We start from the raw sequence: 230,686 nt of genomic DNA on the forward strand, positions 1-230,686 counted from the left end.
CGATTCGTTCCCGATGAACATCGGTTTTACCGGCAAGGGCAACGCCAGCCTGCCCGAGCCGCTGATCGAGCAGGTCAAGGCCGGCGCCATCGGTTTGAAGCTGCACGAAGACTGGGGCACCACCCCAGCGAGCATCGACAACTGCCTGAGCGTGGCCGACGAATACGACGTGCAGGTGGCGATCCACAGCGACACCCTCAACGAGTCCGGCTTTGTCGAGACCACCCTGGCCGCCCTCAAGGGCCGCACCATCCACACCTATCACACCGAAGGCGCAGGCGGCGGTCACGCGCCAGACATCATCAAGGCCTGCGGCTTCGCCAACGTGCTGCCGAGTTCGACCAACCCGACGCGCCCCTTCACCCGTAACACCATCGACGAACACCTCGACATGCTGATGGTCTGCCATCACCTGGACCCGAGCATTGCCGAAGACGTGGCCTTCGCCGAAAGCCGCATCCGTCGCGAGACCATTGCCGCCGAAGACATCCTGCACGACCTCGGCGCGTTCTCGATGATCAGCTCCGACAGCCAGGCCATGGGCCGCGTCGGCGAGGTCATCACACGCACCTGGCAGACCGCCGACAAGATGAAAAAACAGCGCGGCCCACTGCCCGGTGACGGCCCCGGTAATGACAATTTCCGCGCCAAACGCTACATCGCCAAGTACACCATCAACCCGGCAATCACCCACGGCGTCAGCCACATCGTCGGTTCCATCGAAGTGGGCAAATGGGCCGACCTGGTGCTGTGGCGCCCGGCGTTCTTCGGCATCAAGCCGACCCTGATCCTCAAGGGCGGCGCGATTGCCTCAAGCCTCATGGGCGACGCCAACGCCTCGATCCCTACGCCGCAACCGGTGCATTACCGCCCGATGTTCGCCAGCTTCGGCGCCTCGCTGCACGCCACCAGCCTGACCTTTATCAGCCAGGCCGCCCAGGACGCCGGGTTGCCCGAAGCCCTGGGGTTGAAGAAGCAGATCGCGGTGGTCAAGGGCTGCCGCAACGTGCAGAAAACCGACCTGATCCACAACGATTACTTGCCGGACATCGACGTGGACCCGCAGACCTACCAGGTCAAGGCCGACGGAGTTTTACTGTGGTGTGAACCGGCCGAGGTGTTGCCGATGGCCCAGCGCTATTTTTTGTTCTGAACCCGCGTGCCGGTGCTCACGATCGGTCCTTGGAGCCGATCTGTGGGCTGCGGCCCAGGATCTGGTCGGTCAGACGAAGCAGCACGTTTTTACGCTCTTCGCCCAACTGTGCGCTTTGCGTACTGAACTCGTCTTCGGTCATCACATCTCCTGCGACCATTTGAGCGGCAGCCTTGCCCAATGTCAGCTCCAAATCGCTGATGGTTGCCAGTAGGTCAGTCTTTTGCTGCGCCGACAGCGCCCCGTTATTGGCTAATTGTCGCTGCGTAGCCTGAAGGTCGATCAGTGCATCGCTCTTGGCGTCAAAGCTCTCGAACGCTTCAGCGAATGCCCCTTGCAGGTAACTTTCCCAAAAGGGTTGCTCGACCATGGCATTCCTCATTGCATCCCCCTGATCCAGGGCCTTGATGCGCTGATAGGCCGCCTCGACCATGCTCGGTGTCACATCGGGTTCTTCAAACATCATGCTTTTGGACTGCCAGGGCAGTTCGAGCCGAGCCGCCAACTGCGTGGCATACGCAAGATGGATTTCCACTTCATCAATACTGCGCAGGGCGTTGCCTTGGGCATCCCGCCGGGTAATCAGCAGCCCACGCTCATCGTATTCAGGGAACATCCGCCCTTGTTCGAGCAACTGGCTGACCGTTTCATTGGCAATACGCCCCAGCTCATCGAGTCGCACCTTGCTCTTGGTGAGTTCCAGCAGTTCAAGCCTCAACAAGGCCGGATCGGACAGGGACTGGGCCTCATATAGCAAGACCTCAAAGCCCATGGTGTTGAACAACTGCGCAATCGCATCCACGCAGGTAGCCGGCGCTATAGCCATCTCGAACAAGTGCTCGCTCAGCGCTGCGTCCTCAGCCATCGCTTCGAGCATGCGCCAGACCTTGGCGGTGAGATCCGCTCGGTAAGCCGGACTTTTCGCATCCGAAGAGTCGCTCAAGGCGCGCAGCTCATCGAAGAAAGGCTCACTGCCGGGCGCCTCCTCAAGGCTATTCCATACCGGCTGTAAATCCACCCATTGCAGCTGTGTCAGCCCCGCCATCCAATTCGCACTGTCCTGCGCGCCTCGGGGCGGCAGTCGACGATTCGGATCGAAACCCACGGATTCGAGATAGAGCTTGAGTTTCTCGAGCACCTGTGGCGCCAACCAGTCGCGGGTCACTGCCGTTCTGGCGAGAATCTTCGCGCGCTCCGAACCTGGTGCAACGTCGGGAATGGCGGTGAGGCGATTGCCGGTCAGCTCAAGCACGAACTCCCGTGGCCGGGGAGAGGCAAATATGCCCACGGGCCATTCCTGCAGCCCGCACCCCGATAAATACAGCCACCTGAGCCCAGGCATACGGCTGATATCCACCGGTTGGGACAGCGGGTTTCCCGAAAGTGCCATCCATTCCATAAAGCGCAGGCCGCGGATCTGTAAAGCGGTCTCTTGCGTCAATACAATTTGGTTGTCTGACAGCTCAAGGCCCTCCAGAAAAGGTAGGTCGGCAAGGGCTTCAGGCAGATAGGTCAGTTGATTGCCTTCGAGGTTGAGGATACGAAGCTTTCGAAAGGACGTCAGAAAACGGGTGCCCTGGTCGGTCAGGCCACAGTTGATAATGTGCACGCTGGTCACATGATCGAAGTTGCCAGGCAACGGTGGCAGCGTCTCGAGTTGCGCTCCGGTACCCGGTTTTTTCAGGACGATACGCTCGCCCCGATAACGGCTGTTCATATCCAGATCGCGGACGCCACACTTTTTCCAAGCGTACTTGAGGGTGTCACTGATGGCCCGCCGCGCACGCAACGCCTCCCTGTCACGAGGCCCCTCCACCAGCCAGCGGTTCAAGACATTGTCCAACTGTTTGAACTCAGCCTCCAGCGCCTTTAGCCACCTGTCATCTTCGATACTGCGGGAGCGCAGGAACTCGTCAATCTGCTCCGGGGACATGGTGTCATAGAGGTTCTTCACGCGCTCCTCAATGATTTGGCGCCAGGCGCTTTTCCCACCGCCGCTGAGCGGGTAACCCAAGCGACCACCCGAAAGACGATGCGGCCGCGTGAACCACGCCCGGCGTTCCGGCTGCATGCGCAGTAAACGACGCAGTGTTTCCCAGGGCAGCACGTTATCCAGCAGCCGCGCTCGCAGTTGATCGCCCTGCCCCACTGAGAACAGGCCGATCGCGTTGCGGTGGGCATCCGGCAGAGCATGCTGCAGCGACCCATACAGCCCATTGATACCATGCAGTTCCTGCCCCCTCGAATCAAAAGCCTGGTATTGCCCATCCGCTATTCGTACCAGTGTCTTTAAATCGCTCGCACTCACCTCCCCGAAGGCGGCACGCAGCTCGCCGGTCAACCCGCCTTCGCGCACCTCTAGGCGCAGGTTGTCGGTCCACCCAGGCAGGTTTTCCAGGCTGTTTAGAACGAGGGCTTCAGTGTCTTTGTTGACTATCGCTTCCAGATACAGCCCTGCATACGCCTGGCTCATCCGATAGCGCTGTTGAGAGCGACGCGCCAAGTGCCCCACTCGCAACGGAATTTTCCTATCTTCGTATAGCTGTCTGCGTTCGGCCTCGCTGATATCGGTGAGCAACTCCTGCACGATCAGGGTTGGGAGTTTTTCGAAGGCTCGCTGAATCCGGGCCACTGCCGCATCAGCGAGTGGTTGGCCAGATTCGTAGAGGCTGCGCATTATGCGTGACCGGCAGTACGCGGCACGTGCTTGCAGCATTTTTTGCACCGCTGCGATACGAGCTTGGGAGTGAGGAGGAGTTTGGCGCCCGATCAGCTGATCGATCTGGCCTTCATCCAGAAATTCGAGGATGCGCCGAGGCAATTGCCCAGTCATCAATTCGTTGCGACTGACCACCAAGACGCCGCGTCCCGTCGCTTCCACGTTACCGTACTTGACTGAGGCCCCGCTTAGGTCTTCTCCCGTGAACGCCTCGATTGCCAGTGCGCGGGGCCAGTTTGGCAGTTCGACTGCAAGTGACGCGGCATAGCCACACAAACTGTCCGAAAGTGCCCCCGCTCCGATGCCATGCGACACTTGGATGGCCTGGTCGTAGGCTCGAAACCGCTGAAACGTGTCGAGCAGGATGGCGGGTATCGGTTCGCCTTCCACGTGAATCCGGCGCAGCCAATCTTCCTCGATGCCACTGACGTGACGAATCTGCTCCAATTGCGCATCACTGAAACCCTCCGCCACGGGTCCAAGCCGGCGCATCAAGGTCAGCCCCTGCCAGGTCAACGGGCGTTCCAGTTCATGGTTCCAGGCGCCACTGCCGTTTTCCACCAACGACGGCCGGTAGGCGTCGGCGCGTGTCGGATGCTCGATGAAGTAACCCTCGGTCTGTGGGTCCTTGACTACGCCATAACGTCGCCCTTCCAGCATGAGGTAGCGGCGATCCCCGACCTGCTGCAACCCACGCTCGTCCACCGTCCGTGTACTCGACAGCGGTCCGTCGTACGCGTAGGCAGTCAGGTCAGGCTTCCACAAGCGGGTTTTGCCACTGGGCAGTTGCACCGCCTTGAGGCTTTCGATAAAGGGCGACACGGTGAAGTGAAATACAGCGGCTCCGGCCGCCAGTTGTGCCATGTTTTCCAGCACATCACCGATGTGTGCCCAGCCCGCTTCACGGTCTCCTTCGCTTAGCTCGACCACGCCGTCGAGCACCTCGTAAAGCATCTGCCCGACCATTACCACCGACATTATCGCGCCCAAGGGCGGCAGCGCGATCGCCAGCAGGTTGACCGCGAACAGGCCGATATTGAGGTAATGTTGCAGCCGCGCCCCACGCGCGGTCGCATCGGCATCTGCTGTGGGAATGGCCTGTGCACGGGCGTCCGCGAGCAAGCGCGCACGCCAACTTTCATAACGTTTTGACCACACGTCAATATCGGTCCACAGGCCATCAATGGCATCGGCGTTGATCGCGAAGTTCGGGTCGGTGACCGGAACGCGCACCTTGGGTTGAGGGTCACCCAGCAGCGAACTGACCGGTGACAAGCGTGGCGCGGCAACATCCACCACCAGCTTGCCCCACTCCGAGCGCAGCCATTGTGCGGCGAACGGTTGCGGCGGCGCATCCACGACCAGCTCGGTGAGCCGACGAAAATAGTACGGCCGGTCTTTGTAGGCAATGAAGCGACTGATAAAGCGCTGGTATTCATTCGCTGAGATACCGGCGGCACGGTCCTGGTCTATCGCTTGGGTCTTGAGTCGCCGGCTCAACGCATTCTGGAATTCGCTGAAGGTGGCGTAACGTTTAATCGGGTGTTCGGGATCATCCGGGATATAGGCAATAAACTCGTCGGAATAGCGGTTTTTGACGCAGGGCTCAATGAGCAGGCAGTCGTGAAGATGCAGGTTCATCAGGCAGGGGATTCTGTACCAAATCTGTTTGTCACCGAGCATGATCCTGCGTTCGCCGGCCGCCACTCTAAGCAACAGCGCATGATCGGTGGCGTCGATATCCGCCTTGAGCAAGGCCATATATGCCGCTGCCAGGAAGGCGTCTTTCTGGTAACGCAGATAGCGCTCGCGCCACACCCCCTCTGCAAGTGCCTGCGCCGGGTACAGCAAACCCTTAAGGTGGGCCTGGTATTGAGCCCCCAGGTCAAGTTCACGGCATAGTTTTACAAAGTCTTCAATCTTCAGGGCAGTGGTATGTCGTTCGAAATGCCCCCGCGCGTCAGGCTCGGTGATGAAACCCGACGCGGCGTTGAAAAACCCCACCGCAGTCTCACTCGCATCGAAGTTGTTCAGCCCCGCCTGCAACAGGGAGAACGTCTTGACCTTGAAGCCTGCGGTAGTGACGCGGAACCCATCCGCGACCGGACTGTACAGGCGCAGCCAAACGCGATTGACGTCCAGCGGGTAGCCGGCTTTTTTCAGTGCGGCCTCCAGCAACGGTTGGCAAAACTCCTGCACGGTCTGGAGCTTTCCCAGGGTCGTGTCCATGGCATTGAGGGATTCGCAGCGAGCGTCGAGCAGTACCTTGAGCTGTTTTTTCTGTGAATCGGTAGCGGCCGCGTACCACGGTGGCACCTGCGCAGGCGTACGTCTTAGCGCTAGACGGCGAGTTGACGCGGATTGCACCATGCAGGGAGCAATGGCTTGCTTGATCAACGCATAGTGACGTCCTTGCTCACCTGGCAAGGACGTTTGAAGTGTGGGGGTGGTCTGGGATTTGGGCACGGGATAACCAACTGTCGGGAAAGAAAGTCATCCTAAGCCCGCCCTTTTTACCGGCGGCGTTAACTATCTACGCGCCTGCAGCACGTCGTCGATGTGTTGCTGATAGCGTTTGCCCAGGTCGAGGGTGCGACACAGCTTGGCGAAGTCATGGGGGGCAATCGGCTGGGCATAGGCGTTGACAGTGGGGAAGTCGGCAATTATTTCGCCGTCATAACTGCCCCAACCGGTGATGATCTGGCAATCGTTGCAGCGTGCCGGCCGGGCCTCTTGCGGTTCGAAATTGGCCAGCGCGGCTTCCAGCAACGAGATGCCCCGGTACTCATGGTTGAGGGCCGAATCCTTCTGGTTGTCGAACACCAGAAACCCGAAAAATCGTCGCGGTCCTTGAAGGCGTATTTGCGCGCGAAATACATGTTGCGCACGTCCAGGTCGAGGTTGAATTGCGCCTTGATCGCGTCCTTCAGCGGCTGTTCGGCAAAATCAAATACATCGTTGAAGCTTGCCAACCGGGTTTCCAGTTGGTTCAAGGCTTCGCGATAGGTCTTATGGCGGCTCGCCAAAGCCGCCTGTTGTTCAGGCGTGGCACTGTGGTACCAGGATGGCAAGTGCAATTCGTAGTTGCTGAGTTCGGTTTGGCGCTGCGTACTGGCCAGGGTGAACCAAGCCGGTACGCGGTCCTTGAGAAGGTCTGCATTGACGGTGCCGCCTGTGGCGGGCGGGCTGAGCGTAGAGCCGGGCATGGCAAATCTTCCGTGATAAGGGTGAATGCCATAAGCCTACCCGCCGCGCAAACGCAAAAAGCCTGATTATGCACCCCGTGCCCCACCCGTCACGATGCGGCTCAATCAGGCTGGAACTCAGCCTTGATCATGGCCTCGGTGTACCCGTAGTCCAGACGCAACTCGGCCCCCGCCGGGATGTCCTCGGTGGCCCACACCGTATTCAGCAGAAAGTCCTTCTTGACGGTTTTCACCGCAGGCGCCACGCCCAGCAGCATGTCCGTCTCCACGTGAAACGGTATGGTCTCGACGTTGTAACCTTCAGCGGCCTGGCGCACTGGGTTGCCATTGGCGTCATAGTCAAAGCGTGTATTTATCCTGGAAAGAATATTGTCTCCCGAGAGACTGACCGGCTCTGTGACGTACCGCCCCGCTTCATATACCGCGCGGCTACCCACCGTCATGGTGAACGCGTTGCCACCCGAGCCATAAAGCCCGCGGGGAAGGACTGTACCGCCGTACACGCCGACGACCTCACCTTTGGCGATACGCCGGTTGGCAACCACCGTGAGTTGTCCCACCAGGGATTGTTCGCCCGCAATCTTCACATCCTCTGCGGTAAACGTGCGCACCTGGAGTTTTTCTTCATACAAGTACGCCACGTCTTCGTACCCGCCGAATTTGATGTACGGCTTGACCTGCAGTGAGGAGTATCTAACCCCGGACTCCACGACAACTGCCTCGCGCTCCAATTTTCTGATGCGAATCGGCCGGCCCTGATAATCGCGCAGCGGGTACTTGCCGTTGTTGGCGCGAATATACGAACCGATGACATTACGTCCGGTCGTGAAGTGGTCGTCCCGTCGCATTGCGCTCAGTTCCTGCGCGGTATAGGGCTTGATCGGAAGCGACTCGGACGCCAGTTCAAATTCATCGTCGGACTGGCCGGAAACCATTCCGCCGGGCCGGCCATCACGACGCCACACGCCTTCTAAATCCGCCCGGGCGATGATGCCGCTGCTGACCAGCGTTTGCGGGTCATTCGGCGCCGGCACCCATAGCAAGTAGTTATGCGCATCGCCGGCATCGGGCATGCTCGCCACGAAGTAGGTGCGGCCATCAAATTCAATAGCGGTCGCGCGCGCGCGCAGCAGCTCACGGCGGGCGCCAATGGCTCGTTCGTGCAGCACCTCAAGGTCAGGGCCACGAGCAGCCGGCGCAAAGGCGGCCTCTTCTTCTCGGGAGAATTGCAGCAGGCTCAGGTTGCGCTCGGTTGTCTGCTCAACCTTCAACGCGAGCATCGCTTGCGCATAGGCGGGGTCGGCAAGGTCGGTGTATGCACCTTCGACCTGCTCTCGTTGCGCCTCGCCGCGCTGCTTGAGTGCGGCAAAGGGCTGCGGGTATTTGTCTTGCAGGTAGCGCACCCAATACGGCCGACTGATCAGGTCGTCGTAGAACGTATCAGTTGTCTCAGCCTGCTCCACCTCACGCAGAACACTGTCGCGCAGGTCATCCTGGATCGGGCGGGCATAGCGCATGTATCTGGGCTGGCCAGGCAGTTGCAGGCCATCGCGCCAACCACTGGCGGTGCCGATGCGGTAGCTCAGGCGCACTTCGGCCTTGTCGTGTCCGCTCACCGTATCCAGGTCAGCCAGTTTCTCCACCTGGCCCAACCGAAACAACTTCCGGGACAGATTCATCAGCGCCCGTCCTCGCGGTTCCAGCCCCGCAGGAATATCCCGCAAGGCCTCATGCTCGAAGGCTTTGACCTCCAGGTCGCTGAACGCCAAGGTGCGGCCGTCCGCACAGGTGTTATGGGTTTTCGACATCTGGAACAGCACCTCGCGCAACTCAGTGTCACGCTCGGCCGACTCCAGCAGGCTCCAGACCCTGCGCGTCAAGTCTGCACGCACCTGCCTGAACTCTTCGGTGTCTTGCATGAGCAGCAGCAGGTGGAAAAACGCCTCGTGCTCCGGTTCGGCCGTCAACCGCTGCCAGAGGGCGCGATAGGCCGGGAGGTCGGCTTCGGGCAGAGGCTGCAGCCAGGGTTCGAGTTGGGCGGCCATTGCCTCGACAGACACCGGTGCAATGTCCTCATCGGACTCTGGCGGCTGTTCGTCGGCATCGGAACCGCCCGCGCCCGGTTCACTGTCGGACCTCAGCTCGTCGCGGCTCATGCCCAGTACCTGACGATCCATGGGTTGGCGATCGGCGTACTCTCGCACCTGCTGCCGACTGTGCGCAGAAAGCTGCAGGTTGTCACTTAGGTCGGTGCCCGCCAGCAGGGTTTCATGACTGCCATCAAACAGCCCAGCGGGGAGGTCGGTGATCTCGTTGCCGCTCAAGTTCAGGCGGCGCAACTGAGGCGCTTGCAGTGCGCCTTCCGGCCAGCGCCCCAGCAGGTTGTGGCTCAGGTCCAGTTGTTCCAGATGGCCAAGTTGATCGACGCTGAATGCATTCAGGTTGTTGTAACCCAAGTCCAGCGCGCGCAAGTTCCCCAATCGGCGCAACACCGGGTACAACGGCGCCACGTCCGTCAGGCCGATACTCGCCAGGTCAAGCCGCTCAAGCAACGCCATGTCGGCCAGGGCCTCAGGCAACGCGGAGAGCGCCTGGCCATTGAGCGTCAGCGTGCGCAGGTTGGGAAAGGCGCGCAGGAACCCGTTGGAACCTTGGGGGGTGATCCGCACGCCCGTAAGGTCCAGGCGCCCCACCTGGGTAAAGTCGCCCGCAAGGGCAGGCAGATCGCCGGTTTGCAGACCATTGAGGTCCAGGGTGTAAGGGGCCATCCCCGGCGCGTCGAGCACACCTTGTCGCCAGCAGTCGATGATCTGTGCGGCAGCTTGGCTACGGCTCTGCGCGTTGATCTTCCAGCCCCTACCGGATGATTGCCGAACGAACAGCCAGCCGTTGAGTTCTTGCGTCAGGGCATCTAAAACCAGGTTCGAATCGATCAACCGTGCGTCGATCTGCGCGTTGGACAAACCCTGCGCAGCCAGACCGCTGAGTTCGCGCTGTACCTGTTCGGCGGAAAGATCCGGGCGCAGGCGTTGCATGCATTGCGTGCGCCAGACCGGGCCCGATCCAGCTGGCAAGGGCGAAGTCCGTGGCAACAGGTTGGCCGCAATGGATGAGCCACTCTCCATGACCGGAAAACTACCGTCCCCCTCCTGGGCAATAAAACGCTTCAGGGTCTCATCGGGCAACCCCAAGGTGCGCTCAAGGCGTTTGACCTCCTGGGTCAAGGCTGCTTGTGAGGCGTCATCTAGACCGTCAACATCAAAACGACTGTTGAGTAACAAGTCATCGCTGCTCAGCATGCCTGCCGGCAGCGTCGTGAAGCCCGTACCGCGCACATCCAGCCACTTCAGTTGAGACAACTGCTTGATACCGATAGGCCATTGCGCCAGCGTGGCCCCCTTGAGATCCAGACGCTGGAGTTGACTGAAACCGCGCACATCGAGGGTATTGAGGGTGGCGCCCGCGCAATCCAGTATCTCCAGCTGCGGCACGTCATCGGCGCTGATTGGCAGGGTTTCCAAGGTACTGTGGCTCAAATCCAGTTTGCGCAATCCGCGAAACACAGAGATGAATTCATGCAGCCTCGGGATGGGCTTGTGGCCTCCCAGCAATCTTATTTCTTGCACGTTATCGAATCGGTTGGTGGGCAATATTGGAAGATCATCCAGCACACTTGCATCCAACGTCAGAACCGAGCGAGGCGTCAACTGCGTGTACTTTTGCATGAGCCCTTGGTACCAACAGACTTGGATATCCTCGGCCAACTCCACCCGTGCCGAGTGAATCTGCATTTTCTGTCGGGGATTGGCCAAGTTCATCAAGTCATCTGCAGTCACCTGTTGTTCGTCAGTCCAGCTGCGCAGGCTGGCAGTCAGTTCAGCGTGCTCAGTGCTCAGCGCCTCAATGGCGTCGAACCGCGCCTGCGCCCCCGACCATTTGCTGAGGAAACCCTCATTAATAAGGCCCGACCCACTCATCTCTAGCCGATGCCTGGATCGGTTGGCTTCGCTTTTGAATCGCTTCAACGCTCCCCGGCAGTACTCGCTGACCATTTCTTCGCGGTCCACCCAATGTTCACTCTGGCGACCGAGATAGTCATAGGCCGTCTTGAAGGACTGTCGATCAAGGCCTGACCAATCCAGCGAGAGGCCACGCCAGAGTTGCTCATGGCCAGGGGTATAAAGCTCGGCAGGTAAGCTGTGAATCGAGGCCCTCTTGAGATTCAGACGTTGCAAATGGGGCAATTCAAGCACTCCGGTCGGCCAGTTCCCGTTGAACAGGCCAGAGAGCGTCAAGCTACGCAAGTGCATCAGGCGAGAGGCATCAAACCCACGACCGACCTCCAGGACTCTGTCCAGATCGAGGCTCTGTAACTGCGTCATTCGCTCCAGTTTTTCGACCTCGGCACTCGCAAAGGCCTCACCGGGCATATCCACGGAGATAGCCAGCTCAGTCAGTTGACTCAGGTTTTGCAGCGCATCGGGTATTCGCGTCATGCGCGCGTTGGTAACCGAGATCTGCAGCCGCTCCACCTTGGGAAAAGTCGCCAACAGCGCTTCCACATTGTTGTCCGCCAGACCATGCCCCCCCACCCGCAATTGCCGGATGTGAGAGAAGTCCGCTTGCAGGGCCGGCAGTGGCTCACTGAAATACAGATCAAGCCGTGCAAACTGCGGCAAATCGGCCAGGGGCGCCATCTGCCAGCTGTTTTTGAGCGTGCTCACGATGCGCCGCCTGCCATATATTTCTTCGGCCATGCCTCTACGTGCTGGCGGTCCTTCGGCCACCCACTGATCCAGCGCGGCTTCGAGGGTTTGCCATTCACGCAGACGCGTATTAAGCAGATTGACGATGTCCCGTCCGGATTTGCCATCCACCCTTTGCCTGAAGATAAACCCGCTCACCTGATCTTCAGTCAGTTGCGTGTACACCGCCTTGACCCTTGCCTTCAGGTCGAGGCCTTCACCCGGCCCATAGCCGCTGGCGGGGTAGCCAATCAGAGTATCGCTGATGCGCTGCGGCGGCTTGAACCCACCGCGCACGCGACTGCGCTCGGCGATGACCTGCGCCGCCCGGTCGGGATGGGCGATGGTCTCGTCGATAATCAGCCGTTGCAACTGCGCGTGCTGGTTCACCTGAGGCACGCCGAGGGCGCGGCGGGTTTCGTCAGGCAGGGCCTGCATCAGCGCCGCGTAGAAATTCTTGCCGCCTGGCGTCACGCTGTGCAACGACTCGCCCTGTTCATCGAACGCCTGGTAGCCAGGCCCTTGCTTGACCAACACTTTGCGGCTCGCCGCCTCCTGTGGGCCGATGGCATCCAGTTGCGGTCCGCTGAACGTGCCTTCGCGCACCTCCAGGCGCAGCCCAGGCGTCCACCCCGGCAGCTCGGCCAAGCTAGACAGGGCCAGCCGCCGGCTGTCGGCCGAGACCATGTTTTCCAGGTGCAACCCGGCGTAGGCGTGGCCCAGGCTGCCTTCCTGCGCATACCAGCGCGCCTGCTCCAATAAGCGCAGGGGGACATTTCCGGTGTCTTGCATCCGGGCATGTTCTGCGCCGTCGGCATCGGCCAATACCGTTTGCGCGGCCGGCACGCTCAAGCCAGGGCACTCGCGCTGCAGCTTGGCCACCCAAGGGGATTGGCGCTCGGTGCCGGTGTACAGGCTGTCGAAAATCGCAGGTTGGCGCGTGCGGGCAAAGTGTGCGAGTTGCTTGGCAAACTCCTGGGGCCGCGTCGCGGACACACGTGCAGGCTCGCCCCCGAGCAAAGGGGTAATTTCAGCTTCGTCCAACTGCTCGATAATGCGCTGTGTCAGTTGGCCGCCCAATACATCGGCGCGGGTGATGCGCAGCGCCGCTTTGCGTTGGCCGGTGGCGATACGCAGCTCCGAGCCGTACTTGATCGAAGGCCCACTCAATTGGTCGCCTTCAAACACCTCCAACACACGGCCAACCGGCCAGCGCGGCATTTGCGTCACCAGGGGCAGGCCGTACAGATAACGGCCGTTGATCGGTCGCGCGCCTTCCAACTGCTCCAGCACCTGGTCAACGCCTTGGTCCGCGTCGAACAACCACATGGCATCGGTCAGTGCTGGGGGTGGCAAGGCGTTATCCACGTGCATCTTGCGCAGGGTGTTGTCGTCCACACCACTGACATCGGCGATGCGCAGCAATTGCTCATCAGTGAACGCCTGCGTAACCGGCCCCATGCGTCGCAGCAGTGTCAGGCGGTCCCAGCTCAATGGCCGCTCCAGCGTATGACGCCAGGCACCCGCCTGGTTATGGGTGAGCAAGGGCTGATAAGCGTCGGCGTCAGTGGGGTGGCGAATGCGCCAGCGCTTGAGGCTTGGGTCCCAGGTGGTTTCATACACCTTGCTGTTGAGACGGATAAAGGTCTTGCCGTTGAGTTCATATTGACCGAGCGGGTTGGCGCTGCCGGTTAGCGACACGCTGTGTTCGTAACCGCTCAAGTCGGCTTTCCACAGCCGGGTCTGGTCGTTGGGCAACGTCACCGCGTCAAGGTTTTCGATGACCGGTTCTGCCTTGACCCCCGCCAGTTTGGCAAAGGCCTTGCCGGCGCCGGCAGTGACCGCCAACAGCGCGAGGTTCTCGGCCACATCCAGCAGGTGCGCCTTGGCAGCGCGTCGGTCGCTTTCACTCCACTCAAGCGCGCCCTCGAACGTTTCGTACAGCAACTGTCCGGCCATGACCACCAGCATAAGCTCGCCCAATACCGGCACGAACATCGTCACGGCGGTGAACAGCAGCATGCCGATATTGAGCAACCGCGCGAATTTTTCCGAGCGGGCCTTGGCGTCGGCGTCCGCCGTGGGCACCGCGTGGGCGCGTGCATCGGCGATGACCTTGGCGCGGTACTGGTCGAACAGGTAGGTCCACAGGTCAACGTTTTCGGCCCACAGCCCATGGCCTTCGCGGGTCACTTCCCGAGGAGCCAGGTAAGGGTCCGGGTTGGCCTTGCGCGCCGCCTGGGGCAATGGCGGTAGGTTGCGGATCCCAGTGAAGACGGCAAACGGGTTGAAGCCCTTGGCCAGTTCATTAAACAGGGCCGTATAGGTTGCCACCTTGTGTTTGAAAGAGGGGTTCGGGGCATCTTCCGTCAGCTGGCTGAAGTAGTCCGGCAGGTCGGCATAGGCGACGAAACGGCTGAAAAACCGCTGGTACGGTGTGGGGCTGCCATCCTCCGCCGTCGTGGCGTCACGGCGAGTAAACCGCTGCTTGAACGCACTGGCCATGCTCGCGCCGGTGTAGCGCTTGAGCGGCGACTGCGGGTCATGGGGAATGTAAAGAATCCACTCATCGGTGTAGCGGTATTTTTCGCTGATCATGAAGAGCACGCAGCCGGTCATGCGGTGCTTCATCAGGCTCAAGTCGCGAAACCACACCGGTTTGCCACCCACCGTTGGGAACTGCTCGCCCGCGACCACCGACAGGATCATGTGGTAATCCTCAGGCTGGATATCCTTTTTCAGCAGTGCGATCTCGGCTGCCACCCGCAACGCGGTTTTCTGCGCAGTAATGAATTTTTCTCGCAGCCCATGCTCGGCAACGGCGTCCTGGGGCTGCAGGTAGTTTTTCAGGTACACCTGGTATTGCGTGCCGATGTCCAGGGTGCGACACAGCTGGGTGAATTGCGCAACGGTCAGCGAGGTGCTGACGGGGTTGAAGGCGTCGGTTGCAGGGTCTTGCTCGATGAACCCAGAAGACTCATGAAACGCCCCGTCCTTGCACTCCGAGGCTTCGAAGTTATGCAGCGCAGCTTGCAGCAGCGGCAGTTTCAACACGTCGTAGCTGGCGACATCGATGCCGAGAATGCCCACTTCGACAGGTTGCCTGAGCTGCAAGAGGGTCTTGTTGACGTCCAGGGTGACGTTGAATTGATCTTTCAACGCCTTGACCAATAGCGGCTCGGCGAAGTGATCGATGTCTTGCAGGGAAGCCATGGCCTTGTCCAGGCGAGTCTGGGCGGCGAAGCTGGCCACCGCCTGGGTGTGCAAGGCTTGGCGCTGGACGGTACTCGCTTGCCGATACCAGCTTGGCGACTGCAGCGTTCCAGCCCGGAACGCGTCACGGCGGGCTTGGGTCGCGTTGATCAGCCAGTCGGGAATCGCTTGTTCGATGAACTCGCCGTGCAAGCTGCGAGAAATCGGCGGACGGGGCTGCGCCTTGGCAGGCGTGACAGGGAAAATATCGGGCATGGCGTTGCTCCTTTGATTAGGAGCGTCAGCACACCATGCCCGACGACGCGACCCGCGCTAGATAGGTAGCGCGGGTGCTCGATGCCTCAGAAATGCTCCCGAGGATTGAACGCGGCCTTTTTCGCCAGTTCCTGCCACAGGGCGATGGTTTCGTCGTCGGCCTGCTTGGGCATCACAGCCTTGAGCTGGATATACAGAAAGCCGCGCTCCCCGGCCTTATTCAGCAAACCGTGGCCCTTGGCGCGCATGCGCTGGCCATTCTGGCTGCCGGCAGGCACCTTGAGGTTGATCTTGCCGGTCAGGGTCGGCACCGCCACTTCTGCGCCCAGCGCCAGCTCCCACGGTGCCAGCGGCAGGTTGATGATCAGGTTTTCGCCTTCCACTTCGAACTTCGAATGGGGCGCAAACTTGATGATCAGGTACAGGTCGCCATTGGCACCTCCACCAATACCCGGTGCGCCCTGCGCTTTGAGCCGGATACGCTCACCGTCGGCCACGCCGGCGGGGATCTTCACGTTCAGGCTCTTGGTGGTGTTGCTCACATGCCGGCCCGAGGCGTCGTATTGCGGCACCTGGAAGCTGATCTGCTTGGACTCGGTGGACAACGTGTCCTCAAGCGAGACCGTCAGTTGCATCTCCACGTCCTGGCCCTTGCGCCCGGCAGGGCGGCGTTGGCCGCCACCGAAGGCGTCTCCACGCGAGCCGAAGATCGAACTGAAGAAGTCCGAGAAATCCTCACCGCCGCCACCACCGCCAAAACCGCCACGGCTCTGCCAGCCCGGTGGCCCCTGGAACGGCTGGCCATGCTGGCCGTATTTGCGCAGCTCATCGTATTCGGCGCGCTTGTCGGCGCTTTTGAGCGCCTCGTAGGCTTCGGACGCGTCCTTGAACTTGGCTTCGGCGTCTTTTTCCTTGCTCACATCGGGGTGATATTTGCGTGCGAGCTTACGATAGGCCGCCTTGATTTCCTTGTCGTCGGCCGTCGGCTCTACGCCCAATATCTTGTAGTAGTCTTTGAAATCCATCGGCGGTTCACCATCCTTAATCGAGATCGCACAGCCCGGGGCACAACGTGCGCTGCATTGCACCTGTTGAGTGATGTGGCCTGGGGGTGCGTCAAAGTGTTATCGGCATTCGCCGTATGCAGAAGATGTGGGGGCGAATTCCCCACTTTCAAGGCGCATTTATAGATAGCCGGCCTACGCATCCGCCGTCGACTGGCATACACTGCGCGGCCGTTTTTCAACCGGAACCTGATTGTCATGGAAAACCCATCCCCAGCCCGTGCCTGCGGCATCGACTTTGGCACGTCCAACTCCACCGTCGGCTGGATCCGCCCCGGCGAGGAGACGCTTATTGCGCTGGAGGACGACAAGATCACGTTGCCGTCGGTGGTGTTCTTCAACTTCGAGGAACGCCGCCCGGTGTACGGTCGCCTGGCGCTGCACGAGTACCTGGAAAACTACGAAGGCCGGCTGATGCGCTCGCTCAAGAGCCTGCTGGGTTCCAAGCTGATCAAGCACGACACCAGCGTGCTCGGCACGGCGATGCCGTTCACCGACCTGCTGGCGCTGTTTATCGGCCAGCTCAAGAGCCGCGCCGAAGCCAACGCCGGCCGCGAGTTCGAAGAAGTGGTGCTGGGCCGCCCGGTGTTTTTCGTCGATGACGACCCGATGGCCGACCAGGAAGCCGAGAACACCCTGGTGGACGTGGCGCGCAAGATCGGCTTCAAGGATATTTCGTTCCAGTACGAGCCAATCGCGGCCGCGTTCGACTACGAGTCCACGATCCAGAAGGAAGAGCTGGTACTGATCGTCGATATCGGCGGTGGTACGTCCGACTTCTCCCTGGTGCGCCTGTCGCCGGACCGCCGCCACAACGACAACCGCCAGAGCGACATCCTCGCCACCGGCGGCGTGCACATCGGCGGTACCGACTTCGACAAACAGCTCTCGCTGAACGGCATGATGCCGCTGTTCGGCTACGGCAGCCGCATGAAAAGCGGCGCCTACATGCCCACCAGCCACCACATGAACCTGGCGACCTGGCACACCATCAACTCGGTGTACTCGCAAAAGTCCCAGTTGGCATTGGGCAGCATGCGCTACGACATCGAAGACACCGGCGGCATCGACCGCCTGTTCAAGTTGATCGAACAGCGTGCAGGGCACTGGCTGGCCATGGAAGTGGAAGAAACCAAGATCCAGCTGACCCACGAAGACAGCCGCCACGTGGCGCTGGACCGTATCGAAGCAGGCCTGAGCGTAGACCTGAGCCGCGCACTGTTCGAGTCGTCCATCGACGCCTTGCTGGAGCGCGTGCGCGGTAGCGTGACGCAGTTGCTCAACGACGCTTCGGTGAGCGTGGCGCAAGTGGACACGGTGTTCTTTACCGGCGGTTCCAGCGGCATTCCGGCACTGCGCCACAGCATCTCGGCGATGTTGCCGAATGCGCGGCATGTGGAAGGCAATATCTTTGGCAGTATCGGCAGTGGTCTGGCGATTGAGGCCAGCAAGCGGTACGGACACTGAGTTTCACCTGAAAGACCGTGGCGCCCCCTTCGCGAGCAAGCCCGCTCCCACATTTACTGTGTTTACACATTTCGACCTGTGAACACAGTCAGTGTGGGAGCGGGCTTGCTCGCGAAGAGGCCAGCCCAGGCAACACAAGCCTTAAACCATCCCCCCAAGCTTCAACTCACTCTTGAGATACGCATAATAAATCGGCCCCGCCACCACGCCCGGCAGCCCGAATGCCGCCTCAAACACCAGCATCGCCAGCAGCAACTCCCACGACTTGGCACTGATCTGCCCGCCAACGATCCGTGCATTGAGGAAGTACTCGATCTTGTGGATCACGATCAAGTAACCCAACGCCGCCACCGCCACCCAGATCGACAGCGACAGCGCGACGATGGTGATCAGGGTGTTGGACATCAGGTTGCCGATCACCGGCAGCAGGCCCAACAGGAAGGTCAGCACGATCAGGGTTTTGGTCAGCGGCAAGTGAATCCCGCACAACGGCAACACCACGGCGAGGAACACGGCGGTGAAGGCGGTGTTGAGCGCGGCGATCTTGATCTGCGCGAAGACAATGTTGCGAAAGGCCTGGACCAGCAGGTGCAGGCGGTCGAACAGGGCGGCGGCCAGGGGTTTGCGTTTGGTCAGGTCGGGCACGCGTTGCAGGGCGATGATTGCGCCGAGCACCATGCCGATCAGCAGGGTGACGAACATGTGGGCGGCGTCTTTGCCGACCAGTTGCAGTTCGCTCAAGTGCTTGCTCATCCAGTCGCCGATGGCCACGCGGAATTCGGCGGCGCTGGCGGGCAGGTAGGCGTCGATAAACGGCGGCAACTGGCCGCGTGCGCGGTCGACCACGCCCATGAATTTGTCGAGGGAAGCCCCGGGGTTTTCCGCTTCGTGGAGCAGGAAGCTGATGGCACCGGCAAAGATCAGGGTCAGCACGCTGACGATCAAGGTGCCGAGCAAGGCCACCGCCAGCCAGCGAGCGCGCCGGCCTTCGATCAGCCGTTGCAGTTGCGGGGTGAGCATGTTGACCAGTTCAAACACCAACAGGCCAGCCAGCAGGCTCGGCAGTAATTTGAGCGGCAGTACCAGCAGCAGTCCGCCGAAAATGATGATGTAGCTGGCCAGCAACAACACATGACGCTGAGAAAACGTTGGCATACAGCCTCAAAACAAACGGCGTTAAAGGATGGGCAGTCTGCCAGCCTTGAGGGAATCAAGCGAGAGCTCTGAAAATTGTGAACACCGTCAATGTGGGAGCGGGCTTGCTCGCGAATGCGGTGTATCAGTCGCCAAATTTGTTGACTGACCCACCGCATTCGCGAGCAAGCCCGCTCCCACAAGGGGTATGTGCGGTGTCAGCTGCCTTTGAGGCAAGTGCTCATAAAGGTCTTGCGCGCGTCGCCAGCCAGCGCCTTGGTCTTCGCCGACGCATTGCAGTCTTTCATCTTCTGCTGCTGCGGCGTCAGGGTCTTGGCGTCATTGGCCGCCGGGGCCGACAGGCAGGTTTTCATGAACGCCTTGCGGTCGTCGCCCTTGAGGGTCTTGGTGGTGGCTTCGGCGTTGCACGTGGTCATTTTGTTCTGCTGGGCGGTGGCGGCAAAGCCCTGGGAACACAGCAGCAGGCCCATCATCAACAACGGAATTCGCAGCATCTTCATGGAGTTTTCTCCCTGTTACTGTGCCGAGGGGCACAGCCTACCCAGCAGTGTAGTCAAAGCCTGTTACATCTTCACCGACTTCGGATATTCGTCCGCCGATACTGCTCCGGCGTGCAACCGGCATGACGCTGGAACATCGCGATAAAGGCCGAGGCGGTGCTGTAGCCAAGGTCGAACGCCACATGTTGCACGCTGTGCTCGCTATCGAGCGCTTCGATCGCCGCCAGGTAACGCAGGCGCTGGCGCCATTCACCAAAACTCATGCCCAGCTCGCGCACAAACTGGCGCGCCAGGGTGCGTTCGCTCACGTGCACCTGCGCCGCCCAATGGGCCAGCGGCCGGTTGTCGCCGGGATCGGCCTGCATGCCCTCCAGCACACCGAGCAGGCCGGGGTGGCGGGCGTAGGGCAGGAAGCACTCGTGGATCGGCGCCTGCTTGAGCTGGTCCACCAGCACCTGGGCCAGGCGGATGTCGGCTTCGCTTTCGGGGATATTCACGTCGCGTTGGGCGAAGTCACTGAGGATCGCCTTGAGGATTTCGCTGATCGCCAGGGTGCACGGCTGCTGCGGCAGTTGCGCGCACAGCTGCGGGGCCAGGCCCACCGAGTGGTAGACGATGGCCTCGGCGTTATAGGAGCTGTGCTCGGTGTGCGGCGGCACCCACACCGCGTACTGGGGCGGCGACATAAAGCGGTTGCCGGCCACTTCCATGCGCATCACGCCGCTGGCGGAGTAATCCAGCGAACCCCAGCCATGCTGATGCGGGGTGCACTCGGTGTCGGGGGCAAAATCGGAGTAGCGGAAGTAAACCGGGCTTGGCAGGCTGCCAAAGTCCGCGAGGCGTACGGTATGTCTGGCCATGTTGTCTGGATACAAAGGTCGTTTGTCTGGATCGCAGTATAGGCTTCGATCCAGACAAGGGATAATCCCGGCTCATCAACACACCTGGTTTCTTTCGATGCAATACGCGTATCCCCTGCTGGCCATTTTCATCTGGGCCGGCAACACCGTGGTCAACAAGCTGGCCGTCGGAACCATCTTCCCGGCGGAGATCGGCTTTTACCGCTGGCTGCTGGCGGCGCTGCTGTTTACGCCATTCATGCTCAAGCCGGTGCTCGCCAACTGGGCGCTGATCCGCCCGAACCTGGGCAAGATCGTCATCCTTGGCGTGCTGGGCATGGCGGTGTACCAAAGCCTGGCGTACTACGCCGCGTCGCTGACCACCGCGACCAACATGGGCATCATCCTGTCGCTGATGCCGTTGATGGCGCTGACGGCGGCAATCATCAGCCTCGGCCAGCGCCTGACCTACGGCGCCCTCACCGGTGCGGTGCTGTCGTTTGCTGGCGTGGTCGTGGTGGTGTCGTCCGGCAGCCTGGGCGCGTTGCTGCAACACGGGGTCAACCTGGGCGACGCGATGATGCTGGTGGCCACCCTGGCCTATGCGGTCTACAGCACCCTGCTGAAAAAATGGCAGCTGCGCCTGCCGCCGTTGGTGTTGCTGTATTTGCAGGTGCTGGTGGCGGTGGTGGTGTTGTTTCCGCTGTTTCTGTTCTCGCAGAAAGCCGGCCTGGGCTGGGCGAATATTCCGCTGGTGATGTATGCGTGCTTGCTGGCTTCGATGCTGGCGCCGTTGGCGTGGATGCATTCGGTGAAGACGTTGGGCCCGAGCCGGACCACGTTGTTTTTCAATTTGCTGCCGTTGATTACGGCGCTGATTGCGGCGGTGGTGTTGAAGGAAGAGTTGGCGTTGTATCACTTGGTAGGGGGGTTGCTGACGTTGGGCGGGGTGATCCTTTCGGAGCGTTGGACCACGCCGGTCAGAGCAGCCTAGACGCAGTTCAAAATGTGGGAGCGGGCTTGCTCGCGAAAGCGGTGTGTCAGTAACAGATGAGCTGGCTGACCCACCGCTTTCGCGAGCAAGCCCGCTCCCACAATTGGACCGAGTCGGCCGGCTACACCCCAGCGGCCTTCAGCCTTTGGGCATGCTCCACAAACAACCGAATCGGCTCCGCCCCCTTCCCGACCAGCCCCATGGACTGGTTGACGATATCAAAGTGATCCAGGGGAAAGTCATCACCAATCACCAACCCCAGGTGTGAGCTGTAACGCCCGACCATGCCATCACACTGGCCCTTCTCCCGCACAAAGCTGCGGGCGAACAGGCGACAGCTGCGGTTTGTGCCGTCGAACAGGTTGCGGCCACGGTCGGTGATGCCCGGCTGCAAGGTGCCGGACCACGAGTAATAACGCACGCCATTGACCTCTGCGGCCCCCTGCCCGCCCCAGGTCTCGGGCAGGCCTTGGGGATGCTGACGATTGAACAGCGCCACCCCGGCACTGGTCAGCGAATGGTGGGACGCCTGCAAGTCCGCCTTGAAACGCGGCCCGCGATAACCGGTTTCCAGCACACCCATCACCCACGCGACCAGATGGAACAGCGCACTCATGAGCCGCCCCTTCACGCCGTCGATGGGGTAATGGAGGTGGATATGGTCCGCCAGTTCCGAACCATGATTGGGCCCAGCCACCGACGTCACCGACGCCACCCACTCCGGGCGTTTGGCCGCCGCATAACGTGCGGTCAGCGAGCCTTGGCTGTGGCCGATCAGGTTGACCTTGTCGGCGCCGGTCTCCTCACGAATCTGCTCGATCTGCGCCAGTAACTGCTCGCCGCGCACCTCGCTGGCATCCAGCGGCGCCACCTGCACGGCAAACACCTGCGCCCCGCCCGCACGCAACGCCGGGACGATGCCGTACCAGTAGGGGAAAAACCCTAAACGCACAAAACCGAGCATGCCGGGGACCAGCACCAACGGGTAACGCGTGGCTAACGACTGCGGCATGGGGCGAACGTCCTCGAAACGGCTGACCTGAGCGCAAGCCTAGCCCAGCCTCAAGTCGGGCTGATGACGCCGTGGGTAAATCCGATAAAACTTTTTGCGCCGCCCGGGACTCACAACTTCGAGCGATCACGCCGCTAGAGCGTGGCGCAAAACCGGATTAGCCCCAGGAGATCGAGATGACTGAAGTTCAACTGACAGACGTTGCCACCCTGCGCAGCCGCGCCCGCAAGAACGTCGAAAACGGCGCGGTGACCGAAGGCTATGACGCCGACCGCAAAGAAATCATCCGCTTGCTCAACGAGTCGCTGGCCACTGAACTGGTCTGCGTGCTGCGCTACAAGCGTCACTACTTCATGGCCAGCGGGCTCAAGGCGTCCGTTGCGGCTGACGAGTTCCTGGAGCACGCCACGCAAGAAGCCGAGCACGCTGACAAACTCGCCGAGCGCATTGTGCAGTTAGGTGGCGAGCCGGAGTTCAACCCCGACCTGCTGTCGAAAAACTCCCACGCGCAGTACGTGGCAGGCAATAACTTGAAGGAAATGGTCTACGAAGACCTGGTGGCAGAACGGATCGCGGTGGACAGCTATCGCGAGATCATCCAGTACATTGGCGATAAAGACCCGACCACCCGCCGGATCTTCGAAGACATCCTGGCCCAGGAAGAAGAACACGCCGACGACATGGCCGACATTCTGCAGGGCCTCTAACCAACAACCTAACAACACATATCAATGTTTGATCGTTCCCACGCTCTGCGTGGGAATGCCGCCGGTGACGCTCTACGTCACGCCTTCAAGAGCGGACGCAGAGCGTCCAGGGATGTATTCCCACGCAGAGCGTGGGAACGATCATGTGGGAGCTGGCTTGCCAGCTCCCACACTTTTTGATCCCTGTTTGTTCAGTTAGCCCTTCACTGTTTTCGGGGCCTTGCCTTCCTTCATCTGCTGCAACAACGGCGCGCACTGGTTCGGCACGTCCCCACTCGGCGCGATCAACGCCAGCAAGCCCGCTGCCGGAGCGACGATCACACCCAGCGCCACCATGCCCGCGCCACGCAGCATCAGCGGTACCGCTTTCACGCCGGCGTTGGGCTTGATGAACGGCCCATTGACGTACAACGGTGAGCGCAGGGAGAACAGGCGAAAGCCTTTCGATTCCGGGGTGATGGTCAGGTCCAACTGCTCGGTGGCCATGTTCGCGGTGCCATCGATGTAGATGATGGCGTTCTCGGTATCGAACACAAACAAGCGTGTCGTGGCCAGGCCGGTCTTGATGCCGAAGTCAGCGGCCGCGCAGTTGATCTTCACTTCCTTGTCGCCAAACAGGCGGCCCACCACGTAGTTGCCGACGTTGAGCCCGGCGATTTCCATCAGGCCACGGCTGATGGCGCCGTCGTTGATCAACATCTTCAGGTCACCGTTGGAACTGCCCAGCAGCGCTGCCACGGAGTTGCCGCGCCCGGCGATATCGGCGTCGCCATTAAGCTCGCCAAAGCTGGTTTTCATCGGTTCGAAGGTGGGGAACAGCTGCTTGAGCTTGAAGTTGCGCGCGGTGAGTTTGGCGCGGCCTTCCATGGGCGTGATGCGGCCATTCAGGCGGATCTGCGCGTCGAGCTTGCCGCCAGCCACGCCGAAACGCAGGGGTTCGAGGCTGAGTTGGCCGTCGTTGAGCACCAGGTGGGTGTAGAGATCGGTGAACGGCAGTTCGGCACTGTGCACGATACGTTTGCCGGTGAATTCCACGTCGGCGTCCATGTCGCGCCAGCGTTCAGTGCGGAACTCTTCCACCGGCAGCACCTTGGTCGCCGGTTGTTTGCTTTCACCGCCACGGGCCTTTTGCTTGGCGTTGGAGTCGGCGCCGATCAAGGGCGCGAGGTCGGCCATCAGCAGTTGGTTGGACACCAACGCGCCGCTGAGCTTGGGCCGTGGCTGGCTGGCGACATAGGCGAGGTTGCCGTGGATGTCGCTGTTGCCGATCTTGCCGTTGAAGTTTTCATAGGTGAATGACGCGCCGCTGGCTTCGTGCAGCTTGGCGATCAGGTGGCCGTCGGTGGAATAGGCCGGCGAGTCCGGCAGGGTTACGCCGGTCAGCGGGTACAGGTTACCGAGGCTTGAGCCTGCGAGTTTCAGGCGCAGGTCGAGGGCGCCGAGGTTGAGCGGGTCGGTCAAGGTGCCGGCGAGGGCGATGCTGGTATCGCCGACCTTGACCTGGGCTTGCAGCGGGAACGGCTTGGCCGCGTCCTGCAAGGCAAGCAGGCCGCCGATCTTGCCGCTGCCGTCGAGTTTCTGCCCGTGGTACTGGCCTTTGACCTTGAGGGCGAATGCATAGTCTTGCGGCGCCGCGCCTTTTTCCAGGGCTTTCTTGGCATCCGCGTCGCCGACGATTTCGCCGAACGGGATCGGCTTGCCCAGGGGGTCGATGATCATATCGAGCTGGGTCTTGAGGGTTTGGTCGTCGAGGGTCACATGGCCTTTGTCGAAGCCGATGGCGCCGATGTCGACCACCCAGTTGGACGGTTCGGCATTCGGGTCCTTGGGGTCGAAATTGAAGGTCCAGTTGGCGCGACCGTCGGCGAGGCGTTGCAATTCGGCACTTGGCTCAGTCAAGTCGATACGCGGGATCACCACGCGCTGCACCAGCAAGGCCAAGGGCGAGATGCGCAACTCGACCTTCTTCAGGGTGACCATTTGCGGTTTTTTCGACCAGTCGGGGTTGCCCAGGGCCAGGTCCTCGGCGATCACATGGGGCCACGGCACCCAGGCGCGCCAGCCGCCTTCATCGGGCTCACGGGCCCACACCACGGCCAGATTGCCGTTGATGGCAAACGGGCGATGCAACTCTTCGGAGACCTTGGCATTGATCTGCGGCTTGATGCGGTTCCAGTCGAAGAACGCCAGCACCAATACCACCACGGCGATTAATAGAACGAAGCTGGCACAGCTCCAAGCGACGATTTTGCGCGTGCGCGTCATTGCACAGGACTCCTGAATACGACTACCGCTGAACTACAGCTCATAAGGGTACGACTGGCAAACCGCCCGGGGGTTTAACCCGACCACTGATTTAGTCGCAAAAAGCCATTTTCCTGATCAAGCAGACAGAATCAATCATCAACGGCGCACCATTGTTACCCACCTTCGTGTCGAAAATACCCACCCCGGTGCAAAACCGCGGGCTTGAGAGGTGCGAGTTAGAGCCTCCGCCGGGAACAATCAATTCTGTTGATTATTACCATTGTGTTTATGAACTTTTATATCGACTTATCGAGAGTAGCATTAGCCCTGTACCCACTTTATCGCCCTCCCAAGGAGCAACCCATCATGAAACGTCAAGTACTCGCTACCGTCCTGTTGTCCGTCCTGGCTTCCAGCGCTTTTGCCCTGCCAGCCGCCGAACAAGTGACCCCACAGAACAAAGCCCAAGCCGTGCAGTCCAGCCAAACCCTGGCACGCAGCGGTTCGCAAGAAGAAGAAAACCGTGACTACGCCAAAGGCGCTGTCGCTGAAAACGGCCGCAACCGCCTGGAAGAGAAAGGCCTGGTTGAGGGTGGCGCCGAGCAAGCCAACAAACGCGCCTACACCGAAGGTGTTGCTGAAGGTGGCCGTGATCGCCTGGAACAGAAAGGCCTGGTCGAAGGCGGCGCTGAACAAGCCAACAAACGCGCTTACACCGAAGGTGTTGCCGAAGGCGGCGCTGATCGCCTGAAAGAACTGCACGAAGCCCAGAGCTAAGCCTGTGGTGGCCCATAAAAAAGCCCGATCCGCCGATCGGGCTTTCGCTTTGCTGTAGACCGCGTCACGCATCACCCCGCGCAAGTTCGACGCCGATGAAGCTGTTTTGCTAGAGTGCGTCGCTGAACTTGCCGACAAAGCCCGCCCGCCATGCTGCCCCGCGCCGAACAGAAGCAACAGACCCGCCTCGCCCTGATGGACGCAGCCCGCCATCTGATGGAGTGTGGCCGTGGGTTTGGCAGCCTGAGCCTGCGCGAAGTGGCCAAGACGGCCGGCATTGTGCCCACCGGTTTCTATCGCCACTTTGCCGACATGGATCAACTTGGGCTCGTCCTGGTCAGCGAGGTCGGCCAGACCTTCCGCGCCACCATTCGCCTGGTGCGCCACAACGAATTCGTGATGGGCGGCATTATCGACGCGTCCGTGCGCATCTTTCTCGATGTGGTCTCGGCCAACCGTTCGCAATTCCTGTTCCTCGCCCGCGAGCAATACGGCGGCTGCCTGGCCGTGCGCCAAGCCATCGGCGCCTTGCGCGAAGACATCACCCGCGACCTCGCGGCCGACCTCACGCTGATGCCCAAGCTGCAACACCTGGACGGCGAAGGTTTGCATGTGATGGCCGACCTGATCGTCAAAAGTGTGTTCGCCACCCTGCCCGACATCATCGACCCGCCCGCCCAGGCCCTGCCAGCACACCTCACGCCTCAGGCGAAAATCACCCAGCAATTGCGCTTTATCTTTATCGGTTTGAAGCACTGGCAAGGCCTGGGCAGCACCGAGTAAAACGATCAACCCGCCGAGTGGAAACGCTTGGCCGTGGTGTAGTTTTTATTCCAATAGCTGTTGCTCAGCGAATCGATGCGGATGCTCTTGCCGGTGCGTGGCGAATGGATAAATTTGCCTTCGCCGATATAGAGCCCCACATGACTGACCTGGCCGCGCCCATTGCCTTTGAAAAACACCGCATCGCCGGGCTTCAGCGCGTTGCGCGCAACGGTGGCGGCCGTCGAGCGGTGCATCGCTGCCGTGGTGCGCGGGATCTGGATATTCGCTTCGGTCTTGAACAGATAGACCAGGAAACTGCTGCAATCGAACCCTTGCTGCACCGAGGTGCCGCCCCACTTGTAGGGCGTACCCAGCAGTTCATGGGCACGGTCAACCACGTTGTTGATGGTGACCGGGGCGAAGGTCGGGCGCGGTTGTAAATTGGCCGAAGCCGTTGAAATGACAAATGACAGACTGGCGATGACTAAGCAAAAAAATGACTTGAACATGATGAGCGTCGCAGTGAATTAAACACGGCGCGGATCCTAAACACTCAACAAGTAGCACCATGAACGGCGAATCCTCAGGGCGCGTAGGACAAATCCGAAAACGCTCAGGACAAGTGCACAAACACAAAATGAGCACCGTTTTGGCGCATCACTAAAATTTTCCTACGCCCTGTTTAGTGGCGCCACAGTGCCTACTTACAGGCGATTCCTACTCACCGCCGAGATTGGCAAGGCCCTTGCTCTAGCACTTGCATCGCTCATTGCTGGAAGCCTTCTGATGCTGGTGATCCACCGCCGAATCGCCCCCCAAGCCCTCTGGGCTGCCGAACTGCTGCTGAATTTCGAAGCCCGCAGCAAAAGCCGCCTGCGCTGTTTCAGTGCCGATGGTGAAGACGTCGGCCTGTTCTTGGAGCGTGGCCAGCCGCCGCTGCATGATGGCGAATTCCTACAGGCTGAAGACGGACGTGTCGTACGTGTCTGCGCACGCCCTGAACAGCTGCTGCACGTCACCTGCCCCAGCGCCTTTGAACTGACCCGTGCGGCCTATCACCTGGGCAATCGCCACGTAGCCCTGCAAGTCGGGGATGGTTGGCTACGCCTGCTGGATGACTACGTGCTCAAGGCCATGCTGGATCAACTGGGCGCCACCACCGAAACCCTCGAAGCGCCGTTCCAACCGGAACACGGCGCCTATGGCGGTGGCCATCACCATTCGCGCCATGGCGACGAAGATTTCAATTACCCGCCCAAGCTGCACCAGTTCGGCGTACGTCTATGAACCCAGCCTGGGCGCTGTTGCGTCTGGCCAGTCCGCAATTGCCGATTGGCGGCTACAGCTATTCCCAAGGCCTGGAAATGGCCGTGGAGAACGGCCGCGTCAGTGATGCGGCCAGCGCCCGCCGCTGGATCAGCGATCAATTGTTGCTCAACCTCGCGCGTTTTGAAGCACCGCTGCTGCTCGCCCATTGCCACGCCGCCGCGGAACAGGATTGGGCGCAGCTGGCACAGTTGTGCGAAGAACACCGCGCCAGCCGTGAGACCCGCGAGCTGTATCAGGAGAGCCGGCAGATGGGTTACTCGCTGCAACAACTGCTCAATGGTTTACCTGAGCTGGACGACGCCGCGCGCCACTTCCTTGAACAACGCGGCGAACCTCACCTCGCCCTGGGCTGGGCCCTGGCCGCCCGCGCCTGGACCATCAGCCCCGCCGACGCCCTCGCCGCCTGGCTGTGGAGCTGGCTGGAAAACCAACTGGCCGTGCTGATGAAAACCCTGCCCCTGGGCCAACAAGCCGCCCAGCGCCTGACCAGCGAGCTGCTGCCTCTGTTGCAACAAACCCAGCAGGACGCCGCGCGTATCGACCCCAACCATTTCGGCAGCGCCGCGTTCGGCCTGTCCCTGGCGTGCATGGCCCACGAGCGCCAATACAGCCGCCTGTTCCGTTCCTAGGAGAACCACCCCATGAATACACAACCTTTGCGCGTCGGCATCGGTGGCCCAGTGGGCTCCGGCAAGACCGCCCTGACCCTGGCCCTGTGCCTCGCCCTGCGCGACCGCTACAACCTGGCCGTGGTCACCAACGACATCTATACCCGCGAAGACGCCGACTTTCTGGTGCGCAACCAGGCCCTCGCGCCCGAGCGCATCATCGGCGTGGAAACCGGTGGTTGCCCGCACACGGCGATCCGCGAAGACGCGTCGATCAACCTTGAAGCGGTGGACCAGCTCAACCGCCGCTTCCCCGGCCTGGACCTGATCCTGGTGGAGTCCGGTGGCGACAACCTCTCGGCGACGTTCAGCCCGGAGCTGTCGGACCTGACCATCTATGTGATCGATGTGTCCGCCGGCGACAAGCTGCCGCGCAAGGGCGGACCAGGCATTTGCAAGTCCGACCTGCTGGTGATCAACAAGATCGACCTGGCGCCGCTGGTCGGTGCCTCGCTGGAATTGATGAACAGCGACACCACCCGTATGCGCAATGGCAAACCCTTTGTATTCAGCAACCAGAAAACCGGGGTTGGCCTGGAAGAAATCGTCGCCTTTATCGAACGCCAAGGCCTGCTGACCGCCGCCTGATCAACCCATAAGGAACCTGTCCATGAGCCTCAAGAAACTCTTCACCGCCGCCGCGTTGCTGCTGGCCCCGGCCCTCGCGTTCGCCCACCCGGGCCATGGCGATAACGGCTTGATCGCCGGGATCAGCCACCCGTTGGGCGGTATCGATCATTTGCTGGCGATGGTTGCGGTCGGCCTGTGGGCCGCACAACAGAAAGGCGCGGCCCGCTGGGCGCTGCCGTGTACGTTTGTCGGCACCATGTTGATCGGTGGCGTGCTGGGCTTTGAAGGGATGCAATTGCCGGCGATGGAAAGCGGGATAGCCGCGTCGGTGCTGGCCTTGGGCCTGGCGGTGGCGCTGGCGGTGCGGCCGCCGTTGTTTGTCGCGGTGGGTGCGACTGCGTTGTTCGCCTTGTTCCATGGCGTGGCCCATGGTTTGGAGCTGCCGGACATGTCCAGCCCGTGGGCGTATGCGGCCGGGTTTGTCGGGGCGACTGCGGTGTTGCACGCGGCCGGTTATGCGGTGGTGCGTTTCCTGCCGGCTGCAGCGGCGCCGTTGGTGCGGATTGCGGGGGCGGCGTCGGCGGCGACTGGGGTTTGGTTGCTCGCGGGCTGATTCGATCGTTCCCACGCTCCGCGTGGGAATGCCTCCCAGGGCGCTCCGCGCCCCAAAGCACGACGCAGAGCGTCATGAAATGCATTCCCACGCAGAGCGTGGGAACGATCAGCCTGCTACCATGCGCGCCTACACCCCTGCCGTGACGACGCCAGCCAATGCCCACCGCTCCAAGCTCTGCCCTGAATGCCGTGCTCACGCACTTCCACACCCTGATCGTGCCGCTCTGGCAGGGCCCAGGCTGGAATGCCGACCTCGCGCTCCCCTATGAAGCGCTGGACGCCAACCATCAGCCGCTGCCCCCGCAACGCTACCGCGCCATGGCCTGTGCCCGGCAGTTGTACCTGTTCGCCAGCCTGATCGGCGAACCCGGCGCGGCGTTTGCCGAAGAACGCGCGGCGGCGTTGTTCCGTTCCTTGCAACGGCACTTCCACGATGCCGAGCACGGCGGCTGGTTCTACAGCATCGACCCGGCCGGCCATCCGCTGGACAAGCGCAAAGACCTCTACACCCACGCCTTCATCATCTTCGCCTGCGCCCACTACTGGGCCAAGGTGCGCGAGCCGTTGGTGGAGTCGGTGCTCAACGCCGCCCTGGCAGTGGTCGCCGAGCGCTTTGCCACAGGCGACGGCCTGTACGAAGCCGTGCTGGAACGCAACTGGTCATCCCTCAAGTCCGGCCCGCTGCAAAACCCGCTGATGCACTTGGCCGAAGGCTTCCTGGCCACCCTCGCCGTGCGTGAAGACGCCGGTGTACAAGCGGCACTGCTGGGCCTGGCGACGGCCATGCAGCAGCGCTTCATCGACCGCCAGCATGGCGTGATGATGGAAAAACCGCTGGGCGCTGTGGATAACTGGTTTGAGCCGGGGCACCAGTTCGAATGGTTCTTTTTGCTGGAATCTTCCGACGTCCTACGCGGCACGCCGTTGCACGCCTCGCTGACGCGGGCCTTTGCCTACGCCGAGCAAAAGGGTGTGGATAAGTTGAGCGGTGCGGTCAGCGGCATGTTGGCGCTGGATGGCAGCGTGCGCGATGGCACCCAGCGCATCTGGGCCCAGGCGGAATACCTGCGGGCGCTGACCTTGCGGCGCGACAGCGATGCCGTGTTGCAGCGCCAGTTGCTGGCGCTGCAACAGCACTTTCTGCATGGCAAAGGCTGGAATGAATGCCTGGATGCCCAGGGGGTGGTGAGTCGGTGGGATATGCCGTCGACTACGCCTTATCACTTGGCGACTTGTTATCAGGGTCTGATCCAGCACTTGGGCTAATCTTCAGGGCCTCTTCGCGAGCAAGCCCGCTCCCACAGTTGACCGCGTCCTACCTTTGAAATGCGGTCGAATGTGGGAGCGGGCTTGCTCGCGAATGCCTCACCTCGGTCTACCTGACCTCACGCAATCCACTTGCGATCCCCCGTAAAACTGATGGTCAACCACCGCGCCGCATCCGCTTTGCCAAGCCCTGTGGATATCTCTTCGCGCAGCCCATCGAGGGTGGCGACGTTATCCACCGGGTAATCCGCCGGCAACACCACATGAATCTCGATAAACCGCGCCCGCCCGTGTTTTTGCACGTAGGACACGTAGTCGTCGAAACCGTGTTTGGCCTGGGCCGCGTCCATCACTTCACGCACCTTGTCGTCCAACTGGTCCGGGGCAATCCCCAGCACCTCGCGCAACGCCGGGCGCAGGATCTTGAACGCCGGCGCCAGCATGCTCAGGGCCAGCAGGATCAGGATCAATGGGTCGACGTACACCGCCCACTCGCCATAGCCCTGGGACTTGAGCAACAGCGCGGCGAGGAAGCTGATCAGCAAGCCGATCGATAGCATCGCGTCCACCAGCCAGCTGATGTTGTCGAACTGGATCAGCGAGGACTTGAGCGTGCGATTGCGATAACGCACGTAGAAGAAGTAGGCAAATTCGACGACGGTAAACACCGCCGCATAAATGATCACCAACCCCAACTCGATCTCGCGTCCGCCATTGATAATGCCGAACACCCCGTTGAGAAACGCATAGATGGCGATCAGCAGCAGGAAGCTGCCCTCGATCAACAGCACCATGGGCTCCAGGTGCCAGTAGCCGAACTGGAAGCGCTCGTTGCTTTTCTTGGCGATCAGCTTGGCCGTGATCAGCATCAGCACCTTGATGGCGGTGGCGATCAGCGAGAAAAAACCGTCGAACAGAATGGATTGGGCGCCGGATATCACACCCGTGACAATCCCGGCGATCGCGACGGCGAACATCAGGATGGTCGATTGTTTGAGCAGTGCCTGCTCACCTCGGTTACTCACATTTCCTCCTGTCAAAACCTTGAAACCGCTGGGTGCGGTGGGGTTTTCAGGAGGTGAGTGTACCTTATGGCCTGTTTTGACCGATTGTGGCGAGGGAGCTTGCTCCCGCTGGGCTGCGCAGCGGCCCCAAAATCTTAGGGCCGCTTCGCGCCCCAGCGGGAGCAAGCTCCCTCGCCACAGGAGCGATCGGTCTTAAGACTTGGCCCCACGCTCGATGGCAAACCCAGCCCAGGTCTGGCTCACCGGCATCAATTCCAGGCGGTTGATGTTCACATGCGCCGGCGTGTTCATGACCCAGAAGATCGTGTCGGCAATGTCCTGCGGCTGGATCGGCTCGGCGCCGGCATAGGTGGCGTCATAACGCGCCTGGTCACCGCCAAAGCGCACCAGCGAGAACTCGCTCTCACACAGGCCCGGCTCGATGTTGGTCACCCGTACGCCGGTGCCTTGCAGGTCGCAGCGCAGGTTCAGCGAGAACTGCTTAACGAACGCCTTGGAACCGCCATACACATGGCTGCCCGGGTACGGATAGTTGCCGGCGATGGAACCAAGGTTGATGATCCCGGCACCACGGCCGTGGGCAATCAGGCGCGGCAGCAGCAGGCTGGTGGTGGTCAGCAGGCCCTTGATGTTGGTATCGACCATGGTTTCCCAGTCGTCGAGGCTGCACTTGGGTGCTGGGTCGGTACCGACGGCCAGGCCCGCGTTGTTGATCAGCCCGCGCAGCTTCGCGAACGATGGCGGCAGGTTGGCGATTGCGTCTTCCATGCCCTTGCGGTCACGCACGTCCACCACCAGGCCGTGCACTTCAGTCTGCTTGGAAAGCTCTTCGACCAGCGCGTTCAAGCGCTCGGCACGACGACCGGTGAGTACCAGTTTCCAGCCGGCTTCGGCAAAACGACGGGCGCAGGCTTCGCCGAAACCTGAGGTTGCGCCAGTAATAAACAGCGTGTTGGACATGGTGTTCTCCTTGCGGGCATCGGGAAAAAATCAGCCAGCAGAATGCCCGTACGACGCGGTTGCGGCAACCGCTATGCACAGAACTTCATGTGCAGCTGATCACTTTTTAACCATATCTCGCAAAGCCTTACAGAACGTGGCTTGCAGCCATGTGCGCGCAGGTTATCCACAACTGCGCCCACAGTCTTTGGGGGCAAGTGCAAAACACCTCAGGCCGCTGTATGCGGGGCTTGCAGGCGATTTTAGAAAGTTTTTTGCTTGACCTTGGCGGGGCCGTATGTAGGCCCATCAACGGGGAGAAAATTCCAACGATGGCTCCAGGCCAGTCATTCCGGCCTCTGCGGAGGTCTTTCCAGAGTTTAGTCACAGACTTATCCACAGGCTTAGCGGACATAAATCGGTCATATACCTGTGTCTTTAAACAGGTTGACAAAGCCCTTGGCCGGTCGCGAAAAAGCCGCTGATCGAAAAACGATCACCTAGCTGAAAGCCCCGGTTTTAAAGGCTCTCAGCAGAGTACTACCACGTTACCCACAGCCGGTTCCACAGTGGATGGGGACAAGTCAAAACTGTGACAAAACAGGGATTTGCGGCGGCTATATGTCGCGCTTTGGAGGGTGGCTGGATTTGTTTTCCACAATTTGGCGAATGCGTTGTGGATGATCGTTCCCACGCTGTTCGTTCCCACGCTCCGCGTGGGAATGCATCCCAGGACGCTCCGCGTCCAAAGCGTGACGCGGAGCGTCACAAGAGGCGTTCCCACGCGGAGCGTGGGAACGATCAGATGATGGCGATCAGTGCCCGCCGAGGTAGGCGTTGCGCACTTCCTCGTTCACCAGCAGCTCTTTACCGGTGCCGGTGAGACGAATCTCACCGTTGACCATCACATACGCCCTGTCCGACAAGCGCAGCGCATGGTTGGCGTTCTGCTCCACCAGGAAGATGGTCATCCCGGTAGACGCCAGCTCCCGCAAGGTCGAGAAGATCTGCTTCACCACAATCGGCGCCAGCCCCAGGCTCGGCTCATCCAGCAGCAACAGCTTGGGCCGGCTCATCAATGCGCGGGCGATGGCGAGCATTTGCTGCTCACCACCGGACATGGTCATGGCCCGCTGGTTACGCCGTTCCTTGAGCCGTGGGAACAGCTCGAACATGCGCTGCATATCCTCGCTGGCGAATTTGTCGCCAATCGGGATGGTGCCCATCAGCAGGTTTTCCTCGACGGTCATGTCGGGGAACACCCGCCGCCCTTCCGGCGACTGCGCGATGCCGTTGGAGGCGATGTAGTGGGACGACTTGTGGGTAATGTCGACGCCGTTGTACAGAATCTGCCCCGACTCGGCCCGTGGCTGGCCGAAGATCGACATCAGCAGCGTGGATTTGCCCGCGCCGTTGGAGCCGATCAGGCTCACGGTTTCGCCTTCGTTGATGTGCAGCGAGACTTTTTTCAGGGCCTGGATCGGGCCGTAGAACACGTCCAGGTCCTTCATTTCGAGGATAGGTGCACTCATACCAGCTCCTCTTCGTCGGCGCCGAGGTAGGCGGCAATCACTTTCGGGTCGTTGCGGATCGCGTCCGGGCCGCCTTCGGCGATCACATTGCCGTGGTCGAGCACCACGATGTGGTCGGAAATACTCATCACCATGCCCATGTCGTGTTCAATCAGCACCACCGTCAGGTCGTGTTCGTCGCGCAACAGGCGAATCATCGCGCTGAGGGCTTCGGTTTCCTGGGGGTTGAGGCCCGCCGCCGGTTCGTCCAGGCAGATGATCTGCGGCCGCGTGCACATGGCCCGGGCGATTTCCAGGCGGCGCTGCTGGCCGTAGGAGAGTTCGCCAGCGAGGCGGTTGGCGCAGTCCACCAGGTCCACCACTTCCAGCCAGTAGAAGGCATGGTCGAGGGCGTCGCTTTCGGCCTTGCGGTAGCCCTTGGTGTTGAGGATGCCCGCCAGCATGTTGCGGTTGACCCACATGTGCTGGGCCACCAGCAGGTTCTCCACCACGGACATTTCCTTGAACAGGCGAATGTTCTGGAACGTACGGGCCAGGCCTGCACGGTTGACCAGGTGGGTACCGCCGAACATCTTGTAGTACACCCGGCTGAGGAAGCTTTTCGGCGAGACAAAGTCGGTGGGCTGGAAGCGCTCGCCGAGCAGTTGGATCACGTCGGTCTGCTTGCCGCGCACGTTGAGGTTGATCTTGCCGCCGCTGGCTTTGTAGAAGCCGGTGAGGCAGTTGAACACCGTGGTCTTGCCGGCGCCGTTGGGGCCGATCAGGGCGAAGATCGAGTTGCGTTCGACCTTGAGGCTCACATCGCTCAAGGCCTTGATGCCACCGAAGTGCATCATCAGGTGTTCCACGGAGAGGACGACTTCCTTGCTCATGGCGCTACCCCCTTGCGTGGTGTCACACCGGTACGGCTGATGCGGATCAAGCCGCGCGGTCGCCAGATCATCATCACCACCATCAGCACGCCAAACAGCAGCACGCGGTATTCGGAGAAGCTGCGCAGCAGTTCCGGCGCCACGGTCAACACGAACGCCGCGATCACCACGCCCACCGTCGAACCCATGCCGCCCAAGACCACGATGGCGAGGATCAGCGCCGACTCGAAGAAGGTGAACGACGACGGGTTGACGAAGCCCTGGTAGCTGGCAAAAAACACCCCGGCCAGGCCTGCGGTGGAGGCACCGATGGTGAACGCCGAGAGCTTGACCAGCACGTGGTTCAGGCCCATGGAACGGCAGGCGATCTCATCTTCGCGCAAGGCTTCCCAGGCGCGGCCGACGGGCATGCGGGTCAGGCGGTGCTTGATGTACAGCACGGCCAGCACCACCAGGAACAGCACGATGTAGATGAACATGAACTTGATATTGGGGTTGTAATCGATGCCGAAGAACTCGTGGAACGGAATCCCGCCCTCCTTCGCCTTGCGCCCGAATTCCAGGCCGAGGAAGGTGGGCGATGGCACCGGCATGCCGTTCGGCCCGCCGGTAAACGACAGCCAGTTGTTCAGCACCAGCCGGATGATTTCACCGAAGCCCAGGGTCACGATGGCCAGGTAGTCACCGTGCATTCGCAACACCGGGAAGCCGAGTATGCATCCCGCCAACGCCGCCGCGATGGCCGCCAAGGGCAGCACCGTCCAGAAGCCGAGGCCGAGGTATTGATAACCCAGGGCCAGGCCATAGGCGCCGATGGCATAAAACGCCACGTAGCCCAGGTCGAGCAGGCCGGCCAGGCCGACCACGATGTTCAGGCCCAGGCCCAGCAGCACATAGATCAACCCGAGGATGACCACGGTGAGCAGGTACTTGTTGGCGAAGATCGGGAACACGATGGCGATCACGATCAGCGCCGGGATGATCCAGCGCAGCCGCGACTTGTAGTCCGGCGCCAGCACATGCACACCGGAGCCGCTGCTTTCGAAGCCCTGCAGAATCTTCAGGCCCTTGGGGGTTTGCAGGAACAGGCTGAGGGCAAAGCGGCCGACCATCACGATGGCGACCAGTGTGGCCACCCGGGCCGGTTCCAGGTTGAAGCTGTAGCCATCGAGGACTACGCCGACGATCGGACCGAATACGACCAGGGAAATAAGCCCGGCGAGAATCGTATCGACCACACTTTTCTTGATATCGATGGGTTTGGCAGCAGACATGTTTACACCTTAGCCACGAGTGGGCGACCCAGCAGGCCCTGGGGACGGAAAATCAGAATCACCACCAGCAGGGAGAAACTGAACACGTCTTTGTAGTCAGAGTTGATCAACCCCGCGAACAGCGACTCGGAGATGCCGAGGATGATCCCGCCAAGCATCGCCCCAGGCAGGGAGCCAATGCCGCCGAGGACCGCAGCGGTAAACGCCTTGATGCCGATGATGAAGCCGGCATAGAAGTCGAAGGTGCCGTAGTTGAGGGTGATGAGCACACCGGCAAGGGCGGCCATGGCGGCACCGATGACAAACACGTAGGAGATCACGCGGTCGGTGTTGATGCCGAGGATGGAGGCCATCTTGCGGTCTTGCTGGGTGGCGCGGCACATGCGGCCGAGCTTGGTGTATTTGATCACGTAGGTCAGCAGGGCCATGCCCGCGAAGGCGGCGACCAGGATAAACACCTTGGTGTACGTCAGTTGCACGAAGCCGGTGCCGATATCGACACGCCAGGCCCCGGCCAGCAGGGTGGGAATGCCTTGTTGCTTGGCGCCCTGGGCGATCTGTGCGTAGTTTTGCAGGATCAGCGAGATGCCGATGGCGCTGATCAGCGGCGCGAGTCGGGTGGAATTGCGCAGGGGTTTGTAGGCGACACGCTCGATGACCCAACCGTACACGCCGGTGACGACCACGGTGAAGATCAAGGTGCCGAGAATGAGCAGCGGGAAGGATTCGATGCCGAAGTAGGCGAGCAGGGCCAGGGTGATCGCCGCGAGGTAAGCGGAAATCATATAAACCTCGCCGTGGGCGAAGTTGATCATGCCGATGATGCCGTAGACCATTGTGTAGCCGATGGCGATCAGGCCGTAGACCGACCCAAGGGTCAGGCCGTTGACCAGTTGCTGCAGGAAAATACCATCCATAACGCAATCTCACGCGGTGAGCACCTGCACACCTGTGGGTGTGCGGCGCTTCTGGAGGAAAAGACAGATTTCGATCACAACACAGTCCCCCTGTGGGAGCGGGCTTGCTCGCGAAGGCGGTGTGTCAGAAACACATTCAGAGACTGACACGCCGCATTCGCGAGCAAGCCCGCTCCCACATTGGGTCCGCGGTGTTTGTATTTATTTCTGTTTTTCCAGCTGATGGTATTTACCGTCTTTATCCCACTGGTAAACCACGTAGTCGGAGATTTTCAGGTCACCCTTGCCGTCCCATTCCTTCTTGCCCATCACGGTCTGCACAGGGTTGGCTTTCAACCACTTGGCCGCATCTTCGCCCTTGTTGGACTTGGCACCATTGAAGCCGGCAGCCAGGGCCTGGACCGACGCGTAGGCGTACAGGGTGTAGCCTTCCGGCTCGGTGCCGTTTTTGCGGAACTCTTCCACCACGGCCTTGCTGTCTGGCAGCAGGCGCGGGTCGGCGCCGAAGGTCATGTAGACGCCGTCGACGTATTGCGCGCCGCCAGCAGTGGCCACCAGTTCGTCGGTCACGACGCCATCGTCGGACATGAACTTGACGTCTTTCAAGCCGGCTTCACGGATCTGGCGAACCAGGGGACCGGCTTCCGGGTGCAGGCCGCCGAAGTACACGACGTCGGCGCCCAGGGAGCGGATTTTGGTGACGAGCGCACTGAAGTCTTTTTCACCGCGGGTCAGGCCTTCTTCCAGCACCGGCTTGACGCCGCGCTTGGTCAACTGGGCAGCGGTGGCGTCAGCCAGGCCTTTGCCGTAGGTGTCCTTGTCGTTGATGACCGCGACTTTCTTGCCCTTGAGCACATCGACGATGTAGTCGCCGGCCACGATGCCTTGCTGGTCATCACGCCCGCACATGCGGAACATGGCGCCCAGGCCGCGCTCGGTGACCTGTGGGTTGGTGGAGCCTGGGGTGATTGCGATGATGCCCGCTTCGTCATAGACCTCGGACGCCGGGATGGTGTTGGACGAGCAGAAGTGCCCGACGACGCCAATCACCTTGTCCTGGTCCGCCAAGCGGTTGGCCACGGCCACGGCCTGCTTGGGTTCGCAGGCATCGTCGCCGGCAACCAGCTTGATCTGCTCGCCGTTGATGCCGCCTTCCTTGTTGATTTTATCGGCTGCCGCTTGGGCACCCTTCATGTACTGCTCACCGAAAGCCGCGTTGGCACCCGTCATCGGGCCCGCCACGCCAATTTTCACATCAGCTTGAACAAACGTAGAAACACCCAGCGCCGCTGCAACGGCAAGGGCCAGGAAACCTTTCTTGTAAAACGTCTGGGACATGAGTGGTGCTCCGATATTTTTGATTTTTGGCACTACAACTTGCGTTCAAACTTTTCACTGAAAGCCCTGAGCAAAGCGCGTGCCAGTAGGTTTTTATTCTTCAAAAAGACACGGTGTCATTGTTATTACGGGTGTTTCGGCGCCGTTCGTCAGGACGTGCAACCCTCTAACCTCGATAGGTGCAACCTGCGCGCCGAAAAAGTACAACCCTGGCAGGTCACACCTGCAACCAAGCCTATAAACGACAGTTCCTACAGCTGTAACAAACGGCGTAACGGAACTGCACATTTACAGTGCGTGACTGCTACGACTTGCACCAATACAGATTAGTAGCCTGCTAAGAAAATGCCGGCTTCTGAGCGGTATTTCGCTGATCAGATCACGATCCGCAGACATTGCCCGGCGTGATACAGCGAGAATCCAGCCTCATACAGACAACTGCGCAGGCCCACCCCGGCCAACGGCTGCATCGGAGCGAACGGAATCGGCAAGGCCTGGGGATTCTGGTGACACAGATAGTCGGCAAACGCCTTGCCGACCACGCTGCCAGTGGTCACGCCGCGCCCGTTGTAGCCCGTCACGGCCACCAGGCCCGGCGCCGGTTCGAACAGGCGCATCAGGTGGTCGGGGGTGAAGGCAATGCAGCCGGTCCAGGTGAACTCCCACTGCACCGATTTGAGGTACGGGAAGTAGTGCTGCTGCACCCGATCGGCCCACGCCTTGAGGAACCACGCCGGTTTCTGGTTGCCATTGCCCAGGCTGCCGAGCAACAAGCGGCCATCGGCATCACGGCGGATGCTGCTCAAGACCTGGCGCGTGTCCCACGAACCCTGGCCACCGGGCAGGATTTGCTCGGCGGCGGCTTCCGTTAGCGGGGCTGACGCGACCTGATAGTAGTAGCCGGGGAAAAAGTTGCGGCGCAGTTCGGTCCATTCGCCTTCGGTGTAGGCGTTGGAGGCGATCACCACTTGGGCGGCCTGCACCGAACCTTGGGTCGTTTGCACCGACCACTGCGCGCCTTGGCGCTCCAACTGGGTGACCGGGGAATGGTCGAACAACTGCCCGCCGAGGCCAACGGCAGCATTCGCCAGGCCACTGGTGTAGGCCATCGGGTTCAAGGTGCCGGCGCGGCGATCAAGCAAGGCGGCGGCGATTTTCTTGGTTCCGGTCGCCTGCTCGCAAGCCTGGCCGGTGAGCAATTCCACCGGCGCGCCACGGCGCTTCCATTGTTCTTCACGGCTGCGCAGATCCGCCTCACCCCGGGCGTTGTGCGCCATGTGCAAGGTGCCTTCGCGACGCAATTGGCAATCGATGTTGTATTTGTCGATCAGGCTGAACACCAGGGACGGCGCCGCGCCCAGCATGCGATTGAGCTGGCTGCCGACCTCGGTGCCGAAACCGGCTTCGATGTCATCCGGCGGGATCCACAGGCCAGCGTTGACCAGCCCGACGTTGCGCCCCGAACCGCCGTGACCGGTGCGATGGGCCTCCAGCACGGCGACGCTTTTGCCTTGTTCCAGCAAGTGAATGGCCGCTGACAAACCGGTGATGCCGGCGCCGATCACGCACACATCCACCTTGACCTCACCCTTGAGCGCGGCACGATCCGGCCGGCTGGGGGTGAGGTGTTCCCATAAACATGTTTCGCGTAATGCCATTGCCAGACTCCGATGAGACCCAACAAACCACTTCCAATTTGTTAATGCGATCAAATGTGGGAGCGGGCTTGCTCGCGAATGCGGTGGATCAGTTGTAAATCTGTTGACTGACACACTGCATTCGCGAGCAAGCCCGCTCCCACATTTTTTAGTCGAAAGTGATGCCTTGGGCCAGTGGCAATTCCAGCGAATAGTTCACGGTATTGGTCTGGCGACGCATATACCCACGCCAGGCATCCGAACCCGACTCACGCCCGCCCCCCGTCTCTTTCTCACCGCCAAACGCGCCACCGATTTCCGCGCCGCTCGGGCCGATATTGACGTTGGCGATGCCACAGTCACTGCCCACCGCCGACATGAACTGCTCGGCCTCACGCACATCAGTAGTAAAAATGCACGACGACAAGCCTTGCGGCACGGCGTTGTTCAGGCGCAGGGCTTCAGCGAAGTCGGTGTAGCCGACCACGTAGAGGATCGGTGCGAAGGTCTCGGTGCAGACCACGTCGCTCTGTTCGGGCATTTCCACGATGGCCGGCGACACGTAATAGGCATTCGGGAACGTATCTTCCAGCTGGCGCTTGCCGCCGAACACCCGGCCGCCTTCGCTCAAGGCTTGCTCCAGGGCGTCCTGCATGTTGTCGAAGCCATGTTTGTCGATCAGCGGGCCGATCAGGTTGCCTTCCAGCGGATGGCCGATGCGCACCTTGGAATAAGCGGCCTTGAGGCGGGTGACGATTTCTTCCTTCACCGATTCGTGGGCGATCAGGCGGCGCAGGGTGGTGCAGCGCTGGCCGGCGGTGCCGACGGCGCTGAACAGGATAGCGCGCACGGCCATGTCCAGATCGGCGCTGGGGCCGAGGATCATCGCGTTGTTGCCGCCCAGTTCCAGGATGCTGCGGGCAAAGCGCGCGGCGACTTTCGGCGCCACTTCGCGGCCCATGCGCGTGCTGCCGGTGGCGCTGATCAGGGCGACACGCGGGTCATCCACCAGCGCAGCGCCGGCGTCGCGGCCACCGATGATCACTTGGCTCAAGTACGGCGGAGCATCGTTGAAGTTCTTCACCACGCGCTCGAACAGCGCCTGGCAGGCCAGGGCGGTGAGCGGGGTCTTTTCCGACGGTTTCCAGATCACCGCGTTGCCGCATACCAAGGCCAGGGCGGTGTTCCAGGCCCATACGGCCACCGGAAAGTTGAAGGCGCTGATCACGCCGACCACGCCCAGCGGGTGCCAGGTTTCACGCATATGGTGGCCGGGGCGCTCGGAGGCGATGGTCAAGCCGTAGAGCTGGCGGGACAGGCCGACAGCGAAGTCGCAGATGTCGATCATTTCCTGCACTTCGCCCAGGCCTTCCTGGGTGATCTTGCCGGCTTCCCACGACACCAACTCGCCGAGGTCGACCTTGTATTCGCGCAGCACATCGCCAAATTGGCGCACCAGTTCGCCACGACGCGGCGCTGGCACTTTGCGCCAGGCCTCGAACGCATGCTCGGCGCGACTGACCTGCTGCTCCACCTCGGCGGCACCTTCCCAGTGCACGCTGCCGATACGGCTGCCATCAATCGGCGAATGCACAGGCTGTTTACCCGACTGGTACAGCGCCGGGTTTACCCCGAGACGATCAAGCAATGCGGCAACCATGGGTCACTCCTTCAATCTGCAAACTTAAAAATTCGCGCCGCAGCCCGCACGGCGATCCAGAGCTTATTTGTAGCTGGCCCAAGACTTGCCAACAAACGACGATTAGGCGAGATATCATTCCGTTTATTCATGCAAAGCATAAAAAGAGGCACACCGTGCTGAACAAAAGACATTTGCCCTCGATCACCGCACTGCAATGTTTCGAAGCCGCTACCCGTCATCTGAGCTTCACCCGCGCCGCCGAGGAGCTTAACCTCACCCAGAGCGCGGTGAGCAAGCAAGTGGCGCAGCTGGAAGAATTGCTGCAACACCTGTTGTTTCGCCGTGTACGCCGGCGCTTGCAGATGACCCCGGCCGGGGATTTGTACCTGGTGGAAGTGAGAAAAATCCTCACACAGGTAGAGATGTCCACCCACTACTTGCGCTCCTACGGCGGCGAGACCGAAGTGCTGCGCGTCTCCACGCCCTACACCTTCGGCGCCCGCTGGCTGGTACCGCGCCTCAAGGGCTGGCGCTTGCGTCACCCACACATCCACCTGGACCTGTGCAACGAGCAGGAACCCGATGAATTGCTTCAAGGCAAGGCTGACATGGCCTTCTACTTCGGCCAAGGCGCACGGCCCGGCACCGAGAGCCTGAAGCTGTTCAGCGAAGAGCTTGTACCGGTGTGCGCACCGGAGAGCCTGCCCGCGCAGCCCTTCAATGACCCAAGGCAACTGAGCGAACTGGTGCTGCTGCAAAATGCCTCGCGCCCGCAAGGCTGGCATGACTGGTTCGCCAGCCAGGGTTTGCAGACCGAGCACAGCTACCACGGGCCGCGTTTCGACACCTTCTATATGTGCATCCGTGCGGCGCAAGTGGGCTGTGGTGTGGCGTTGTTGCCGAGGTTTCTGGTGGAAGAAGAATTGGCGGACGGCAAGCTGGTGATTCCTTGGCAGCATGCGATGCCGAGCCAGGATGCGTATTACCTGGCGTATCCCGAGCATTCGGCGGAGGTGCCGAAGGTGCGGGAGTTTGTGAAGTGGATGATGGAGCAAGTTATTTAGGGCCTGAAATTACGCCTTCGCGAGCAAGCCCGCTCCCACATTCAACCGCTTTCCAACATGAGAATGCGGTCAAATGTGGGAGCGGGCTTGCTCGCGAAGACGGCAGTGGCCACAACAACAATCCCAAAATAAAAAATCACTGGCAAAACCCCACAGGTCTATGCGCCACTAGCCCCCTTCCTTAATTGTGCGTAAAGGCCGGCGCCCATCGCCGACCCGTCTGGAGATTCCCGTTATGAGCGAGAGTGTGTTTGCCGATCGCATCGTGCAGAACCTGCTCGACACCGACTTCTACAAGCTGACCATGATGCAGGCGGTGCTGCACAACTACCCGAACGTGGAAGTTGAATGGGAGTTTCGTTGCCGTAACAGTGAAGACCTGCGCCCGTACCTGGCGGAAATCCGCTACCAGATCGAACGCCTCGCCGAGTTGAGCCTGAGCCCGGACCAATTGGGCTTCCTGGAACGCATCAGCTTTATGAAGCCGGATTTTTTGCGCTTCCTCGGGCTATTCCGCTTCAACCTGCGGTATGTGCAGACCGGTATCGAAAACGGCGAGCTGTTCATCCGCCTGCGCGGGCCGTGGCTGCATGTGATCCTGTTTGAAGTGCCGATGCTGGCCATCGTCAGCGAGGTTCGCAATCGCTACCGCTACCAGACCGTGATCCTCGAGCAGGCCCGTGAGCAGCTGTACCGCAAGTTCGATTGGCTGACGGCAAATGCCAGCAGTGAAGAACTGTCGGAGCTGCAAGTGGCCGACTTCGGTACACGCCGACGCTTCTCGTACCGCGTGCAGGAAGAAGTGGTCAGTGTGCTCAAGCACGACTTCCCCGGTCGCTTCGTCGGCACCAGCAACGTGCACCTGGCCCGCGAGCTGGACATGAAACCCCTGGGCACCATGGCCCACGAGTGGATCATGGCCCACCAGCAACTCGGTCCGCGCCTGATCGACAGCCAGATCGCCGCCCTTGATTGCTGGGTCCGCGAATACCGTGGCCTGCTGGGCATCGCCCTGACCGATTGCATCACCACCGACGCGTTCCTCGGCGATTTCGACCTGTACTTCGCCAAGCTGTTCGACGGCCTGCGCCACGACTCCGGCGACCCGGTGCAGTGGGCCGAAAAAGCCATCGCCCATTACCACAAGCTCGGCATCGAGCCGATGAGCAAGACCCTGGTGTTCTCCGACAGCCTGTCGCTGCCCAAGGCCCTGGAAATATTCCGTGCCCTGCGCGGGCGAATCAACGTGAGCTTTGGCATCGGCACCAACCTGACCTGCGATATTCCAGGTGTGGAACCGATGAGCATCGTGCTTAAAATGACCGCCTGCAATGGCCAGCCCGTGGCGAAGATCTCCGATGAAGCGGGCAAGACCCACTGCACCGATCCGAATTTCGTCGCCTATTTGCGTCATGTGTTCAAAGTACCTGCCATCTCTAGCAAGGAGTGAATCATGCAAGCCGTACAGCGTGAGATAGCTGAAAAGCTCAAGGTCCAAGCGCCGTTCAATGACCAGGCCGCCCTTGAGGCCGAAGTTGCCCGCCGCGTGACTTTTATCCAGGACTGCCTGCGCAATTCCGGGCTCAAGACGTTGGTGCTGGGCATCAGCGGCGGTGTCGACTCCCTGACCGCCGGCCTGTTGGCCCAGCGCGCGGTAAAAGAGCTGCGGGAAAACAGCGGTGATGAGGCCTACCGCTTTATCGCGGTGCGCCTGCCCTACGAAACCCAGTTCGACGAAATCGATGCCACGGCCTCGGTGGACTTTATCGAGCCCGACGAGCGCCACACCGTCAACATCGGCCCGGCAGTAAAAGCCCTGGCCCATGAAGTGGCGGCGTTTGAAGGCAAGGCCGCGGTGTCCCGTGATTTCGTGCTGGGCAACACTAAGGCGCGTATGCGCATGGTGGCGCAGTACACCATCGCCGGCGCGGCCGGTGGCTTGGTGATCGGTACGGACCATGCGGCGGAAGCGGTGATGGGCTTTTTCACCAAATTCGGCGATGGCGCGTGTGATTTGGCGCCCTTGAGCGGGCTGGTGAAAAACCAGGTGCGGGCGATTGCACGGCACTTCGGCGCGCCGGAATCGTTGGTGGAGAAAGTGCCGACGGCGGACCTGGAAGACTTGTCGCCGGGCAAGCCGGACGAAGCGTCACATGGCGTGACCTATGCCGAGATCGATGCGTTCCTGCACGGTGAAGCGGTGCGTGAGGAAGCGTTCCGGATTATCTGCGAGACGTATCGCAAGACCGAGCACAAGCGGGTCATGCCGTTTGCGCCGTGAGGTGAGCCTGGTAGTTTTGTGTTGATTGTTCGGCCGCCTTCGCGAGCAAGCCCGCTCCCACATTCGACCGCATTCCCAGGTTGGAACTCGGTCAAGTGTGGGAGCGGGCTTGCTCGCGATGAACGATAACGCGGTCTTACTTGACGACCACGGTGCCTTTCATCATCGACACATGGCCCGGGAACGAGCAGAAGAACATGTAGTCAGTGCCGGCAGCCAGTTTCGCCACATCAAAGGTCACCGAATCTTTCTCGCCAGCGCCGATGATCTTGGTGTGGGCGATGATGCGTGTGTCGCCTTCTTTCAGGTAGTTCTTGTCGATACCGGCAGCCATGCCGTCGGTGGCAACCGGCTGCATGTCAGCGGCGCTGGTCAGTACCCAGTTGTGGCCCATGACGTTTTTCGGCAGGTTGCCGGAGTGCGTCAGCTCGACGGTGAAGGTCTTGCAGCTCTTGTCGATTTCAATGGCTTTGGTGTTGAAGGACATTTGGTCGGTGGAGTCGACAGTGACCTTGCACTCTGCAGCAAGCAACTGGCCGCTAGCCAGAGTCAGCAGGGAAACAGCAACGAGTTTGGCGAACATGTGAATCTCCAAGGCAGGGTTTAGAAAACGCGGATTGCGGCAAGGGTGCCTCAAGCAGGCAAAAATTCTTATGATCTGAATCAACAGATTGTATACAACTTTAGGCTATCAGACTTATCAACACAATCTAACAGCCAAAGTCGTACGACCTTTCTATGATCGGCCCATCCCCCACCGGAGTCCGAGCCATGCACCTCAACCAACTGATCAACGGCCTGCTGGCCGCGTACGCCTGCGGTAAGTGAGGGCCAAGCGCGCTGCTAAGCTGCTACCATAGCCGCCCAAGGCAGCTGCGCGCCGCCCACCCTCACCTTCGACCCTAGAGGATCGCCCATGGCCAAACCTAATTACTCCTTCGCCAAACGTCAGAGAGACTTGGCCAAGGAGCAGAAGAAAGAGGAAAAACTGCAACGCAAGAAAGCCGCTGCGGATGAAGAAGCGGGTGCACTGAACCCGGAAGCAGAAGGCGACGTGGCAGCTGAAGAGACTGAAACACCGAAAGATCCGGCTGAATAATTGATCGTTCCCACGCCCGGCGTGGGAATGCAGCATCGGACGCTCCGTGTCCCGGCGCACCGCAAGGTGACGCAGAGCGTCACGGTAGGCGTTCCCACGCAGAGCGTGGGAACGATCCTTACTCCAGCGGCATCACAGTCACCCGCACTTCCGGGTCATGGCTCCCTCCCCCCAGAATCACCCCCCGCAACGGCGACACATCGGAGAAATCCCGGCCCCAGGCCAGGGTGATGTGCTCCAGCGCCGGCTGCACATTGTTGGTCGGATCAAAGTCCACCCAGCCCGACACCGGGCAATACACCGAGACCCACGCGTGAGACGCATCGGCGCCGATCAGCCGTGGCTGGCCGGGCGGTGGCTGGGTCAGCAGGTAGCCGCTGATATAACGCGCCGCCAGACCGCGCGAGCGCAGGCAGGCGAGCATCAGGTGGGCGAAGTCCTGGCACACGCCACGGCGGCGCTCCAGCACTTCCACCAGCGGCGTGGCGACCTGGGTGGCTTCGGCATCGAAGGTGAACTCGCTGAAAATCTTCTGCATCAGCGCCTGTACGCCGAGCAATAACGGACGCGCCGGCGGGAAGCAACTTTCGGAAAACTCGACGAAATTTTTCTTCAGGTGCACGTAGGGCGATTCGAAGCGATAACGGATCGCCTCGATCAGCTCCACGGACAGCGGCTGGCTGCTGTAGGTCAGGCTGTCACGGGTCTGGTCCCAGGCCGGCGACTGCTGAAAATCCAGCGTCGGCCGCGCCAGCACTTCCACAGTCAGCCCGGCGTTCACCAACAGCTCATCATGGGGTCGTTCAAACGCCAGCCGCGTGATTGGGTTGCCAAACACATCCAGCTCATCGCGCCGCGACGTCGGCTCGGGGCTGATATCCAACTGCTGCGCGCTGCAACGCTGCCAGGCGCACGGCCGTGGCCACAGGTGCGCCAACTGCTGGGCCAGGGACACCGGGCTGTCGTAGTGGTAATGGGTATCGTGGAAAATCTGGTAGCGCGCACTCATCACAACGACACCGTTTGCTGGCTGACATCATCGACATGGGCAAAATGGCGCAACGCGAGGCGATCCGACACTTGCCCGCTCTCATCGGCCACCGCTTGCAGCAGGTCGGCCAGGCCGTCCAAGGCGGCGCGCACACTGGATTCGCCAAACAACGGATTCTCCAGGCAGCCCAGGTCGAAGTGCGAGAGGCGCTCCACCAGCGGGCCGAGGCCGGTTTCCCGGGGCACGCCAAAATCATCATTCAAGCGGCGCAGGGTGCGGCTCACGAGTTTCAACTGGAACAGCACCGCGTGGGGGTTCTGTTCGTCCAGTAGCAGCAAATCGAGTACCGGGATCAACTGCGGCACCGCCAGGTAACGCGAGCGATAGGTGATGCTGCTGTTGCCCAGTTCGAGCAACCACTCCAGCCCGGCCTGATCGAACACCGCCACGCCGCGCAGGAAGGCGGCGAGGCTGCTGCTGAGAAATTGCAGTCGCTCGATGCGCCGGCCCATCATCAAAAAGCGCCAGCCTTCGTCGCGGGTCATGTCGTCCAGGGCAAACCCGGACAGCGCCGCGAGCGACATCACCAGGCGGTTGAGAAAATCCAGCAACTCGCCAAAGTCCGGTGTTTCGCTTTCCAGCTCCACGGCTTCGCGTTGCAACTCAACCAGCGCCTGCCAGTTCTCCCGGGACAACTTGCCACGCACCTGGGACGCCGCCCACTGCAAGCGTTGCAGGTTGGCGCGCAGGCTCGACGGCCAGTCGTCACCGAGCATGGCCCCCAGCAGGCGCTCGGGTAACTCGCCCTCCTCCGGCAGCAGGCGCAGGCTCTCGCCCAGTTCGACCGCCGCTTGCAAGGCCTGGGGATCGTCGCCGTCTACATAACGCGCCAGCACAATGCGCAGCCAGCGCGCGCTGTCATCACAGCGCTCGCAGTAGCGGCCAAACCAGAACAGGTTTTCCACCACGCGGGACGGCAGATACGGGTCGCGGCGCACCAGGTCATGGGCGCCGATAGTGCGTTGGGCGCGCCACTGTTCGCCGCCGGGCGCACGCTCGCCGAGCACCCAGGTGTCCTTGCTCGCGCCGCCGCGTTGCATCGACACCACTTCGGCATCGGCTTCGGCCGCCACACGGGTCAGACCGCCGGGCAGCACGCGGTAGCCGTCATCGCTGGCCACGGCGTACACGCGCATGCCGATGGCGCGGTGTTGCAGGTGATCATCCACGGTGTGCCACACCGGCGCCTGGGACAGCTGCGCCAGTTCCTGGGCGACATAGGCGTAGGGCCGCGCGCGCATGCGTTCGGCGAGGGCCTGGCGTTGTTTGTCATCCAGGTCACGACCGAACACCGGGGTGAAACTCTGCGACGGGAACGCTGGCTTGATCAGCAGCTCGGGCAATTTCTCCAGGGCTTCGGCGAGCACTGGCGCTTCACCGCACCACCAGGTGGCGATGGACGGCAGGATCAGTTCCTCGCCGAACAGGAACTCGTTGATCTTCGGCAAGAAGCCGAGCAGCCCCGGTGACTCCAGCACGCCGCTGCCCAAGGCATTGGCCACCAGCACGTTGCCTTGGCGCACGGCATCGAGCAGGCCGGGCACGCCGAGGGCCGAGTCGGTGCGCAGTTCCAGCGGGTCGCAGAAATCGTCGTCGAGGCGTCGCATGATCGCGTGCACCCGGCGCAGGCCGCTGAGGGTCTTGAGGAATAACGTGCTGTCGCGCACGGTGAGGTCGCCGCCTTCCACCAGCGGGTAGCCGAGCTGGCGTGCGAGGTAGAGGTGTTCGAAATAGCTTTCGTTGAAACGCCCCGGCGTGAGCAGCACGATCAGCGGCGGCTGGTCATCGCCCGGCGCCTGGCGCGCGAGGGTTTCCTGCAAGGTGCGGAAGAAGCCGGTGAGGTGCTGCACCTGCAAGTCGCGGTAAAGATCCGGGAAGGCGCGGGACACGATGGTGCGGTTTTCCAGCGCATAACCGGCGCCGGACGGTGCCTGGGTACGGTCAGCCGTGACCCACCAGCGACCGTCCGGCGTGCGCGCCAGGTCCACGGCGTACAGGTGCAAAAAAGCACCGTCCGGCGGCTGGATGCCTTGGCATGGCCACAGGAAGTTGTTGTGCCCAAACACCAGCTCGGCCGGCAGCAGACCTTCCTTGATCAAGCGTTGCGGGCCATACAGGTCGGCCAGCACCGCATTGAGCAGGCGGGCCCGCTGGGCGATTCCGGCCGACAGGTGCTGCCACTCTTCGGCGGCCAGCACGTGGGGCAGCAGGTCCAACTCCCACGGGCGATCGGCGCCCTTGGGGTCGGCGTAGACGTTGTAGGTCACGCCGTTTTCCTGGATCTGCCGGGTCAGCAACGCTTGGCGCTGGGCCAGTTGCGCCGGGGTGCTGCGTTGCAGGTGATCGAGCAGGCGCTGCCAATGGGCACGCACCGCGCCACTGTCGTCTAGCAGTTCGTGATAAGTGCCCGCAGTCAGCGGGTAGCGGTCGAGCAAGTTGGACATGGAACGCTCGGCAGAGGCAAGGGGGCGGTGTCAAAGTCACCACAGTCTAATGTGGGAGCTGGCTTGTGTGGGAGCGGGCTTGCTCGCGAAGGCGGCGGGTCAGTCAATACATGTATCGGCTGATACACCGCTTTCGCGAGCAAGCCCGCTCCCACATTTTTAACCGCATTCAGTCATTTTTATTGGGGAAACGTCGTAGATCCAGAGTCATTGGCAGTTCGTCGTTGATGACGACCGTTGGCACCGGAAGCTTTCCAGGGCTATGCCCCAACCGGAAAAACCGCGCCATCCGCCGGCTCTCCGCCTCATTGGCATTCACCGGCAAGCTGTCGTAATTGCGCCCGCCCGGATGCGCCACGTGGTACTGGCAACCGCCCAGCGAGCGCTGCATCCAGGTATCCAGCAAATCAAACACCAATGGCGCGTGCACCGGGATGGTCGGTTGCAGGCAGTTGGCCGGTTGCCAGGCGCGGTAACGCACACCGGCGACAAACTCGCCCACGCGGCCGGTGGCTTGCAGCGGCACCGGGATGCCGTTGCAGGTCAGCAGGTAGCGTTGCGGCGGCAGGCCGGTCAACTTGACTTGCAGGCGCTCCAGGGACGAATCCACGTAGCGCACCGTGCCACCCACCGCGCCTTCCTCGCCCAGCACGTGCCAGGGTTCGAGGGCCTGGCGCAGCTCCAGTTCGATGCCGCTGACGGCGTAGTCGCCGACCTTGGGAAAGCGAAACTCCAGGTGCGCGGCAAACCATTCGGCGCGCAGCGGGTAGCCGGCGGCGTTGAGTTCGACGATCACATCGGCAAAGTCCTGCTCGATAAAATGCGGCAACAGGAAACGGTCGTGCAGCTCGGTGCCCCAGCGCGCCAGCTTCGGCGGCGCATAGGGCTCGCGCCAGAACCGTGCGACCAGCGCACGCAGCAGCAGTTGTTGGGTCAGGCTCATGCGCGCATGGGGTGGCATTTCAAACGCGCGCAGTTCCAGCAGGCCCAGGCGACCAGTGGCGCCGTCCGGCGAGTAAAGCTTGTCGATGCAGAATTCGGCGCGGTGGGTGTTGCCAGTCACGTCGATCAACAGGTTGCGCAGCAGGCGGTCCACCAACCACGGTGGGCAGTCTTCGCCGGGTTCGGGCATTTGCGCGAAGGCGATTTCCAGCTCGTACAAGGCGTCGTTGCGCGCTTCATCCACGCGCGGGGCCTGGGACGTCGGGCCGATAAACAGCCCGGAAAACAGGTAGGACAAGGACGGATGGTTATGCCAATAGCTGATCAGGCTGCGCAGCAGATCAGGCCGGCGCAGGAACGGCGAGTCCTTGGGCGTCGCGCCGCCGAGTACAAAGTGGTTACCGCCGCCGGTGCCGGTGTGGCGCCCGTCGATCATGAATTTTTCCGTGGTCAGGCGGGTTTGCCGCGCCTCTTCGTAGAGGAATTCGGTGCGCTCCACCAGCTCGTCCCAACTGGCGGACGGCTGCACGTTGACCTCGATCACACCCGGGTCCGGTGTCACGCGGAAGTTGCTCAGGCGGGTATCGGCAGGCGGTTCGTAACCTTCCAGCAGTACCGGACAATGCAGCTCTTCGGCGGTGGCCTCGATGGCGGCGACCAACTCCAGGTAATCCTCGACGCGCTCCAGCGGCGGCATGAACAGGTAGAGGCGGCCCTCCCGTGCTTCGGCGCACAACGCGGTGCGGGTCAGCCAGTCGGCGGATTCGTCCACGCTGGGCGTACGCTCATCGCTCGGCGCAGGTTCGCCGTGGCTATTCAACTGAGCGGTGGTGGGCAGCGCCGGCTGATCCTGGTTAGGGTCCGTCGGATGCACAAACGGATACTCCGCCGCCGTCACCCAAGGCTGCGACGCCAATGGCAGGCGATAGCCCAACGGCGAATCCCCCGGCACCAGGCGACAGTGGTTATCGCGCAGGTACCAACGCCCGCTCTGCCAGCGGTCGTTGGCGGCCGTGCGTGCCAGCGGCAGTACTTGGCCGATGACTTTATCCAGCCCTTGGCTGAACACCTTGCGCAGGCGTTCACGCTCCAGGTCGTCACTCAGCCGCGGGTCCTGGGCCGTGACGTTTTGCGGCAGCGCACCTTCGCGCCACAGGTAGTAGAAGTTGTCTTCAAAGGCCGGGAATACAAAGCGTGCCGGCAGCTTCAGGCGTTCGGCGACGCTGGCAAGGAAACGCCCGGCCATGGCGCCGTCCGCGCCGTAGTCTTCTTGCTCATCGGCAATCAGCGCGCTGTTGTGCCAGATCGGCACGCCGTCGCGGCGCCAGTAGCAGTTGAGCGACCAACGCGGCAGTTGCTCGCCGGGGTACCACTTGCCCTGGCCAAAGTGCACCAGGCCCTTGGGCGCGTAGTGCTTGCGCATGCGCTGGAACAACTCGGCAGACAGGCGGCGCTTGTCCGGGCCCAGGGCGGCGGTGTTCCACTCGGCGCCGTCGGGGTCGTCGATGGAGACGAAGGTCGGCTCGCCGCCCATGGTCAGGCGTACGTCGTCCTTGAGCAGGTCGCCATCGATCTGCCGGCCCAGGGCCTGGATCGCCAGCCATTGCTCTTCGGTGTAGGGCTTGGTGACGCGCGGCGCTTCCCAAATCCGCTCAACGGACATTTCGTGGGTGAATTCGCACTCGCACGGTTCCACCAAGCCACTGATCGGCGCCGCAGACGATGGATCGGGACTACAGGCCAACGGGATATGGCCTTCACCAGCAAACAGGCCGGAGGTGGCATCCAGACCGATCCAGCCGGCGCCGGGCAAATACACTTCGCACCAGGCGTGCAGGTCGGTGAAGTCCACTTCGGTGCCGGACGGGCCGTCGAGGGCTTTGACGTCGGCGGTGAGCTGGATCAGATAGCCAGACACAAACCGCGCCGCCAACCCCAGGTTGCGTAGGATCTGCACCAGCAACCACGCCGAATCGCGGCACGAGCCGGAGGCGTTTTCCAGGGTGAACTCCGGGGTTTGCACGCCCGGCTCCATGCGGATCAGGTAGCCGATATCGGCGGCCAGGCGCTGGTTGAGGCCCACCAGGAAGTCCACGGCGGGCAATGGCGTGCGGTCGATACCAGCCAGGTAGGCGGCGAATTTCGGCGTCAGCGGCAAGGTTTCCAGGTACGGCGCCAGCTCGCGCTGCTCATCGGCGGCATAGCTGAAAGGGATTTTTTCGGCGTAGGGTTCGAGGAAAAAGTCGAACGGATTGAACACCGCCATCTCGGCGACCAGATCGACTTCGATACGCAGCTCGTCAGTCTTTTCCGGGAACACCAGGCGCGCCAGGTAATTGCCCTGGGGGTCTTGCTGCCAATTGATGAAATGCTGCTCGGGCAGCACTTTCAGCGCGTAGGACAAGATCCGCGTACGGCTATGGGCCGCCGGGCGCAAACGCACGATCTGCGGGCCGAGTTCGACAGCGCGGTCGTAGCGGTAATGCGTAACGTGGTGCAACGCGACATGAATCGACACGGCGGCCTCCTGCGAGCCAGGGCATGGGGTTGACGCGCGCAAGACTTATGCCAGCGCGGCAGTCATTGCGCTTTGTCATAGGACCCGGTGCAGTACAGCACCAAAACGGCGCCAACGTTGGTGCCTTGGTGCAACAGTTGCACATATTTGTGGCGGGCGTGGGGGATTACCTTGGTTTCTTTATTCTGATGATTGCGCGTTCGTGTTTGCGTCGTTTCTCGATGGCCACCCCGATCTGGCGGCGCATATGGCGAAGTTCTACGCACTTGGCACGCATTTCCTGGTGGCGTTTGCTACGTAGTAGTGCCAACCCGATCAGAGGCCACCCTACACTTTCTGCAGAAATAAAAGGGGGCGGTGAAAACCGTAAAGCTGGTAAAGCGAACAATAAGCAGGCGATGAAAAGACCATACATGCCCCAGACCCACTTCGGCCTCCCGTAGGCAATCATGACATTGCAGAGGGTAATAAAGAGAGCCAACATTACGCAGGCATCCTCAGCAGCAGATTCCGATAAAGCCCAGGGAGCTGCGCGCGGGTAGTAGTGCTCCAACAGTGCGACAACTGCCGTCCCCCCCAAAAGGCTCATAAAGATCGCCCCGATAAAGACTGGAAAGTAGCGTAAAAGAAAAGGTTTTCTCGGTATGAGATATCTGGTTCTGAGTAATCTCATTCTGAAATCTCCTCATACAACCCAATCGCTAGGATCCGTATATTCCCCGACCTTACACTGCCAGCAATACCCGATACGGCGCCAAGGGCATTGAGCATCTGCATCATGGTCCCATTCCTTACGTCGGCCGACGTGAAGCGTTTGGGTATCTCACCAGCCATCTGCTTGAGCTTAAGCATTCTTCGGGTCATGTCTGGATGGTTGATACTTAACATTTCCTTGGTGAGCCTGACCCGCTCTTGCCGATTCAAACCTTTGAGCACTTGGTGAGTATTTCTCCCTGTTACCTTTTTTAGTGTATTAACCATTCGAATCGTAGACATTGCCGTGTTACCGACACCCAACAATGACGCCGCGTCTAGCCCAAGCGTCATGGCTTGATACCACTCTTCGCGGTCCAGTTCGTCATTCAGTGCAGGGTCTATAGACTCATTTCGCGTCCGTCGAATGCCCATAGCGCACTGGAGCGTACTGGCCGTCGCCCCCACAACGCTAATCGCCGCCGCGACGCCTGTAGCCCCAAAAGTAAATGGGCTCAGCACGGAGCCACCTGCGATCAGTAACCAACTAATCAAAGCCGACGTACACGCAAACCCCGCATTCACCGCCTCAAACGTCACATCCGCCTCTCGCGGCTCATTCGCCAACCGCCGCGCAAACTCCACCCGCCCCACATAACTCGGCGCCTCCCGCAAAATCACCTTCTTCGGCGCGATGCTGCAAATCGGCTGAAACTCGCGCAACACAATCGCCCGCAACTGCCCATCGAGGTACACCACGCCCGCGCCGACAATCGCCGGATCAGCATCAATGGCCGCAAACAACTTACGCAGATCAATACTGCTTTCCACCCACTGCCGCGTCGTCAAATGCGCACTGGGGAACCCGTCTCTCAACACACTGGAAGTCATCCCTTTACTCCGGTTTTTCACAAGAGCGCAGAGGGTAAAGACTGGGCATCGCTTAAAAATGTCAGAAGCTTCGCTTTATCAGGACAGGCACTTCCTGATCACGGTGTAGCGCCTTGTAGGCCATGTCCCGAATAGGAAAAAGTACGCCCCGCGCCACTCCCGGCGGACACCAGTACAGGGAACGACAATGGCAACTGATATGTTTTTGAAGTTGGGCGACATCAAGGGCGAATCCAGGGATCAGGCCCATCGCGATGAAATCGAGATCAGCCGCTGGGGCTGGGGCATGTCGCAGACAGGCTCGATGCATAGCGGCAGCGGCGGTGGTGCGGGCAAGGTCAATATCGATAACCTTTCTATCTCAAAGGTAATGGATAAGTCCTCACCCAATCTGATGATGGCCTGCTCCACCGGCAAGCATTACCCGGAAGCGCGGCTGGTGGTGCGCAAGGCCGGGGGCAGCAGTGCCGTGGAATATCTGGTGATCACGCTGAAGGAGGTGATGGTGACGTCCTACCAATCCGACGTGGTGAAAAACAGCGATGAACTGACAGAGGTTATCGGCTTGAATTTCGCCAGCGTCGAAGTCAGCTACCAACCGCAGAAAGCAGACGGCGGCAAGGACGGCGGCGCCGTGAAATACGGCTGGAACATTCGTCAGAACGTGAAGATCTGACCACGCGAGCCAAGGCTACAACCCGGCCTTGGCCGCCTCTCGCAGTCGGCGCACGCCCACCAGTTTGCCCACCATCGCCCGATAGCCCTTGCTGTTGATCAGCAACAACCCCAGCAGCGGCCAGAACAGGCATTCGCTGTAGATAAACCAGTGCGGCTCGTACGCCAAAGTCGGCAGGGTCACCAACAGGCACACCACGAAAAACCCGACCATGCCCCACACCGCCCACGCATGCCCGCGTACCACCAGGAAGTTGCTGTTGGTCACGAACAGCGCGGCGAAGAGCACGACAAACCAGGACACGGTGGCATTGGTGGCGACGGGCACGTCGGCAAAATACGTACTGGCCGCCAGGGAAATCGCAGCGGAGCCGCCCAGGCAGCCGGCGAGGATCACGCCGATAAACGCAGGAAAATGCGCCAGCAAAAACGGTTTCAGGGACGGCACGCCACTCATTATTCGCCCTCCTCGTACAGGCCGATCGCAAAGGTCTTGGCCTGTTTGTAGTTGTCCGAGCGTTTCAGCCCCCAGACACTCAGGCCTGCGCCCATCGCATCGCCCAACTGCACGTAGGTGGCGTGTTTGAGTTGCGTCGGGGTGAAGCGCTTGGGCAACTCACCGCTCATTTGCAGCAGCTTGCGCATCTTGGTGGACATTTGCGGGTCGGCCACTTTGAGCAGCTCTTTGGTGAGTTTTTCACGCTCATGCCCGTTCAGGCCCTTGAGCACCTGGCGCAGGCTTTTGCCGGTGGCGGCGCGGGTGACATTGACCAGCTTGACGGTGGTCAGTGCCGAAGCGCCTACGCCCACCAGCGCGGCGCCATCAAGCACCTTGGTCGCGGTCTGGTACCACTCCTCGTTGTCCAGGTAGTCGTTCATCGCCGGGTTGCTGATTTCGTTGCGGGTGCGAAAGCCGCTCACCAGGCAGGACACGGTGCTGGCAGACGCCGCGGTATAGCCGATGGCCGTTACCACGGTGCTGGCGCCAGCGGTGAACGGGATGGCGATGGTGCCACTCAACACCACCAGCCAGCCGATCACCGCACCGGTGCAGGACAGGGTGGTGTTGAACGCCTCGCTCATCAGCCGCGATTCGCGCGGGTTGTTCAGCACCTGGTCGGCGAACTGGGCCGGGGCAATGTACTTCTGCGCCTCGCGGATAATGATGCGCTTGGGCAGGATGCTGCAGATGGGCTTGAATTCGCGCAGGGTCACGACGTTGAAGTCGGCATCGATGTAGACCACGCCGGCGCCGACGATGGCTGGGTCGGCGTCGATGGCGGCGAACAGGCGGGGGACGTTGATTTCGCTTTCGATGCGCTGGCGCGCCATGAACTGGGAGCGGTTGGAGTCCATGCCGATGTTGGCCAGGGGGTTGCCCATGGGGGTGTTCTTCCTTGAAAGGGGTGGTGACTGAGCTGCCGTCTTCGCGAGCAAGCCCGCTCCCACACTTGACCGAGTTCCAACATGAGAATGCGGTCGAATGTGGGAGCGGGCTTGCTCGCGAAGGCGGCTTAATGGCCGCCACCTTAACAAACAGGCGCGCCACCGAATAGAAAGCAAAACGCCAGCACGAGGCTGGCGTTTGGCATTTTCAGGCGTCGATCAACGCGGCACCACCGGCTTGCGCGCAGGCTTGCCGCCCTTGCCCTTGGCCGCATCGCTGCGTTCCTTGGCCGCCTGCTTGTTGCGCGCCTGGGCCGCGGCCTTGGCTTGCTCACGCTTGTCCCACGGGTTGCTGCCGTCGCTGCCTCGCGGTGGCAAACCGGTGTGCTGGGTGAGGATCTTGGTCGTGGTTTCCTTGGCGACCTTATGGCTGCCAGCCGGCGTCGAGTTCTTGCGACGGGCGCTCTGGTAGCTGTCGGTGGACGGCTGGTGCAGCGGGATCAGTTGGTCCTTGCCCGGCCCGATCAGGTCGGCGCGGCCCATGCGGGTCAGCGCTTCACGCAGGATCGGCCAGCCTTTCGGGTCGTGGTAGCGCAGGAACGCCTTGTGCAGACGGCGCTGGTCTTCGCTCTTGACGATGGTCACCGCGTCGCTCTTGTACGTGACCTTGCGCAGCGGGTTCTTGCCCGAGTGGTACATCGCGGTGGCGGTGGCCATCGGCGACGGGTAGAACGCCTGCACCTGGTCGGCGCGGAAGCCGTTGCCCTTGAGCCACAGGGCCAGGTTCATCATGTCTTCATCGGTGGTGCCCGGGTGGGCGGCGATGAAGTAAGGAATCAGGTACTGCTCCTTGCCCGCTTCCTTGGTGTACTTCTCGAACATGCGCTTGAACTTGTCATAGCTGCCAATGCCCGGCTTCATCATCTGGTTGAGCGGACCTTCCTCGGTGTGTTCCGGGGCGATCTTGAGGTAGCCACCGACGTGGTGGGTCACCAGCTCCTTGACGTATTCCGGCGACTCGACGGCGAGGTCGTAGCGCAGGCCGGACGCGATCAGGATCTTCTTCACCCCCGGCAACGCACGGGCGCTGCGGTACAGCTGGATCAACGATGAGTGGTCGGTGTTCAGGTTCGGGCAGATGCCCGGGAACACGCACGACGGCTTACGGCACGCGGATTCGATTTCCGGGCTCTTGCAGGCGATGCGGTACATGTTCGCGGTCGGGCCGCCGAGGTCGGAGATCACACCGGTAAAGCCCGGGACCTTGTCGCGGATCTCTTCGATCTCGCGAATGATCGACTCTTCGGAACGGTTCTGGATGATGCGGCCTTCGTGCTCAGTGATGGAGCAGAAGGTGCAGCCACCAAAGCAGCCACGCATGATGTTCACCGAGAAGCGGATCATGTCGTAGGCCGGGATCTTTTCCTTGCCGTACACCGGGTGCGGGATACGTGCGTAAGGCATGCCGAACACGTAGTCCATTTCTTCGGTGGTCATCGGGATCGGTGGCGGGTTGAACCATACGTCCACTTCACCGTGCTTCTGCACCAGGGCGCGGGCGTTGCCTGGGTTGGTTTCCAGGTGCAACACGCGGTTGGCGTGGGCATAGAGCACGGCGTCGCCACGGACTTTCTCCACCGACGGCAGGCGGATCACGGTCTTGTCGCGGGTCATGCGCGGGCTGGCCAGGATCTGTACGACCTTGGCTTCTTCCGGGTCGTCCACCGGCCCCTTTTCCTGCTCGATGGCGCAGGCTTGGGTATCCTGGGTATTCACGTACGGGTTGATGATCTTGTCGATCTTGCCCGGACGGTCGATACGCGTGGAGTCCACTTCGTACCAGCCCGCCGGCGTGTCACGGCGAATGAACGCGGTGCCGCGCACGTCGGTGATGTCTTCGATCTTGTGGCCCCACGACAGGCGCTGGGCAACCTCGACAATCGCACGCTCGGCGTTGCCGTACAGCAGGATATCGGCGGCGGCGTCGATCAGGATCGAGTTGCGCACGCGGTCCTGCCAGTAGTCGTAGTGGGCGATGCGGCGCAGGGAGGCTTCGATGCCGCCCAGTACGATCGGCACGTTCTTGTACGCTTCCTTGCAACGCTGGCTGTACACCAGGCTCGCGCGGTCCGGGCGTTTGCCGGCCATGCCGCCTGGGGTGTAGGCGTCGTCGGAACGGATTTTCTTGTCGGCGGTATAGCGGTTGATCATGGAGTCCATGTTGCCGGCCGCGACGCCGAAGAACAGGTTCGGCTCGCCGAGCTTCATGAAGTCGTCTTTGGACTGCCAGTTCGGCTGCGCAATGATCCCGACGCGGAAGCCCTGGGACTCCAGCAGCCGGCCGATAATTGCCATGCCGAACGACGGATGGTCAACGTAGGCATCACCGGTGACGATGATGATGTCGCAGGAATCCCAGCCAAGCTGATCCATCTCCTCCCTGCTCATTGGCAGGAATGGCGCAGGACCGAAACATTCGGCCCAGTACTTGGGATAGTCAAATAACGGCTTGGCTGTTTGCATGACGGTGACCGGTGTTGAGATGAAAAATCGCGGGCGCGGAATATAGCACAAATTTTGACCAATTCCGACTGGAATGGTCGGCTTTGCTCGACGCACCTCACTGCGGCGCCAGCTACCTGATTTTGCGGGGCGCGGGGCGCCATTCGGGTAGCCGCTGGCGGAAAAATCCATGGGTAGTCTGGCGCAAAACGACCTGACCTTTGGATACAGCGATGAACGGTAGCTCTGCTCCAGCCCTTTCAGTCCACGCGGACTTTATCAAATCCCAACTGCCGGCCTGGTTGACCAGCGCCCCCGAGGCGTCGCGTAAAGCCCTGCGCGAAAGCCTGCTCAAAAGTAACCAGTCCCGGCATGACCTCAAGGCGTTCCTGCAGCGACTCAAAGGCCCCGAAGCCTTCGCACGCCCATTGTTGCGCAAGCACTTGCGGCGCCGATTCCCGGTGCCACCCATCGATGAAACCGCCATCTTGTCGCGCGAATGGAAACATCATCACCTGCTGGGGCTGATCAAGACTCACGCCCAAACCACTGAACACTCCTTGCTGGAAGCCGCCCTGCAAAACTTCGAAGAAGAAGAGGCGGACGAGGATGGCATGGAGGAAGGCACCTGCATCTATACCCTCCACTCCAGCGGTCGCAGGCGCAGCATCGTCTCGCCCACCGAGTTTGCCGAACTCTGCCGTAGCCTGGACCTTGGCGAGCAGTATCAGGACCATCTCGAGCAGGTACTTGACCGAACCTACACACTGCGCATGACCAGCAAGGTGCAAAAGCTGTTCGTGGAGCAGGCAAAAAACGCATTTGCGGTCACGATCCACCTGGCATTCATGGACGGCAGCCTGCCGTCGAACCTCTACCAACCCTTGCTGACGCTGGCGCAAGACGGCCGCCATGCGGACATTACGTGCAGCCACCTGACGATTGACGGAGTCGTGCTGCCTTCGGTGCTGGTGATTCAGTGCAAGGTCAACGACAGCGAACTGCTGCTGTACACGCCCGAAGATCCGCAAGCCCCTGTGCGCCGCCACGCCTGCCTTGAGGAACTGGAAAGCCAACTGGTGGAACGCCTGAACAAAAGCGCCGAGTACACCACCTTTTTCAAGAGCCTGGTGCCTTTGCAGTACCAGGAAACGCTGCTGAAGATAAGGCCTGCGTGGCGCGACTGGTTTTCTGTGGGGGCCAAGGGAACGCTCATACCGATCAGCCTGGAGTCTTCGCTCACCTGCACCGAGATCCAGGTGCACGTGTTTCTCGCGGTCTCGCGCCAACGCATCAACCAGATCAAGAACGATGCCCGTGCGATAGCGGTGCCGACCGCAGACGTCGATCTCGTCGCCCGGCGCAAACGCCTGCAAGCCTATGCCGACCTGGGCAAATCCGTGTTGTTTTTTGCGGCCTCGTTTGTCCCCCTCGTGGGTGAGGTGTTGCTGGTGGTCTGCGCAGCCCAACTACTGGGCACCGTCTACCACGGGTTCGCCGCCTGGAGCCGGGGAGACAGCGAGGAGGCCCTCAACGACCTGCTGGATGTGGTGGACAACGTCGCCCTGGCGGCTGTCACCGCTGGCGCGGTCAAGACGGTCGGGTTTACCGCCGGACTGGTCAGAGTCAAGCTGCGCCAAGGCGGTGAGCGCCTGTGGAAGCCCGACTTGCAGCCCTACCGTCAAACCGCCACGGCATTGCCCGCAGGCCTGGCCGCGGACGCCGAAGGGATCTACTCCCACGAAGCACAGCACTACCTGAAACTCGACGACCACCTGCACGCAGTGAAACGCGACCCCAAGAGCCAGCAATGGCAACTGCAACACCCCTGCGACTCGGGTGCCTACACCCCGCCCCTGCTGAGCAACGGCGTGGGCGGTTGGCGCCACCTGCATGAGTCCGCCCGCGACTGGGACGACCTCAAGCTAATCAAGCGCCTGGGCCCTGACGCGGCCAATATCAGTGAGCCCCAGGTCGAACCGATCCTGCTACTCAGCGGCCTGGACAGCACCACCCTGCGCCAGGCCCATGAGGAAGCCGTGCGCCCACCGCCCCTGCTGCGGGATACGGTAAAGCGCTTCAACCTGGAGCAGGAAATCGACGCGTTCGACTGCTATCGGGCAGAAGGCTCTGAGGTCACGCCCAGCACGCCCTATATTCAACTGCACCTGGTCACCTCACTGCCGCAATGGCCGCAGGGCCGGGTGTTGAACGTCGTTGACGAACAGGGTGCAACCGTCGTCAGCCGCGGCAGCGGAGACAGTGAACTGAAGGTGCCACTGGCACGCTTCAAGCGCGGCGATTTATTGCATTACCTTGAGCAACACCTGCCCACGGGCGAGTTCAACGAACTGCTGCCGGCCTCGCCTAACGAGACCATAGGCACCGTGGAAAACCTGGCGCAACGCTTGGCCGATGAGGCCCGCCAGCATCGACAGCCGCTCTTCAACTGGCTGGAGCAGACGCTGAACACCCCGCCCTCCTCACCCGCCGCCAAGGAGATGGCCCGGCTCATGCCCGGACTATCCAAGAGCCACCTTGAAGAAATGATGGCCGTGCTCAGCCCCGAGCAGCAACGACGACTCTTACTGGAAAAAAGCCTGACCTCGCAACAACACTGGGAAGCCGACCAATACCTGCAACAACTGCGCACCTGTCACGCCTTTGCAAGCCTGCACCTGGAGTCAACCGCCACCTCGGAAACACCCGCCATGATCCTTGCGACCCTGGAACGAGTGCCAGGTTGGCCCGCCAAGCACCCTATAGAAGTCCGCGAACAAAACAGCACCGGCGCCTTGCTGGCGAGCACTGGCCCGCAAGACGCGACCACGCGCCACCTGATCGTCCGCGAGGGTGAACAGTACCGCCTGCAGCCAGCGCCAGGCCAATCACCCCAGGTCGCGGGTGACTTGATCGCCGCGATCATCCCGACCCTGTCCACCCGTGACCTCATGAGCGTGCTGCAAAAGTCAGAGGTGCGCACGCTTCAGGAGGCCATGCACAAGGCAGGCTTGGGCGCCATGGCCAATCACCCGCCAGCCTTTCGTACGAAGCTGGTGCGCAGCGGGTCATTTCCGACCGGCAATGCCATCGACCCTTTGTTTGCCGACCCCAAGCCCCCCGAAGGCCTGGTACAGCGCACCGACGGCATCCACCTGGCACCGGCGCTGCCCGACGGCAGCATTCGTTGCTACGTGCTAATCAACGCCAAATATTACCGGGTCAAGCTGGACGGCGGGCGTTGGCGATTGCTGGATAACCGCAGCCTGTTTCGCGCCTATCAGCCTTACATACGGCAACGCCCGGAGGGCGGTTGGCAGTTGGATGAAAGCATCGACAGCCCACCCTCCCTGGGCATGAAAAGCGCCGATGAACAGTTGGTGCAAGCAGAGCCCGCCAGCGAACCCGAAGCCACTGAAGACGCCAGCACCGCTTACACGCCGGATGAGTTGAGCCGCATGCGCTCCAACAACAATTACCTGAACAACCAGAACTACCGACGTATTTACGACCGCACCAATAACGGCCGATACCCGCTTCGCGATTTGGAAGGGCGGCCGATGCGCATACGGTTCATACAATCGATCGGCACCTCGGGACAGTCCGCAGAGGCCTTCAACAAGGACAAGATCTTGCCGTTTATCCAATGGGAGGGTTTTGAAAAAGTCGCCAAGCTGTACGACGCCAAACTAAAAACCACTGCCTTTACGGCAGCCCACCAGCGGTTCCCCGAAGAGTCGGGCTTGATCGGGCAACTGACTGTCGTGACTACCCGAGCGATAAAAAAGGGCGAGGCGCTGGGCGTGTACGGCGGAGAGCTGGTCCCCCTGCGCATTGCCGGGATTCGCCATGATCCCTATCTGCTCGACGTGTTTGTGCAACGAAGCAAGAGCACGATGAAGGGAGGTAACCCGGCATCCGGGCAGATCGACCCCGACACGGTGCTTTCAGGTGACAACGTACTTTCGCGGATCAACACCCTGTTCGAGTACGAGAATGGTCGGCCCGTCAGGCAGGCCTCGACGGGTTACAACGTGGTCAGCGCTGGTTTCCAGGTAGACGCCCAGGCCGAAAACCAACCCATGGTCCGCCTGGAGATTACCGGCTTTTTTGCCAATGAAGACCTCAAGCCCGGCACTGAGCTGCGCTGGAACTACGGCTATGACGAGGCTTCCATCCGACAGTTGTTCGAACGGCTGCTATGACCCGGGTTACTCGTCGTCGTCGAAGTTGTAGCTGCCCGGCGCAAGGTTCTCGAAGCGCGTGTACTTGCCGATGAACGCCAGGCGTGTCGTGCCGATCGGGCCGTTACGCTGTTTGCCGATGATGATCTCGGCGATGCCTTTATGCTCGGTCTCGGGGTGATACACCTCGTCGCGGTACACGAACATGATCACGTCAGCATCCTGCTCGATTGCTCCAGATTCACGCAAGTCGGAGTTGATCGGGCGCTTGTTGGGGCGCTGCTCGAGGGAACGGTTGAGCTGTGACAGCGCCACCACCGGGCAGTTGAATTCCTTGGCCAGGGCTTTCAACGAGCGGGAAATTTCGGAAATTTCGTTGGTACGGTTGTCGCCGCCGGAACCGGGAATCTGCATCAATTGCAGGTAGTCGATCATGATCAGACCGACTTCACCGTGCTCACGCACCAGGCGCCGGGTGCGCGCGCGCATCTCCGAGGGGCTGATACCCGCGGTGTCATCGATGAACAGCTTGCGGTCGTTGAGCAGGTTGACCGCCGAGGTCAGGCGCGGCCAATCGTCATCTTCCAGGCGACCGGCACGGACTTTGGTCTGGTCGATGCGGCCAAGGGACGAGAGCATCCGCATGATCAGCGATTCACCTGGCATCTCGAGGGAGTAGACCAGTACGACTTTTTCGCTGCGCAGTACGGCGTTTTCCACCAGGTTCATGGCGAAGGTGGTCTTACCCATCGACGGACGGCCGGCGACGATGATCAAGTCGGCCGGCTGCAGGCCGCTGGTCATGCCATCAAGGTCGGTGTAGCCGGTGGACAAGCCAGTGATGGCATTGTCGGTGTTGAACAGCGTGTCGATACGGTCGATCGCCTTAGTCAACAGCTCATTGACGCCCACCGGCCCGCTGGTTTTCGGCCGTGCTTCGGCAATCTGGAAGATCTGCCGCTCGGCCTCGTCGAGGATTTCTTCGGCGGTACGGCCTTCGGGGTTGAAGGCGCTGTCGGCGATTTCAGTGGCAATGCCGATCAGTTGGCGCAAGGTCGCCCGCGCGCGAACGATCTGCGCATAGGCCTTGATGTTGGCCACCGACGGGGTGTTTTTTGCCAACTCACCCAGGTAACCGAGGCCGCCCACTTGCGAGGTCTGGCCTTCCTTGTCCAATTGCTCGGCCAGGGTCACCACGTCGATTGGCGAGTTCTGGTCGGCCAGCTTGGCGATGGCGCGGAAGATCAGGCGGTGATCATGCCGATAGAAGTCGCCGTCCGAGACTTGATCCAGCACGCGTTCCCAGGCGTTGTTGTCCAGCATCAAGCCACCGAGCACGGCCTGTTCGGCCTCGATGGAATGCGGCGGCACCTTCAGGGCAGCGGTTTGCAGATCGTATTGCTCGGGAGCTGAAATATCGTTCATGGCCACTTGGAATTTGGGGTGTGTAGAAAAACAAAAGGCACGACCTGTAAACAGGATCGTGCCCGATGTTAACCGCCTGGCACGCGAGGTGCCAGTCAGTTAGGTGCGACTTAAGCTGCTACCACGACAACGCGTACGGTGGCTTCAACTTCAGCGTGCAGGTGCACGGCTACGTCGAATTCGCCTACGTTGCGGATGGTGCCGTTCGGCAGACGAACTTCGCTCTTCTGCACTTCAACGCCGGAGGCGGTCAGTGCATCAGCGATGTCGTGGGTGCCGATCGAACCGAACAGCTTGCCTTCGTCACCGGCGGTGGCAGTGATAGTCACTTCCAGCTCAGCCAGTTGGGCAGCGCGAGTTTCGGCCGAAGCTTTTTTGTCTGCTGCTGCTTTTTCCAGCTCAGCACGACGCTCTTCAAACGCAGCCAGGTTGGCAGCGGTTGCAGCGGTGGCTTTGCCGTATGGCAGCAGGTAGTTACGACCGTAGCCGGCCTTAACGTTCACTTTGTCGCCCAGGTTGCCCAGGTTGGCGACTTTTTCCAGAAGGATCAGTTGCATGTGAAAATCCTCTAACTTTTAACCTTCACCGTTCGCGTTATCGGCGTCTTTCGACGCCAGACGACCGCGAAAATCAATCAGGCCGTCGATAATGGCCAAGACCACGAGTAACGGATAGATCAGCTGCATGAACAGCAACAGCGTGACGTACAACCCCACCAGCCAAAACTTGGCCAGGCGCTTTCGCGCAACCAGCCCATGAATCAAGGCCAGCCCGGCAAACACCAGCGGTACGCTGCAAATCGGCGCCAGCAAGGCCATCTGTGGACCGAAGTTCGGCCCGACAACCATGCACGCCAGCAGCAACATCGCCGGCCCCGCTGGGATTCTGATACTGCGAAATTCGCGACCAAAACCACCCGGGTTGTACAACAACGCCTGCCAATAACGCCCAACAATCAGGCTCAGCACGCTGACGACCTGCAACAATGCCGCAATCAGGCCGGTCAGGACCGGGGCAATCAGTGACGCAAACCGCGCTCGCTCATCTACCGACAATTGCTGGTAGAGATCCCCGAGGGCCATCGGCAGGATCTTGACGATCTCTTGCGACAACCCTTCGATTTGCGGGCGGAAAGCCGCGCCAAGCATCACTGAGTACACCAACCCCAATGCCACGCTGACCAGCAGCGTGCGGACCCAGGACTCACTTGCGCGTAAAACCAACGCAAGGCTCGATGACCCCAGCAGTACCAGAAGTACCCGTGGATCACCCAATTGCAGCCACCAGATCAAGGCCGGCAACAATCCCAGGGCAAGAACGCCAAGGGCGTCCTTCAAACCGCGCCGCAGCAGCACAAGGCAACCCGCGGCAGCACCCAACCAATAAAGCAACGGCAATGCCGCACATCCAGCCACTACCAGAGTGGCCTGCACACGACCGCGCATGATGAACTCAGCTAAGGCGCGCATGCATTCAATCCCTTACTACTTATCGACTGCCCGGTCTCAGCGGCCGTGGCTGTCGGTGTAGGCCAGCAGGGCCAGGAAGCGGGCGCGCTTGATAGCGGTGGCCAGCTGACGCTGATAACGAGCTTTGGTACCGGTGATACGGCTTGGAACGATTTTGCCGGTCTCGGATACGTAGGCTTTCAGAGTGTTGAGATCTTTGTAATCGATCTCCTTCACTTCTTCAGCGGTGAAGCGGCAGAATTTACGACGACGGAAGAAACGTGCCATTTGATAGGCTCCTTAATAAGGTCCGTGGATTACTCGTCAGCGTTGTCGCTGTTGTCGCTGTCATCACTATCAGCGCTTTCAGCGCCTTCGTGCTCAGGACGGTCGCGACGCTCACGGCGCTCACTGCGGTTTTCTTCAGCCTTGAGCATCTCGGATTGGCCGGTAACGGCTTCTTCGCGACGGATGACCAGGTTACGGATCACTGCATCGTTGTAGCGGAAGTTGTCTTCCAGCTCGGCCAGGGCCTTGCCAGTGCACTCAACGTTCAGCATCACGTAGTGAGCCTTGTGAACATTGTTGATTGCGTAGGCCAGTTGACGACGGCCCCAATCTTCCAGACGGTGGATTTTGCCGCCGTCTTCTTCGATCAGCTTGGTGTAACGCTCAACCATGCCGCCGACTTGCTCGCTTTGATCCGGGTGGACCAAAAAGATGATTTCGTAATGACGCATGAATGCTCCTTACGGGTTGTAGCCTGCCGCTCAAAAACGGTCAGACAAGGAGTGAATGACACTTATGGATCTTGCCGAAGGGGGACACATCGGTGCCCGCCAGGAAGGCAAGGGGCGCAATTGTAGAGAAGGGGGAGGAAGCGTGCAAGGTGATTGGTGATTATTTGAACAGCGCAGCACCCGCATAGACGCAAAACAACTGTGGGAGCTGGCTTGCCTGCGATGGCGGCGGCACTGGCAACATCTCTGCTGACTGACACACCGTCATCGCGGGCAAGCCCGGCTCCCACAGGGTACTGCGTTGTTATCAGCCTTTCTTCACACCCTTCTTGGCACCGCGCTGACGCTGCGCCTCGAACAAGCACACGCCGGTGGCAACCGACACGTTCAAGCTGCTGACGCTACCGGCCATCGGCAAGTGCACCAGGTAATCGCAATGCTCACGGGTCAGGCGACGCATGCCCTTGCCCTCTGCGCCCATGATCAGGATGGTCGGGCCGGTGAGGTCCTGGTCATAAATGCTGACCTCGGCCTCCCCCGCCGTGCCCACGACCCACAGGCCGCGCTGCTGGAGCTTCTCCAGGGTGCGCGCCAGGTTGGTCACGGCCACCAGCGGAATCACTTCCGCCGCGCCGCAGGCAACCTTGCGCACAACCGGCGTCAGGGTGGCCGACTTGTCCTTGGGCACGATCACCGCCAGCGCGCCGGCAGCATCTGCCGAACGCAGGCAGGCGCCGAGGTTGTGCGGGTCGGTCACGCCGTCGAGCACCAGCAGCAACGGTGCGCCTTCGGTGCGATCGAGCAGCTCGTCGAGCATCGCTTCGCCCCAGACCTGGCTCGGGCTTACGTCCGCCACCACGCCTTGGTGAACACCTTCAACCCAGACGTCCATCTCACGACGTTCAGCCTGGCCGATAGCGACCTTGTTTTGCGTGGCCAGCTCAACCAGCGCTTGTACACGCGGTTCGCTGCGACCTTCCGCCAACCACACCTGCTTGACGCGCTTCGGGTGGTGACGCAGCAGTGCTTCTACGGCGTGGACGCCGTAGATTTTTTCCAGACTCATGACTTGGCCTTAGGTTTGCGCGACCCGCCGCTTTTGGCAGGGGCCGAACCCGCTTTCGGCGGGCCTTTACGATGTTTACTTGGCTTGCTCGACGGCTTTTCCGCCCCGTGGGACTTTCCCCCAGACGCCGCTTTACCACCGCTTTTGGCTTCGTTGAGCAACTGCTGCTTCAACTCGCGGCTCTTGCGCAGCTCGGCGTTTTTCGCCGCGGCGTCGCTTGGGCGGTAGGCCTCAGGAGCCTTTTCCTTGGTGGACGAACGACGACCAGCCTTGGCGGCCGGCTCAGGCTCCGCTGCTTTCGCAGGGGCGCCCTTGCCTTTGCTTGCTGGTGCAGTCGGCGTGCTGCCACGATTTTTTTTGCGGCTCCCCGGCGATTCGGCTGGCTTGTCAGACATACCGAAGTCGATCTTGCGCTCGTCGAGGTCGACGCGCATGACCTGCACTTCCACGGTATCGCCCAGACGGAAGCTGCGCCCGGTGCGCTCACCCGCCAGGCGGTGATGCACAGGGTCGAAGTGGTAGTAATCGCCCGGCAGCGCCGTAACGTGTACCAGGCCTTCGACGTAGATGTCGGTCAGTTCCACAAACAGGCCAAAGCCGGTCACGGCCGTGATCACGCCCGGGAACGTCTCGCCTACGCGATCCTTCATGAACTCGCACTTGAGCCAGTTCACCACGTCGCGGGTGGCTTCGTCGGCGCGGCGCTCGCTCATGGAGCACTGCTCGCCCAACTGTTCCAGGGCCGCTTCGTCGTACGGATAGATCCGTGCCTTCGGAATGGTCATGGCACCGGCGCGCTTGACGTGCGGGGTGTTCTGCTTGGAATGGATCACGCTGCGGATTGCGCGGTGCGTGAGCAAGTCCGGGTAGCGACGGATCGGCGACGTGAAGTGGGTGTACGCCTCGTAATTCAGGCCGAAGTGGCCCTGGTTATCGGCGCTGTACACCGCCTGGCTCAGGGAGCGCAGCATCACGGTCTGGATCACGTGGTAATCCGGGCGATCCTTGATGCTGGCCAGCAAGGCCTGGTAGTCCTTCGGCGTCGGGCCGTCCTTGCCTTTGTGCAGGGACAGGCCGAGCTCGCCGAGGAACGCGCGCAGTTTTTCCAGACGCTCCGGCGGCGGGCCGTCGTGCACGCGGTACAACGCAGGAATCTCGTGCTTCTTCAGGAACTCGGCAGTGGCCACGTTGGCCGCCAGCATGCATTCCTCAATCAGCTTGTGCGCATCGTTACGCGTGGTCGGGGTGATTGCGGCGATCTTGCGCTCGGAACCGAAGACAATCCGGGTTTCCTGGGTTTCAAAATCGATCGCGCCACGGGTATGACGGGCGCCCAGCAACACCTTGTACAGCGAGTAAAGCTGCTTGAGGTGCGGCACCACGCCAGCGTATTCAGTACGCAGGGCCTTGGCTTCGCTGGTCTTCGGCGTTTCCAGGATGGTGCTGACCTTGTTGTAGGTCAGGCGCGCCTGGGAGTGGATCACCGCTTCGTAGAACTGGTAGTCGGTCATTTCGCCGGTTTTCGAGATGGTCATCTCGCACACCATGGCCAAACGGTCGACTTTCGGGTTCAGGGAGCACAGGCCGTTGGACAGCTGCTCAGGCAGCATCGGGATCACGCGCTCAGGGAAGTACACCGAGTTGCCGCGCACCTGGGCTTCGTTGTCCAGGGCCGAACCGATCTTCACGTAGCTGGACACGTCGGCAATCGCGACGAACAGCTTCCAGCCGCCGGAGAACAGGCGCAGCTTGCCCGGCTTGGCTTCGCAGTAGACCGCATCGTCGAAGTCGCGGGCATCTTCGCCGTCGATGGTGACGAACGGCAGATGACGCAGGTCGATGCGTTTTTCTTTGTCTTTCTCTTCTACTTCCGGCTTGAGCTTGGCGGCTTCTTTCAGCACAGCCTCAGGCCAGACGTGAGGAATATCGTAGGTGCGCAGCGCAACGTCGATTTCCATGCCCGGCGCCATGTAGTTGCCGACCACTTCAACGATATCGCCCTGTGGCTGGAACCGTGCGGTTGGCCAGTGGGTGATCTTCACCTCGACGAACTGACCGACCTTGGCGGCGCCATTGCGGCCCGGGGTGATCAGCACTTCCTGCTGGACCTTCGGGTTATCCGGCACGACAAAGCCGATGCCGCCTTCTTCGAAGTAACGGCCGACGATGGACTCGTGGGCACGGGACACCACTTCGACGATCACACCTTCACGGCGACCACGACGGTCCAGGCCGGACACGCGCGCCAGCGCACGGTCGCCATCGAACACCAGGCGCATTTGCGCCGGGCTCATGAACAGGTCGTCACTGCCGTCGTCCGGGATCAGGAAGCCGAAGCCGTCACGGTGGCCGGCGATACGGCCCAGGATCAGGTCGAGCTTGTCCACAGGCGCATAAGTGCCGCGGCGGGTGTAGATCAGTTGAGCGTCGCGCTCCATGGCACGCAGGCGGCGGCGCAGGGCTTCGAGCTGGTCTTCGGTGGTCAGACCGAATTCTTCGACCAACTGCTCGCGGCTAGCAGGCGAACCACGATCGGCGAGGTGCGCCAGGATCAGTTCACGGCTAGGAATAGGGTTTTCATATTTTTCCGCTTCACGAGCGGCCTCGGGATCGAGGGACTGCCAATCGGCCATTAGAGAGTTTTCACCTTGTCTATATGCGGGTTAGTTTGGCATACGCGTATTGAAACGGGAAATTTCAGGCATCAACAAGCGTTTAAAAGCCCTTTGGCGCCCTTTCCAGGCACCTTGCACGACCATTGGCGAAATATTCCAGGATTTTTTCATGGCAGGGGTTTACAGCTCAATAGGCCCTCCGTATAGTGCGCGCCATCGACGACGGCAACGTTGTTGATGTTGCCCAGGTGGTGAAATTGGTAGACACGCCAGCTTCAGGTGCTGGTGATCGCAAGGTCGTGGAAGTTCGAGTCTTCTCCTGGGCACCAAATTCAGATCAAACCCGCGAAAGCGGGTTTTTTCGTTTCCTGGGTTTGAAAACTTTCCCAGCGATGACCTCCTCGTCCGCACCTGAGAAACTTTATCGTTTATCCTTGTAAGTATTTGTTGCATACAAGTGAGGAACACCCCGGATGATGATCCGCGATACCCGTCTCAAGACATCCCTTCTGCGCGGCCTGACCATCACTCTGCTGGGCCTGACCCTGCTCTCGCCCGCAGCCTATTCTGCCGAAAAGATCTCCCTGACCCTGTACAACGGTCAGCACAAGGAAGTCGGCGATGAACTCGCCAAGGCCTTCGAAGCCAAGACCGGCATTCACGTCAACGTGCGCAAAGGCAGCAGCAACCAGCTGGCCAGCCAGGTCGTCGAAGAAGGCGCGCGCTCGCCGGCCGATGTGATCTATACCGAAGAATCGCCGCCGCTGAACAAACTCGGCGAGCAGGGCATTCTGGCCAAGATCGACGCCAGCACCCTCGACGTATTGCCCAAGGACTACGTCGGTACCAATGGCGACTGGATGGGCGTGACCGCCCGCACCCGCGTCGTGGCCTTCAACCCGAAACTGATCGCCGAGAAAGACCTGCCCAAGTCGGTGCTGGAGTTCGCCGGCCCCGAGTGGCAAGGCAAGGTCGGCTTCGTGCCCACCAGCGGCGCGTTCCAGGAACAGGCCGTGGCAATCATCAAGCTGCACGGGCGTGACGCCGCCGAAGAATGGCTGACTGGCCTGCGCGCGTTTGGCAAGGTGTACAGCAACAATATGGTCGCCCTCAAAGCCGTGGAGAACGGCGAAGTGGCCACGGTGCTGGTGAACAACTACTACTGGTTTGCTCTGAAAAAGGAAAAGACCAACCTGGATTCGCAACTGCACTACTTCACCGATGGCGACGTCGGCGGCCTGATCACCGTGTCGTCCGCAGCGGCGCTCAAATCCAGCAAGCACCCCAAGGAAGCCCAGCAACTGCTGGCGTTCATGGCCAGTGAAGAAGGCCAGCGCGTGATCACCAACACCTCGGCCGAATACCCGCTGCGCAAGGGCATGGAATCCAGCCGTGGCCTCAAGCCATTTAGCGAGCTGCAACCGCCGAAAGTCACCCCCGCCGACCTGGGCAACGCCGAAGAAGCCCTGGACCTGGAACGTGACGTTGGCTTGAACTGATGAACCCATCGCTCTCCGCCCCCGCCCTGCGCGGGGGTTTCAGCCCACGGCGCAAACGGCCGTCGATCTGGCTGCTGTTGCCCGTGCTGTTCCTGGTGGGCCTGAGCCTGCTGCCGCTGGCGTACGTCGGGCTCAAGGCCTGGCAGGCGGGCTGGGCCGAAGCCGTGCATCTGCTGTGGCGGCCGTATGTGTTTGGCCTGCTGCGCAACACCCTGGCGCTGATGGTGGGCGTGACATTGACGTGCGGCGTGGTCGGGCTGTCGCTGGCGTGGTTGCTGGAACGCAGCAACCTGCCGGGGCGACGCATCTGGGGGGTGATCCTGTGCCTGCCGTTTGCGGTGCCAGCGTTTGTCAGCAGCTTTACCTGGGTGTCGCTGAGCGCCAGTTTCGAAGGGCTCGGCGGCGCGATCCTGGTGATGAGCCTGTCGAAGTACCCGCTGGTGTTTCTGCCGGTGGCGGCGACGCTGCGCAATCTTGATCCGTCCCTGGAAGAGTCCGCGCGCACCCTGGGGCTGAATCGCTGGGGCGTGTTCTGGCGCATCACCCTGCCCTTGCTGTGGCCGTCGCTGCTGGCCGGGGCGCTGCTGATTGCGCTGCACATGCTGGTGGAATTCGGCGCGTTGTCGATCATCGGCTTGCAGACCTTCACCACGGCGATCTACCAACAATTCGAGCTGGAATTCAGCAACGCCAATGCGGCGATGCTCTCCGCAGTATTGCTGGTGATGTGCCTGACGCTGCTGTGGCTGGAGCTGCGTGTGCGCGGCAAGGGTCGCCACGTGCGCATCGGCCAGGGCGCGGCGCGGCATGCCGAGCAGGTGCGCCTGGGCAAGTGGGCGCCGTTGGGGCAACTCTATTGCCTGGCGCTGGCGATCATCGGCAGTGGCATTCCGCTGGGGATGCTCGGCTATTGGCTGGCGGTCGGTTCGTCGGCAGCGTTTCCTGTGGCCGCGATCAGTGAGGCGCTGCTGTCCTCCCTGGCGCTGTCCCTCGGCGGCGCGGCGTTGTGCCTGGTGCTGGCTGTGCCGGTCGGGTTGCTGGTGGTGCGTTACAAAGGCCAACTGGCGATCTGGGCCGAGCGCTTGCCGTACCTGCTGCACGCGCTGCCCGGTTTGGTGATTGCGTTGACGCTGGTGTATTTCGCGCTGCATTACGTGCCGGCGCTGTACCAGACCTCGGCGTTGTTGCTGATTGCGTATGCGCTGCTGTTTTTGCCCTTGGCCCAGGCGCCGATCCGTACGGCGCTGAACAAAGCCGCACCGCAATTGGAAGAGGCTGCACGCACGTTGGGCGCGTCGTCCTTCAGCGCGTTTTGCCGGGTGACCTTGCCGATCATCTTTCCGGCGTTGGGGGCGGCGTTTGCGTTGGTGTTTCTGGATGCGATGAAGGAATTGACGGCGACCTTGCTGCTGAGTCCGACCGGGTTGAATACCCTGGCGACGGCGGTGTGGGCGCATACCTCGAATGTGGAGTTTGCGGCGGCGGCGCCGTATGCGGCGTTGTTGATTTTGGTGTCGGGGTTGCCGGTTTATCTGCTGACGACGCGGATGTATCTGAGCCGCTGAAATCGCCTTCGCGAGCAAGCCCGCTCCCACATTTTGAAATGCATTCCAAATGTGGGAGCGGGCTTGCTCGCGAAGGCGTCGGCACAGGCAACACTAGGCCCGAAACTGCCCCAGGCTCGCCTTCAACTGCGCCGCCAACCCATCCAGCACCTTGCCACTGGCCGTGGTCTCCACCACCGCCTGCGCCGCCCGCTCGGCCTGGGCATGAATCACCTCGACCCGCCCACGCACCGCCTGCGCACCTTGTGCCTGGTGCTCCGCCGCACGTGTCGCCAACCCAATCGCCGCATGCACTTGCTCCACCGACGCCTGCACTGTCTGCTGCAAGCGCACACTGTCACGCAGCACCAGCAAGCCTTCATTGGCCTGGCGCCCGGCCTTGCCGATGGTTTCCACCGCTTCTCGTGCACCTTGCTGCAACGCGACGATATGCGCCTGGATATCACCGGTGGAGCTCTGGGTTTTGCTGGCCAGCGCACGCACTTCGTCCGCCACCACCGCAAAGCCGCGCCCGGTCTCGCCGGCACGTGCAGCTTCAATCGCCGCGTTGAGGGCCAGCAAGTTGGTTTGCTCGGCGATACCGTGGATCACCGTCAGCACCACTTCAATCTGCTCGCTCTGCTGCGCCAGGCGCTCGATGACCTTGGAACCGGCCTGCACCTGCCCTGCCAGCGCTTCGATCAGTTCGCCCACTTCGGTCGAGGTGCGCGAGTTTTCATCCGTGGCCTGGCGAATATCCACCACCTGTTGCAATGCAGCCTGCATGGCATGGCTTTCGGCCTGGGCCTCGTCAGCCATTTGCGACAGCGCGCGCAGGCTCTCGGCAACCTCGTCGCGCTGCAAACCGGCGGCTGCGTCGGCGCCGGCGTTGCGCAGGGTCATGGCGCCGATTTCCACGCCAGTGCGCTGGGCCACATCGCCCGCCTCACGCACGATCGGCTGCAACTTATCCACAAAGCGATTGACCGCCGAGGCCATGTCGCCGATTTCGTCCTTGCTGCTGATCTGCACACGCTTGGTGAGGTCGCCCTCGCCCGCTGCCAGGTCATCCATGGCGGCAATCAACAGCTTCAGACGATTGACCACACGACGGCCGAGCACGATGGTGATCAGCAGCAATACGCCCAAGCCGACCACGGCCAGGCCCATGCCGATGCGCCAGCGCAGGATGCCGGCGGCCTCTTGTACGGCGCTGGTGGTGTTGGCGGTCATCTGGGTGGCGGTGGCTTGCGCCGATTGCAGGCGTGCGCCCATGGCGGTCGCGCTGTCGGCAGCGGCGCCCTTGAGGCTGTCGCCGACCAGTTGGTCGCCACTGGCGATCAGGGCGGCGAAGCGCTTGTCCAGCGCCTGCAGATCGGCCTCTACCGAAGCGGTCGACACGCCCATGAGCACCTTGCCGATTTCCACGCCATTGGGGCTGATGGAGGCCTCGACGTAGTACACCGAGGGATCGTTCTTGGCGGCATTCAAGACTTTGTCCAAGGCGCGGTCGCCCTGGCCTTTTTCCAGCAGGGCCTTGTTGATCGGGTTTTCCCGGTTCAGGTAGCGGGTCAGGTGCTCGCCTGCCGCATCGTCGTAGACCACGAACAGCACGTTGGGATTGCGCTGGGCGCGCCGGGCGAATTCCGACAACGTCGGCACATCGCTGTCCCACATGGCGCGCGGCGCCACCGAGGCCAGCAGTTGGGCCATGTCATTGGCGGAGTCTTTCAGGTCTTTTTCCAGGGTCGCACGCAGTTGCTTCTGCTCTTCCTGCAGGCGCGTCGACAACCCTGCGGTCAGACGCTGGCGCGTGCTGGTGGACAAGCTGTCGAGGCTGGACGTGACTTCCTTGCCCGCCTGGGCCAATTCGCCAGAGAGTTTCTGGCTGTCGATGCCCAGGCGATTGCTCAAATCGGCTTCCAGCGCGGTCACGGTGCTCCGCGTCAGAGCGACGGCCACCAGCACTTGCACCAAAAGGGCGATACCTAGGGTAACGAACACCGGCCGCAACAGACGGCTTTGTAACAATGAGAGAACGGCAGACATCGGGAATCCCTCCACCACGGGTGCCATTAAATTGATAGCACCGCGAAAGAGACAACCGAAGCAAAGGTCGTGCCGCCCGGACGACAGAAACGACAAAGGGCTCCCGAAGGAGCCCTTTGCTTTTTACATCAACAGCTTATTACGCGAACGGGTGACGCAGAACGATGGTCTCGTTGCGGTCCGGGCCCGTCGAAATAATGTCGATCGGCGCGCCGATCAGCGCTTCAACGCGCTTGATGTAGGCACGGGCGTTCGCTGGCAGTTCTTCCAGGGTCTTGGCGCCCACGGTCGATTCGGTCCAGCCCGGCACTTCTTCGTACACAGGCTGCAGGCCTACGTAGCTGTCGGCGTCGGTCGGCGCAACATCATTACCGTTGGCGTCTTTGTAGCCGACGCAGATGTTGATGGTTTCCAGACCGTCGAGTACGTCCAGCTTGGTCAGGCAGATGCCCGAGATGCTGTTCACATCGATAGCGCGACGCAGGATAACGGCGTCGAACCAGCCGCAACGACGGGCACGGCCAGTGGTAGCGCCGAACTCGTGGCCTTGCTTGGCCAGGTGCGCGCCGACTTCGTCGAACAGCTCAGTCGGGAACGGGCCCGAACCTACGCGAGTGGTGTAGGCCTTGGTGATGCCGAGGATGTAGTCCAGGAACATCGGGCCAACACCGGAACCGGTGGCAACGCCGCCAGCGGTGGTGTTGGAGCTGGTCACGTACGGGTAGGTACCGTGGTCGATGTCCAGCAGGGAGCCTTGGGCGCCTTCGAACATGATGTCTTTGCCAGCGCGACGCAGGTCGTGCAGCTCTGCAGTCACGTCCAGCATCAGCGGCTTGAGCAGCTCGGCGTATTCCTTGCACTCGGCCAGGGTCTTGTCGAACTCGATGGCCGGCTCTTTGTAGTAACCCACCAGCATGAAGTTGTGGTAATCCACCAGTTCACGCAGCTTGTCTTCAAAGCGCGGCATGTTGAGCAGGTCGCCCACACGCAGGCCACGACGTGCAACCTTGTCTTCGTAGGCTGGGCCGATGCCGCGACCGGTGGTACCGATCTTCAGCTCGCCACGGGCCTTTTCACGGGCCTGGTCCAGCGCAACGTGGAAGGACAGGATCAGCGGGCAGGACGGGCTGATACGCAGGCGCTCGCGCACCGGTACGCCTTTCTCTTCCAGCTTGATGATCTCGCGCAGCAGGGCGTCAGGTGCAACCACCACGCCGTTGCCGATCAGGCACTGCACGCCTTCGCGCAGCACGCCCGACGGGATCAGGTGCAAGACGGTTTTTTCGCCATCGATGACCAGGGTGTGGCCAGCGTTGTGGCCACCTTGGTAGCGCACTACGGCGGCAGCATGTTCGGTCAGCAGATCAACGATCTTGCCTTTGCCCTCATCACCCCATTGGGTGCCCAGGACTACGACATTCTTACCCATAACACTTGTCCTCATTCGCGCAAACTTGGTGCCGGCGATGGCCGGCAGGAAAACTCAAGAAGCCAGTGGCGATACTTGCCAAAGCCCGTTCTGCTGAATCAATTGCCGGTCGCAGTCCGCTTCACGGGCGGCGGCCAATGGCTGCCCAGGCAAGGCCTGGACGACACGCTGACCCTCACTGCGCAACTGGCAAACCTGCTGCCAGAGTGCTGCGTCCGTACTGTCGGGCATCCAGATGCCACCAGACGGTAGCTCGACCTCAGCACGCCCCAGGGTCACCAGGGTTTTCAAATCGGTAGAGAAGCCAGTCGCCGGACGGGCGCGACCGAAGTCGGCGCCGATGTCGTCATAACGACCGCCTTGGGCGATGGCTTGGCCAACGCCCGGTACAAACACCGCGAACACCACACCGGTGTGGTAGTGGTAACCGCGCAACTCACCCAGGTCAAAGTACAGCGGCAGCTCCGGGAAGCGTGCCGACAACCGCTCGGCAATCGCCAGCACGTCATCCAGCGCAGCCAGTACCGGCGCCGGCGCCTTGGCCAGGCGCTCACGCGCAGCCACCAGCACTTCACGCCCGCCGCACAGGTTGACCAGTGCACGCAGCATCTCGGCCAAATCCGCCGGCACGCCTGCGGTCAAGGCGATCACTTCATCAATGGCCTTGCGTTGCAGGGCATCGAACAGCTGTTGCTCCACTTCACCGGACAAACCGGCCGCACGCGCCAGGCCACGGTAGATACCGACGTGGCCCAGGTCCATGTGGACATCCGGCACATCCGCCAGTTGCAGCATGGCCAGCATCAAGCTGATCACTTCAACGTCGCTGCTCGGGCTCGCATCACCGTACAACTCGGCGCCCAACTGGATCGGGCTACGGGAAGACGACAACGCACGCGGCTGTGCATGCAGCACGCTGCCGGCGTAGCACAAGCGGCTCGGGCCTTCGCGACGCAGGGTGTGCGCATCGATGCGCGCCACTTGCGGCGTGATGTCGGCACGGAAACCCATTTGCCGGCCCGATTGCGGGTCGATGACCTTGAAGGTGCGCAGATCCAGGTCCTGGCCCGCGCCGGTCAGCAGGGATTCCAGGTACTCGATATGGGGGGTCACGACAAACTCGTAACCCCAGCTCTGGAACAGATCCAACACCTGGCGACGCGCAACTTCAATGCGCGCAGCTTCTGGTGGCAGTACTTCTTCGATGCCATCTGGCAGCAGCCAGCGGTCTACCGTTGCCATTACGCCAATCCCCTTTGATCCGGGCGGCCAGCCCTCGGCCGAGCCTTGAGTGAAGCAGAAAATACCCGCCCCCTGCATAAACCACGCGCAAGAGCGACGTGACGAACGGCCTGTAATCGGCCTCGTCAGGCACTTTCCTCGAAAAACCTGTCACGCCTGCCGAATCAAACATGCAGACGCAAAAAAGCCGGGAATTTCCCGGCTGCCGCATCATACACCCGTTTTCTGAAAGGATCACCCCGCCAGGCGTTTTAGCCGCCCGACGGAGTTCGCCCTATACAGTGACGAGCTGATTACTTGGCTTTTTCCAGGTAGCGGAAGAAATCGCTACTTGGGTCCAGCACCATGACGTCGGTTTTGTTCGCGAAGCTTTCACGGTAGGCGCGCAGGCTACGGTAGAACGCGTAGAACTCCTGGTCCTGGCCGTAGGCCTTGGCGTAGATCGCTGCGGCCTGGGCATCACCATCACCACGGGCCACTTCGGACTCGCGATAGGCTTCTGCCAGCAGTACACGGCGCTGACGGTCGGCATCCGCACGGATACCCTCGGCCAGCTCGTTACCCTTGGCGCGGTGCTCACGAGCTTCACGCTCACGCTCAGTGCTCATACGCTCAAAGACGCTGCGGTTCACTTCCTTCGGCAGATCAATGGCCTTGACCCGAACATCAACCACTTCGATGCCCAGCTCTTTTTCCGCCATCGCGTTCAACGAACGCGTGATATCAGCCATCAGCGCATCACGTTCACCGGACACCACCTCGTGCAGGGTGCGCTTACCAAACTGGTCACGCAGGCCCGACTCCAGACGGCGCGACAAACGATCGTCGGCGAGTTGCTTGATACCGGAAGTCGCAGTGTAGAAACGCTCGGCATCCTTGACGCGCCACTTGGCGTAGGCGTCAACCATCACGGCTTTCTTTTCCAGGGTCAGGAAGCGTTGCGTCGGTGCATCCAGCGTCATCAGTCGCGCATCGAACTTGCGCACCTGGTTGACGAAGGGGACTTTCACATGCAGGCCCGGCTGGACATCTGCCTGGACCACGCGACCGAATTGCAGCATCACCGCGCGCTCGGTCTGAGACACGATGTAGAAGCAGTTCCAGGCCGCGATGACCACGACGACGCCCACAATCAGGGCGGTCAGCGATTTATTGCTCATCAACGACTCTCCCTGCTACGTGTTTGCTGTTGCAGCAAGTCAGCGGCCGCACGGGCGCTCGCTTCGTTGGCAGCGGCTGTCGAACCGGTAGCCGGTGCGCTGGTGCTGCTACGACCACCTTCGATCATCTTGTCCAGCGGCAGGTACAGCAGGTTGTTCTGCCCACCTTTGTTGCCGGTCACGAGAACCTTGCTGGTGTTGCTGAAGACTTCCTGCATGGTGTCCAGGTACAGACGCTCACGGGTAACTTCCGGTGCCTTGCGGTACTCGGCGACCAGCTTGGTAAAGCGATCTGCCTCACCCTTGGCGCGGGAAACCACTTCGTCACGGTAACCGTTGGCATCCTCAAGGATACGCTGGGCCTGACCACGGGCTTCCGGCACGACGCCGTTGGCGTAGGTTTCAGCCTGGTTGCGCGAACGCTGCTCGTCTTCACGGGCGCGGATCACGTCATCAAAGGCTTCCTGCACTTCACGCGGTGCCGCTGCGCTCTGTACGTTCACCTGGGTCACGGTGATACCGGTGCGATAGGTATCGAGGAAGCGCTGCAGGCGTTCCTTGATTTCGCTGGCCATCAGTTCACGACCTTCGGTCAGCACCTGGTCCATCGCGGTGGAACCCACCACATGGCGCAGGGCGCTTTCGGTCGCGTGCTGCAGGCTGACTTCAGGCTGATCAACGTTCAGCACGAAGTCTTGCAGGTTGCTGATCTTGTACTGCACGGTCAGCGGCACTTCGACGATGTTCTCGTCTTCGGTCAGCATCTGGCCCTGCTTGGTATAGGCACGCTCACGCGTGACGTTTTCCATGTACTTCTTGTCGATCGGCGGGAAGTAGATGTTCAGGCCCGGGCCGACAGTCTCGTAGTACTTGCCGAAGCGCAGCACCACGGCTTGTTCCTGCTCGTCCACGACGTAGACGGCGCTGTACAGCCAGACGGACGCCAGCACGACAAGACCCAGGCCCAGCAGGCCGTAGCCGCCGCCCTTGCTTGTGCGACCGCCGTCGTCACCACCACGTTTTTTTCCACCACCGAACAACCCATTCAGGCTTTCCTGCAGCTTTCGGAAGGCCTCGTCGAGATCTGGTGGCCCCTTGCGGTCGCCATTATTGCGGCGTTTACCACCCCAAGGATCCTGATTATTCGAGTTGCCACCCGGCTCATTCCAAGCCATAGCGCTCTCCATCTGATAAAGCAAAGACGCACCCACGGCGCGCCGACCAATGCTACAGAATGCCTGCTACTGCGGCACAACCGCTTTCGGAGGCTTTTATTGCAAAGTGTGTTGTTCGATGAACTCTGTCGGTACAACGCCTTCACGACTGACCAGCCGATTAAGCTCCGTGCGCGGCAATCGAACGGCCAGCAAGCTGACACCTTCTTCGTCGTATTCTTCTTTCTGTACTGCGCCCAGCTCGAAGAACTGTGCACGCAGTCGAGCAAAACGCTGGGGCAAGCGCAAGGTGCCGACGAACAAATCACTGCCCAGCAACTCGGCAATGGCTTGTTCAAGCAGCTCCAGGCCACTGCCATCACGCGCCGACAGCCAGACCCGCTGGGGCTTGCCGTTCTCATCGCGTTGGATTTGTGGCTCAACGCCTTCAAGCAAATCGAGTTTGTTATAGACCTCGAGGATCGGCAAGTCCTGGGCACCAATCTCGCCCAGTACCAGCATCACCTGCTCGATCTGCAACATGCGATCCGGTTCAGCCGCATCGATCACGTGCAACAGCAGGTCGGAATTGCTCGACTCTTCGAGCGTAGACCGAAATGCCTCGACCAGCTTGTGGGGCAAGTGACGAATGAAACCCACGGTGTCGGCCAGGACAATCGGCCCCAGGTCGTCAAGATCCAGACGGCGCAGGGTCGGGTCGAGCGTGGCGAACAACTGGTCGGCCGCATAGACGTCGGATTTGGTCACGTTGTTGAACAGCGTGGACTTGCCGGCGTTGGTATACCCCACCAGGGACACGGTAGGGATATCCGCACGGGAACGGCCACGGCGCGATTGCTCACGCTGGCTGCGCACTTTTTCGAGGCGGCCCTTGATCTGGCGCAGGCGCACCCGCAGCAGACGCCGGTCGGTTTCCAGCTGGGTTTCACCCGGGCCACGCATGCCGATACCGCCACCTTGACGCTCAAGGTGAGTCCAGCCGCGAACCAGCCGCGTGCTCATGTGGTCAAGCTGGGCCAGTTCAACCTGGAGCTTGCCTTCATGGGTACGGGCGCGTTGGGCGAAAATATCGAGAATCAGACCGGTACGGTCGATCACGCGACACTCGAAGACACGTTCGAGGTTACGTTCCTGACTGGGCGTGAGGACGTGATTGAAGATCACCAGATCGGCTTCTTCGGCGTGGACCAGGTCGCGCAGTTCCTCGACCTTGCCGCTGCCAATCAGGAATTTGGCGGTTGGCCGATGACGCGGTACGTTAAAAAACGCAACGGTCTCGGCGCCGGCCGAATTCGCCAACTCCTGAAACTCCTGCGGATCTTCGCGCGCCTCAGGGTCCTGTCCATCCAAGTGAACGAGGATTACCCGCTCACCACCACCGTGGCGCTCAAAGAACAAAGGAGACTCCTATCAGGCGTTACCTGGCTCAGCGTCAGCTGCTTCATCACCCGCTGCGCTTGGCAGACGGATTGGACGCACTGGAACGACTGTCGAGATAGCGTGCTTGTAGACCATCTGGCTGACGGTGTTTTTCAGCAGGATCACGAACTGGTCGAACGACTCGATCGTGCCTTGCAGCTTGATACCGTTGACCAGGTAGATGGAAACCCCCACTTTCTCTTTACGTAAAGTATTCAAGTAAGGGTCTTGTAGCGAATGCCCTTTTGACATGTGCCGCACTCCTTTAAGGATCAATAATAAAAAATCGGAAAATAGATAGCTCAAGGCCGTCACACCCCCAAGGATAGACGGCAATTGCAAGGACTCAGCTCAATATGGAGACCGTTCCCAAGTATTTCAAGGCGCGTGACAGATTGTCGCTGTCCAGGCTGTCCAGCCAGTGCAAATCGCTCCAGCTGCGCAGCCAGGTGAACTGGCGCTTCGCCAATTGGCGCGTGGCAATGATGCCGCGCTCCTGCATTTCGGCTGACGTCAGCTTGCCATCCAGGTGTTCCCAGACTTGGCGATAGCCTACAGCACGTATCGAAGGCAACCCTAGATGCAGGTCACCTCTGGAACGCAGTGCTACGACCTCGTCCACGAACCCCTGTTCCAACATAATTGTGAATCTTTGTGCAATACGGTCATGCAGCACCTGGCGATTCGCCGGGGCAATGGCCAGATTCGCCACAGTATAGGGCAATTGTGACCGTCCAGATGCGCCTGCGTCGGCACTTTGCGCAGTTTGTTTCAGCCTGTGTTCAGTCATCGTCTGGCCACTCACACGCCAGACTTCCAACGCACGGCTGAGGCGCTGCGGATCATTGGGGTGGATGCGCGCGGCGGATACCGGGTCAATGGCTGCCAATTGGTCGTGCAAGGCTTGCCAGCCAAGGCGTGCAGCCTCTTCCTCAAGCTCGGCGCGCACTTGGGCGTCTGCCGCCGGCATATCCGCCAGGCCTTCCTGCAAAGCCTTGTAATAGAGCATCGTGCCGCCCACCAGCAGCGGAATATTGCCGCGCGCGGTGATCTCGGCCATGGCGGCCAGGGCGTCGGTACGGAAGTCCGCCGCCGAATAGCTCTCGGCCGGGTCGATGATGTCGATCAGCTTGTGCGGATACTGGGCCAGCAGCGCTTTGGACGGCTTGGCCGTGCCGATGTCCATGTCCCGGTAAACCAGGGCAGAGTCGACGCTGATCAACTCGCAGGGCAACACTTTGGTCAGTTCGATGGCCAAGTCGGTCTTGCCTGCGGCCGTGGGGCCCATCAGGAAGATCGCGGGGGGCAAGGCACTCATCAGCGACCGCGCAAGAACAGTTTGTCCAGATCGTCCAGGCCCATTTGGGTCCAGGTCGGTCGGCCATGGTTGCATTGCCCGCTGCGCTCGGTGTTTTCCATGTCGCGCAGCAGCCCGTTCATTTCCGGCAGTGCCAGGCGGCGGTTGGCGCGGATGGCGCCGTGGCAGGCCATGGTGCCGAGCAGCTCGTTGATATGCGCCTGCACGCGGTCGCTGGTGCCGTACTCCATCAGGTCGGCGAGCACGTCGGCGACCAGGCGGTTGGCCTCGGCCTGCTTGAGCAGCGCCGGGATCTGGCGGATGGCCAGGGTTTCCGGGCCCAGGCGTTGCAGCTCAAAGCCAAGCTTCTGGAACACAGCGGCATGCTCTTCGGCGCAATCGGCTTCGCGCTGGCTGACCGCCAGGGATTCCGGCACCAGCAGCGGCTGGCCACTGAGGCCTTCGCTGGCCATGGCGATCTTGAGGCGCTCGTACATGATCCGCTCGTGGGCGGCGTGCATGTCCACCAGCACCAGGCCGTGGGCGTTTTCCGCAAGAATATAGATGCCCTTGAGCTGCGCCAGCGCATAGCCCAGCGGCGGAATATCACCGCCACCGTCCGGCAACGCGACAGCGGCCCCCGGCTCAGCCCCCGGCAGCGGCGCGAAAAACTCGCGATACGCAGCCTGCGCTTCAGCTACCGGCACGGCCGATTGCGGACGCGGCGTGTATTGATACTGATAGCCCGCACCCGCGCCAGAACCCGGCGCCGCGAACGATGGCTGCGGCGGTGTCGATTGCAGCAGGTTGCCGGCCAGGCTCATTTCGCCCTGAGGGCCAAACTCACCCGCCTCCGGCCCGCTCGGGCGTACCACGGCTGTGACGATCGGCGCACCCAGATGATCATCCGGGCGCACATCGCCCAAGGTGCGGTGCAACGTGCCATAGAGGAAATCGTGCACCATGCGCCCATCACGGAAGCGCACTTCGTGCTTGGTTGGGTGCACGTTGACGTCCACCACCGAGGGGTCGACCTCGAAGAACAGCACAAACGTCGGGTGCCGCCCGTTGAACAGCACGTCGCGATACGCCTGGCGCACCGCGTGGGCCACCAGCTTGTCGCGCACCGCGCGGCCATTCACGAAGAAGTACTGCAAGTCCGCCTGGCTGCGGGAGAACGTCGGCAAGCCGACCCAACCCCATAGGCGCAAACCGTTGCGTTCGATTTCAATCGGCAACGCCTGCTCCAGGAAGCCCGCGCCACAAATCGCCGACACCCGGCGCGCACGCGCGGCTTCGTCATGGGCTTCGTGCAGGCTGAGGATGGTCTTGCCGTTGTGGCGTAAATGAAACGCCACATCGAAACGCGCCAGGGCCAGGCGCTTGATGACTTCCTGCAGGTGATCGAATTCGGTTTTTTCGGCCTTGAGGAATTTGCGCCGCGCCGGAGTATTGAAGAACAGGTCGCGCACTTCCACCGAAGTACCCACCGGATGCGCTGCCGGCTGAACCCGGGGCGCCATGTCGCGGCCTTCGGTTTCCACCTGCCAGGCCTGTTCGGCGCTGCGGGTGCGGGAGGTCAAGGTCAGGCGCGCCACGGAGCTGATGGACGCCAATGCCTCACCACGAAAGCCCAGGCTCATCACCCGCTCCAGGTCTTCGAGGTCGCGGATTTTGCTGGTGGCGTGACGGGCCAGGGCCAGCGGCAGGTCATCGGAAGAGATGCCGCTGCCGTCATCGCGCACCCGCAGCAGCTTGACGCCGCCCTGCTCCACGTCCACGTCGATGCGCTTGGCGCCGGAGTCGATGCTGTTTTCCAGCAACTCCTTGATCACCGACGCCGGGCGCTCAACCACCTCACCGGCAGCAATCTGGTTAGCCAGGCGCGGGCTGAGCAGCTCGATACGCGAGCCGTTGTTCAAGACTGATTCACTCATTACTGTGCTGCCAATTCGGTGCCGGGGATGGTCAACACCTGGCCGACTTTCAATTCATCGGTCTTCAGGCTGTTGGCGCTACGCAACGTCGCGGCCGATACCTGGAAGCGCACGGCCAGCATGGCCAGGGTGTCGCCCGGTTGCACGCGGTGGTCACGCGGGCCCTGGGCGATTTTCCCGGAGTCGCGCAGCCAGGCGATATACGTGCCCGGCGGCGGGTTCTGCTGGAAGAACTGGCGGATACCCGCGCTGATCGAACGCGCCAAGGCCTGCTGGTGACTGGCGCTGGCCAGCTTCGAGGCTTCGTTGGCGTTGGAGATAAACCCGGTTTCCACCAGGATCGACGGGATATCCGGCGACTTCAACACCATGAACCCGGCCTGCTCTACGCGCTGTTTGTGCAACGACGTGACCCGGCCGATATTGCTCAGGACTTTCTGGCCGACGTTCAGGCTGGAGGTCAACGAGGCGGTCATCGACAGGTCGAGCAGCACGCCGGCGAGCATTTTGTCCTTGTCATCGAGGGACACGTTACCGGCCCCGCCGATCAAGTCGGAACGGTTTTCACTGTCGGCCAGCCAACGGGCCGTCTCCGAGGTAGCGCCACGATCCGACAGGGCAAACACCGAAGCGCCAAACGCGGCGGTGGACGGAGCGGCGTCGGCGTGGATCGAGACGAACAGATCGGCGCCCTTCTTGCGGGCGATTTCGGTACGCCCACGCAGCGGGATGAAGTAGTCGCCGGTGCGGGTCAGCTCGGCGCGGTAGCCCTTCATGCCGTTGACCTGGCGCTGCAGTTCGCGGGCGATGGCAAGCACCACGTCTTTTTCATGCTGGCCGCGCGAGCCTGAGGCGCCGGGGTCTTCGCCGCCGTGGCCGGCGTCGATCACCACGATAATGTCGCGCTTGCCCGACGGGGCCGGTGGCAGCGGCGGCAGCTTGACCTGCGGTTGTGTCGGGTTGACCGGCACCGCAGGCACCGTCGCGACACTCGGCGGTGGCGCCGGCGGCGGGTTGGCATCGGCGGGGTTGTCGAACAGATCGACCACCAAGCGGTTGCCGTACTGGGCGTTCGGCGCCAGCACAAAACTTTTCGGGGTGACGGTCTTTTTCAGGTCGATGACCACCCGCAGGTCGGTCGGCGTACGCTGTGCCGAACGCATGGCGGTAATCGGCGTGTTGGCGGTGGAGACGCTCAACGGCGCGGCCAGGGTCGCACCGTTGATGTCGATCACCAGGCGATCAGGCGCCGTCAGGGTAAAGACACTGTGCTGGACCGGGCCAGACAGGTCGAACACCAGTCGCGTGTTATCCGGCGCTCGCCACAGGCGCACACTTTTCACCTGCGAAGCAGCCAGAGCATTGACAGTCATTGCCGCAAGCAACACCCCTACGACAGCAACCAACGCGCGAAAGCGCATACCTAACCCCACCAATTATTTGAATTCCAATGCCAAAGCGGCGCACCACGACTGGCCGCGCGCGCTTTGGGGCAACAACTTCAGCTGACGTCCTGTCTCATGCGGCGTAATGGTAATGGTCAGGTCCGGCTTTGGCAAAAAGCCTGTGCCTTTATCTGGCCACTCGATCAGGCACAACGCATCCTCATCGAAATAATCGCGGATGCCCATGTATTCCAGCTCTTCGGGGTCCACCAGGCGGTAGAGGTCGAAGTGAAAGGCGCGGATGGCACCAATCTCGTAGGGCTCTACCAAGGTGAACGTCGGGCTTTTTACCGCGCCCGTATGGCCCAAGCCGCGAATAATCCCCCGGGACAACGTGGTCTTGCCCGCCCCCAGGTCGCCTTCGAGAAAGATCAGCCCCGCGCCGGCCGTCACCTGGGCGATACGCTGACCCAACGCGACCATCGCGTCCTCATCGGCGAGGAAAAGAACTACTTCAGACACGGTGACTGCTCCTCCAGCAATTGACGAATGGCGGGTATCAGGTCGCTGGCCGCGAGCCCGCGACCAAAACTACCCTGGCGATCTCCCGCCGTGGCGTGCAACCACACGGCCAGGCAGCTTGCCTCATAAGCAGACATGCCCTGGGCCAGCAACGCCCCGACCAGACCGGCCAGCACATCACCGAGCCCGGCCGTAGCCATCGCCGGATGGCCTTGATCACATCGCGCAATACGTCCGTCCGGGCTGGCAATCAAACTGCCAGCCCCCTTGAGAATAGCCACTGCATTGAATTTCTGACTCAACGCGCGCGCCACCTTAAGGCGATCGGCCTGAACCTCGGCTGTCGAGAGGCCCAACAAGCGCGCGGCTTCGCCCGGATGCGGGGTAATCACCGAGTTGGCCGGCAGGCTGACGCCGCCCGAGGCCAGCTGGTTCAAGGCGTCGGCGTCCCAGACCTGTGGCTGGCGCGCGTTGGCAGCGACCGACAGCAGGCTTTTGCCCCAGGCGGCATCGCCCAGGCCGGGGCCAATGACGATGACCGAGATGTTTTCCAGCAGGCCCATCAGTTGGTTGGCCGAACTCACGCCCACGGTCATGACTTCCGGCAAGCGCGCCAACGCGGCAGGCACGTGCTCCGGGCGCGTCGCCAGGGAAACCAGGCCGGCGCCACTGCGCAAGGCGCTTTCGGCGCTCAACAGCGCTGCGCCGCCCAGGCCACGGTCTCCGCCGATCACCAGCAGGTGGCCGAACTGACCTTTATGGGCATCCGGGGAACGCACAGCCAGTTGCGGCAAATCGCCAGGCAACAGGGGCTGAACGTCGGTAATTGGGTGTTTTGTCTGCGGCATGCGTCTTCAAGCTCCGATGTCTGGCAGAATTATACGCATCTAACCTGTGGTTTCCCGTGTCTCATGCCTGCTATTACCTCCGATCTGCCCGCCCTCGCCCAATCGATCAAAGACTGGGGCCGCGAACTGGGCTTTCAACAAGTCGGCATCAGCGGCCTGGACCTGGCCGAGCATGAACAGCACCTGCAACGCTGGCTCGACGCGGGCTACCACGGCGAGATGGACTACATGGGCGCCCACGGCAGCAAACGCTCCCATCCCGATGAACTGGTGCCCGGCACGTTGCGCGTGGTCTCGCTGCGCATGGACTACCTGCCCGGCGACACCCAGATGGCGCAACTGCTGGCCAAGCCGGAAAAAGCCTACATCTCCCGCTACGCCCTCGGCCGCGACTACCACAAGCTGATCCGCAAGCGCGTGCAGCAACTGGCCGACCGCATTCAGGCGCAAATCGGCCCGTTCGGCTTTCGCGCCTTTGTCGACAGCGCGCCAGTGCTGGAAAAAGCCATCGCCGAACAGGCCGGCCTGGGCTGGATCGGCAAAAACACGCTGGTACTCAATCGCAAGGCCGGCAGTTATTTCTTCCTCAGCGAGCTGTTTGTCGATTTGCCCTTGCCGGTGGACGCGCCCCACAGCACCGAACATTGCGGGCGCTGCACCGCGTGCCTGGACATCTGCCCCACCAATGCCTTCGTCGGCCCCTATGTGCTGGACGCGCGGCGCTGCATCTCCTACCTGACCATCGAACTCAAGAGCGCGATCCCGGAAGACCTGCGCCCACTCATCGGCAACCGCGTATTCGGCTGCGATGACTGTCAGATCGTCTGCCCGTGGAATCGTTTCGCCCGCGCCACCAGCGAAAGCGATTTCAAGCCGCGCCACAACCTGGACAACGCCGAACTGGCCGAACTGTTTATGTGGGACGAGGACAAATTCCTCAGCAGCACCGAAGGTTCGCCCCTACGCCGCGCCGGTTATGAGCGCTGGCTGCGCAACCTGGCGGTGGGCCTGGGCAATGCGCCGTCGAGCATTCCGGTGCTGGAAGCCTTGAAGGCGCGGCGGGAGTATCCGTCGGAGCTGGTGCGCGAACACGTGGAATGGGCGCTGAACCAACACGCGACGCGCTAGTGCACGTCGTCGTTGTAGACGAACTTGGGCATTTCCCAGTGAAAACGGATCGCCAACAGGCGTAAGAGAAAGCCGCTGAACAGGGTCAGCAAAATCGATTGCTCGCTGGGCAGCTCCAGGTACAGGCACAGCAGGTAGAACCAGGCGGCAAGGAACGACACGCTGGCGTACAGCTCACGGCGAAAAATCAGCGGGATGTCGTTGCAGAAGATATCCCGCAGGATGCCGCCAAATACACCAGTGATCACGCCGCTGACCGACGCCACCAGCATGCCGTGGCCCATTTCCAGGGCGGTCATGCAGCCGATCAAGGTAAACGCCACCAGACCCACGGCGTCCAGCGCCAGGAACAGCGAACGCAGGTGGCGCATCAGCGGGGCGATAAAGATCGTCACCAACGCCGCGACCGAGGTCAGCACCAGGTATTCCGGGTGTTTGACCCAGGTCAGCGGGTAATGCCCCAGCAGCACGTCACGCACCGAACCGCCACCCAGCGCCGTCACGCAGGCGATCAGCACCACGCCAAACCAGTCCATGCCACGCCGCCCGGCAGACAGCGCGCCAGTCATGGCTTCGGCGGTGATGGCGATGAGGTAGAGCATCAACAGCATGATGGCGATCCTTGCATTGTGGCGAGGGAGCTTGCTCCCGCTGGGCTGCGCAGCAGCCCCAGGTTTCAAAAAATGTAGTGTGACAGGCAGCGACTAAGAGTGCTGCGCACTCTAGCGGGAGCAAGCTCCCTCGCCACAAAGTGCCAGCATCAAGCCTTGATGAAATGCTTGCGGTAATGCTGCAACTCGGCGATCGACTCGCGAATATCATCCAGCGCCAGATGGGTGCTGCCTTTATGGAAGCTGTCTTTGACTTCCGGCGCCCAACGCGCGGCCAGCTCTTTCAAGGTGGACACATCCAGGTTGCGGTAGTGGAAGTAGCTTTCCAGCCCCTTCATGTGGGTATAGAGGAAGCGACGATCCTGGCAGATGCTGTTGCCGCAGATCGGCGACTTGCCCTTCGGTACCCATTTTTCCAGGAACGCAAGGGTCTCGGCTTCGGCTTCGGCCATGCTGATACGGCTGTCGCGCACGCGCTGGGTCAGGCCGGAGTTGCCGTGGGTGCGGGTGTTCCACTCGTCCATGGTGGCGAGTACGGCGTCGCTGTGGTGAATGGCGATCACCGGACCTTCGGCCAAGGTGTTGAGGTTGCTGTCGGTGACAATGGTCGCCATCTCGATGATGACGTCGGTGTCGGGGTTCAGACCGGTCATTTCCAGATCGATCCAAATCAGGTTCTGTGGGTTTTGCATGGCTTGATTCTCTTGGCACCTTGGCGTAGCTGCGCAGTTTAGCAGGCGGGGCCGTGCTAGACTCGCGACCGTTTTACCCAACCTTTGCATTATCGACACGGAACACCAATGGCCAAACGCCAGCTCAATCGTCGCCAAAACTGGCGCATCGAAAAGATTCAAGGTGAACGCGCCGCTCGCGCCGCCAAACGTGAATCCTCCGCCGTGGAAGCGCTTGAGGGCGGCGACCTGGGCCCCGAGCAAACGGGCCTGGTGATCGCGCACTTTGGGGTGCAGGTCGAAGTCGAGGCGCTGGAAGGCGAACTCGCAGGCCAAGTGTTCCGTTGCCACCTGCGCGCCAACCTGCCAGCGCTGGTCACCGGCGACAAGGTGGTCTGGCGTGCCGGCAACCAGGGCATCGGCGTGATCGTCGCCCAGTTGCCGCGCACCACCGAACTGCGTCGCCCCGACAGCCGTGGCCAGCTCAAGCCAGTCGCCGCCAACGTCGACATGATCGTGATCGTGTTCGCGCCGCTGCCCGAGCCCCATGCCAACCTGATCGACCGCTACCTGGTAGCCGCCGAGCATGCCGGCATCCGCCCGCTATTGCTGCTGAACAAGTTCGACCTGATCGACGAACAGAACGCTCCGGCGCTGAATGCGCTGCTGGCGGTCTACCGCACCCTGGGTTACCCGGTGCTGGAGGTTTCGGCCCATCACGGTAATGGCATGGAACAGCTGCAACAGCAGTTGGACGGGCGCATCAGCGTGTTTGTCGGCCAGTCCGGCGTGGGTAAATCCTCGCTGGTCAACAGCCTGCTGCCGGAAGTCGACACCCGCGTGGGCCCGCTGTCGGAACTGTCCGGCCAGGGTACGCACACCACCACCACGGCGCGGCTGTTCCACTTCCCGGGCGGCGGCGAGCTGATCGACTCCCCGGGTATCCGTGAATTCGGCCTCGGCCACGTCAGCCGCAGCGATGTGGAAGCGGGCTTTATCGAGTTCAACGACCTGATCGGCACCTGCCGCTTCCGCGACTGCAAACACGACCGCGAGCCGGGTTGTGCGTTGCTCAAGGCACTGGAAGATGGGCGTGTGCAGCAGCAGCGGATGAATAGCTATCGGTCGATTATTGCGAGCTTGCCGGAGAGCAGTTACTGAGCGGCCAAGTCTTGATACATATAAATCAAGCTGCGGGGCGCGCTACTCCATTGATTTAATGGGGGCTGGCATCAAGAATTCGTCACAACTGGGCGCTTCACCGATACATGCCAGCTTGAATTCGGAATTTCTGATGTCCATAATCGCTCCGTCACCAGCGAAAGCTGGCAGGAGTCTGGGTCCTTTTCGGGGTTGATCCAGCGGCGCAGAAGGGGCGAAGCAAGCTCCACTGCGTGTCGAATGAAGCCGCCTTCGGGCGGCTTTGCTTTTTGTGGGGAAATCACGATTGGCTCTCTACTATCACCCCAAACAAGGCGATGTGCTTCTCTGCGACTTCACACGAGGGTTTGTCGCCCCGGAAATGCTGAAGATCCGCAAAGTCGTGGTGATCTCACCTACCGCCACGCACAACCGTAAACTCTGCACCGTGGTCCCCATATCCTCTACTGCCCCGGATATACAGCACGACTGGCACCACCTACTGCGCACCAATCCACTTCAGTCCGATGGCTACAAAGAGCTGTGGGTGAAGTGCGACATGATCTACACCGTCAGCTTCGAACGCCTCGACAAACTCCACAGAAAAACCCGCACCAAAGGTCGCGAATACTTCGTTCCACGCCTGTGCATAGACGACATGCAAGGTGTGATCAGCGGCGTCAAAGCCTATCTGCCCCTCTGACCAGAAATGAAAACGCCCCGAATAGTCGGGGCGTTTTCATTTGTTGGCTTCCACTGATGCTTACGAGCCAGCCTTAGGCACCGTAGGATCCTTCACCCCACCATCATCAAACAGATTCAACTTCTGCCGTAGCTCATGGGCCGGCAACGGCTCCTGCCCCGGCGGAATGGCATTCGGATCAACCGGCACTTCACCCGGCGCACCCGCGCCTGGAGTCGGCACCGGTTTAGGCTGATCACCTTCAATCGCACGCTGGGCCTTTTTGGTCAGCACCACGATGTCGATGCGGCGGTTGATCGGGTTGAACGGGTCTTCGTGATCAAACAGCTGCGACGAGGCAAACCCCACCACGCGCGCCACTTGCGGGTCCGGGTAGCTGCCGGCCACCAACGCACGGCGGGCGGCGTTGGCGCGGTTGGCCGAGAGCTCCCAGTTGCCGAAGTCGCCCTGGCCCGAGTACGGCTTGGCGTCGGTGTGGCCGCTGATGCTGATCTTGTTCGGCACCGCCTTGATGGTGTCGGCCATGGCCAGCAGGATGTCTTCAAAGTACGGCTTCAAGCGTGCGCTGCCGGAGTCGAACATCGGCCGGTTGGCGGCGTCGGTGATCTGGATGCGCAGGCCGTCCGGGGTGATTTCAAACGAAATCTGATCCTTGAACTTCAGCAACTGCGGGTTCTCATCCACCTTGGTCTGCAACTCTTGCAGCAACAGCTCCAGGCGTTCCTGCTCGACCTGCTCGGCCATGGCTTCGACGGTATCGCGCTCGATCGGGATATTTTCCTGCGGCGACTCGGTCTTGATCTCGGGGTTGATGGTGCGCTCCGGCGCCAACTGCGGCGAACCGCCGAGGTCGATGACGAAGGGCGTGCCGCTTTCCGAGAAGCCAATCGGGTCCTTGAAGTAACCGGCGATGGCGATCTTTTGTTCCGGCGTGGCGGTGGACATCAGCCACAGCACCAGGAAGAACGCCATCATCGCCGTCGCAAAGTCGGCGAAGGCGATTTTCCAGGCACCGCCATGGTGCCCCGCAGCGAAGCGCTTGACGCGCTTGATGATTATCGGCTGGTTGTTTTCCATGGCTTAGCGACCGCGAACCGCTTGTTCCAGCTCGGCGAAGCTTGGGCGATGTTTCGGGTACAGCACCTTGCGACCGAATTCCACCGCCAGCGATGGCGGCATGCCGGAAGCGGACGCTACCAGGCTGGCCTTGATCGATTCGTACAGGTTGATTTCTTCCTTGGCGTCGTGAGCCAGGGAGGTGGCCAGCGGGCCAAAGAAACCGTAGGCCGCGAGAATACCGAAGAAGGTACCGACCAGTGCCGCACCTACGTGCATGCCGATGGCCGCCTGGTCGCCTTCGCCCAAGGAAGCCATGGTCACCACGATACCGAGTACCGCCGCGACGATACCAAAGCCGGGCATGCCGTCGGCGATGCCGGTCACGGCGTGGGACGGGTGCTCCAGCTCTTCCTTGAGGCTGAACAATTCCATGTCGAACAGGCCTTCCAGCTCATGGGGGGCCATGTTGCCGGAAGACATGATGCGCAGGTAATCGCAGATGTAGGCGGTCATGCGCTCATCTTTGAGCACGGCCGGGTACTTGGCGAAAATCGGGCTGGCGGCAGCGTCTTCGATATCGGCCTCGATGGCCATCATGCCTTCGCGGCGGCTCTTGTTGAGGATCTCGTACACCAGCCCCAGCACTTCCAGGTAGAAGGTGTGGGTGAAGCGCGAACCGAACATGCCCAGCGACTTTTTGATCACGTGCATGGTCATGTAGCCGGGGTTCGCTTGCAGGAACGCGCCCAACGCCGCACCACCGATAATCAACACCTCGAAAGGCTGGATCAGCGCGGCAATTTTACCGTGGGACAGGACGTACCCGCCGAGCACGCTTGCGAAGACGACGATGATGCCGATAATTTTAGCCATAGGGGATCTGTACTTGCGCCGTCGGGTTCATGGACATATTTGGAGGAACTGCAAAACTCTTGTTCTACTTATCGGCAAAACTGCGCCAGACTATAGCCCGTTAAGGCGAAAAGCCAGTTCGGCCCGATCCGGGCGTGTTGACCGCAAGTGATGATCGCGCCCCAATCATGGCTAATGAAACGACAGTCCCAACTGCAAAACCCACTACCCTCGCCGCTTGGATCAAGCGCCTGGACGATGTGCTGCTGCCTGTCCCCCAGGCCAGCCACGAGCGCGTGTGCAAAGGCATCCGTGATAGCCGCAGTTCGTTGCGAGATATTGCCGAGCTGATGCAGAACAGCCCGGCGCTGGTGCTCAGCGTGATGCGCGAGGCCAACAGCCATACCCACGGCAGTTTCACGGAGCCTGCGGAAAACCTCGAAGTGGCGCTCAACCGCCTCGGCCTGAAACGCGCCGAAGAGCTGCTGGCGCGCTTGCCGTCGGTGCCGGCCCATGAGATCCCCGTGGCCTTGCGCCAATTGCTGCTGGTCAGCCAGCACGCCTCGCAACAGGCCAACGGTTTGTTCGCCAGCCGCCTGGCGCGTTTGTGGCAGGACATTCACTGGGGCAGTCTGCTGTTTCTGTCACCGCTGTGGCCGATGGCGGTCGCCTACCCCAAGCTCCTCGAAGAATGGGAACTGCGGGTGATCCACAAAGGCCAGCCGGCGCGCCAGGTCGAGCAGGAATTGTTCGGCGTACGCCTGCTGGACCTGTGCCTGGGCTTGACCGAAGCCTGGCACCTGCCGATCTGGGTCTCCCAGGGCTACAACCTGCTGCTCAAGGAGCAGCGTTTGCTGGTCAAGGCGCTGCACATCGCCCGCGAAGACGACGCCCTGCGCCAACAGCAATTGCTCGACGCCGAACCCAACCTGCGGCGCTGGCTGAACCAGCCGGCCAACACCGTACTGCTGGCCAACGGCCTGGCGATGTCGGCCCAGGAGTCCTGGACCTGCCCGCACACCGAGCGCTGGCAATACCTCACCGCGCTGTACCTGCAACAGCCGCTGGGCGATGTGCAGCAGCAAGTGCACCAGCAAGCCGTGACCAGCGCCCGCACCACGCTGATGCCTGATTTATGGCACCCAGCGCTGTCGCTGATCTGGCCATGGCACGTGCAGAAAATCCATCGCGGCCTGCTGCCCGCGTCGCCACCTACCGCCGAATCCCTGGCCGTATGGCGCAAACGCTGCACCGAGTTGCTGGTGGAGCCAAGCCGTTTTGCCAACGCCATGCATCTGACCACCTGCGCCAAGGAAGCCCTGGTGGCCAGTGGCATGCAGCGGGTCATGCTGCTGATGACCGACCGTGCCCAAAGCACCTTGCGTGTGCATCAGGCCGACGGTTTGCCGAAAGACGCCGCCAACCTCAGCCTGGACGTGACCAACAGCACCCTGCTGCAACGCCTGCTGGAAAAGTCCGCGCAGGTGCGCCTCACCCCGGACAACCACGCGCAGTTCTCGGCCTTGCTACCGCCGATCCTGCGCCGTCTGTTCACCGGCGAACACCTGCTGCTGCGCTCCCTGAGCTGCAACGGCAAGGTGGTGATGCTGATGGTGGCCGACCAGGGCGGCGGGCCGTTCTCGGAAACCACCGTGCAAGCCTTCGGCAAAACCGCCCAATGCATCGAGAAGGCCCTGCACTGCTTTACCAACCGCAGCGCCTGATGCTTGCGCTACAATCGCGGTCCTTTATCGCCAACATTTGTGCCCAGGAGACCTCACATGCCTGACTTCTCTGGCTTGCCGCTGGTGATCGAATCCAGCGACCTGCAAGCTCGCCTTGATGCCGAACACCTGATTCTGGTGGACCTCACCAGCGCTGCCCGCTACGCCCAGGGGCATATCCCCGGCGCGCATTTCGTTGACCCCAAGCGCACCCAATTGGGCCAGCCGCCTGCACCGGGCCTGCTGCCCCACAAGGCCGACCTGGAAAAACTTTTCGGCGAACTGGGCCACACCCCGGACGCGACCTACGTGGTCTACGACGACGAAGGCGGCGGCTGGGCCGGGCGTTTCATCTGGATGCTCGACGTGATCGGCCATCAGAAATACCACTACCTCGACGGCGGCCTGCTGGCCTGGCTGGAAGGCCAGCACCCGGTCAGCACCGACGTGCCCGCAGCCGTCGGCGGCCCGGTCAGCCTCACCTTGCACGACGGCCCCACCGCCACCCGCGAGTACCTGCAAAGCCGCCTCGGTGCTGCCGACCTGGGCATCTGGGACGCACGCGGCCCGCTGGAGTATTCCGGCGAGAAAGTCCTCGCCGCCAAAGGTGGGCACATCCCCGGCGCCGTGAACTTCGAATGGACCGCCGGCATGGACCCTGCGCGCAACCTGCGCATCCGCCGCGACATGCCGCAGATCCTCGAAGACCTCGGGCTGACCCGCGACAAAGAAATCATCACCCACTGCCAGACTCACCACCGCTCTGGCTTCACCTACCTGGTGGCCAAGGCGCTCGGTTATCCGCGAGTCAAAGGTTATGCCGGTTCCTGGGGCGAATGGGGCAACCACCCCGACACCCCCGTTGAGATTTAAGGTTTAAGGACAGTAAATGAAAAAGCAGTTGTTTATCCTCAGCCAGTACTTGCTGCCGCACCACCTGCTGTCGCGCTTGGCCGGCTGCATTGCCGAGTGCCGCGTGCGCTGGTTCAAGAACGCCTTCACCAGCTGGTTCGCCAAGCGCTATCAAGTGGACATGTCCCAGGCCCTGGTTGAAGACGTGACCGCCTACGAGCACTTCAACGCGTTCTTCACCCGCGCGCTGAAAGACGGCGCTCGCCCGCTGGACCAAACTCCAGGCGCGATCTTGAGCCCCGCCGATGGCGCGGTCAGCCAGCTTGGCCCGATCGAACATGGTCGCGTGTTCCAGGCCAAAGGCCACAGCTTCAGCGTGCTGGAACTGCTGGGCGGTGATTCCGCCGTGGCGGCGCCGTTCATGGGCGGTGATTTTGCAACGGTGTACCTGTCGCCGAAGGACTACCACCGCGTGCACATGCCGCTGGCCGGCACCCTGCGCGAGATGATCTACATCCCGGGGCGCATCTTCTCGGTCAACCAGACCACCGCCGAAAACGTACCGGAGCTGTTTGCGCGTAACGAGCGAGTTGCCTGCATTTTCGACACCGAACGCGGCCCGATGGCCGTGGTATTGGTGGGCGCGATGATTGTGGCGTCGATTGAAACCGTGTGGGCTGGCTTGGTGACACCGCCGAAGCGTGAGCTGAAAACCTTCCGCTACGATGAGGCCGCGCGTGCGCCGATTCACTTGGAGAAAGGCGCTGAGCTGGGCCGCTTCAAACTGGGTTCGACTGCAATCGTGCTGTTCGGGCCGGATCAGGTGAAGTGGGCTGAAGAGCTGGCAGCCGGCACGCCGGTGCAGATGGGCCAGGGTATGGCACTGCCAAAAGCCTGACGCACTGATCGTTCCCACGCTCTGCGTGGGAACGCAGCCCTTGACGCTCTGCGTCAGCTTTTAGAGGCGTGACGCGGAGCGTCACAGGATGCATTCCCACGCGGAGCGTGGGAATGATCATCGTGAGGCTTACAGCTGACCGTCGCGATCCCGGAAGCCCAGCAGATACAACACCCCATCCAACCCCAAGGTCGAAATCGCCTGCTTCGCCGACTGCTTCACCAGCGGCTTGGCACGGAACGCCACACCCAACCCGGCAATCGCCAGCATCGGCAGGTCATTCGCACCGTCGCCGACAGCGATAGTCTGCTCCAGACGCAAACCTTCCTTGTGCGCCAGTTCCTTCAGCAGGTCCGCCTTGCGCTGCGCGTCGACAATCGGCTCGACCGCCACGCCAGTCACCTTGCCATCCACCACTTCCAGCTCGTTGGCGAACACATAGTCGATGCCCAACTTGGCCTGCAATTGCTTGGCGAAGTAAGTGAAGCCGCCCGACAGGATCGCGGTCTTGTAGCCCAGGCGCTTGAGCTCGGCGAACAGGGTTTCGGCGCCTTCGGTCAGGCGCAGGGAGGCGCCGATGGAGTCCAGCACACTGACATCCAGCCCTTTAAGCAGCGCCAGGCGCTCCTTGAAGCTCGCCCGGAAATCCAGCTCACCGGCCATGGCGCGCTCGGTGATCTCGGAGACTTGCTCGCCCACACCGGCAGCCTTGGCCAACTCGTCGATGACTTCCGCTTCGATCAGCGTGGAGTCCATGTCGAACACCGCCAGGCGACGGTTGCGGCGGAACAGCGAGTCTTCCTGGAAGGCGATATCGACATTCAGCTCCTGGGCCACGCTGAGAAACTCAGCGCGCAGGGCTTGCGGATCGGCCGGCTCGCCGCGCACGGAGAACTCGATGCAACCCTTGCCCTTGTCGGCCGGGGTGTCCAGCGGCATACGACCCGACAGACGGTCAATGTGGTCGATATTCAAGCCGTATTGCGCGGTAATCGAGCTGACGCGCTGCAACTGCTCAGCCGTGACCTTGCGGGTCAGCAGCGTCACGATGTGGCGTTTCTTGCCCTGACCGGCGACCCAATGCTGGTAATCGGCTTCGGACACCGGCGTGAAACGCACCTGTTGATCAAGCTTGTACGCCGTAAACAGGATGTCCTTGAGCACCGAAGACGCCTGTTCAGTACTCGGGATCTCAACGAGGATGCCGAACGACAGCGTGTCGTGGATCACCGCCTGGCCGATGTCGAGAATGTTCACACCACCCTGGGCCAGAACGCCGGTAATCGCCGCCGTCAGACCCGGGCGATCTTCACCAGTGATGTTTATCAGGACAATTTCGCGCAAGGCGCACCCCCAGGCTGGAAAAAAACCGCATTCTACCCACTTTCAGTGACCATCGGGCACAGCCAGCGCTTTGACGCTATGGGGCCTGTCGCTATACTGCGCGTCAACTTCACGGACCAAGAGCCGAGCGCAAGTGAACCGGCCCACGCCAGTAAAAACCGATAACTTCTTCCTGCTGATCTTCCGGGCACTGCGCCACCGCCGTGTACCGATCGCATTACGCATCGCCAGCCATAACGTGATCCTGGTCGCCCTGGCCCTGGTGATCTACGCCTGCGTGATGGGTTTGCAGTTCAAGCAGGCCATGCACGAACAGGCCGACGCCCTGGGCGAGAGCTTGACCACGCAAACCGCCACGTCGGCGACCGAGCTGTTGGTGTCCAATGACATCCTCAGCCTCAACGTGCTGCTCAACAACCTGACCAAGAACCCGCTGGTGGCCCACGCCGCCATCTACAGCGTGGACAACCGGATCATGGCCGAAGCCGGGCAGCGCCCGAAGAATGGCCTGCTGGGCGAAGCCGAAGGGTTGTACCAGAGCAACATCACGTTCCAGGACGTGAAGGCCGGCCAACTGCGCATCAGCCTGGACATGCAGCAATTCCAGCAGCCGATGACCATCAGCCTGCAAAGCATGGGCATCCTCAGCGCGATCCTGCTGGCCCTGGCGTTGGCCCTGAGCCTGCGCCTGGGTCGGCATATCTCCACGCCGCTGATGCAACTGCGCATCTGGCTGCGGGACATCGACGAACACACCCCGGCCACCGACCGTCAGGATGAAATCGGCGACCTCGCCCGCCAACTGCACGCCAGCTTCGCCCCGGAGCCGACCGTGCGCGCGCCTGAGCCCGAGCCGGAATACGACGACGAGCCCGAGTTCGACGTGGGTGAGCCGGGCTTTGATGAAGCCCCACCGGTCGCCGGCCTCAAGCCTGCCACCCGCAAGGCGATCCAGGCCGATGAAGACGAGTTGGACGACGAAGACCCGTTCGCCGACCTGCGCGATACCGCGTCCAACAGCCCGGCTGTCGCGCCAACGCCTGCCCCGGTTAAGAACGCCGAGCCCCAGCACAGTGCGGTCCTGGCCGTGCAACTGGGCTCCCAGGATCAACTGCGCCGCCTGCCCCGCACCCGCCTGACGGAACTGCTGGAACGCTACCGCGACTGCCTCGACCAGGCCGCCTCGCTGTACCAGAGCGAACTGCACACCCTGAACGACGGCAGCACGCTGATGCTGTTCCACAGCGAAGACAGCGGCGAAGACTACCTGACCAACGCCATCTGCTGCGGCGAGCTGCTGCGCGCCCTGGGCCATGCCCTGCAGATCGAAGTGGCGGACAGCGGCATCACCCTGCAACTGCAACTGGGCCTGACGGTGAGCGACGACCTGTTTGGCATGAGCCAGATCGACCTGCTGCTCACCGAGAGCGCACAGGATGCCCTGGCCTTGTCGCAACACAGCCGCAACTTGCTGCTGGTGGAGCGCAAGATCAGTGAAGACACATTGATCCGCCAGCGCGCGCGTATCCGCCCGATTGCCAGCCCTGAAGGCGCGAGCTGTGTGGAGCGGTTGATGGAGCCGTATCCGTCGATGCTGGAGCGGCAGTTGGCGCGGATGCATGAGACCCGCAAGCCCTGACGGACCTGATCGTTCCCACGCTCCGCGTGGGAACGCCTCTTGGGACGCTCCGCGTCCCGCGCTTTGCTGTGACGCAGAGCGTCACGGTTAGCATTCCCACGCGGGGCGTGGGAACGATCATCGCGCACAAACAAAAAGGCCCGCTGAATCAGCGGGCCTTTTTTTGTGTCAGCGATTCAGGTCAGAACCTGAACACTTCCATATCCGTACGAATCGGCGTTGCCATCGGCATCTTCGGCTTCTGCGGTTCAGCCGGCTTGGCCGCCTGCACCGGGGCCTGTTTGCGCGGCGCCTCGGCGATTGGCGGCTGGTTGGCCAATGGCTTGAGGGCCACCGACAACTGCTCGGCCAAATGCTGCAACAACACGCCCTGGGCCTGGACCTGGGACGCGGTGGTGCCGGCGTGTTCTTCCTGCAAGTGCACGATGCGGCTGTCACGCACCTGGCCACGGCGGTCGATCAAGCGCCACTGGGCATCCAGGATCGCTGGCTGCGAGGTGCCGGAGTCCAGGCGCGTGATGGTCAACAGGACCTGTACATCCGGGCTGAAGCCCGTCGGCGCAGGCGCGAGCACCACACGCTGGCTGTCCAGATGACCGGCCACTTGGCGCAGCATCAGCTGGTTGATGTCGGACGACAAACTGCCCGCCCAACGACCATCGGTGGAACCTTGCAGGCTGCCGTCGTTCTGACGTTGCAGCAGGGTTTCGCGTTGCAGGTAGTCCGCCACGACGACCGGGCCGAGCAAAACGGCCATACCCGCAGCCTGGGCGGGCTGTGCCGGACTTCCGCTGTCCAGCTGGTACAGCGACACCGGCTGGTGTGTGCTGCAACCCGCCAACCCCAAAAGGCCAGCGAGCATCAAAAATAAAGGAACGCGTGGAGCGGTCATCATCCCATCCAGGTGGCTGCCACAAGGCTAACCACAACTAATACTGAAAATACCCTAAACACGCACGGCCACGCCGGCGCTGGAAAGGCCATATCATCCGTGAATATGCGCCATGACTCCAGCGCCAAAGCGTCGATCTACGCGTTAAACCGTAGATCGAGGCCTCTAATACGCGTTAAACCGGCGTTTCTACCAACAAAGCATCCACGCGCTGGAAGCCCCGCGGCAGTTTATTGCCACGCCGACCACGCTCGCCCTTGTAATGTTCAAGGTCGTCAGGCCGTAGCGACAGCGTGCGTTTGCCGGCCTGGAGCACCAGCGTCGCACCTTCCGGGATCACCGCGATGTCAGTCACGTACTCTTCGCGACTGGCTACGCGCTCGCCAGGAATACCGATGATCTTGTTGCCCTTGCCTTTGCCCAGTTGCGGCAGGTCGCTGATCTTGAACACCAGCAAACGCCCTTCTGTGGTCACCGAGGCCAGCCAGTTGTTTTCACGATCGTCCACGGGTCGCGGCAGGATCACCTTGGCGTTGTTCGGCAAGCTCAACAGAGCCTTGCCCGCCTTGTTCTTGGCCTGCAGGTCTTCACCCTTGACCACGAAACCGTAACCCGCGTCCGATGCAATCACGTACAGCGAATCGTCATCCGGCAGCAGCACGCACTCGAAATTCGCCCCTGGTGGCGGCGTCAGGCGCCCGGTCAGCGGCTCGCCCTGGCCCCGTGCAGACGGCAAGGTGTGGGCCGGCACCGAATAGCTGCGCCCGGTCGAGTCGATAAACACCGCAAACTGGTTGGAACGCCCGGCCGCAGCGGTCTTGAAGCCGTCGCCAGCTTTATACGACAGGCCGGTGGCGTCAATATCATGCCCCTTGGCCGAACGAACCCAACCCTTTTCCGACAGAACGACGGTAATTTTCTCGTTTGGCAGCAGCTCGGTTTCGGTCAGCGCTTTCGCTTCAGCACGCTGGACGATTGGCGAGCGGCGGTCGTCGCCGTAGGTTTCGGCGTCTTTGATCAGCTCGGTGCGCACCAGCTTCTTCAGCTTGGTTTCGCTGCCCAACAGGGCTTGCAGCTTGGCTTGTTCCTTGAGCAACGCGTCTTGCTCGTCGCGCAACTTCATTTCTTCCAGTCGCGCCAATTGGCGCAAGCGGGTGTCGAGGATGTAGTCGGCCTGGATCTCGCTGAGCTGGAAACGCGCGATCAACTCGGCTTTCGGGTGCTCGGCCGTACGGATGATGTGGATCACTTCATCCAGGTTGAGGTAGGCAATCAGCAAGCCGTCCAACAGGTGCAAGCGGCGCTCGACCTTGTCCAGGCGGAATTGCAGGCGGCGACGCACGGTCTGCACACGGAATTCCAGCCACTCCACCAGCAGGTTGCGCAGGTTTTTCAGCTGCGGCTTGCCGTCCAGGCCGATGATGTTGACGTTGACCCGGTAGCTCGACTCCAGGTCGGTGCTGGCGAACAGATGCTGCATCAGCACTTCGTGGTCGACCCGGCTGTTGGTCGGGATGATCACGATGCGGCACGGGTTTTCGTGGTCGGACTCGTCACGCAGGTCGGCCACTTGCGGCAGTTTCGATGGCTTGGCCTGCATCAGGGCGGCGATCTGTTCCAGCACCTTGGCGCCAGACACCTGGTGCGGCAGCGCGGTGACAATAATGTCGCCATCTTCGATGTGGTACACGGCGCGCATGCGCACCGAGCCCTTGCCGGTTTCGTACATCTTCAGCAGGTCGGCGCGCGGCGTGATGATTTCCGCTTCCGTCGGGTAGTCCGGGCCCTGGATATGCTCGCAGAGCTGCTCGACCGTAGCCTTGGGCTCATCAAGCAAGCGCACGCACGCCGTGGCCACTTCACGCAGGTTATGCGGCGGCACGTCGGTGGCCATGCCCACGGCGATGCCAGTGGTGCCGTTAAGCAGGATATTCGGCAAACGTGCCGGCAACACCAGCGGTTCGTCGAGAGTGCCGTCGAAATTCGGGCCCCAATCGGCGGTGCCCTGCCCCAGCTCGCTCAGCAGCACTTCCGAGTAACGCGACAGGCGCGCCTCGGTGTAACGCATGGCGGCGAAGGACTTCGGATCATCCGGCGCACCCCAGTTGCCCTGGCCGTCCACCAGCGTGTAGCGGTAGCTGAACGGCTGGGCCATCAGCACCATGGCTTCGTAGCAGGCGGAGTCGCCGTGGGGGTGGAACTTGCCGAGCACGTCACCGACGGTACGCGCCGATTTCTTGTGCTTGGAATCAGCGTCCAGGCCCAACTCACTCATGGCGTAGATAATGCGCCGTTGCACGGGCTTCAGGCCGTCGCCGATATGCGGCAAGGCACGGTCCATGATCACGTACATGGAGTAGTTGAGGTAGGCACTTTCGGTGAAGTCAGCCAGCGACCGGCGTTCTACGCCATCTAAGCTGTCTGCGAGGATGTCACTCATGCGGGCCTCATCATTGGGTAAGGCGCGACGGAAATGCCGCGGCGCCGGGTCAATTCAAAAAATTCAGGGTTCATGGCTGGGCACTCCAGCCACCGGCCGGGGCGGCGAAACGATAGACCACCGGGCGTTTTTCACCATCGGCACGCGGGCCGAAGTTGTTGTCGATACCCAGCCAGGCCCCGTCCGCGTCCACCACCAGGGCTTCGGCCAAGCCATAGGCCTGAGGATAGCGCCGCTCAGGTGTCAGGGTCTCGTCGGCAAACGACCAGCACAGCTCGACCTTGGCCGTGACCGCATCGCGTCGGCAGATCTGGAACGCATTGCGCTCCAGGGTAAACAGCTTGCCGTTGAACAGTGCCAGGTCGGCAAAGTCCTTGGACACGGCCTTGGCATTGGTGAATTTGGCCGGCTGCACTTCCTGGCCGGCTTCGCTCAGCAATACACACGGACCGTCGCAATCCCACACGCTTTGCCCACGCTTGATGGCAATCAAACCGCGTCGCTCACGCTCGGCGGCCAGCCAAATCTGATTGCCGTCGGGATTCACCGTCAGCCCTTCAAACAACGCATTGAAGTGCAGCAACATGCCACTGGCCCGCGCTTCGCGCACCATGCCAGGGGCGATCTTCAACCACTCGGGCGCGCCGTTCACCGGCACTTGCAGCACCGCCGCATGGGCTTCGCTGACGACGTAGCGGTTGCCCGCGGCATCGCAGCTGATGCCTTCAAAATCCAGGTCGCCGCCGCGAATGAACGACGCAGCCTTGGTGCGCGAGCGCAACCCCCAGGGCAAGCCGGACTCCGGCACTGGCGGCACGTCGATCTTCACCGTTTCGGCCTGCCAGGTCGGCGCACTGATATCCAGGCGATAGATCTGGTCGTCATCGCGGTCGGAAACCGTCCACAACTCCTTGCCACACAAGGCCAGGCCCGACAGATTGCCGCCGCGCATGCCGTCCACCGGGTGTTCGGAGACGAGTTTCAGCTCAGCCACGGGCGCGGCCGCTACCGAGGTAGCCACCAGCCCGCTCCACATCAGGATCGCCAAGGCGAAGCCTGTGCGCATCAGCCCAGCACCTCGGCAAGGTTGCCTTTGGATTCCAGCCAGGACTTGCGGTCCGGCGCACGTTTTTTCGCCAGCAGCATGTCCATCATTTCCGACGTGGCGGCGTAGTCTTCCAGGGTCAATTGCACCAGGCGCCGGGTGTTCGGGTCCATGGTGGTTTCGCGCAGTTGCGGCGGGTTCATTTCACCCAGGCCTTTGAATCGTGTGACCTGTGGCTTGCCGCGTTTCTTCTCGGCCACCAGGCGGTCGAGGATGCCATCGCGCTCGGCTTCGTCGAGGGCGTAGAAGATCTCCTTGCCCAGGTCGATGCGGTACAGCGGCGGCATGGCGACGTAGACGTGACCAGCATCCACCAACGGGCGGAAGTGCTGGACGAACAACGCGCACAGCAAGGTGGCGATGTGCAGGCCGTCGGAGTCGGCGTCGGCGAGGATGCAGATCTTGCCGTAGCGCAGCTGGCTCATGTCCGCCGCGCCCGGGTCGACACCGATGGCCACGGCGATGTTGTGCACTTCCTGGCTGGCCAGGACTTCGCTGCCATCGACTTCCCAGGTGTTGAGGATCTTGCCGCGCAACGGCAGGATCGCCTGGAACTCTTTATCCCGCGCTTGCTTGGCCGAACCGCCGGCGGAATCACCTTCCACCAGGAACAGTTCGGAGCGCATCGGGTCTTGCCCGGCACAATCGGCCAGCTTGCCCGGGAGTGCCGGGCCTGCGGTGATGCGCTTGCGTTCGACCTTCTTGCTGGCCTTCAAGCGACGGCCGGCGTTGTTGATCGCCAGCTCGGCCAGGGCCAGGCCCAGCTCAGGGTGTTCGTTGAGCCACAGGCTGAACGCATCCTTGACCACGCCCGAGACAAACGCCGCCGCCTCGCGGGACGACAGGCGCTCTTTGGTCTGGCCGGAGAATTGCGGCTCCTGCATCTTCATCGACAGCACGAACGCAATGCGCTCCCACACGTCTTCCGGCGCCAGCTTCACGCCGCGCGGCAGCAGGCTGCGGTATTCGCAGAATTCGCGCATGGCATCCAGCAAGCCCTGGCGCAAGCCGTTGACGTGGGTGCCGCCCTGGGCCGTGGGGATCAGGTTGACGTAGCTTTCCTGCACGCTGTCGCCGCCTTCGGGCAGCCACAACAGTGCCCAATCGACGGCTTCCTTGTTACCCGCCAGGCTGCCGCAGAACGGCTCGTTGGGCAGGCGCTCGAAGTCGCTGACGGAGTCTTCCAGGTAGGAGCGCAGGCCGTCTTCGTAGTGCCACTCGACCTTCTCGCCGGTGCCTTTGTCTTCAAAGGTGACGAGCAGGCCCGGGCACAGCACAGCCTTGGCCTTGAGCACGTGCTTGAGGCGGCTGATGGAGAATTTCGGCGAATCGAAGTATTTCGGGTCCGGCGCGAAGTACACGCTGGTACCGGTGTTGCGCTTGCCAACGGTGCCGATCACAGCCAGGTCGGTGGCTTTATAGCCATCGGCGAAGGTCATCTCGTATTCGTTGCCATCGCGCTTGACCCTGACCCGCACCAGCGTAGACAGGGCGTTGACCACGGAAATACCCACACCGTGCAAGCCACCGGAGAACTGGTAGTTCTTGTTGGAGAACTTGCCACCGGCGTGCAGCTTGGTGAGGATCAGCTCGACGCCCGGCACGCCCTCTTCCGGGTGAATGTCCACCGGCATGCCGCGCCCGTCGTCGGACACTTCCAGGGAGTGGTCAGCGTGAAGAATGACATGCACCGACTTGGCGTGGCCGGCCAGGGCTTCGTCGACACTGTTGTCGATGACTTCCTGGGCAAGGTGGTTCGGCCGGCTGGTGTCGGTGTACATGCCGGGGCGTTTGCGCACCGGGTCGAGGCCCGAGAGGACTTCGATGGCGTCGGCGTTATAAGAGCTAGCGCTGGGAGTGGCCATGGGGTCTCGTCGTGAGTCGTTCGATTAAAAAGTGACCTGCGATTTTTACAGTGACGAAAAATCGAAGGATTGATACTGATCTGCGCCAATGCCGGCAAAACTCAAGAGCGCCGGCAGTTGCTGGGCGAACCCCTGATAACCATGGTCGCCACCGGCCTGGATGCGCAAGGCACAGGCCCGGTAATACTGCTGGGCGAGGCGATAATCCAGCGTTTCATCGCCGGTTTGCAACCACACCTGATAACGCCCGGCGTCCTGGGGCGCTGCCACTTCCAGCTCAGCCAGGGCCGTGACGTGGTCGTGGGTCAATTCCCAGGTTTCATCGGTGTAGAGGTTCTTCTGGGTGCCCAGGTAACCGTCGAACATCCGATGGGGGCTGACTGCTGGGTTGACCAGCAGCGCCTTGAGGCCATGGCGCTCGGCAAGATGGGTTGCATAGTAGCCGCCGAGTGAGCTGCCGACCAGCAGCGGGCGCCCCAGTTCAGCGATCGCCGCTTCCAGTTGGGGAATCGCCTGACGCGGGTGGTGATGCAGGGCCGGCACGCGCAGTTGGTCGGCCAGGCCGAGGGCACCCATCACACGGATCAACTGGCTGGCCTTGTTGGACGCCGGCGCACTGTTGAAACCGTGGATATACAGGATCGAAGCGGACATGCCGGGCTCTCCATGACGTGGGCCAAAGAGGCGCAGTTTACAGGGATAGCGGCCCTGTGTGATGACCTCAATCCACAGGACACCGAAGAACCCATGTGGGAGCGGGCTTGCTCGCGAATGCGGAGTGTCAGTCACTGCATCTGGTACTGATCCACCGCATTCGCGAGCAAGCCCGCTCCCACATTTTTGATCAGTGTTTGCAGCGTTTAATAGCCGTTGCTGCCGTAATCCACCGTAAACTCGAAGTCCTGCACCCGCTCCACACCCGTTTCCAACCGCCCGTCGGCATGCAAGCGCAACCAGCGATACCCCGGCGCCTGTTCGCTGACCTGGAAATCCTCGCTGCCCGGCGTGAACTGGATGCAGGTGGACGGCGAGGCCAACAACCGCACGCCGTTGCGCTCGCGGTCGATTTCCTGATGTACGTGGCCCCAGAGCACCGCCCGGACCTGCGGAAAGCGATCCAGCACGGCAAACAGCGCGTCAGGATTGCGCAGGCCGATAGGCTCCATCCACGCACAACCGATGGACACCGGATGATGGTGGAAACACACCAGGTGATGGCGACTCGGCGCTTCGCTCAGGGCCTGGGCGAGCAATTGCAGTTGCTGGTCCTGCAGGTAACCCGGCACCGAGCCCGGCACGGCGGAATCCAGCAGGGTGACGCGCCAGTTGCCGATATCGACCACCGGCTCCAGCAAATCACTGCGCATGGCGGCATGGGCCATGACCTGGGGTTCGTCGTGATTGCCAGGAATCCAGCGCGCCGGGGCGTCGATCTGCCGGGTCATGTCGCGAAATTGCTGGTAGGACGCCAGCGTGCCGTCCTGGGACAAGTCTCCCGTGGCCAGCATCAAGTCGATTCGCGGCTGCTGCACGCGCACCAGCTCGATCACCCGTTGCAGGCTTTCATGGGTGTTCATGCCCAGCAGCGTGCCGTCGGCCTCGGCAAACAGGTGGCTGTCGGACAGTTGCACCAGCAACGCGGGTGCATCGGGGTTCACGGTGGTTACGCTCGGCAAGGCGCTCTCCCAGGGCAATCACAGGAATGGACGAATAGCGCGATTATGCTGGGGCAGGACACAAAGAGGGAATACAAGGAATCAGATACAGTTCACATCTACCGCACCGCTTCGAACTCATGGCCCAGGGCCAGGCAGTGACTCAACCATTCACCGAGGAACACATTGAGCTGCGCTTTCTCATCGGGCTGGTGCATGAACACATTCGGGTAAGGATAGATGCTGCGAAAGCGCCGCGCATGTTCGGCGCTGATCACTTCGGCCATGCGGGCGTCGTGGTACACCTGCACTTCCAGTTGCGGCACCGGCAACCACGGCAGGCTGTGTTCCTGGCGCACACGCAGGGTGGTGGTGTACGGGCAGTTGACGATGACTTCCAGGGTCAGCACGCCGAGCATCTGGTCGCCATGGGTCACGCCGATGCGCCGCGCCGCCGGGGCGTGGCGCATATCGGGGAGCAAGCGCATCAGCCGCGCATAGTTGGCCTCGCAGGCCGCTTGCAGCCCGATCAGGTCAACCCGGTAACGTTCCCGTGCCTTTACTGCCATAACCCCCTCACTTCCGCGCGGTTAAGCGCAAGCCATTGCAGGGCGATAATGCTGGCTGCGTTGGAAATCTTGCCGTTGCGCACCGCTTGCAGGGCATCTTCGAAGGCCCAGGTGGTGACGCGGATATCTTCTGCCTCTTCTTCCAATCCATGGACGCCCCCCACCCCGGTGCTGTCGCAACGGCCCAGGTACAAGTGGACAAATTCGGTACTGCCGCCGGGCGATGGGAAATACTTGGTGATCGGCCACAATGCGGAGAATGTCAGCCCAGCTTCCTCCTCGGCCTCACGGTGTGCAACCTCCTCCGGCTGCTCGTCCTTGTCGATCAGGCCGGCGACCATTTCGATCAGCCAGGGGTTGTCGGTACGGCCCATGGCGCCAATGCGGAACTGCTCGTTCAAGACCACTTCGTCACGTTGTGGATCGTAGGGCAATACACACACGGCATCATGACGAACGAAGACTTCGCGGTTGATCTCCCGGCTCATGCCGCCGTCGAATTTCTCGTGGCGCAGTTGCAGGCGATCGAGTTGGTAGAAACCCTTGAAAACGGTTTCTTCCTTAACAATCTCGATCTTGCTCGGCGTCGATTTCGCAATGTCCGTCATACCCTTCCTCGTTAAGCCTGTGCAATTCGCGCCATCCTAACGCGCTGGCAATGGTTGGTGCAGCCCCTTTCCGGTTGCCGGGATAGACGGCGAACGTCAAACTCAGGGGGGCGTTCTCAATTAGTTTCCCCGTCGCGCCGGGCCTGATGCTGTGCAGGGCAAGGCGCGAGAAGCGTGGTTTGGTCGTTCCAAATAAGCTTCGAGCAACGCAGCCCTGCACAGCATCAGGCCCGGCCCTTCGGGTTGTGCCTTAAAGCGGGCCAGGCTGCGTTGCAGGCCTTGAAAAGGGAACACCATTCCCTGCGGCCTGCGCCTTGCCTGGCCCGCTTTAAGGCGACAACGCGACGGGGAAACTAATTGAGAACGCCCCCCTAATCAGCTTAGTGGCGAACTGACTGCCCTGCCGGTAGTCGAAGCTGCACCATTTCGCTCTTATCGTTAGACGAAGGACATCCATGTCGCTTTTAAAAATCGCCTCCGTGGCCTGCATCGCACTGACCCTGGGTGCCTGCCAAACCCTGTTTCAACCGAGCTGGCGCACACCGCTGGAAGCCACCCGCGACGCCACCGAGCAAAGCAAGCCGGGTTGCGCCAGCGCCGACTGCCCGCTGGTGAATATCGATACCGTGCACTTCGCCAAGGAGCCCAAGCTGGATGCCTTGATCGAACAGCGTTTGCTGGAAATGACCCAGGCCGACCCGCTGCCCACCAGCCTGGCAACGTACAGCGAGCAGTTCCTGCGCAGCGCCGCACCGCGCAACAGCATGTACTTGCAGGCCAAGGTACGCGAGCAGCATGACGGCTTGGTGATCATCGAGCTGTCCAGCTACCTGGACCAGGGCGCCACCCACGGCGAGCCGGGCCGCGCGTTCATCAACTATTCGCGCCAGCAGCAAAAAGCCCTGTCGCTGACCGACATGCTGCTGCCCGGCAAAGAAGACGCCTTCTGGAAGGCTGCCCAGGTCGCCCACAACAGCTGGCTGATCAGCACCCGCCTGAGCCTGGAGCCGGAGTTCGTGAAGACCTACCCCTTCCAGAAAACCCCGAACGTGGCGCTGACCTATGGTGGCGTGATCCTCAAATACCCCACCACCACCATCGCGCCTTACGCCCTGGGCCACGTCGAGCTGCAGATTCCCTACTCGCGCCTGGAAGGCATCCTCAAGCCTGAACTGGTGCCCGCGCGCCGCTGAAGGCGCGACCGAGGATAAGCTGCAACAGCCCTGCCAGCACCAGCGCCGGCAGGGTCGCGCCGACATCCGGATACAGATTGGCCAGCAGATGGTAAGTACCGATGCCCCCCAGCCAGGCCACCAGCGCCGGCCAGCGCAACGCGGCGACCACACCCTGGCCACGGCGGCGCAGGATGAAATGATCCACCAGCACCACGCCAAACAGCGGCGCGAACACCGAACCGATCAGCAGCAGGAAGTTCTGGTACTGGGCCAAAGGCGCAAAGCAGGCGATCAGCGTACAGATCACGCCTATTGCCAAGGCCAGATGCTCGACCTTCAAGCGCAACAGGATGCCGATGGACACCGCCGCCGAGTGAATATCGGCAAAGGCGTTTTCCGACTCATCCAGCAGGATCAGCAACAGCGGAATCCCCAGGCCGGCACCGGCCAAGGCCAACAGCAGCGCATTCACTTCACCGCTTGGCGCAAACGCCAGGGTGTAGGCCACGCCCAGGCTCATCAGCCAGAAATTGCCGATAAAGAAGCCCAGCGCAGTGCCGCCAAACACATTTTTGGCGCGCTTGCCGAACCGTGAGTAATCGGCGATCAGCGGCAGCCACGACAGCGGCATGGCGATGGCAATGTCGAAACCCACCGCAAACGGCAGCGAACCGTCACCGGCCTGGACCCAGAGGGCGGCAAGGTCAGCCTTGGCAAACAGGTTCCAGGTCAGCCACAGGCAGGCGGCGAGCAGCAGCCAGATGCCCCATTTGCGCAGGATCTGGCGCACGAAGGTGAGCGGGCCACTCACGGCCAGCAAGGTCGCCAAACCACCAAAAAACAGCGTCCACAGCAACGGGCTGGCCAACAGGCTGCCGTCGCTGAACGCCCGCGTGCCCAACAGGCTGGCGGCGTCGCGCATCACGATGATTTCGAACGAGCCCCAGCCGATCAGCTGCAGCAGGTTGAGCAGCGCCGGCAGGCTCGCGCCTTTGGCACCGAGGCTGAGTTTGAGGGCGGCCATGGCGGACAGGCCGGTGTCACTGCCGATCACGCCGACGGCGGCCAGCAGCAACACGCCGACCAGGGTGCCGAGGAAGATCGCCAGCAGCGAACCGGACAAGCCCAGGCCCGGCGCGAGCAAGGCGCCGGTTTGCAGGACCATCAGGCCGATGCCGAGGGAGAACCACAGGGAGAACAGGTCGCGGGCGCCGAAGACTCTTTGGTCGCTCGGCACTGCGGTATCAGGGGAGTAGGTACTCGGTTGAATGCTCAAGGGTGTTATCTCTGAGGAACAGATCGTTCCCACGCTTTGCGTGGGAATGCCGCTTTGGACGCTCTGCGTCCGCCTGTGTGACGCAGAGCGTCACGGGATGCATTCCCACGCGGAGCGTGGGAACGATCAGTGGGTCAGACCTTCTTGTACAGCTGGCTACCTTCCTGCTTGAACCGCTCCGCCTGCTCCGCCAAGCCCTTGGCCACATCCACATCCACCGCATCAATGCGCTGGTTGGCCGCGTACTCACGCACTTCCTGGGTGATCTTCATCGAGCAGAACTTCGGCCCGCACATCGAGCAGAAATGCGCGACCTTGGCCGAATCCTTCGGCAGCGTTTCATCGTGGTACGAACGCGCGGTGTCCGGGTCCAGGCCAAGGTTGAACTGGTCTTCCCAACGGAATTCGAAGCGCGCCTTGCTCAAGGCGTTGTCGCGGATCTGCGCGCCTGGATGGCCTTTCGCGAGGTCAGCAGCATGGGCCGCGATCTTGTAGGTGATGATCCCGGTCTTCACGTCATCCTTGTTCGGCAGCCCCAAGTGCTCCTTCGGCGTCACGTAGCAGAGCATCGCGCAGCCAAACCAACCGATCATCGCCGCACCGATCCCGGAGGTGATGTGGTCGTAGCCCGGCGCAATGTCGGTGGTCAGCGGGCCGAGGGTGTAGAACGGCGCTTCGTCGCAGCACTCCAGCTGCTTGTCCATGTTCTCCTTGATCAACTGCATCGGCACGTGGCCCGGGCCTTCGATCATGGTTTGCACGTCGTGCTTCCAGGCGGTTTTGGTCAGCTCACCAAGGGTTTCCAGCTCGCCGAATTGCGCGGCGTCGTTGGCGTCGGCAATCGAACCCGGGCGCAGGCCGTCGCCAAGGGAGAAACTGACGTCATAGGCCTTCATGATTTCGCAGATCTCGTCGAAATGCGTGTAGGTGAAGTTCTCTTTGTGATGCGCCAGGCACCACTTGGCCATGATCGAGCCGCCACGGGACACGATGCCGGTGACGCGCTTGGCGGTCAGCGGCACGTAGCGCAGCAACACACCGGCGTGGATGGTGAAGTAGTCGACGCCCTGCTCGGCCTGCTCCACCAGGGTGTCGCGGAACAGCTCCCAGGTCAGGTCTTCGGCGGCGCCGCCGACTTTTTCCAGGGCCTGGTAGATCGGCACGGTACCGATCGGCACCGGCGAGTTGCGGATGATCCACTCGCGGGTTTCGTGGATGTGCTTGCCGGTGGACAGGTCCATCACGGTGTCCGAACCCCAGCGGATGCCCCAGGTCAGTTTCGCCACTTCTTCTTCGATGGACGAACCCAGGGCGCTGTTGCCGATGTTGCCGTTGATCTTCACCAGGAAGTTACGGCCGATGATCATCGGTTCCAGTTCGGTGTGATTGATGTTGGCCGGGATGATCGCGCGGCCACGGGCGATTTCTTCGCGCACGAATTCCGGGGTGATGATCTTCGGCACGCTGGCGCCGAAACTGTGGCCGGCGTGTTGTTGGTCCAGCAGGCCACTGGCGCGGGCTTCTTCGAGCTTCATGTTTTCGCGGATGGCGACGTATTCCATCTCGGCGGTGATGATGCCTTTGCGCGCGTAGTGCATCTGCGTGACGTTGGCGCCGGCCTTGGCACGGCGCGGGTTCTTCACGTGGGCGAAACGCAGCGCGGTCAGTTCGGCATCGCTGAGGCGCTGCTGGCCGAAGTGCGAGCTGAGGCCCGAGAGGCGCTCGGTGTCGTTACGCACTTCGATCCACGGCGAGCGCACATCGGCCAGGCCTTTGCGCACGTCGATGATCACATTGGGGTCGGTGTAGGGGCCGGAGGTGTCATACACCACCACAGGCGCGTTGATTTCACCGCCGAAATCGGTGGGGGTCACGTCCAGGCTGATTTCACGCATCGGCACGCGGATGTCCGGGCGAGTGCCCTGCACGTAGACTTTTTGCGAGCGGGTAAAGGGCTGCACGGAGCCGGAGTCGACCTTGGCCGATTCACTCAAATGCACGGTATTTTTTAGTTTTGTCGTCATCACGGGCTCTCCAACTTTCTATCCAGGCGGTGGATTTTTGTCGGAGCGAACCTGTGACGGATGGACGCACTGAAACCAGTGCTGTGCTTGGCGCACGAGGGCTGTTCGATTGTCGAACAGCATCCCGGACGAAGCACAAGAGGACTCGCCGGGTGACGAGAAATCTTGTTCCCTACGCAGGCGCTAACCTGATCAGGTTCAACGGGATCCGGTATTTACCGATCTCAGCCTTCCAACAAGGCACCCCGACAAGAACGCGGCCAGTCTAGACCATGGCGTGGGCAAATTGCCAATAGCGGTGCATTCAGCATGATGAATGGCGTAATTGCAGGATTGTTGTGCCGTGATCGCGCCACTACACTCGGGGACTGCCTCAAGGCTTGACGCCAGGATTGGCCAGCCTTAGCCTTGGGCGCTAAATTATCACCGTAATATTCAATCTAGGGAACGCCTCATGCTGCGCAAACTCTCACTGGCTCTTGCCGTGTCTTGTGCGACCAATGGAATGGTTTGGGCAGCAGAAGCGCCCTTGTCCGCCAACACTGACTTGGTCAGCGTCTACCAGGAAGCGGTGAACAACAACGCCGACCTGGCCGCCGCCCGCGCCCAGTACGGCGCACAAAAGGAAGTGGTGCCCCAGGCCCGCGCCGGCTTGCTGCCGAACCTGTCGGCCGGCGCCGACAGCAACAACGTGCGCACCCAGCTTGCGCAGCCCGCCGGCACCGCCAATCGCGACGCGCATTCGTGGCGCGCGACCTTGAGCCAGCCGCTGTTCCGCGCCGACCGCTGGTTCCAGCTGCAAGCCGCCGAAGCCGTCAACGAGCAGGCCGCGCTGCAACTGTCGGCCACCGAGCAGAACCTGATCCTGCAAAGCGCCGAAAACTACTTCGCAGTGCTGCGCGCCCAGGACAACCTGGCCTCCACCAAGGCCGAAGAAAATGCCTTCAAGCGTCAGTTGGACCAATCCAACGAGCGCTTCGACGTCGGCCTGTCGGACAAGACCGACGTGCTGCAATCCCAGGCCAGCTACGACACTGCCCGCGCCAACCGCATCCTCGCCCAGCGCCAGGTGGAGGACGCGTTTGAAGCGCTGATCACCCTGACCAACCGCCAGTACAACTCGATCCAGGGCATCGTCCACAGCCTGCCGGTGCTGCCGCCGCTGCCGAACGACGCCAAATCCTGGGTCGACACCGCCGGCCGCCAGAACCTCAATTTGCTGGCCAGCAACTTCGCCGTCACCGCCGCCGAAGAAACCCTCAAGCAACGCAAGGCCGGCCACGCGCCGACCCTCGACGCCGTGGCGCAGTACGAAAGAGGCGATAACGACGCCCTCGGTTTCAGCAACCCGAATGCCTTCGGCACGCCGTACCGGGGCGATGTGGAACAACGCACCGTCGGCCTGCGCCTGAGCATCCCGCTGTACAGCGGCGGCCTGACCAGCTCGCAAGTGCGCGAATCCTACTCACGCCTGGACCAGACCGAGCAGCAACGCGAGGGCCTGCGCCGCCAGGTGGTGGAAAACACGCGCAACCTGCACCGCGCGGTGAACACCGACGTGGAACAGGTACAGGCGCGCCGCCAGTCGATCATCTCCAACCAGAGCGCGGTGGAAGCCACGGAAATCGGCTATCAGGTGGGCACGCGCAATATCGTCGATGTGCTGGATTCACAGCGCCAGCTGTACTCGTCGGTGCGCAATTACAACAACAGCCGTTATGACTACATCCTCGACAACCTGCGCTTGAAGCAGGCGGCAGGGACGTTGAACCCAGGGGATTTGCAGGAGTTGGCGCGGTATCTGAAGGCGGACTACAACCCGGATCGGGATTTCCTGCCGCCGGATCTGGCCAAGGCGGCTGCCGAGCAGCTCAAGGCCCGCCCGGGTTACTGATAACACTGCAAAACCAATGTGGGAGCGGGCTTGTGTGGGAGCGGGCTTGCTCGCGAATGCGGTAGGTCAGCCAATACATGTGGTGACTGACACACCGCTTTCGCGAGCAAGCCCGCTCCCACATTTGACCTCTGTTGTCAGTGGGTGATGAGTTTGCCCAAGCCATCCAGCAAACGCTTCAAAGCACCTTGGTTGGCCTGCATCACCTTCAGCCCCGCCTGCCCCATCCTGCGCGCATCCTGCGGCAACTCGAACAATTGGCGCACAGCCTCGGCCAACCCTTGCGCATCATCCACCTGCCGCAACGCCCCTGCCTCACGCATCATCGCGGTGATTTCGAGGAAGTTGAACACGTGCGGCCCCATGATCACCGGTTTTGCCAACGCCGCCGGTTCCAGCGGGTTGTGCCCTCCGGTCGCCACCAGGCTGCCACCGACAAAGGCGCTGTCGGCCAAGGCATACAGAAACAGCAATTCGCCCATGGTATCGCCGAGCAATACCGACGTTTGCGGGGTGACGGGTTCGCCCGTGGAACGGCGCACCGTGGCGAATCCCTGCTGCCCACACAGGTCGAACATCGGCCCGAAACGCTCCTGGTGGCGCGGCACCAGAATCAATAGCGCATTGGGGTAGCTGTCGAGCAACTGGCGATGAGCGGCCAACACCACTTCATCTTCGCCTTCGTGGGTACTGGCGGCGATCCACACCGGGCGCTCCGTGGCGCCCCATTGCTCACGCAACGCGGCAGCGCGCTGCGGCAGTTCGGGGTCGATGGTCAGGTCGAACTTGATCGAGCCGGTGACGTCGACGGTTTCAGGACGCGCACCCAGGCTGCGGAAACGCTCGGCTTCAGTCTCGGTCTGCACCGCGAGCAGGCTCATCTCAGCCAGCATCGGCGCCGTCAGCTTGGCGAAACGCCCGTAGCCCTTGGCCGAGCGTGCCGACAACCGACCGTTGGCCAATGCCACGGGAATCCCGCGCTGGGCGCAGGCGTGGATATGGTTGGGCCACAGTTCGGTCTCCATGATCACCGCCAGTTTCGGCTGCACGCGATCAAGAAACCGCTTGGCCGCGCACGGCAAATCATAGGGCAGGTAGCAGTGCTGCACGCGCGGTTCATTGGCGAACAAGGCCTGAATGCGCTCGGAGCCGGTGGGCGTCATGCAGGTGACGGTGATTGGCAGCTGTGGATAACGTTCCAGCAGCCCGCGCACCATCGGCGCAGCGGCGATGCTCTCGCCCACCGACACCGCATGCACCCAGATCCCGCCCGGCTGCAACACCGGCAAGCCATACGAGAAGCGCTCGCTGACCCGCTTGGCATAGGCCGGCGCCTTGCGCGCGCGCAGCCACAGACGTAAAGCCACCAACGGCAGCGCCAGATAAAACAGACAGCTATAGAGAGTTCTATTCATGGCGGCGGAGTTTATCGGCTTTTTCAGTCAATCGCGCGTAGGCACTCGGCAAAACGCTCCGCCAAAAAACGCGCAGCCGGGCCGAGGGGTTCGTCGCGCCGCCACACCAGCTCCACCACCAGCGCCGGCGGGGTCCATTCGCTGTCGAGCTCGACCATCTGGTTCTGATAGGTCGGGTACTGCACCACATGCCGCGGCAACCAGGCCCAACCCAGGCCACGGGTCAGCCATTCGGCCAACACATAGAAGCTGTCCGCCCGCCACACCTGCGGGCTGGCGGCCTCGCTGCCGGGGTAGACACTGGTCTGGGTCGACATCAGCAACTGGCGATACTGCGCCAGCGCCTGGCAATCCACGGTTTTCTGCCGGGCCAGCGGATGATTGCGCCCGCACACGGTGACCATCTCCACGCTGCCCACCACCCGCCGCTCCAACGCTTCGGGGATTTGATCGTGATAGAACAACATCCCCAGGTCGGCCTTGCGCTCCACCAGCTTGCGTGCGACATCGCCTTGGGCGGCGCTGGAAATCTGCACTTCCAGATTGGGAAATTGCCCAGCCAGCGCATCCAGGCTGTCGAGCACCGGCTGATACAGCATCGCCTCATCCTGGGCCAGGCGCAGGCAGGCCTCTTCGCCGCGCAGCAATGACAGCGCCCGGCCGTTGAGACGCTCACACTGGCGCAGCACTTCCCGGGCTTCTTCCAGCAACACCGTGCCGGCTGCGGTCAGGCGCGGCTGGCGGCCGCTGCTACGCTCGAACAGGCTCACGCCCAGGTCGGCTTCCAGCAGCGCAATCCCATTGCTCACCGCCGATTGCGCCTTGCGCTGCCCGCGCGCCACCGCCGAAAACGAGCGCTGCTCGGCGACGCTGACAAACAGGCGCATCTGTTCCAGGTTCCATTGCACGCTCATGGCTCAACCCATCTTTAATTCGGATAGGTAATGACTTTACCCCATCTGCTAAAGCCCTAAAATGCCGACCTTATCAAAAGCGCTTCACACCGAGGATTAGCCCATGAACCCTGCCTACTATTACTTGGCTATCGCCATCTGCTCGGAAGTGATCGCCACCGTTTCCATGAAAGCCATCAAAGGCTGGAGCACCCCGATTCCACTGGCGCTGGTGATCGTCGGCTATGGCGTCGCCTTCTGGATGCTGACCCTGGTGGTGCGCACCGTGCCGGTGGGCGTGGCCTACGCGGTGTGGGCCGGGATGGGCATTGTGATGGTGAGCATCGCGGCGCTGTTTATCTACGGGCAGAAACTCGACCTGCCGGCGATGCTTGGCATGGGCCTGATTGTGCTGGGCGTAGTGGTGATCCAGTTGTTCTCGAAAACCGCCGGGCACTGACCGCCACGCAACAGCCTGTATACTGCGCCTCTTGTCTTGAACACTGAGGTCGCCCATGCCATCCGTTATTTCCACCGACGTTCTGATTGTCGGCGCCGGGGTTGCCGGCCTCTGGCTGAATGCGCGCCTGCGCCGCCAGGGGTTTTCCACGGTGTTGGTGGAAAGCGCCACCTTGGGTGGCGGGCAAAGCGTGAAGTCCCAGGGGATCATTCACGGCGGTGCGAAATACGCCCTGCACGGCGCCCTCACCGGCGCCTCCGAAGCCATCGCCGACATGCCGCGCCGCTGGCGCGAAGCCTTGGCGGGCAACGGTGAGCTGGACCTGACGGGCGTGCGCCTGTTGTCCGAAGCCCATTACCTGTGGTCCCCCGGCACCCTCGCCGGCAACCTCACCAGCTTCTTCGCCAGCAAGGCCGTGCGCGGGCGTGTCGATCAGGTCAAGGGCGACGACCTGCCGCCAGCCCTGCAAGACCGCCGCTTCAAGGGCAAGGTCTATCGCCTGGCCGAGCTGGTGGTGGACGTGCCCAGCCTGATCGAACGCCTGGCGCAATTGGCCGGCGACGGCCTGCTCGCCGGGCAGCACATCGCCCCGCTGCTGGAAGGCAACAAGCTGGTGGGCGTGACGGTCGATGGCCGCGCGATCCGCGCACAACGCATCGTCTTGAGCGCCGGCGCCGGCACTGCGGACTTGCTGACCGCCCTGGGCCTGAGCAAGCCGGCGATGCAAAAACGCCCGTTGCACATGATCATCGCCAAAGGCCCCGGCCTGAAGCCGCTGTACGCCCACTGCCTGGGCGGCGGCACCAAGCCGCGCATCACCGTCACCACCCACCCGGCCGCCGATGGCAACTGGGTGTGGTACATGGGCGGCGACATTGCCGAGGCCGATGGTGTGGCGCGCACGCCTGCGGAGCAGATCGCCACTGCCCAGCAAGAGCTGGCGCAGTTGCTACCGTGGATCGACATGAGCCAGACCCAATGGGCCACGCTGCGCGTCGACCGCGCCGAGCCCCTGCAAACCGGCCTGAGCCGCCCCGACAACGCCTTTGTCTTTGAGGATGGTCGCCTGCTGGTGGGCTGGCCAACCAAGCTGGCCTTGGCGCCGGACTTCGCCGATCGGGTGATCAATGCCCTCGAACGCGACGGCATTCGCCCAACTGCGAGCGAACCCTTGCCTGAGTTGCCTAAACCCGCCATCGGCGTACCAGCGTGGGAGCAACTGCTGCCATGAGCCTGCCAACCCTGCACGATTTGCATCGCCCTTTGGGCAGCACCGGCCTGCTGGTCTCGCCGCTGGGCCTGGGCACGGTCAAGCTGGGCCGTGACCAAGGGGTGAAGTACCCCAATGGCTTCCAGATCCCCGACGACGATGCCGCACGCATGCTGCTGCGCCAGGCCCGTGAACTGGGCATCAACCTGATCGACACCGCGCCAGCCTATGGCATGAGCGAGGAGCGCCTGGGCCCGCTGTTGCGCGGCCAGCGCCAGGACTGGGTGATTGTCAGCAAGGTCGGCGAAGAGTTCGACAATGGTGTGTCCCGCCACGACTTCAGCGCGGCCCACACGCGCCTGTCGATTGAACGCAGCTTGAAACGACTGGAAACGGATTTTATCGACCTGGTGCTGGTGCATTCCGACGGCAACGACCTGCACATCCTCAACGATTGCGAGGTCTACCAGACCCTGGCCGAGCTCAAGCAGGAAGGCAAGATTCGCGGTTTCGGCTTTTCCGGCAAAACCGTCGAAGGCGGCGTGAAGGCTCTGGAACAGGGTGATTGCGCGATGGTCACCTACAATTTGAACGAACAGGCCGAGAAAACCGTCATTGATTATGCGGCGGCCCATGGCAAGGGCATCCTGGTGAAGAAAGCCCTGGCCAGTGGCCACGTTTGCCTCGAGCCTGGAATGGATCCAATACACGCCAGTTTCATGCTGTTGTTTGCGCAAACCGGCGTTGCCAGTGCTATTGTCGGGACCATCAATCCGCTGCACCTGGCCCATAACGTGGCGACCGCTGCCCGGGTCATCCGTCAACTCTGATGCCGCCGACGCGGCCGACCCCGTCGCAAGAAGGAGCCGACATGCCGCGCACGCTCATTAGAAAAAACCCCAGCAACTTCAAGACACTGCCGCTGCACGTCGAAGCCACCCCCGAAGGCCTGAACTACCAGAGCGTCGGCATGCCGCTCAACTTCGCCCAGACCCTGCAACGGCGCAAGCCGGTGGAAGTGGCCGACCCCGAGCGTTTCGTGCTGGAACTGGCGAACCTCGGCGTGTCGGTGCGCCTGACCCTGCATTGGCAAAACAAGGATTACTGGGTGCTGGTGCGCCAGCGCCGCCAAGACCGTGGCGATGTGGTGCTCAAGTTGATCTCCGGTTACGTACCGGCCCACGAGCTGAACCTGCCGCTGCACACGGCGATCCAGGAAATTGCCGAAGAATGCCTGCTGGAGACGCCTGAAGGCTGGCTTGGCGGGCGTTTCAACGACACCTGGCTGCCGGCGCCCTACTCCGCCGCGCTGCACTATCGCGAAGCCCTGCCGTTTCGCCTCAGCCCGCTGTCCGGCGCCGCGCGCCCGGTGCGCTGCGCCACCACCCAATTGATCGAACGCCCACGGGCCTACGTGCACCTGCCCACCGCATCGCTGCAACTGATCTATGACTTGCGCCTGGAAGTGCCGAAGGAAGCCAAGTCCCTGAGCCTGTTCCATGTGGACGAACGCCTGGAAGGCGACCAGTTGGTGGCACGTCTCGACCGCCAGCGCCCGGACCTGTACCTGATGCCGTTGAAAGACGGCCAGCCGCTGGCCGAGTTGTACACCGTCAAAAAAGATCAGCTGTACCCGGCCAGTACGCGCGGGTTGTACCTGGCGGAAAGCTTCGCCCAGCAGGAAGGCTGGCTGGTGCGTGAAGAGCGGATTCGCTGGAAGGATTGGCTGCGCCAGCAGGGCTTGGCGGAGCCGGAGAAAGAGTCGAAGTTGAAGCGTTTGGCACAGCGGGTGCTGCGCAAGATAACGCCGAAGAAGAAAGCCAAGGCCTAAGGCAACGCTACTGTGAGACTGGCTTATGTGGGAGCTGGCTTGCCTGCGATGGCATCACCTCGATCTAAGTGAAGACCGAGTCGCCTGCATCGCAGGCAAGCCAGCTCCCACACAAGCCCGCTCCCACATATGTGATTGCGTCAGCCTTTGAGCAAGCGTTCCAGGCCGACCTTCAGCGGGGTCGGCTCGGGTAGTGCGAAGCTCGCCAACAACCGCTGGTTATTCGCCCGCGAGTGGCGAATGTCCCCAGAGCGCGCCGGGCCGTAAGTCACCACGGGCAACTTGCCGACAATCTCTTCCAGCGCCTGCAACACCTGCTTGAGCGTGGTCGTGCGATTCCAGCCCACATTGATCGCGCCCAACGGTGCGTCCGGCGCTTCAATGGCTTGCACCAGCACGTCAACCAGGTCTTCCACGTACATGAAGTCACGAGTCTGCTCGCCATCGCCAAACACGGCGATCGGCACGCCCTGCTGCACGCGCTCGCTGAAGATGCTGATCACCCCGGAATACGGCGAGGACGGGTCCTGGCGCGGGCCGAAGATATTGAAGAAGCGGAATATCACCGGCTCCAGGCCATGCTGGCGGCGGTAGAAATCAAAGTAGTGCTCACCGGCCAACTTGTCGGACGCATACGGCGTCAACGGCGCCTTGGTGGTCTCTTCGTCAATCGAAGCGCCCTCGCCGTTATTGCCGTACACCGCCGCGCTGGAGGCAAAGACCACGCGCTTGACGCCCGCCTTGCGCATCGCTTCGCACACATTCAGAGTGCCGACAAAATTGCTCTGGTGTGTGCTGACCGGATCATCCACCGACGCCTGCACCGAAGCCACCGCCGCCAGATGAACCACCGCCGCCGTGCCGACAGCGGCACGCGCCACCAGCTCGGCGTCGGCCACATCGCCTTCCAGCAATTCGACACGCGGGTTATCCAACGCCAGGTTACTGCGCTTGCCGGTGGACAGGTTGTCCAACACGCGCACGCCGTAACCCTTGGCCAACAATGCATCGACCAGGTGCGAGCCGATAAAGCCCGCACCACCGGTAATCAGGACACACTTACTCATTGTTGCGGATCTTCTCGACGATGGCCGTGGTCGAGCTGTTTTCAACCAGCCCCAACACTTTGACTGTGCCGCCGTAGGCGCTGACGATGTCGGCCCCCACCACCTGGTCGACGGAATAGTCCCCGCCCTTGACCAGCACGTCGGGCTTGACCTGGGCCAGCAGGTTTTCCGGGGTGCCTTCGGCGAAGCTGATCACCCAGTCCACTGCGCCCAGACCGGCCAATACAGCCATGCGCCGGTCAACGCTGTTGATCGGACGGCCAGGGCCTTTCAGGCGGCTGACCGAGGCATCGTCGTTGACCGCCACGATCAGGCGATCGCCTTGGGCGCGCGCCTGTTCCAGGTACGTCACGTGGCCGGCATGCAGGATGTCGAAGCAGCCGTTGGTGAACACAATGCTTTCGTTGTGGGCACGGGCATCGTCAATTGCCAACAGCAATTGCTCGATCCCCAGCACCCCGCGCTCCGAGCCTTCGGAACGCTGGATCGCGCGGCGCAGTTCCGGCGCGCTGATGGCAGCGGTACCCAACTTGCCCACCACGATGCCCGCGGCCAGGTTGGCCAGGGCCACGGCGTGGGGCAGTTCCTCGCCGGCCGCAATCGAGGCGGCCAGGGTGGAAATCACCGTGTCACCGGCGCCAGTGACGTCGAACACTTCACGGGCACGGGCCGGCAGGTGCATCGCCGGATGATCCGGGCGCAACAGGGTCATGCCGTGTTCGCCACGGGTCACCAGCAAGGCGCCGAGGTCAAGGTCGGCCATCAGCGCCGCGCCTTTGCTCACCAGCTCGTGCTCATCGGCGCAACCGCCAACGATGGCTTCGAATTCGCTGAGGTTCGGCGTGATCAGGCTGGCGCCGCGATAAATCGAGAAGTCCTTGCCCTTGGGATCGGCCAGCACCGGAATGCCTTTGGCCTTGGCGGCCTGGATCAGCGCCTGGTGGTTCTTCAAGGCGCCTTTGCCGTAGTCGGACAACACCAGCACCTTGATGCCTTCGAGCAACTCATCGACCTGACCGCTGAGGGCCAGGGCGTCGGTGGCGAAGGGTTCTTCAAAATCGATGCGCAGCAATTGCTGGTGACGGCTCATGACCCGCAGCTTGACGATGGTCGGCTGATGGGCGATGCGCTGGAACTGCGCGCGCACGCCGGCACCGCGCAGGCTGTTGGCCAGGCTGTCGGCGGCTTCGTCGTCGCCGGTCACGCCGACCAGGGAGGCCGGGGCGCCGAGGGCGGCAATATTGAGGGCAACGTTGGCAGCGCCGCCTGGGCGGTCTTCGATTTGCTCGACCTTGACTACCGGTACCGGCGCCTCAGGGGAAATCCGTGAGGTACCACCATGCCAGTAACGGTCGAGCATGACATCGCCGACCACCAAGACAGGGGCTTGATCGAATCGCGGCATGGACAACTTCATGGAGCAACCCACATACAAAATGAACAGGGGCGCGATATTAGCACAGGGTGAGCGCCGCCTTGTCCGAGAGCTTTATCTGTAAGACATCCGGCCGCACAACTGCTCACTTTTTAAACAAAACCGCCAGGATGTGCTCCACGGCTTCGGCCAACTCGACCTCGTCGGTGTTGATTTCGCAGTCGGCCTGCCGGGGGGCTTCATAGGGGCTGTCCAGCCCGGTGAAGTCCTTGATGCGCCCATCCAGCGCCGCCCGGTACAGGCCCTTGGGATCGCGGCGCACACAGATCGCCAGCGGCGTACTGACATACACCTCAAAAAACTGCCCCGGCTCGAACAGTGCCCGCGCCGTCTCGCGGTCGGCACTGAACGGCGAGATCGCCGATACGATCACGATCAGCCCGGCATCCACCATCAGCCGCGCCACTTCGCCAATGCGCCGAATGTTTTCCTTGCGCGCCACCGCGCCCATGCCCAGGTCGCTGCACAACCCGGCGCGCATGTTGTCGCCATCGAGCACGAAGGTGTGCCGGCCCTGCTCGTTGAGCTGCACTTCCAGCGCATTGGCCAGGGTCGACTTGCCCGACCCGGACAACCCCGTCAGCCACAGGCAACAAGGTTGCTGGTGCTTGAGCGCGGCGCGGGCGGCCACTGTCAGCGACAGGGCGAAGGGACGCACGTCGGCGACGCTGCTGGAAAGCGACGAGTTATTCATAACCCAAGACCTCGTAATCGCGCTGATAGGCACGCCTGACCAAACGGCGCGTACGCAAGGAGCAAAAGTCCCGGACGGGTTCGCTGCGACGCCCAAGGGAAACATTGAGATGAGGCAAGGCCGCGTCCAGCCCAAGGCGTTCGCAGACGCTGCGAAAATCCCGCTGCAGGTGCTCCTGGCGCCCAAGAAAATCCATGGACATGCGCCCCAGGTGATCCACCAGGAAGTCGGTCTGAGGGGCAAAGTGCAGTTGCCGGCGCAGGTTGTCCGGGTGCAGCCAGCCGGCGACGAAGTGATCAAAGTCGCGATAGCTGCCCACCAACGCCTGGGCCTCCCGATCCCGGCTGCCCATGCTGTTGCCGCGCAGATAGGTGTACGCCGAGTAGGCGCGTTCCAGCGGGTCACGTACGAAGGCAAACTTGAAACTGTCGGCGCAATGCGCGGGGAATTGCTGCTCATACCAGTGGTACGGCAAATGCCCCGGCCAGCGCCCATCCAGCAGCACCGAGCAGACACTGCTGCCAGCGCACTTGGGCACATGGATGAACACACAGGCATGTTTTACAAACGCGGGCGGAAGGACGGTCAATGCCGACATGGACTTGTTGACCGCCTGCCGATCCACCACCGACAAACGCCCCAACAAAAAAGCCCTCTGCTGTTTGGGCAGCAGTTTCCAGAACAGACGTTGCAACATTCCATTACCCACGCAAGAAGGTTAACCCTCTCGTTCGTCATTCGAATCGAGAAGGCCAACATAACAAACGATAGGCGGCGAATTATTTGGCTTTGGTCAAGCCTGTAAGGGGCTTGATACAAAAACGGGGCGCATTGCGCGCCCCGTCTTGTCAGGTGATGTTGGCCGTTGCCGGCTCGTCCAGCCCCATGGCGTGCAGGCGGGAGTAGTAGCCCCCCATCGCCAGCAGCTCAAGGTGTGTACCACGCTCGACAATTTCGCCGTGATCCATGACCAGAATCAGGTCGGCTTTCTCGATGGTGGACAGGCGGTGCGCGATCACCAAGGTGGTGCGGCCCTTCATGACCTTGTCCAGCGCGGCCTGGATGTGCCGTTCGGACTCGGTATCCAGCGCCGACGTGGCTTCATCGAGGATCAGCAGCGGCGCGTTTTTCAGCAACGCGCGGGCAATCGCCAAACGCTGACGCTGGCCGCCGGACAGCAGCACGCCGTTCTCACCGACTTCGGTGTCGAGGCCCTTGGGCAGCTCGGCGATAAAGTCCATGGCGTAGGCATCCCGCGCCGCTTTCTCGACGTCTTCACGCGGCGCGCCGGCCAGGTCGCCGTAGGCAATGTTGTTGGCCACGGTGTCGTTGAACAGCGTCACGTGCTGGGTCACCTGGGCCACGTGGCGGCGCAGGTTGCGCAGACGGTAGTCTTCGATTTCCACCTCGTCGAGGAGGATTTCGCCGGTCTCGTGGTGATAGAAACGCGGGATCAGCGCGGCCAGGGTGGACTTGCCACTGCCCGAACGCCCGACCAGCGCGACCATCTGGCCTGGCGCGGCGGTGAAGCTGATGTTCTTCAGCACTTCACGTTCGGTGCCGGGGTAGGTGAAGCTCAGGTTGCGCACGTCCAGACGGCCGCTGACCCGTTCTTTCTCGACGGTGCCGGTGTCCACTTCAGGCTCGACATCCAATTGCTCGAAGATGCTTTCGGCACCCGCAACGCCCTTCTGAATGGTCGAACTGACTTCCGACAACTGGCGGATCGGCTTGGGCAGCAGGCCCGCCGCAGTGATGTAGGCCACCAGGTCGCCGGCTGTCGCGTCGCCCCGCAGGAACAGCACCAGGAACATCAGCGCCGCCATCGCGGTGTAGATCACCAGTTGCAGCATGGGTGTGTAGACCGCGCCGGTCTTGGTCATGCGCATCTGTTTTTCGGTGTTGCTCATGCTCGCCTTGGCAAAGCGCTGCTCTTCGTAGGTTTCCCCACCGAAGCTGCGCACCACGCGGTAGCCCTGGATCGTCTCCGAGGCCACGTGGGTCACATCCCCCATCGCCACCTGGATTTTCTTGCTCTGCTTGCGGAATTTCTTGCTGGTGCTGCCGACCATCGTGGCGATGATCGGCAGGATCGCCAACATCACCAGGGTCAGCTTCCAGTTCATCCACAGGAGGTAGCCGAACAGGAACACCACCGTCAGGCCTTCGCGGATCACGACTTTGATCGCATCCGTGGCGGCGCCGGTGACCATGGTCACGTTAAAGGTGATGCGCGAGATCAGGTGCCCGGAACTGTGGGTATCGAAATAACGGTTAGGCAATACCAGCAGTTTATTGAACAACTGCACCCGCAGGTCGTGGACCAGGCCCAGGGATACCTTGGCCAGGTAGTAGTTGCCCAGGAACGAGCCGAGGCCCTGCCACGCGGCGATCAGGACGATCAGCAGCGGCACGGCCATCAGCAGTTTCAGGTCCTTGAGGTACGGCACGCTGGGGAAAAACACCACGTCCGGGTTGCTCAGGCCGTCAACAAAGTATTTGAGGATCCCGGCCAGCATCGGCTGGGTGGACGCGAAAATCACGAAACCGACGATGCTCACCAGGAACATGCCGATGTAGGGTTTCACATAGCCCAGCAGCCTGAAATAGATTTTCAGGCTGGATTCCTGTTCCGCTTTGGGCGGTGCGTCACTCATTGTCGAGCTCACTGATTAGGTAGGGCGGCAACTTTATCACAAGCATCGGGTTTGGCCCGAGCCCAGACCGATATGCTGACCAGTGCGATCGGCAGCCAGGTAATGAACCATTCGGCACGCGGGGTACCGGTGAGGTTGGCCGCGTCGAACTGCATCGCCAGGGTGGAGAACACCCAGATGCCGATGAGGCCTTTGCCGTAATGGGTGTCACGCACCTTCCAGGCTTGCCACAGCGCGCCGAACCACACGGCGCACCACAGCAGCAGGCCCGGCAGGCCCAGCTCGATGGCGATGTGGGTGAACAGGTTGTGGGAGTGGTCGAAACGGAATTCATTCCAGAACACGTAGTAATCACCCCCCAGGCCCAGGCCGGTCCACGGGTGCTCGCCGATCATCTGCAAGGCCACCATGAAAATCTGCGGGCGGAACGACACGCCACGGGAAAGCAACAGCGACTGCATCGACACAAACACCACCACCGCCGCCACCGCTGCGGCGATCGCAATCACCGTGCTGCGTCGGTCGCGACTCCACAGCGGCATCGCCACCACGCTCAACAGCAAGGCCAACGCCGCGCCACGGCTCTGACTCGCCACCACAAACAGGCCGAGCAGCCCGATCGCCCCTAGAAAGACCACTTGCAGCCAGCGCCCACGCGGCATCCAGTGCAGCATCCACACCGCGGCCAGACCCAGGACATAAGCGCCAAGGATGGGGTGGGACAACTGCCCCAGCCCTTCAAGGCGAGCGTCCCAGGCGTTGCCTGCAAGGCCATAGAACTTGATCATCGCCAGCAAAGCCGACAGGGCCAGGCCAATGCCGCCCCACTGCATCAGGCGAACCACCTGGTCGGTCCGCCCTTGGGCGAGTATCGGCAAGAACAGCAGGAATACGCCGATATACAGCAAGCGTTTGGCTTCGCGGGAAGGGTCCTCGGCATTGGTCCACAGCAAGCTGACCAAGCCCCAGGCCGCCATCACGCCAAGCGTCAGGTAGAGTCCGCGCTGGGCGTGCCAGACTTGCTTGAGCTGCTCACGGGCAGACCAGGCAAACACCATGGCCGGAAGCCACAAAAACAGCGTCAGCCCCTGTTGATAGATCTTATTGGTCGGCGCGAAGGTGATTGCCAGTAAAAACCACAGCAGCCCAAAACCCATCCATCCTTGCGCCCAACGACTTGCTTGCATCATCCGCTCCTAATACGGCCAACCTGCCTCCCCGGCATGGTTAAAACCCAAAACTTTCGGCATCATTGCCGACTAATGTGCCCGCGACTCCCACAAGGTTTCCTGACGATGCAATGTTCAAGGCTTCCCCAAGCCGCTCTAAACACGATGATTGAAGGCGCCAGAATCCTGGAGAAGGACAGCTACGGGCCCAAAGTCTACCTGCTGACGGACGGGAACATCCTTAAACTGTTTCGTCGCAAACGGTTTTTCTCTTCCGCGTTGTTTCGCCCGTACTCCAAGCGCTTCATCGATAACGCGCTCGGGCTGCAAAAACGCGGCATTCCCACCCTCACCGTGCTCGACAGTTTCCAGTTGGACGCGCCCGGCATGACCGCCGTGCTGTATCGCCCACTACCGGGCGAGACACTGCGCCAGATCGCCAACCGGGAAGGCTTCGACTGGGAACAGAACCTGGAACCTTTGGTGGCACTGATTCGCCGCCTGCACGGCGCCGGAATCTACTTCCGCTCCCTGCACCTGGGCAACATCGTCGTGACGCCGGACAACCAGATGGGCCTGATCGACGTGGCCGACCTGCGCTTCCTGCGCGCGCCGCTGAGTCCGGCGCTGGTCAAGCGCAACCTGCAGCACTTCGCCCGCTATATTGCGCGCGAGAAGCTGAACGAACGCTTTCCAATGCAAGCGCTCGAGCAAGCCGTGCTAGCGGGGTGAGAGCAACCGACGGGCGGTGGCGGTGAAATCCTGCCACGCCTGCTCCGGCGCCAGCGCCGCCAACTGAGCCGCCACGGCGGCGTGCGGGCCGGTTGCAAAGGCGCGTTCCAGCAGCTGCGTCCAGGCGTCGACAGCGTCAGCCGGCGCGTACCAACCGGCGTCAGCCAATTGCTCGCGGAACACCGCCAGTTCGCTGGTCAGTACCGGCACACCCGCCATCACGGCCTCCTGCACAATCAACCCAAGCCCCTCTTCGGAAGACGGTATCGCCACCCAGTCAAACGCGCGATACAGAGTCGCCGCGTCGGCCAAGTGTCCCGGCATAAAGACTTTGCCGCGCAGGCCCAGGCGTTCGATCTGCGCTTCAAGCTCCGCACGCGCAGTGCCTTCGCCAATGATCACCAAGCGCGCCTCGGGCCGACTGGAGGTCACGGCGGCAAACGCATCCAGCAAACAGGCAAAACCCTTGCTGCCCACCAGACGCCCCACGGCGCCCAGCACCGGAGCGTTGTCTGCGGCCAGGCCCAATTGCGCGCGCGCCTGTTCACGAGGCAGCATCGCGCCGCAAAAAGCGCTGGGGTCGAAGGCGCTGCGCAGCACCGCCACCGGCCGCTGCAAATCATGCTGCAGCGAGTCGGCCAGGGTCTGCGACACGGCCGCCACTGTTAATTGAGTCTCGGAAAATTGCTCGAACAGCGTGCGATCCGTGCGACGCAAGCGCGTCATGCCATGAAACAGCACCACGACACGTACCTCAGGCAAAGCCTTGAGCACCGGCAACAGCACCCGCGCAACGCCGACGCCATCGATCAGCACAACCTTCACATCATCCGGCAGCGCCCGGCGAAAACGCGCACGCATGCGCGGGACAAACAGCTTCCACAGGTGACGCCCCTTAAGCTGAGCCGATGAGAGGTTCCACTCCCGCGCCCCATCGCCCGCTTCTGCACCACCCTGAAGCAGCCAGGTTTGCACGAGAGCGCCGCAATCAATGCTGCCAAGCACTTGCTGGTGGACCTTCTGCACCGAGGCGAATGCAGAACCACCTGCCCACATGATGTTAAGGATGCTCATCGACTAAAAAGGACCTTCTGCAACGTTCTGTAGGCGTTTTTTAACCTGTTCAACCGATCAACCAACCGATCGCCAAGCCCAGCAACAACATCGCGACTAACTTGATCCGCTCGCGCCGCTTTCGCCGCGCCTTGTTCTCGCGCTCGGCCGAGGTCGACACATGCAGCCCGAAGCCCGTATGCAGCACCGCATCCCCCTCAAGGGTCACGGCCGTCAGATTCAACTCGGCATAGCGCCGCGACAAGCCCTTCTCACCCTCGAAGCCCGCAAACGGCGCGCACAACGCGTATTCCTTGAGACGCCGCAAACCGGGGTTCAGCGAAAACGCCTGCCACTCCGGCTTATCGGAAATCAATGGATAACACGGCACCCCGCCGATCAGCTCACGCGGCCCGCGGCGGATGTAGGGGCTGTGTACCTGCAAGTCATAGACAAAGTTGCGCAACCACACCTGGAGCACATCCGGGCGCAATTCCAGAACCGTCTTGGAGTCTTCGATGAACCCTGGACGGTAGAACTCCCAGTCATCTTCACAGTGGAAAATGTACGGTGTCTTCACCGACGCGTAGGCCAGGTCGATAGATGCCAACTGGCCCAACTTCGGGCGATTGACGAAGAAAGTGCAATGTTCCTGCCAATGCGCCGGGATGGCCTGGCGAACCGCGTCATCACCGGCGTCCTCGGTTATGAACACCTCGCGGATGTCGGCCGTGTTGAACACGTCGAAACTCTCAAGCGTGCGCTTCAACAGGTCAAAGCGGCCGCAGCTGGTCACGACAAGGGTGATGTCGCTCTGTTCGGAAAATCGCACGTGGGCACCAACAATTAAATGACCGCAATCGACGGCCTGACGGAGGTTATACGCCCAGTTTAAGGCGCAGCGTTTCCAGCAAACTCAATGGAGCACGTGGCCGCAGAGGTGGCTGCAGCACTTCGACAATACGCTGGCCGATACGTGCAAAGCTAAATTGGCTGACAGCCAACGCCTGGCCATTACGCGCAATATCTGCCGCCAACTGAGGGTTGGCACGCAACTCGGCGAGCTTTTCCTGCAACTGCGGGATGTCTTTATAGAACACCACGTTGACTTTGTCTTCAAAACCCAGGGCCTGGTTTTCCGCCTCGCCCTGGTCATACGCCAGCAGCACACAGCCACAGGCCATGGCCTCGAAGTTCTTGATCATGTACTCGCCCATGCCCACATCGGCACTGACAAAAAAGCGGATCCGGTTGAGCGTCGCGCAATATTCCTCGCCCGACTTGGTGCGCGTCACCACCAAGGGCTCCACCTGCGCCAGCTCATCAAGCAACGCCTTGCGTCCACTGTAGGCCACGCTATTGGTGCTGCCGACAAATGCCAGCTCGATGTCGCGTTCACGGTCCTGCGGCTGCAACAACGCCTGGTCGTACCCTTTGGGCACGAACACCGCGTCAAAACCTTCCTCACGCAAACGCTGCGACACCATAAAGCCCGAGCTGATCACCCGTGCCCAGGGCAAACGGCGGTAATGGGCGCTGAATTTTCCGGTGTACTTGCACGGAATGTAGTTCTGGTAGGCGTCGTGCTCGAGGATCACCAGATTGGGGATCGTGCGGATAAAACCGGCCTGGCGGATCTCCTGCTTGAAGCGCAGGAAGAACACGATGCGGTCATAGCGGGTCACGTCGACTTCACGGCGGAAATAGCCGCGCAGGTTGCGCTGCTCGGCGCTGCTCAGCCAGCGGGTATCGCATTCGCAATGCTCGGCGATGCCGTCGTAAAGACGATCGAGGATGGCGCGCTGTTCTTTCTGCACCAGAAATAAAACTTTCATGCTCTTCCTTTCACAGGTCACAAACGCCAGAACAACTCATGTCGCCGCACCGCCTTGCGGAAGAACTCGTTCTCCCCGTAAGGCGAACGCGCGCGCCCGGCCAATAAACGTTGCAGCAGGCGCCGCACGCGGCGCTTGAAGGGCGGTGCCGGTTGCAGGTCATGCATCATGCCCAACGCCATGGCCTTGTCGCGCTGTTGCGCCAACGTCAACGGCAGGCTGCACGGTTTCAGCTCCTGGGTTGCATCGAACAACGGCGGCAAGGCAATGCCGTTGCCCGCATCGCCCATGGGCCAACGGTCGTTGTCATGCAGATGGTTGGCGTAGCCCAACACCGTGGTCGGCTGCCACTCCAGGCCTTGCAAGGCTTGCATGACGGCGCTCTGCGCACAGATGTGATCGGGGTGCGGGTCCAGCGCCGAATACGGCAGCACGATGACTTCCGGGCGTGCCATCAACAGCACCGCTCGCAGATCGGCCAACAGGTTATTCCAGGTCGGCAAGCCGTCGCTATCCGCTGGCAGTGGGAACGGGTTGAATTGGCGGAACGGCCGCACATCGCTCAGCTCGGCTTCACGGGAGGCGAAGGGCTGGTCCGGCGCGGCCTGCATCGCCTGCAATTGCAGGCAGAAATAGCCCAGTTGCACGCAGTGCGCTTGGGGCACGCCGGCCCACAGCGGCACGGCGATACTGTCCCAGGCGCGCAGGCGGCCCTTGATACGTGCGGCTTCGACCGCGTCCAGGCCCATCTGCTGATAGTGTTCGGCTTCGATTTCGCCCGCCGTGAGGGTGACGATCCAGGGTTTTTCGGCTTGGCTGTAGAGCCCGAACGCGGCCAGCTCGGCATCGTCGGCGTGGGGCGCGATGACCATCACGCGCTGTGTGCGGTAATCCGGCTGGGTCCAGGCCCACAGGCGCGGCGTGCCAAGCAGGCGACAATGACGACCGCGCAACTGCAACTCGCTCAGCGCCAAACCGCTGAGATTGAGGTAACGCACGCCGTTGACGCCACGTTCGAAGGTTTGGCGGTCGTCACCCAGTGCAATGCTCGGATCGAGAAAGCGCCCAAGCCAGGTGCTTTTGACGTTGATCGCCAGCACCAGCGTGGCGTCTGCGGCGACCGGCTGGTCGAGCAACAAGCGCCCGTTTTCCAGACGCACACCGGCCAGCTCGGCATCGGCCGAGAAGCGGTATTGATAGTCTTCGTTGGGTGCGTAAAACAGGTGGTCGGCAAACCACGCTTCGTGAGCGACCCAGGCCAGCACGGCCAACAACAACGGCAACCACCAAGCCACCAAGACGCCGATCGCCACCAGCAGCAATACGCCGACCATCAGCGCCACGCGCTTGTTGCGCCGATGGCGCTTGAGCAATTGCTGTTTGCGGGTCATACGCACAGTACCTGCACAGGGTTGCACCAACGGTCCTTGTACTCACGGTCGGCGCGACCGAAGGAAAACCGCAGCGGCTTGCCGACTTCACGGGCCTGTTCCCAGGCACTTTGGGTATTGAGAAAACTCAGCACGCTGCCAGGGCTGAAGGCGCGGGTTTCAGGATCGACCCCGCCGTTGACGTACTCCACGCTGATCCACTCTGGCGACTCGACGCGATACACCAACTGGATCGCGATGGGCGCGTCGTTGAGGAAGATCACCGAGCCGATCAGCCACTCGCGCAGCAGCTCGATCACTTCCGCCAGACGTTCGGCCCCCGTGGCGGTAAAGCCCCAGCGGCGCAGGAACAGGTCGCAGTAGATACGCGCCAGCTCAGCGCTGGAAAACTCGCTGACCGGCCGCACCACGCCGCCCGCCTCTTCCAGCAAGCGCAATTCGCGGCGCTGGTTGTAGCGAAATTTCTTCGACAGTTCTTCCGGGGTACGCGCCATGGCCAACTGCTCGGCCTGGGGCTTGAGGCCACTGAAACGGCCTTCGTTGAGCGTCGACAGGTAACGCGCACGCTGGCGCAGCGGCGCCTGCGCATCGGCGGCGGCCGGCAGGATCACCTCGGCGTTGCCCAGGTCAAACAGGCCCTTCTTGCCGCTGCGCTTGAGCACGTCCTTGGACAAGGCCAGGTCGCGCCCCCAGGTGGCAATGCACGCCTTGAGTTCACCGGCCTGTTCCCACGCCAGGTAACGCACCGGAATCTGCGCCAGCCCGGCCAGGCGTTCGATCACTTGCGGATGCGTCGCCACGCTGCCGCCAAAACGCTGCCAGGCCTCGCTGTAGGCAGGCGCATCGACGACGGACCAGCCACGCTCGCGCCAGCCTTGGAATCGATTGAGCATCAAGCCCTCGCGGTCAGTTCAATAACGTGTGGCAGTTGCCAGAAAGCGTCGCGCACCGCCTGGTCCGAGAACCGTGCGTGCAGGCGCTCCAGCATCATCTCGGCGCACTGGCGCTGCTGCTGTTGATCCATCGCAGCCAGGTGCCCCAGGCCTTGGGCCAAGTGCTCGGCATCGCCGAAAGGAAACAGGATGCCCACGCCTTCGACCACTTCCTTGGCACCACCGCAGGCCGTGGCCAGCAACGGTACGCCAGCGGCCATGGCTTCCAGCAGCACCATGCCGAACGGCTCGTGGTCGGAGCTCAGGGCAAACACGTCAAATGCACGGAAATAGCGGCGCGCATCCGGCACCTGGCCAAGGAACCGCACCTTGTCGGCAATACCCAGCTCGCGGGCCAGTTCCTTGAGGTCCTGCTCCAGGCGGCCGGTACCGAGAATCGCCAGGCGGCTTTCGCCGGGCAACTGTGGCAGGGCCAGGGCGAAGCCCTTGAGCAGCGTGGCCTGGTCCTTGTCCGGATGCAGGCGGCCGACGTTGCCGACCACCCATTCATCCGGCGAGAGCCCGAGGGCGTCCCGCGCGTCATCCTTCGAGACTTGCAACGCTTGCATGGCCTCGACATCGATGCGGTTGTACAAGGTCTGGATACGCGCCGCCGGCCAGTTCGGCAGGCAGCGGCGGATGTCGTCGCGCACGGCGTCGGACACGCCCAGCAAGCTCAAGCGCTTGCGGAAAATCGACGCAAACAGGCGGCGGCCACGGCGCTGGTAATCACCAAACGCGTGGTGCACGCCAATCACCTGCAAGCGCGTGGCGAGCAAGGCGACGTAGATCGGCTTGGCGCGGTGCGCGATGCAGAAACTGAAATTGCGCGAGGCGGCAATCTTGCGCATCTCGGCGATGGCGCCCAGCTTGAGGCCACGAATGGCCTTGGAGCTGAACTCCATGAACAACACTTCATCGGAGGCGCAACCGGCCGCGACCTCAGGGTCGGCGACCCCGGTGAGAAACACCGTGGTCACCTTGTAGCCTTTGCCCGCGAACAGGCTGGCGTACTGACGGGCGCAATCGAGGAACGGCCCGTCATAGCCGTGGCAGAACTGCAGGACGTGGCGATCAGCCGAGCGTGTCATAAGGGTCCACGCCATCCTTGACCACCAGGATGTCTTCCATGATCAGGTATTGCAGGTCCGAACCGAAGAACATGTCCAGCGCGTCTTTCGGCGAGCAGATCATCGCTTCGCCACGACGGTTGAGCGAGGTGTTCAGGGACACGCCGTTGCCGGTCAGTACTTCCAGCTCTTTCATCATGTCGTAGTAGCGCGGGTTGTATTCGCGCTTGAGCACCTGGGCGCGGGAGGTGCCATCTTCATGGACCACTTCCGGCACGCGGGTCTTCCACTCTTCCGACACTTCAAAGGTGAAGGTCATGAACGGCGCCGGGTGATCGACCTTGATCATCTGCGGGGCCACGGTGTCGAGCATCGACGGGCAGAAAGGCCTCCAGCGCTCGCGGAACTTGATCTGGTGGTTGATACGATCAGCCACGCCGGTGGCGCTTGGGCAACCGATGATCGAACGACCGCCGAGGGCGCGCGGGCCAAACTCCATGCGGCCCTGGAACCAGGCCACCGGGTTGCCGTCGACCATGATCTTGGCGATGCGCTTAGGCATGTTCTCGATCTTGCGCCATACCGGCTTGCTCTCGTGCTTGGCGCACGCGGCAATCACGTCTTCGTTGCTGTAGGACGGGCCGAGGTAGACGTGTTCCATCTTCTCTACCGGTACACCACGGGCGTGAGACACGTAGGCCGCCGCGCCAACGGCGGTGCCGGCATCGCCGGACGCCGGCTGCACAAACAGCTCTTTCACGTCGTCGCGGGCAATGATCTTCTGGTTCAGCTTCACGTTCAGCGCGCAACCGCCGGCGAAGGCCAGCTTGCCGGTGTCCTTGAGGATGTCGCCCAGGTAGTGGTCGATCATCTGCAAGGCCAGCTTCTCGAACAGCGCTTGCATGCTGGCGGCGTAGTGGATGTACGGCTCGTCGGCGATATCGCCTTCGCGCTTGGGACCCAGCCACTCGATCAGTTTTGGCGAGAAGTAGAAACCCTTGCCCTTCTCTTTGTAGCGACGCAGGCCGATGACGTTGGCATAGTCGGTGTTGATCACCAACTCGCCATTTTCAAAGGAGGCCAGGCGCGAGAAATCGTATTTGCTGGCGTCGCCGTACGGCGCCATGCCCATGACCTTGAACTCGCCGTCGAGCATCTCGAAACCGAGGAACTCGGTGATCGCGCCGTACAGGCCGCCGAGGGAGTCTGGATCGTAGAATTCCTTGATCTTGTGGATCTTGCCGTTCTCGCCGTAGCCGAAGAACGTGGTGGCGTACTCACCTTTACCGTCGATGCCGAGGATCGCGGTTTTCTCCTGGAAGCCGGAGCAGTGGTAGGCACTGGAAGCGTGGGCCAGGTGATGCTCAACCGGTTCGATCTTGATTTTCTTCGGATCGAAGCCCAGTTGCTCCAGGCACCAGACGATCTTGTTGCGATAGCGCTTGTAGCGACGGTTGCCCATCAGGATCGCGTCAAGGGCGCGGTCCGGGGCGTACCAGTAACGCTTGGCGTAGTGCCAGCGCGCTTCACCGAACAGGCTGATCGGGGCGAAAGGGATCGCCACCACGTCAACGTCGGAAGGCTTGATGCCGGCTTGTTCCAGGCAGAACTTCGCCGATTCGTAGGGCATGCGGTTCTTTGCATGTTTGTCGCGTACGAAGCGCTCTTCTTCGGCGGCCGCGATCAGCTTGCCGTCGATATACAAGGCTGCGGAAGGATCATGGCTAAGGGCGCCGGACAGGCCAAGAATCGTCAATGCCACAGGGGTCTAGCCTCTTTTAGTCTGCATGCAGGCGGGTTACGCCGCGAAAAAGTGTGCTTCCCACCTGGGCAGGAAACAGCTAAAGGGCGGGATTATAGCTTAAAAGCAGTGGAGAGCTGTTAACGGCACGTTGATCGCTGCAAACAAGGGGAATGGGTCTAAAGTCAGGTCGGACGGTTCTAAAGTCGCAGCCGGAGGATTCGTTAAACAGTGACAGAATCGCTAGAATCCCGCATTTGCCGCACCTTACCTGGTTATCTGATGAAAATTGTGGGTCCCGTTCACTTCACCTTTATTGCCGGTATGCTCGGTTTTTGCAGCGCGGCAATCGGCGACGAAATGCCGCTGGTCCTCGACCCCAGCGTCGTCACCGGCTCGCGCAGCGCCAGCCAGACGTTTGACCTGCCGTACTCGGTGGACGCCATCAGCCGCGAACAGATCAGCGATGGCCAACTCGGCATCAATGCGTCCGAAGTGCTGTCCCGCGTACCCGGCCTGGTGGTGCAGAACCGCCAGAACTATGCCCAGGACCTGCAAATCTCTTCCCGTGGTTTCGGCGCCCGCTCGGCGTTTGGCGTGCGCGGCCTCAAGCTGATCGCCGACGGCATCCCCGCCAGCACCCCGGACGGCCAGGGCCAGGCGGCCACCTTCAACCTCGACACTGCCGAACGCATCGAAGTACTGCGCGGCCCGGCGGCCACCCTCTACGGCAGCAACGCCGGCGGCGTGATCCAGATGTTCTCCCGCGACGGCGAAGGCCCGCCGCGCATCGGCGCCGAAACCCTGGTGGGCAGCGATGGCATGAGCAAGAACCACCTGACCGCCGAAGGCGCCGCCAACGGCGCGGGTTTCGTGCTCGACGCCTCGCGCATGGACACCGACGGCTACCGCGACCATAGCAGCGCACGACGCGACCAGACGTTTGCCAAGCTCAACTTCCAGCCGGACGACGACAGCAAGCTGGCGCTGATCTACAGCAGTCTGGAGCAGAACGGGACGCAGGATCCGCTGGGGCAGACGTGGGATGCGTACAAGGCAGATCCGCGCTCGGTGGCTGCTGGCGCGTTGACGTACAACACGCGCAAAAGCATTGATCATCAGCAGTTGGGCATGAATTACGAGCGGTACATCGGCGATGCGACGCTGCAGGTGAATGCCTATACGGGGCGGCGGAGTGTGATTCAGTACTTGTCGATTCCCAAAGGCACACCGTCCAATGAGCGCGGCGGCGGCGTGGTGCAATTCGACCGGAAGTTCTACGGCGGCAGCGTGCGTTGGATGCAGCCCATCGAAAGTGCGCCGGGCGAGTTGATGATCATCACCGGCCTGGACTTCGACCAGAGCGAAGACAGCCGTCATGGCTATCAGAACTACAGCGGCAGCACCCTGGGCGTAAAAGGCGAATTGCGCCGTGATGAGATCGATACCGCACGCAGCCTCGACCCCTATATTCAAGCCAATTGGGCCTTGGGCAACTGGACCCTGCAGGCCGGTGTACGCCACAGCACCATGGAGCTGGACGTTGACGACCAATACTTGAGCAACGGTGACGCCAGCGGCCGCAAGACTTATCAGAAGAACACGCCGTCGATGAGCGTGATGTACGCGTTTACGCCCGAGCTGCATGGTTATGTCAGCGCCGGCAAAGGCTTCGAAACGCCGACCCAGGCTGAATTGGCCTACGCGCCAGGGAATGTCGAAGGTTTCAACTTCGGCCTGAAACCGTCAGAAAGCACTCAATACGAAGTGGGATTGAAGGCCCAGATCAACAACACCCGGATCAACGCGGCGGTATTCCAGATCACCACTGAAGACGAACTGGTGGTCAGTCAATCGCTCCAGGGCCGCACCAGCTACCAAAACGCCGGCCGCACCCTACGCCGCGGCTTCGAACTGGGCATCGAAAGCCAGCTCAGCGAGCAGTGGAGCACCAACCTCGCCTACACCCGCCTGCAAGCCACCTACGACAGTGACTTCACCAACAGCACAAAGGCCATCGAGAAGGGCAACTACCTCCCCGGCGTACCACAAACCACCCTGTTCGCCGAACTCAACTGGAAGCCCCGCGACTGGGTCAGCACCGCCATCGAAGGCATGTACCGCAGCAAGGTCTACGTCGAAGACACCAACAGCCAGCGCGCCGCGCCGGCCTACAGCGTGTTCAACTGGCGCGCACGTTTCGAGCAGAAGGTCGAGCACTGGACCTTCCACCAGACCCTGCGCCTGGACAACCTGCTGGACCGCCAGTATGTCGGCTCGGTGATCGTCGGCGACAGCAACAACCGCTACTACGAAGCCGCCCCAGGCCGCTCGTGGTACGCCGGCGCGGGTGCCGAATACACATTCTAAAATCACCACAAATCAAATGTGGAAGCTGGCTTCTGTGGGAGCGGGCTTGCCCGCGATGGCGGCGGCCTCGACACCGCAATTATTGAGGCCGGCACACGCTCTTATCGTTCCCACGCTCTGCGTGGGAATGCCGCCGGTGACGCTCCGCGTCAGGCCTTCAAGAGCGGACGCAGAGCGTCCAGGGATGCATTCCCACGCATAGCGAGGGAACGATCAAGATCACAGGCAAGCCAGCCCCCACATTGATTTGCTCCCACCTTTCGACCGCGATCAGACCTGCGCTGGCAGTCGCTGATCGATGAGCTTGTACAACGCACTCTCCGGCGACCAGTTACGCATAAACCGCGCACGGTCCTTGGCATACGCCGAGGCGAAGCTCGCATCGCTGCTGTGTTGGCGCATGGCGTCCAGGTCGATCAGCGACCAGCGGTCCTTGTCCCAAAACAGGTTGTGGCCCTTGAAATCGCCATGGCTGATGCGCTCGCGGATCAGCTCGGCGAACAGGTTATCGAGGGCCAGCAGTTCGTTTTCCGGCGCGTCGCCCTGCTCAACGTAAGGCGCAAAACGCTCGATGATGTCCGGCCCAGCCAGGTGCTCGGTGATCAGGTAAGCCCGGCTGCGCAGCCAGAAAAAACGCTTTTCCAGCACCGCCAGCGGCTTGGGTGTGGCGATGCCAAGGAATGCCAGGCGATTGCCTTCGCGCCAGGAATGCCACGCTCGGCTCGGACGCCAGAAGCGTTTGAGCCAATGGGCGAAGCCCTTGATGTTGTAGCGTTTGATCACCAGCGGACGACCCGCCACGTCGACCTTGGCCACCGTGGCCGCGCCGCCCGTCTTGAACAGATGGCCCTGGTCGAGCAAGGCATCGGCCCGCTCCAAGACCGGCAGCATCGCAGTCTCTTCTTCGCGACGGACCGCTCGCAAGGCAAACGGCCCGCGGAACACGCTGAACAGCGTGCATTCGCGGCCAACCTTGCTCAAGAAGTCCTTCAGCCGCCACGCACTGACCCTGCGCACCTGTTTCTCCAGGGCCTCCAGCGGCAAGGCGTGTTCGCCGTTGCTCAGCAGGTAGTACACCAGCAACTCTTCGGTAAACGGTGCGAGGTTTTTCGGCAACTGGGCGAAAAACACCCCGAGGTTCTCCAGCACGCGGTTACGCGACAGCGGCTTGCCCGCCTCTTCGACGCGAATCCCCGCGCCGTCGATCAAATACAACTTACCGTCCCGGCGCAGCAGGTTGTCCAGGTGCAGGTCTTCCTGCCACAGGCCCTTGGCGTGCATCTGCGCAATCGCGCCCAGCGCTTCGGCGAGTACGGCGGTTTGTTCGTCGGCCAACGGCGGCAAACCTTCGACGGCTTGCCAGGCATCCGCCAGGCTTTCGGCGCCCTCGATAAAGTCGAACAGGAGCCAGCCGCCCTCGCCGTCCTGCAAGCCATCGGCCAGCAACTGCGGCGTGGTCAGGCCTTGCTCGGCGAGCAGGCGCACGCCGCTCAGTTCACGCTGAAAATGCCGCGCCGCCTTGCTGCCCACCAACAACTTGGCCAGCACCGGGCGCCCGCGCCATACAGCCGCGCCCACGTAGCGCTCGCCCGGCAACACGCGCAACAGGCTGAGCAGTTGCAACTGGCCAGGGCCGGCCGCGTCGGCCAGCTCGATGGTCAGAGGCAAGTCAGGGGTACGGCCGGCAGTTTTCAGCTCGGACAAACGCATCAACGGTTTTCCTTGTGGCTACGACGGGCGCTCAGGCGCTGGTACCACGTGGCGACCAGCGCACTGTCCTCGGGTTGGTCGAGGTACGCCGCCAACAGTTGGCGCACCTGCGCATCAGACCATTGTGGTGCGCGGCGCAACAGCGGCTCCAGATCCTTGACCCGATCACGCCAGCCGAACAGCAGCGGGCGGGTTTTCTCCAGGTCGATCAACTGCGCGGCGTAACCGTCGCCGGTGGCCTGCAGGAAAATATGCTTGGGATAAAAACAGCCGTGCACCTGGCCGACGCTGTGCAGTCGACGCGCCAATTGCCCGCAAGCCAGCAGGATCGCAGCATGCTGGGCATCGCTCAGTTGCGGCCACTCGTCGAGCAATGAATCCAGGTCATTCCAGCCGTCGAGCGCGCGGGTCAGCAGCATCGCGCGGTGCTCACCGGCCACCTTGCGCTCGCCGTAGAACGCCGCCTGCAACGCCGGGATACCGAGTTTGCGGTAACGGCTGATATTGCGGAATTCGCGGGAGAAACTCGGCTCGCCAAACGGCCGGTGCAGGCTACGCGTGAGGTAGTTGCTCTGGCGCTTGAGGTAATAGCCATGGCCGTCGAGTTCCAGGCGAAACACGCTGCTCCAGCCGCCACGGCTGGTGTTTGGTTCGTCCACCGCGTCGAGTTGCTTGGCCCACAGCGCATCGAATGTGGCCAGGCCGTGGCGCTCCAGCAGTGCACGGTCTTCAGCCGCCAGGAAGTCAGTCATTCGCGCCCCTCAAAAAACTTCACCACGTGGCGAATCCGCCGTTTGTCCGAGGCGCTCAGGTGACGCCGCTGGCGGTATTGCATGTAGAAACGCAGGCGCTGGGTGGCCGACAGGTGATATTTGGCCACCTTGTCGAGGCAGGCCAGGTCCTTGGTGATGCGGTACTTGAGCCAGAACCCGCGCCAGAAATCGCCGTTCGGGCAATCGATCAGGTACAGGGTCTGCTGGTCGTCGATCAGCAGGTTGCGCCACTTCAAGTCGTTATGGGTGAAGCGGTGATCGTGCATGGTGCGCGTGTATTCGGCGAGCTGGCGGCTGACCGCATCGACCCACTTGGGATCGTGCAGGCGTGCATCGTCGCGCTCGGCGAGCACCGACAGGTCTTCAGTGCGCGGCAGCTCACGGGTGATCATCGCGCCCCGGTCGTACGCCAGGCCGTTGCGCTCCAGGCCCCAGGCGATCACGTCGGCGGTGGGAATGCCCCACTTGGCGAAGCGCTTGAGGTTCTGCCATTCGGACTTGACACGTGGCTTGCCCAGGTAACGGCGCAAGCCCTTGCCGGCGCCGGTGTAGCGCTTGACGTAATAATTGACCCCGCCGCGCTCGACGCGGATCACTTCCGACAGTGGGTCGTGGGTCAGTTGCTCGCCTTGCAGCGCGAACACCGCCTCAAGGCTGCCAAAATCATCCGCCAGGTTGGCGTAGGCCGGTTCCAGGTTCCAACCCGCCATCAGATCGCATCCCCGTAACGCTGCTTGCGCGCGTAGAGCTTGTCGGCCTTGCGCTGCATCAGGCTCAGGGACGCCGATTGCTCGGCGAGGATCTGGCGCAGCGGCTGGCGGAAGTAACCCTTGAGGAAGCGCAACTTGTCGCGCCGGGTCAGGCCGATTTCCAGCGCCGAGTAGTACAGCGCGGACAAGTCCTTGTCGCGCCAGCGCAGCGGCAGATGGTTACGCAATTGGGCGCGGTGCAGGTCGATCACCGACAGCTTGATGTCTTTCGCGTCGATGGGTTTTGCAGTGTCCAGCAGGAAGTGGCACAGGTAGCAGTCGCGATGGTTCACGCCACCCCGGTGCATATCGCCGACCATGCGCGCCAGCTCGGCGGTGAGCGCATGGCGCAGCGCCGGTGCCGGCGGTTCGGCCACCCAGTTGACGGTCAGGTCTTCCAGGCTGACGGTGGGCGCCAGCTCTTCGGTGATGATGAACGAGTGCTGGTCCGCCGGGTTGCTGCCCTTCTCGCCAAACGCCACGCCGGTCATGGTCGGCACGCCGAGGGCTTGCAGGCGATGGATCGCCGCCCACTCCAGGCCCGCGCCGAGCACCGGCAGCTTGGCGGTGATCAGGTTCTTGAAGATCTCGCCCCAGCCGATGCCACGGTGGATCTTCACGAAATACGGACGACCCTCAACCACGGTGCGCAATGTGCGCCGCGCCGCCAGCTCACGGAATACTTCGCCTTGCAGTTTCTCGACTTCGGCAAAGGCGTCACGCCCGGCCCACAACGTCTTGAACGGTTCGGCAAGAATCAACTTCATCGTTTCGGCTCCGCCAGAATCACATCCGCAGCGTGCTGCGGCATGCTGTAGAGGTCGGCCGTCTCGGCGAAGGCCAACCCATTGCGGCCCCAGGCCGCGCGCTGTGCAGTGTCGCTGAGCATTTGTGCCAGGTACGTGTTGAGCTGTGCTTGTTCGAACGGCTCATCCAGCACCAGGCCGCAATCGGCTTCGGCGATGTAATGGGCATAACCACATACCGCCGAGACCAGCACCGGCAGCCCGGCCACCAGGGCTTCGAGCAATACGGTGCCGGTGTTTTCGTTGTACGCCGGGTGGATCAACAGGTCGGCGCCCAGCAGGAAGCGCGGGATGTCGCTGCGGCCCTTGAGGAACTGCACGTTGTCCCCCAGCCCCAGCGTGGCGCTTTGCAGTTGGAATACCTTGGGGTCGTCCTGGCCGATTACAAACAGGCGCGTGCGTTTTTTCAGCTCTGCCGGCAGTGCGGCCACAGCCTTGAGGCTGCGATCGACGCCCTTGGTCTTGAAGCCGGAACCGATCTGCACCAGCAGCAGGTCGTCGTCACCAAGGTTGAATTCCTTGCGGAAGCCTTCGCGGATCTCAGCCGCATTCGGCGGTGCACGACGGTCCTGGGCAATGCCCGGCGGCAGCAGGTGGAAGCGTTCCAGCGGCGTGTCGTAATGCTTGATGAACAGCGGCTGCTGCACCTCGGAAATCATCAGGACTTCGGTCTTGGCGTCCTTGGCAAACACTGCGCGCTCGTACTCGGCGAAGTGCTTGTAGCGGCCAAAGTAGCGGTACAGCGAGTGGCGCAGGTTTTGTGCCTTGTCTTCAAAGCAGCCGTCGGCGGCGTAGTACACGTCCAGGCCCGGCATTTTGTTGAAGCCGATCAGGCGGTCCACAGGGCGCTTGGCCAGGTCGGCGGCCATCCAGGCGCTGAGTTTTTCGTTGCGCCGATGGTTGAAGAACGCCTTGACCGGCGCCACCAGCACTTCGAAGCCGGGCGGGATGTCGCCTTCCCAGATCAGCGTGTACACGCGGATTTTATGGCCGCGCTGCTGGCACTCCAGGGCGATGCGCATAAAGTCGCGCTGCAAGCCACCGAAGGGGAAGTATTTGTACAAAACGAAAGCCAGTTGCATCAGTGCAGCTCCTCAGCCAATAACAACGTGCTCAGTCGGCTGGCCACACGCTCAGGGTTCAGGCGCGTGAAGCACAGGGGCGACTCGCGCTTGAGGTCGAACCGACGCAGGTCGTCGGCCGTCGGTTGATAGGTACATTGCTTTTGCAGGCAGGGCGCGCAGGGGAAGTCGCTGCCCAGGTGAATCTGGCCCTTGCCATAAGCGCCGGTCAGGCCCGGGTTGGTAGGGCCGAACAGGGAAATGGTCGGCACATCCAGCGCGGCGGCCAGGTGACCGAGGCCGGTGTCCACCGCCACACAGGCGCGAGCGCCGGCCAGCACGCGGGCGACACCGGCCAGGTTCAGCTTGGGCAGCACTTCGGCGTTCGCCAAGCCGTGGGCCAGGCGGTCGGCGCGGGCTTTTTCAGCGGCGTTGCCCCACGGCAGCTTCACGTCCACACCCAGGCGGCCCATGCGCTCGGCCAGCTCGCGCCAGTAGGCTTCGGGCCAGTGCTTGGTGTCCCAGGTGGTGCCGTGCAGCAGCAGGACGAAGGGCTTTTTCGGCGGCAGGCCAAGCAGTTTTTCGACGCTCAGGCCATAGTCACCCAGGCCCTTGGGCAGGTCATAGCCGAGGGCCACGGCAAACAGTTGGCGCAGGCGCTCCACCGCGTGTTGGCCACGGGCCACGGCCAGGCGGCGGGAGTAGAAGCGCGCGGCCATCGGCTCACGGGCGGAGTTTTTGTCAAACCCGGCCACGGGCGCGCGCACGTAGCGAGTCAGCCAGGCGCTTTTCAGCAGGCCTTGGGCGTCGATTACCAGGTCATATTTGGTCGCTTGGACACGCTGCTTGAAGCGCCGCCACTCGCCACTCTTGATGGTCTGCCAGATGTTTTTGCGCCAGCGGCGAATCGCCACCGGGATCACCTTGTCGACCGCCGGGTGCCAGGTGGGAATCTCGGCGAAGCCTTCTTCTACCACCCAGTCGAATTGAATGCCGGGGATCGCCCGCGCAGCATCAGTGAGTGCCGGCAAGGCGTGGATCACGTCGCCCAGGGATGAGGTCTTGATTACCAGGACGCGCAAACTATCGGACCTCGACCACAGAGCCTTGCAACCGCTGCAAGGCTTCGTTGACCGGCTGCGGCAGCAACTGGCGCATGCAGTTGTAGTGGCCGAAACGGCAAGTACGATCAAAACACGGGCTGCATTCCAGGCCCAGGCGCACCACTTCGACCTTGTCGGCCAGCGGCGGAGTGAAACCCGGCGACGTGGAGCCGTACACCGCCACCAACGGGCGGTTCAGCGCCGCCGCGACGTGCATCAGGCCAGAGTCGTTGGACACCACCGAATCGGCGCAGGACAACAGGTCGATGGCCTCGGCCAGGGACGTGTCGCCACTGAGGTTCACCGCCTCTTCGCGCAGGCCGGGGATCAGGCGCTGGCGAATGTCTTCGCCCACCGGGTGATCCTTCTTCGAACCAAACAGCCACACCTGCCAGCCTTCGCGGATTTTCATCTCGGCGACCTTGGCGTAATGCTCCGACGGCCAGCGCTTGGACTCGCCAAACTCGGCGCCAGGGCACAGGGCCAGGACCGGGCGATCCAGGCTCAGGCCGAACTTGGCCAGGGCGGCATCGCGGCTCACCGGGTCGATCTGCAGGCTCGGGCGCGGATACGGCTTGGGCAACTCGGCCCCCGGCTCATACGCCAGGGCCATGAAGCGTTCGATCATCAGCGGGTAACGGGCCTTGTCCAGCGTGCGCACGTCATTGAGCAGCACGTAGCGGAACTCGCCACGCCAGCCGGTGCGCTTGGGGATACCTGCAAAATACGGCACCAGCGCCGACTTCAGCGAGTTGGGCAGCAGGATGGCCTGGTCATACCTGCCGGCCAGGGATTTGCCGATGCGCCGACGGGTCGCCAGCTCCAGGGCGCCGTGACCGAGCGGAAAGCTCAAGGCCGCGCGCACTTCGGGCATGCGTTCGAGGATCGGGCGGCTCCACTCAGGGGCGAGCACGTCGATCTGGCAGTCGGGATGACGTTGTTTCAGGCACTGGAACAGTGTCTGCGCCATCACCATGTCACCGACCCAACTGGGCCCAACGATCAGAATATTCATGTAGTTTCCACAAACGATGCGGGGAGGCTTATGCCTCCCCGCCTCGATAATTACTGTAGATCGCGCTTTTTGTGGGAGCGGTCTCTCTCGCGAAAGCATCACCGCGGTCTGGCAGACAGACCGCAGCGCCTGCTTCGCGAGCAAGCCCGCTCCCACATAAAGCCGATTTCCACATTAGATTGGCGTCACTCGATTAATCAGCTTAACCCCAGTTCTTTCCAGATTCGCATCACCTGGCGCCGTTCGTCGGCGAACTGATCCCCGGTCACTGTGCCGGCCTCGTTTTGCAAGGCCTGGCGGTGCGCGGCGGAACGGTAGGCCTTATACACCTCGCGCAGCAGATGGGCATCGGCCGCGGGCATCAAGCCCACCTGCTCCAGGCCTTCCAGAATGCGGATATTGTCGGTGTAGCGCAGCAACGATGGATGTTGCGCAGACCACGCCAAAGCCGCGTATTGCACCATAAATTCAATATCGACGATACCTCCGGCGTCCTGCTTGAGGTCGAACAGCACCGTGGCTTCGAAGGCATTGGCGCCGGTGCCGGCCGTCGTGCCCTTGGTGCCGAGGTTGTCACGCATCTTGGCGCGCATCTCGCTGACCTCCTGGCGCAGCGTGGCCAGGTCGCGATCACGCCCGAGCACTTTGGCCCGTACCTGTTCGAACGCATGGCCCACATCCTGGCTGCCCACCAACACCCGCGCGCGGATCAGGGCCTGATGCTCCCAGGTCCAGGCTTCATTTTCCTGATAGCGCTCGAAGGCCCCCAGCGAACTGACCAACAGCCCGGATGCGCCGGAAGGTCGCAGGCGCATGTCCACTTCATATAACTGCCCGGAGTTGGTCTGGGTGGTCAGCAGGTGAATGATGCGCTGGCCCAAGCGCGTGAAGAACTGCGCGCCATCAATCGGCTTGGCGCCGTCGGTCTCGGCCTGCGGGTCGCCGTCGTGGATAAACACCAGGTCCAGGTCCGAACCATGCCCCAGTTCGATGCCGCCGACTTTGCCATAACCGACAATGATGAACCCAGGATCGCACAGGGTGCCGTCCACGCGCTGCGGCGAGCCATGGCGGGCCACGGTCTGGCGCCAGGCCAGGGCCAGCACTTGTTCAAGGATGGCTTCGGCGAGCCAGGTCAGGTAATCGCTGACTTTCATCAACGGCAGGCTGCCGGCGATTTCCGAGGCGGCGACGCGCAGGCGGTGAGCCAGTTTGAAGTGGCGCAGGGCTTCCATCTGCTGCTCAAGGTCGTCCTCTGGGATGCGCGTGAGGCGCTCGCGCAGTTCGGCGGCGAGTTCCGGCGCCAGGGGCGGCTTGAACAGGCGGCCTTCGTTGAGCAATTCATCGAGCAGCAACGGGAAGCGGGTGATTTGCTCGGCGATCCACGGGCTGGCGGCGCACAGGGTCAACAGGCGACGCAGGGCGTCGGGGTTTTCCGTGAGCAGCACCAGATAAGCGGAACGCCGCGCGACAGCCTCCACCAGCGGCAATACACGCTCCAGGACCAGGTCCGGATTGGCGTGTTCGACCGCCTGGGCCAACAGGCGCGGGATAAACGCATCCAGGCGCTCGCGACCGAGGCGCTGCATGGCGCGCAATTGCGGGCTGTTGCGTAGGCCCGCGAGGGCTTTCAGGGCCTTGGCGGCATCACTGAAACCGCCTTCGGCCAGCTGCCGACAGGCGGCCTCTTCATCTTGGGATTCTTCCCACAGCGGCAACCACTCGCCACCCACGACCAATTCGCTTTCTTCGCCCTCTTCTTCATCTGGGTCGGCGATAACCTGGCGGAAGTGCCAATCCACCCGGCCGCGCCAGTACATCAAGCGCTCGTGGAACGCAGCCCAGTCATCAAAGCCCAGCATAAAGGCAATGCGTGCCTGGTCTTCCGGGGTGTCCGGGAGCATTTGCGTCTGGCGGTCGGCAATCGCCTGGATGGCATGTTCGGTGTAACGCAGGAATTCGTAGCCATCGCGCAACTCGGCGATCACCGCCGGTGGCAAGTAGCCCTGCCCTTCCAGGGTGCCGAGCACCTTGAGCAACGGACGTTGTTGCAGGCTGAGGTCGCGACCGCCGTGGATCAACTGGAACGCCTGGGCGATAAATTCCACCTCGCGGATGCCGCCTGAACCCAGCTTGATATTGTCGGCCATGCCTTTGCGCCGCACTTCCTGCTGGATCAACTGCTTCATGGTGCGCAGCGCTTCGATGGCGGAGAAGTCCAGGTAACGGCGGTAGACAAACGGGCGCAGCATGTCGAGCAGTTGCGCACCGGCGACCTGGTCACCCGCGACCACCCGCGCCTTGATCATGGCGTAGCGTTCCCAGTCGCGACCCTGGTCCTGGTAATACTGTTCCAGCGCATTGAAGCTGAGCACCAGCGAGCCGGACGAACCGTAAGGCCGCAGGCGCATATCGACGCGGAACACAAAACCATCGACGGTCATGGGATCGAGGGCCTTGATCAATTTTTGACCAAGACGAATGAAAAACTCCTGGTTATCCAGAGGGCGCTTCACCCCCACGGTTTCGCCACCTTCGGGGTAGGCGAAGATCAGGTCGATATCCGACGACAGGTTCAGCTCCACCGCGCCGAGCTTGCCCATGCCGAGGATGACCATCTGCTGCGGCTCGCCGCTGCGCCGGCCGGTGGGCGTGCCGAACTGGGCGCAGTGGCGCTGGTACAGCCACTGGTAAGCCTGGTCGATGCTGGCGTCGGCCATGTCGGACAGGTCGCGGCAGGTTTGCACCAGGTCGGCCTGGCGGGTCAGGTCACGCCAGATAATGCGCACTTGCTGGCGGGTGCGCTGGCGTCGCAGCACACGGCCCAGCTCATCTTCTGTTTCGACCTGTTGCACCGCGCCAGCAATCTGCCCGCACAGCTCGCCGGGGGCGAAACCCCGGTCCAGCTCGCCCCAGGCCACCAGCTCCAGCAACATCAAAGGGTCACGAACACTCTGTTGAATGACGAAATCGCTGGCCGCACACACGCGGGCGAAGTCGGCCCACCGTTGCGGCGACCACGCAGAAAGGCCATGATCGTCGCCCAGCGTGGCTACGGCGTCACGAAATGACTGCTCGGCCCGGCTGGCGTAAGGCAGGAGGATGGCCGGTAGTTTGGCCAGCGTTGGAAGGCTCATGGTCTATCCTTGATCGGCGCGTATTTGGCTTGTTGTGATGACTGCAAGAACCCGGCGCGGCGATGAACTGTCGAACAAAGGTTATAAATAGCTGAAAATTCGTACTTATTGGCAGGCAACATTAAACTTCTACCTTTTCTTGTCTGCAAAAGATCAACATTAACGATTATGCTCACCAGCCAGACCGAGCCATACGCTCAGTCTTGTGTAGTTTTACTACTCGTATATACATTCGAAAGGCTGAAATGGCCGACGATTTGTAGTAAAACTACAGGACGCCGAAGCAACCTTCGGCCATCCAAGAATTTATGTCGTCTGCCCACAAGGCCAGTCGCAAACTTCAGGCAACCGATTCTGGTAGCCTTTCCGCCCTGGAGCAAGCCATGCAAGACCTCGATCCCGTCGAAACCCAGGAATGGCTGGACGCCCTGGAATCGGTTCTCGACAAAGAAGGCGAAGACCGTGCTCACTACCTGATGACCCGTATGGGCGAACTCGCGACCCGCAGCGGCTCGCAGTTGCCTTACGCCATCACCACGCCATACCGCAACACCATCCCCGTTACCCACGAAGCACGCATGCCTGGCGACCTGTTCATGGAACGCCGCATTCGCTCGCTGGTACGTTGGAACGCCATGGCGATGGTAATGCGCACGAATCTGAAAGATTCGGACCTGGGCGGTCACATCTCCAGCTTCGCTTCCAGCGCAACCCTGTATGACATCGGCTTCAACTACTTCTTCCAGGCCCCGACCGACGAACACGGCGGCGACCTGATCTACTTCCAGGGCCACACCTCGCCAGGCGTCTATGCCCGCGCGTTCATGGAAGGTCGCATCAGCGAAGAACAAATGAACAACTTCCGCCAGGAAGTGGACGGTCAGGGCCTGTCGTCCTACCCGCACCCTTGGCTGATGCCTGATTTCTGGCAGTTCCCGACCGTTTCCATGGGTCTGGGTCCGATCCAGGCGATCTACCAGGCACGTTTCATGAAGTACCTGGAAGCCCGTGGCTTCATCCCTGAAGGCAAGCAGAAAGTCTGGTGCTTCCTGGGCGACGGCGAGTGTGACGAGCCGGAATCCCTGGGTGCCATCTCCCTGGCTGGCCGCGAGAAGCTGGACAACCTGATCTTCGTCATCAACTGCAACCTGCAGCGCCTCGACGGCCCGGTTCGCGGCAACGGCAAGATCATCCAGGAACTCGAAGGCGTGTTCCGTGGTGCTCAGTGGAACGTGACCAAAGTCATCTGGGGCCGTTTCTGGGACCCACTGCTGGCCAAGGACGTCGACGGTATCCTGCAACGTCGCATGGACGAAGTCATCGACGGCGAGTACCAGAACTACAAAGCCAAAGACGGCGCGTTCGTCCGTGAACACTTCTTCAACACGCCAGAACTCAAGGCGATGGTTGCAGACCTGTCCGACGACGAGATCTGGAAACTCAACCGTGGCGGCCACGACCCGTACAAGGTCTACGCGGCGTACCACGAAGCGGTCAACCACAAAGAACAACCGACCGTCATCCTGGCCAAGACCATCAAGGGTTATGGCACCGGCGCCGGCGAAGCGAAGAACACTGCGCACAACACCAAGAAAGTTGATGTTGAAAGCCTGAAGTTGTTCCGCGACCGCTTCGACATCCCGGTAAAAGACGAAGAGCTGGAAGACCTGCCGTTCTTCAAGCCAGAGCCAAACAGCGCCGAAGCCCGCTACCTGAGCGAGCGCCGCACTGCACTGGGCGGTTTCGTGCCACAGCGCCGCGCCAACAGCTTCAGCGTACCGACCCCGGACTTGAGCACCCTCAAGGCGATCCTGGACGGCTCGGGCGACCGTGAAATCTCCACCACCATGGCTTTCGTGCGTATTTTGGCGCAGCTGGTCAAGGACAAGGACATCGGCCCGCGCATCGTTCCGATCATCCCGGACGAAGCCCGTACCTTCGGTATGGAAGGCATGTTCCGTCAGTTGGGCATCTACTCCTCCGTCGGCCAGCTCTACGAGCCAGTCGATAAAGACCAGGTGATGTTCTACAAGGAAGACAAGAAGGGCCAGATCCTCGAAGAAGGCATCAACGAAGCGGGCGCCATGAGCTCCTTCATCGCTGCCGGTACTTCGTACTCCAGCCACAACCAGCCGATGCTGCCGTTCTACATCTTCTACTCGATGTTCGGCTTCCAGCGTATTGGCGACCTGGCTTGGGCAGCAGGCGACAGCCGTACCCGTGGCTTCCTGATCGGCGGTACCGCTGGCCGGACCACCCTGAACGGCGAAGGCCTGCAACACGAAGACGGTCACAGCCACATCCTGGCTGCCACCATCCCGAACTGCCGCACCTTTGATCCAACCTACGGCTATGAGCTGGCGGTGATCATCCAGGACGGCATGAAGAAGATGACCGAAGAGCAGCAGGACGTTTTCTACTACATCACCGTGATGAACGAGTCCTACCAGCAGCCTGCAATGCCGGCTGGCGTGGAAGAAGGCATCATCAAGGGCATGTACCTGCTCGAAGAAGACACCAAGGAAGCAGCGCACCACGTACAGCTGATGGGCTCCGGCACCATCCTGCGCGAAGTGCGTGAAGCGGCGAAGATCCTGCGTGAAGAGTTCAACGTCGGCGCCGACGTGTGGAGCGTCACCAGCTTCAACGAACTGCGTCGCGACGGCCTGGCCGTAGAGCGCAGCAACCGCCTCAAGCCTGGTCAAAAACCAGCGAAGAGCTACGTCGAAGAGTGCCTGGCCGGCCGTAAGGGTCCAGTCATTGCCTCTACCGACTACATGAAGCTGTTCGCCGAACAAATTCGCCAGTGGGTCCCGTCCAAGGAATTCAAAGTCCTGGGCACCGACGGTTTCGGCCGCAGTGACAGCCGCAAGAAGCTGCGTCACTTCTTCGAAGTCGACCGTCACTTCGTGGTGTTGGCAGCCCTGGAAGCCTTGGCTGACCGCGGTGAAATCGAACCCAAGGTGGTAGCAGACGCTATCGTCAAGTTCGGTATCAACCCGGACAAACGCAACCCACTGGACTGCTGAGGAGACTTTTTGTGAGCGAACTCATTCGCGTACCTGACATCGGCAGCGGTGAAGGTGAAGTAATCGAGCTGTTTGTGAAGGTCGGCGACACTGTCGAAGCCGACCAGAGCATCCTGACCCTGGAATCGGACAAGGCGAGCATGGAAATCCCTGCTCCCAAGGCCGGCGTGGTCAAAAGCCTGAAAGTGAAGCTGGGCGACCGCCTGAAAGAAGGCGACGAACTGCTGGAACTGGAAATCGAAGGTGCCGCTGCTGCGGCCCCTGCACCTGCGGCCGCTCCGGCTGCCGCTGCTGCACCGGCGCCTGCCGAGAAGCCAGCCGAGGCCCCTGCGGCCCCGGCTGCTGCTCCTGCCGCCGCTTCGGTGCAGGACATCCACGTGCCGGACATCGGTTCGTCGGGCAAGGCCAAGATCATCGAGCTGCTGGTTAAAGTCGGCGACACCGTCGAAGCCGACCAGTCGCTGATCACCCTGGAGTCCGACAAGGCCTCCATGGAAATCCCTTCGCCGGCTGCCGGCGTCGTGGAAAGCATCGCGGTCAAGCTGGAAGACGAAGTCGGCACTGGAGATTTCATCCTCAAGCTCAAAGTACAAGGCGCTGCGCCTGCTGCTGCTCCAGCACCTGCGGCGGCTCCGGCTGCCAAGGCTGAAGCTGCACCTGCCGCCGCACCTGCGCCTGCTGCAAAAGCCGAGGCCGCTCCGGCGCCGGTTGCTGCTGCACCTGCGCCAAGCGGTGCCAAGGTTCACGCCGGCCCTGCCGTGCGTCAGCTGGCTCGCGAGTTCGGCGTTGAGCTGAACGCCGTCGCGGCCACCGGCCCCCACGGCCGTGTGCTGAAGGAAGACGTGCAGGTTTACGTCAAGGCGATGATGCACAAAGCCAAGGAAGCTCCGGCTGCCGGCGGCGCTACTGGCGGTTCGGGCATTCCACCGATCCGCACCGTGGACTTCAGCCGCTTCGGCGAGATCGAAGAAGTGCCGATGACCCGCCTGATGCAAATCGGCGCGGCCGGCCTGCACGCCAGCTACCTGAACATCCCGCACGTGACCCAGTTCGACCAGGCCGACATCACTGACCTGGAAGCTTTCCGCGTTGCGCAGAAAGCCGTGGCCGAGAAGGCCGGCGTGAAACTGACCGTGCTGCCGCTGCTGCTCAAGGCGTGCGCGCACCTGCTCAAGGAACTGCCGGACTTCAACGCTTCGCTGGCACCAAGCGGCAAGGCGATCATCCGCAAGAAGTACGTGAACATCGGCTTCGCGGTCGATACGCCGGATGGCCTGCTGGTACCGGTCATCAAGAACGTCGACCAGAAAAGCCTGCTGCAACTCGCTGCCGAGGCTGCTGCGCTGGCTGCCAAGGCCCGCGACAAGAAGCTCACACCGGACGACATGCAGGGCGCGTGCTTCACCATCTCCAGCCTCGGGCACATTGGCGGTACTGGCTTCACGCCAATCGTCAACGCGCCGGAAGTGGCGATCCTGGGTGTGTCCAAGGCAACTATCCAGCCAGTGTGGGACGGTAAAGCGTTCCAGCCGAAGCTGATGCTGCCGCTGTCGCTGTCCTACGATCACCGTGTGATCAACGGCGCCGCGGCTGCACGCTTCACGCAGCGCCTGGGCCAACTGCTCGGCGACATCCGCACCATTCTGCTGTAAGCCTCAACGGGCCTCCCTTTCATCGGGGAGGCCTGGTTGCACCGATTTCCGAGCGCCACACGCTCGTACCTCAACCCCGCCACTTGGCGGGGCTTTTTTTGCCTGTTTGATCGTTCCCACGCTCCGCGTGGTAACGCCGCCCCGGACGCTCCGCGTCCCCTGTTATGCGGTTTTTTTGCCTGGATAACTGGACAGACAAAACAGGTTTGTACACCTTCCATCACCGCCATTTCAGAAATCCCTCGCGCGGCCGATAACCCCCTTATAGCACTTAGCCTTCATCCTCTCTTGTCAGTGCGTGCTGCATGATGCAACCTTGCCGCAGGCGACAGAAAAGAGGGCGTGAGCCCAGCGCCGTGCGCATTTTCCCAAGCGAGTTTCCCCCATGAAAAGCCAACCCGATGTCGCCCGTATGGCGGCCGAGGTAGTGACGCAATTACCGGTGCCTTCGCGCCTCGGTATGCTGCGTTTCGAGCGGCTGAATGAGGCAAGCTGGGCCCTGCTCTACCTCGACCCCAATTGCGAACGCCAATTCGGTCTGCCGGCGGTCGAGCTGTGTGCCCTGCTCGGCACCCCCTACGCCAGCCTGATGGAGCCCCAAGCGCGCTATCAGCTGCATGATGCGATCCAGCAACAACTGAGCCACAGCCCCCATTACCTGGTGCGCTACACCCTGCACACCAGCGACGGCCCGCTGAGCCTGCTGGAAATGGGCGAAGCCTACAAACAACACAATCGCCACTTGCTACGCGGCTACCTGATGGTGGTGGACGGCCTGTTCAGCGAAGTCCCCACGACGGCCCCGACGGCCGACCTGGAAAGCCAGAACAGCCGCCTGCAGATCGCCCTGGAGCTCAACCAGCGCGCGCAGCAAGAACAATTGCAACACCTGGAACGTGTGCGCGCCCAACAGGAGCTGATCCTGCTGCTGGCCCGCCAGCGCTACACCGCGAACAATTCGCTGCAGGAAGCGGCCGAGCTGATCACCCGCAGCGCCTGCGAAATCTACCAGGTCGACAGCGCGCGCATCTGGCACCTCGAAGACCAGCGCCTGGTGCCGATTGCCGCCTACCTGCGCGCCGACCAGCAGCACTACCTGCCCGAACCCATCGATGCCAGTTGCTTCCCGGATTACCTGGAAGCCCTGCACAGCAGCCGCGCCATCGACGCCACCAACGCCCTGCGCGACCCGCGCACCCGCGAGCTGGCCGAGGAGCTGCGCGCCAAGGACATCCAGGCCCTGCTCGACGCCAGCATTCGTGTGGATGGCCAGGTGGTCGGCGTGCTCTGCCTGGAGCAAGGCCGCAGCCCGCGTATCTGGCAGGCCGATGAGATCGCCTTTGCCGGCGAGCTGGCGGACCAGTTCGCGCAAGTCATCAACAACCACAACCGGCGCACCGCCACCAGCGCGCTGCACCTGTTCCAGCGTGCGGTGGAGCAAAGCGCCAACGCCTTTCTGCTGGTCAATTGCGACGGCGTGGTGGAGTACGTCAACCCGAGCTTTACCGCGATCACCCAGTACAGCGCCGAAGAAGTCCATGGCCACCGCCTGGCGCAACTGCCGGCGCTGGAGAACCTCAGCGAGCTGCTGTTCGACGCGCCCTCCAGCCTGGCCAAGAGCAACAGCTGGCAGGGCGAATTCAAGAGCCGGCGCAAAAACCTCGAACCCTACTGGGGCCAGCTGTCGATCTCCAAGGTGTACGGCGACAACCGTGAGCTGACGCACTACATCGGCATCTACGAAGACATCACCCAGACCAAGCTGGCCCAGCAGCGCATCGAGCGCCTGGCCTACACCGACAACCTGACGAACCTGGGCAACCGCCCGGCGTTTATCCGCAATCTCGACGAACGGTTTGCCCGCGACAGCGACAGCCCGATCAGCCTGCTGCTGGTGGACATCGACAACTTCAAGCGGATCAACGACAGCCTCGGCCACCAGACCGGCGACAAACTGCTGATCAGCCTGGCCCGACGCCTGCGCAACAGCCTGAGCACCGGCGGCAGCCTGGCGCGGTTCGCCAGTAACGAGTTCGCCGTGCTGCTCGACGACACCGACCTGGAAACCGGCCAGCAAGTCGCCAGCCAGCTGTTGGCGACCCTCGACAAGCCGATGTTCGTCGACAACCAATTGATCAGCGTTACCGGCTCCGTGGGCCTGGCCTGCGCGCCCTTGCACGGCCGTGACCCGCAAACCCTGATGCGCAACGCCGGCCTGGCCCTGCACAAGGCCAAGGCCAACGGCAAGCACCAGGTGCAAGTGTTCACCGAAGCGCTCAACGCCGAAGCCAGTTACAAGCTGTTCGTGGAAAACAACCTGCGCCGCGCCCTGACCCAGAACGAGCTGGACGTGTTCTACCAGCCCAAGCTGTGCCTGCGCAGCGGCCGCTTGCTGGGCATGGAAGCGCTGCTGCGCTGGAACCATCCGGAAAAAGGCATGATCCGCCCCGACCAGTTCATCAGCGTGGCGGAAGAGACCGGCTTGATCATCCCCATCGGCAAGTGGATCGCGCGCCAGGCCTGCCGCATGAGCAAGCAACTGAGCGCCGCCGGCATGGGCAACTTGCAAGTGGCGATCAACCTGTCGCCCAAGCAGTTCTCCGACCCAGACCTGGTGGCCTCGATTGCCACCATCCTCAAGGAAGAACAACTGCCGGCCAACCTGCTGGAGCTGGAGCTGACCGAAGGCTTGCTGCTGGAAGCCACCGAGGACACACGCCTGCAACTGGACCAGCTGAAAAGCTTTGGCCTGACCCTCGCCATGGACGACTTCGGCACCGGCTATTCGTCGCTGAGCTACTTGAAAAAATTCCCGATCGACATCATCAAGATCGATCGCAGCTTCATCCATGAAATCCCGGACAACCAGGACGATATGGAAATTACCTCGGCGGTGATCGCCATGGCCCACAACCTCAAGCTCAAGGTCGTGGCCGAAGGCATCGAGACCGCTGAACAGCTGGCGTTCCTGCGCCGGCATCGCTGTGACGTCGGCCAGGGCTACCTGTTCGACCGGCCAATCCCCGGCGCAGAGCTGTTTGCTATGCTCAAGCGCTATCCACGCGGACCTGTCGCCTGACAGCGTGGTAACACTCGGGCACACTGGCTGTCTGACCTTTTACCGCTAACTCAACCTGACGAGAGGACTGATCATGGTCTTGCGCTCGGAAATTCTGGTGAATAAAAACGTGCTTCCTACTGCAGAACAAGCTTTGCCTGGCCGCGAAACCCCGATGGCCCTGCCTGAAACCCACTTCGTCAACGGCAACCCGCTGCTGGGGCCCTTCCTGGATGACGTCGGTTTCGCGATCTTCGGCCTGGGTTGCTTCTGGGGCGCCGAGCGCAAGTTCTGGCAGCGCGACGGCGTGGTCAGCAGCGTGGTCGGCTACGCCGGCGGCTTTACGCCGAACCCGACCTACGAAGAAGTCTGCTCCGGCCTGACCGGCCACAGCGAAGTGGTGCTGGTGGTGTATGACCAGGCCAAAGTGAAATACGAAGACCTGCTGAAGATGTTCTGGGAACTGCACAACCCGACCCAGGGCATGCGCCAGGGCAACGACATCGGCAGCCAGTACCGCTCGGTGATCTATGCGACCACCCCAGAGCAATTGGAGGCGGCGAAAGCCAGCGCCCAGGCTTATCAGCAAGAGCTGACCAAGGCCGGGCTGGGTGAGATCACCACGGAAATCGACGAAGCGCCGACGGTGTACTTCGCCGAGGCGTATCACCAGCAGTACCTGGCGAAGAATCCGCAGGGCTATTGCGGGATTGGCGGCACGGGCGTGACCTGCCCGATCTGAGACCAGCGCAGCTCAAATGTGGGAGCGGGCTTGTGTGGGAGCGGGCTTGCTCGCGAAAGCGGTGGATCAGTCAACTGATTCTGTGACTGACACTCCGCATTCGCGAGCAAGCCCGCTCCCACATTGGGTCCTATGCCAGGCTTGGGATCCAGTTACTCAGCAATCAGCCAATCCATCTGCCACCCACCCTGAGTCTGCCCCAGCTGCTTGGACAACCACGGCAGCAGCTCACGCAACTCCTCTTCCAAACCCCACGGCGGGTTGGCAATCGCCAGGCCCGAGCCCGTCAGGGTGTTCGGCGTATCCAATGGATGCACCAACAACTCCACACGCAGCAGCTTCGGCGCGCCGGTACCGGCCAGGTCCTGATAGAAGCGGCGCAACATGCGCTGGTCCTTCACCGGGTACCAGATGGCGGCAACGGTCTGGCGCATGCGACTCACGGCTTCCTTGAGGGAGGCGGCGCAGCGTTGCATCTCGTCGAGTTTCTCGAACGGCGGGTCGATCAGCATCAACGCGCGTTTTTCCGGCACTGGCAGCAGGGCACGCGGCACATGCCAGCCTTCGCCCAGGTGCACTTTGACGCGGCGATCACCCTTCATGTTGTCTTTGAGCAGCACACCGTCTTCCGGATGCTTTTCATTGAGCAGCACGCGGTCCTGTGGTCGCGTGAGGCGGCGTGCCAGCTCCGGCGAGCCCGGGTAGTAGCGCAACTGGCCATCCGGGTTCATCTCGTGCAGCACGCGCATGTAATCAGCGGTCAGCGGCGGCAGGTCACTTTGGCCCCACAGGCGCGCAATGCCTTCCAGGTATTCACCGGTACGGTTGGCCTGGTCGCCCTGCAAGTCGTACAGGCCGATCCCGGCGTGGGTATCGAGGTAGGTGAACGGCTGCTCCTTGCGCGACATCAGGGCGATGAGGCGGGTCAAGGTCAGGTGTTTGAAGACATCGGCGTGGTTGCCGGCGTGAAAGGCGTGACGATAATTCATGGTTGCTCCTGCGCAGGGGGCGAAGTTTACCTTTTACGCGGGCTCAGGTGCAGTGCGCTACTTATGCTTAAAGCGCAGGAACTTCGCTGAAAATGATCTAGCCGGTTATGTGGGAGCGGGCTTGCCCGCGATGCAGGCGACGCGGTATTACCTGCACACCGCGGTGAAGCTATCGCAGGCAAGCCAGCGCCCACACTGTCCAAGGAGGTCAATAACAATCATGAAAGACGCCACCCTCGCACTGCACCACGGCTTCAAGTCGGACCCCACCACCAAGGCCGTCGCCGTGCCGATCTACCAGAACGTCGCCTTCGAATTCGACAACGCCCAGCACGGCGCCGACCTGTTCAACCTGGACATGCCCGGCAATATCTACACGCGCATCATGAACCCCACCAACGACGTGCTGGAGCAACGCATCGCGGCCCTGGAAGGCGGTATCGCGGCCCTGGCCGTGTCGGCCGGCAGCGCGGCGATCCACTATGCGATCCAGACGCTGACGCGCGCCGGTGACAATATCGTCACCACCCCGCAGCTCTACGGCGGCACCTACACCCTGTTCGCGCACTTGCTACCGAGCTTTGGCGTGGACGTGCGCTTCGCCCGTGACGACTCCGCGCAAGCCATCGCCGAACTGATCGACGACAACACCAAGCTGGTGTACTGCGAAAGCATCGGCAACCCGGCGGGCAACATCATCGACCTGCAAGCCCTGGCCGACGTCGCCCATGCCCGTGGCGTGCCGCTGATGGTGGACAACACCGTGGCCACGCCGATCCTGTGCAAGCCGATCAGGTTCGGCGCCGACATCGTCGTGCATTCGCTGACCAAGTACATCGGCGGCCATGGCAACTCCCTGGGCGGGGTGATTGTCGACAGCGGCACCTTCCCCTGGACCGATTACCCGGAAAAATTCCCCGGTCTCAACAACCCCGAGCCGGCCTATCACGGCGTGGTCTACACAGAAAAATTCGGCCCCGCGGCCTTTATCGCCCGCGCCCGCACCGTGCCACTGCGCAATACCGGCGCGGCGTTGGCGCCGATGAACGCCTTCCTGCTGCTGCAAGGCCTGGAAACCCTCGCGCTGCGCATGGAGCGCCATACCGAAAACGCGTTGAAGGTCGCGCAGTTCCTGCAAGGCCATCGCGCAGTGGAATGGGTCAGCTACGCCGGCCTGCCGGATCACCCGCACCACGCCCTGGCGCAGAAATACCTGCAGGGCAAACCCTCGGCGATCCTGTCGTTTGGCTTGAAGGGCGGCTATGAAGCCGGTGTGCGCTTCTACGACGCGCTGCAAATCTTCAAGCGCCTGGTGAATATCGGCGATGCCAAGTCCCTGGCCTGCCACCCGGCCTCCACCACCCACCGGCAGATGAACGAACAAGAGCAGGCCAAGGCCGGGGTGAAACCGGAAATGATCCGCCTGTCGGTGGGCATCGAAGCGATTGAAGACCTGATCGACGACTTGCAGCAGGCCCTGGGTTCAACCCAGCTCTGAGGCGATGTAGTCGGCCAGCGCTGCATGGCTGATGGGCGAAATCCGCACGAAGCGGGCGACCTTGTGCCGCAAGGTCGTCGGCGAGAAGGCAGCGCAGAGGTCGGGGCGCTGTTCTTCAAGCCATTGCAGCAGGTTGTCGATCAGCGTCTGCGGTGATTGTTCCGCCAGCAGCCCCATCAGTGGTGCAGGCACTTGCCACCATGGGCTGGTTTTGGCGGCAGTCACCGTTCCTGTCGCCACGCCCAGCGCCTGGCCATTGATCAGGTAACGCTGGAACACCGGCAATATCTCCCCGCCCGATTGCTGAATGATCGGCAACATCTGGGCGCCGTCCCAGAAGCGCAAGAACACCGCCTGCCCCTCCGGCAGGTACACCTTGGTCAGGCTTTGCAGGTGCGCGATCACCGTGTCCAACGGGCTGGACGAGACGGCCAGCCAACCCCAATCGGTGGATGCGGTGGAGGCAACCCAATCCAGGAAAGCGCTGCCACGCTCGACGATGGCGACGTAGGGCATGACCTCATCCCATGACGCATAGGCCGTGCCGGCCCAAACGGGGTGCAGCGCCGTTGCGCCTGCATGGGTTCGCCACGCCGTCAGCGGCTTGGCGTCGCTGGCCGCGCTCACGATGGCGAAGAGTTGTTCACCGGGAAGCAAGGTTTGATGCATCGTCGTTAAATCCATTCTGGGGTGGCGCACAGGCCGTTCTTGCAGCGCTCACACTCTTCGCAAAACGGCGCGCTGCGCTTGAGGCTGGCCACTTGTGCGCGGCTCAACGGCGCGGGTATGACCGCCAGCAGTGTCTCTTTCAAGCCCGGCATCAGCGGCGCAGCGGCCGCAGCGGGCGCACCGCCGAGCTGGATCGGCACGCTGCTGAAAATCCCGCCCGCCGACAACGTGATCGACTGCCCGCCCGCTTGAATCGTGACGGACGCGCCCGCATCGATGACCACACTGTGCCCGGCACCGATCTGAATGGTGCGCCCGGCACGCATCTGCTGGGAGCCGCCGACCACCAGGTGATCATCCTGCTTGAGTTCGGTCAGGCGGTTACCGTGGGTGATGCGCTGTTCTTCACCTTGCAGCTCATGGTGGGATTCGCCGCCCACCCGGACTCGACGCCTGTTATCCACCTGCACCTGCTGGTCATGCAACACGTGTTGGGTCCAGTCGCGCTGGGCGCGCAGGTAGATTTCCTCGGCGCCCTTGCGGTCCTCGATGCGCAGCTCGTTGTAGCCACCACCACCGGGGCTGCTCTGGCTGCGGAACGTGCTGCGGGTCTTGTCTGCGGGCAGATCCAGGGGCACGGGTGTCGCCGCGTTGGGCAGGCAGCCCATCACCAAGGGCATGTCCATATCGCCATTGACGAAGCCCACCAGCACTTCCATGCCCACTCGCGGGATCAGCACCGCGCCATAGCGGTCATGGGCCCAACCGCTGGCAACCCGCAACCAGCAGCTGGAATGGTCGTTGTGCTCGCCGTTGCGGTCCCAGGCCAGCTGCACTTTGACCCGGCCGTATTCGTCGCAATGGATTTCGCTGTCGGCGGGGCCGGTGACCACCGCGTTCTGATAGCCGGAAATGCTCGGACGCTCAGGCAACGGCGGGCGAAAGATCACGTCCCATGGCGCCGCGACAAAGGTGTTGCGATAACCCTGGCGAAAATCCCCACCTGCCGGTTCGGTCACCGCCTCCTCTAGCACCTGGGGCTGCTTGCCCTCATGGACAACCTGGGTCACCAGCCACAGGTCATTCCAGGCCCCACGCGGGTGGCCGGCGAGCCGCATGAAACGGCCGCTGGCCAGCGCCGGTTCGTCGCCACTGCCACGGGCGATCTGATAGTCGCTGCGGCTGCGCTCCAGGCCACGTTGCGCAAGGTATTTGCCATGGGCGCGGTCGCTGAAGTATCCGGGATAATCCTGCACCTCAAGGCGCGGCAGTTGCTCGCCAGCCGCCGCACTTTCCAGCGCCAGGCGCGGCTTGCGCCAATCGTAATCACGCAGGTTCAGCGCCGTGGCGCGGGTCTCCAGTTGCACGGCAAAGCGTTTGATCGCCGGCGTGTCGGCGACCATCCCGGAGCCGGGGGTGTAAGGAGTGGGCTGCTCAACCTGGGCAAAAACCGTCTGGTCATCACCAAACACCAACAGGTGCCGATCCGCCGCATGCTGGAAGTGATAGTGGATCCCCGCCTCGGCACACAGGCGCTGGACGAACGCCAGATCGGTCTCGCCAAACTGCACGCAGTACTCGCGCTCGGGGTAAGTACCACTCAACTGGAACGCAAAGCGGTCACTCTGGATGCCCTGCCCCACCAGCACCTGCGCCACGATCTGCGGCACCGTCTGGTGCTGGAAGATTCGTTGCTGGCTGCTGTGTGCCAGGTAGGCCAGTTGTGGCACGAGGCTGATCTGATAGCGCGTCAGGCGCCGGCCGGAATCGCCTTGCGCCACGCGGTAGACCAGGCCATGGACGCCATGGCCCTGATCGTCAAACCCCAGATACACCGGGCGATGCAGCAGGCCTTCGAGGTCGAGGTCGGGCTGTTCGCTGACCAGTTCAAGGTCAAAACAGTAGGGTTGGCTAAGCGCTTCGGTACCACTGAAGCTGTAGACCTTGAGGTCGCTGGCGAGCCCGTCCAGGGTCAGGTTGAAGGCACTTTGATTGGCAGGAGCGAACATCCGGTGTTTCTCTGCGAAGGGGTGGGCGGGGATAGTGCCTCAGCTATTTGCCGTACTGATCACGGCGCGAACAAATCAGTAAATCCTTACGCCTTGGGTTTCCCTTTCGGATTTCCACGTTTGCTTGGATTTTTCGCACAAAAATACAGACGTCTGACGGAAGCCTTTCATTGCTGCGTAGCCCGTTTCCCAAAGTCAAAAAACCACCCCAAATTCCCCCCTGCGTAACCACGACGCGTTCCAGGCGACTGATTAAATTTCACAGCCATGTTCATGCAAAAGGAATGTGTTCATGGCAGGTCGTCTCTACACCGAATCGCGGGGGAGCGTGTGATGCCTCAGCCCTACGGTTTTCTCAATCACCGGCAACAAACGTCCGTGGAGCTCAAGGCGAGCTTGCGATTAAGCAAACCCGCCGAAGCCAAGTTTGACGCGCTGAATACGCATATCCGCAATGTCGTGGTGCTACCGGGACAGCTGGTGATCATCGGTGACGAGACGGTTGCCGCCCGAACCTCGGAGGAGTCACGGCTGATGTGCGCGGCTTGGGATATTCGCCATAGCGTGATGGCCCATGGCGGGGATGCCTTTGGGCTACAGAACTATGATTTGCTGCAAAAATTGCTCGGGTACGCTTCGCTCGGGATAGGCACTGCGGGGGATGTCTGGAGCCGGCACCTACGGGAAATCGTGAAAACGCTCGATGAAATTGAGGCCCTGCATAAACAATCGCTGCGCCGGGGCGGTGGCGCTGCGCGCGATGACTTCCTGGCTCGCCGCCAAGTGCTGTTTGCCAAACTGGAAGCGCAAATGCGCAGCTTTGCGCGGTATGGCACGGGCCTGCGCAATGAAGGTTCAATCAAGAAGATGCTGGGGATCTCGACCAGGAGCTATTTGCACACCGGGGAGATAAATCGATACGCAGAAACGATTGCCAAAATTTCGAAGACAGCGAAGCTGCTTAAACACGGCACGCCGTTGGGGATAGCGTTGAGTACGACGTCGACGGCGCTGGAGATCAAGGAAGCGTGTTCTACCGGGAGAGGGGAGCAATGCCGAAAAGCGAAGTATGTGGAAACCGGTAAATTAACCTTTGGTGTGGCAGGAGGAATCATTGGAGGCCAGATGGGAATGGGCTTGTGTATAGCGGTAATGGCTCCGACAACCGGGCCGCTCGCCCTGAGTTGTCTTTTGATAGCAGGCGGCGCAATGGGCGCGGCTTTCGGCAATTGGGGCAGCGAGATTGGCGCAGCCACCGGAGAGGTACTGTATGAGTATTGAGTACATACTTAACCTCCCTACCAAAGACCAAATAGCATTGGGCTCGGCAGCCTCAATGCTTCTAGCTGTCTCGCTTGACCTCTTTCTGGCCTATCGAAAATTGGAGTCGATGGAGCGGCGCTTGGACCAATGCAGCCTCCTGACCAATTACAAACGTCTTTTGGGCAACAGCCTACGAGGAAGATTATCCAGACTGTGTGTGGTCTATTTAGCAATTGCGCTACCGAGGTGGAATGCAAGACGAGGTGTCATCAACGTAAAACAAGTCGCAGAGTTTCCCCGCAGCCTGAAATTCGCCCTTCACGGAACAGCTCTTATCGGACTAATCGGCGCAGTGAGTGCGATGATCTTTCATTTCAGCGATCAACTGAGCCTGTAACCCGGCGCATTGTCACCTCAAGACCACCCCAAAAAAAACGGCCCGCCATCCAAAGGACGCGGGCCGCTTTCTCAACTCAACAGGCAAATTTTACTTGTTGAGGTTGTAGTCCTTCTCCGCCGCATCAAAACGCTCGACCATACCCGCAGTCGGTGCGCCCAGCTTGCTCACGAAGTAGATCGCCAGGCTGGCGAAGATGAAGCCCGGGATGATTTCGTACAGGCCCAGCAGTTCGAAGTGTTTCCACACGATCACGGTGATCGCGCCGACCAGGATGCCGGCCAGGGCGCCGTCGCGGGTCATGCCTTTCCAGATCACCGAGATCAGCACCACAGGGCCGAACGCTGCGCCGAAACCGGCCCAGGCGTAGCTCACCAGGCCCAGTACGCGGTTTTCCGGGTTGGCGGCCATGGCGATGGCGATCAGCGCAACCAGCAACACCATCAGGCGGCCGACCCATACCAGCTCAAGCTGGGAGGCGTTTTTGCGCAGGAAAGCCTTGTAGAAGTCTTCGGTCAGCGCGCTGGAGCACACCAGCAACTGGCAGCTCAAGGTGCTCATTACCGCCGCCAGGATGGCCGACAGCAGCACGCCAGCAATCCACGGGTTGAACAGCAGCTTGGCCAGCTCGATGAACACACGCTCGTGGTTCTCGGTCACAGGACCCGCCACTTCCGGGTGCGCCGAAAAGTAAGCAATACCAAAGAAGCCCACTGCCACGGTGCCGCCCAGGCACAGGATCATCCACGTCATGGAGATGCGACGCGCCTTGGCAATCGACTTCACCGAATCCGCCGCCATGAAACGCGCGAGGATGTGCGGCTGGCCGAAGTAACCCAGGCCCCAGCCCATCAGCGAGATGATGCCGATGAAGGTGGTGTTTTTCAGCATGTTGAAGTTGTCAGGGTTCTTCGCTTCGATGGCGAGGAAGGTGGTATCAACGCCACCGGTGGCCAGCAGCACGATGATCGGCGTGAGGATCAGCGCGAAGATCATCAGCGTGGCTTGTACGGTATCTGTCCAGCTCACTGCCAGGAAACCACCAACGAAGGTGTAGGCAATAGTCGCAGCAGCACCGGCCCACAGCGCAGTCTCGTAGGACATGCCGAAGGTGCTTTCGAACAGGCGGGCACCGGCGACAATGCCGGAGGCGCAGTAGATGGTGAAGAACACCAGGATCACCACGGCGGAGATGATCCGCAGCAGGCCGCTTTTATCTTCGAAACGGCTGGAGAAGTAATCCGGCAGGGTCAGGGCGTCGCCGTTGTGTTCGGTCTGTACCCGCAGGCGACCGGCCACGAACAGCCAGTTGAGGTAAGCACCGACGATCAGGCCGATGGCGATCCAGCTTTCCGACAGGCCGGACATGTAGATCGCGCCGGGCAAGCCCATCAACAACCAGCCGCTCATGTCCGAAGCACCGGCCGACAACGCCGTGACCACGCTACCGAGGCTGCGACCGCCGAGGATGTAATCGGAAAGGTTGTTGGTGGAGCGATAGGCCATGAAGCCAATCAGCACCATTGCTGCGATGTAGATCACAAACGTGATCAGGGTTGGATTACTTACGCTCATATGAGTGACGCCCTGGCTTTGTTTTTATGTAGCGGCGGTCTGTCAGACGGCCACCCACTGCAAGTAGGTAGACGTAACTGCGTGCCGCGCATTTATGACTGACGTTTCCCCAGGAAAGCCGTCAGCCGATGAACCGACTCGTTGAAGTGGTTGCACCTTGGGCGCGAATGCTATTCAACAAAGCAAATAAGGTGCAACCAGTTTCGTGAGAATAAGTTGCACCCAAGTGTGAATTACGCAAAACACCCCATTCTTGCTCCTTTTCGGAGCAAGAACAGCCGATCTCAGAAGCAAATGCACCACCGTGAAGCAGATTCCGCTGAGGGTCGGTTTTTTTCATGCCACCCCCTGAAAATTTCATGCATAAAAAGGGTTGCGCCCGGTTGCACCTCTGCATGGGCGAAGCTAATCTTGCCGCCAGCTAATGCCACTCGGTAGTGGCACCCATGAGGATAAGAAAATGGCTACGACCACCCTTGGGGTCAAACTCGACGACCCGACCCGCGAACGCCTGAAGGCTGCCGCGACCTCCATTGATCGCACGCCGCACTGGCTGATCAAGCAGGCGATTTTCAATTACCTGGAGAAACTGGAGGGTGGTGCAACCCTGACCGAACTCAATGGTTTGAGCAGCAAGGACGCCGACGACGCAGGCGAAGTGCAGACCGACCACGCCCACCAGTGCTTCCTGGAGTTCGCCGAAAGCATACTGCCGCAATCCGTCCTGCGCGCTTCGATCACCGCCGCTTACCGTCGCCCTGAGCCGGAAGTGGTGCCAATGCTGATCGAACAAGCTCGCCTGCCGGCGCCGATGGCCGAAGCCACCAACAAGCTGGCCGCCTCGATTGCCGAAAAACTACGTAACCAGAAGAGTGCTGGCGGCCGTGCCGGTATTGTTCAGGGCCTGCTGCAAGAATTTTCCCTGTCGTCCCAGGAAGGCGTGGCGCTGATGTGCCTGGCCGAAGCGCTGCTGCGCATCCCGGACAAGGGCACCCGCGACGCGCTGATCCGCGACAAGATCAGCACCGGCAACTGGCACCCGCACCTGGGCAACAGCCCATCGCTGTTCGTCAACGCTGCCACTTGGGGCCTGTTGCTGACCGGCAAACTGGTCGCCACCCACAATGAAGCGGGCCTGACCTCGTCCCTGAGCCGCATCATCGGCAAGAGCGGCGAGCCGATGATCCGCAAGGGCGTCGACATGGCCATGCGCCTGATGGGCGAGCAGTTCGTCACCGGCGAAACCATCGCCGAAGCCCTGGCCAACGCGAGCAAATTCGAAGCCAAGGGTTTCCGTTATTCCTACGACATGCTCGGTGAAGCCGCACTCACCGAACACGATGCGCAGAAGTACCTGGCCTCGTACGAACAAGCTATTCACTCCATCGGCAAAGCCTCTCACGGCCGTGGGATTTATGAAGGCCCAGGCATCTCCATCAAGCTTTCGGCCCTGCACCCGCGTTACAGCCGTGCGCAGTACGAACGCGTAATGGACGAGTTGTACCCGCGCCTGCTGTCGCTGACCCTGCTGGCCAAGCAATACGACATCGGCTTGAACATCGACGCCGAAGAAGCCGACCGCCTGGAACTGTCCCTGGACCTGCTGGAACGCCTGTGCTTCGAGCCGCAACTGACCGGCTGGAATGGCATCGGTTTCGTCATCCAGGCTTACCAGAAGCGTTGCCCGTATGTGATCGACTACGTCATCGACCTGGCGCGCCGCAGCCGCCACCGCCTGATGATCCGCCTGGTAAAAGGCGCGTACTGGGACAGCGAGATCAAGCGCGCCCAGGTCGAAGGCCTGGAAGGCTACCCGGTGTACACCCGCAAGGTGTACACCGACGTTTCCTACATCGCCTGCGCACGCAAACTGCTGTCGGTGCCGGAAGTCATCTACCCGCAGTTCGCCACGCACAACGCCCACACCCTGTCGGCCATCTACCATATCGCCGGTCAGAACTATTACCCCGGCCAGTACGAATTCCAATGCCTGCACGGCATGGGTGAACCGCTGTACGAGCAGGTTGTAGGCAAGGTCTCCGATGGCAAGCTGAACCGTCCGTGCCGCGTGTACGCTCCGGTCGGCACCCACGAAACACTGCTGGCTTACCTGGTGCGTCGCCTGCTGGAAAACGGCGCCAACACCTCGTTCGTCAACCGTATCGCCGACCAGTCCATCTCGATTCAGGAGCTGGTGGCCGATCCAGTGGCCAGCATCGAGCAAATGGCCACGCTGGAAGGCGGCTTCGGCCTGCCGCACCCGCGTATTCCATTGCCGCGTGACCTGTACGGCAGCGAGCGCGCCAACTCGGCCGGTATCGACCTGGCCAACGAACACCGCCTGGCATCGCTGTCCTGCGCCCTGCTGGCAACGGCGCACAACAACTGGAAAGCCGCGCCGATGCTCGGTTGCGCTGCCAGCAACCAACCCGCCGCACCGGTGCTGAACCCGTCCGACCTGCGTGATGTGGTCGGCCATGTGCAAGAAGCCACCGTCGAAGACGTGGATAACGCGATCCAATGCGCCATCAACGCCGGCCCGATCTGGCAGGCGACCCCGCCCGCCGAACGTGCGGCGATCCTGGAGCGCGCCGCCGACCTGATGGAAGGCGAGATCCAACCGCTGATGGGCCTGCTGGCTCGTGAAGCCGGCAAGACCTTCGCCAACGCGATTGCCGAAGTGCGCGAAGCCGTGGACTTCCTGCGCTACTACGCGGTACAGGCACGCAACGATTTCACCAACGACGCCCACCGCCCACTGGGCCCGGTGGTCTGCATCAGCCCGTGGAACTTCCCGCTGGCCATCTTCAGCGGCCAGGTTGCCGCTGCACTGGCCGCCGGCAACCCGGTACTGGCCAAGCCTGCCGAGCAAACCCCGCTGGTTGCTGCACAAGCCGTGCGCATCCTGCTGGAAGCGGGCATCCCGGAAGGCGTGCTGCAATTGCTGCCGGGCCAGGGCGAAACCGTGGGTGCGCGCCTGGTGGGTGATGATCGCGTCAAAGGCGTGATGTTCACCGGTTCCACCGAAGTGGCGCGCCTGCTGCAACGCAATGTCGCCGGACGCCTGGATGCCCAGGGCCGGCCGATCCCGCTGATCGCCGAAACCGGCGGCCAGAACGCAATGATCGTCGACTCCTCCGCGCTGACCGAACAAGTGGTCATCGATGTGGTGTCCTCGGCCTTCGACAGCGCCGGCCAACGTTGCTCGGCCCTGCGTGTCCTGTGCTTGCAGGAAGATTCTGCAGACCGCGTCATCGAAATGCTTAAGGGCGCCATGGCGGAATGCCGTCTGGGCAACCCCGAGCGCCTGTCGGTAGACATCGGCCCGGTGATCGACGCCGAAGCCAAGGCCGGCATCGAGAAGCACATCCAGGCCATGCGCGACAAAGGCCGCAATGTGTACCAGGTGGCGATTGCCGACGGTGAAGAGATCAAGCGTGGCACCTTCGTGATGCCGACCCTGATCGAACTGGAAAGCTTCGACGAACTGCAACGGGAGATCTTCGGCCCGGTGCTGCACGTGGTGCGCTACAAGCGCAAAGAGATCGACCAGCTCATCGGCCAGATCAACGCGTCGGGCTACGGCTTGACCCTGGGCGTGCACACCCGTATCGACGAGACCATCGCCAAGGTGATCGACAACGTCCATGCCGGTAACGTCTATGTGAACCGCAACATCGTCGGCGCCGTGGTCGGTGTGCAGCCGTTCGGCGGCGAAGGCTTGTCGGGCACTGGCCCGAAAGCCGGTGGTCCGTTGTACCTGTACCGCCTGCTCTCGACTCGTCCTACGGATGCCATCGAGCAATCCTTCGCACGGGGCGACAAACTGGCCGCACCGGATCTGCGCCTGCGTGACGCCATGAGCCAACCGCTGACCGCCCTGAAAACCTGGGCCGACAGCCATAAACTCAGCGACCTGAGCGCCCTGTGCGACCAGTTCGCCGCGCAATCGCAAAGCGGTATCACTCGCCAACTGGCTGGCCCGACCGGCGAGCGCAACAGCTACGCCATCCTGCCCCGCGAGCACGTACTGTGCCTGGCGGAAGTGGAAAGCGACCTGCTGACCCAACTGGCCGCTGTGCTGGCGGTAGGCGGTTCGGCGGTATGGCCAGAGACTGACTTGACCAAGGCCGTGTTCCCACGCCTGCCTAAAGAGATTCAGGCGAAGATCAAGCGTGTGGCTGACTGGACCAAGGACGACGTGGTGTTTGACGCGGTCCTGCACCACGGTGACTCCGATCAACTGCGTGCGGTGTGCCAGCAAGTGGCGCAGCGCAGTGGCGCGATTGTCGGGGTGCATGGTTTGTCCCAAGGCGAGACGGCGATTGCGCTGGAGCGCTTGGTGATCGAGCGGGCGTTGAGCGTTAACACCGCAGCAGCGGGCGGTAACGCCAGCCTGATGACCATCGGCTAACTGAAGAAACGCGGTAAAAAATGTGGGAGCGGGCTTGCTCGCGAATGCGGTGGGTCAGTCAATAATTCAGTGACTGACACTCTGCATTCGCGAGCAAGCCCGCTCCCACATTTGGACCGCGTTTCTCTCCCCTATCCGCGTTTTGCAGCTCCATCACCCAAATCAATCTTGCTATCCACCCTCCATTTGCGCACTTAGACTCGGCCCTATTCCCACATAGGTAAGCCGCCATGTCCGAGACGCTGCTCAGTTCCCGCAATCTGGCTTTCGAGCTGTACGAAGTCCTCGATGCCGAGGGCCTGACCCAGCGCGAGCGGTTTGCCGAGCACAATCGGGAAACCTTCGATGCGGCCATCAGCACCGCGCGCAGCATCGCCGAAAAGTACTTCGCCCCCCATAACCGCAAGAACGACGAAAACGAACCGCGCTACGAAAACGGCGCAGTCATCCTGATTCCCGAGGTCAAGCCGGCCGTCGATGCCTTCCTCGAAGCCGGCTTCCTCAACGCCGCGCGCAGTTTCGAAGCTGGTGGCATGCAGTTGCCGACCCTGCTCTCCCAGGCCTGTTTCGCGCATTTCCAATCGGCCAACGCCGCCTCCACGTCCTACCCGTTCCTGACCATGGGCGCCGCCAACCTGATCGAAAGCTTCGGCACCGACGAGCAAAAACAACGCTTCCTGCAACCGATGATCGACGGGCGTTTCTTCGGCACCATGGCCCTGACCGAACCCCATGCCGGCTCTTCGCTGTCGGATATTCGTACCCGTGCAGAACCTGCGGCTGACGGCACCTATCGACTCAAGGGCAATAAGATTTTCATCTCCGGCGGCGACCATCCGCTGTCGGAAAATATCGTGCACATGGTGCTGGCCAAGCTGCCGGACGCCCCCGCCGGGGTGAAGGGCATTTCGCTGTTTGTCGTGCCCAAGTTCCTGGTCAACGACGACGGCAGCCTGGGCGAGCGCAACGATGTGGTGCTGGCCGGGCTGTTCCACAAGATGGGCTGGCGCGGCACCACGTCCACCGCATTGAACTTCGGTGATAACGGCAACTGTGTCGGCTATCTGGTGGGCAAACCGCACCAGGGCTTGAGCTGCATGTTCCAGATGATGAACGAAGCGCGCATCGGCGTGGGCATGGGCGCGGTGATGCTTGGCTATGCCGGTTACCTGTACTCCCTGGAATACGCCCGCGAGCGCCCCCAGGGCCGTCTGCCGGATAGCAAAGATCCGACGACTGCACCGGTGTCGATCATTCAGCACGCCGATGTAAAACGCATGCTGCTCACGCAAAAAGCCTACGTCGAAGGCGCCTTTGACCTCGGTCTGTACGCCGCGCGCCTGTTCGACGACACCACCACCCTGGCCACCGAAGCCGAGCGCAAACAGGCCCACGAGCTGCTCGACCTGCTCACGCCCATCGTCAAATCCTGGCCGTCGGAGTTCTGCCTCAAGGCCAACGAACTGGCGATCCAGATCCTCGGCGGCCACGGCTACACCCGCGAATACCCGGTGGAGCAGTACTACCGCGACAACCGCCTGAACCCGATCCATGAAGGCACCCACGGCATCCAGTCCCTGGACTTGCTGGGGCGCAAGCTGGCGCAGAACAGCGGTGCAGGCTTGAAACAACTCATCAGACTGATCGCCGAAACCGGCGCCCGGGCGCAGGAATACCCGACGCTGACCGCGCTACGGGAACCGTTGGAACACCTGGTCAACCGCCTGCAAAGCGTGACCATTGGCCTGCTGACGGATCTCGCCCAGGGCAAGGTCAACAGCAGCCTGGCGAACTCGGCGCTGTACTTGAAGGTGTTTGGGCATACGGTGATTGGCTGGCGCTGGCTGGAACAGGCGATTCGCGCCGAAGAAGGGCTGGCCAAGGCCAATGTGGCCGACACGGCCTTCTATAAAGGCAAGCTCCAGGCCGCCCGCTACTTCCTGACCTGGGAAGTACCGGGCTGCCATCATGAACTGGCGATTCTGGAGACACGCGATGATACATGCCTCGCGATGCAGGACGAATGGTTCTAAGGCTGTCCGATCGCCTTGGAAATCACATCGACCGTGGCGCTGACTTGCTCTTGGTAACGGTCGAGTTCCTCTTGGTGCGCCTGCTGCATTTCGATCTGCTCGGCGCACAGGTTCAGCGCCGCCAGCACCAGTAACTTGTCGCCGATCAGCGTCGGATACTTCTTCTTGGTGGTGGCCAGGGAGGCCTTGAGCATGGTCACGGCGTGCATCAGGGTTTTGTCTTCCCCGGCCGGCGCCTTGATCGAGTAATCCTCTCCGAGAATCGAAACGACCTTTATCCCTTCATTCATGCGCTGACAGGACCTGCGCTCACGCGCTCAACCAGCGCCTGGATACGGGCAGCGGTCGCGCCTTGTTTTTCTTCCTGCTCCATCAGGTTCAATTGCAGGCTGTCGTTCTCATCCTTGGCACGGGCCAGTTCGGCCTTGAGGGATTCGTTGCTGCCCAGCAGATCCTGATTTTGCTGTACCAGGTCGCTGACCAGTTGTTCCAATTGGCTGAGGGATGCTTCTAACATTTTGATTTCTCGGGCTTTTTCAAAGGGCGGTGACGATAAAGAAAATTCACCTCGGATGCCAGGGTTATCCCCGGCGCGCAGCCCGATTTTTATGGGCCGGGCCGCACTTTCGAGCCTTAGTGACTGCAATTCGCCGATCTGGTTCCTGAAGCTCATCGGATGCGACAAAAACGCACGCCCCCCTTTAGACTTTAGTCGTACGACCGATAGAGAAGCATCCCCCCTCTCATGGCCGCACGGATCGCGCTTCTCCCCAGGATTCCAGCATGTCCCTTCGTAATATGAATATCGCGCCGCGTGCCTTTCTCGGCTTCGCGTTTATCGGCGCGCTCATGTTGTTTCTCGGTGTGTTCGCCTTGAACCAAATGAGCAAGATCCGCGGCGCCGCCGAAGACATCACCCTGTCCAGCGTGCCGAGCATTCGCGCCCTCGACGAGTTCACCCAACTGACCCTGCGCCTGCGCGTGCTGTCGTACCGCCTGCTGACCAACCGCGAGCCGGATGTGCAGCAAAAGACCCTGGACACCTTCGAACTGCGCGACCAGCAAATCCGCGCCGCCCAGGCCATCTACGAAAAACTCATCGACAGCCGCGAAGAGCGCGCCGCCTACGACGAGTACGTCAACCTGCTCGGCCAGTACCGCCAGATTGAAACGCGCATGAAGAGCCTGTCCCAGACCAATCAGGTGGAAGCCCTGCGCACCCTGATCAACAGCGAGCTGCTGAGCAACTCCGAACAGGTCAACGCAGTGCTGGCGCGCCTGTTGGATATCAATAACAAAATGGCGCTGGTCACCAACCAAGAGGCCAAGGATCAATACGACCTGGCCTTCAACCTGGTCGTCGGCCTGCTGGCACTCGCCACCGCACTGACCGTGTTGTTCGCCTGGCTGCTGACCCGCAGCATCACCGTGCCCATCGCCCAAGCGCTGGAAGCGGCCGAAGAAGTGGCCGAAGGCAACCTGACCCGCCCGATCAAGGTCGATGGCAACGACGAAGCCGGGCGCCTGCTGGCCGCCATGGCCAAGATGCAGGACAAGCTGCGCGATACCCTGCAACGCATCGCCGGTTCCGCCACCCAGTTGGCCTCGGCCGCCGAAGAGCTGAACGCCGTCACCGACGAAAGCGCCCGTGGCCTGACCCAGCAAAACAACGAGATCGAACAGGCCGCCACCGCCGTCAACGAGATGACCAGCGCCGTGGAAGAAGTCGCACGCAATGCGGTGAGCACGTCCGAAGCGTCGCGCAACGCCACTACCTCTGCCGGTGACGGCCGTGATTTGGTGCAAGAGACAGTAAGCGCCATCGAACGCATGAGCGGTGATGTACAGGCCACTGCCACGCTGATCGGCGACCTGGCCAATGAGTCGCGGGATATCGGCAAGGTGCTGGACGTGATTCGCGGCCTGGCCGACCAGACCAACCTGCTGGCCCTCAACGCCGCCATCGAAGCCGCCCGCGCCGGTGAAGCCGGGCGTGGTTTTGCCGTGGTCGCCGACGAAGTGCGCGCACTGGCCCATCGCACCCAGCAGTCCACCAGTGAGATCGAGCGGATGATCGGCAGCATCCAGGCCGGCACCGAGCACGCGGTGGATTCGATGCGTAACAGCACCGAACGTGCGGAATCAACGCTGAACATCGCCAAAGGCGCGGGGTTGTCGCTGGATACCATCAATACGGCGATTGTCGAGATCAACGAACGCAACCTGGTGATCGCCAGCGCAGCGGAAGAGCAGGCGCAAGTGGCGCGGGAAGTGGATCGTAATCTGGTGAACATCCGCGACCTGTCGGTGCAATCGGCGACGGGTGCCAGCCAGACCAGCGCGGCGAGTAATGAGTTGTCGCGATTGGCGGTGGATTTGAATGGGATGGTGGGCCGTTTCCGCCTCTGACTGACACACTGATCGTTCCCACGCTCCGCGTGGGAATGCGGCCTGTGACGCTCCGCGTCACGCCCCAAAGCGGACGCAGAGCGTCCAACGAGGCATTCCCACGCAGAGCGTGGGAACGATCTTTTGACAGCGCAGCAATTCAACAGGTTAGAATCGCTGGCACGCAGACTGCATGGCCAGTTTGCGCCCCGTCTTGTTTGCCCATGGAGTACTGCCTTTGAATGCGACGACCATCAACAGCCTGTTCTTGATCGGCGCGTTGCTGGTGAGTGCGAGCATTCTGGTGAGTTCTCTTTCGTCCCGCCTGGGCATCCCGATCCTGGTGATCATCCTGGCCGTGGGCATGGTCGCCGGCGTCGATGGCGGCGGCATCATCTTTGACAACTACCCGACCGCCTACCTGGTGGGCAACCTAGCCCTGGCGGTGATCCTGCTCGACGGCGGCCTGCGCACACGGGTGGCGAGTTTCCGCGTGGCACTCTGGCCGGCGTTGTCGCTGGCCACGGTGGGGGTGTTGATTACCACCGGCCTCACCGGCATGGCGGCGGCCTGGCTGTTTGACCTGAATATCATCCAGGGCTTGCTGATCGGTGCCATTGTCGGCTCAACCGACGCCGCAGCCGTATTCTCGCTGCTGGGCGGCAAGGGCCTCAACGAACGGGTGACCGCCACCCTGGAAATCGAATCCGGCAGCAACGACCCGATGGCGGTGTTCCTCACCGTAACCCTGATCGACATGCTCGCCAGCGGCCAGACCGGCCTGCACTGGAGCCTGCTGACGCACCTGGTGCGCGAATTCGGTATCGGCGGCGTCGTCGGCCTGGGCGGCGGCTGGTTGATGCTGCAAATGGTCAACCGCATCAACCTGGCCACCGGCCTGTACCCGATCCTGGTGATCGCCGGCGGCCTGTTCGTCTTCGCCGTGACCAACGCCCTGCACGGCAGCGGCTTCCTCGCCGTGTACCTGTGCGGCCTGGTGATTGGCAACCGCCCGGTGCGCAGCCGTCATGGCATTTTGCATATGCTCGACGGCATGGCCTGGCTGGCGCAGATCGGCATGTTCCTCGTGCTGGGCCTTTTGGTCACGCCCCATGATTTGCTGCCGATTGCCCTGCCGGCCCTGGGCCTGGCGCTGTGGATGATCCTGTTTGCACGGCCGCTGTCGGTGATCGTCGGCCTGCTGCCGTTCAAGGCGTTCCATGGCCGGGAAAAAGGCTTTATCGCCTGGGTAGGCTTGCGCGGCGCGGTGCCGATCATTCTCGCGGTGTTCCCGTTGATGGCCGGCCTGCCCCATGCGCAGCTGTACTTCAACCTGGCGTTCTTTATCGTGCTGGTCTCGCTGCTGGTGCAAGGCACCAGCCTGCCGTGGGTGGCCAAACTGCTGAAAGTGACCGTCCCGCCTGACCCGGCGCCGATCTCCCGTGCGGCCCTGGAAGTGCACGTCACCAGCGAGTGGGAGCTGTTCGTCTACCGCCTCGGCGCCGAAAAATGGTGCATCGGCGCGGCCCTGCGTGAACTGAAAATGCCCGAAGGCACGCGGATCGCCGCGCTGTTCCGCGGCCAGCAACTGCTCCATCCGTCGGGTAGTACGGTGCTGGAAGTCGGCGACCTGCTTTGTGTGATCGGCCACGAACACAACCTGCCGGCCCTGGGCAAACTGTTCAGCCAGGCGCCGCAACGCGGCCTCGACCTGCGCTTCTTCGGCGACTTCGTCCTCGAAGGCGACGCCCAGCTGGGCGCGGTCTCCGCCCTGTACGGCCTGAAGCTCGAAGGCATCGACCCGGATATGCCACTGAGCAGCTTCATCACCCAGAAAGTCGGCGGCGCGCCCATCGTCGGCGACCAGGTGGAATGGAACAACACCATCTGGACCGTCGCGGTCATGGACGGGAACAAGATCGGCAAAGTCGGCGTCAGATTCCCCGAAGGAAGTCGCCCGGGCCCCGGACTCTTCCTCTAAACTGCGGGGCGACAACGCCCCGATTCTTCACCTTGCACGACCGGTCTCTATGCCAATCCTGCGCACGTTCCTCGCCACTGCCCTGCTGGGCCTGACCCTTTGTGTCGGCACCGTCCACGCGGCCGACCCGCCCAGCGCCGACGCTATCCAGCAATCCCTGGACAAGCTGCCCGACCGCAAGCTGCCCGACGCCGACATGAAGGCGTTGCAGAACATCCTGCAACAGACCCTGACCTACCTGGGCAACAAGCAGGATTACGAGCAGCGCCTGGTAGACCTCAAGCGCCAGCTCGAAGACGCCCCGCGCCAGACCGTCGAAAACCAGCGCGAACTGACCCGGCTCAAGGCCACCAAAGTCATCCCAGTGGCACAACGCTATGCGAGCCTGCCGGTGCCGCAGCTGGAGCAACTGCTGGTGCAGCGCACCACCCAGCAAGGAGACCTGCAAAAAGAGCTGGCCGACGCCAACAGCCTGACCATCGCCGCCCAGACCCGCCCCGAGCGCGCCCAGACCGAAATCAGCAGCAGCCAGACGCGCATCCTGCAGATCAATTCGATCCTCAAGGCCGGCAAAGACAACGGTAAAACCCTCAGCAGCGACCAGCGCAACCAACTGAATGCCGAACTCGCCGCCCTCAACGCCCTGATCCCGCTGCGCCGCCAGGAACTGGCCGGCAACAGCCAACTGCAGGATTTGGGCAACAGCCAGCACGACCTGGTGGTGGAAAAAACCGCGCGCCTGGAACAAGAGATCCAGGACCTGCAAACCCTGATCAACCAGAAACGCCTGGCGCAATCGCAACAAACGGTGACGCAACAGTCCATCGAAGCGCAAAAGGCCGGCGGCAGCAGCCTGCTCGCCACCGAAAGCGCGGCCAACCTGAAACTGTCCGACTACCTGCTCAAAAGCACCGACCGCCTCAACGACCTGACCCAGAAAAACCTGCAAACCAAGCAGCAACTGGACACCGTGACCCAGAGCGATTCAGCCCTGGACGAGCAGATCAGCGTGCTCAAGGGCAGCCTGCTGCTGTCGAAGATCCTCTATAAACAGAAACAGGCCCTGCCGCGCCTCACCGTGGACCGCGACCTCGCGGACGACATCGCCAACATTCGCCTGTACCAGTTCGAGGTCAACCAGCAACGGGAGCTGATCAGCTCGCCGAGCACCTATGTGGATAACCTGCTGGCCAACCAGGCGCCTGAAGACGTTACCCCACAACTGCGCCGCACCCTGCTGGAGCTGGCGATCACCCGCAGCGACCTGCTGGAGCGCCTGAGCCGTGAGCTGAGCGCGCTGCTGAATGAATCGATCACCCTGCAACTCAACCAGAAGCAACTGCTGAGCACCGCCACCACGCTGCGCGCGACGCTCGACGAACAGATGTTCTGGATCCCCAGCAACAAGCCGCTGGACACCGAGTGGCTGGAAACCGTGCCGGCGCACCTGAGCAAGCAGGTCACCACCCTGCCCTGGGCGTCCAGCGTCAGCGAGCTTTACGACGGCCTGACCCAGCGCCCGCTGCTGTTCCTGCCACTGCTGTTGTTGATCGGCGCGCTGCTGTGGCGGCGCAAAAACCTCTATCAACGCCTGAACAAAGTCCACCAGGACATCGGTCACTTCAAGCGCGACAGCCAGTGGCACACGCCCCAGGCCATCCTGATCAATATCCTGCTGGCGATGCCGGTATCCCTGGGCCTGGCGCTGTGCGGCTATGCGCTACAGATCGACGCCCGTGGGCAAAACGCCAACCTCGGCGCGGCGCTGCTGCAGATCGCCCAGGCGTGGATGGTGTTCTACACCGCCTACCGCATCCTTGCGCCGGGCGGCGTGGCCGAACTGCACTTCCGCTGGGAAAAGCCCCAGGTCGAATTCCTCCAAGGCTGGGTGCGCAAGCTCGGCCTGGTGGTGCTGGCGCTGGTGGCCGTGGTGGCCATCGCCGAGCATCAACCGGCGGCGCTGGCCGACGACGTGCTGGGCATCGGCGTGGTGCTGCTGTGCTACGCGCTGATGGCCTGGCTGCTGGGTCGCCTGTTGCTGCATAGCCCGGCCCACGAAAAGGCCTCGCTGTTCCGCAAAGCCGTGGGCGTGCTGTTTACCGCCCTGCCCATCGCGCTGTTTATCGCCGTGTGCTTTGGCTACTACTACACCGCGCTCAAGCTCAGCGATCGGTTGATCAACACCCTGTACCTGCTGATGTTCTGGCTGGTGATCGAAGCCACCTTCGTGCGTGGCCTGGGCGTTGCCGCCCGGCGCCTGGCCTATGCGCGCGCCCTGGCCAAACGCCAGGCGGCCAAGGAAGCCGGTGACGGCGAAGCGGTGATCGAAGAACCGACCCTGGACATCGAGCAAGTCAACGAACAGTCCATGCGCCTGATCCGCCTGGCCTTGCTCGGCGGCTTTATCGCGGCGCTGTACTGGGTGTGGTCGGACCTGATCTCGGTGTTTTCGTATCTGGATAACGTCACGTTGTACGAATACACCAGCGGCACGGGCGCCAATATCAGCATGGTGCCGATCAGCATCGGCGACCTGCTCGGCGCCCTGATCATCATCGGCATCACCTTCGCCCTGGCGCGCAACCTGCCGGGCTTGCTGGAAGTGCTGGTGCTGTCCAAGCTGGACCTGGCCCAGGGCAGCGCGTATGCGACCACCACGTTGCTGTCCTACGTGATTGCGGGCATCGGCTTTGTGTCGACGCTGTCCACCCTCGGCGTGAGCTGGGACAAGTTGCAATGGCTGGTGGCAGCGCTGTCGGTGGGGTTGGGTTTCGGCATGCAGGAGATCTTCGCCAACTTTATCTCCGGCATCATGATCCTGTTCGAACGCCCGGTACGGATTGGCGACACCATCACCATCGGCAACCTGTCGGGCACGGTGAGCAAGATCCGCATCCGTGCGACGACGATCACCGATTTTGACCGCAAGGACATTATCGTCCCCAACAAGACGTTCATTACCGGGCAACTGATCAACTGGTCGCTGACCGACACCATCACCCGCGTCACCCTGAAACTGGGCGTGGACTACGGCTCGAACCTGGATCTGGTGAAGGAACTGTTACTCAAGGCCGCCCGGGAAAACCCGCGCGTCCTCAAAGAACCCGAACCCCACGTGTACTTCCTCAACTTCGGCGAAAGCACCCTCGACCACGAACTGCGCATGCACGTGCGCGACCTGGGCGACCGCAACCCGGTGCTGGACGAGGTCAACCGTTACATCAACCGTGAATTCAAGAAGCAGCACATCAACATCTCGTTCCGCCAGATGGAGGTGTACCTCAAGAACATGCACGGTCAGGAATACAAACTGGTGCCGGTGGAAGACGACCGCAAGACCATCGTGCCTCCCGCTGAAAGCCCGGACAAACCCGAACCGCCCGCGGGCAACGTCCAGGATGCGCCGGAACCACCGCCGAGCAAACTCGACTAACTGCGCTATCCCCAGCAGAATGCTCGGACATTCTGCTGGAGATGGCCGGTGAAAGCCCTCGACGAACTGACCTTCGACAACCGTTTCGCACGCTTGGGCGACGCGTTCTCAACCCACGTTCTGCCCGAACCCCTCGACGCCCCGCGCCTGGTGGTCGCCAGCAATGCCGCCATGGCCCTGCTCGACCTCGACCCGGCCGTGGCCGAGACGCCGGAATTCGCCGAGCTGTTTGGCGGGCACAAGCTGTGGGCAGAAGCGGAGCCACGGGCGATGGTCTATTCCGGGCATCAGTTCGGTGGCTATACCCCGCAACTGGGTGATGGCCGTGGATTGTTGCTGGGCGAGGTGTACAACGCGGCCGGCGAGCATTGGGACTTGCACCTCAAGGGCGCCGGGCAGACGCCTTACTCGCGCATGGGCGATGGTCGAGCCGTGTTGCGCTCGTCGATCCGCGAGTTCCTCGCATCCGAAGCCCTGCACGCGCTGGGCATCCCCAGCAGCCGTGCCCTGTGCGTGATCGGCTCCGACACCCCGGTGTGGCGTGAGAAGCAGGAACGTGGCGCGATGGTATTGCGCATGGCGCCGAGCCATATCCGCTTCGGGCATTTCGAATATTTCTACTACACCAAAAAACCCGAGCAGCAGGCGCTGTTGGCTGAGCACGTGCTGAACCTGCACTACCCGGAATGCCGTGAGCAGCCTGAGCCGTACCTGGCCATGTTCCGCGAAATCGTCGAGCGCAACGCCGAGTTGATCGCCAAATGGCAGGCTTACGGCTTCTGCCATGGGGTGATGAACACCGACAACATGTCGATCCTGGGCATCACCTTCGACTTCGGGCCGTTTGCATTCCTCGATGACTTTGACGCCCACTTCATCTGCAACCATTCGGATCATGAAGGGCGCTATTCCTTCAGCAACCAGGTGCCGATTGGGCAGTGGAACCTCAGTGCACTGGCGCAGGCGTTGACGCCGTTTATCAGCGTGGATGCGTTGAAGGAAGCGCTTGGGCTGTACCTGCCGTTGTATCAGGCCAATTACCTGGACTTGATGCGCCGCCGGTTGGGGCTCACCACCGCTGAAGATGACGACCAGAAGCTGGTGGAGCGCCTGTTGAAGCTGATGCAGAACAGCGGCGTGGATTACACGCTGTTCTTCCGCCGCCTGGGGGATGAGTCGGCGGCGCTGGCCGTGACGAAGCTGCGTGATGATTTTGTCGACATGGCCGGGTTTGATGCCTGGGCCGAACTGTACAAGGCCCGCGTAGAGCGGGACGGGCATTCCAGCGAAGAACAACGCCGCGAGCGGATGCACGCGGTGAACCCGCTGTACATCCTGCGCAACTACCTGGCGCAGAACGCCATCACCGCTGCCGAGTCCGGGGACTACAGTGAAGTGCGGCGACTGCATGAGGTGCTGAGCAAACCGTTTGAAGAACAACCGGGGATGGAGCAATACGCGCAGCGGCCGCCGGATTGGGGTAAGCATTTGGAGATTAGTTGTTCGTCGTGAAACCTTTAGATGAAGGTTTCGACTGAAACACCGAAGCGTTCAGCCAGCCAACGTATTTGCCGTATGTTGAGCTGGCGTTTGCCGCTCAATATCTCAGAGACGACCGACTGCGCACCGACACCCGGCAGGTCGCTTTGAGTAAGGTTATGCTCGCGCATCATGTAGCGCAGCACATCGGCACCACTGGCGACGGGCATCGGGCGATGCTCATGGTCGTAGGCTTCGATCCAATCACTGAGGATGTCCACCAAGCTCATCAGCGGACTGTCCTCGTCCTCACCGATCATGCTCAACAGCTCGTCCAGGCCACATACCAGCGCGTCGTAGTCTGCCTCGTTCTCCGGCTTGCGCAACACCGGCGAAACGAATTGCCAGTGTTCAGCCGCTACTCGCATAAGCGCGCTCATCGGATTTTCTCCTTCCATTTGTCTTTCTCATACTCGCGGTGATCAAGCAGATGCTTGATGTAAATACGTTGCGCCCAATACTCCACGCCAGCAATCAACCTCAGTTTGTTGCCTCCAATATCGAACACATGAAACTCTCCAACCTTATCCGTGGCGGGAAACATGGCTTTCATCGCTGCGAAGTCTTTGGGGGAATTTCGCTTCACGATCCGATACCACTGATCCAACGCTGTTGCTGAACGCGGCCACTTTTCCTTTGCTTCCCAGATCCTTTTCTCGCTGATCACTCGCATGCAACATCCTTATCGCATCTTGCTATGAAGGTTAAACCTGACCTGCGAATATCGCAATTTGCTATATTCGCAAACAGACCAATGGCGCCCTTCAACAGCCTAGACAGGCGCTCCCGGATCAACACCGGCGAAACTGTGAGCGGATGAGTCGCCATCTCCATGCCTTGATAAACATCCGCGCCGACTCCAAATAGAGCCCATTGGCCATTTCCAGGAGCCCACTATGTCCGAACCTCTCGTCATCCCTTGCCCGCATTGCAACGGCCTCAACCGCATCCCCGGCGAACGCCTGGGCGACGCGCCCAAGTGCGGGCGTTGCAAGCAACCAGTGTTGTTGAACAAGCCTTTCGAACTGAAGCAAGGCGACTATGCCAGCCAGATCAAAGGCGATTTGCCGTTGCTGGTGGATGTATGGGCCGACTGGTGCGGGCCGTGCAAATCGTTTGCGCCGGTGTTTGAGCAGGCGGCCGGGCAGCTGGAGGGCAAATGCCGGTTGGCCAAGCTGGACAGTGAAGCCAATCAGCAGCTGTCGGCGCAGTTGGGGATTCGTTCGATTCCTAGCTTGATCCTGTTCAAGAACGGCCGCGAAGTGGCGCGCCAGAGCGGGGCGTTTCCGTTGCCGCAGTTGATGGCATGGCTGCGCAGCCAGGGCGTGTAACCCGCCCCTGAGAACAACACCTACCCCATGTGAGAGCGGGCTTGCTCGCGAATGCGAAGTGTCAGTCGATGCATAGGTTGAATGACACACCGCTTTCGCGAGCAAGCCCGCTCCCACATTTCTGACCGCGTTTTAGCCTTGGGTCAGTGGGACTTCGCGGTCCATCATCTGGCCGACCAGCAGTACTCCCAGCTCGCTTAATTGATGGATGGCCAAAGCTACGTCGCGGTGTTCGCCGGTGAGGTCGTTGGACAGGTTGGGCAACAGGGTGCGCACGGAAGAGAAGGTTTCGTAGCTGTTGAGCACGAGGGTTTCGGTGGGCAGATTGGGGGTTATGGTGAATAACATGCTTTTCGTTCTCTGACAGGGCCACCACCTATTCGCTACTAAACGAGGGCGGCAGCTGTACGCAGGTTAGTAGACCGGGAACGAAAGCAAAACCGGCGCACCCGAAGGTGCCCTGCGCACAGCAGCCATAAGATTTTGGAGCCTTGCACATGCTGTCATCTGTTGGGCTACTAAACCCGATCACTGAACATTCAGCGACCGGCGAACCTTAAGAGACACCCCTCCAGACGCACAAGCCGGCGGATTCTGGCGTATGCGTAGGCAACGATACAAGGCTCATGCCCTATTGCCAGACCTGTCCTACAGCCTCTGTGGGACAAATCCAAATCCCCCTGCCTGAATGCAAAACAAATGTGGGAGCGGGCTTGCTCGCGAAGGCGGTATATCAGCCAACATCTCTGGCGACTGACACTCCGCATTCGCGAGCAAGCCCGCTCCCACATTGGATTTGGGTTGTACCTTGGCTTATGCGCTTTCCAGCAAGTTATGCAACTCCACAAACTGCTGGGTCAGCTTGTGCCGTGGGTCCAGGTGGATCAGCGGCTTGCTCTCCTGGTGCGACTCACGCATGCGCACGGAGCTGGCCAGGTACACCGGCAGCACCGGCAAACCCTCGGCAATCAACTCGTCGAGCATCTGCTGCGGCAGGCTCGCCCGGGCCTGGAACTGGTTGACCACGATGCCTTCAACCTCAAGGCCTTCGTTGTGGTCTTCCTTCAATTCTTCGATCTCAGCCAGCAGGCCGTACAGCGCTTGTCGCGAGAAACTGTCGCAATCGAAGGGGATCAGCACGCGATCAGCGGCAATCAACGCCGAAACCGCGTAGAAGTTCAACGCCGGCGGGGTGTCCAGGTAGATTCGGTCGTAATCTTCGCTCAACTCGTCCAACAGCTTTCGCAGCTTGTTGATCTTGTGCTTGGCCTCAAGCTTGGGCTGCAAGTCCGCCAGCTCGGCGGTGGCGGTGACCACGTGCAGGTTGTCGAAGGGCGTTTCGTAGATATCCACCTTGTTCTTCTTCGAAAATGGCCCGGAAGACAGGGTTTGCTTGAAAAAATCCGCGATCCCCATGGGGATGTCGTCGCCCGTCAGCCCGGTGAGGTACTGGGTTGAGTTGGCTTGTGCATCGAGGTCCACCAACAGGGTTCGATAGCCTTCGCTGGCGCTGACCGCCGCCAGGTTGCAGGCAATGCTGGACTTGCCAACGCCACCTTTCTGATTGAACACCACACGCCGCATGGAAAAACCTCCGTGTATCAATGAATGCCCGAGTGTAGAGGGCAAAAGCGCCTGTTAGCTACCTTGTTCATCCATGCACTACAGCATCGCAGACGATTGAAGCGCTGACTGTCATCTGCCACCGACAAATTAAACAGAACGATCTGACAATCCAATCTGATCCCGGGTAGCGGACAATCTGTAAATCTTTACCAGTCATTTGTAATCAACCTTGAACAATTCATTACCAAAGTTTGCTAGAAGCCCGCAGCACCGGGATAATGCGCGCCATTCGGCCATTGTTCCCTGTCCCGGTATTCGGGGCCAACGGCCGCACATGGAAGCCCGCAGGGGCGGGATAACCTCTCAGTGATCAATTTCAACATCGCCCAATGGCGCGCCTGGGCTCCAGGGCTCGACAGCGCGCAAGACTGGCTGGCCTGGAGCAAGGCCCCAGTGGTCATTCCCGCCAGCGACGCCGCCCCCGACGTGTCATTTCTGCCAGCCATGCAGCGCCGCCGCCTGAGCCGCCTGGCACGCATGGCCTTCAGCGTCGGCTGGCCATTGGCCGAAGGCCTGCAGGATTTGCCGCTGGTGTTCATCTCCCGGCATGGCGAAACCCCGCGCACCCTCGACATCCTCAGTGACCTGGCCAACGACCAGCCCCTGTCGCCGACCCAGTTCAGCCTGTCGGTGCATAACGCGGTGATTGGCCTGTGGTCGATCCTGCGCAATGAAACCAGTGAAATGACCGCCCTCGCCGCCGCCGGCGACGGCCTGGAGCACGGCCTGCTGGAAGCCGCCGCGCTGCTCAACGAAGGCGCCCCGGCCGTGTTGCTGGTGATCACCGAAGAACAGCCGCCCGAGGCCTACGCCAGTTGGATCACCGATGTGCCGTTTCCCTACGCCCTCGGCCTGCTGCTGACGCCGGGCGACGAGTGGCAGCTGGAACTGCACACCGCCACTGTCCAACCCACTCAAGCCCAGTGGCCCCACGCCCTGAACCTGCTGCGCACCCTGCTCACCGAGCAGGGTGCCTGCCAACATGCCTGGAAGAACCGCGTATGGAACTGGCAACGCAAGTAACCACCGACAAGCCACGGCAGGCCTACTACTGGCGCCTGTTCGCCACGGCCATCAGCTTCCTGGTGTTTGGCATCGGCGGCCTGGGCCTGCGCGTGCTGGTGTTCCCGCTGCTCAGTTGCCTGCCGGGGGATGCCAAGCAGCATCAGCGGCGTGCGCGCCACACCATCAGTTGCCTGTTCTGGTTTTTCATTCGCCTGATGTACCGCCTGGGCATCCTCACCTACAGCGTCGAAGGCGCGGAAAAGCTCGGTCGCCCGGGGCAGATGATCGTGGCCAACCACCCGTCGCTGATCGACGTGGTGTTCCTCATCGGCCTGATGCGCCAGACCAACTGCGTGGTCAAGCAGAGCCTGTTCCAGAACCCGTTCATGCGTGGCCCGGTGCGTGACGCCGGCTATATCAGCAACGACGGCAGCGCCGACATGCTCGACGCCGCCGCCGACGCCCTGCGCGAAGGCCAGACCCTGATCATCTTCCCCGAGGGCACCCGCACCACACCCGGCGCTGCGCCCGCCTTTCATCGCGGGGGCGCCGCCATTGCACTGCGCGGTGCGACAATCGTCACCCCGGTGGTGATCAAGGTCAGCCCCACCACACTGACCAAGGCCGAGCCCTGGTATCGCATCCCCAAACGTCGCTTTCACTTCAGTTTGCGCGTGGGTGCCGATATAGAACCACAGGCGTTCGCCACACTGGGGCCCGCACCCCAGGCTTCACGCAAGCTCAACGATTACCTGCATGACTATTTTATTAAGGAGCTCGCCGAAGATGAGCGACAGCAACAGCCTTGAGTACGACATAAAGACCCTGATCATCGAGGCTCTGGGCCTTGAGGACATCAGTGTCGACGATATTGGTAGCGACCAAACCCTGTTCGGCGAAGGCCTGGGCCTGGATTCGGTAGACGCCTTGGAATTGGGCCTGGCGATCCAGAAAAAGTACGGCATCAAGATCGATGCCGACGCCAAGGACACCCGCAATCACTTCACCAACGTGGCCAGCCTTGCGGCATTCGTCACGGCCCGACAGGCAGCTTGAGACCGTACCATGCAAACTCGTGACGATATTTTCAACACCTTGCGCGACGCCCTGGTGGAACTGTTTGAACTGGCGCCGGAACGCGTCACCCTTGACGCCAACCTGTACCAGGACCTGGAAATCGACAGCATCGACGCCGTGGACTTGATCGACCATATCAAGCGCCAGACCGGCAAAAAGATCGCCGCCGAAGAGTTCAAGGCCGTACGCACCGTGGACGACGTGGTTGAGGCGGTGTACCGCCTGGTGCAACCCGCCGCATGAGCCGGCTGATCGGCCTTGGCCTGTTGTTGGCGGGGCTGCTGTACCCCTTTGCGGTGTATTACGGCACCGAGCATTTTGCCCCGTGGCAATTCGGCCTGCTGCTGGGCAGCCTGTGGCTGTTGCGCGCGTTCACCGGCGCCCGGCGCCCCGGCAGCCGCTGGATGGCACTGGCGGTGATCGTGTTCTGCCTGCTGCTGGCCTGGTTCGACAACCCGCACCTGCTGCGCTGGTACCCGAGCCTGGTCAGCGCGTTCATGCTGGCGCTGTTTGGCCTGAGCCTGAAATACGGCCCGCCAATGGTGGAACGCCTGGCACGCATGACCGACCCGCAGCTACCGCCCCACGCAATTGTGTATACGCGCCAGGTCACCGTGGTCTGGAGCGCGTTTTTTCTGTGTAATGGCCTGCTCGCCGCCGCCCTCACCCTGTGGGCGCCGTTGAGCTGGTGGACGTTGTACAACGGCCTGATCGCCTACGGGCTGATGGGGCTGTTGTTTGCCGTGGAATGGCTGGTACGACAAAGGGTTCGAGGCCGCGTATGAATGGGTTGAAACTTGAGCACTTGCTGCTTGAGCCGCTGGAACAGCGTCCGGTCACCACCGAACCTGCCATGAATCACGCCCAGCTGTGGGAGCAATCCCTGAGCCTGGCGGCAGGGCTGCGCGCGCGCGGTATCCAGCGCGTCGCCGTGCACCTGGAAGACGCCGGCCTCTTGGCAATCGCCCTGCTCGGTGCCTGGCGCGCCGGGGTCAGCGTGCTGCTGCCGGCCGACCTGCAAGCGCAAACCCGCCAACGCTGGGACGCGGCCGTCGACGCCTGGTTGACCGAAGCGGCACACCTCGACGCGCTGTATCAGGCGCCGTTGAGCGCCGTGGCGCTGGACCTCGACGCCTGCCAACTGAGCCTGTGCACCTCCGGCTCCAGCGGCGAGCCCAAGCGCATCGACAAGACCCTGCGCCAACTGGCCAACGAAGTCGACGCCCTGGAAGCCCTGTGGGGTGCGGATTTGAAAGGCGCCTGCATCATCGGCAGCGTCGCCACCCAACATATCTACGGCCTGCTGTTCCGCGTGCTGTGGCCGCTGTGCGCCGGGCGCACCTTTGTGCGCAAGCAACTGGCCTTTCCCGAGGACTTGCAGCGCGCCAGCCGCGAACACCCACAATTTGCCTGGGTCGCCAGCCCGGCGCTGCTCAAGCGCATGGGCGACAACCTCGACTGGCCGGCGCTGAGCCAGGTGTCGCGGGTGTTTTCCTCCGGCGGCGCGTTGCCCATCGAGGCCGCTGGCGAGCTGTACGACCGCTTGCAGCAATGGCCGACGGAAATCCTCGGCAGCTCGGAAACCGGCGGCATCGCCTGGCGCCAGGGCGCACAGCCTTGGCAGCCGTTCGCCGACGTGGAACTGAGCCAGGACGCCGACGGCGCCCTGCGCATCGCCTCGCCCTACCTGCCCGCCGGGCATATCGAACAAACCGCCGACGCCGCGCGCATCCACGCCGACGGCCGCTTCGAACTGCTCGGGCGCCTGGACCGCATCGTCAAGCTGGAAGAAAAACGCATCTCCCTGCCCATGCTTGAACAGGCGCTGATGGCTCACCCGTGGGTCGCCGAAACGCGCCTGGGCGTGGTGCAGGAAAACCGCGCATCACTCGGTGCACTGGTGGTGCTGAGCGCCGAGGGCCTGCATGCCCTGCGCAATCAAGGCCGTCGGACACTGACCCAAACCCTGCGCCAGCACTTGAGCCAGCATTGCGAAGCCTTGGCGTTGCCGCGTCGTTGGCGCTTACTGCGCCAACTGCCGCTGACCAGCCAAGGCAAACTGCCCCAGGCCCACGTCGAAGCGTTGCTGCTGGCGCCACGACCAAAGGCGCCAGACGTATTGGAGCAAGTCGAAGCCAATGGCGAGTGGACCTTGCAGTTGAGCATCCCGCCGGACCTGGCCTACTTCAGCGGCCACTTCCCGGTCACGCCGGTGTTGCCGGGCGTAGTGCAGATCGAATGGGCGTTCAACCTCGGCCAGCAACTGCTCGACTTGCCCGCGACCTTTGCCGGGATGGAAGTGCTCAAGTTCCAGCAACTGGTGCGCCCGGGCGACCGGATTGAACTCCACCTGCGCTTCGACCAGGAACGCGGCAAGCTGTATTTCGCCTATCGCAATGGCGACGCGGCCTGCTCCAGTGGGCGGATTTTGCTGGAGACCGTCGATGCATAACCCCTGCGCCCTGATCCCGGTCTACAACCACGAAGCCGCCGTGCCCGCCGTGGTCCAGAGCCTGTTGGACAGCGGCCTGCCCTGCCTGCTGGTGGACGACGGCAGCAGCCCGGCCTGCGCGGCGGTGCTGGCACAACTGGCGACCCGGGATAACGTCACCTTGCTGACCCTGCCGAACAACCAGGGCAAGGGCGGCGCGGTCATGGCCGGTTTCCGCGAAGCCGCGCGCCTGGGTTTCAGCCACGCGCTTCAGGTGGACGCCGACGGCCAGCACGACCTGCGCGAAGTCGAGACCTTCCTCGACGCCTCGCGCACTCACCCCAACGCAATCATCTGCGGCTACCCCGAATACGACGACAGCGTGCCCAAAGGCCGCCTGTATGCGCGTTACCTGACCCACGTATGGGTGTGGATCAACACCCTGTCGCTACAGATCCGCGACTCCATGTGCGGCTTTCGCGTGTACCCGCTGGCCCCCACGCTGGCGCTGATGGACTCGGCCTACATCGGCACGCGCATGGATTTCGACTCCGATATCCTCGTGCGCCTGGCCTGGCGCAACCAGCCGATGCGCTGGCTGCCGACCCGCGTGCATTACCCGGCGGACGGCCTGTCGCACTTCCGCCTGTTCCGCGACAACGTGCGCATCTCGGCGATGCACACCCGCTTGTTCTTCGGCATGTTGGTGCGCTCGCCGATGATCCTGTGGCGGCGGTGGCAGGCATGAGCGACAGCACCAAGCACTGGGCCGATCGCGAGGAGCGCGGCAGCTTCCTGCTGATGAAACTCACCGCGTTCGCCGCCAAGGTCCTTGGCCGCCGCGTGCTGAGCCCGCTGTTGTACGCCATCGTCCTGTACTTCTTCCTGTTCGGCCGCACCGCACGCCACAGCGCCTGGCAATACCAGCAGCGCCTGGCCGACTGGAGCGGGCGCGATGACCTGCGCCCCAGCCACAAGCGCGTCTTCGGCCAGTTCATGGCCTTCGCCGACTCCCTGCTCGACAAGCTCGACGTGTGGAACGGCAAGCTGCGCCTGGAGCAGATCGAGATCAACGACCCGGCGCAATTGCGCGGGCAACTGCGCGGCGCGCGCGGGCAGATGCTGGTGGGCGCACACCTGGGCAACCTCGAAGTGTGCCGCGCCCTCGCCGAGATCGGCGAACAAGTGACCATGAACGTGCTGGTGCACACCAAGCACGCCGAACAATTCAACCGCCTGCTGGGCGAAGCCGGGGCGACGCACTTGCGCCTGATCCAGGTCAGCGAGCTGGACCCGGCCACCATGCTGCTGCTCAGCCAGCGCCTGGACGACGGCGAGTGGCTGGCCATCGCCGGCGACCGCGTGCCGCTGCATGGCGGGCGCACGGTACGCGTGGACTTCCTCGGCCATGACGCCGCCTTCCCCCAAGGCCCATGGCTGCTGGCCGGCTTGCTCAAATGCCCGGTGAACCTGCTGATGTGCCTCAAGCACAACAACCGCTACCGCCTGACCATCGAGCCGTTCACGCCGCTGATCGAATGGAAACGTAATACCCGCGAGCAGGTCATAGCCCTGTGGACCGCGCGCTACGCCGCACGCCTGGGCCAGTTCTGCCTGGAAGCGCCCCAACAATGGTTCAACTTTTACCCTTTCTGGAAGACCGATGACGACGCATCTTGAGCCGGTAACCTTTGGCGAACGCCCTTTGCGCATCGAAGACGTGCTGGCCCTGGCCAACCGTCAGGCGCCTACCCAATTGCAGGGCGATGCCGCCTACCGCCAGCGCATCGCCAAAGGCGCGCAGTTCCTCGACTCGCTGCTGGACAAGGAAGGCGTGATCTACGGCGTGACCACCGGCTACGGCGACTCCTGCGTGGTGGCCGTGCCATTGCAGCACGTCGAAGCGTTGCCCCGTCACCTCTACACCTTCCACGGTTGCGGCCTGGGCAAGTTGCTCGATGCACAAGCCACCCGCGCCGTACTGGCCGCGCGTTTGCAGTCGCTGTGCCACGGCGTGTCCGGCGTGCGCGTGGAGCTGCTGGAACGCCTGCATGCGTTCCTTGAACACGACGTGCTGCCGCTGATCCCGGAAGAAGGCTCGGTGGGCGCCAGCGGTGACCTGACGCCGCTGTCCTACGTGGCCGCGACCTTGTCCGGCGAGCGTGAAGTGATGTTCCGTGGCGAACGCCGCCAGGCCGCTGACGTCCACCGCGAGCTGGGCTGGGACCCGCTGGTGCTGCGCCCCAAAGAAGCCCTCGCGCTGATGAACGGCACCGCCGTGATGACCGGCCTCGCGTGCCTGGCCTTCGCCCGCGCCGACTACCTGCTGCAACTGGCCACGCGCATCACCGCGCTGAACGTGGTGGCGCTGCAAGGCAACCCGGAACACTTCGACGAGCGCCTGTTCGCCGCCAAGCCGCACCCAGGGCAGATGCAAGTTGCCGCCTGGCTGCGCAAGGACCTGGCCATCGACGCACCGACCGCGCCACTGCATCGCTTGCAGGACCGCTATTCGCTGCGCTGCGCGCCCCACGTCCTCGGCGTGCTGGCCGACAGCTTGAACTGGCTGCGTTCGTTCATCGAGATCGAACTGAACAGCGCCAACGACAACCCTATCATCGACGCCGAAGAAGAACGCGTGCTGCACGGCGGGCACTTCTACGGCGGCCATATCGCCTTCGCCATGGACAGCCTCAAGACCCTGGTGGCCAACGTCGCCGACCTGCTCGACCGCCAGCTCGCGCTGCTGGTGGACGTGCGCTACAACCACGGCCTGCCGAGCAACCTGTCCGGCGCCCCGGCGGATCGCGCGATGATCAACCACGGCTTCAAGGCCGTGCAGATCGGCACCAGCGCCTGGACCGCCGAAGCGCTGAAAAATACGATGCCGGCCAGCGTGTTCTCGCGCTCCACCGAATGCCACAACCAGGACAAAGTGAGCATGGGCACCATCGCCGCCCGCGACGCGATCCGCGTGCTGGAGCTGACCGAACAAGTCGCCGCCGCCACCTTGCTCGCCGCCAACCAGGGCGTGTGGCTGCGCGCCCAGGCCGCCGATGCACGGCCATTGCCGCCCGCCTTGGCCGCGATGCACGAACAACTGGCCCAAGACTTCCCGCCGGTGATCGAAGACCGCGCCCTCGAAGGCGAACTGCGCCTGTGCCTGCAACGCATCGCCACTCAACACTGGAGGCTGCATGCGTAGCCCCGGCGTGTTGCACTGCGACACCGAGATCCTCGTGCCTTTTTTCGACGTCGACACCATGAACGTCGTCTGGCACGGGCATTACGTGAAGTACCTGGAAGTGGCGCGCTGCGCGCTGCTGGACAAACTCGGCCACAACTACACGCAGATGCTGGAGTCCGGCTACGCCTGGCCGGTGATCGACATGCAGCTACGCTACGTGCGTGGTGCGGTGTTTGGCCAGACGATCAACGTGCGCGCCAGTTTGGTGGAGTGGGAGAACCGTTTGAAGGTTAATTACCTGATTACCGATTTGGCCAGCGGCGAGCGGTTGACCCGTGCCAGTACCGTGCAAGTCGCAGTGGACGTCACCAGCCGCGAAATGCAGCTAGCCTCCCCCAAAATATTCACAGACGCCGTCGAGAGAGCCCTGAAATGAGATCCCCTGTGGGAGCGGGCTTGCTCGCGAAGGTCGTCAACGATAATGCAATCCGCCTGACACTGCGCGGCGTCCTCAAGTCCTTCGCGAGCAAGCCCGCTCCCACATGGATCGCGCTGATCTTGCTGTTCAGTATTCCAAGTCTGGCCCATGCTTTTGACTTGCAGCAACTCAGCGACCAACTGGCCAAACCCTCAGTGATCCACGGCAACTTCACCCAGGAAAAACACCTGCGCGCCCTGCCCCAGCCGCTGGTCAGCAAAGGCACCTTCGTCCTCGCCAAGGACCACGGCCTGCTGTGGCTGCTGAAGACCCCGCTGCAACAGGACTACCGCATCAGCGCCCAAGGCATCGCCCGTCGTGACGCCACGGGTTGGCAGCCGCTGCCGAACAAGAGCGCCGGCGCCGAGCAGAATCGCCTGTTCCTCGCCGTGCTCCAAGGCGACAGCAGCGGCTTGCAGCGAGACTTCGAACTGCAATTGAAAGGCGAAGCCAACGACTGGAAGCTGACGCTGATCCCCCGCTCCCTGCTGCTAAAACAAGTCTTCACCCAGATCAATATCGACGGTGGCGAGCTGGTGCAAAAAATCGAGCTGCTGGAAACCCAGGGCGACAGCACCCTGCTGCGCATGCAGGACAGCACCGCAGCCCTGCCCTTGAGCGACGCGGAGAGTCACGACTTTGCGCAGTGAGCGTTTGTTACCGCGCCTGTTCCTGATCCTGCTGGTGGCCGTGCTGGCCCTGGCCGGCTGGCAGTGGCGCCATGGCGCGCCGTTGTCGGCGAACCTGATGGAGCTGGTGCCGGGCAACACCCCGGACGCCCTCGAGCTGCAAGCCGAACAGCGCATGCAAGAGCCGTTGAACCGTGAAATGCTGGTACTGGTCGGGCATGCCGACCGCCAGCAAGCGGTGGCCGTGGCGCAACAATTGGGCGAGCGCTGGCAGGCGAGCGGCCTGTTTGAAAAGGTCCAGTGGAACCTGCAAGCCGACTTGCCGGCGCTGCGCGAGCAACTGCTGCGCGGGCGCCTGGCGATGCTCTCGGCCAAGGACCGCGAGCAACTGATCGAACAACCCGACGCGTTCATCCAACAGCGTGTGCAAGCGCTGTTCGACCCCTTCACCGGCTTCAGCCTGGTGCCGAGCCAGGATGACTGGCTGGGCCTGACCGGACGCATCCAGAACAGCCAGCCGCAACATGGCTCGGTACAGCTGGATATCGGCAGCGGCGCGTTGATCGCCGATGCCGACGGCAAGAGCTGGGTGCTGCTGCGTGCGCGCACCACCGGCAATGCCTTCGATATGAAACTGCCGCTGCAAGTGGCGGACCTGCTCCAGGCCAGCCGTGCACAGGCCGGCGAGCAAGGCGCGCAACTGCTCGCCGCCAGCGGGCTGTTGTATGCGGCCAATGGTCAGCAGCAAGCCACGCGGGAAATCACCTGGGTCGGCGGCGGCGCTACCGTCGGCATCCTGTTGTTGCTGCTGCTCGCCTTCCGCCGCTGGCGCGTGCTGCTGGCGTTTGTGCCGGTGCTGGTGGGCATGCTGTTTGGCGCGGTGGCCTGTGTGGCGCTGTTCGGCCATATGCATGTGATGACCCTGGTGCTGGGCTCCAGCCTGATCGGCGTGGCGGTGGATTACCCGCTGCACTACCTGTCGAAAAGCTGGAGCCTGAACCCCTGGCGCAGCTGGCCGGCGTTGCGCCTGACGCTGCCGGGCCTGAGCCTGAGCCTGGCCACCAGTTGCATCGGCTACCTGGCGTTGGCCTGGACGCCATTCCCGGCGCTGACGCAAATCGCGGTGTTCTCGGCGGCCGGCCTGGTCGGCGCCTACCTGTCTGCGGTGTGCCTGTTGCCGGCGCTGCTCAAGGGCGTCGAACTGCGCCCGGCTCAATGGCCGCTGCGCATCGCCGAATGCCTGTGGCTGGTGCGCGAATCGTTGCTCAAGCGCGTGCCGAGCGCGGCGCTGCTGGCCCTGTTGCTGCTGTTTTGCGCCGGTGGCCTGTGGCAGCTCAACAGCAAAAACGATATTCGCCAATGGATCGGCGCGCCGCCGCAACTGCTGCAAGAAGCGCAAGCCGTGGCGCGAATTACGGGCTTCCAACCCACCAGCCAGTTCTTCCTGGTGCGCGCCGAGAACCAACAGCAGTTGCTGGAACGGGAAAGCGCCCTGGGCCAGCGCCTCGATCAACTGGTGAACATGGGCAAGCTCCAGGGCTATATGGCGCTCAGCCAACTGGTGAGCCTGCCCGCCGAGCAACAAACGCTGCGCGAGGCACTGAACAATCTGGCGCAACACTGGCAACCGCTGCTGGACCTCGGCGTGCCCGCCAGCGCCCTGCAAGCCGAAGTCGCGCAACTGCAAGCGCTGCCCACCCAAGACATCGACGCAGCCCTGCAAGGCCCGCTGGCCGAACCCTGGCGCACCTTGTGGCTGGGCCCGGTGGACGGCGGCGTCGCGGCGATGGTCAGCCTGCAAGGCCTGAACAACCCGGCGCTGCTGCGGGTGCAGGCCTTGGACTTGCCCGGGGTGCAACTGGTGGATCGCCTCGGCGACCTGAACCGGGTGTTCGCCGACACGCAGATCAGCGCCGCTGAACTGAAATTGATGTCGTGCGTGCTGATCGTGCTGTTGCTGATCCTGCCGTTCGGCTTCGGCGGTGCCCTGCGCATCGTCGCACTGCCGTTGCTCGCCGCGCTGTGCAGCCTGGCCAGCCTCGGTTGGCTGGGCCAGCCGCTGACCTTGTTCAGCCTGTTCGGCCTGCTGCTGGTCACAGCCATCAGCGTCGATTACGCGATCCTCATGCGCGAACAGATCGGCGGCCCGGCGGTCAGCCTGCTGGGCACGCTGCTGGCGGCGCTGACGACCTGGTTGTCGTTCGGCCTGCTGGCGGTGTCCAGCACACCGGCGGTGAGTAATTTCGGCTTATCGGTCAGCCTCGGCCTGGCATTCAGCTTTATGCTGGCGCCCTGGGCCGGGAAACAGAAACACGCCTTATGAATGTGATTATCGCCAATGCGGCAAGGAGCCCTCGTGCCCATAGTTGAAATGGAACGTCGCCAGGTGGTGGTGATCGGTGCCGGTCCGTCCGGGGCCATCGCCGCCGCGCTGTTAAAGCGCAAAGGGCATGATGTATTGATTATCGAGCGCCAGCATTTTCCACGGTTCTCGATCGGCGAAAGCCTGCTGTCCCACTGCATCGACTTCATCGAAGAAGCCGGCATGCTCGACGCTGTGCAGGCCGCCGGTTTCCAAGTGAAAACCGGCGCCGCGTTCGCCTGGGGCGAGCGCTACAGCGCGTTTGATTTCAGCGATACGTTCAGCCAGGGCAAGCCGACCACCTTCCAGGTGCAGCGCGGCGAGTTCGACAAGCTGCTGGCCGATCAGGCGGCGCTGCAAGGCGTGGAAATCCGCTACGGCGAAACCATCGTCGGCGTCGATTTCAAAGGTGAAACCCACTACCTGCACGTACGCCGCGAGAACGGCAGCGAGTACCACCTCAAGGCCAAGTTCGTGCTCGATGCCAGCGGCTACGGGCGAGTACTGCCGCGACTGCTGGACCTGGAAGCACCGTCGGATTTCCCGGTGCGCCAGGCGGTGTTCACCCATATCGAAGACCGCATCGAACATCCTGGGTTTGATCGCACCAAGATCCTCATCACCACCCACCCGACCCAGCGCGATATCTGGTTCTGGAGCATCCCGTTCAGCAACGGTCGCTGCTCAGTGGGTGTGGTCGCGGCCAAGGAGCATTTCGACGGCCGCGACGGCGACCTCGATGCGTGCCTGCGCGGGTTTGTCGACGAAACCCCGAGCCTGTCCAACGTGCTGCAAAACGCCGTGTGGGACACGCCGGCGCGCACCATCGGCGGCTACTCGGCCAACGTCAAGACCCTGCACGGGCCGGGCTTTGCGCTGCTGGGCAATGCGGCAGAATTCCTCGACCCGGTGTTCTCGTCCGGCGTGACCATCGCCATGCGTTCGGCAAGCATGGCCGCCGCCCTGCTGCATCGCCAGCTCAAAGGCGAAACCGTGGACTGGCAAACCGAGTTTGCCGAACCCTTGAAGCGCGGCGTGGACACCTTCCGCTGCTACGTCGAAGGCTGGTACGCCGGGACGTTCCAGGATGTGATCTACCACCCGGACAGCTCGCCGGAGATCCGCCGGATGATCTGCTCGATCCTCGCCGGCTACGCGTGGGATGAGCGCAACCCGTTTGTCAGCGAGCCCAAGCGGCGCTTGCGGATGTTGTCGGAAATCTGTGCGGGCGAGCCGGTATGAGCAGTCAGTACCTGAGTAAAAATTACGTCGAAGAAACCAGGTTCGGCTTCTGGTTTTTGCGCAGCCACACCTGGCAGCACCATGTGTTGCGCGTGGCGATCAACGACCTGCGCAGCCTGTTCACTGACCCGCTGCCAGAGGCGCCGGTGCTGCTGGATGCCGGTTGCGGCCAGGGCAAGTCATTCCAATACCTGCGCCAGGTGTTTGCCCCCGCACGCCTGATCGGCCTCGACGCCGACCCCCACAGCCTGAAACTGAGCCAGGCAGAAGCGGCGCGCCAGAGCATGGCCGTGGAACTGATCGGCAGCGACTGCGCCACCCTTGACGTGCCTGACGCCAGCGTCGATATCCTGTTCTGCCACCAGACCTTCCACCACCTGGTCGAACAGCATCGCGCGCTGAAAGAGTTCTACCGCGTGCTCAAGCCGGGCGGGTATCTGCTGTTTGCCGAGTCCACCGAAGCCTATATCGACACCTGGGTGATCCGCTGGCTGTTCCGCCACCCGATGCACGTGCAGAAAAGCGCCGAGCAATACCTGGAGATGATCCGCGAACAGGGCTTTGAATTCGGCCCGCAGAACGTCTCGTACCCGTATCTGTGGTGGAGCCGTTCCAGCGATTTCGGCCTGCTGGAACGCTGGGGCCTGCGCAAGGCGCCGCCGGTGGGGCAGCGCGAAGAAACCCTGGTCAACTGCGTGGCACGCAAGCCCCTGGCGAGCGCGACCCCATGATGCGTGTGTTGCTGATCGGCTGCCTGTTGTTGCTGAGCGCCTGCGCCAGCCAGCCACCGTTGCCGGAGAAAACCCCGAGCCTGGCCTTGCCCCTGCAATTGCACGTGCAACGCCTGGCCGACGGCCAGAGCCAGGACTGGCTGCTGGTGATCCAACGCGAAGGCGGCAGCATTCGCTGGTCGATGATGGACCCGCTGGGCATTCCCCAGGCCCGGCAAAAGCTGATCGATGGGCAATGGCAGGCCGACGGCTTGCTGCCGCCCAATCCCCAGGCGCGCGAGCTGTTTGCCGCGCTGCTGTTTGCCCTGACCTCGGCCGATGACCTGCGCGCGCTCTATCCGACGGCGCAAGCCATGGACCTGACGCGCACCCTGCCGGGCCATTGGCAGATCGTGTATCAGTCGTCCGAGGTGTTCAGCGTGAACATCAGCGGCCAGCCCCTGAGCTACCGCATCACGCCGCTGGGGGCCGCGCAATGACGGCCTACCTCAACGCCCTCGGCGTGATCTGCGCCCTCGGCCGCGGCCAGGCCGAGGTCAGCCGCAGCCTGTTTGCCGGCGACTGCTCGGGCATGCGCGCCGAAAGCGGCTGGGTGCCGGAGCGTGTGTTGCCGGTAGGCGCTGTGCACGGCGAGCTGGCGACTATCCCCGCAGAACTCGGCCAGCAGAGCAGTCGCAATAACCAGCTGCTGCTGGAAGCGGCGTTGCAGATCGAGGGCGAGATTCGCCAGGCGATCCACACCTACGGCGCGGCGCGTGTCGGCGTTGTGCTGGGTACCAGCACTTCGGGCATCGATGAGGCCAGCCGTGGCATCGCCCATTTCCTGCGGGAAAACCAGTTCCCCGGCGACTACGACTACCAGCAGCAGGAACTCAGCGCCCCGGCGAACTTCCTCGCCGACTGGCTGCAACTGAGCGGCCCGGCCTATGTGATCTCCACCGCCTGCACCTCCAGTGCCCGCGCGCTGATGAGTGCGCAGCGCCTGCTGGACCTGGGCGTCTGCGATGCGGTGATCTGTGGTGGCGTGGACAGCTTGTGCAAGCTCACGCTCAACGGTTTCAGCTCGCTGGAAGCGGTGTCGAACGAGCGCTGCAACCCGTTCTCGGTGAACCGCAACGGCATCAATATCGGTGAAGCAGCGGTGCTGTTTGTGATGAGCAAGGAACCGGCGCCCATCGCCCTGCTGGGCAGCGGCGCCAGTTGCGACGCGCACCATATCTCCGCGCCCGAACCCAGCGGCAAAGGCGCGTTGCAGTCGATGCGCAAGGCGTTGGCCAGCGCAAAATTGCAGCCCGGGCAGATCGGTTACCTGAACCTGCACGGCACCGCCACCCAGCACAACGACGCCATGGAAAGCCTGGCCGTCGCCAACCTGTTCCCGCACGGCGTGACCTGCTCATCGACCAAGCCCATGAGCGGCCACACCCTCGGTGCGGCTGGCGCGCTGGAAGCCGCCTTCTGCTGGTTGAGCCTGACCCACGGCCAACTGCCGCCGCACGTCTGGGACGGCGTGGCCGACCCGGCGCTGCCAGCCTTGCACTGGGCACAGCTTGGCGACACCCTGGAAAAACGCTGCCTGATGAGCAACTCGTTTGCCTTCGGCGGCAACAACGTCAGCCTGATTATCGGAGAGGCCCCATGACCCCTTGGCCACTCGCCGAACTGCTGCCTCATGCCGGCGACATGATCCTGATCGACCAGGTGCTGTCGTACGATGAAGAGCAGATTCGCACCCGCGTCACCGTCACCCCCGGCGGCCTGTTCAACCGCCCCGACGGCAGCCTGCCAGCCTGGGTCGGCATTGAGTTGATGGCGCAAAGCGTCGCCGCCTACGCCGGTTGCCGTGCGCGCCACAAAGGCGAAGCGGTGGAACTGGGCTTCCTGTTGGGCACACGCAAGTTCGAGTGCAACGTGGAGCATTTCCCGGCCGGCGCCGAGTTGACCATCCACGGCCTGCGCTCCCTGGAAGACGACAACGGCATGGGTGTGTTCGAATGCCACCTCACCGGCGAGGGCATCCAGGCCAGTGCGCGCTTGAACGTATTCCGACCGCCCCAGGCGGCCACCTATTTAGATGAATCGAAGGACGTAACGCCATGACTGAATCCGTACTGGTCACCGGCTCCAGCCGTGGCATCGGCCGCGCCATCGCCCTGCGCCTGGCCCAGGCCGGGCATGACATCGTGCTGCACTGCCGCAGCGGGCGCGCCGAAGCCGACGCGGTACAGATCGAAATCGAAGCCCTGGGCCGCAAGGCGCGGGTGCTGCAATTCGATGTGGCAGACCGGGCTGCGTGCAAGGAAATCCTCGAAGCGGATGTGGAGCAGCATGGCGCCTATTACGGCGTGGTGCTCAACGCCGGCCTGACCCGCGACGGCGCGTTCCCGGCGTTGTCGGAAGACGATTGGGACGTGGTAATGCGCACCAACCTGGACGGTTTCTACAACGTGCTGCACCCGGTGATGATGCCGATGATCCGCCGTCGCGCCGCTGGGCGTATCGTGTGCATTACGTCGGTGTCGGGGTTGATCGGCAACCGTGGCCAGGTCAATTACAGCGCGTCGAAAGCCGGCCTGATTGGCGCGACCAAAGCGTTGGCGATTGAGCTGGGCAAGCGCAAGATCACCGTCAACTGCGTCGCGCCGGGGTTGATCGACACCGCGATGCTGGATGAAAACGTACCGGTGGAAGAGCTGATGAAGATGATCCCGGCGCAACGCATGGGCACCCCTGAAGAGGTGGCCGGCGCGGTGAATTTCCTGATGTCGGCCGAAGCCGGCTACATCACCCGCCAGGTCCTGGCTGTGAATGGAGGCCTGTGCTGATGAAGCGCGTCGTCGTCACCGGCATGGCCGGCATGACCTCCCTGGGCGGCGATTGGGCCACCATCTCGGCCAACTTCCGCGCCAACCGCAGCGGTATCCGGCGCATGGACGAGTGGGACCGGTTCACCGAACTGAACACGCGCCTGGCCGGGCCGATTGACGATTTCGTCGTGCCGGCCCACTGGACGCGCAAGCAACTGCGCAGCATGGGCCGCGTCTCGCGCCTGGCGGTGTGGGCAGCGGAACAGGCGTTGCAGGACGCCGGCTTGCTCGGCGACGAGTCGATCAAGGACGGGCGCATGGGCGTGGCCTGTGGTTCGTCCACCGGCAGCACCGACGAGATCAAGGCGTTCGGCAATATGCTGCTGAACTCGGTGGCCGAGGGGCTGAATGCCAACTCCTATGTGCGCATGATGCCCCACACCACGGCGGCGAATATCAGCATCTTTTTTGGCCTGACCGGGCGGCTGATCCCCACGTCCAGCGCCTGCACCAGTGGCAGCCAGGGCATCGGCTACGCCTATGAGGCGATCAAGTTCGGCCGCCTGCCGTTGATGCTCGCCGGCGGCGCCGAAGAGCTGTGCCCCACCGAAGCCATGGTGTTCGATGCGCTCTACGCCACCAGCCTGAAAAACGATGCGCCGCAAACCAGCCCACGGCCCTACGACAGCGGCCGCGACGGCTTGGTGATCGGCGAAGGCGGCGGCATGCTGGTGCTCGAAGAACTGGAACATGCGTTGGCGCGCGGTGCGCATATCCACGCGGAACTGGTCGGCTTCGGCAGCAATGCCGACGGCCAGCACACCACGCGCCCGGAACAGAAAACCATGCGCCGTGCGATGGAGCTGGCGCTGGAAGACGCCGGTCTGGAGCCGTCCGCCATCGGCTACGTGAACGGCCATGGCACCGCCACCGACCAAGGTGACGTCGCCGAGACCCTGGCCACCCACGCCCTGTTCGGCAGCCGCATGCCCATCAGTTCGCAGAAGAGTTTCCTCGGCCACACCTTGGGTGCGTGCGGCGCGCTGGAGTCGTGGTTCAGCATCGAGATGATGAACCGCAACCAGTATGTGCACACCTTCAACCTGGACTCCGTCGACCCGCAATGCGGCGAGCTGGATTACCTGCAAGGTGAGTTCCGCGAGATGCACCACGACTACGTGATGAACAACAACTTTGCCTTTGGCGGCGTCAACACGTCGCTGATCTTCCGCCGCTGGTCCTGACTTTTTAATCGATTGGAGAATACGGAATGTCTTCCTTGCTACGCGCCACCCTGATCACCCTGGCCCTGCTGACCACCGCCGGCTGCACCAGCAAACCCGTGCTTAACACCCAGCACGAACTGCCGGCCGACATCCAGATCAGCGAAGAAAAAATGAAGACGGTGATTGTCAGCGCACTGCAAAAACGCGAGTGGACCGTGCAGCGCCTGAGCCCGCAACTGGTGCAGGCCGAAATCACCATTCGCAACCAATATTACGCCGCCATCGACATCCGCTACACCCGCAACAGCTACGCCATCACCTACCGCGACAGCCGCGACCTGGGCTACAAGGACGGCAAGATCCACCGCAACTACAACCGTTGGGTGAACAACCTCGACCACGACATCCTGGCCGGGTTGCGCAGCAATGGCGCAAACGAGGCAGGCTCGGCGGCGCAGCTGTTTGAGCAAACCGGCACTACCAAGTAAAGCTGAGGTTGTGGTTTCTCCAGAAACGACAAAGGGCGCCTTTCGGCGCCCTCTTCACAAACAGGTTGGCTTGTCATCGCCGCGTCCTGCCTGGCTCTGCGATGGCTGGTTGCCCAGGATCCTCAGAGTCTCACAAGCCCCTTTCGGGAACGGGGGGAGTGTGCCTGAGCAACCCTGATTGGAAAACCCTGAAGATCATGTATGGGAGCCTTGATCCGTCAGACAACCGCATAGCTATTAACGAAGCTGACCGCAACGGTCCGAAGTGGGGTTTGCGCACCGGGAGGGGCCGGAAGAGGTGGTATGGGCACTGGCTGGCCGTAGTGAATACATTGAAGATCATAAGTTCCGGGCGTAATACCTAGATTGATCAAACCCTGCACCGGCCTTTCGCCTCGAATAAACACGCCGCCGTATCTTCGCAGCGCAAAAAACGCCGAGTAATCATCTAGCACAAACGTTGCGATCAACACTGGGAAAGGAATAATCACATCCACTAGATAGAACTCGAAAACATCGCCAATCCTCGTACTGCTCGGCAACAGATATTCCAGTTGGTAATAGTTTGGCCCGAACGGCTGGGTTATTTTGGGCGCCACACTTCTCATCCAGGCCCAGCCTGGCGGCGGAAACGGCGGAAGTGGGGGAAACGGCAGCGGGTCAAAAGCAGCCGACATGGTGGTGCCAGGCAAAAGAAACGGAAAGTTCGCAGCCACTGGCGTGATGACCACTTTAAACCCCTTTGCACAAGAAACCTGAAAACCAACCATGGTTGATTGAGTTGCACACTACGGTATCGATGGCATAGGCCCGGGTCACCTGTCAGAAAATACAGTTATCTATATCAATTAATTATGAGCAGTTACTGCTTTATCACCTGTAAGCCGCCAGAAGAATCAGTGCTCCCCATTACACTGCTGCCTTACGCGTCAACAACTCCACAAACCCCTGCGCCATCGGCGTCTGCGCACCCTTGCGCTGCACCAGCCACACCGCCGTCACCGCCTCCTCATCCAGCAACGTGCGATAGACCACGCCATCAATGCGGATGCGCTGGTAAGACGCTGGCAGCACCGATACGCCCAATCCCGCGGCCACCAGGCCGATGATGGTCATCGCCTCCCCCGCTTCCTGGGCGAAGTGCGGGCTGAAACCGGCGTCACGGGCCAGGTTGATCAGCTGCGCATAGAGCCCACTGCCATAGCTGCGCGGGAAAAACACAAACGGTTCCTCCGCCAATTGCGCCAGGTGCAAGCCACGCTCACTGCCGTCCACCAACGGGTGGCCGGCGTTCAATACGGCTACCAGCGGCTCGCGCATCAACTCGACCACACTCAGCGAATCCGGCAATGGCAGCGGGCGCATCAGGCCGACCTGGATCGACTCGTCCACCAGCGACTCGGCGACCTGGGTGCTGCTCATCTCCTGCAAGTTGAGGTGAACCGCCGGGAACGCCTGGCGAAACGCAAAGATCGCCTGGGGAATGCTGGCGTTGAAGGGCGCTGACGAGGTGAAGCCGATCTTCAATTCCCCCAGCTCACCCAACTGCGCACGGCGTGCCACGTCCGCCGCCTTGTCCACCTGGGCCAGCACCAACCGCGCCTCATGCAGGAACAAGCGCCCCGCTTCGCTCAGCTCGACCCGACGATTGGTACGCTCAAACAAACGCGCCCCCACCTCTTGCTCCAGCGCCTGGATCTGCTGGCTCAGCGGCGGTTGCGAGATGCCCAGCACTTGCGCGGCGCGGCCGAAATGCAGTTCTTCGGCGACGGCGATGAAGTACCGCAGATGTCGTAATTCCATGCCAGCCTCATTAGGTCGTAAAAGCTCTCAAACAGGTCGAACAATATATTGGAAAGAATCATTAGCCAGCTATATTCTTTTTTGCATGGCCGGTCCTGGCACGCTTTCCCTCCCCGAGGTCCCCGTGAATTCTGCTGTCGCTCCACTCGCTCAAGAAGTCCCGCCCACTGCCCTGGATGAGGTGGTGGCCCAGCTCAATGACGCGTACATCGAAAAAGGCACGCCGATGTTCATGCGCACGGTGCTGGCGCTGTTCTCCGGCGGTTTTGCCACCTTTGCCCTGCTGTATTGCGTACAGCCGATGATGCCGGCGCTGTCCCACGAGTTTTCCATCAATGCGGCGCAAAGCAGCCTGATCTTGTCGGTCGCCACCGCAATGCTCGCCTGCGGCCTGCTGATCACCGGGCCGATTTCCGACCGCTTGGGACGCAAGCCGGTCATGGTTTCAGCCCTGTTCTGCGCCGCGCTGGCGACCATCGCCAGTGGCTTGATGCCGACGTGGGAAGGGATTCTGCTGATGCGCGCATTGGTGGGCTTGTCATTGAGCGGCCTGGCCGCCGTCGCGATGACCTACCTGAGCGAAGAAATCCACCCGCAACACATCGGCCTGGCCATGGGCTTGTACATCGGTGGCAACGCGATTGGCGGCATGAGCGGGCGCTTGATCATGGGCGTGCTGATCGACTTTGTCAGTTGGCACACCGCTACATTGATCATCGGCGCCCTGGCGCTGATCGCGGCAACAGTGTTCTGGAAAATCCTCCCCGAATCGCGCAACTTCCGCGCCAGCAGCCTCAAGCCGCGCAGCCTGCTGGATGGCTTTGTCATGCATTTCAAGGACGCCGGCCTGCCGTGGCTGTTCCTCGAAGCGTTCCTGTTGATGGGCGCATTCGTGACGATGTTCAACTACATCGGCTATCGCCTGCTGGGCGATCCGTATGACTTGAGCCAGGCCGTGGTCGGCCTGTTGTCGCTGGTGTACCTCTCGGGCATCTACAGCTCGGCGAAAATCGGCTCCCTCGCCGACCGCCTCGGCCGCCGCCGTGTGCTGTGGGCCACCATCGTATTGATGCTTGCCGGTATCGCCCTGACGCTGTTTACCCCGTTGTGGCTGGTGGTGCCGGGCATGCTGATCTTCACCTTCGGTTTCTTCGGCGCCCACTCGGTGGCCAGCAGTTGGATCGGCCGCCGCGCGGTGAAGGCCAAGGGCCAGGCGTCGTCGTTGTACCTGTTCTGCTATTACGCGGGGTCGAGCGTGGCGGGGACGGCGGGCGGGTTCTTCTGGCATTACGCCGAGTGGAATGGGATTGGTGGGTTTATCGTGGCGTTGTTGGTTGGGGCGTTGCTGGTGGCGTTGAAGTTGGCGAAGTTGCCGCCGCTGGGGCAAGCAACGACATGACTTCGTGTTAGAAAAAAAACCGCTTCACCGCGGTTTTTTCGCCACAGGCTTGCGCTTCATTCCAGTGCTGACCGAGTCATGGAGCGCCATCGCACGGCCCCCATCCCACTCGGCCTGCATCGCCGAAAACAACTCGACGTCGATGCGCGCTTGATGCGCAATAAGCGCCTCGGACATCGCCTCAGCAATTCGCTCGATGATCATCCCAGGCTTCTCCACCGCGCAGTACTTACGACCAAATTCCATCAGTTGCTGGCGATCTGGATAAGCCTTCACCTTGTTCATCTTGATTGCCAGGGTACGGTCAACCAATGAACGGCCAGACTTGGGGTTGTAGTTCTCATACACAGTGGTAGTGGTGACATCGAATACAGGCGCTATCTGCACCGTCTCACGAGCGCCCGGATGGGTGTAGATCACACCAAAGTTTTTCAGGTGTGCGTCACCGTTACGCACCATGACCGACAAGCAAACCGATGAGAAAAACCGCTCAAGCTCACGTAGCGGTTCACCTTGCGCACAGACATGATTGATCACCGCAGCGAGGGTTTCGTAGCTCTGGGAATACTTGTAGTTGTCATGGGGATCTTTGTTGAGCCCCAACAGCACGGCCATGTCTTCAAAACCAAGCCGCCCCGAGGGAGTAAGGTCAAAGCGCTCCATGACAAACAGATCCCCCCCTTCGGACAACCAGAAAGGTGGTGTCTCCATGCCCGCCATGCGGGCAGCTTCCATGCAAAGGAACTCGTTCTGTGCCAAGTGAGCATACTCATCGGCGCCAGATTTCACGATCAGGTCAGAACTGAGCATGGTTTTGCGGTTGCCGGCCAGCTTGTCCAGATCAGGCACCAGCACCTTGGGCTGCACGCCGGATATACCCGACTCGAAATAGGTCTCCACCAGAAACTCGAAGACGCCCTGGGAGCTATCGGCTGACAGTATTTGCTGGAGCCCCACCTGAGCCGTTACGGGAACTGATACCTCGGCAGGATTCTGGTACGTCAGCCGACCAATCTGATTGCCACCGATCACCGACAACAGGCGCATTTCATCCACCTGCATGTGCTTGGCCATCCGTCGCTTGATCTGATCGGCCAGAAAACCTTCTGGTACGTTCATATCGAAAATTGGATGCAATCCATTGCTGACTGAAGGTGTCGGGTCATAGGGCATGACCAGCGATGCCTCTCGCTCGGCATCAGCTGACGAATAGGAAAACGCGAACTGCGAGCCTTTGGACAATTCGCCTGAGCGCCCCTGAGGAGTGAGGACGTTGAGCAATTTGACTCTACTCATCGTGCTCCACCAGGTCCGCCAGGGATTTGAGATCAATGCGTTTATCGACAACTTCCAATGCCATTCCCAAAGCAGAAATCACCCTGAACACCGTATACATCGCAACATTTTCACCCGCTTCAAGATCCATGATGGTCTTGCGGTTGCACTTGGCCCGATCCGCCAGTTGCGCTTGGCTATAGCCTTTGGCTCGGCGCAGTTGTCGTATTCTGTCGCCCAAATCAGGCGGGTTGATCAGCAACATAATGTCACCCAAAACGGACTTTGAAGATGCGTATCGCATGTTATGTCCGCAATAGCGGACATAACAAGCACCTTACGTCCGCTGACCTCAAACAAAAACGCCCGGCATAAACCGGGCGTTTTTATTGGGCAGCGATCACTCGTGATACTGCGCGGACAGTTCATGCACCGCACGCAAGAACGCACCGGCATGCTCCGGGTTCACTTCCGGCGTAATGCCATGCCCCAGGTTGAACACGTGCCCACTGCCCTTGCCGTAGCTGGCGAGGATACGGCCGACTTCGGTGCGGATCGCTTCCGGCTTGGCGTACAGCACGGTCGGGTCCATGTTGCCTTGCAGCGCCACGCGGTTGCCCACGCGCTGGCGGGCTTCGCCGAGGTCGCAGGTCCAGTCCAGGCCGAGTGCGTCGGCACCGGCGTCGGCGATGCTTTCCAGCCACAGGCCGCCGCCCTTGGTGAACATGATCACCGGCACTTTGCGGCCTTCGTGTTCGCGGATCAGGCCGCTGACGATCTTGCGCATGTAGGCCAGGGAGAATTCCTGGTACGCCGCCGACGACAGGTTGCCGCCCCAGGTATCGAAGATCTGCACGGCTTGCGCGCCGGCCATGATCTGCGCGTTGAGGTAGGAGGTGACCGACTGGGCCAGCTTGTCCAGCAGCAGGTGCATGGCTTGCGGGTTGTCGTAGAGCATGGCCTTGGTCTTGCGGAAGTCTTTCGACGAGCCGCCTTCGACCATGTAGGTGGCCAGGGTCCAGGGGCTGCCGGAGAAGCCGATCAGCGGCACACGGCCATTGAGCTCGCGGCGGATGGTGCTGACGGCGTCCATCACGTAGCCGAGGTCCTTGTGCGGATCAGGGATCGGCAGGGCTTCGATATCGGCCAGGGTGCTGACGACTTTCTTGAAACGCGGGCCTTCGCCGGTTTCGAAGTACAGGCCTTGGCCCATGGCATCAGGGATGGTGAGAATGTCGGAGAAAAGGATGGCCGCGTCCAGTTGCGGATAGCGGTCCAGCGGCTGCAGGGTGACTTCGCAGGCGAACTCCGGGTTCATGCACAGGCTCATGAAGTCGCCGGCGTTGGCGCGGCTGGCGCGGTATTCCGGCAGGTAGCGACCGGCCTGGCGCATCATCCACACAGGGGTGACGTCCACGGGTTGCTTGAGCAGGGCACGAAGGAAACGGTCGTTCTTGAGGGCAGTCATGTCGGCATCCGCAAAAAAAGTGCGGGCATTTTCTCAGAGCCGGACGCAAAAGGCACGGAGTGCGCCGTGCCTTTTGTCTATCGGGTTGATTTGAAGCAATGTCTTGAACACGCTGAAACTAAATGTGGGAGCGGGCTTGCTCGCGAAAGCGGTGGGTCAGTCGACACATCTGGTGACTGATACTCCGCATTCGCGAGCAAGCCCGCTCCCACAGTTTGATCCCATTTCAGCGTGGGATCGGGGTCAGACCTGCAAGTAGTCCAGGATGCCTTCAGCGGCATTGCGGCCTTCGAAGATCGCGGTGACCACCAGGTCAGAACCGCGCACCATATCGCCACCGGCGAAGATCTTCGGGTTGCTGGTCTGGTGCTTGTACTGGCCTTGTTCCGGGGCAACAACGCGGCCCTGGCTGTCGGTCTGGATCTGGAACTGCTCGAACCACGGCGCCGGGCTTGGACGGAAGCCGAAAGCGATGACCACGGCGTCGGCCGGGATGATTTCTTCGGAACCCGGGATCGGCTCAGGGCTGCGACGGCCACGGGCGTCCGGTTCGCCGAGACGGGTCTCGACCACCTTCACGCCTTCGACGCGGTCTTCACCAACGATGGCAATCGGCTGGCGGTTGTAGAGGAATTTCACACCTTCTTCCTTGGCGTTCTTCACCTCTTTGCGCGAGCCGGGCATGTTGGCTTCGTCACGACGATAGGCACAGGTCACCGACTTGGCGCCCTGGCGGATCGACGTACGGTTGCAGTCCATCGCGGTGTCACCACCGCCCAGTACCACGACCTTCTTGCCTTTCATGTCGACGAAATCTTCCGGCGACTTTTCAAAGCCCAGGTTGCGATTGACGTTCGCGATCAGGAAGTCCAACGCGTCGTAAACGCCCGGCAGGTCCTCACCGGCAAAGCCGCCTTTCATGTAGGTGTAGGTGCCCATGCCCATGAACACGGCATCGTATTCTTCGAGCAGTTGCTCCATGGTGATGTCTTTGCCGATTTCGGTATTGAGACGGAACTCGATACCCATGCCGGTGAACACTTCACGACGGTGGCTAAGGACGGTTTTTTCCAGCTTGAACTCGGGGATGCCGAAGGTCAGCAGGCCGCCGATTTCCGGGTTCTTGTCGAACACCACCGGAGTCACGCCGCCACGCACCAATACGTCGGCGCAGCCCAGGCCGGCAGGGCCGGCGCCGATGATGGCGACGCGCTTGCCGGTCGGCTTGACCTTGGACATGTCCGGGCGCCAGCCCATGGCGAACGCGGTGTCGGTGATGTACTTCTCCACCGAGCCGATGGTCACCGCGCCAAAGCCGTCGTTAAGGGTGCACGCACCCTCGCACAGACGGTCTTGCGGGCACACCCGGCCGCACACTTCCGGCAGGGTGTTGGTCTGGTGCGACAGCTCCGCGGCGGCGAGGATGTTGCCCTCGGCCACCAGCTTGAGCCAGTTGGGAATGAAGTTGTGCACCGGGCACTTCCATTCGCAATACGGGTTACCGCAACCCAGGCAGCGATGGGCCTGGTCGGCCGAGTGCTGGGGTTTGAAGGGTTCGTAGATTTCCACGAACTCTTTCTTGCGTTGACGCAACAGTTTCTTCTTCGGATCTTTGCGCCCGACATCGATGAACTGGAAGTCGTTATTCAGACGTTCAGCCATGTTAAAACCTCATCAAACTCTTCAGGCGCATATCACTGCGGGTTGGCACGGATGCTGGAAAGCAACGATTTCAGGTTGGCAGCCTTGGGCTTGACCAGCCAGAAACGACGCAGGTAATCATCGAGGTTTTCGGCGAGGTTGCGGCCCCATTCGCTGCCGGTCTCCTCGACGTACTCGTCCAGCACGTGCTGCAAGTGGTTCCGGTAGGACTCCATGGCTTCGCCGCTGATCCGCTGGATCTCGACCAACTCGTGGTTGACCTTGTCGACGAAGGTGTTGTCCTGGTCGAGCACGTAGGCGAAACCGCCGGTCATGCCCGAACCGAAGTTGTAACCGGTCTTGCCCAGTACCGCGACAAAGCCCCCGGTCATGTACTCGCAGCAGTGATCGCCAGTGCCTTCCACCACGGTGTGGGCACCGGAGTTGCGCACGGCGAAACGCTCACCGGCAGTACCGGCGGCGAACAGCTTGCCACCGGTGGCGCCGTACAAGCAGGTGTTGCCGATGATGGCACTGTCCTGGGTCTTGTAGACGCTGCCTTTAGGCGGAACAATCACCAGCTTGCCGCCGGTCATGCCCTTGCCCACGTAGTCGTTGGCGTCGCCTTCCAGGTACATGTGCAGGCCACCGGCGTTCCACACGCCGAAGCTCTGGCCCGCAGTGCCTTTGAAGCGGAAGGTGATCGGCGCTTTCGCCATGCCTTGGTTGCCGTGCTTGCGCGCGATTTCGCCGGAGATGCGGGCGCCGATGGAACGGTCGCAGTTGCAGATATCCAGGGCGAAGTCGCCACCGCTGGCGTCGTTGATCGACGATCCGGCGATTTCCACCATCTTCTCGGCCAGCAGGCCTTTGTCGAACGGCGGGTTGCGCTCGACGCCGCAGAACTGCGGTTTGTCGGCCGGAATGTGATCACTGCCGAGCAGCGGCGTCAGGTCCAGGTGGTGCTGCTTGGCGGTCTGGCCCTGGAGGATTTCCAGCAGATCGGTGCGACCGATCAGCTCTTCAAGGGAACGCACGCCGAGCTTGGCCAGCCACTCACGGGTTTCTTCGGCGACGTAGGTGAAGAAGTTCACCACCATGTCGACGGTGCCGATGTAGTGATCCTTGCGCAGCTTCTCGTTCTGGGTCGCCACGCCGGTGGCGCAGTTGTTCAGGTGGCAGATGCGCAGGTATTTGCAGCCCAGGGCGATCATTGGCGCGGTGCCGAAGCCGAAACTTTCGGCGCCGAGGATCGCGGCCTTGATCACGTCGAGGCCGGTTTTCAGGCCGCCGTCAGTCTGCACCCGCACTTTGCCGCGCAGGTCGTTGCCGCGCAGGGTCTGGTGGGTTTCAGCCAGGCCCAGTTCCCACGGTGCACCGGCGTACTTGATGGAGGTCAGCGGCGAAGCGCCGGTGCCGCCGTCGTAGCCGGAGATGGTGATCAGGTCGGCATAGGCCTTGGCCACGCCAGCGGCGATGGTGCCCACGCCGGCTTCTGCCACCAGTTTCACCGAGACCAGGGCCTGCGGGTTGACTTGTTTCAGGTCGAAAATCAGCTGCGACAAGTCTTCAATCGAGTAGATGTCGTGGTGCGGCGGTGGCGAAATCAGGGTCACGCCCGGCACTGCATAACGCAGCTTGGCGATCAGGCCGTTGACCTTGCCACCTGGCAGTTGACCGCCTTCGCCCGGCTTGGCGCCTTGGGCCACCTTGATCTGCAGCACTTCGGCGTTGACCAGGTATTCCGGGGTCACGCCAAAACGGCCAGTCGCGACCTGCTTGATTTTCGAGCTCTTGATGGTGCCGTAGCGCGCCGGGTCTTCGCCGCCTTCGCCGGAGTTGGAACGCGCACCCAGGCGGTTCATGGCTTCGGCCAGGGCTTCGTGGGCCTCAGGCGACAAGGCGCCCAGGGAGATACCGGCAGAGTCGAAGCGCTTGAGGATCGATTCCAGCGGCTCGACTTCGCTGATGTCCATCGGCGTGTCCAGGGTCTTCACCTTGAACAGGTCGCGGATCATCGAGACCGGGCGGTTGTCCACCAGGCTCGTGTATTCCTTGAACTTGGCGTAGTCGCCCTGCTGCACGGCGGCTTGCAGGGTGTTGACCACGTCCGGGTTGTACGCGTGGTATTCGCCACCGTGCACGAACTTCAGCAGGCCGCCTTGCTGGATCGGCTTGCGCGCGCTCCAGGCTTCGGCGGCCAGAGCTTTCTGCTCGGCTTCGATGTCGACAAAACGCGCGCCCTTGATGCGGCTTGGCACGCCACGGAAGCTCAGGTCGCAGACTTCTTCGGACAGGCCGATGGCTTCGAACAGCTGCGCACCGCGATAAGACGTGACGGTGGAGATGCCCATCTTCGACAGGATCTTCAGCAGGCCCTTGGTGATGCCTTTGCGGTAGTTCTTGAACACCTCGTAGAGGTCGCCCAGCACTTCACCGGTGCGGATCAGGTCGCCGAGTACTTCGTACGCGAGGAACGGATACACCGCCGAGGCGCCGAAACCGATCAGCACCGCAAAGTGGTGCGGGTCACGGGCGGTGGCGGTTTCGACGAGGATGTTGGAGTCGCAGCGCAGGCCTTTTTCGGTCAGGCGGTGGTGTACCGCGCCAGTGGCCAGGGAGGCGTGGATCGGCAGCTTGCCCGGGGCGATGTGACGGTCGGTCAAAACGATCTGGGTACGACCGGCGCGCACGGCTTCTTCGGCCTGGTCGGCGACGTTGCGCACAGCGGCTTCAAGGCCGAGGCTCTCGTCGTAGTTCAGGTCGATGATCTGGCGGTCGAAGCCTGGGCGATCCAGGGTCATCAACGAACGCCATTTCGCCGGGGAAATCACAGGCGAGCTGAGGATCACGCGGGAGGCGTGCTCAGGGGATTCCTGGAAGATGTTGCGCTCGGCACCGAGGCACACTTCCAGCGACATCACGATGGCTTCGCGCAGCGGATCGATCGGTGGGTTGGTTACCTGGGCGAACTGCTGGCGGAAGTAGTCGTACGGCGTGCGCACGCGCTGGGACAGCACGGCCATCGGCGTGTCATCGCCCATGGAGCCGACGGCCTCGTAGCCTTGCTCGCCGAGCGGGCGCAGCACCTGGTCGCGCTCTTCGAACGTGACCTGGTACATCTTCATGTATTGCTTGAGCTGGTCGACGTCATAGAAAGCCGAACCGTGGTCGTTGTCTTCCATGGTCGCCTGGATGCGCAGGGCGTTCTTGCGCAGCCATTGCTTGTACGGGTGACGGGACTTCAAGCGGTTGTCGATCGCATCGGTGTCGAGGATCTGCCCGGTTTCGGTGTCCACGGCGAGGATCTGCCCAGGGCCGACACGGCCTTTGGCAATCACGTCTTCCGGCTGGTAGTTCCACACGCCGATTTCCGACGCAAGGGTGATAAAGCCGTTGGTGGTGGTCACCCAACGCGCCGGGCGCAGGCCGTTACGGTCAAGCAGGCACACCGCGTAGCGGCCGTCGGTCATTACGACGCCGGCCGGGCCGTCCCACGGCTCCATGTGCATCGAGTTGTACTCGTAGAATGCACGCAGGTCCGGGTCCATGGTTTCGACGTTCTGCCACGCTGGCGGAATGATCATGCGCACGCCACGGAACAGGTCGATGCCGCCGGTGACCATCAGTTCGAGCATGTTGTCCATGCTGGAGGAGTCGGAGCCGACGCGGTTGACCAGCGGGCCGAGCTCTTCCAGGTCCATCAAATCGTTGGCGAACTTGGTGCGACGGGCCACGGCCCAGTTGCGGTTGCCGGTGATGGTGTTGATTTCGCCGTTGTGGGCGAGGAAGCGGAATGGCTGGGCCAGCGGCCATTTCGGCAGGGTGTTGGTGGAGAAACGCTGGTGGAACACGCAGATTGCGGTTTGCAGGCGCTCATCGCTCAGGTCTGGATAGAAGGCGGTGAGGTCCGCCGGCATCATCAGGCCTTTGTAAATGATGGTCTTGTGGGAAAAGCTGCAGATGTAGTGCTCGGTGTCGGCGGCGTTGGAGACCGACGAACGACGACGCGAGGTGAACAGCTTGATCGCCATGTCCTGGTCGCTCAGGCCATCACCGGCGATGAACACTTGTTCGATCTGCGGCAGGCGCTCAAGCGCGAGGCGGCCGAGGACGCTGGTGTCGATCGGCACTTTGCGCCAGCCGACGAGTTGCAGGCCGGCAGCGACGATTTCGCGGTTCATGTTTTCGCGAGCGGCTTGGGCTTTGACCGGGTCCTGGTTGAAGAACACCATGCCCACGGCGTATTGCTTGGGCAGGTCGACCGCAAATTGCTCTTTGGCGACAGCGCGCAGGAACAGGTCGGGCTTTTGAATCAGCAAGCCACAACCGTCACCGGTCTTGCCGTCGGCGTTGATCCCACCGCGGTGGGTCATGCAGGTCAGGGCCTCGATGGCCGTTTGCAAAAGGGTATGACTGGGCTCGCCCTGCATATGGGCTATCAGGCCGAAACCGCAGTTATCCTTGAATTCATCGGGTTGGTACAGACCTGCTTTCATAGACACTTTCTCACCAGGCTGCCTCTTATATCGAGGCAAATTTCTTTTCAATTCAACCGGTTACCTTCCACGCCGAACGTACGCCGGCTTAGCGGGGGCAAAAGGGAGGTCATTGTACACACCGACACAGACGCTCACAAATTTAGCGACGAAATGTCGCAAATCTATGTCGCATTTATGAAAGGTTTAAAGCGATATGCTGTGCTAGTCAAAACTTTTTTAATTCTGACCGCTACGACTCAAAAGCCACTGTGACGCAGACACCACAAAGCGCGCGGTCTCTAGAGACTGCACGCCATGCGTTTTTTTTTGAGGTGCCGGGAGGGCGGCCTGGGTAAGGCCGCCGGATCTTCAGCGAGTTGCTGCCAGTTCTTGTTGAACGCTGGCGACAGTGCGAGGCCAAGGTTTACCAGCCTGAACCTTCGCTGGCAAGGATTTGATCGCAGAATCAGCGGCTGCACGGCTGGAGAAGTTGCCGTAGGTGACCACGTAGAGAGGCTTGCCGTTGAGCACTTTCTTGAAATAACGGTACTCGCCGCCCTGCTCTTTCACGAACGCCTGGGCGTTGGCTTCGGAACTGGTGCCGAGGATCTGCACCACGAAGTTGCTGGCAGGCTGGCTGCCATACCAACCGCTGCCCGCAGCGCCCGCTTTAGCGACGGTGACAGGCTTTTCAGCCGGCTTGGCGGCCGGGACCGGGGCTGGCTTGGCAGCAGGCGCAGGCGCGGCGACAACCGGCTTGGTCACTGGCGCCGGCTTGGCGGTGGCGACAGTCGGTGCCGGCGTCGGCGTCGGCTTGGCCACTGCGGCTGGCTGGCCTGCCGGCACGCCTGCAGGTGGCGCGGTGGTGGTGACGGTTGGCGGCGTAGCGCTGGAACCTTCCACCGGCACGCCGTCGTCGCCTTCGGAGATGCCACCGGCTTCTTCGGCGAGCGGGCCGCGCATCACCGGCTGACCGACCATCGGCAGGTTGGTCGGCTGGCCGGAGTTGGCGAATTCAACGTTTGGAGTAGGCTTGCCCAGTGGCAACTGCGCCTGTTCGGTTGGCGCGCCGGCAGTGGTCGGTGCCTTGCTGCGACCCGGGATCAACCAGGCGGCGGCAACAGCAACCACAACAACTGCGGAAATAGCCAATACGTGCTTCTTAGGCATAGTGAACCCCATCTTTGGACGCTTGACCGCAGAGCGGCTGGCAATCATGGCTTCGATCATGGCATCGCGGGCAACCTGGTTGATGGTGCCAGGCCAGCCGTCGGAGCTTTCGTGAATATCAGAGATCTGATTTGCCGTGAAAAGTTCGATACCGGCGCCTGCGCCTTCCAGGCGTTGAGCCAGGTATTCGCGGGTTTCTTCTTCTTCGTACGGCTGCAATTCGATCACGTGGAACAGCTCTTGATCACCGCTGATCTGCTCCAGATCGGCGATCAGCGACGACTCACCAAACAGGAACACATGCGGGCGACCTTCCGGCGTACCGGCGGCCAGCGCCAGCAGCGCTTCGAGGGCGGATTCGTCGAGCTGCTCGGCGTCATCCACCAGCAAATAGACTTCCTGGCCGGTCAGGCCCAGTTGCACCACTTGCTTGAGGATCGCGTTCGGCTCGGCCGTGGACACGTCCAGCGCCTGGGCCACCTGGCGCAGCACGCCAGCCGCATCACCGGCACCGCGAGCAGAGACCACCACGCTCTGTACCGATTGCTTGTTGGTGCTCGCCACCAACGCCTGGCGCAGCAAGGTCTTGCCGCTGCCCAACGGGCCGGTAACCACCAGCAACAACTGGCTGTAGCGCGCCAGGTGGTGCAGTTGCCCCAGCACTGGCTTGCGCTGGGCCGGGAAGAATTTGAAACCAGGCACCCGTGGAGCAAAAGGGTCGTGGCTTAACTGGTAGTGGCCGAGGAACGCCTCGTCGGCATGCAAACTAGTCATCGGGATCTGATTAACCTTTCAGCTGAGCCAGGGCGCGGTAATCCGCTCCCAGCGTGGCTTGTAAAATCTCTTTTGGATAATCGTCGGTTACCACGGCTTCGCCCATGCGGCGCAGCAGCACCAGTCGCAGTCGACCGTCGATCACTTTCTTGTCTATCGCCATATGTTCGAGGAAGTCCGCCTCGGTCATCTCTTCAGGCGGGATGACCGGCAAACCGGCGCGCTGGAACAGGCGGATACCACGATCCCGCTCCTGGGCGCTGATCCAGCCCAGGCGTTGCGACATGTCCAATGCCATCACTGTGCCAGCCGCTACGGCCTCCCCATGCAACCACACACCATAGCCCATGTGCGTTTCGATCGCATGGCCGAAGGTGTGGCCGAGGTTCAAGGTGGCCCGTACGCCGGACTCCCGTTCGTCGGCATTCACCACCAGCGCCTTGGCGGCGCAGGAGCGGGAAATCGCTTCGGTGAGTGCCACCTGGTCAAGGTTGCGCAAGGCATCGACGTGTTCCTCCAGCCAGGCCAGGAACGGCTCGTCGCAGATCAGCCCGTACTTGATGACTTCCGCCAGGCCCGCCGACAACTCGCGGGGAGGCAGGGTATTGAGGGTCGCGGTGTCGATCAGTACAGCCTGCGGCTGGTAGAACGCGCCGACCATGTTCTTGCCCAGCGGGTGGTTGATACCGGTCTTGCCACCCACCGACGAATCGACCTGGGACAGCAAGGTGGTCGGCACCTGAATAAAGTCCACGCCACGCTGGTAGCAGGCCGCCGCAAAGCCAGCCATGTCGCCGATCACACCGCCGCCCAGGGCGATCACGGTGGTGCGGCGGTCATGGCGTGCAGTCAGCAGGCCATCGAAGATCAGTTGCAGGGTTTCCCAGTTTTTGTGGGCTTCGCCGTCGGGCAGGATCACCGAGATCACCGAATACGCCGCAAGGCTGCGGCTCAGACGCTCTAGATACAGCGGCGCGACCGTTTCGTTGGAGATGATCGCCACTTGCCGCCCAGCAATGTGTGGTGCGAGCAACTCGGGCTGGTCCAGCAGACCCTCGCCAATATGGATCGGGTAGCTGCGCTCGCCTAGATCGACCTTAAGTGTCTGCATGTGTCCCCGCGTTAGAGATGGTGTGACGACCGGCAACGCCGAGATGGGGCGTTACCTGATGGCTCTACGCCACACCTCAGGAGGTGATGGCGCGCCGCCGAGAATAGCGCATTTCGGGCCTGGCTTTAACGGGGTGGCAGCCGTTGCAGGCGCTCAAGAATATCGAGAACCACCATCCGCGGCGGCCGCTCATCGGTTTCCACCACCAGATCGGCGATTTCCCGATACAGCGGGTCGCGCAGCGTGAGCAGGTCCCGCAAGGTTTTCTCCGGGTTGGCCGTGCGCAGCAGCGGGCGATTGCGATCGCGGGCGGTACGGCCCACCTGCTGCTCGACCGAGGCATGCAGATAGACCACCCGACCACCGGCATGCAGCGCCCGACGGTTTTCTTCGCGCATGACTGCGCCGCCGCCGGTGGCCAATACCACGCCATCGAGGCCGCACAGCTCGGCGATCATCGCCTGCTCGCGGTCACGAAAGCCCAGCTCGCCTTCCTTATCGAAGATCCATGGGATATTGGCACCCGTGCGCAATTCAATTTCCTTGTCGGAATCTTTGAATGGCAGGCGCAGCTCTTTGGCCAGCAAACGGCCGATGGTGCTTTTTCCAGCCCCCATCGGTCCTACAAGAATCAAATTTCGCACAGAATCAACGACTCACAGCAATCGCCTGGTTATTCATAATACGCGGAGTCAGGAATACCAGCAGCTCGGATTTTTTCTCCGCCAGCACATCGCGCCGGAAAAGGCGGCCAAGATACGGCACATCGCCCAAAAATGGCACTTTATCTACCACTTTGCTTTGGGTATTGGAGAAAACCCCGCCGATGACGATGGTCTCGCCATCCTTGACCAGCACCTTGGCGTTGACTTCGTTCTTCTTGATCGGCGGCACGTCGTTGAGTTTGTTCAGGTAGTCGGGCTCGTCCTTGGTGACCTTGACCTCCATGATCACGTGGCCGTCGGGGGTGATTTGCGGGGTGACTTCCAGGGACAGCGAGGCCTCCTTGAACGACACCGAGGTGGCGCCGCTGGAGCTGGATTCCTGGTAGGGGATCTCGGTGCCCTTGAGGATGCGCGCGGTTTCCTTGTCGGACGTGACTACCTTGGGCTGTGAGACGATTTCACCGTTGCCGGTTTTCTCCATGGCGGTCAGTTCCAGGTCCAGCAACAGGTTGTCGGTGATATAGGCGACGCCCAGGCCCGAAGTGCCGGTAATCGCCCCCAAATCGACAAACGGCGAGCTGGGCGGGTTTTCCGGCGGTTCTGCGCCCTCCGCTAAAGGCTTGGGAATTCCGCCAGCCGCCCAGTTCCCGCGATTGAGCCGCCCACCCCAGCGCGCGCCCAGGCTTTTGTCGTAATCCACATTGGCCTCGACAATCCGTGCCTCGATCATCACCTGGCGCACCGGGATATCCAGTTGCGCCACGATCCGCCGCAGCTCGTCCAGCCGCTCGCCGGTCTGGTAGGCAATGATGTTGTTGGTGCGGTCATCCACCGCCACCGAGCCGCGCTCATCGGTGCTGCCTTCCAGGCCCGTCACCGATTGGAAGAGCTTGGCCAGGTCCGCCGCCTTGGCGTAATTGACCTGCAACAGCTCGCGACGCAGCGGCGCCAGCTCGGCCATTTGCCGGCGGGATTCCAGCACAAGCAGTTCGCGGGCGGCCAATTCCTCAGCCGGCGCCACCAGCAACACGCCAGCTTTGATCCGCTTATCGAGGCCCTTGGCTTGCAGCACCAGGTCGAGCGCCTGGTCCCAGGGCACATCCTTGAGACGCAGAGTGATCGAGCCTTGCACGTCATCACTGGCCACCAGGTTGAGGCCCGCCACGTCGGCAATTTGCTGCAATACCGCACGCAATTCGATGTTCTGGAAGTTGAGGTTGAGCCTGTCCCCCGCCAAAGCCTGAGGCGGCGGCAGCTGGATCAGGTCTACGCGATTGGGCACAGCAACAGCCATCGGTGCCGTGAACGCTATCCATAGCGCCACACCGAAGGACAAGAAAGTCCTTTTCATTGATTTGATTCCGTTATGAGTTGACGTTTAACACGAGGGTTCGCGGGCGCTCCAGCCATGCACCCTGTTCATCGGGGAACAACTCGACCAGCTCGACATGCCCAGCGTAAATGGCCGTGACCCGACCGTGATCCGGCCCCAGGTAATCACCGACCGCCAGCCGGTGCACGGTAGAGGCCATGCGCAGCAGAACGAAAGCCTGCATGCCACGAGACAGAGTGCCGACCATTTCGAACTGGTCGACTGCGAACGCTTCCAGGGCGCCACGCGGCCGCGTGAGGTCCGGCGCCCGGGCTGGCCGCCCACGCGCGTGATCAGCCTGAACGGCCAGCGGCGTAAACGGATCGCGCAGGCCGGATGAGTCGTAGACAAAGCGCGCTCCCGGCGTGATGGGCTCAGCCTGCCGACCGCCCGCAGACGTACGCCAATAGCTCTTCACCAGCAGCTCAAGACGCAGCAGCCTGCCCTCCGGGCGCAGGGCAACCTCATGGGCCGTGGCGAATCGGGACAGGCCACCCAATGCGCTGACGAACATTGCCAGGTCGTGATAGCCGCCACTGACGCCAACCGCCACCGGTTGCTCGACATAAAAAGCCTGTGGCTGCTCATCCAGCGGCGTGACACTTTCAACCAACAAACCATTGGCCAATGCCAGCCGCGCAATGTCTTCCAGCAGGCCGGGCATTGCGGATTCAGCGGGCAGCGCTTGAAAAAGCCGATCAACCTTTGTCTGCATCAGTTCCATCTGACGGGCCCGCCCCTCCAGACCGGCAGCCAAGGCAGTTTTTTGCGCGATTTGCTGTTTCAGGGCCACTTCCTGCACCTCGGCCTGGTGCAACCGTTCCCGCGCAGGGCTCAGGTACACAAGGTCACCCACCACAAACAACAGGCCTGCCAACGCGCCACCCAGCAAGACTTTGCCAGGCAGGGGCCAATGTGCAGCGTTGTGAGTGAGCGCAGAAAGATCGAGCCTGGGCAGGCTCAAGGTTGCACCTCGTCAGACTCTCCCTGGCGCACCATCAACTGGAATTCATTGGCGCCGCGCGCGCCTTCCGTTCGCACGTGCTGCAAACGGGTGGCATGGGCGCCTTCAGTGGCCTCCAGGCGACGCATCAACTGGGCGATGTCCTGGCTGGATTCAGCGCTGCCACGAATACTCACCGTATCGCCCTTGGCCACCACTTCATGCAGGTGCACACCCTCCGGCACGGCGCGCGCCAACTGGTCCAGCAACTGGGCGCCGGCCGAGCGCCCATCGTGCAAGTCCTCGACAACCCTCATGCGCTGCGCCAATTGCTGGCTTTGCACGTGCAGGTCGTCGATGGTCTTGATACGTGAATCCTGGACGGCGAGGTCCTTGTCGAGGTGGCTGTTGCGCGTGACTTGCCGATCGATCGCCTGGTCGATCACTTGGTCCGCCAGCCACACCGCGGCGAGCGCCACACAGGCGAACGCCAGCAGCAACATCAGGAAAAACTTGCGCCGCCGTTCTGCCAGAGCCTGACGCCAAGGTAAAAGGTTGATTCGTGTCATCAAGCGAAACTCCTCAGGGCCAACCCGCAAGCAACTCCCATTCCCTGGGCATCCACGGCCCATTGTGCGCCATCGACTCGACGGCCCGGCGTGAAGCTGGCGAAATCCTGACTGCAAGCACGCGCCAATGCAAACCCTTCGACATCCACCACCCGCGCCACCAGCCCGGCCTGGGCCAAAACGGCCTCACGCGCCTCGACCTGTTCCCTGAGACAGGCCGCCAACAACACCTCGACCCGCGCCGGGTCCTGGGCGCATGGGCCCTGCACGTGATAGTCGATGGCCACGTCATCCAATGGATAGGGAATGTATTGGTCGGCCTCCATCTGAATCCGCCAGCCCACCTCTTCGTCGCTGAGCCCGGCCTCCATGTCGATCACCTGGGTAATGACCGACGGGCCTGCCACAGCAATTGCCGCGTACCTGGCTGACGTGTGCAATCGGGCCACTGCCTGCTGCAGTGCAAGCCCTACCGACTCAAGGTCTAGCAAGTTGCCATCAACCACCGCACGCAACGGCAGCGCCTGTGTGGCGTAGCCTCTGACGGTGTAACCGCTGCTTGAATGGCCCAGTTCGACCAGCCGGATCGCCGTGTCGCTGATGTCGACGCCGAGGACGGCATCAACTTTTCGCCTGAAAAATCCCTTTCTCATAAAACTCCCCAAAACTTTCCCTGTCATAACGGCGGGCCTACCGCCGGTTGGCCGCTGAGCAGGCGCGAATGACGCCCCAAGCCGAAAAATGCTTTAATGCCCAGCGTTTTTCCCCGCTTTTTACCTACAGCCCGGGTCGATCCATCGTTAGCCATGCATGCCCCGACGCCTAACCCATTCTTTTCTCTGGAAATCCAAAAGCCTTGATTCGTCTGCTGAAGTTTTTCGGGTACTCCATTGTCGCGATCGTCTGCGGGCTGCTGCTCGTACTCAGCGGGGCCTACCTCTACCTTAGTCCGGGTTTGCCCTCCGTAGAGGCCCTCAGAAGTATCCAGTTGCAGATTCCTTTGCGGGTCTACAGCAGCGATGAAAAACTGATCGCGGAGTTCGGCGAAATGCGCCGCACCCCGATCCGTTTCGCCGATATTCCACCCAATTTCATCAACGCATTGCTGTCGGCCGAAGACGATAATTTCGCCAACCACTACGGCGTCGACCCCAGCAGCCTGGTACGTGCCGCCACGCAATTGGTAAAAAGCGGACACATTCAATCCGGCGGCAGCACCATCACCATGCAGGTGGCGAAGAACTTCTTCCTCACCAGCGAGCGCAGCTTTTCGCGCAAGGCCACCGAGATCCTGCTGGCCCTGCAGATTGAACGCCAGCTGACCAAGGACGAGATCCTTGAGCTGTACGTCAACAAGATCTACCTGGGTAACCGTGCCTACGGCATCGAGGCGGCATCGCAGGTCTACTACGGCAAATCGATCCGCGACGCGAGCCTGGCGCAGATGGCGATGATCGCCGGCCTGCCCAAGGCGCCGTCGCGCTTCAACCCACTGGCCAACCCGGCGCGCAGCAAAGAGCGTCGCGACTGGATCCTGGGGCGCATGTACAAGCTGGGCAAGATCGACCAGGCCGCCTATGAAAGCGCGGTGGCCGAGCCGTTGAACGCCAGTTACCACGTGCCGACGCCGGAAGTGAACGCACCGTATATCGCTGAAATGGCCCGCGCCGAAATGGTCGGGCGTTACGGCAGCGAGGCCTACACCGAAGGCTTCCGCGTGACCACGACGGTGCCGAGCGACACCCAGGAAATCGCCAACAACGCCGTGCATTCTGGCTTGATCACCTACGACCAGCGCCACGGCTACCGTGGGCCTGAGTCGCGCCTGCCGGGCAAAACCCTCAGCGCCTGGACCACCGAACTGGGCAAACAGCGCGCCATCAGCGGCCTGGAACCAGCCATCGTCACCCAGGTGCAAAAAGACGGCGTGCAGGTGCTGACCCGCACCGGCGAAGCCCATGTGGCCTGGGACAGCATGAAGTGGGCGCGCCCCTTCCTGAACACCAACAGCATGGGCCCGATGCCCAAGCAGCCGTCCGATGTGGCGCAGGTGGGTGACCTGATCCGCGTGCAACGCCAGAAGGATGACAGCCTCAAATTCAGCCAGGTGCCGCTGGCCCAGGGCGCCCTGGTTTCCCTCGACCCGCAGAACGGGGCTATCCGCGCCCTGGTAGGCGGCTTCGCCTTCGAGCAGAGCAACTACAACCGTGCCGTGCAGGCCAAGCGCCAGCCGGGCTCAAGCTTCAAGCCCTTCATCTACAGCGCCGCGCTGGATAACGGCTACACCGCTGCCAGCCTGGTCAACGATGCGCCGATCGTGTTTGTCGACGAATACCTGGACAAGGTCTGGCGTCCGAAAAACGATACCAACACCTTCCTCGGCCCGATCCGGATCCGCGAGGCGCTGTACAAATCGCGCAACCTGGTGTCGATCCGCCTGTTGCAGGCAATGGGCGTGGGCAAGACCATCGACTACATGACGCGCTTCGGCTTCAACAAGTCGGACCTACCGCCGAACCTGTCCCTGGCCCTGGGCACTGCGACCCTCACGCCAATGGAAATCGCCACCGGCTGGAGCACCTTTGCCAACGGCGGCTACAAGATCGCGCCGTACCTGATCGACAAGATCGAAAGCCGCAATGGCGACACCCTGTTCACTGCCAACCCACCGCGCGTACCGGGTGACGTGGTCAACGGCGTGGCCGCTACCGATGGCCTGGCAGCTCCGAGCAACGGTGGCATCACCATCGAGCCGACCCCAGGTGCCGCGCCCGCTGCAAACGCCGCGACGCCCACCGAGCCGCAGGCGCCTGCCGTTGCCGAGCGCATTGTGGATGGCCGCACCACCTACATCCTCAACAGCATCCTGCAAGACGTGATCAAGAAAGGCACCGGCCGTCGCGCCCTGGCCCTCGGCCGCGCCGACATCGCCGGCAAGACCGGTACCACCAACGACTCCAAGGACGCCTGGTTCTCCGGCTACAACGGCGACTACGTGACCACCGTGTGGACCGGCTACGATCAGCCGGAAAGCCTCGGCCGTCGCGAGTTCGGTGGCACCGTCGCGCTGCCGATCTGGATGAGCTACATGGGCGCCGCCTTGAAGGACAAGCCTCTGCACACCCAACCGGAGCCGGAAGGCATCCTCAGCCTGCGGATCGACCCGGTGAGTGGCCGCGTAGCATCGCCAAGCACGCCGAATGCCTACTTCGAACTGTTCAAGAGCGAAGACACGCCGCCGTCGGTCAACGAGCTGGGCAATGGTGTGGCACCGGGTAGCCCGCTGCCGGCGGATGAGGCGGCGCCAATCGATCTGTTCTGACGCGATCTGCGCCTGACGATCGTTCCCACGCTCTGCGTGGGAATGCCGCCGGTGACGCTCTGCGTCACGCGCTCAAGAACGGACGCAGAGCGTCCAAGGATGCATTCCCACGCAGAGCGAGGGAACGATCAGTAAGCCAGCTCCTACAAAAGCCAGGCCCCACACTTGGCTGCATGCAAGGCTCAAGTTAAATGCCACACAGCAAAAAGCCCCGACTCGCGAGAGCCGGGGCTTTTTGTTGGTGCGCTACAACGGCTTAGCCGTTGAACACATCATCCACGCTTTGCAGCGGGTAGTTCTTCGGATACGGCAGGGTGGCCACACCGGTCTCGATTGCGGCTTTGGCCACGGCATCGGAGATCAGGGTGATCAGGCGCTTGTCCATTGGCTTCGGAATGATGTACTCACGGCCGAATTCCAGCTTGGCGCCACCGTAGGCGTCGCACACGTCCTGAGGTACTGGCAGTTTGGCCAGTTCACGCAGGGCGTTGGCGGCGGCTACTTTCATCTCTTCGTTGATGCGCTTGGCGCGAACGTCCAGGGCACCACGGAAGATGAACGGGAAGCCCAGCACGTTGTTGACCTGGTTCGGGTAGTCCGAACGGCCGGTGGCCATGATCACGTCGTTGCGGGTGGCGTGAGCCAGCTCTGGCGAGATCTCTGGGTCCGGGTTGGAGCAGGCGAACACGATCGGGTTGGCCGCCATGGACTTCAGGCCTTCAGCGCTCAGCAGGTTCGGGCCGGACAGGCCAACGAACACGTCTGCACCGTCAAGGGCGTCAGCCAGGGTGCGCTTGGAGGACGGGTGGGCAAACATCGCCTTGTACTGGTTCAGGTCGGTGCGCTCGGACTGGATCACGCCCTTGCTGTCGACCATGTAGATGTTTTCCAGTTTGGCGCCCATGCTCACGATCAGCTTCATGCACGAGATAGCCGCTGCACCAGCGCCCAGGCAGACGATCTTCGCGTCAGCCAGGGTTTTGCCAGCGATTTCCAGGGCGTTGATCATGCCAGCCGCGGTAACGATCGCGGTGCCGTGCTGGTCATCGTGGAATACCGGGATGTCGCACTGTTCGATCAGGGCCTTTTCGATCTCGAAGCACTCAGGTGCCTTGATGTCTTCCAGGTTGATGCCACCGAAGGTGATGGAAATGCGCTTTACGGTGTCGATGAAAGCCTGCGGGCTCTCGGAGTCGACTTCGATGTCGAAAACGTCAATGCCGGCGAAGCGCTTGAACAGCACGCCTTTACCTTCCATGACTGGCTTGGAAGCCAATGGGCCGAGGTTACCCAGGCCCAGAATCGCGGTGCCATCGGAAATCACTGCAACCAGGTTGCCCTTGCCGGTGTACTTGTACGCCAACTCAGGATCGCGGGCGATTTCACGTACGGGCTCGGCCACGCCAGGGCTGTAGGCCAGCGACAGGTCGCGGGCGGTGGCGGTGGCTTTGGTGAGCTCTACACTCAGCTTTCCTGGACGAGGATTGGCATGATATTCGAGAGCGGCAGTTTTCAAATCAGACATATCGGCATTCCGCTTTTACTGTTGGTCGACGGACCGCCGAGGATACGCGTGTCGTAAAGTCCCTACAAGACTGGGTAGTCACCGGTGTCAAGGCCCCAGAGCGCCGTACTTTGGTCTAAGGCCACGGGATACAAGGGCTCAACTGTTCACAATCGAATAAAAAAATGTCTACAATTTTTTATTAATTCAGTCGTTCGAGGCGCTTTTATCAAATTCCAGGCACAAAAAAGGCGTCCGCAAGGGACGCCTCTTTTTTCAGCAGGAAAAGCCCAAGGGGCTTTTCAGCCTTACTCTGCTGGAGTAGCAGCAGGCTTCTTGCCGAAAGCGCCGAAACGGTCAGCAAAGCGCTGTACGCGGCCGCCGGTGTCCAGAGTCTTCTGCTTACCGGTGTAGAACGGGTGGCACTCGTTGCATACGTCAGTACCCAGTGGCTTGCACAGGTTCGAACGAGTTTCGAACTTGTTGCCGCAGCTGCAAGTTACCAGGATGGTTTCGTATGCTGGATGGATATCGGCTTTCATGGCACTTCCTCAGGCTAGCGTGCCGCCACTCGACACTATTGTCGAATACCGCACGTAATTAGGCCGCGGATTCTACCAGACCTTTTTAAACGCGCAAGCGGCGCCGCCGGCTGATTCCACGCAGATAAGCGCCTTTCATCAGAAACTACTGGCTTGCCACAATCCATGTGGGAGCTGGGCTTGCCCGCGATGGCGGTGTGTCAGACACCCAACCCTGCGACTGATATGACGCCATCGCGGGCAAGCCCGGCTCCCACAGAAGCACCCGAGACGGGACACCTCTATCGCAGGTCTGCTAGGCTCCCGCCCCTGCGCCACCGCCTGCCTTTATAGATGAGCCCCCTCGCGTGCCCGACGCCATTTTGCGCCTCGCCCTGCCCTCGCCCCTGCGCCGCCTGTTCGATTATCGTGCCCCGGCCGGCGTGCTGCGGGCGCAGTTGCAGCCGGGCATGCGTGTACGCGTGCCGTTTGGTCGGCGGGAAATGATCGGCATCCTGGTGGAAGTCGCCGACCACAGCGAAGTGCCCGCCGAAAAGCTCAAGCCGGCGCTGGCAATCCTCGACGCCACGCCGCCGCTGCCGCCCGCCCTGTTCAAGCTGTGCCTGTGGACCGCCCAGTATTACCAGCACAGCCTCGGCGACACCCTGAGCTGGGCGCTGCCGGTATTGCTGCGCCAGGGCGAACTGGCCGAAGCACGCCAGGAACGCTTCTGGTCGGCGGCACCCGGCGCGCGCCTCGACGACCCGCGCATCGCCCGCGCCCCGCGCCAGCGCGAAGCCCTGGCAACCCTGGCGCAACATCCCCACGGCGTGGCGCATCAACTGTTAAGCAAGTTGATGCTGAGCAAAGACAGTCTCGACCTGCTGCTCGCCAAGGATCTGGTGCAGGTGGAAATCCGCAAGCACGCCCCCGACCCGCGCCACGAACACTGGCTGGCCCAGCCGGAATTGCCGCTGAACCCCGAGCAACGCGCCGCCTACGAGGCAATCCGCGCAGGCTTCGACAGCTTCCACGCGTTCCTGCTGGCGGGCGTCACCGGCAGCGGCAAGACCGAAGTGTATTTGCAGCTGATCCGCGAAACCCTGCAAGCCGGCAAACAGGCGCTGGTGTTGATCCCGGAGATCAACCTCGGCCCGCAGACCCTGGCGCGTTTCGAGCAACGCTTCAACGCGCGCATCGCCCTGGTGCACTCGGCGGTCAATGACCGCGAGCGCCTGGAGTCGTGGCTGGCGGCACGGGACGGTGAGGCCGACATTATTATCGGCACCCGCTCGGCGCTGTTCACCCCGATGAAAAACCCCGGGCTGATCATCATCGACGAAGAGCACGACGGCTCCTATAAACAGCAAGAAGGCCTGCGCTACCACGCCCGCGACCTGGCGCTGGTGCGCGCGCGCCAGGAAGACATCCCGATCGTGCTCGGCTCGGCCACGCCGTCCCTGGAGAGTTTGCACAACGCCTACACCGGTCGTTACGGCCTCCTACGCCTCAACGAGCGCGCGGGCGGGGCCAAACAGCCACGTTTCCTGCGCCTGGATGTAAAAAGCCGCCCGCTGGACAGTGGGATTTCCGGGCCGATGCAACAAGCCATCGGCCAGACCCTCGCCGCCGGCCAGCAAGTGCTGGTGTTCCTCAACCGTCGCGGCTTTGCGCCGACGCTGTTGTGCCATGACTGCGGCTGGATGTCCGAGTGCGAGCGTTGTGACGCGCGCATGACCGTGCACCAGCGCCACGGTGAGTTGCGCTGCCACCACTGCGGCCATGTGGAACGGGTGCCGCGCCACTGCCCGCAGTGCGGCAAAGTGGACCTGCGACCGGTCGGTGCGGGCACCGAGCGCGCCGAGGAACGCCTGGGCATTCTGTTCCCGGACTTCCCGGTGCTACGGGTTGACCGCGACAGCACCTCGCGCAAAGACGCGATGAACCAGCTGTTCGCCACTATCCAGAAAGGCC

180 protein-coding genes, 1 tRNA gene, 5 pseudogenes and 1 riboswitch (2 of these 187 cut by a window edge) are annotated in these 230,686 nt (G+C 61.8%); of the genes and pseudogenes, 73 read left to right on the forward strand and 113 right to left on the reverse strand.

Annotation, left to right across the window (positions count from 1 at the left end; translation table 11 throughout):
* A protein-coding gene (ureC, locus tag ACZRMO_RS11335; RefSeq protein WP_463972911.1) for an urease subunit alpha crosses the window boundary here: on the forward strand, positions 1 to 1,153 show its 3' portion. The gene continues 548 nt to the left of window position 1, outside the view; only the last 1,153 of its 1,701 coding nucleotides appear in the window; its start codon lies off the left edge, out of view; the stop codon is at positions 1,151 to 1,153.
* Between the two features lie 16 nt (positions 1,154 to 1,169).
* Here the strand turns inward: ureC and ACZRMO_RS11340 are convergent, their stop codons facing one another.
* From ACZRMO_RS11340 to ACZRMO_RS11355, 4 genes are all read right to left on the reverse strand, one after another.
* The gene (locus ACZRMO_RS11340) at positions 1,170 to 6,269 is read right to left on the reverse strand and encodes a dermonecrotic toxin domain-containing protein (RefSeq protein ID WP_463972912.1); all 5,100 of its coding nucleotides are present in this window, start codon (positions 6,267 to 6,269) and stop codon (positions 1,170 to 1,172) included.
* Positions 6,270 to 6,401: 132 nt separating this feature from the next.
* Positions 6,402 to 6,695, reverse strand: coding sequence for a dermonecrotic toxin domain-containing protein (locus tag ACZRMO_RS11345; RefSeq protein WP_463972913.1), 294 nt, complete (start codon positions 6,693 to 6,695; stop codon positions 6,402 to 6,404).
* Between the two features lie 484 nt (positions 6,696 to 7,179).
* Positions 7,180 to 15,291, reverse strand: a complete 8,112-nt coding sequence (locus ACZRMO_RS11350) for an NEL-type E3 ubiquitin ligase domain-containing protein (RefSeq protein WP_463972914.1) — start codon at positions 15,289 to 15,291, stop codon at positions 7,180 to 7,182.
* A gap of 86 nt (positions 15,292 to 15,377) precedes the next feature.
* Positions 15,378 to 16,316: a DnaJ C-terminal domain-containing protein gene (locus tag ACZRMO_RS11355; RefSeq protein WP_463972915.1), complete on the reverse strand. Its 939-nt coding sequence runs from the start codon at positions 16,314 to 16,316 to the stop codon at positions 15,378 to 15,380.
* A gap of 237 nt (positions 16,317 to 16,553) precedes the next feature.
* Between ACZRMO_RS11355 and ACZRMO_RS11360 the strand changes: the two genes are divergently transcribed.
* Positions 16,554 to 17,822: an Hsp70 family protein gene (locus tag ACZRMO_RS11360; protein WP_463972916.1), complete on the forward strand. Its 1,269-nt coding sequence runs from the start codon at positions 16,554 to 16,556 to the stop codon at positions 17,820 to 17,822.
* A gap of 141 nt (positions 17,823 to 17,963) precedes the next feature.
* Here ACZRMO_RS11360 and ACZRMO_RS11365 read toward each other — a convergent pair whose 3' ends face one another.
* From ACZRMO_RS11365 to ACZRMO_RS11375, 3 genes are all read right to left on the reverse strand, one after another.
* Entirely contained in the window at positions 17,964 to 18,977 is a 1,014-nt protein-coding gene (locus tag ACZRMO_RS11365) for an AI-2E family transporter (protein WP_017737507.1), read from the reverse strand.
* Positions 18,978 to 19,174: 197 nt separating this feature from the next.
* On the reverse strand, positions 19,175 to 19,477 hold the full coding sequence (locus ACZRMO_RS11370) for a PsiF family protein (protein WP_257782056.1): 303 nt from the start codon (positions 19,475 to 19,477) through the stop codon (positions 19,175 to 19,177).
* 71 nt (positions 19,478 to 19,548) lie between these two features.
* Positions 19,549 to 20,337 (reverse strand): AraC family transcriptional regulator, encoded by a 789-nt coding sequence (locus ACZRMO_RS11375; protein WP_463972917.1) that lies wholly within the window; start codon positions 20,335 to 20,337, stop codon positions 19,549 to 19,551.
* A gap of 97 nt (positions 20,338 to 20,434) precedes the next feature.
* On the opposite strand from ACZRMO_RS11375, the gene ACZRMO_RS11380 reads away from it, so the two are divergent.
* Positions 20,435 to 21,310 carry a DMT family transporter gene (locus ACZRMO_RS11380; RefSeq protein WP_463972918.1) on the forward strand — a complete coding sequence of 292 codons (876 nt, stop codon included), beginning with the start codon at positions 20,435 to 20,437 and terminating at the stop codon, positions 21,308 to 21,310.
* 121 nt (positions 21,311 to 21,431) lie between these two features.
* Here ACZRMO_RS11380 and ACZRMO_RS11385 read toward each other — a convergent pair whose 3' ends face one another.
* Positions 21,432 to 22,322 (reverse strand): esterase/lipase family protein, encoded by an 891-nt coding sequence (locus tag ACZRMO_RS11385; RefSeq protein ID WP_463972919.1) that lies wholly within the window; start codon positions 22,320 to 22,322, stop codon positions 21,432 to 21,434.
* A gap of 176 nt (positions 22,323 to 22,498) precedes the next feature.
* On the opposite strand from ACZRMO_RS11385, the gene ACZRMO_RS11390 reads away from it, so the two are divergent.
* Entirely contained in the window at positions 22,499 to 23,029 is a 531-nt protein-coding gene (locus ACZRMO_RS11390; RefSeq protein ID WP_463972920.1) for a ferritin-like domain-containing protein, read from the forward strand.
* A 195-nt stretch (positions 23,030 to 23,224) separates the two neighbouring features.
* On the opposite strand, the gene ACZRMO_RS11395 is transcribed toward ACZRMO_RS11390, so the two are convergent.
* Positions 23,225 to 25,294 carry an AsmA family protein gene (locus ACZRMO_RS11395; RefSeq protein ID WP_463972921.1) on the reverse strand — a complete coding sequence of 690 codons (2,070 nt, stop codon included), beginning with the start codon at positions 25,292 to 25,294 and terminating at the stop codon, positions 23,225 to 23,227.
* Positions 25,295 to 25,642: 348 nt separating this feature from the next.
* Between ACZRMO_RS11395 and ACZRMO_RS11400 the strand changes: the two genes are divergently transcribed.
* Together ACZRMO_RS11400 and ACZRMO_RS11405 are read left to right on the forward strand one after the other, a co-directional pair.
* Positions 25,643 to 26,053 (forward strand): hypothetical protein, encoded by a 411-nt coding sequence (locus ACZRMO_RS11400; RefSeq protein WP_463972922.1) that lies wholly within the window; start codon positions 25,643 to 25,645, stop codon positions 26,051 to 26,053.
* A 150-nt stretch (positions 26,054 to 26,203) separates the two neighbouring features.
* Positions 26,204 to 26,836, forward strand: coding sequence for a TetR family transcriptional regulator (locus tag ACZRMO_RS11405; protein WP_017737497.1), 633 nt, complete (start codon positions 26,204 to 26,206; stop codon positions 26,834 to 26,836).
* A gap of 5 nt (positions 26,837 to 26,841) precedes the next feature.
* Here the strand turns inward: ACZRMO_RS11405 and ACZRMO_RS11410 are convergent, their stop codons facing one another.
* On the reverse strand, positions 26,842 to 27,327 hold the full coding sequence (locus tag ACZRMO_RS11410) for a C40 family peptidase (RefSeq protein ID WP_463972923.1): 486 nt from the start codon (positions 27,325 to 27,327) through the stop codon (positions 26,842 to 26,844).
* 277 nt (positions 27,328 to 27,604) lie between these two features.
* Here ACZRMO_RS11410 and ureE point away from each other — a divergent pair, with 277 nt between their 5' ends.
* From ureE to ACZRMO_RS11435, 5 genes are all read left to right on the forward strand, one after another.
* The gene (ureE, locus tag ACZRMO_RS11415; RefSeq protein ID WP_017737495.1) at positions 27,605 to 28,105 is read left to right on the forward strand and encodes an urease accessory protein UreE; all 501 of its coding nucleotides are present in this window, start codon (positions 27,605 to 27,607) and stop codon (positions 28,103 to 28,105) included.
* Positions 28,102 to 28,776, forward strand: coding sequence for an urease accessory protein UreF (locus ACZRMO_RS11420; RefSeq protein ID WP_463972924.1), 675 nt, complete (start codon positions 28,102 to 28,104; stop codon positions 28,774 to 28,776). The genes ureE and ACZRMO_RS11420 overlap by 4 nt, the downstream gene beginning before the upstream one ends.
* Positions 28,777 to 28,788: 12 nt before the next feature.
* Positions 28,789 to 29,403 carry an urease accessory protein UreG gene (ureG, locus tag ACZRMO_RS11425; RefSeq protein ID WP_017737493.1) on the forward strand — a complete coding sequence of 205 codons (615 nt, stop codon included), beginning with the start codon at positions 28,789 to 28,791 and terminating at the stop codon, positions 29,401 to 29,403.
* Between the two features lie 22 nt (positions 29,404 to 29,425).
* Positions 29,426 to 29,998: a HupE/UreJ family protein gene (locus tag ACZRMO_RS11430; RefSeq protein WP_207046581.1), complete on the forward strand. Its 573-nt coding sequence runs from the start codon at positions 29,426 to 29,428 to the stop codon at positions 29,996 to 29,998.
* 158 nt (positions 29,999 to 30,156) lie between these two features.
* Positions 30,157 to 31,266 carry an AGE family epimerase/isomerase gene (locus ACZRMO_RS11435; RefSeq protein ID WP_463972925.1) on the forward strand — a complete coding sequence of 370 codons (1,110 nt, stop codon included), beginning with the start codon at positions 30,157 to 30,159 and terminating at the stop codon, positions 31,264 to 31,266.
* Positions 31,267 to 31,385: 119 nt separating this feature from the next.
* Here the strand turns inward: ACZRMO_RS11435 and ACZRMO_RS11440 are convergent, their stop codons facing one another.
* The 9 genes from ACZRMO_RS11440 to amaB all read right to left on the reverse strand — a co-directional run bounded on the left by ACZRMO_RS11440 (position 31,386) and on the right by amaB (position 42,460).
* Complete coding sequence (locus ACZRMO_RS11440) at positions 31,386 to 32,291, reverse strand: cation diffusion facilitator family transporter (protein ID WP_124525581.1); 906 nt, start codon at positions 32,289 to 32,291, stop codon at positions 31,386 to 31,388.
* 192 nt (positions 32,292 to 32,483) lie between these two features.
* Complete coding sequence (locus ACZRMO_RS11445) at positions 32,484 to 33,251, reverse strand: SDR family oxidoreductase (RefSeq protein ID WP_463972926.1); 768 nt, start codon at positions 33,249 to 33,251, stop codon at positions 32,484 to 32,486.
* Positions 33,252 to 34,045: 794 nt separating this feature from the next.
* Positions 34,046 to 34,762 (reverse strand): ABC transporter ATP-binding protein, encoded by a 717-nt coding sequence (locus tag ACZRMO_RS11450; protein ID WP_005784287.1) that lies wholly within the window; start codon positions 34,760 to 34,762, stop codon positions 34,046 to 34,048.
* A complete protein-coding gene (locus ACZRMO_RS11455) occupies positions 34,759 to 35,634 on the reverse strand; it encodes an ABC transporter ATP-binding protein (RefSeq protein ID WP_124525577.1) in 876 nt (291 codons plus the stop codon). The genes ACZRMO_RS11450 and ACZRMO_RS11455 overlap by 4 nt, the downstream gene beginning before the upstream one ends.
* Complete coding sequence (livM, locus tag ACZRMO_RS11460; protein ID WP_017737487.1) at positions 35,631 to 36,908, reverse strand: high-affinity branched-chain amino acid ABC transporter permease LivM; 1,278 nt, start codon at positions 36,906 to 36,908, stop codon at positions 35,631 to 35,633. Before livM ends, ACZRMO_RS11455 begins: the two co-directional genes overlap by 4 nt.
* Positions 36,909 to 36,910: 2 nt before the next feature.
* Complete coding sequence (locus tag ACZRMO_RS11465; RefSeq protein WP_017737486.1) at positions 36,911 to 37,825, reverse strand: ABC transporter permease subunit; 915 nt, start codon at positions 37,823 to 37,825, stop codon at positions 36,911 to 36,913.
* Between the two features lie 201 nt (positions 37,826 to 38,026).
* Positions 38,027 to 39,163 carry a branched-chain amino acid ABC transporter substrate-binding protein gene (locus tag ACZRMO_RS11470; protein WP_463972927.1) on the reverse strand — a complete coding sequence of 379 codons (1,137 nt, stop codon included), beginning with the start codon at positions 39,161 to 39,163 and terminating at the stop codon, positions 38,027 to 38,029.
* A gap of 374 nt (positions 39,164 to 39,537) precedes the next feature.
* A complete protein-coding gene (amaA, locus tag ACZRMO_RS11475; RefSeq protein ID WP_463972928.1) occupies positions 39,538 to 40,821 on the reverse strand; it encodes an L-pipecolate oxidase in 1,284 nt (427 codons plus the stop codon).
* 148 nt (positions 40,822 to 40,969) lie between these two features.
* Positions 40,970 to 42,460 carry an L-piperidine-6-carboxylate dehydrogenase gene (gene amaB, locus ACZRMO_RS11480; RefSeq protein WP_463972929.1) on the reverse strand — a complete coding sequence of 497 codons (1,491 nt, stop codon included), beginning with the start codon at positions 42,458 to 42,460 and terminating at the stop codon, positions 40,970 to 40,972.
* Between the two features lie 155 nt (positions 42,461 to 42,615).
* Here amaB and ACZRMO_RS11485 point away from each other — a divergent pair, with 155 nt between their 5' ends.
* The 3 genes from ACZRMO_RS11485 to nadE all read left to right on the forward strand — a co-directional run bounded on the left by ACZRMO_RS11485 (position 42,616) and on the right by nadE (position 45,787).
* Entirely contained in the window at positions 42,616 to 43,506 is an 891-nt protein-coding gene (locus ACZRMO_RS11485; protein WP_463972930.1) for a LysR family transcriptional regulator, read from the forward strand.
* 235 nt (positions 43,507 to 43,741) lie between these two features.
* The gene (gene pncB / locus ACZRMO_RS11490; protein ID WP_017734987.1) at positions 43,742 to 44,956 is read left to right on the forward strand and encodes a nicotinate phosphoribosyltransferase; all 1,215 of its coding nucleotides are present in this window, start codon (positions 43,742 to 43,744) and stop codon (positions 44,954 to 44,956) included.
* A gap of 3 nt (positions 44,957 to 44,959) precedes the next feature.
* Positions 44,960 to 45,787 carry an ammonia-dependent NAD(+) synthetase gene (nadE, locus tag ACZRMO_RS11495; protein WP_463972931.1) on the forward strand — a complete coding sequence of 276 codons (828 nt, stop codon included), beginning with the start codon at positions 44,960 to 44,962 and terminating at the stop codon, positions 45,785 to 45,787.
* A gap of 136 nt (positions 45,788 to 45,923) precedes the next feature.
* Here the strand turns inward: nadE and azu are convergent, their stop codons facing one another.
* Entirely contained in the window at positions 45,924 to 46,370 is a 447-nt protein-coding gene (gene azu / locus ACZRMO_RS11500) for an azurin (RefSeq protein ID WP_463972932.1), read from the reverse strand.
* 333 nt (positions 46,371 to 46,703) lie between these two features.
* Here azu and ACZRMO_RS11505 point away from each other — a divergent pair, with 333 nt between their 5' ends.
* Positions 46,704 to 46,886, forward strand: coding sequence for a hypothetical protein (locus ACZRMO_RS11505; RefSeq protein WP_207046617.1), 183 nt, complete (start codon positions 46,704 to 46,706; stop codon positions 46,884 to 46,886).
* Positions 46,887 to 47,004: 118 nt separating this feature from the next.
* Here the strand turns inward: ACZRMO_RS11505 and ACZRMO_RS11510 are convergent, their stop codons facing one another.
* The 5 genes from ACZRMO_RS11510 to ACZRMO_RS11530 all read right to left on the reverse strand — a co-directional run bounded on the left by ACZRMO_RS11510 (position 47,005) and on the right by ACZRMO_RS11530 (position 55,425).
* Positions 47,005 to 47,895, reverse strand: coding sequence for a transglutaminase family protein (locus ACZRMO_RS11510; RefSeq protein ID WP_463972933.1), 891 nt, complete (start codon positions 47,893 to 47,895; stop codon positions 47,005 to 47,007).
* Positions 47,895 to 50,381, reverse strand: coding sequence for a circularly permuted type 2 ATP-grasp protein (locus tag ACZRMO_RS11515; protein ID WP_463972934.1), 2,487 nt, complete (start codon positions 50,379 to 50,381; stop codon positions 47,895 to 47,897). Before ACZRMO_RS11515 ends, ACZRMO_RS11510 begins: the two co-directional genes overlap by 1 nt.
* 169 nt (positions 50,382 to 50,550) lie before the next feature.
* The gene (locus ACZRMO_RS11520) at positions 50,551 to 53,841 is read right to left on the reverse strand and encodes a transglutaminase family protein (RefSeq protein ID WP_463972935.1); all 3,291 of its coding nucleotides are present in this window, start codon (positions 53,839 to 53,841) and stop codon (positions 50,551 to 50,553) included.
* 166 nt (positions 53,842 to 54,007) lie between these two features.
* The gene (locus tag ACZRMO_RS11525) at positions 54,008 to 54,514 is read right to left on the reverse strand and encodes a hypothetical protein (RefSeq protein ID WP_463972936.1); all 507 of its coding nucleotides are present in this window, start codon (positions 54,512 to 54,514) and stop codon (positions 54,008 to 54,010) included.
* Positions 54,511 to 55,425 (reverse strand): NAD synthetase, encoded by a 915-nt coding sequence (locus ACZRMO_RS11530; RefSeq protein WP_463972937.1) that lies wholly within the window; start codon positions 55,423 to 55,425, stop codon positions 54,511 to 54,513. Before ACZRMO_RS11530 ends, ACZRMO_RS11525 begins: the two co-directional genes overlap by 4 nt.
* Positions 55,426 to 55,612: 187 nt before the next feature.
* Here ACZRMO_RS11530 and ACZRMO_RS11535 point away from each other — a divergent pair, with 187 nt between their 5' ends.
* Positions 55,613 to 56,101: an Hcp family type VI secretion system effector gene (locus ACZRMO_RS11535; protein ID WP_463972938.1), complete on the forward strand. Its 489-nt coding sequence runs from the start codon at positions 55,613 to 55,615 to the stop codon at positions 56,099 to 56,101.
* Positions 56,102 to 56,116: 15 nt separating this feature from the next.
* On the opposite strand, the gene ACZRMO_RS11540 is transcribed toward ACZRMO_RS11535, so the two are convergent.
* The 3 genes from ACZRMO_RS11540 to ACZRMO_RS11550 form a co-directional block, all read right to left on the reverse strand.
* On the reverse strand, positions 56,117 to 56,557 hold the full coding sequence (locus ACZRMO_RS11540; RefSeq protein ID WP_463972939.1) for a hypothetical protein: 441 nt from the start codon (positions 56,555 to 56,557) through the stop codon (positions 56,117 to 56,119).
* The gene (locus tag ACZRMO_RS11545) at positions 56,557 to 57,483 is read right to left on the reverse strand and encodes an NAD synthetase (protein ID WP_463972940.1); all 927 of its coding nucleotides are present in this window, start codon (positions 57,481 to 57,483) and stop codon (positions 56,557 to 56,559) included. The genes ACZRMO_RS11540 and ACZRMO_RS11545 overlap by 1 nt, the downstream gene beginning before the upstream one ends.
* A 222-nt stretch (positions 57,484 to 57,705) precedes the next feature.
* On the reverse strand, positions 57,706 to 60,009 hold the full coding sequence (locus ACZRMO_RS11550) for a YgiQ family radical SAM protein (RefSeq protein ID WP_463972941.1): 2,304 nt from the start codon (positions 60,007 to 60,009) through the stop codon (positions 57,706 to 57,708).
* A 212-nt stretch (positions 60,010 to 60,221) separates the two neighbouring features.
* Here ACZRMO_RS11550 and ACZRMO_RS11555 point away from each other — a divergent pair, with 212 nt between their 5' ends.
* Positions 60,222 to 64,193 (forward strand): dermonecrotic toxin domain-containing protein, encoded by a 3,972-nt coding sequence (locus tag ACZRMO_RS11555; protein WP_463972942.1) that lies wholly within the window; start codon positions 60,222 to 60,224, stop codon positions 64,191 to 64,193.
* Positions 64,194 to 64,199: 6 nt separating this feature from the next.
* Here ACZRMO_RS11555 and dnaB read toward each other — a convergent pair whose 3' ends face one another.
* The 7 genes from dnaB to rnr all read right to left on the reverse strand — a co-directional run bounded on the left by dnaB (position 64,200) and on the right by rnr (position 71,484).
* A complete protein-coding gene (gene dnaB / locus ACZRMO_RS11560; RefSeq protein ID WP_463972943.1) occupies positions 64,200 to 65,597 on the reverse strand; it encodes a replicative DNA helicase in 1,398 nt (465 codons plus the stop codon).
* A gap of 110 nt (positions 65,598 to 65,707) precedes the next feature.
* Complete coding sequence (gene rplI / locus ACZRMO_RS11565; RefSeq protein WP_003171376.1) at positions 65,708 to 66,154, reverse strand: 50S ribosomal protein L9; 447 nt, start codon at positions 66,152 to 66,154, stop codon at positions 65,708 to 65,710.
* An 18-nt stretch (positions 66,155 to 66,172) separates the two neighbouring features.
* A complete protein-coding gene (locus ACZRMO_RS11570) occupies positions 66,173 to 67,066 on the reverse strand; it encodes a YybS family protein (RefSeq protein WP_124525559.1) in 894 nt (297 codons plus the stop codon).
* 36 nt (positions 67,067 to 67,102) lie between these two features.
* Complete coding sequence (rpsR, locus tag ACZRMO_RS11575) at positions 67,103 to 67,333, reverse strand: 30S ribosomal protein S18 (protein ID WP_003171373.1); 231 nt, start codon at positions 67,331 to 67,333, stop codon at positions 67,103 to 67,105.
* Positions 67,334 to 67,362: 29 nt separating this feature from the next.
* Positions 67,363 to 67,785: a 30S ribosomal protein S6 gene (gene rpsF / locus ACZRMO_RS11580; RefSeq protein WP_003217491.1), complete on the reverse strand. Its 423-nt coding sequence runs from the start codon at positions 67,783 to 67,785 to the stop codon at positions 67,363 to 67,365.
* A 307-nt stretch (positions 67,786 to 68,092) separates the two neighbouring features.
* Positions 68,093 to 68,851: a 23S rRNA (guanosine(2251)-2'-O)-methyltransferase RlmB gene (gene rlmB, locus ACZRMO_RS11585; protein WP_034105689.1), complete on the reverse strand. Its 759-nt coding sequence runs from the start codon at positions 68,849 to 68,851 to the stop codon at positions 68,093 to 68,095.
* The gene (gene rnr / locus ACZRMO_RS11590) at positions 68,848 to 71,484 is read right to left on the reverse strand and encodes a ribonuclease R (RefSeq protein WP_124525558.1); all 2,637 of its coding nucleotides are present in this window, start codon (positions 71,482 to 71,484) and stop codon (positions 68,848 to 68,850) included. The genes rlmB and rnr overlap by 4 nt, the downstream gene beginning before the upstream one ends.
* Before the next feature lie 224 nt (positions 71,485 to 71,708).
* Here rnr and ACZRMO_RS11595 point away from each other — a divergent pair.
* The 3 genes from ACZRMO_RS11595 (at position 71,709) to ACZRMO_RS11605 (ending at position 74,530) form a co-directional block, all read left to right on the forward strand.
* Positions 71,709 to 71,795, forward strand: a tRNA-Leu gene (locus tag ACZRMO_RS11595).
* A gap of 144 nt (positions 71,796 to 71,939) precedes the next feature.
* Entirely contained in the window at positions 71,940 to 72,965 is a 1,026-nt protein-coding gene (locus tag ACZRMO_RS11600) for an extracellular solute-binding protein (protein WP_463972944.1), read from the forward strand.
* Positions 72,965 to 74,530 (forward strand): ABC transporter permease, encoded by a 1,566-nt coding sequence (locus ACZRMO_RS11605; protein ID WP_463972945.1) that lies wholly within the window; start codon positions 72,965 to 72,967, stop codon positions 74,528 to 74,530. The genes ACZRMO_RS11600 and ACZRMO_RS11605 overlap by 1 nt, the downstream gene beginning before the upstream one ends.
* 93 nt (positions 74,531 to 74,623) lie before the next feature.
* Here the strand turns inward: ACZRMO_RS11605 and ACZRMO_RS11610 are convergent.
* From ACZRMO_RS11610 to ACZRMO_RS11670, 13 genes and pseudogenes are all read right to left on the reverse strand, one after another.
* Positions 74,624 to 75,139: pseudogene (locus ACZRMO_RS11610) on the reverse strand (methyl-accepting chemotaxis protein); the annotation flags it as partial.
* 390 nt (positions 75,140 to 75,529) lie between these two features.
* Positions 75,530 to 76,585: pseudogene (locus ACZRMO_RS11615) on the reverse strand (methyl-accepting chemotaxis protein); the annotation flags it as partial.
* 112 nt (positions 76,586 to 76,697) lie between these two features.
* The gene (locus ACZRMO_RS11620) at positions 76,698 to 77,987 is read right to left on the reverse strand and encodes an adenylosuccinate synthase (RefSeq protein WP_124525554.1); all 1,290 of its coding nucleotides are present in this window, start codon (positions 77,985 to 77,987) and stop codon (positions 76,698 to 76,700) included.
* A 54-nt stretch (positions 77,988 to 78,041) separates the two neighbouring features.
* On the reverse strand, positions 78,042 to 79,229 hold the full coding sequence (locus tag ACZRMO_RS11625) for an ATP phosphoribosyltransferase regulatory subunit (RefSeq protein WP_124525553.1): 1,188 nt from the start codon (positions 79,227 to 79,229) through the stop codon (positions 78,042 to 78,044).
* Between the two features lie 293 nt (positions 79,230 to 79,522).
* A complete protein-coding gene (gene hflC / locus ACZRMO_RS11630) occupies positions 79,523 to 80,389 on the reverse strand; it encodes a protease modulator HflC (RefSeq protein WP_192300275.1) in 867 nt (288 codons plus the stop codon).
* Complete coding sequence (gene hflK, locus ACZRMO_RS11635; RefSeq protein ID WP_017734960.1) at positions 80,389 to 81,564, reverse strand: FtsH protease activity modulator HflK; 1,176 nt, start codon at positions 81,562 to 81,564, stop codon at positions 80,389 to 80,391. Before hflK ends, hflC begins: the two co-directional genes overlap by 1 nt.
* 96 nt (positions 81,565 to 81,660) lie before the next feature.
* Positions 81,661 to 82,962 carry a ribosome rescue GTPase HflX gene (gene hflX / locus ACZRMO_RS11640; protein ID WP_017734959.1) on the reverse strand — a complete coding sequence of 434 codons (1,302 nt, stop codon included), beginning with the start codon at positions 82,960 to 82,962 and terminating at the stop codon, positions 81,661 to 81,663.
* A 12-nt stretch (positions 82,963 to 82,974) separates the two neighbouring features.
* Positions 82,975 to 83,235 (reverse strand): RNA chaperone Hfq, encoded by a 261-nt coding sequence (gene hfq, locus ACZRMO_RS11645; protein WP_016976904.1) that lies wholly within the window; start codon positions 83,233 to 83,235, stop codon positions 82,975 to 82,977.
* A 94-nt stretch (positions 83,236 to 83,329) separates the two neighbouring features.
* Positions 83,330 to 84,301: a tRNA (adenosine(37)-N6)-dimethylallyltransferase MiaA gene (miaA, locus tag ACZRMO_RS11650; RefSeq protein ID WP_463972946.1), complete on the reverse strand. Its 972-nt coding sequence runs from the start codon at positions 84,299 to 84,301 to the stop codon at positions 83,330 to 83,332.
* A complete protein-coding gene (mutL, locus tag ACZRMO_RS11655) occupies positions 84,301 to 86,217 on the reverse strand; it encodes a DNA mismatch repair endonuclease MutL (RefSeq protein ID WP_463972947.1) in 1,917 nt (638 codons plus the stop codon). Before mutL ends, miaA begins: the two co-directional genes overlap by 1 nt.
* Positions 86,217 to 87,638 carry an N-acetylmuramoyl-L-alanine amidase gene (locus ACZRMO_RS11660; RefSeq protein ID WP_463972948.1) on the reverse strand — a complete coding sequence of 474 codons (1,422 nt, stop codon included), beginning with the start codon at positions 87,636 to 87,638 and terminating at the stop codon, positions 86,217 to 86,219. Before ACZRMO_RS11660 ends, mutL begins: the two co-directional genes overlap by 1 nt.
* A 15-nt stretch (positions 87,639 to 87,653) precedes the next feature.
* Entirely contained in the window at positions 87,654 to 88,124 is a 471-nt protein-coding gene (gene tsaE, locus ACZRMO_RS11665; RefSeq protein ID WP_463972949.1) for a tRNA (adenosine(37)-N6)-threonylcarbamoyltransferase complex ATPase subunit type 1 TsaE, read from the reverse strand.
* Positions 88,112 to 88,972 (reverse strand): NAD(P)H-hydrate dehydratase, encoded by an 861-nt coding sequence (locus ACZRMO_RS11670; RefSeq protein WP_463972950.1) that lies wholly within the window; start codon positions 88,970 to 88,972, stop codon positions 88,112 to 88,114. Before ACZRMO_RS11670 ends, tsaE begins: the two co-directional genes overlap by 13 nt.
* Positions 88,973 to 89,035: 63 nt before the next feature.
* Between ACZRMO_RS11670 and queG the strand changes: the two genes are divergently transcribed.
* Complete coding sequence (gene queG / locus ACZRMO_RS11675) at positions 89,036 to 90,100, forward strand: tRNA epoxyqueuosine(34) reductase QueG (protein ID WP_463972951.1); 1,065 nt, start codon at positions 89,036 to 89,038, stop codon at positions 90,098 to 90,100.
* Here queG and ACZRMO_RS11680 read toward each other — a convergent pair.
* Together ACZRMO_RS11680 and orn are read right to left on the reverse strand one after the other, a co-directional pair.
* Positions 90,097 to 90,714 carry a TRIC cation channel family protein gene (locus ACZRMO_RS11680; RefSeq protein WP_207041344.1) on the reverse strand — a complete coding sequence of 206 codons (618 nt, stop codon included), beginning with the start codon at positions 90,712 to 90,714 and terminating at the stop codon, positions 90,097 to 90,099. The two genes, queG and ACZRMO_RS11680, sit on opposite strands and share 4 nt — an antisense overlap.
* A gap of 146 nt (positions 90,715 to 90,860) precedes the next feature.
* The gene (gene orn / locus ACZRMO_RS11685) at positions 90,861 to 91,403 is read right to left on the reverse strand and encodes an oligoribonuclease (RefSeq protein WP_124525545.1); all 543 of its coding nucleotides are present in this window, start codon (positions 91,401 to 91,403) and stop codon (positions 90,861 to 90,863) included.
* A 108-nt stretch (positions 91,404 to 91,511) separates the two neighbouring features.
* Here orn and rsgA point away from each other — a divergent pair, with 108 nt between their 5' ends.
* Together rsgA and ACZRMO_RS11695 are read left to right on the forward strand one after the other, a co-directional pair.
* Entirely contained in the window at positions 91,512 to 92,543 is a 1,032-nt protein-coding gene (rsgA, locus tag ACZRMO_RS11690; RefSeq protein ID WP_017734951.1) for a small ribosomal subunit biogenesis GTPase RsgA, read from the forward strand.
* A gap of 286 nt (positions 92,544 to 92,829) precedes the next feature.
* Positions 92,830 to 93,225: a type II toxin-antitoxin system PemK/MazF family toxin gene (locus ACZRMO_RS11695; protein ID WP_305432387.1), complete on the forward strand. Its 396-nt coding sequence runs from the start codon at positions 92,830 to 92,832 to the stop codon at positions 93,223 to 93,225.
* A 60-nt stretch (positions 93,226 to 93,285) separates the two neighbouring features.
* Here the strand turns inward: ACZRMO_RS11695 and motB are convergent, their stop codons facing one another.
* Both motB and motA read right to left on the reverse strand, forming a co-directional pair.
* Positions 93,286 to 94,302, reverse strand: coding sequence for a flagellar motor protein MotB (motB, locus tag ACZRMO_RS11700; RefSeq protein WP_463972952.1), 1,017 nt, complete (start codon positions 94,300 to 94,302; stop codon positions 93,286 to 93,288).
* Positions 94,303 to 94,305: 3 nt separating this feature from the next.
* Complete coding sequence (gene motA / locus ACZRMO_RS11705) at positions 94,306 to 95,157, reverse strand: flagellar motor stator protein MotA (protein ID WP_207041124.1); 852 nt, start codon at positions 95,155 to 95,157, stop codon at positions 94,306 to 94,308.
* A gap of 167 nt (positions 95,158 to 95,324) precedes the next feature.
* Here motA and ACZRMO_RS11710 point away from each other — a divergent pair, with 167 nt between their 5' ends.
* From ACZRMO_RS11710 to asd, 3 genes are read left to right on the forward strand one after another with little or no spacing between them, the layout of a single operon-like run.
* Positions 95,325 to 96,860, forward strand: coding sequence for an HDOD domain-containing protein (locus ACZRMO_RS11710; protein ID WP_463972953.1), 1,536 nt, complete (start codon positions 95,325 to 95,327; stop codon positions 96,858 to 96,860).
* Positions 96,861 to 96,917: 57 nt separating this feature from the next.
* Positions 96,918 to 97,733 (forward strand): rhodanese-like domain-containing protein, encoded by an 816-nt coding sequence (locus tag ACZRMO_RS11715; protein ID WP_463972954.1) that lies wholly within the window; start codon positions 96,918 to 96,920, stop codon positions 97,731 to 97,733.
* Between the two features lie 16 nt (positions 97,734 to 97,749).
* Positions 97,750 to 98,610 carry an archaetidylserine decarboxylase gene (gene asd, locus ACZRMO_RS11720; RefSeq protein WP_124525541.1) on the forward strand — a complete coding sequence of 287 codons (861 nt, stop codon included), beginning with the start codon at positions 97,750 to 97,752 and terminating at the stop codon, positions 98,608 to 98,610.
* Between the two features lie 129 nt (positions 98,611 to 98,739).
* Here the strand turns inward: asd and serB are convergent, their stop codons facing one another.
* On the reverse strand, positions 98,740 to 99,954 hold the full coding sequence (gene serB, locus ACZRMO_RS11725; RefSeq protein WP_017734945.1) for a phosphoserine phosphatase SerB: 1,215 nt from the start codon (positions 99,952 to 99,954) through the stop codon (positions 98,740 to 98,742).
* Positions 99,955 to 100,087: 133 nt separating this feature from the next.
* On the opposite strand from serB, the gene ACZRMO_RS11730 reads away from it, so the two are divergent.
* Positions 100,088 to 101,593 carry an AhpA/YtjB family protein gene (locus tag ACZRMO_RS11730; RefSeq protein ID WP_463972955.1) on the forward strand — a complete coding sequence of 502 codons (1,506 nt, stop codon included), beginning with the start codon at positions 100,088 to 100,090 and terminating at the stop codon, positions 101,591 to 101,593.
* Between the two features lie 181 nt (positions 101,594 to 101,774).
* On the opposite strand, the gene ACZRMO_RS11735 is transcribed toward ACZRMO_RS11730, so the two are convergent.
* The 8 genes from ACZRMO_RS11735 to ACZRMO_RS11770 form a co-directional block, all read right to left on the reverse strand.
* Positions 101,775 to 102,485 carry a PqiC family protein gene (locus tag ACZRMO_RS11735; RefSeq protein WP_463972956.1) on the reverse strand — a complete coding sequence of 237 codons (711 nt, stop codon included), beginning with the start codon at positions 102,483 to 102,485 and terminating at the stop codon, positions 101,775 to 101,777.
* Positions 102,486 to 102,660: 175 nt separating this feature from the next.
* Positions 102,661 to 104,925 carry a DNA topoisomerase IV subunit A gene (parC, locus tag ACZRMO_RS11740; RefSeq protein WP_124525538.1) on the reverse strand — a complete coding sequence of 755 codons (2,265 nt, stop codon included), beginning with the start codon at positions 104,923 to 104,925 and terminating at the stop codon, positions 102,661 to 102,663.
* A gap of 70 nt (positions 104,926 to 104,995) precedes the next feature.
* Complete coding sequence (locus ACZRMO_RS11745) at positions 104,996 to 105,991, reverse strand: esterase-like activity of phytase family protein (protein ID WP_463972957.1); 996 nt, start codon at positions 105,989 to 105,991, stop codon at positions 104,996 to 104,998.
* The gene (gene parE / locus ACZRMO_RS11750; protein WP_017734940.1) at positions 105,991 to 107,895 is read right to left on the reverse strand and encodes a DNA topoisomerase IV subunit B; all 1,905 of its coding nucleotides are present in this window, start codon (positions 107,893 to 107,895) and stop codon (positions 105,991 to 105,993) included. The genes ACZRMO_RS11745 and parE overlap by 1 nt, the downstream gene beginning before the upstream one ends.
* Before the next feature lie 45 nt (positions 107,896 to 107,940).
* A complete protein-coding gene (locus tag ACZRMO_RS11755; RefSeq protein ID WP_463972958.1) occupies positions 107,941 to 108,549 on the reverse strand; it encodes a YqiA/YcfP family alpha/beta fold hydrolase in 609 nt (202 codons plus the stop codon).
* A 206-nt stretch (positions 108,550 to 108,755) separates the two neighbouring features.
* Positions 108,756 to 109,571: a 3',5'-cyclic-AMP phosphodiesterase gene (cpdA, locus tag ACZRMO_RS11760; RefSeq protein ID WP_463972959.1), complete on the reverse strand. Its 816-nt coding sequence runs from the start codon at positions 109,569 to 109,571 to the stop codon at positions 108,756 to 108,758.
* A 98-nt stretch (positions 109,572 to 109,669) separates the two neighbouring features.
* Positions 109,670 to 110,119, reverse strand: a complete 450-nt coding sequence (locus tag ACZRMO_RS11765; protein WP_017734937.1) for a DUF1249 domain-containing protein — start codon at positions 110,117 to 110,119, stop codon at positions 109,670 to 109,672.
* Positions 110,110 to 110,727 (reverse strand): NUDIX domain-containing protein, encoded by a 618-nt coding sequence (locus ACZRMO_RS11770; protein WP_463972960.1) that lies wholly within the window; start codon positions 110,725 to 110,727, stop codon positions 110,110 to 110,112. The genes ACZRMO_RS11765 and ACZRMO_RS11770 overlap by 10 nt, the downstream gene beginning before the upstream one ends.
* A 455-nt stretch (positions 110,728 to 111,182) precedes the next feature.
* Between ACZRMO_RS11770 and ACZRMO_RS11775 the strand changes: the two genes are divergently transcribed.
* A complete protein-coding gene (locus ACZRMO_RS11775) occupies positions 111,183 to 111,920 on the forward strand; it encodes an RsiV family protein (RefSeq protein WP_463972961.1) in 738 nt (245 codons plus the stop codon).
* On the opposite strand, the gene cytX is transcribed toward ACZRMO_RS11775, so the two are convergent.
* The gene (cytX, locus tag ACZRMO_RS11780) at positions 111,889 to 113,178 is read right to left on the reverse strand and encodes a putative hydroxymethylpyrimidine transporter CytX (protein WP_463972962.1); all 1,290 of its coding nucleotides are present in this window, start codon (positions 113,176 to 113,178) and stop codon (positions 111,889 to 111,891) included. The two genes, ACZRMO_RS11775 and cytX, sit on opposite strands and share 32 nt — an antisense overlap.
* A 134-nt stretch (positions 113,179 to 113,312) precedes the next feature.
* Positions 113,313 to 115,202: a phosphomethylpyrimidine synthase ThiC gene (gene thiC, locus ACZRMO_RS11785; protein ID WP_124525531.1), complete on the reverse strand. Its 1,890-nt coding sequence runs from the start codon at positions 115,200 to 115,202 to the stop codon at positions 113,313 to 113,315.
* Between the two features lie 152 nt (positions 115,203 to 115,354).
* Positions 115,355 to 115,460: riboswitch (TPP riboswitch) on the reverse strand.
* Between the two features lie 196 nt (positions 115,461 to 115,656).
* Here thiC and ACZRMO_RS11790 point away from each other — a divergent pair.
* A complete protein-coding gene (locus tag ACZRMO_RS11790; protein ID WP_463972963.1) occupies positions 115,657 to 117,096 on the forward strand; it encodes a TolC family outer membrane protein in 1,440 nt (479 codons plus the stop codon).
* 137 nt (positions 117,097 to 117,233) lie between these two features.
* Here ACZRMO_RS11790 and waaA read toward each other — a convergent pair whose 3' ends face one another.
* Both waaA and ACZRMO_RS11800 read right to left on the reverse strand, forming a co-directional pair.
* A complete protein-coding gene (waaA, locus tag ACZRMO_RS11795) occupies positions 117,234 to 118,511 on the reverse strand; it encodes a lipid IV(A) 3-deoxy-D-manno-octulosonic acid transferase (RefSeq protein WP_463972964.1) in 1,278 nt (425 codons plus the stop codon).
* Between the two features lie 23 nt (positions 118,512 to 118,534).
* Entirely contained in the window at positions 118,535 to 119,425 is an 891-nt protein-coding gene (locus ACZRMO_RS11800; RefSeq protein WP_463972965.1) for a LysR family transcriptional regulator, read from the reverse strand.
* A gap of 103 nt (positions 119,426 to 119,528) precedes the next feature.
* On the opposite strand from ACZRMO_RS11800, the gene ACZRMO_RS11805 reads away from it, so the two are divergent.
* From ACZRMO_RS11805 to ACZRMO_RS11820, 4 genes are read left to right on the forward strand one after another with little or no spacing between them, the layout of a single operon-like run.
* Positions 119,529 to 119,864 carry a DMT family transporter gene (locus ACZRMO_RS11805; RefSeq protein ID WP_017734929.1) on the forward strand — a complete coding sequence of 112 codons (336 nt, stop codon included), beginning with the start codon at positions 119,529 to 119,531 and terminating at the stop codon, positions 119,862 to 119,864.
* A 55-nt stretch (positions 119,865 to 119,919) separates the two neighbouring features.
* Positions 119,920 to 121,095: an NAD(P)/FAD-dependent oxidoreductase gene (locus tag ACZRMO_RS11810; RefSeq protein ID WP_463972966.1), complete on the forward strand. Its 1,176-nt coding sequence runs from the start codon at positions 119,920 to 119,922 to the stop codon at positions 121,093 to 121,095.
* Complete coding sequence (locus ACZRMO_RS11815; RefSeq protein ID WP_463972967.1) at positions 121,092 to 121,904, forward strand: aldo/keto reductase; 813 nt, start codon at positions 121,092 to 121,094, stop codon at positions 121,902 to 121,904. Before ACZRMO_RS11810 ends, ACZRMO_RS11815 begins: the two co-directional genes overlap by 4 nt.
* Positions 121,905 to 121,945: 41 nt before the next feature.
* Complete coding sequence (locus ACZRMO_RS11820; RefSeq protein ID WP_017734926.1) at positions 121,946 to 122,905, forward strand: hypothetical protein; 960 nt, start codon at positions 121,946 to 121,948, stop codon at positions 122,903 to 122,905.
* Between the two features lie 140 nt (positions 122,906 to 123,045).
* Here ACZRMO_RS11820 and ACZRMO_RS11825 read toward each other — a convergent pair whose 3' ends face one another.
* The 6 genes from ACZRMO_RS11825 to ACZRMO_RS11850 all read right to left on the reverse strand — a co-directional run bounded on the left by ACZRMO_RS11825 (position 123,046) and on the right by ACZRMO_RS11850 (position 129,945).
* The gene (locus ACZRMO_RS11825; protein ID WP_463972968.1) at positions 123,046 to 123,972 is read right to left on the reverse strand and encodes an NAD-dependent epimerase/dehydratase family protein; all 927 of its coding nucleotides are present in this window, start codon (positions 123,970 to 123,972) and stop codon (positions 123,046 to 123,048) included.
* Positions 123,965 to 125,389, reverse strand: a complete 1,425-nt coding sequence (hldE, locus tag ACZRMO_RS11830; RefSeq protein ID WP_124525523.1) for a bifunctional D-glycero-beta-D-manno-heptose-7-phosphate kinase/D-glycero-beta-D-manno-heptose 1-phosphate adenylyltransferase HldE — start codon at positions 125,387 to 125,389, stop codon at positions 123,965 to 123,967. The genes ACZRMO_RS11825 and hldE overlap by 8 nt, the downstream gene beginning before the upstream one ends.
* 103 nt (positions 125,390 to 125,492) lie before the next feature.
* Entirely contained in the window at positions 125,493 to 126,101 is a 609-nt protein-coding gene (gene cysC, locus ACZRMO_RS11835; RefSeq protein WP_463972969.1) for an adenylyl-sulfate kinase, read from the reverse strand.
* Positions 126,094 to 126,798 (reverse strand): sulfotransferase family 2 domain-containing protein, encoded by a 705-nt coding sequence (locus ACZRMO_RS11840; RefSeq protein ID WP_463972970.1) that lies wholly within the window; start codon positions 126,796 to 126,798, stop codon positions 126,094 to 126,096. The genes cysC and ACZRMO_RS11840 overlap by 8 nt, the downstream gene beginning before the upstream one ends.
* Positions 126,799 to 126,949: 151 nt before the next feature.
* Positions 126,950 to 128,758 carry a lipid A export permease/ATP-binding protein MsbA gene (gene msbA / locus ACZRMO_RS11845; RefSeq protein WP_463972971.1) on the reverse strand — a complete coding sequence of 603 codons (1,809 nt, stop codon included), beginning with the start codon at positions 128,756 to 128,758 and terminating at the stop codon, positions 126,950 to 126,952.
* 8 nt (positions 128,759 to 128,766) lie between these two features.
* Positions 128,767 to 129,945 (reverse strand): O-antigen ligase family protein, encoded by a 1,179-nt coding sequence (locus tag ACZRMO_RS11850; protein ID WP_463972972.1) that lies wholly within the window; start codon positions 129,943 to 129,945, stop codon positions 128,767 to 128,769.
* A gap of 147 nt (positions 129,946 to 130,092) precedes the next feature.
* Here ACZRMO_RS11850 and ACZRMO_RS11855 point away from each other — a divergent pair, with 147 nt between their 5' ends.
* Positions 130,093 to 130,659, forward strand: a complete 567-nt coding sequence (locus ACZRMO_RS11855) for a BUD32 family EKC/KEOPS complex subunit (RefSeq protein WP_463972973.1) — start codon at positions 130,093 to 130,095, stop codon at positions 130,657 to 130,659.
* On the opposite strand, the gene ACZRMO_RS11860 is transcribed toward ACZRMO_RS11855, so the two are convergent.
* From ACZRMO_RS11860 to ACZRMO_RS11890, 7 genes are read right to left on the reverse strand one after another with little or no spacing between them, the layout of a single operon-like run.
* Entirely contained in the window at positions 130,648 to 131,733 is a 1,086-nt protein-coding gene (locus ACZRMO_RS11860) for a glycosyltransferase (RefSeq protein WP_463972974.1), read from the reverse strand. The two genes, ACZRMO_RS11855 and ACZRMO_RS11860, sit on opposite strands and share 12 nt — an antisense overlap.
* Positions 131,734 to 131,782: 49 nt before the next feature.
* Positions 131,783 to 132,544 carry a glycosyltransferase family protein gene (locus tag ACZRMO_RS11865; RefSeq protein ID WP_463972975.1) on the reverse strand — a complete coding sequence of 254 codons (762 nt, stop codon included), beginning with the start codon at positions 132,542 to 132,544 and terminating at the stop codon, positions 131,783 to 131,785.
* Positions 132,545 to 132,590: 46 nt separating this feature from the next.
* The gene (locus tag ACZRMO_RS11870; protein WP_463972976.1) at positions 132,591 to 133,547 is read right to left on the reverse strand and encodes a glycosyltransferase family protein; all 957 of its coding nucleotides are present in this window, start codon (positions 133,545 to 133,547) and stop codon (positions 132,591 to 132,593) included.
* A gap of 17 nt (positions 133,548 to 133,564) precedes the next feature.
* Positions 133,565 to 134,938, reverse strand: a complete 1,374-nt coding sequence (locus tag ACZRMO_RS11875) for a PIG-L deacetylase family protein (RefSeq protein ID WP_463972977.1) — start codon at positions 134,936 to 134,938, stop codon at positions 133,565 to 133,567.
* A complete protein-coding gene (locus tag ACZRMO_RS11880; RefSeq protein ID WP_463972978.1) occupies positions 134,935 to 135,831 on the reverse strand; it encodes an antimicrobial resistance protein Mig-14 in 897 nt (298 codons plus the stop codon). The genes ACZRMO_RS11875 and ACZRMO_RS11880 overlap by 4 nt, the downstream gene beginning before the upstream one ends.
* On the reverse strand, positions 135,831 to 136,961 hold the full coding sequence (locus tag ACZRMO_RS11885) for a glycosyltransferase (protein ID WP_463973081.1): 1,131 nt from the start codon (positions 136,959 to 136,961) through the stop codon (positions 135,831 to 135,833). Before ACZRMO_RS11885 ends, ACZRMO_RS11880 begins: the two co-directional genes overlap by 1 nt.
* The gene (locus tag ACZRMO_RS11890; RefSeq protein ID WP_124525511.1) at positions 136,945 to 138,702 is read right to left on the reverse strand and encodes a carbamoyltransferase family protein; all 1,758 of its coding nucleotides are present in this window, start codon (positions 138,700 to 138,702) and stop codon (positions 136,945 to 136,947) included. The genes ACZRMO_RS11885 and ACZRMO_RS11890 overlap by 17 nt, the downstream gene beginning before the upstream one ends.
* A 303-nt stretch (positions 138,703 to 139,005) precedes the next feature.
* On the opposite strand from ACZRMO_RS11890, the gene ACZRMO_RS11895 reads away from it, so the two are divergent.
* Positions 139,006 to 141,051, forward strand: coding sequence for a TonB-dependent receptor family protein (locus ACZRMO_RS11895; RefSeq protein ID WP_463973082.1), 2,046 nt, complete (start codon positions 139,006 to 139,008; stop codon positions 141,049 to 141,051).
* A 270-nt stretch (positions 141,052 to 141,321) separates the two neighbouring features.
* Here the strand turns inward: ACZRMO_RS11895 and ACZRMO_RS11900 are convergent, their stop codons facing one another.
* The 8 genes from ACZRMO_RS11900 to glnE form a co-directional block, all read right to left on the reverse strand.
* A complete protein-coding gene (locus tag ACZRMO_RS11900) occupies positions 141,322 to 142,761 on the reverse strand; it encodes a lipopolysaccharide kinase InaA family protein (protein ID WP_463972979.1) in 1,440 nt (479 codons plus the stop codon).
* A complete protein-coding gene (locus ACZRMO_RS11905) occupies positions 142,761 to 143,513 on the reverse strand; it encodes a lipopolysaccharide kinase InaA family protein (RefSeq protein WP_463972980.1) in 753 nt (250 codons plus the stop codon). The genes ACZRMO_RS11900 and ACZRMO_RS11905 overlap by 1 nt, the downstream gene beginning before the upstream one ends.
* Positions 143,510 to 144,244: a lipopolysaccharide kinase InaA family protein gene (locus ACZRMO_RS11910; protein WP_124525506.1), complete on the reverse strand. Its 735-nt coding sequence runs from the start codon at positions 144,242 to 144,244 to the stop codon at positions 143,510 to 143,512. The genes ACZRMO_RS11905 and ACZRMO_RS11910 overlap by 4 nt, the downstream gene beginning before the upstream one ends.
* On the reverse strand, positions 144,244 to 145,050 hold the full coding sequence (rfaP, locus tag ACZRMO_RS11915; RefSeq protein WP_124525505.1) for a lipopolysaccharide core heptose(I) kinase RfaP: 807 nt from the start codon (positions 145,048 to 145,050) through the stop codon (positions 144,244 to 144,246). Before rfaP ends, ACZRMO_RS11910 begins: the two co-directional genes overlap by 1 nt.
* Entirely contained in the window at positions 145,047 to 146,171 is a 1,125-nt protein-coding gene (locus tag ACZRMO_RS11920) for a glycosyltransferase family 4 protein (RefSeq protein WP_463972981.1), read from the reverse strand. The genes rfaP and ACZRMO_RS11920 overlap by 4 nt, the downstream gene beginning before the upstream one ends.
* Positions 146,171 to 147,232 (reverse strand): lipopolysaccharide heptosyltransferase I, encoded by a 1,062-nt coding sequence (gene waaC, locus ACZRMO_RS11925; protein ID WP_463972982.1) that lies wholly within the window; start codon positions 147,230 to 147,232, stop codon positions 146,171 to 146,173. Before waaC ends, ACZRMO_RS11920 begins: the two co-directional genes overlap by 1 nt.
* A 1-nt stretch (position 147,233) precedes the next feature.
* Positions 147,234 to 148,268 carry a lipopolysaccharide heptosyltransferase II gene (gene waaF, locus ACZRMO_RS11930; protein WP_463972983.1) on the reverse strand — a complete coding sequence of 345 codons (1,035 nt, stop codon included), beginning with the start codon at positions 148,266 to 148,268 and terminating at the stop codon, positions 147,234 to 147,236.
* A 197-nt stretch (positions 148,269 to 148,465) separates the two neighbouring features.
* Positions 148,466 to 151,405, reverse strand: a complete 2,940-nt coding sequence (glnE, locus tag ACZRMO_RS11935; RefSeq protein WP_463972984.1) for a bifunctional [glutamate--ammonia ligase]-adenylyl-L-tyrosine phosphorylase/[glutamate--ammonia-ligase] adenylyltransferase — start codon at positions 151,403 to 151,405, stop codon at positions 148,466 to 148,468.
* 383 nt (positions 151,406 to 151,788) lie between these two features.
* Here glnE and aceE point away from each other — a divergent pair, with 383 nt between their 5' ends.
* The 4 genes from aceE (at position 151,789) to msrA (ending at position 159,886) form a co-directional block, all read left to right on the forward strand.
* On the forward strand, positions 151,789 to 154,434 hold the full coding sequence (gene aceE, locus ACZRMO_RS11940; protein WP_463972985.1) for a pyruvate dehydrogenase (acetyl-transferring), homodimeric type: 2,646 nt from the start codon (positions 151,789 to 151,791) through the stop codon (positions 154,432 to 154,434).
* 11 nt (positions 154,435 to 154,445) lie between these two features.
* On the forward strand, positions 154,446 to 156,086 hold the full coding sequence (gene aceF / locus ACZRMO_RS11945; RefSeq protein ID WP_463972986.1) for a dihydrolipoyllysine-residue acetyltransferase: 1,641 nt from the start codon (positions 154,446 to 154,448) through the stop codon (positions 156,084 to 156,086).
* A gap of 385 nt (positions 156,087 to 156,471) precedes the next feature.
* Positions 156,472 to 159,165 (forward strand): putative bifunctional diguanylate cyclase/phosphodiesterase, encoded by a 2,694-nt coding sequence (locus ACZRMO_RS11950; protein WP_463972987.1) that lies wholly within the window; start codon positions 156,472 to 156,474, stop codon positions 159,163 to 159,165.
* A 73-nt stretch (positions 159,166 to 159,238) separates the two neighbouring features.
* A complete protein-coding gene (gene msrA, locus ACZRMO_RS11955) occupies positions 159,239 to 159,886 on the forward strand; it encodes a peptide-methionine (S)-S-oxide reductase MsrA (RefSeq protein ID WP_124525496.1) in 648 nt (215 codons plus the stop codon).
* Positions 159,887 to 160,038: 152 nt separating this feature from the next.
* Here msrA and ACZRMO_RS11960 read toward each other — a convergent pair whose 3' ends face one another.
* A complete protein-coding gene (locus ACZRMO_RS11960) occupies positions 160,039 to 160,875 on the reverse strand; it encodes a 23S rRNA (adenine(2030)-N(6))-methyltransferase RlmJ (RefSeq protein WP_017734897.1) in 837 nt (278 codons plus the stop codon).
* A 220-nt stretch (positions 160,876 to 161,095) separates the two neighbouring features.
* On the opposite strand from ACZRMO_RS11960, the gene ACZRMO_RS11965 reads away from it, so the two are divergent.
* Positions 161,096 to 162,373, forward strand: a complete 1,278-nt coding sequence (locus ACZRMO_RS11965; protein WP_463972988.1) for an O-acetylhomoserine aminocarboxypropyltransferase/cysteine synthase family protein — start codon at positions 161,096 to 161,098, stop codon at positions 162,371 to 162,373.
* On the opposite strand, the gene ACZRMO_RS11970 is transcribed toward ACZRMO_RS11965, so the two are convergent.
* Together ACZRMO_RS11970 and ACZRMO_RS11975 are read right to left on the reverse strand one after the other, a co-directional pair.
* On the reverse strand, positions 162,359 to 163,042 hold the full coding sequence (locus ACZRMO_RS11970) for a DUF4123 domain-containing protein (RefSeq protein WP_463972989.1): 684 nt from the start codon (positions 163,040 to 163,042) through the stop codon (positions 162,359 to 162,361). The two genes, ACZRMO_RS11965 and ACZRMO_RS11970, sit on opposite strands and share 15 nt — an antisense overlap.
* A gap of 5 nt (positions 163,043 to 163,047) precedes the next feature.
* Positions 163,048 to 165,051: a type VI secretion system Vgr family protein gene (locus ACZRMO_RS11975; protein WP_463972990.1), complete on the reverse strand. Its 2,004-nt coding sequence runs from the start codon at positions 165,049 to 165,051 to the stop codon at positions 163,048 to 163,050.
* A 333-nt stretch (positions 165,052 to 165,384) separates the two neighbouring features.
* Here ACZRMO_RS11975 and ACZRMO_RS11980 point away from each other — a divergent pair, with 333 nt between their 5' ends.
* Both ACZRMO_RS11980 and ACZRMO_RS11985 read left to right on the forward strand, forming a co-directional pair.
* The gene (locus ACZRMO_RS11980; RefSeq protein ID WP_463972991.1) at positions 165,385 to 166,332 is read left to right on the forward strand and encodes a hypothetical protein; all 948 of its coding nucleotides are present in this window, start codon (positions 165,385 to 165,387) and stop codon (positions 166,330 to 166,332) included.
* Entirely contained in the window at positions 166,322 to 166,711 is a 390-nt protein-coding gene (locus ACZRMO_RS11985) for a hypothetical protein (RefSeq protein WP_463972992.1), read from the forward strand. The genes ACZRMO_RS11980 and ACZRMO_RS11985 overlap by 11 nt, the downstream gene beginning before the upstream one ends.
* Positions 166,712 to 166,801: 90 nt before the next feature.
* Here ACZRMO_RS11985 and putP read toward each other — a convergent pair whose 3' ends face one another.
* Positions 166,802 to 168,286 carry a sodium/proline symporter PutP gene (gene putP / locus ACZRMO_RS11990; RefSeq protein WP_463972993.1) on the reverse strand — a complete coding sequence of 495 codons (1,485 nt, stop codon included), beginning with the start codon at positions 168,284 to 168,286 and terminating at the stop codon, positions 166,802 to 166,804.
* Positions 168,287 to 168,407: 121 nt separating this feature from the next.
* Positions 168,408 to 168,626 (reverse strand): hypothetical protein, encoded by a 219-nt coding sequence (locus ACZRMO_RS11995; protein WP_463972994.1) that lies wholly within the window; start codon positions 168,624 to 168,626, stop codon positions 168,408 to 168,410.
* 120 nt (positions 168,627 to 168,746) lie between these two features.
* Here ACZRMO_RS11995 and putA point away from each other — a divergent pair, with 120 nt between their 5' ends.
* On the forward strand, positions 168,747 to 172,700 hold the full coding sequence (gene putA / locus ACZRMO_RS12000) for a trifunctional transcriptional regulator/proline dehydrogenase/L-glutamate gamma-semialdehyde dehydrogenase (protein WP_463972995.1): 3,954 nt from the start codon (positions 168,747 to 168,749) through the stop codon (positions 172,698 to 172,700).
* A gap of 230 nt (positions 172,701 to 172,930) precedes the next feature.
* The gene (locus ACZRMO_RS12005; RefSeq protein ID WP_463972996.1) at positions 172,931 to 174,733 is read left to right on the forward strand and encodes an acyl-CoA dehydrogenase; all 1,803 of its coding nucleotides are present in this window, start codon (positions 172,931 to 172,933) and stop codon (positions 174,731 to 174,733) included.
* On the opposite strand, the gene ACZRMO_RS12010 is transcribed toward ACZRMO_RS12005, so the two are convergent.
* Together ACZRMO_RS12010 and ACZRMO_RS12015 are read right to left on the reverse strand one after the other, a co-directional pair.
* The gene (locus tag ACZRMO_RS12010; RefSeq protein WP_124525485.1) at positions 174,730 to 175,023 is read right to left on the reverse strand and encodes a cell division protein ZapA; all 294 of its coding nucleotides are present in this window, start codon (positions 175,021 to 175,023) and stop codon (positions 174,730 to 174,732) included. The two genes, ACZRMO_RS12005 and ACZRMO_RS12010, sit on opposite strands and share 4 nt — an antisense overlap.
* Positions 175,020 to 175,250, reverse strand: a complete 231-nt coding sequence (locus ACZRMO_RS12015; protein WP_463972997.1) for a hypothetical protein — start codon at positions 175,248 to 175,250, stop codon at positions 175,020 to 175,022. Before ACZRMO_RS12015 ends, ACZRMO_RS12010 begins: the two co-directional genes overlap by 4 nt.
* Before the next feature lie 332 nt (positions 175,251 to 175,582).
* Here ACZRMO_RS12015 and ACZRMO_RS12020 point away from each other — a divergent pair.
* From ACZRMO_RS12020 to selO, 5 genes and pseudogenes are all read left to right on the forward strand, one after another.
* Positions 175,583 to 176,239 (forward strand): annotated as a pseudogene (locus tag ACZRMO_RS12020) (MCP four helix bundle domain-containing protein); the annotation flags it as partial.
* A gap of 303 nt (positions 176,240 to 176,542) precedes the next feature.
* Positions 176,543 to 177,142 (forward strand): annotated as a pseudogene (locus ACZRMO_RS12025) (methyl-accepting chemotaxis protein); the annotation flags it as partial.
* A gap of 217 nt (positions 177,143 to 177,359) precedes the next feature.
* Positions 177,360 to 179,102, forward strand: a complete 1,743-nt coding sequence (locus ACZRMO_RS12030; RefSeq protein WP_017734886.1) for a potassium/proton antiporter — start codon at positions 177,360 to 177,362, stop codon at positions 179,100 to 179,102.
* Positions 179,103 to 179,151: 49 nt separating this feature from the next.
* Entirely contained in the window at positions 179,152 to 182,535 is a 3,384-nt protein-coding gene (gene mscK / locus ACZRMO_RS12035) for a mechanosensitive channel MscK (RefSeq protein WP_463972998.1), read from the forward strand.
* 48 nt (positions 182,536 to 182,583) lie between these two features.
* Positions 182,584 to 184,047, forward strand: coding sequence for a protein adenylyltransferase SelO (gene selO, locus ACZRMO_RS12040; protein WP_463972999.1), 1,464 nt, complete (start codon positions 182,584 to 182,586; stop codon positions 184,045 to 184,047).
* 5 nt (positions 184,048 to 184,052) lie between these two features.
* Here selO and ACZRMO_RS12045 read toward each other — a convergent pair whose 3' ends face one another.
* Positions 184,053 to 184,454: a helix-turn-helix domain-containing protein gene (locus ACZRMO_RS12045; RefSeq protein WP_463973000.1), complete on the reverse strand. Its 402-nt coding sequence runs from the start codon at positions 184,452 to 184,454 to the stop codon at positions 184,053 to 184,055.
* Positions 184,451 to 184,747 (reverse strand): type II toxin-antitoxin system HigB family toxin, encoded by a 297-nt coding sequence (locus tag ACZRMO_RS12050; protein ID WP_448186538.1) that lies wholly within the window; start codon positions 184,745 to 184,747, stop codon positions 184,451 to 184,453. Before ACZRMO_RS12050 ends, ACZRMO_RS12045 begins: the two co-directional genes overlap by 4 nt.
* A gap of 223 nt (positions 184,748 to 184,970) precedes the next feature.
* On the opposite strand from ACZRMO_RS12050, the gene trxC reads away from it, so the two are divergent.
* Positions 184,971 to 185,405, forward strand: coding sequence for a thioredoxin TrxC (gene trxC / locus ACZRMO_RS12055; RefSeq protein WP_463973001.1), 435 nt, complete (start codon positions 184,971 to 184,973; stop codon positions 185,403 to 185,405).
* Positions 185,406 to 185,537: 132 nt separating this feature from the next.
* Here trxC and ACZRMO_RS12060 read toward each other — a convergent pair whose 3' ends face one another.
* Positions 185,538 to 185,753 (reverse strand): DUF6124 family protein, encoded by a 216-nt coding sequence (locus ACZRMO_RS12060; protein ID WP_463973002.1) that lies wholly within the window; start codon positions 185,751 to 185,753, stop codon positions 185,538 to 185,540.
* Between the two features lie 465 nt (positions 185,754 to 186,218).
* The gene (locus tag ACZRMO_RS12065) at positions 186,219 to 186,989 is read right to left on the reverse strand and encodes a ParA family protein (RefSeq protein ID WP_463973003.1); all 771 of its coding nucleotides are present in this window, start codon (positions 186,987 to 186,989) and stop codon (positions 186,219 to 186,221) included.
* Positions 186,990 to 187,337: 348 nt separating this feature from the next.
* Here ACZRMO_RS12065 and ACZRMO_RS12070 point away from each other — a divergent pair, with 348 nt between their 5' ends.
* Genes ACZRMO_RS12070 through ACZRMO_RS12165 form a run of 20 tightly spaced genes read left to right on the forward strand, consistent with a single transcriptional unit; the run spans position 187,338 to position 204,694 of the window.
* A complete protein-coding gene (locus ACZRMO_RS12070; protein WP_463973004.1) occupies positions 187,338 to 188,054 on the forward strand; it encodes a beta-ketoacyl synthase chain length factor in 717 nt (238 codons plus the stop codon).
* On the forward strand, positions 188,033 to 188,845 hold the full coding sequence (locus ACZRMO_RS12075) for a lysophospholipid acyltransferase family protein (protein WP_463973005.1): 813 nt from the start codon (positions 188,033 to 188,035) through the stop codon (positions 188,843 to 188,845). The genes ACZRMO_RS12070 and ACZRMO_RS12075 overlap by 22 nt, the downstream gene beginning before the upstream one ends.
* Complete coding sequence (locus ACZRMO_RS12080; RefSeq protein ID WP_017738895.1) at positions 188,823 to 189,092, forward strand: phosphopantetheine-binding protein; 270 nt, start codon at positions 188,823 to 188,825, stop codon at positions 189,090 to 189,092. Before ACZRMO_RS12075 ends, ACZRMO_RS12080 begins: the two co-directional genes overlap by 23 nt.
* A gap of 9 nt (positions 189,093 to 189,101) precedes the next feature.
* Positions 189,102 to 189,356, forward strand: coding sequence for an acyl carrier protein (locus tag ACZRMO_RS12085; RefSeq protein WP_017738894.1), 255 nt, complete (start codon positions 189,102 to 189,104; stop codon positions 189,354 to 189,356).
* The gene (locus ACZRMO_RS12090) at positions 189,353 to 189,898 is read left to right on the forward strand and encodes a COG4648 family protein (RefSeq protein ID WP_448186533.1); all 546 of its coding nucleotides are present in this window, start codon (positions 189,353 to 189,355) and stop codon (positions 189,896 to 189,898) included. The genes ACZRMO_RS12085 and ACZRMO_RS12090 overlap by 4 nt, the downstream gene beginning before the upstream one ends.
* Entirely contained in the window at positions 189,895 to 191,565 is a 1,671-nt protein-coding gene (locus ACZRMO_RS12095; RefSeq protein WP_463973006.1) for an ApeI family dehydratase, read from the forward strand. Before ACZRMO_RS12090 ends, ACZRMO_RS12095 begins: the two co-directional genes overlap by 4 nt.
* Entirely contained in the window at positions 191,558 to 192,292 is a 735-nt protein-coding gene (locus ACZRMO_RS12100) for a glycosyltransferase family 2 protein (RefSeq protein WP_463973007.1), read from the forward strand. Before ACZRMO_RS12095 ends, ACZRMO_RS12100 begins: the two co-directional genes overlap by 8 nt.
* Positions 192,289 to 193,224 (forward strand): LpxL/LpxP family acyltransferase, encoded by a 936-nt coding sequence (locus tag ACZRMO_RS12105; RefSeq protein WP_463973008.1) that lies wholly within the window; start codon positions 192,289 to 192,291, stop codon positions 193,222 to 193,224. The genes ACZRMO_RS12100 and ACZRMO_RS12105 overlap by 4 nt, the downstream gene beginning before the upstream one ends.
* The gene (locus ACZRMO_RS12110) at positions 193,208 to 194,749 is read left to right on the forward strand and encodes an HAL/PAL/TAL family ammonia-lyase (protein ID WP_463973009.1); all 1,542 of its coding nucleotides are present in this window, start codon (positions 193,208 to 193,210) and stop codon (positions 194,747 to 194,749) included. Before ACZRMO_RS12105 ends, ACZRMO_RS12110 begins: the two co-directional genes overlap by 17 nt.
* Positions 194,742 to 195,167 carry an acyl-CoA thioesterase gene (locus ACZRMO_RS12115; RefSeq protein ID WP_207041241.1) on the forward strand — a complete coding sequence of 142 codons (426 nt, stop codon included), beginning with the start codon at positions 194,742 to 194,744 and terminating at the stop codon, positions 195,165 to 195,167. Before ACZRMO_RS12110 ends, ACZRMO_RS12115 begins: the two co-directional genes overlap by 8 nt.
* On the forward strand, positions 195,164 to 195,859 hold the full coding sequence (locus ACZRMO_RS12120; RefSeq protein WP_463973010.1) for an outer membrane lipoprotein carrier protein LolA: 696 nt from the start codon (positions 195,164 to 195,166) through the stop codon (positions 195,857 to 195,859). The genes ACZRMO_RS12115 and ACZRMO_RS12120 overlap by 4 nt, the downstream gene beginning before the upstream one ends.
* Positions 195,849 to 198,161: an MMPL family transporter gene (locus ACZRMO_RS12125; protein ID WP_463973011.1), complete on the forward strand. Its 2,313-nt coding sequence runs from the start codon at positions 195,849 to 195,851 to the stop codon at positions 198,159 to 198,161. Before ACZRMO_RS12120 ends, ACZRMO_RS12125 begins: the two co-directional genes overlap by 11 nt.
* A gap of 33 nt (positions 198,162 to 198,194) precedes the next feature.
* Positions 198,195 to 199,442: an NAD(P)/FAD-dependent oxidoreductase gene (locus ACZRMO_RS12130; protein WP_463973012.1), complete on the forward strand. Its 1,248-nt coding sequence runs from the start codon at positions 198,195 to 198,197 to the stop codon at positions 199,440 to 199,442.
* The gene (locus ACZRMO_RS12135) at positions 199,439 to 200,173 is read left to right on the forward strand and encodes a class I SAM-dependent methyltransferase (RefSeq protein ID WP_463973013.1); all 735 of its coding nucleotides are present in this window, start codon (positions 199,439 to 199,441) and stop codon (positions 200,171 to 200,173) included. Before ACZRMO_RS12130 ends, ACZRMO_RS12135 begins: the two co-directional genes overlap by 4 nt.
* Positions 200,170 to 200,652, forward strand: a complete 483-nt coding sequence (locus ACZRMO_RS12140) for a hypothetical protein (RefSeq protein WP_463973014.1) — start codon at positions 200,170 to 200,172, stop codon at positions 200,650 to 200,652. Before ACZRMO_RS12135 ends, ACZRMO_RS12140 begins: the two co-directional genes overlap by 4 nt.
* Positions 200,649 to 201,815 carry a beta-ketoacyl-[acyl-carrier-protein] synthase family protein gene (locus ACZRMO_RS12145; protein WP_463973015.1) on the forward strand — a complete coding sequence of 389 codons (1,167 nt, stop codon included), beginning with the start codon at positions 200,649 to 200,651 and terminating at the stop codon, positions 201,813 to 201,815. The genes ACZRMO_RS12140 and ACZRMO_RS12145 overlap by 4 nt, the downstream gene beginning before the upstream one ends.
* A complete protein-coding gene (locus tag ACZRMO_RS12150) occupies positions 201,812 to 202,273 on the forward strand; it encodes a hotdog family protein (protein WP_124525463.1) in 462 nt (153 codons plus the stop codon). Before ACZRMO_RS12145 ends, ACZRMO_RS12150 begins: the two co-directional genes overlap by 4 nt.
* A complete protein-coding gene (gene fabG / locus ACZRMO_RS12155; RefSeq protein WP_463973016.1) occupies positions 202,270 to 202,998 on the forward strand; it encodes a 3-oxoacyl-ACP reductase FabG in 729 nt (242 codons plus the stop codon). Before ACZRMO_RS12150 ends, fabG begins: the two co-directional genes overlap by 4 nt.
* Positions 202,998 to 204,224 (forward strand): beta-ketoacyl-ACP synthase, encoded by a 1,227-nt coding sequence (locus tag ACZRMO_RS12160; RefSeq protein ID WP_463973017.1) that lies wholly within the window; start codon positions 202,998 to 203,000, stop codon positions 204,222 to 204,224. The genes fabG and ACZRMO_RS12160 overlap by 1 nt, the downstream gene beginning before the upstream one ends.
* 26 nt (positions 204,225 to 204,250) lie before the next feature.
* Positions 204,251 to 204,694 carry a hypothetical protein gene (locus ACZRMO_RS12165; protein ID WP_463973018.1) on the forward strand — a complete coding sequence of 148 codons (444 nt, stop codon included), beginning with the start codon at positions 204,251 to 204,253 and terminating at the stop codon, positions 204,692 to 204,694.
* A 218-nt stretch (positions 204,695 to 204,912) separates the two neighbouring features.
* On the opposite strand, the gene ACZRMO_RS12170 is transcribed toward ACZRMO_RS12165, so the two are convergent.
* The gene (locus ACZRMO_RS12170) at positions 204,913 to 205,464 is read right to left on the reverse strand and encodes a hypothetical protein (RefSeq protein WP_463973019.1); all 552 of its coding nucleotides are present in this window, start codon (positions 205,462 to 205,464) and stop codon (positions 204,913 to 204,915) included.
* A gap of 139 nt (positions 205,465 to 205,603) precedes the next feature.
* On the reverse strand, positions 205,604 to 206,497 hold the full coding sequence (locus tag ACZRMO_RS12175) for a LysR family transcriptional regulator (RefSeq protein ID WP_463973020.1): 894 nt from the start codon (positions 206,495 to 206,497) through the stop codon (positions 205,604 to 205,606).
* A gap of 124 nt (positions 206,498 to 206,621) precedes the next feature.
* Between ACZRMO_RS12175 and ACZRMO_RS12180 the strand changes: the two genes are divergently transcribed.
* The gene (locus ACZRMO_RS12180) at positions 206,622 to 207,896 is read left to right on the forward strand and encodes an MFS transporter (RefSeq protein ID WP_463973021.1); all 1,275 of its coding nucleotides are present in this window, start codon (positions 206,622 to 206,624) and stop codon (positions 207,894 to 207,896) included.
* 24 nt (positions 207,897 to 207,920) lie between these two features.
* Here ACZRMO_RS12180 and ACZRMO_RS12185 read toward each other — a convergent pair whose 3' ends face one another.
* The 12 genes and pseudogenes from ACZRMO_RS12185 to pilM form a co-directional block, all read right to left on the reverse strand.
* A complete protein-coding gene (locus ACZRMO_RS12185; RefSeq protein WP_463973022.1) occupies positions 207,921 to 209,192 on the reverse strand; it encodes a type II toxin-antitoxin system HipA family toxin in 1,272 nt (423 codons plus the stop codon).
* Positions 209,185 to 209,436: a helix-turn-helix transcriptional regulator gene (locus tag ACZRMO_RS12190; RefSeq protein ID WP_207041261.1), complete on the reverse strand. Its 252-nt coding sequence runs from the start codon at positions 209,434 to 209,436 to the stop codon at positions 209,185 to 209,187. Before ACZRMO_RS12190 ends, ACZRMO_RS12185 begins: the two co-directional genes overlap by 8 nt.
* A gap of 135 nt (positions 209,437 to 209,571) precedes the next feature.
* Complete coding sequence (gene hemE / locus ACZRMO_RS12195; protein WP_257782689.1) at positions 209,572 to 210,639, reverse strand: uroporphyrinogen decarboxylase; 1,068 nt, start codon at positions 210,637 to 210,639, stop codon at positions 209,572 to 209,574.
* A gap of 243 nt (positions 210,640 to 210,882) precedes the next feature.
* Positions 210,883 to 212,301: an FAD-dependent oxidoreductase gene (locus tag ACZRMO_RS12200; protein WP_016979195.1), complete on the reverse strand. Its 1,419-nt coding sequence runs from the start codon at positions 212,299 to 212,301 to the stop codon at positions 210,883 to 210,885.
* Between the two features lie 32 nt (positions 212,302 to 212,333).
* Positions 212,334 to 216,779, reverse strand: a complete 4,446-nt coding sequence (gene gltB, locus ACZRMO_RS12205; protein WP_463973023.1) for a glutamate synthase large subunit — start codon at positions 216,777 to 216,779, stop codon at positions 212,334 to 212,336.
* A gap of 351 nt (positions 216,780 to 217,130) precedes the next feature.
* Positions 217,131 to 218,705: an AAA family ATPase gene (locus ACZRMO_RS12210; protein ID WP_463973024.1), complete on the reverse strand. Its 1,575-nt coding sequence runs from the start codon at positions 218,703 to 218,705 to the stop codon at positions 217,131 to 217,133.
* Positions 218,706 to 218,715: 10 nt separating this feature from the next.
* Positions 218,716 to 219,816, reverse strand: a complete 1,101-nt coding sequence (aroB, locus tag ACZRMO_RS12215; RefSeq protein WP_192298340.1) for a 3-dehydroquinate synthase — start codon at positions 219,814 to 219,816, stop codon at positions 218,716 to 218,718.
* A 125-nt stretch (positions 219,817 to 219,941) separates the two neighbouring features.
* Entirely contained in the window at positions 219,942 to 220,460 is a 519-nt protein-coding gene (aroK, locus tag ACZRMO_RS12220; protein WP_016979191.1) for a shikimate kinase AroK, read from the reverse strand.
* A 4-nt stretch (positions 220,461 to 220,464) separates the two neighbouring features.
* Positions 220,465 to 221,706: pseudogene (locus ACZRMO_RS12225) on the reverse strand (type IV pilus secretin PilQ); the annotation flags it as partial.
* A gap of 139 nt (positions 221,707 to 221,845) precedes the next feature.
* Positions 221,846 to 222,817, reverse strand: coding sequence for a pilus assembly protein PilP (locus ACZRMO_RS12230; protein ID WP_463973025.1), 972 nt, complete (start codon positions 222,815 to 222,817; stop codon positions 221,846 to 221,848).
* Positions 222,814 to 223,365 (reverse strand): PilN domain-containing protein, encoded by a 552-nt coding sequence (locus ACZRMO_RS12235; protein ID WP_463973026.1) that lies wholly within the window; start codon positions 223,363 to 223,365, stop codon positions 222,814 to 222,816. The genes ACZRMO_RS12230 and ACZRMO_RS12235 overlap by 4 nt, the downstream gene beginning before the upstream one ends.
* The gene (pilM, locus tag ACZRMO_RS12240; protein WP_463973027.1) at positions 223,365 to 224,018 is read right to left on the reverse strand and encodes a type IV pilus biogenesis protein PilM; all 654 of its coding nucleotides are present in this window, start codon (positions 224,016 to 224,018) and stop codon (positions 223,365 to 223,367) included. Before pilM ends, ACZRMO_RS12235 begins: the two co-directional genes overlap by 1 nt.
* Before the next feature lie 206 nt (positions 224,019 to 224,224).
* Here pilM and ACZRMO_RS12245 point away from each other — a divergent pair, with 206 nt between their 5' ends.
* Positions 224,225 to 226,687 carry a penicillin-binding protein 1A gene (locus ACZRMO_RS12245; RefSeq protein WP_463973083.1) on the forward strand — a complete coding sequence of 821 codons (2,463 nt, stop codon included), beginning with the start codon at positions 224,225 to 224,227 and terminating at the stop codon, positions 226,685 to 226,687.
* A 256-nt stretch (positions 226,688 to 226,943) separates the two neighbouring features.
* Here ACZRMO_RS12245 and ACZRMO_RS12250 read toward each other — a convergent pair whose 3' ends face one another.
* Positions 226,944 to 228,212: a malic enzyme-like NAD(P)-binding protein gene (locus ACZRMO_RS12250; protein WP_017738862.1), complete on the reverse strand. Its 1,269-nt coding sequence runs from the start codon at positions 228,210 to 228,212 to the stop codon at positions 226,944 to 226,946.
* A 287-nt stretch (positions 228,213 to 228,499) separates the two neighbouring features.
* Positions 228,500 to 228,733, reverse strand: coding sequence for a 50S ribosomal protein L31 (rpmE, locus tag ACZRMO_RS12255; RefSeq protein ID WP_463973028.1), 234 nt, complete (start codon positions 228,731 to 228,733; stop codon positions 228,500 to 228,502).
* A 347-nt stretch (positions 228,734 to 229,080) separates the two neighbouring features.
* Here rpmE and ACZRMO_RS12260 point away from each other — a divergent pair, with 347 nt between their 5' ends.
* On the forward strand, positions 229,081 to 230,686 hold the 5' portion of the coding sequence (locus ACZRMO_RS12260; RefSeq protein WP_124525449.1) for a primosomal protein N'. 614 nt of this gene lie beyond the right edge of the window; 1,606 of the gene's 2,220 nt are visible here — the first part of the coding sequence; its start codon is at positions 229,081 to 229,083; its stop codon lies beyond the right edge, outside the window.

This window comes from Pseudomonas sp. B611, from assembly GCF_055407965.1.

Coding starts and splice junctions, on each gene's coding strand:
- ACZRMO_RS11570 (WP_124525559.1), bottom strand. CDS start 67,066: ATGCGCGCCTTAGCTGAGTTCATCATGCGCGGTCGTGTGCAGGCCACT.
- ACZRMO_RS12235 (WP_463973026.1), bottom strand. CDS start 223,365: ATGACACGAATCAACCTTTTACCTTGGCGTCAGGCTCTGGCAGAACGG.
- ACZRMO_RS11810 (WP_463972966.1), top strand. CDS start 119,920: ATGCCATCCGTTATTTCCACCGACGTTCTGATTGTCGGCGCCGGGGTT.
- ACZRMO_RS11825 (WP_463972968.1), bottom strand. CDS start 123,972: ATGAGTAAGTGTGTCCTGATTACCGGTGGTGCGGGCTTTATCGGCTCG.
- ACZRMO_RS12200 (WP_016979195.1), bottom strand. CDS start 212,301: ATGGCTGAACGTCTGAATAACGACTTCCAGTTCATCGATGTCGGGCGC.
- ACZRMO_RS11670 (WP_463972950.1), bottom strand. CDS start 88,972: ATGCCGCAGACAAAACACCCAATTACCGACGTTCAGCCCCTGTTGCCT.
- glnE (WP_463972984.1), bottom strand. CDS start 151,405: ATGAGCCTTCCAACGCTGGCCAAACTACCGGCCATCCTCCTGCCTTAC.
- trxC (WP_463973001.1), top strand. CDS start 184,971: ATGTCCGAACCTCTCGTCATCCCTTGCCCGCATTGCAACGGCCTCAAC.
- miaA (WP_463972946.1), bottom strand. CDS start 84,301: ATGAGTGCCTTGCCCCCCGCGATCTTCCTGATGGGCCCCACGGCCGCA.
- putP (WP_463972993.1), bottom strand. CDS start 168,286: ATGAGCGTAAGTAATCCAACCCTGATCACGTTTGTGATCTACATCGCA.
- ACZRMO_RS12160 (WP_463973017.1), top strand. CDS start 202,998: ATGAAGCGCGTCGTCGTCACCGGCATGGCCGGCATGACCTCCCTGGGC.
- ACZRMO_RS12075 (WP_463973005.1), top strand. CDS start 188,033: ATGGAACTGGCAACGCAAGTAACCACCGACAAGCCACGGCAGGCCTAC.
- ACZRMO_RS12060 (WP_463973002.1), bottom strand. CDS start 185,753: ATGTTATTCACCATAACCCCCAATCTGCCCACCGAAACCCTCGTGCTC.
- orn (WP_124525545.1), bottom strand. CDS start 91,403: ATGCAAAACCCACAGAACCTGATTTGGATCGATCTGGAAATGACCGGT.
- mscK (WP_463972998.1), top strand. CDS start 179,152: ATGCCAATCCTGCGCACGTTCCTCGCCACTGCCCTGCTGGGCCTGACC.
- ACZRMO_RS11395 (WP_463972921.1), bottom strand. CDS start 25,294: ATGACGCGCACGCGCAAAATCGTCGCTTGGAGCTGTGCCAGCTTCGTT.
- ACZRMO_RS11435 (WP_463972925.1), top strand. CDS start 30,157: ATGCCCACCGCTCCAAGCTCTGCCCTGAATGCCGTGCTCACGCACTTC.
- amaB (WP_463972929.1), bottom strand. CDS start 42,460: ATGGTTGCCGCATTGCTTGATCGTCTCGGGGTAAACCCGGCGCTGTAC.
- ACZRMO_RS11755 (WP_463972958.1), bottom strand. CDS start 108,549: ATGTCCGCTTCGATCCTGTATATCCACGGTTTCAACAGTGCGCCGGCG.
- parC (WP_124525538.1), bottom strand. CDS start 104,925: ATGAGTGACATCCTCGCAGACAGCTTAGATGGCGTAGAACGCCGGTCG.
- hldE (WP_124525523.1), bottom strand. CDS start 125,389: ATGAAGTTGTCCATGCCGCGATTCGATCAAGCCCCTGTCTTGGTGGTC.
- ACZRMO_RS11860 (WP_463972974.1), bottom strand. CDS start 131,733: ATGAGCATCCTTAACATCATGTGGGCAGGTGGTTCTGCATTCGCCTCG.
- ACZRMO_RS11365 (WP_017737507.1), bottom strand. CDS start 18,977: ATGCCAACGTTTTCTCAGCGTCATGTGTTGTTGCTGGCCAGCTACATC.
- ACZRMO_RS11525 (WP_463972936.1), bottom strand. CDS start 54,514: ATGAGATTACTCAGAACCAGATATCTCATACCGAGAAAACCTTTTCTT.
- thiC (WP_124525531.1), bottom strand. CDS start 115,202: ATGACGACAAAACTAAAAAATACCGTGCATTTGAGTGAATCGGCCAAG.
- ACZRMO_RS11800 (WP_463972965.1), bottom strand. CDS start 119,425: ATGAGCGTGCAATGGAACCTGGAACAGATGCGCCTGTTTGTCAGCGTC.
- ACZRMO_RS11385 (WP_463972919.1), bottom strand. CDS start 22,322: ATGCCGCAGTCGTTAGCCACGCGTTACCCGTTGGTGCTGGTCCCCGGC.
- ACZRMO_RS12210 (WP_463973024.1), bottom strand. CDS start 218,705: ATGACTAGTTTGCATGCCGACGAGGCGTTCCTCGGCCACTACCAGTTA.
- queG (WP_463972951.1), top strand. CDS start 89,036: ATGCCTGCTATTACCTCCGATCTGCCCGCCCTCGCCCAATCGATCAAA.
- amaA (WP_463972928.1), bottom strand. CDS start 40,821: ATGGCATTACGCGAAACATGTTTATGGGAACACCTCACCCCCAGCCGG.
- ACZRMO_RS12010 (WP_124525485.1), bottom strand. CDS start 175,023: ATGAATGAAGGGATAAAGGTCGTTTCGATTCTCGGAGAGGATTACTCG.
- parE (WP_017734940.1), bottom strand. CDS start 107,895: ATGGCCACTCCCAGCGCTAGCTCTTATAACGCCGACGCCATCGAAGTC.
- ACZRMO_RS12115 (WP_207041241.1), top strand. CDS start 194,742: ATGCGTAGCCCCGGCGTGTTGCACTGCGACACCGAGATCCTCGTGCCT.
- gltB (WP_463973023.1), bottom strand. CDS start 216,779: ATGAAAGCAGGTCTGTACCAACCCGATGAATTCAAGGATAACTGCGGT.
- ACZRMO_RS12250 (WP_017738862.1), bottom strand. CDS start 228,212: ATGTCTGATTTGAAAACTGCCGCTCTCGAATATCATGCCAATCCTCGT.
- mutL (WP_463972947.1), bottom strand. CDS start 86,217: ATGAGTGAATCAGTCTTGAACAACGGCTCGCGTATCGAGCTGCTCAGC.
- ACZRMO_RS11390 (WP_463972920.1), top strand. CDS start 22,499: ATGACTGAAGTTCAACTGACAGACGTTGCCACCCTGCGCAGCCGCGCC.
- dnaB (WP_463972943.1), bottom strand. CDS start 65,597: ATGAACGATATTTCAGCTCCCGAGCAATACGATCTGCAAACCGCTGCC.
- ACZRMO_RS12085 (WP_017738894.1), top strand. CDS start 189,102: ATGCAAACTCGTGACGATATTTTCAACACCTTGCGCGACGCCCTGGTG.
- ACZRMO_RS11360 (WP_463972916.1), top strand. CDS start 16,554: ATGGAAAACCCATCCCCAGCCCGTGCCTGCGGCATCGACTTTGGCACG.
- hemE (WP_257782689.1), bottom strand. CDS start 210,639: ATGACTGCCCTCAAGAACGACCGTTTCCTTCGTGCCCTGCTCAAGCAA.
- ACZRMO_RS11550 (WP_463972941.1), bottom strand. CDS start 60,009: ATGCAAACAGCCAAGCCGTTATTTGACTATCCCAAGTACTGGGCCGAA.
- rfaP (WP_124525505.1), bottom strand. CDS start 145,050: ATGAAGTTGATTCTTGCCGAACCGTTCAAGACGTTGTGGGCCGGGCGT.
- ACZRMO_RS12190 (WP_207041261.1), bottom strand. CDS start 209,436: ATGTTGCTGATCAACCCGCCTGATTTGGGCGACAGAATACGACAACTG.
- ACZRMO_RS11985 (WP_463972992.1), top strand. CDS start 166,322: ATGAGTATTGAGTACATACTTAACCTCCCTACCAAAGACCAAATAGCA.
- ACZRMO_RS12095 (WP_463973006.1), top strand. CDS start 189,895: ATGAATGGGTTGAAACTTGAGCACTTGCTGCTTGAGCCGCTGGAACAG.
- ureE (WP_017737495.1), top strand. CDS start 27,605: ATGCTGGTGATCCACCGCCGAATCGCCCCCCAAGCCCTCTGGGCTGCC.
- aroB (WP_192298340.1), bottom strand. CDS start 219,816: ATGCAGACACTTAAGGTCGATCTAGGCGAGCGCAGCTACCCGATCCAT.
- motA (WP_207041124.1), bottom strand. CDS start 95,157: ATGGCTAAAATTATCGGCATCATCGTCGTCTTCGCAAGCGTGCTCGGC.
- ACZRMO_RS11995 (WP_463972994.1), bottom strand. CDS start 168,626: ATGAAAAAAACCGACCCTCAGCGGAATCTGCTTCACGGTGGTGCATTT.
- ACZRMO_RS11465 (WP_017737486.1), bottom strand. CDS start 37,825: ATGGATGGTATTTTCCTGCAGCAACTGGTCAACGGCCTGACCCTTGGG.
- ACZRMO_RS11530 (WP_463972937.1), bottom strand. CDS start 55,425: ATGACTTCCAGTGTGTTGAGAGACGGGTTCCCCAGTGCGCATTTGACG.
- cysC (WP_463972969.1), bottom strand. CDS start 126,101: ATGAATAACTCGTCGCTTTCCAGCAGCGTCGCCGACGTGCGTCCCTTC.
- ACZRMO_RS11410 (WP_463972923.1), bottom strand. CDS start 27,327: ATGTTCAAGTCATTTTTTTGCTTAGTCATCGCCAGTCTGTCATTTGTC.
- ACZRMO_RS11620 (WP_124525554.1), bottom strand. CDS start 77,987: ATGGGTAAGAATGTCGTAGTCCTGGGCACCCAATGGGGTGATGAGGGC.
- ACZRMO_RS11805 (WP_017734929.1), top strand. CDS start 119,529: ATGAACCCTGCCTACTATTACTTGGCTATCGCCATCTGCTCGGAAGTG.
- ACZRMO_RS11535 (WP_463972938.1), top strand. CDS start 55,613: ATGGCAACTGATATGTTTTTGAAGTTGGGCGACATCAAGGGCGAATCC.
- ACZRMO_RS11855 (WP_463972973.1), top strand. CDS start 130,093: ATGATTGAAGGCGCCAGAATCCTGGAGAAGGACAGCTACGGGCCCAAA.
- ACZRMO_RS12175 (WP_463973020.1), bottom strand. CDS start 206,497: ATGGAATTACGACATCTGCGGTACTTCATCGCCGTCGCCGAAGAACTG.
- fabG (WP_463973016.1), top strand. CDS start 202,270: ATGACTGAATCCGTACTGGTCACCGGCTCCAGCCGTGGCATCGGCCGC.
- ACZRMO_RS12165 (WP_463973018.1), top strand. CDS start 204,251: ATGTCTTCCTTGCTACGCGCCACCCTGATCACCCTGGCCCTGCTGACC.
- ACZRMO_RS12045 (WP_463973000.1), bottom strand. CDS start 184,454: ATGAGCGCGCTTATGCGAGTAGCGGCTGAACACTGGCAATTCGTTTCG.
- ACZRMO_RS11965 (WP_463972988.1), top strand. CDS start 161,096: ATGAAAGACGCCACCCTCGCACTGCACCACGGCTTCAAGTCGGACCCC.
- ACZRMO_RS11545 (WP_463972940.1), bottom strand. CDS start 57,483: ATGGGCAACCCCCTGGCCAACATCGGCATGGACTCCAACCGCTCCCAG.
- ACZRMO_RS11905 (WP_463972980.1), bottom strand. CDS start 143,513: ATGACTGACTTCCTGGCGGCTGAAGACCGTGCACTGCTGGAGCGCCAC.
- ACZRMO_RS11515 (WP_463972934.1), bottom strand. CDS start 50,381: ATGTCCAACTTGCTCGACCGCTACCCGCTGACTGCGGGCACTTATCAC.
- ACZRMO_RS11430 (WP_207046581.1), top strand. CDS start 29,426: ATGAGCCTCAAGAAACTCTTCACCGCCGCCGCGTTGCTGCTGGCCCCG.
- ACZRMO_RS12090 (WP_448186533.1), top strand. CDS start 189,353: ATGAGCCGGCTGATCGGCCTTGGCCTGTTGTTGGCGGGGCTGCTGTAC.
- waaF (WP_463972983.1), bottom strand. CDS start 148,268: ATGAATATTCTGATCGTTGGGCCCAGTTGGGTCGGTGACATGGTGATG.
- ACZRMO_RS12080 (WP_017738895.1), top strand. CDS start 188,823: ATGAGCGACAGCAACAGCCTTGAGTACGACATAAAGACCCTGATCATC.
- ACZRMO_RS11380 (WP_463972918.1), top strand. CDS start 20,435: ATGCAATACGCGTATCCCCTGCTGGCCATTTTCATCTGGGCCGGCAAC.
- rpsF (WP_003217491.1), bottom strand. CDS start 67,785: ATGCGTCATTACGAAATCATCTTTTTGGTCCACCCGGATCAAAGCGAG.
- ACZRMO_RS12100 (WP_463973007.1), top strand. CDS start 191,558: ATGCATAACCCCTGCGCCCTGATCCCGGTCTACAACCACGAAGCCGCC.
- ACZRMO_RS12005 (WP_463972996.1), top strand. CDS start 172,931: ATGTCCGAGACGCTGCTCAGTTCCCGCAATCTGGCTTTCGAGCTGTAC.
- ACZRMO_RS11880 (WP_463972978.1), bottom strand. CDS start 135,831: ATGCTCAATCGATTCCAAGGCTGGCGCGAGCGTGGCTGGTCCGTCGTC.
- hflC (WP_192300275.1), bottom strand. CDS start 80,389: ATGAGCAATAAATCGCTGACCGCCCTGATTGTGGGCGTCGTCGTGGTC.
- motB (WP_463972952.1), bottom strand. CDS start 94,302: ATGGAAAACAACCAGCCGATAATCATCAAGCGCGTCAAGCGCTTCGCT.
- ACZRMO_RS11895 (WP_463973082.1), top strand. CDS start 139,006: ATGCTCGGTTTTTGCAGCGCGGCAATCGGCGACGAAATGCCGCTGGTC.
- ACZRMO_RS11625 (WP_124525553.1), bottom strand. CDS start 79,229: ATGGCAACGGTAGACCGCTGGCTGCTGCCAGATGGCATCGAAGAAGTA.
- ACZRMO_RS12140 (WP_463973014.1), top strand. CDS start 200,170: ATGATGCGTGTGTTGCTGATCGGCTGCCTGTTGTTGCTGAGCGCCTGC.
- ACZRMO_RS12150 (WP_124525463.1), top strand. CDS start 201,812: ATGACCCCTTGGCCACTCGCCGAACTGCTGCCTCATGCCGGCGACATG.
- ACZRMO_RS11975 (WP_463972990.1), bottom strand. CDS start 165,051: ATGTTCGCTCCTGCCAATCAAAGTGCCTTCAACCTGACCCTGGACGGG.
- ACZRMO_RS11450 (WP_005784287.1), bottom strand. CDS start 34,762: ATGAGTGCACCTATCCTCGAAATGAAGGACCTGGACGTGTTCTACGGC.
- hfq (WP_016976904.1), bottom strand. CDS start 83,235: ATGTCAAAAGGGCATTCGCTACAAGACCCTTACTTGAATACTTTACGT.
- ACZRMO_RS11660 (WP_463972948.1), bottom strand. CDS start 87,638: ATGCGCTTTCGCGCGTTGGTTGCTGTCGTAGGGGTGTTGCTTGCGGCA.
- ACZRMO_RS11455 (WP_124525577.1), bottom strand. CDS start 35,634: ATGAGCAAGGAAGTCGTCCTCTCCGTGGAACACCTGATGATGCACTTC.
- ACZRMO_RS12185 (WP_463973022.1), bottom strand. CDS start 209,192: ATGAGTAGAGTCAAATTGCTCAACGTCCTCACTCCTCAGGGGCGCTCA.
- ACZRMO_RS11840 (WP_463972970.1), bottom strand. CDS start 126,798: ATGTTGCAACGTCTGTTCTGGAAACTGCTGCCCAAACAGCAGAGGGCT.
- pncB (WP_017734987.1), top strand. CDS start 43,742: ATGAGCGAGAGTGTGTTTGCCGATCGCATCGTGCAGAACCTGCTCGAC.
- ACZRMO_RS11445 (WP_463972926.1), bottom strand. CDS start 33,251: ATGTCCAACACGCTGTTTATTACTGGCGCAACCTCAGGTTTCGGCGAA.
- nadE (WP_463972931.1), top strand. CDS start 44,960: ATGCAAGCCGTACAGCGTGAGATAGCTGAAAAGCTCAAGGTCCAAGCG.
- ACZRMO_RS11605 (WP_463972945.1), top strand. CDS start 72,965: ATGAACCCATCGCTCTCCGCCCCCGCCCTGCGCGGGGGTTTCAGCCCA.
- ACZRMO_RS11370 (WP_257782056.1), bottom strand. CDS start 19,477: ATGAAGATGCTGCGAATTCCGTTGTTGATGATGGGCCTGCTGCTGTGT.
- ACZRMO_RS12050 (WP_448186538.1), bottom strand. CDS start 184,747: ATGCGAGTGATCAGCGAGAAAAGGATCTGGGAAGCAAAGGAAAAGTGG.
- ACZRMO_RS11870 (WP_463972976.1), bottom strand. CDS start 133,547: ATGAAAGTTTTATTTCTGGTGCAGAAAGAACAGCGCGCCATCCTCGAT.
- rsgA (WP_017734951.1), top strand. CDS start 91,512: ATGGCCAAACGCCAGCTCAATCGTCGCCAAAACTGGCGCATCGAAAAG.
- ACZRMO_RS12120 (WP_463973010.1), top strand. CDS start 195,164: ATGAGATCCCCTGTGGGAGCGGGCTTGCTCGCGAAGGTCGTCAACGAT.
- ACZRMO_RS11950 (WP_463972987.1), top strand. CDS start 156,472: ATGAAAAGCCAACCCGATGTCGCCCGTATGGCGGCCGAGGTAGTGACG.
- ACZRMO_RS11470 (WP_463972927.1), bottom strand. CDS start 39,163: ATGTCCCAGACGTTTTACAAGAAAGGTTTCCTGGCCCTTGCCGTTGCA.
- ACZRMO_RS11600 (WP_463972944.1), top strand. CDS start 71,940: ATGATGATCCGCGATACCCGTCTCAAGACATCCCTTCTGCGCGGCCTG.
- ACZRMO_RS11715 (WP_463972954.1), top strand. CDS start 96,918: ATGCCTGACTTCTCTGGCTTGCCGCTGGTGATCGAATCCAGCGACCTG.
- putA (WP_463972995.1), top strand. CDS start 168,747: ATGGCTACGACCACCCTTGGGGTCAAACTCGACGACCCGACCCGCGAA.
- ACZRMO_RS11710 (WP_463972953.1), top strand. CDS start 95,325: ATGGCTAATGAAACGACAGTCCCAACTGCAAAACCCACTACCCTCGCC.
- ACZRMO_RS11910 (WP_124525506.1), bottom strand. CDS start 144,244: ATGGCGGGTTGGAACCTGGAACCGGCCTACGCCAACCTGGCGGATGAT.
- ACZRMO_RS12110 (WP_463973009.1), top strand. CDS start 193,208: ATGACGACGCATCTTGAGCCGGTAACCTTTGGCGAACGCCCTTTGCGC.
- msrA (WP_124525496.1), top strand. CDS start 159,239: ATGGTCTTGCGCTCGGAAATTCTGGTGAATAAAAACGTGCTTCCTACT.
- ACZRMO_RS11960 (WP_017734897.1), bottom strand. CDS start 160,875: ATGAATTATCGTCACGCCTTTCACGCCGGCAACCACGCCGATGTCTTC.
- ACZRMO_RS11510 (WP_463972933.1), bottom strand. CDS start 47,895: ATGAGTGCGCGCTACCAGATTTTCCACGATACCCATTACCACTACGAC.
- ACZRMO_RS11920 (WP_463972981.1), bottom strand. CDS start 146,171: ATGCAACTGGCTTTCGTTTTGTACAAATACTTCCCCTTCGGTGGCTTG.
- ACZRMO_RS11850 (WP_463972972.1), bottom strand. CDS start 129,945: ATGCAAGCAAGTCGTTGGGCGCAAGGATGGATGGGTTTTGGGCTGCTG.
- ACZRMO_RS11745 (WP_463972957.1), bottom strand. CDS start 105,991: ATGCGCACAGGCTTCGCCTTGGCGATCCTGATGTGGAGCGGGCTGGTG.
- ACZRMO_RS11900 (WP_463972979.1), bottom strand. CDS start 142,761: ATGCGTTTGTCCGAGCTGAAAACTGCCGGCCGTACCCCTGACTTGCCT.
- ACZRMO_RS11790 (WP_463972963.1), top strand. CDS start 115,657: ATGCTGCGCAAACTCTCACTGGCTCTTGCCGTGTCTTGTGCGACCAAT.
- rpmE (WP_463973028.1), bottom strand. CDS start 228,733: ATGAAAGCCGATATCCATCCAGCATACGAAACCATCCTGGTAACTTGC.
- ACZRMO_RS11980 (WP_463972991.1), top strand. CDS start 165,385: ATGCCTCAGCCCTACGGTTTTCTCAATCACCGGCAACAAACGTCCGTG.
- ACZRMO_RS11540 (WP_463972939.1), bottom strand. CDS start 56,557: ATGAGTGGCGTGCCGTCCCTGAAACCGTTTTTGCTGGCGCATTTTCCT.
- ACZRMO_RS12065 (WP_463973003.1), bottom strand. CDS start 186,989: ATGCGGCGTGTGGTGTTCAATCAGAAAGGTGGCGTTGGCAAGTCCAGC.
- ACZRMO_RS11350 (WP_463972914.1), bottom strand. CDS start 15,291: ATGCCCGATATTTTCCCTGTCACGCCTGCCAAGGCGCAGCCCCGTCCG.
- ACZRMO_RS12105 (WP_463973008.1), top strand. CDS start 192,289: ATGAGCGACAGCACCAAGCACTGGGCCGATCGCGAGGAGCGCGGCAGC.
- ACZRMO_RS12015 (WP_463972997.1), bottom strand. CDS start 175,250: ATGTTAGAAGCATCCCTCAGCCAATTGGAACAACTGGTCAGCGACCTG.
- pilM (WP_463973027.1), bottom strand. CDS start 224,018: ATGAGAAAGGGATTTTTCAGGCGAAAAGTTGATGCCGTCCTCGGCGTC.
- ACZRMO_RS11820 (WP_017734926.1), top strand. CDS start 121,946: ATGCCGCGCACGCTCATTAGAAAAAACCCCAGCAACTTCAAGACACTG.
- ACZRMO_RS11420 (WP_463972924.1), top strand. CDS start 28,102: ATGAACCCAGCCTGGGCGCTGTTGCGTCTGGCCAGTCCGCAATTGCCG.
- ACZRMO_RS12170 (WP_463973019.1), bottom strand. CDS start 205,464: ATGGTTGGTTTTCAGGTTTCTTGTGCAAAGGGGTTTAAAGTGGTCATC.
- ACZRMO_RS11735 (WP_463972956.1), bottom strand. CDS start 102,485: ATGACCGCTCCACGCGTTCCTTTATTTTTGATGCTCGCTGGCCTTTTG.
- ACZRMO_RS11375 (WP_463972917.1), bottom strand. CDS start 20,337: ATGGCCAGACATACCGTACGCCTCGCGGACTTTGGCAGCCTGCCAAGC.
- rlmB (WP_034105689.1), bottom strand. CDS start 68,851: ATGAGTCTGGAAAAAATCTACGGCGTCCACGCCGTAGAAGCACTGCTG.
- waaA (WP_463972964.1), bottom strand. CDS start 118,511: ATGAATAGAACTCTCTATAGCTGTCTGTTTTATCTGGCGCTGCCGTTG.
- rpsR (WP_003171373.1), bottom strand. CDS start 67,333: ATGGCACGTTTCTTCCGTCGTCGTAAATTCTGCCGCTTCACCGCTGAA.
- ACZRMO_RS11555 (WP_463972942.1), top strand. CDS start 60,222: ATGAACGGTAGCTCTGCTCCAGCCCTTTCAGTCCACGCGGACTTTATC.
- hflK (WP_017734960.1), bottom strand. CDS start 81,564: ATGGCTTGGAATGAGCCGGGTGGCAACTCGAATAATCAGGATCCTTGG.
- ACZRMO_RS11875 (WP_463972977.1), bottom strand. CDS start 134,938: ATGACCCGCAAACAGCAATTGCTCAAGCGCCATCGGCGCAACAAGCGC.
- ACZRMO_RS11505 (WP_207046617.1), top strand. CDS start 46,704: ATGGCCAAACCTAATTACTCCTTCGCCAAACGTCAGAGAGACTTGGCC.
- ACZRMO_RS11815 (WP_463972967.1), top strand. CDS start 121,092: ATGAGCCTGCCAACCCTGCACGATTTGCATCGCCCTTTGGGCAGCACC.
- azu (WP_463972932.1), bottom strand. CDS start 46,370: ATGTTCGCCAAACTCGTTGCTGTTTCCCTGCTGACTCTGGCTAGCGGC.
- msbA (WP_463972971.1), bottom strand. CDS start 128,758: ATGAGTGACGCACCGCCCAAAGCGGAACAGGAATCCAGCCTGAAAATC.
- ACZRMO_RS11405 (WP_017737497.1), top strand. CDS start 26,204: ATGCTGCCCCGCGCCGAACAGAAGCAACAGACCCGCCTCGCCCTGATG.
- asd (WP_124525541.1), top strand. CDS start 97,750: ATGAAAAAGCAGTTGTTTATCCTCAGCCAGTACTTGCTGCCGCACCAC.
- ACZRMO_RS11400 (WP_463972922.1), top strand. CDS start 25,643: ATGAAACGTCAAGTACTCGCTACCGTCCTGTTGTCCGTCCTGGCTTCC.
- ACZRMO_RS11970 (WP_463972989.1), bottom strand. CDS start 163,042: ATGCATCAAACCTTGCTTCCCGGTGAACAACTCTTCGCCATCGTGAGC.
- rnr (WP_124525558.1), bottom strand. CDS start 71,484: ATGGCCGATTGGCAGTCCCTCGATCCCGAGGCCGCTCGTGAAGCGGAA.
- ACZRMO_RS12145 (WP_463973015.1), top strand. CDS start 200,649: ATGACGGCCTACCTCAACGCCCTCGGCGTGATCTGCGCCCTCGGCCGC.
- aceE (WP_463972985.1), top strand. CDS start 151,789: ATGCAAGACCTCGATCCCGTCGAAACCCAGGAATGGCTGGACGCCCTG.
- ACZRMO_RS12135 (WP_463973013.1), top strand. CDS start 199,439: ATGAGCAGTCAGTACCTGAGTAAAAATTACGTCGAAGAAACCAGGTTC.
- ACZRMO_RS11355 (WP_463972915.1), bottom strand. CDS start 16,316: ATGGATTTCAAAGACTACTACAAGATATTGGGCGTAGAGCCGACGGCC.
- ACZRMO_RS11770 (WP_463972960.1), bottom strand. CDS start 110,727: ATGACGGACATTGCGAAATCGACGCCGAGCAAGATCGAGATTGTTAAG.
- ACZRMO_RS11765 (WP_017734937.1), bottom strand. CDS start 110,119: ATGGCAGTAAAGGCACGGGAACGTTACCGGGTTGACCTGATCGGGCTG.
- ACZRMO_RS11885 (WP_463973081.1), bottom strand. CDS start 136,961: ATGACACGCTCGGCTGATCGCCACGTCCTGCAGTTCTGCCACGGCTAT.
- livM (WP_017737487.1), bottom strand. CDS start 36,908: ATGTCTGCTGCCAAACCCATCGATATCAAGAAAAGTGTGGTCGATACG.
- rplI (WP_003171376.1), bottom strand. CDS start 66,154: ATGCAACTGATCCTTCTGGAAAAAGTCGCCAACCTGGGCAACCTGGGC.
- ACZRMO_RS11775 (WP_463972961.1), top strand. CDS start 111,183: ATGTCGCTTTTAAAAATCGCCTCCGTGGCCTGCATCGCACTGACCCTG.
- ureG (WP_017737493.1), top strand. CDS start 28,789: ATGAATACACAACCTTTGCGCGTCGGCATCGGTGGCCCAGTGGGCTCC.